General features: G+C 54.9%; 215 protein-coding genes, 7 tRNA genes and 1 pseudogene (1 of these 223 only partly in view). 136 read left to right on the top strand and 87 right to left on the bottom strand.

Going from position 1 to position 230686, the window contains the following annotated elements; genetic code table 11:
• The first annotated feature begins 18 nt into the window (after positions 1-18).
• From U738_RS22110 to nadA, 9 genes are all read left to right on the top strand, one after another.
• Positions 19-1809, top strand: a complete 1791-nt coding sequence (locus U738_RS22110) for a DEAD/DEAH box helicase (RefSeq protein WP_035585493.1) — start codon at positions 19-21, stop codon at positions 1807-1809.
• Between the two features lie 66 nt (positions 1810-1875).
• On the top strand, positions 1876-2118 hold the full coding sequence (locus tag U738_RS22105; protein ID WP_035585491.1) for a DUF4160 domain-containing protein: 243 nt from the start codon (positions 1876-1878) through the stop codon (positions 2116-2118).
• Positions 2102-2350, top strand: coding sequence for a DUF2442 domain-containing protein (locus U738_RS22100; RefSeq protein ID WP_035585489.1), 249 nt, complete (start codon positions 2102-2104; stop codon positions 2348-2350). Before U738_RS22105 ends, U738_RS22100 begins: the two co-directional genes overlap by 17 nt.
• 29 nt (positions 2351-2379) lie before the next feature.
• Positions 2380-3330: a segregation and condensation protein A gene (locus tag U738_RS22095; RefSeq protein WP_035585487.1), complete on the top strand. Its 951-nt coding sequence runs from the start codon at positions 2380-2382 to the stop codon at positions 3328-3330.
• Entirely contained in the window at positions 3327-4184 is an 858-nt protein-coding gene (gene scpB, locus U738_RS22090) for an SMC-Scp complex subunit ScpB (RefSeq protein WP_035585484.1), read from the top strand. Before U738_RS22095 ends, scpB begins: the two co-directional genes overlap by 4 nt.
• Positions 4171-5046, top strand: coding sequence for a 23S rRNA pseudouridine(2605) synthase RluB (gene rluB, locus U738_RS22085; RefSeq protein ID WP_035585482.1), 876 nt, complete (start codon positions 4171-4173; stop codon positions 5044-5046). Before scpB ends, rluB begins: the two co-directional genes overlap by 14 nt.
• 174 nt (positions 5047-5220) lie before the next feature.
• Positions 5221-5296 (top strand) — tRNA-Lys (locus U738_RS22080).
• 109 nt (positions 5297-5405) lie between these two features.
• A tRNA-Lys gene (locus tag U738_RS22075) sits at positions 5406-5481 on the top strand.
• Positions 5482-5741: 260 nt separating this feature from the next.
• Positions 5742-6770, top strand: coding sequence for a quinolinate synthase NadA (nadA, locus tag U738_RS22070; protein ID WP_035585480.1), 1029 nt, complete (start codon positions 5742-5744; stop codon positions 6768-6770).
• Positions 6771-6880: 110 nt separating this feature from the next.
• On the opposite strand, the gene U738_RS22065 is transcribed toward nadA, so the two are convergent.
• Entirely contained in the window at positions 6881-8344 is a 1464-nt protein-coding gene (locus U738_RS22065; protein ID WP_035585478.1) for a M48 family metalloprotease, read from the bottom strand.
• Between the two features lie 216 nt (positions 8345-8560).
• Between U738_RS22065 and U738_RS22060 the strand changes: the two genes are divergently transcribed.
• Positions 8561-8824 carry a sulfurtransferase TusA family protein gene (locus U738_RS22060; RefSeq protein ID WP_035585476.1) on the top strand — a complete coding sequence of 88 codons (264 nt, stop codon included), beginning with the start codon at positions 8561-8563 and terminating at the stop codon, positions 8822-8824.
• On the top strand, positions 8821-9930 hold the full coding sequence (locus U738_RS22055; RefSeq protein WP_035585475.1) for an AI-2E family transporter: 1110 nt from the start codon (positions 8821-8823) through the stop codon (positions 9928-9930). The genes U738_RS22060 and U738_RS22055 overlap by 4 nt, the downstream gene beginning before the upstream one ends.
• A 66-nt stretch (positions 9931-9996) precedes the next feature.
• Here the strand turns inward: U738_RS22055 and U738_RS22050 are convergent, their stop codons facing one another.
• Positions 9997-10473: a peroxiredoxin gene (locus tag U738_RS22050; RefSeq protein ID WP_035585472.1), complete on the bottom strand. Its 477-nt coding sequence runs from the start codon at positions 10471-10473 to the stop codon at positions 9997-9999.
• A gap of 297 nt (positions 10474-10770) precedes the next feature.
• Here U738_RS22050 and dapA point away from each other — a divergent pair, with 297 nt between their 5' ends.
• From dapA to purC, 3 genes are all read left to right on the top strand, one after another.
• A complete protein-coding gene (gene dapA, locus U738_RS22045) occupies positions 10771-11655 on the top strand; it encodes a 4-hydroxy-tetrahydrodipicolinate synthase (RefSeq protein WP_035585470.1) in 885 nt (294 codons plus the stop codon).
• A gap of 78 nt (positions 11656-11733) precedes the next feature.
• Positions 11734-12717 carry an outer membrane protein assembly factor BamC gene (gene bamC, locus U738_RS22040; protein WP_035585469.1) on the top strand — a complete coding sequence of 328 codons (984 nt, stop codon included), beginning with the start codon at positions 11734-11736 and terminating at the stop codon, positions 12715-12717.
• 32 nt (positions 12718-12749) lie between these two features.
• Entirely contained in the window at positions 12750-13469 is a 720-nt protein-coding gene (gene purC / locus U738_RS22035) for a phosphoribosylaminoimidazolesuccinocarboxamide synthase (protein WP_035585467.1), read from the top strand.
• Positions 13470-13487: 18 nt separating this feature from the next.
• Here purC and tsaA read toward each other — a convergent pair whose 3' ends face one another.
• Entirely contained in the window at positions 13488-14222 is a 735-nt protein-coding gene (gene tsaA / locus U738_RS22030) for a tRNA (N6-threonylcarbamoyladenosine(37)-N6)-methyltransferase TrmO (protein ID WP_035585465.1), read from the bottom strand.
• A 173-nt stretch (positions 14223-14395) separates the two neighbouring features.
• Here tsaA and U738_RS22025 point away from each other — a divergent pair, with 173 nt between their 5' ends.
• Positions 14396-14926, top strand: coding sequence for a GNAT family N-acetyltransferase (locus U738_RS22025; RefSeq protein ID WP_035585463.1), 531 nt, complete (start codon positions 14396-14398; stop codon positions 14924-14926).
• A gap of 6 nt (positions 14927-14932) precedes the next feature.
• Here the strand turns inward: U738_RS22025 and nadC are convergent, their stop codons facing one another.
• The gene (nadC, locus tag U738_RS22020; protein ID WP_035585461.1) at positions 14933-15787 is read right to left on the bottom strand and encodes a carboxylating nicotinate-nucleotide diphosphorylase; all 855 of its coding nucleotides are present in this window, start codon (positions 15785-15787) and stop codon (positions 14933-14935) included.
• A 110-nt stretch (positions 15788-15897) separates the two neighbouring features.
• On the opposite strand from nadC, the gene ampD reads away from it, so the two are divergent.
• The 7 genes from ampD to U738_RS21985 all read left to right on the top strand — a co-directional run bounded on the left by ampD (position 15898) and on the right by U738_RS21985 (position 25295).
• On the top strand, positions 15898-16479 hold the full coding sequence (gene ampD, locus U738_RS22015; protein WP_035585459.1) for a 1,6-anhydro-N-acetylmuramyl-L-alanine amidase AmpD: 582 nt from the start codon (positions 15898-15900) through the stop codon (positions 16477-16479).
• A 400-nt stretch (positions 16480-16879) separates the two neighbouring features.
• Complete coding sequence (gene aceE, locus U738_RS22010; protein ID WP_035585457.1) at positions 16880-19552, top strand: pyruvate dehydrogenase (acetyl-transferring), homodimeric type; 2673 nt, start codon at positions 16880-16882, stop codon at positions 19550-19552.
• A 58-nt stretch (positions 19553-19610) separates the two neighbouring features.
• On the top strand, positions 19611-21629 hold the full coding sequence (aceF, locus tag U738_RS22005) for a pyruvate dehydrogenase complex dihydrolipoyllysine-residue acetyltransferase (RefSeq protein WP_035585454.1): 2019 nt from the start codon (positions 19611-19613) through the stop codon (positions 21627-21629).
• Positions 21630-21901: 272 nt separating this feature from the next.
• Complete coding sequence (adk, locus tag U738_RS22000; RefSeq protein WP_035585452.1) at positions 21902-22555, top strand: adenylate kinase; 654 nt, start codon at positions 21902-21904, stop codon at positions 22553-22555.
• A gap of 143 nt (positions 22556-22698) precedes the next feature.
• Positions 22699-23397, top strand: coding sequence for a tRNA (adenosine(37)-N6)-threonylcarbamoyltransferase complex dimerization subunit type 1 TsaB (gene tsaB, locus U738_RS21995; RefSeq protein ID WP_035585450.1), 699 nt, complete (start codon positions 22699-22701; stop codon positions 23395-23397).
• Positions 23394-24137, top strand: coding sequence for a class I SAM-dependent methyltransferase (locus tag U738_RS21990; RefSeq protein WP_035585448.1), 744 nt, complete (start codon positions 23394-23396; stop codon positions 24135-24137). Before tsaB ends, U738_RS21990 begins: the two co-directional genes overlap by 4 nt.
• A 36-nt stretch (positions 24138-24173) precedes the next feature.
• Positions 24174-25295 carry a phospholipase D-like domain-containing protein gene (locus tag U738_RS21985; protein ID WP_035585446.1) on the top strand — a complete coding sequence of 374 codons (1122 nt, stop codon included), beginning with the start codon at positions 24174-24176 and terminating at the stop codon, positions 25293-25295.
• A 10-nt stretch (positions 25296-25305) separates the two neighbouring features.
• On the opposite strand, the gene U738_RS21980 is transcribed toward U738_RS21985, so the two are convergent.
• Positions 25306-25965 (bottom strand): YecA/YgfB family protein, encoded by a 660-nt coding sequence (locus tag U738_RS21980; RefSeq protein ID WP_035585751.1) that lies wholly within the window; start codon positions 25963-25965, stop codon positions 25306-25308.
• A gap of 63 nt (positions 25966-26028) precedes the next feature.
• On the opposite strand from U738_RS21980, the gene U738_RS21975 reads away from it, so the two are divergent.
• The 3 genes from U738_RS21975 to U738_RS21965 all read left to right on the top strand — a co-directional run bounded on the left by U738_RS21975 (position 26029) and on the right by U738_RS21965 (position 29651).
• Entirely contained in the window at positions 26029-26577 is a 549-nt protein-coding gene (locus U738_RS21975; protein ID WP_035585444.1) for a SprT family zinc-dependent metalloprotease, read from the top strand.
• Between the two features lie 192 nt (positions 26578-26769).
• Positions 26770-28719 (top strand): acetate--CoA ligase, encoded by a 1950-nt coding sequence (gene acs, locus U738_RS21970; RefSeq protein ID WP_035585443.1) that lies wholly within the window; start codon positions 26770-26772, stop codon positions 28717-28719.
• Between the two features lie 269 nt (positions 28720-28988).
• Positions 28989-29651 (top strand): response regulator, encoded by a 663-nt coding sequence (locus tag U738_RS21965; protein WP_007113812.1) that lies wholly within the window; start codon positions 28989-28991, stop codon positions 29649-29651.
• 45 nt (positions 29652-29696) lie between these two features.
• On the opposite strand, the gene U738_RS21960 is transcribed toward U738_RS21965, so the two are convergent.
• The 4 genes from U738_RS21960 to U738_RS21945 form a co-directional block, all read right to left on the bottom strand.
• Positions 29697-33638, bottom strand: coding sequence for a hybrid sensor histidine kinase/response regulator (locus U738_RS21960; RefSeq protein WP_035585441.1), 3942 nt, complete (start codon positions 33636-33638; stop codon positions 29697-29699).
• A gap of 127 nt (positions 33639-33765) precedes the next feature.
• Positions 33766-34275 carry a hypothetical protein gene (locus U738_RS21955; RefSeq protein ID WP_035585439.1) on the bottom strand — a complete coding sequence of 170 codons (510 nt, stop codon included), beginning with the start codon at positions 34273-34275 and terminating at the stop codon, positions 33766-33768.
• Between the two features lie 134 nt (positions 34276-34409).
• Complete coding sequence (locus U738_RS21950; RefSeq protein WP_035585436.1) at positions 34410-36191, bottom strand: sodium:solute symporter family protein; 1782 nt, start codon at positions 36189-36191, stop codon at positions 34410-34412.
• Positions 36192-36197: 6 nt separating this feature from the next.
• Positions 36198-36458 carry a DUF4212 domain-containing protein gene (locus U738_RS21945; protein WP_007113808.1) on the bottom strand — a complete coding sequence of 87 codons (261 nt, stop codon included), beginning with the start codon at positions 36456-36458 and terminating at the stop codon, positions 36198-36200.
• Positions 36459-37168: 710 nt separating this feature from the next.
• On the opposite strand from U738_RS21945, the gene U738_RS21940 reads away from it, so the two are divergent.
• From U738_RS21940 to ttcA, 3 genes are all read left to right on the top strand, one after another.
• The gene (locus U738_RS21940) at positions 37169-39025 is read left to right on the top strand and encodes a DUF294 nucleotidyltransferase-like domain-containing protein (RefSeq protein ID WP_035585433.1); all 1857 of its coding nucleotides are present in this window, start codon (positions 37169-37171) and stop codon (positions 39023-39025) included.
• A 5-nt stretch (positions 39026-39030) separates the two neighbouring features.
• Positions 39031-39684: a DNA polymerase III subunit epsilon gene (locus tag U738_RS21935; RefSeq protein WP_035585749.1), complete on the top strand. Its 654-nt coding sequence runs from the start codon at positions 39031-39033 to the stop codon at positions 39682-39684.
• A gap of 101 nt (positions 39685-39785) precedes the next feature.
• The gene (ttcA, locus tag U738_RS21930; protein ID WP_035585432.1) at positions 39786-40697 is read left to right on the top strand and encodes a tRNA 2-thiocytidine(32) synthetase TtcA; all 912 of its coding nucleotides are present in this window, start codon (positions 39786-39788) and stop codon (positions 40695-40697) included.
• Here the strand turns inward: ttcA and fnr are convergent.
• The 11 genes from fnr to ccoN form a co-directional block, all read right to left on the bottom strand.
• On the bottom strand, positions 40690-41436 hold the full coding sequence (gene fnr / locus U738_RS21925) for a fumarate/nitrate reduction transcriptional regulator Fnr (protein ID WP_035585430.1): 747 nt from the start codon (positions 41434-41436) through the stop codon (positions 40690-40692). The genes ttcA and fnr overlap by 8 nt on opposite strands.
• A gap of 82 nt (positions 41437-41518) precedes the next feature.
• Positions 41519-42952 (bottom strand): oxygen-independent coproporphyrinogen III oxidase, encoded by a 1434-nt coding sequence (hemN, locus tag U738_RS21920; protein WP_035585429.1) that lies wholly within the window; start codon positions 42950-42952, stop codon positions 41519-41521.
• 78 nt (positions 42953-43030) lie between these two features.
• Positions 43031-43723, bottom strand: a complete 693-nt coding sequence (locus U738_RS21915; protein WP_035585427.1) for a sulfite exporter TauE/SafE family protein — start codon at positions 43721-43723, stop codon at positions 43031-43033.
• The gene (ccoS, locus tag U738_RS21910) at positions 43720-43965 is read right to left on the bottom strand and encodes a cbb3-type cytochrome oxidase assembly protein CcoS (RefSeq protein WP_035585425.1); all 246 of its coding nucleotides are present in this window, start codon (positions 43963-43965) and stop codon (positions 43720-43722) included. The genes U738_RS21915 and ccoS overlap by 4 nt, the downstream gene beginning before the upstream one ends.
• Complete coding sequence (locus tag U738_RS21905) at positions 43962-46421, bottom strand: heavy metal translocating P-type ATPase (protein ID WP_035585423.1); 2460 nt, start codon at positions 46419-46421, stop codon at positions 43962-43964. The genes ccoS and U738_RS21905 overlap by 4 nt, the downstream gene beginning before the upstream one ends.
• Positions 46418-46951: a FixH family protein gene (locus tag U738_RS21900; protein ID WP_035585421.1), complete on the bottom strand. Its 534-nt coding sequence runs from the start codon at positions 46949-46951 to the stop codon at positions 46418-46420. Before U738_RS21900 ends, U738_RS21905 begins: the two co-directional genes overlap by 4 nt.
• Positions 46952-46957: 6 nt before the next feature.
• Entirely contained in the window at positions 46958-48397 is a 1440-nt protein-coding gene (gene ccoG, locus U738_RS21895; RefSeq protein WP_035585419.1) for a cytochrome c oxidase accessory protein CcoG, read from the bottom strand.
• Positions 48398-48654: 257 nt separating this feature from the next.
• Complete coding sequence (gene ccoP, locus U738_RS21890) at positions 48655-49584, bottom strand: cytochrome-c oxidase, cbb3-type subunit III (RefSeq protein ID WP_035585417.1); 930 nt, start codon at positions 49582-49584, stop codon at positions 48655-48657.
• On the bottom strand, positions 49581-49805 hold the full coding sequence (locus U738_RS21885) for a CcoQ/FixQ family Cbb3-type cytochrome c oxidase assembly chaperone (protein ID WP_035585415.1): 225 nt from the start codon (positions 49803-49805) through the stop codon (positions 49581-49583). The genes ccoP and U738_RS21885 overlap by 4 nt, the downstream gene beginning before the upstream one ends.
• Positions 49806-49808: 3 nt before the next feature.
• A complete protein-coding gene (ccoO, locus tag U738_RS21880; RefSeq protein ID WP_035585413.1) occupies positions 49809-50417 on the bottom strand; it encodes a cytochrome-c oxidase, cbb3-type subunit II in 609 nt (202 codons plus the stop codon).
• Between the two features lie 19 nt (positions 50418-50436).
• Entirely contained in the window at positions 50437-51861 is a 1425-nt protein-coding gene (gene ccoN, locus U738_RS21875) for a cytochrome-c oxidase, cbb3-type subunit I (protein ID WP_035585411.1), read from the bottom strand.
• A gap of 164 nt (positions 51862-52025) precedes the next feature.
• Between ccoN and U738_RS21870 the strand changes: the two genes are divergently transcribed.
• The 6 genes from U738_RS21870 to U738_RS21845 all read left to right on the top strand — a co-directional run bounded on the left by U738_RS21870 (position 52026) and on the right by U738_RS21845 (position 53630).
• Entirely contained in the window at positions 52026-52817 is a 792-nt protein-coding gene (locus tag U738_RS21870; protein ID WP_035585410.1) for an alpha/beta fold hydrolase, read from the top strand.
• 147 nt (positions 52818-52964) lie between these two features.
• Positions 52965-53040, top strand: a tRNA-Val gene (locus U738_RS21865).
• A 71-nt stretch (positions 53041-53111) separates the two neighbouring features.
• Positions 53112-53188, top strand: a tRNA-Asp gene (locus U738_RS21860).
• Positions 53189-53283: 95 nt separating this feature from the next.
• A tRNA-Asp gene (locus U738_RS21855) sits at positions 53284-53360 on the top strand.
• 40 nt (positions 53361-53400) lie between these two features.
• Positions 53401-53476: transfer RNA gene (locus U738_RS21850), tRNA-Val, on the top strand.
• 77 nt (positions 53477-53553) lie between these two features.
• Positions 53554-53630: transfer RNA gene (locus U738_RS21845), tRNA-Asp, on the top strand.
• A gap of 121 nt (positions 53631-53751) precedes the next feature.
• Here U738_RS21845 and U738_RS21840 read toward each other — a convergent pair.
• From U738_RS21840 to glcD, 4 genes are all read right to left on the bottom strand, one after another.
• Positions 53752-54156: a heme-binding protein gene (locus U738_RS21840; RefSeq protein WP_035585408.1), complete on the bottom strand. Its 405-nt coding sequence runs from the start codon at positions 54154-54156 to the stop codon at positions 53752-53754.
• Between the two features lie 107 nt (positions 54157-54263).
• Positions 54264-55496, bottom strand: a complete 1233-nt coding sequence (glcF, locus tag U738_RS21835) for a glycolate oxidase subunit GlcF (RefSeq protein WP_035585406.1) — start codon at positions 55494-55496, stop codon at positions 54264-54266.
• Between the two features lie 11 nt (positions 55497-55507).
• A complete protein-coding gene (gene glcE / locus U738_RS21830; RefSeq protein WP_035585404.1) occupies positions 55508-56602 on the bottom strand; it encodes a glycolate oxidase subunit GlcE in 1095 nt (364 codons plus the stop codon).
• A gap of 69 nt (positions 56603-56671) precedes the next feature.
• Positions 56672-58171, bottom strand: a complete 1500-nt coding sequence (gene glcD, locus U738_RS21825; RefSeq protein WP_035585402.1) for a glycolate oxidase subunit GlcD — start codon at positions 58169-58171, stop codon at positions 56672-56674.
• 205 nt (positions 58172-58376) lie between these two features.
• Between glcD and glcC the strand changes: the two genes are divergently transcribed.
• Entirely contained in the window at positions 58377-59156 is a 780-nt protein-coding gene (glcC, locus tag U738_RS21820; protein WP_050713156.1) for a transcriptional regulator GlcC, read from the top strand.
• 5 nt (positions 59157-59161) lie between these two features.
• Here glcC and U738_RS21815 read toward each other — a convergent pair whose 3' ends face one another.
• Positions 59162-59845, bottom strand: coding sequence for a GntR family transcriptional regulator (locus tag U738_RS21815; RefSeq protein WP_035585400.1), 684 nt, complete (start codon positions 59843-59845; stop codon positions 59162-59164).
• A gap of 209 nt (positions 59846-60054) precedes the next feature.
• On the opposite strand from U738_RS21815, the gene U738_RS21810 reads away from it, so the two are divergent.
• The 9 genes from U738_RS21810 (at position 60055) to U738_RS21770 (ending at position 70725) form a co-directional block, all read left to right on the top strand.
• Positions 60055-60516 carry a GlcG/HbpS family heme-binding protein gene (locus tag U738_RS21810; RefSeq protein WP_035585398.1) on the top strand — a complete coding sequence of 154 codons (462 nt, stop codon included), beginning with the start codon at positions 60055-60057 and terminating at the stop codon, positions 60514-60516.
• A 317-nt stretch (positions 60517-60833) separates the two neighbouring features.
• Positions 60834-61808, top strand: coding sequence for a TRAP transporter substrate-binding protein (locus tag U738_RS21805; RefSeq protein WP_035585396.1), 975 nt, complete (start codon positions 60834-60836; stop codon positions 61806-61808).
• 66 nt (positions 61809-61874) lie between these two features.
• On the top strand, positions 61875-62435 hold the full coding sequence (locus U738_RS21800; RefSeq protein ID WP_035585393.1) for a TRAP transporter small permease: 561 nt from the start codon (positions 61875-61877) through the stop codon (positions 62433-62435).
• 9 nt (positions 62436-62444) lie between these two features.
• Positions 62445-63728 carry a TRAP transporter large permease gene (locus U738_RS21795; RefSeq protein ID WP_035585392.1) on the top strand — a complete coding sequence of 428 codons (1284 nt, stop codon included), beginning with the start codon at positions 62445-62447 and terminating at the stop codon, positions 63726-63728.
• Between the two features lie 69 nt (positions 63729-63797).
• A complete protein-coding gene (locus U738_RS21790; RefSeq protein ID WP_035585389.1) occupies positions 63798-64604 on the top strand; it encodes an enoyl-CoA hydratase/isomerase family protein in 807 nt (268 codons plus the stop codon).
• 42 nt (positions 64605-64646) lie between these two features.
• The gene (locus U738_RS21785; RefSeq protein ID WP_035585387.1) at positions 64647-65834 is read left to right on the top strand and encodes a CaiB/BaiF CoA transferase family protein; all 1188 of its coding nucleotides are present in this window, start codon (positions 64647-64649) and stop codon (positions 65832-65834) included.
• A gap of 100 nt (positions 65835-65934) precedes the next feature.
• The gene (locus tag U738_RS21780) at positions 65935-67146 is read left to right on the top strand and encodes a pyridoxal-phosphate-dependent aminotransferase family protein (RefSeq protein WP_035585385.1); all 1212 of its coding nucleotides are present in this window, start codon (positions 65935-65937) and stop codon (positions 67144-67146) included.
• An 18-nt stretch (positions 67147-67164) separates the two neighbouring features.
• A complete protein-coding gene (locus U738_RS21775; protein WP_035585384.1) occupies positions 67165-70167 on the top strand; it encodes an FAD-binding and (Fe-S)-binding domain-containing protein in 3003 nt (1000 codons plus the stop codon).
• A 33-nt stretch (positions 70168-70200) separates the two neighbouring features.
• Complete coding sequence (locus U738_RS21770; protein ID WP_035585382.1) at positions 70201-70725, top strand: gamma carbonic anhydrase family protein; 525 nt, start codon at positions 70201-70203, stop codon at positions 70723-70725.
• A gap of 106 nt (positions 70726-70831) precedes the next feature.
• On the opposite strand, the gene U738_RS21765 is transcribed toward U738_RS21770, so the two are convergent.
• Complete coding sequence (locus U738_RS21765) at positions 70832-72523, bottom strand: L-lactate permease (RefSeq protein ID WP_035585380.1); 1692 nt, start codon at positions 72521-72523, stop codon at positions 70832-70834.
• Positions 72524-72910: 387 nt separating this feature from the next.
• Between U738_RS21765 and U738_RS21760 the strand changes: the two genes are divergently transcribed.
• From U738_RS21760 to U738_RS21750, 3 genes are all read left to right on the top strand, one after another.
• The gene (locus tag U738_RS21760; protein ID WP_035585378.1) at positions 72911-73603 is read left to right on the top strand and encodes a glutathione S-transferase family protein; all 693 of its coding nucleotides are present in this window, start codon (positions 72911-72913) and stop codon (positions 73601-73603) included.
• A gap of 103 nt (positions 73604-73706) precedes the next feature.
• On the top strand, positions 73707-74396 hold the full coding sequence (locus U738_RS21755; RefSeq protein ID WP_035585376.1) for a glutathione binding-like protein: 690 nt from the start codon (positions 73707-73709) through the stop codon (positions 74394-74396).
• Between the two features lie 181 nt (positions 74397-74577).
• Positions 74578-74937 (top strand): phasin family protein, encoded by a 360-nt coding sequence (locus tag U738_RS21750; RefSeq protein WP_035585375.1) that lies wholly within the window; start codon positions 74578-74580, stop codon positions 74935-74937.
• Between the two features lie 75 nt (positions 74938-75012).
• On the opposite strand, the gene U738_RS21745 is transcribed toward U738_RS21750, so the two are convergent.
• Both U738_RS21745 and uraD read right to left on the bottom strand, forming a co-directional pair.
• Positions 75013-76380, bottom strand: coding sequence for a uracil-xanthine permease family protein (locus U738_RS21745; RefSeq protein WP_035585373.1), 1368 nt, complete (start codon positions 76378-76380; stop codon positions 75013-75015).
• 152 nt (positions 76381-76532) lie between these two features.
• The gene (uraD, locus tag U738_RS21740) at positions 76533-77069 is read right to left on the bottom strand and encodes a 2-oxo-4-hydroxy-4-carboxy-5-ureidoimidazoline decarboxylase (RefSeq protein ID WP_035585371.1); all 537 of its coding nucleotides are present in this window, start codon (positions 77067-77069) and stop codon (positions 76533-76535) included.
• A gap of 146 nt (positions 77070-77215) precedes the next feature.
• On the opposite strand from uraD, the gene uraH reads away from it, so the two are divergent.
• Genes uraH through U738_RS21725 form a run of 3 tightly spaced genes read left to right on the top strand, consistent with a single transcriptional unit; the run spans position 77216 to position 79533 of the window.
• The gene (uraH, locus tag U738_RS21735) at positions 77216-77569 is read left to right on the top strand and encodes a hydroxyisourate hydrolase (protein ID WP_035585369.1); all 354 of its coding nucleotides are present in this window, start codon (positions 77216-77218) and stop codon (positions 77567-77569) included.
• 11 nt (positions 77570-77580) lie between these two features.
• On the top strand, positions 77581-78783 hold the full coding sequence (locus U738_RS21730; protein WP_035585367.1) for a urate hydroxylase PuuD: 1203 nt from the start codon (positions 77581-77583) through the stop codon (positions 78781-78783).
• A 15-nt stretch (positions 78784-78798) separates the two neighbouring features.
• Positions 78799-79533: a GntR family transcriptional regulator gene (locus U738_RS21725; RefSeq protein WP_035585365.1), complete on the top strand. Its 735-nt coding sequence runs from the start codon at positions 78799-78801 to the stop codon at positions 79531-79533.
• A gap of 52 nt (positions 79534-79585) precedes the next feature.
• Here U738_RS21725 and ilvY read toward each other — a convergent pair whose 3' ends face one another.
• Positions 79586-80464, bottom strand: a complete 879-nt coding sequence (gene ilvY, locus U738_RS21720) for an HTH-type transcriptional activator IlvY (RefSeq protein WP_035585742.1) — start codon at positions 80462-80464, stop codon at positions 79586-79588.
• Positions 80465-80672: 208 nt separating this feature from the next.
• On the opposite strand from ilvY, the gene ilvC reads away from it, so the two are divergent.
• From ilvC to U738_RS23090, 3 genes are all read left to right on the top strand, one after another.
• Positions 80673-82145 carry a ketol-acid reductoisomerase gene (ilvC, locus tag U738_RS21715; RefSeq protein ID WP_035585363.1) on the top strand — a complete coding sequence of 491 codons (1473 nt, stop codon included), beginning with the start codon at positions 80673-80675 and terminating at the stop codon, positions 82143-82145.
• A 123-nt stretch (positions 82146-82268) separates the two neighbouring features.
• Positions 82269-83756 carry a molybdate ABC transporter ATP-binding protein ModF gene (gene modF, locus U738_RS21710; RefSeq protein WP_035585362.1) on the top strand — a complete coding sequence of 496 codons (1488 nt, stop codon included), beginning with the start codon at positions 82269-82271 and terminating at the stop codon, positions 83754-83756.
• A gap of 45 nt (positions 83757-83801) precedes the next feature.
• The gene (locus U738_RS23090; protein WP_081899176.1) at positions 83802-83951 is read left to right on the top strand and encodes a CopG family antitoxin; all 150 of its coding nucleotides are present in this window, start codon (positions 83802-83804) and stop codon (positions 83949-83951) included.
• A 112-nt stretch (positions 83952-84063) separates the two neighbouring features.
• On the opposite strand, the gene U738_RS21705 is transcribed toward U738_RS23090, so the two are convergent.
• From U738_RS21705 to U738_RS23860, 3 genes are all read right to left on the bottom strand, one after another.
• Entirely contained in the window at positions 84064-84360 is a 297-nt protein-coding gene (locus U738_RS21705; protein ID WP_035585360.1) for a type II toxin-antitoxin system RelE/ParE family toxin, read from the bottom strand.
• Entirely contained in the window at positions 84360-84614 is a 255-nt protein-coding gene (locus tag U738_RS21700; RefSeq protein WP_035585358.1) for a type II toxin-antitoxin system ParD family antitoxin, read from the bottom strand. Before U738_RS21700 ends, U738_RS21705 begins: the two co-directional genes overlap by 1 nt.
• A gap of 113 nt (positions 84615-84727) precedes the next feature.
• Positions 84728-85174 carry a DUF2971 domain-containing protein gene (locus U738_RS23860; protein WP_442905733.1) on the bottom strand — a complete coding sequence of 149 codons (447 nt, stop codon included), beginning with the start codon at positions 85172-85174 and terminating at the stop codon, positions 84728-84730.
• Here U738_RS23860 and U738_RS23675 point away from each other — a divergent pair.
• Complete coding sequence (locus U738_RS23675; protein WP_231896812.1) at positions 85108-85338, top strand: hypothetical protein; 231 nt, start codon at positions 85108-85110, stop codon at positions 85336-85338. The two genes, U738_RS23860 and U738_RS23675, sit on opposite strands and share 67 nt — an antisense overlap.
• A gap of 319 nt (positions 85339-85657) precedes the next feature.
• Here the strand turns inward: U738_RS23675 and U738_RS21690 are convergent, their stop codons facing one another.
• From U738_RS21690 to U738_RS21650, 9 genes are all read right to left on the bottom strand, one after another.
• Positions 85658-86272, bottom strand: coding sequence for a hypothetical protein (locus U738_RS21690; RefSeq protein WP_035585354.1), 615 nt, complete (start codon positions 86270-86272; stop codon positions 85658-85660).
• A 121-nt stretch (positions 86273-86393) separates the two neighbouring features.
• Positions 86394-86636, bottom strand: coding sequence for a hypothetical protein (locus U738_RS21685; protein WP_035585352.1), 243 nt, complete (start codon positions 86634-86636; stop codon positions 86394-86396).
• A gap of 111 nt (positions 86637-86747) precedes the next feature.
• Positions 86748-86999: a hypothetical protein gene (locus U738_RS21680; RefSeq protein WP_035585350.1), complete on the bottom strand. Its 252-nt coding sequence runs from the start codon at positions 86997-86999 to the stop codon at positions 86748-86750.
• A 100-nt stretch (positions 87000-87099) separates the two neighbouring features.
• Entirely contained in the window at positions 87100-87837 is a 738-nt protein-coding gene (locus U738_RS21675; RefSeq protein ID WP_035585348.1) for a hypothetical protein, read from the bottom strand.
• 107 nt (positions 87838-87944) lie between these two features.
• Complete coding sequence (locus tag U738_RS21670) at positions 87945-88259, bottom strand: hypothetical protein (RefSeq protein ID WP_050713159.1); 315 nt, start codon at positions 88257-88259, stop codon at positions 87945-87947.
• 110 nt (positions 88260-88369) lie between these two features.
• A complete protein-coding gene (locus tag U738_RS22775) occupies positions 88370-88915 on the bottom strand; it encodes a hypothetical protein (RefSeq protein ID WP_050713160.1) in 546 nt (181 codons plus the stop codon).
• Between the two features lie 327 nt (positions 88916-89242).
• The gene (locus U738_RS21660; protein WP_035585346.1) at positions 89243-90709 is read right to left on the bottom strand and encodes an NCS1 family nucleobase:cation symporter-1; all 1467 of its coding nucleotides are present in this window, start codon (positions 90707-90709) and stop codon (positions 89243-89245) included.
• Between the two features lie 29 nt (positions 90710-90738).
• Positions 90739-92097: an NCS1 family transporter gene (locus tag U738_RS21655; RefSeq protein WP_035585344.1), complete on the bottom strand. Its 1359-nt coding sequence runs from the start codon at positions 92095-92097 to the stop codon at positions 90739-90741.
• A 148-nt stretch (positions 92098-92245) separates the two neighbouring features.
• The gene (locus U738_RS21650) at positions 92246-93010 is read right to left on the bottom strand and encodes an aspartate/glutamate racemase family protein (protein ID WP_035585342.1); all 765 of its coding nucleotides are present in this window, start codon (positions 93008-93010) and stop codon (positions 92246-92248) included.
• 309 nt (positions 93011-93319) lie between these two features.
• Between U738_RS21650 and puuE the strand changes: the two genes are divergently transcribed.
• The 6 genes from puuE to U738_RS21620 all read left to right on the top strand — a co-directional run bounded on the left by puuE (position 93320) and on the right by U738_RS21620 (position 98399).
• Positions 93320-94258 carry an allantoinase PuuE gene (puuE, locus tag U738_RS21645; RefSeq protein WP_035585340.1) on the top strand — a complete coding sequence of 313 codons (939 nt, stop codon included), beginning with the start codon at positions 93320-93322 and terminating at the stop codon, positions 94256-94258.
• A 22-nt stretch (positions 94259-94280) separates the two neighbouring features.
• The gene (locus tag U738_RS21640) at positions 94281-95156 is read left to right on the top strand and encodes a MurR/RpiR family transcriptional regulator (RefSeq protein WP_035585338.1); all 876 of its coding nucleotides are present in this window, start codon (positions 94281-94283) and stop codon (positions 95154-95156) included.
• Between the two features lie 340 nt (positions 95157-95496).
• Positions 95497-96351, top strand: a complete 855-nt coding sequence (locus tag U738_RS21635; RefSeq protein WP_197671977.1) for a transporter substrate-binding domain-containing protein — start codon at positions 95497-95499, stop codon at positions 96349-96351.
• Between the two features lie 8 nt (positions 96352-96359).
• Positions 96360-97037, top strand: a complete 678-nt coding sequence (locus U738_RS21630) for an amino acid ABC transporter permease (RefSeq protein WP_035585336.1) — start codon at positions 96360-96362, stop codon at positions 97035-97037.
• A complete protein-coding gene (locus U738_RS21625) occupies positions 97034-97690 on the top strand; it encodes an amino acid ABC transporter permease (protein WP_035585334.1) in 657 nt (218 codons plus the stop codon). Before U738_RS21630 ends, U738_RS21625 begins: the two co-directional genes overlap by 4 nt.
• A complete protein-coding gene (locus U738_RS21620) occupies positions 97671-98399 on the top strand; it encodes an amino acid ABC transporter ATP-binding protein (protein ID WP_035585332.1) in 729 nt (242 codons plus the stop codon). Before U738_RS21625 ends, U738_RS21620 begins: the two co-directional genes overlap by 20 nt.
• 11 nt (positions 98400-98410) lie before the next feature.
• Here U738_RS21620 and U738_RS21615 read toward each other — a convergent pair whose 3' ends face one another.
• On the bottom strand, positions 98411-99859 hold the full coding sequence (locus U738_RS21615; protein WP_035585330.1) for a YfcC family protein: 1449 nt from the start codon (positions 99857-99859) through the stop codon (positions 98411-98413).
• A gap of 322 nt (positions 99860-100181) precedes the next feature.
• Between U738_RS21615 and U738_RS21610 the strand changes: the two genes are divergently transcribed.
• The 7 genes from U738_RS21610 to U738_RS21580 all read left to right on the top strand — a co-directional run bounded on the left by U738_RS21610 (position 100182) and on the right by U738_RS21580 (position 106258).
• Positions 100182-101012, top strand: coding sequence for a bifunctional allantoicase/(S)-ureidoglycine aminohydrolase (locus tag U738_RS21610; RefSeq protein WP_035585328.1), 831 nt, complete (start codon positions 100182-100184; stop codon positions 101010-101012).
• 9 nt (positions 101013-101021) lie between these two features.
• A complete protein-coding gene (locus tag U738_RS21605; protein WP_035585326.1) occupies positions 101022-101510 on the top strand; it encodes an ureidoglycolate lyase in 489 nt (162 codons plus the stop codon).
• A gap of 104 nt (positions 101511-101614) precedes the next feature.
• The gene (gene pyk / locus U738_RS21600) at positions 101615-103099 is read left to right on the top strand and encodes a pyruvate kinase (protein WP_035585324.1); all 1485 of its coding nucleotides are present in this window, start codon (positions 101615-101617) and stop codon (positions 103097-103099) included.
• Positions 103077-103871 carry a molybdate ABC transporter substrate-binding protein gene (gene modA / locus U738_RS21595; protein WP_035585322.1) on the top strand — a complete coding sequence of 265 codons (795 nt, stop codon included), beginning with the start codon at positions 103077-103079 and terminating at the stop codon, positions 103869-103871. Before pyk ends, modA begins: the two co-directional genes overlap by 23 nt.
• Positions 103872-103912: 41 nt before the next feature.
• Complete coding sequence (gene modB / locus U738_RS21590) at positions 103913-104581, top strand: molybdate ABC transporter permease subunit (RefSeq protein WP_035585321.1); 669 nt, start codon at positions 103913-103915, stop codon at positions 104579-104581.
• Positions 104574-105722: an ABC transporter ATP-binding protein gene (locus U738_RS21585; RefSeq protein WP_235208669.1), complete on the top strand. Its 1149-nt coding sequence runs from the start codon at positions 104574-104576 to the stop codon at positions 105720-105722. Before modB ends, U738_RS21585 begins: the two co-directional genes overlap by 8 nt.
• Before the next feature lie 2 nt (positions 105723-105724).
• Positions 105725-106258: a DUF192 domain-containing protein gene (locus U738_RS21580; RefSeq protein ID WP_035585319.1), complete on the top strand. Its 534-nt coding sequence runs from the start codon at positions 105725-105727 to the stop codon at positions 106256-106258.
• A 109-nt stretch (positions 106259-106367) separates the two neighbouring features.
• On the opposite strand, the gene U738_RS21575 is transcribed toward U738_RS21580, so the two are convergent.
• Positions 106368-107102: a ParA family protein gene (locus tag U738_RS21575; protein WP_035585317.1), complete on the bottom strand. Its 735-nt coding sequence runs from the start codon at positions 107100-107102 to the stop codon at positions 106368-106370.
• 76 nt (positions 107103-107178) lie between these two features.
• Between U738_RS21575 and U738_RS23855 the strand changes: the two are divergent.
• A pseudogene (locus U738_RS23855) lies at positions 107179-107304 on the top strand (DUF192 domain-containing protein); the annotation flags it as partial.
• Here the strand turns inward: U738_RS23855 and U738_RS21570 are convergent.
• On the bottom strand, positions 107279-108133 hold the full coding sequence (locus U738_RS21570) for a DMT family transporter (protein ID WP_035585314.1): 855 nt from the start codon (positions 108131-108133) through the stop codon (positions 107279-107281). The pseudogene U738_RS23855 and the gene U738_RS21570 sit on opposite strands and share 26 nt — an antisense overlap.
• 326 nt (positions 108134-108459) lie before the next feature.
• Here U738_RS21570 and U738_RS21565 point away from each other — a divergent pair, with 326 nt between their 5' ends.
• The 9 genes from U738_RS21565 (at position 108460) to U738_RS21520 (ending at position 116881) form a co-directional block, all read left to right on the top strand.
• Positions 108460-109341 carry a sugar phosphate isomerase/epimerase family protein gene (locus tag U738_RS21565; RefSeq protein ID WP_050713168.1) on the top strand — a complete coding sequence of 294 codons (882 nt, stop codon included), beginning with the start codon at positions 108460-108462 and terminating at the stop codon, positions 109339-109341.
• A gap of 47 nt (positions 109342-109388) precedes the next feature.
• Positions 109389-110288, top strand: a complete 900-nt coding sequence (locus U738_RS21560; protein WP_035585312.1) for a hydroxypyruvate isomerase family protein — start codon at positions 109389-109391, stop codon at positions 110286-110288.
• Between the two features lie 36 nt (positions 110289-110324).
• Positions 110325-112013, top strand: a complete 1689-nt coding sequence (locus U738_RS21555) for a GMC oxidoreductase (protein WP_035585310.1) — start codon at positions 110325-110327, stop codon at positions 112011-112013.
• Complete coding sequence (locus tag U738_RS21550) at positions 112010-112669, top strand: gluconate 2-dehydrogenase subunit 3 family protein (RefSeq protein WP_035585308.1); 660 nt, start codon at positions 112010-112012, stop codon at positions 112667-112669. The genes U738_RS21555 and U738_RS21550 overlap by 4 nt, the downstream gene beginning before the upstream one ends.
• Positions 112670-112881: 212 nt before the next feature.
• Complete coding sequence (locus U738_RS21545) at positions 112882-114042, top strand: carbohydrate porin (RefSeq protein ID WP_035585307.1); 1161 nt, start codon at positions 112882-112884, stop codon at positions 114040-114042.
• Positions 114043-114079: 37 nt separating this feature from the next.
• Positions 114080-114850 (top strand): 3-keto-disaccharide hydrolase, encoded by a 771-nt coding sequence (locus U738_RS21540; protein WP_035585305.1) that lies wholly within the window; start codon positions 114080-114082, stop codon positions 114848-114850.
• A 248-nt stretch (positions 114851-115098) separates the two neighbouring features.
• Positions 115099-115737 (top strand): HAD family hydrolase, encoded by a 639-nt coding sequence (locus tag U738_RS21535; protein ID WP_035585303.1) that lies wholly within the window; start codon positions 115099-115101, stop codon positions 115735-115737.
• A 130-nt stretch (positions 115738-115867) separates the two neighbouring features.
• Entirely contained in the window at positions 115868-116209 is a 342-nt protein-coding gene (locus tag U738_RS21530; RefSeq protein WP_152561169.1) for a hypothetical protein, read from the top strand.
• Positions 116210-116602: 393 nt separating this feature from the next.
• Complete coding sequence (locus tag U738_RS21520) at positions 116603-116881, top strand: hypothetical protein (RefSeq protein WP_035585297.1); 279 nt, start codon at positions 116603-116605, stop codon at positions 116879-116881.
• Positions 116882-116991: 110 nt separating this feature from the next.
• Here U738_RS21520 and U738_RS21515 read toward each other — a convergent pair whose 3' ends face one another.
• From U738_RS21515 to U738_RS21505, 3 genes are read right to left on the bottom strand one after another with little or no spacing between them, the layout of a single operon-like run.
• Entirely contained in the window at positions 116992-118218 is a 1227-nt protein-coding gene (locus U738_RS21515; RefSeq protein ID WP_035585295.1) for a nucleoside permease, read from the bottom strand.
• Positions 118219-118276: 58 nt separating this feature from the next.
• Positions 118277-119353, bottom strand: coding sequence for a sugar phosphate isomerase/epimerase family protein (locus U738_RS21510; protein ID WP_035585293.1), 1077 nt, complete (start codon positions 119351-119353; stop codon positions 118277-118279).
• A 2-nt stretch (positions 119354-119355) separates the two neighbouring features.
• The gene (locus U738_RS21505) at positions 119356-120534 is read right to left on the bottom strand and encodes a Gfo/Idh/MocA family protein (protein WP_035585291.1); all 1179 of its coding nucleotides are present in this window, start codon (positions 120532-120534) and stop codon (positions 119356-119358) included.
• Between the two features lie 262 nt (positions 120535-120796).
• Here U738_RS21505 and U738_RS21500 point away from each other — a divergent pair, with 262 nt between their 5' ends.
• The 12 genes from U738_RS21500 (at position 120797) to U738_RS21445 (ending at position 135891) form a co-directional block, all read left to right on the top strand.
• Complete coding sequence (locus U738_RS21500; protein WP_035585289.1) at positions 120797-121795, top strand: LacI family DNA-binding transcriptional regulator; 999 nt, start codon at positions 120797-120799, stop codon at positions 121793-121795.
• Positions 121796-121938: 143 nt separating this feature from the next.
• A complete protein-coding gene (locus U738_RS21495; RefSeq protein WP_035585287.1) occupies positions 121939-122949 on the top strand; it encodes a DctP family TRAP transporter solute-binding subunit in 1011 nt (336 codons plus the stop codon).
• Positions 122950-123012: 63 nt separating this feature from the next.
• Positions 123013-123492, top strand: a complete 480-nt coding sequence (locus U738_RS21490) for a TRAP transporter small permease (RefSeq protein ID WP_035585285.1) — start codon at positions 123013-123015, stop codon at positions 123490-123492.
• Positions 123482-124786 (top strand): TRAP transporter large permease, encoded by a 1305-nt coding sequence (locus U738_RS21485; RefSeq protein WP_035585283.1) that lies wholly within the window; start codon positions 123482-123484, stop codon positions 124784-124786. Before U738_RS21490 ends, U738_RS21485 begins: the two co-directional genes overlap by 11 nt.
• 348 nt (positions 124787-125134) lie before the next feature.
• Complete coding sequence (locus tag U738_RS21480) at positions 125135-126115, top strand: TAXI family TRAP transporter solute-binding subunit (RefSeq protein WP_035585281.1); 981 nt, start codon at positions 125135-125137, stop codon at positions 126113-126115.
• Positions 126116-126252: 137 nt separating this feature from the next.
• Positions 126253-128847, top strand: coding sequence for a TRAP transporter permease (locus tag U738_RS21475; RefSeq protein WP_035585279.1), 2595 nt, complete (start codon positions 126253-126255; stop codon positions 128845-128847).
• An 11-nt stretch (positions 128848-128858) separates the two neighbouring features.
• Positions 128859-129287 carry a universal stress protein gene (locus tag U738_RS21470; protein WP_035585277.1) on the top strand — a complete coding sequence of 143 codons (429 nt, stop codon included), beginning with the start codon at positions 128859-128861 and terminating at the stop codon, positions 129285-129287.
• 338 nt (positions 129288-129625) lie between these two features.
• On the top strand, positions 129626-130444 hold the full coding sequence (locus tag U738_RS21465; RefSeq protein ID WP_035585275.1) for a DUF2189 domain-containing protein: 819 nt from the start codon (positions 129626-129628) through the stop codon (positions 130442-130444).
• A gap of 176 nt (positions 130445-130620) precedes the next feature.
• Positions 130621-131124, top strand: coding sequence for a molybdopterin-dependent oxidoreductase (locus U738_RS21460; protein WP_035585272.1), 504 nt, complete (start codon positions 130621-130623; stop codon positions 131122-131124).
• A complete protein-coding gene (locus U738_RS21455; protein WP_035585270.1) occupies positions 131114-133363 on the top strand; it encodes a hybrid sensor histidine kinase/response regulator in 2250 nt (749 codons plus the stop codon). Before U738_RS21460 ends, U738_RS21455 begins: the two co-directional genes overlap by 11 nt.
• On the top strand, positions 133344-134510 hold the full coding sequence (gene nosP, locus U738_RS21450; RefSeq protein WP_035585268.1) for a nitric oxide-sensing protein NosP: 1167 nt from the start codon (positions 133344-133346) through the stop codon (positions 134508-134510). The genes U738_RS21455 and nosP overlap by 20 nt, the downstream gene beginning before the upstream one ends.
• Positions 134479-135891, top strand: coding sequence for a hybrid sensor histidine kinase/response regulator (locus U738_RS21445; protein ID WP_035585266.1), 1413 nt, complete (start codon positions 134479-134481; stop codon positions 135889-135891). Before nosP ends, U738_RS21445 begins: the two co-directional genes overlap by 32 nt.
• A gap of 9 nt (positions 135892-135900) precedes the next feature.
• On the opposite strand, the gene U738_RS21440 is transcribed toward U738_RS21445, so the two are convergent.
• On the bottom strand, positions 135901-136578 hold the full coding sequence (locus U738_RS21440; protein WP_035585264.1) for a response regulator: 678 nt from the start codon (positions 136576-136578) through the stop codon (positions 135901-135903).
• 115 nt (positions 136579-136693) lie between these two features.
• Here U738_RS21440 and exaC point away from each other — a divergent pair, with 115 nt between their 5' ends.
• Entirely contained in the window at positions 136694-138214 is a 1521-nt protein-coding gene (exaC, locus tag U738_RS21435) for an acetaldehyde dehydrogenase ExaC (protein ID WP_035585263.1), read from the top strand.
• Between the two features lie 121 nt (positions 138215-138335).
• Entirely contained in the window at positions 138336-139364 is a 1029-nt protein-coding gene (adhP, locus tag U738_RS21430; RefSeq protein ID WP_035585262.1) for an alcohol dehydrogenase AdhP, read from the top strand.
• 73 nt (positions 139365-139437) lie between these two features.
• Here adhP and dauA read toward each other — a convergent pair whose 3' ends face one another.
• The 3 genes from dauA to U738_RS21415 all read right to left on the bottom strand — a co-directional run bounded on the left by dauA (position 139438) and on the right by U738_RS21415 (position 144029).
• Positions 139438-141204 carry a C4-dicarboxylic acid transporter DauA gene (dauA, locus tag U738_RS21425; RefSeq protein ID WP_035585261.1) on the bottom strand — a complete coding sequence of 589 codons (1767 nt, stop codon included), beginning with the start codon at positions 141202-141204 and terminating at the stop codon, positions 139438-139440.
• Between the two features lie 150 nt (positions 141205-141354).
• Positions 141355-143403 carry a choline BCCT transporter BetT gene (betT, locus tag U738_RS21420; RefSeq protein WP_035585259.1) on the bottom strand — a complete coding sequence of 683 codons (2049 nt, stop codon included), beginning with the start codon at positions 143401-143403 and terminating at the stop codon, positions 141355-141357.
• 203 nt (positions 143404-143606) lie between these two features.
• Positions 143607-144029: a hypothetical protein gene (locus U738_RS21415; protein WP_035585257.1), complete on the bottom strand. Its 423-nt coding sequence runs from the start codon at positions 144027-144029 to the stop codon at positions 143607-143609.
• Between the two features lie 148 nt (positions 144030-144177).
• Between U738_RS21415 and U738_RS21410 the strand changes: the two genes are divergently transcribed.
• A complete protein-coding gene (locus U738_RS21410) occupies positions 144178-145131 on the top strand; it encodes an alpha/beta hydrolase (protein ID WP_035585255.1) in 954 nt (317 codons plus the stop codon).
• A 13-nt stretch (positions 145132-145144) separates the two neighbouring features.
• On the opposite strand, the gene U738_RS21405 is transcribed toward U738_RS21410, so the two are convergent.
• Positions 145145-145645: a hypothetical protein gene (locus tag U738_RS21405; protein ID WP_035585253.1), complete on the bottom strand. Its 501-nt coding sequence runs from the start codon at positions 145643-145645 to the stop codon at positions 145145-145147.
• Between the two features lie 366 nt (positions 145646-146011).
• Here U738_RS21405 and U738_RS21400 point away from each other — a divergent pair, with 366 nt between their 5' ends.
• From U738_RS21400 to U738_RS21385, 4 genes are all read left to right on the top strand, one after another.
• Entirely contained in the window at positions 146012-147025 is a 1014-nt protein-coding gene (locus U738_RS21400; RefSeq protein WP_009287368.1) for a Bug family tripartite tricarboxylate transporter substrate binding protein, read from the top strand.
• A gap of 97 nt (positions 147026-147122) precedes the next feature.
• Complete coding sequence (locus tag U738_RS21395) at positions 147123-147572, top strand: tripartite tricarboxylate transporter TctB family protein (protein WP_027958069.1); 450 nt, start codon at positions 147123-147125, stop codon at positions 147570-147572.
• Positions 147573-147581: 9 nt separating this feature from the next.
• The gene (locus tag U738_RS21390) at positions 147582-149090 is read left to right on the top strand and encodes a tripartite tricarboxylate transporter permease (protein WP_009287367.1); all 1509 of its coding nucleotides are present in this window, start codon (positions 147582-147584) and stop codon (positions 149088-149090) included.
• A gap of 21 nt (positions 149091-149111) precedes the next feature.
• Positions 149112-150122: an AbrB family transcriptional regulator gene (locus U738_RS21385; RefSeq protein ID WP_035585251.1), complete on the top strand. Its 1011-nt coding sequence runs from the start codon at positions 149112-149114 to the stop codon at positions 150120-150122.
• Here U738_RS21385 and U738_RS21380 read toward each other — a convergent pair.
• The 6 genes from U738_RS21380 to U738_RS21355 all read right to left on the bottom strand — a co-directional run bounded on the left by U738_RS21380 (position 150115) and on the right by U738_RS21355 (position 158728).
• Entirely contained in the window at positions 150115-151494 is a 1380-nt protein-coding gene (locus tag U738_RS21380) for a sensor histidine kinase (protein ID WP_035585249.1), read from the bottom strand. The two genes, U738_RS21385 and U738_RS21380, sit on opposite strands and share 8 nt — an antisense overlap.
• Positions 151487-152188, bottom strand: coding sequence for a response regulator transcription factor (locus U738_RS21375; RefSeq protein ID WP_035585247.1), 702 nt, complete (start codon positions 152186-152188; stop codon positions 151487-151489). Before U738_RS21375 ends, U738_RS21380 begins: the two co-directional genes overlap by 8 nt.
• Before the next feature lie 14 nt (positions 152189-152202).
• Positions 152203-152898: a response regulator gene (locus tag U738_RS21370; RefSeq protein WP_009287363.1), complete on the bottom strand. Its 696-nt coding sequence runs from the start codon at positions 152896-152898 to the stop codon at positions 152203-152205.
• An 87-nt stretch (positions 152899-152985) separates the two neighbouring features.
• A complete protein-coding gene (locus U738_RS21365) occupies positions 152986-154392 on the bottom strand; it encodes an ATP-binding protein (RefSeq protein WP_035585245.1) in 1407 nt (468 codons plus the stop codon).
• The gene (locus U738_RS21360) at positions 154392-157517 is read right to left on the bottom strand and encodes an efflux RND transporter permease subunit (protein WP_035585242.1); all 3126 of its coding nucleotides are present in this window, start codon (positions 157515-157517) and stop codon (positions 154392-154394) included. The genes U738_RS21365 and U738_RS21360 overlap by 1 nt, the downstream gene beginning before the upstream one ends.
• The gene (locus U738_RS21355; RefSeq protein WP_035585240.1) at positions 157514-158728 is read right to left on the bottom strand and encodes an efflux RND transporter periplasmic adaptor subunit; all 1215 of its coding nucleotides are present in this window, start codon (positions 158726-158728) and stop codon (positions 157514-157516) included. The genes U738_RS21360 and U738_RS21355 overlap by 4 nt, the downstream gene beginning before the upstream one ends.
• Before the next feature lie 216 nt (positions 158729-158944).
• Between U738_RS21355 and U738_RS21350 the strand changes: the two genes are divergently transcribed.
• The gene (locus tag U738_RS21350; RefSeq protein ID WP_035585238.1) at positions 158945-159535 is read left to right on the top strand and encodes a TetR/AcrR family transcriptional regulator; all 591 of its coding nucleotides are present in this window, start codon (positions 158945-158947) and stop codon (positions 159533-159535) included.
• A 26-nt stretch (positions 159536-159561) separates the two neighbouring features.
• Here U738_RS21350 and U738_RS21345 read toward each other — a convergent pair whose 3' ends face one another.
• Both U738_RS21345 and U738_RS21340 read right to left on the bottom strand, forming a co-directional pair.
• Positions 159562-160365: a helix-turn-helix domain-containing protein gene (locus tag U738_RS21345; protein ID WP_035585236.1), complete on the bottom strand. Its 804-nt coding sequence runs from the start codon at positions 160363-160365 to the stop codon at positions 159562-159564.
• Between the two features lie 108 nt (positions 160366-160473).
• Complete coding sequence (locus U738_RS21340; RefSeq protein WP_035585234.1) at positions 160474-161484, bottom strand: zinc-binding alcohol dehydrogenase family protein; 1011 nt, start codon at positions 161482-161484, stop codon at positions 160474-160476.
• A gap of 122 nt (positions 161485-161606) precedes the next feature.
• On the opposite strand from U738_RS21340, the gene U738_RS21335 reads away from it, so the two are divergent.
• Complete coding sequence (locus U738_RS21335) at positions 161607-162491, top strand: LysR family transcriptional regulator (RefSeq protein ID WP_035585232.1); 885 nt, start codon at positions 161607-161609, stop codon at positions 162489-162491.
• A gap of 117 nt (positions 162492-162608) precedes the next feature.
• Positions 162609-163493, top strand: coding sequence for an alpha/beta fold hydrolase (locus U738_RS21330; protein WP_035585230.1), 885 nt, complete (start codon positions 162609-162611; stop codon positions 163491-163493).
• Positions 163494-163554: 61 nt separating this feature from the next.
• On the opposite strand, the gene fabF is transcribed toward U738_RS21330, so the two are convergent.
• Positions 163555-164826: a beta-ketoacyl-ACP synthase II gene (gene fabF / locus U738_RS21325; RefSeq protein ID WP_035585229.1), complete on the bottom strand. Its 1272-nt coding sequence runs from the start codon at positions 164824-164826 to the stop codon at positions 163555-163557.
• 81 nt (positions 164827-164907) lie between these two features.
• On the opposite strand from fabF, the gene U738_RS21320 reads away from it, so the two are divergent.
• Positions 164908-165549: a TetR/AcrR family transcriptional regulator gene (locus U738_RS21320; protein ID WP_035585227.1), complete on the top strand. Its 642-nt coding sequence runs from the start codon at positions 164908-164910 to the stop codon at positions 165547-165549.
• 191 nt (positions 165550-165740) lie between these two features.
• Positions 165741-167924, top strand: a complete 2184-nt coding sequence (locus U738_RS21315; RefSeq protein WP_035585225.1) for an OsmC domain/YcaO domain-containing protein — start codon at positions 165741-165743, stop codon at positions 167922-167924.
• Positions 167925-168015: 91 nt separating this feature from the next.
• On the opposite strand, the gene U738_RS21310 is transcribed toward U738_RS21315, so the two are convergent.
• A complete protein-coding gene (locus U738_RS21310; RefSeq protein ID WP_035585222.1) occupies positions 168016-168918 on the bottom strand; it encodes a LysR family transcriptional regulator in 903 nt (300 codons plus the stop codon).
• A 101-nt stretch (positions 168919-169019) separates the two neighbouring features.
• Between U738_RS21310 and U738_RS21305 the strand changes: the two genes are divergently transcribed.
• From U738_RS21305 to U738_RS21295, 3 genes are all read left to right on the top strand, one after another.
• Positions 169020-169235, top strand: a complete 216-nt coding sequence (locus tag U738_RS21305; RefSeq protein ID WP_035585220.1) for a DUF2798 domain-containing protein — start codon at positions 169020-169022, stop codon at positions 169233-169235.
• 185 nt (positions 169236-169420) lie between these two features.
• The gene (locus tag U738_RS21300; RefSeq protein WP_035585218.1) at positions 169421-170884 is read left to right on the top strand and encodes an alanine/glycine:cation symporter family protein; all 1464 of its coding nucleotides are present in this window, start codon (positions 169421-169423) and stop codon (positions 170882-170884) included.
• A gap of 39 nt (positions 170885-170923) precedes the next feature.
• Positions 170924-171937 (top strand): asparaginase domain-containing protein, encoded by a 1014-nt coding sequence (locus tag U738_RS21295; protein WP_035585216.1) that lies wholly within the window; start codon positions 170924-170926, stop codon positions 171935-171937.
• A 5-nt stretch (positions 171938-171942) separates the two neighbouring features.
• Here U738_RS21295 and U738_RS21290 read toward each other — a convergent pair whose 3' ends face one another.
• The 5 genes from U738_RS21290 to U738_RS21270 all read right to left on the bottom strand — a co-directional run bounded on the left by U738_RS21290 (position 171943) and on the right by U738_RS21270 (position 176966).
• Positions 171943-172809 (bottom strand): DMT family transporter, encoded by an 867-nt coding sequence (locus U738_RS21290; protein ID WP_035585214.1) that lies wholly within the window; start codon positions 172807-172809, stop codon positions 171943-171945.
• A gap of 163 nt (positions 172810-172972) precedes the next feature.
• Positions 172973-174202 (bottom strand): nucleoside recognition domain-containing protein, encoded by a 1230-nt coding sequence (locus U738_RS21285; RefSeq protein ID WP_035585212.1) that lies wholly within the window; start codon positions 174200-174202, stop codon positions 172973-172975.
• A gap of 81 nt (positions 174203-174283) precedes the next feature.
• Positions 174284-175216 (bottom strand): lysine exporter LysO family protein, encoded by a 933-nt coding sequence (locus U738_RS21280; protein WP_035585210.1) that lies wholly within the window; start codon positions 175214-175216, stop codon positions 174284-174286.
• Entirely contained in the window at positions 175217-175858 is a 642-nt protein-coding gene (locus tag U738_RS21275) for a hypothetical protein (RefSeq protein WP_081899185.1), read from the bottom strand.
• Positions 175859-176030: 172 nt separating this feature from the next.
• Positions 176031-176966, bottom strand: a complete 936-nt coding sequence (locus tag U738_RS21270; RefSeq protein WP_035585206.1) for a 2-hydroxyacid dehydrogenase — start codon at positions 176964-176966, stop codon at positions 176031-176033.
• Between the two features lie 305 nt (positions 176967-177271).
• Between U738_RS21270 and doeA the strand changes: the two genes are divergently transcribed.
• The 3 genes from doeA to U738_RS21255 are packed head-to-tail and all read left to right on the top strand — an operon-like array spanning position 177272 to position 180013.
• Entirely contained in the window at positions 177272-178471 is a 1200-nt protein-coding gene (doeA, locus tag U738_RS21265; RefSeq protein ID WP_035585204.1) for an ectoine hydrolase DoeA, read from the top strand.
• 25 nt (positions 178472-178496) lie between these two features.
• Positions 178497-179528, top strand: coding sequence for a N(2)-acetyl-L-2,4-diaminobutanoate deacetylase DoeB (doeB, locus tag U738_RS21260; protein ID WP_035585203.1), 1032 nt, complete (start codon positions 178497-178499; stop codon positions 179526-179528).
• An 8-nt stretch (positions 179529-179536) separates the two neighbouring features.
• Positions 179537-180013, top strand: coding sequence for an Lrp/AsnC family transcriptional regulator (locus U738_RS21255; protein WP_035585201.1), 477 nt, complete (start codon positions 179537-179539; stop codon positions 180011-180013).
• 38 nt (positions 180014-180051) lie between these two features.
• Here U738_RS21255 and U738_RS21250 read toward each other — a convergent pair whose 3' ends face one another.
• The 5 genes from U738_RS21250 to U738_RS21225 form a co-directional block, all read right to left on the bottom strand.
• Positions 180052-180699, bottom strand: a complete 648-nt coding sequence (locus U738_RS21250) for a DUF1523 family protein (protein WP_035585199.1) — start codon at positions 180697-180699, stop codon at positions 180052-180054.
• A 316-nt stretch (positions 180700-181015) separates the two neighbouring features.
• Positions 181016-182281, bottom strand: coding sequence for a DUF6638 family protein (locus U738_RS21240; RefSeq protein ID WP_050713181.1), 1266 nt, complete (start codon positions 182279-182281; stop codon positions 181016-181018).
• Positions 182278-184224, bottom strand: a complete 1947-nt coding sequence (locus U738_RS21235; RefSeq protein ID WP_035585195.1) for an AAA family ATPase — start codon at positions 184222-184224, stop codon at positions 182278-182280. The genes U738_RS21240 and U738_RS21235 overlap by 4 nt, the downstream gene beginning before the upstream one ends.
• A 117-nt stretch (positions 184225-184341) precedes the next feature.
• Positions 184342-185463 (bottom strand): hypothetical protein, encoded by a 1122-nt coding sequence (locus U738_RS21230; protein WP_035585193.1) that lies wholly within the window; start codon positions 185461-185463, stop codon positions 184342-184344.
• Between the two features lie 135 nt (positions 185464-185598).
• Positions 185599-186681, bottom strand: a complete 1083-nt coding sequence (locus U738_RS21225) for a hypothetical protein (protein WP_035585192.1) — start codon at positions 186679-186681, stop codon at positions 185599-185601.
• Positions 186682-187047: 366 nt separating this feature from the next.
• Between U738_RS21225 and U738_RS21220 the strand changes: the two genes are divergently transcribed.
• From U738_RS21220 to U738_RS21185, 8 genes are all read left to right on the top strand, one after another.
• A complete protein-coding gene (locus U738_RS21220; RefSeq protein WP_035585190.1) occupies positions 187048-188544 on the top strand; it encodes an NAD-dependent succinate-semialdehyde dehydrogenase in 1497 nt (498 codons plus the stop codon).
• Between the two features lie 84 nt (positions 188545-188628).
• Positions 188629-190062: an aspartate aminotransferase family protein gene (locus U738_RS21215; RefSeq protein ID WP_035585188.1), complete on the top strand. Its 1434-nt coding sequence runs from the start codon at positions 188629-188631 to the stop codon at positions 190060-190062.
• A 123-nt stretch (positions 190063-190185) separates the two neighbouring features.
• Entirely contained in the window at positions 190186-190863 is a 678-nt protein-coding gene (locus tag U738_RS21210; RefSeq protein ID WP_035585186.1) for a haloacid dehalogenase type II, read from the top strand.
• A 61-nt stretch (positions 190864-190924) separates the two neighbouring features.
• Positions 190925-191272 (top strand): putative quinol monooxygenase, encoded by a 348-nt coding sequence (locus U738_RS21205; protein WP_022522330.1) that lies wholly within the window; start codon positions 190925-190927, stop codon positions 191270-191272.
• Between the two features lie 17 nt (positions 191273-191289).
• Entirely contained in the window at positions 191290-191757 is a 468-nt protein-coding gene (locus U738_RS21200) for an S-ribosylhomocysteine lyase (RefSeq protein WP_035585184.1), read from the top strand.
• A 146-nt stretch (positions 191758-191903) separates the two neighbouring features.
• Positions 191904-192515 (top strand): LysE family translocator, encoded by a 612-nt coding sequence (locus tag U738_RS21195; RefSeq protein ID WP_035585182.1) that lies wholly within the window; start codon positions 191904-191906, stop codon positions 192513-192515.
• A gap of 101 nt (positions 192516-192616) precedes the next feature.
• Positions 192617-193654, top strand: a complete 1038-nt coding sequence (locus U738_RS21190) for a CNNM domain-containing protein (RefSeq protein ID WP_035585180.1) — start codon at positions 192617-192619, stop codon at positions 193652-193654.
• A 225-nt stretch (positions 193655-193879) separates the two neighbouring features.
• Positions 193880-194530: a peroxiredoxin gene (locus U738_RS21185; RefSeq protein ID WP_035585178.1), complete on the top strand. Its 651-nt coding sequence runs from the start codon at positions 193880-193882 to the stop codon at positions 194528-194530.
• A gap of 57 nt (positions 194531-194587) precedes the next feature.
• Here U738_RS21185 and U738_RS21180 read toward each other — a convergent pair whose 3' ends face one another.
• The 3 genes from U738_RS21180 to U738_RS21170 all read right to left on the bottom strand — a co-directional run bounded on the left by U738_RS21180 (position 194588) and on the right by U738_RS21170 (position 197064).
• Positions 194588-195856: a methyl-accepting chemotaxis protein gene (locus tag U738_RS21180; RefSeq protein ID WP_035585176.1), complete on the bottom strand. Its 1269-nt coding sequence runs from the start codon at positions 195854-195856 to the stop codon at positions 194588-194590.
• Positions 195857-196273: 417 nt separating this feature from the next.
• The gene (locus U738_RS21175; RefSeq protein WP_035585174.1) at positions 196274-196477 is read right to left on the bottom strand and encodes a zf-HC2 domain-containing protein; all 204 of its coding nucleotides are present in this window, start codon (positions 196475-196477) and stop codon (positions 196274-196276) included.
• Positions 196478-196494: 17 nt separating this feature from the next.
• Positions 196495-197064 carry a sigma-70 family RNA polymerase sigma factor gene (locus U738_RS21170; RefSeq protein WP_035585172.1) on the bottom strand — a complete coding sequence of 190 codons (570 nt, stop codon included), beginning with the start codon at positions 197062-197064 and terminating at the stop codon, positions 196495-196497.
• A 173-nt stretch (positions 197065-197237) separates the two neighbouring features.
• Here U738_RS21170 and U738_RS21165 point away from each other — a divergent pair, with 173 nt between their 5' ends.
• The gene (locus tag U738_RS21165; RefSeq protein WP_035585728.1) at positions 197238-198014 is read left to right on the top strand and encodes a ZIP family metal transporter; all 777 of its coding nucleotides are present in this window, start codon (positions 197238-197240) and stop codon (positions 198012-198014) included.
• 8 nt (positions 198015-198022) lie between these two features.
• Here the strand turns inward: U738_RS21165 and U738_RS21160 are convergent, their stop codons facing one another.
• Complete coding sequence (locus U738_RS21160; protein ID WP_035585170.1) at positions 198023-198517, bottom strand: MerR family transcriptional regulator; 495 nt, start codon at positions 198515-198517, stop codon at positions 198023-198025.
• A gap of 68 nt (positions 198518-198585) precedes the next feature.
• On the opposite strand from U738_RS21160, the gene U738_RS21155 reads away from it, so the two are divergent.
• Positions 198586-200769 (top strand): heavy metal translocating P-type ATPase, encoded by a 2184-nt coding sequence (locus U738_RS21155; protein WP_035585168.1) that lies wholly within the window; start codon positions 198586-198588, stop codon positions 200767-200769.
• 29 nt (positions 200770-200798) lie between these two features.
• Here the strand turns inward: U738_RS21155 and U738_RS21150 are convergent, their stop codons facing one another.
• The gene (locus U738_RS21150) at positions 200799-201812 is read right to left on the bottom strand and encodes an isocitrate dehydrogenase (protein ID WP_035585166.1); all 1014 of its coding nucleotides are present in this window, start codon (positions 201810-201812) and stop codon (positions 200799-200801) included.
• A gap of 680 nt (positions 201813-202492) precedes the next feature.
• Between U738_RS21150 and U738_RS21145 the strand changes: the two genes are divergently transcribed.
• The 3 genes from U738_RS21145 (at position 202493) to cfa (ending at position 206216) form a co-directional block, all read left to right on the top strand.
• Entirely contained in the window at positions 202493-203983 is a 1491-nt protein-coding gene (locus U738_RS21145; RefSeq protein ID WP_035585164.1) for a SulP family inorganic anion transporter, read from the top strand.
• A 20-nt stretch (positions 203984-204003) separates the two neighbouring features.
• The gene (locus tag U738_RS21140) at positions 204004-204861 is read left to right on the top strand and encodes a universal stress protein (protein WP_035585162.1); all 858 of its coding nucleotides are present in this window, start codon (positions 204004-204006) and stop codon (positions 204859-204861) included.
• 200 nt (positions 204862-205061) lie between these two features.
• On the top strand, positions 205062-206216 hold the full coding sequence (gene cfa / locus U738_RS21135; protein WP_200882508.1) for a cyclopropane fatty acyl phospholipid synthase: 1155 nt from the start codon (positions 205062-205064) through the stop codon (positions 206214-206216).
• Here cfa and U738_RS21130 read toward each other — a convergent pair.
• Genes U738_RS21130 through crcB form a run of 3 tightly spaced genes read right to left on the bottom strand, consistent with a single transcriptional unit; the run spans position 206209 to position 207976 of the window.
• Entirely contained in the window at positions 206209-207174 is a 966-nt protein-coding gene (locus U738_RS21130) for an arsenic resistance protein (protein ID WP_035585158.1), read from the bottom strand. The genes cfa and U738_RS21130 overlap by 8 nt on opposite strands.
• A gap of 29 nt (positions 207175-207203) precedes the next feature.
• Positions 207204-207590, bottom strand: a complete 387-nt coding sequence (locus U738_RS21125; RefSeq protein WP_035585156.1) for a fluoride efflux transporter FluC — start codon at positions 207588-207590, stop codon at positions 207204-207206.
• The gene (gene crcB / locus U738_RS21120; RefSeq protein ID WP_035585153.1) at positions 207587-207976 is read right to left on the bottom strand and encodes a fluoride efflux transporter CrcB; all 390 of its coding nucleotides are present in this window, start codon (positions 207974-207976) and stop codon (positions 207587-207589) included. Before crcB ends, U738_RS21125 begins: the two co-directional genes overlap by 4 nt.
• Before the next feature lie 172 nt (positions 207977-208148).
• On the opposite strand from crcB, the gene U738_RS21115 reads away from it, so the two are divergent.
• Positions 208149-209003, top strand: coding sequence for a universal stress protein (locus tag U738_RS21115; RefSeq protein WP_035585151.1), 855 nt, complete (start codon positions 208149-208151; stop codon positions 209001-209003).
• Between the two features lie 40 nt (positions 209004-209043).
• The gene (locus U738_RS21110) at positions 209044-209385 is read left to right on the top strand and encodes a TraR/DksA family transcriptional regulator (protein WP_035585149.1); all 342 of its coding nucleotides are present in this window, start codon (positions 209044-209046) and stop codon (positions 209383-209385) included.
• 18 nt (positions 209386-209403) lie between these two features.
• Here the strand turns inward: U738_RS21110 and U738_RS21105 are convergent, their stop codons facing one another.
• A complete protein-coding gene (locus tag U738_RS21105) occupies positions 209404-211095 on the bottom strand; it encodes a 2-isopropylmalate synthase (RefSeq protein WP_035585147.1) in 1692 nt (563 codons plus the stop codon).
• A 212-nt stretch (positions 211096-211307) separates the two neighbouring features.
• Here U738_RS21105 and U738_RS21100 point away from each other — a divergent pair, with 212 nt between their 5' ends.
• Both U738_RS21100 and U738_RS21095 read left to right on the top strand, forming a co-directional pair.
• Positions 211308-211793: an Lrp/AsnC family transcriptional regulator gene (locus U738_RS21100; RefSeq protein WP_035585145.1), complete on the top strand. Its 486-nt coding sequence runs from the start codon at positions 211308-211310 to the stop codon at positions 211791-211793.
• 72 nt (positions 211794-211865) lie between these two features.
• Positions 211866-212222, top strand: a complete 357-nt coding sequence (locus tag U738_RS21095) for a RidA family protein (RefSeq protein ID WP_035585143.1) — start codon at positions 211866-211868, stop codon at positions 212220-212222.
• A gap of 40 nt (positions 212223-212262) precedes the next feature.
• On the opposite strand, the gene U738_RS21090 is transcribed toward U738_RS21095, so the two are convergent.
• From U738_RS21090 to U738_RS21075, 4 genes are all read right to left on the bottom strand, one after another.
• On the bottom strand, positions 212263-213126 hold the full coding sequence (locus tag U738_RS21090) for a MurR/RpiR family transcriptional regulator (RefSeq protein WP_035585140.1): 864 nt from the start codon (positions 213124-213126) through the stop codon (positions 212263-212265).
• Positions 213126-214898, bottom strand: coding sequence for an EAL domain-containing response regulator (locus U738_RS21085; protein WP_035585139.1), 1773 nt, complete (start codon positions 214896-214898; stop codon positions 213126-213128). Before U738_RS21085 ends, U738_RS21090 begins: the two co-directional genes overlap by 1 nt.
• A complete protein-coding gene (locus tag U738_RS21080) occupies positions 214895-217132 on the bottom strand; it encodes an ATP-binding protein (RefSeq protein WP_035585137.1) in 2238 nt (745 codons plus the stop codon). Before U738_RS21080 ends, U738_RS21085 begins: the two co-directional genes overlap by 4 nt.
• Before the next feature lie 88 nt (positions 217133-217220).
• Positions 217221-218576, bottom strand: a complete 1356-nt coding sequence (locus U738_RS21075) for an aldehyde dehydrogenase family protein (protein ID WP_035585135.1) — start codon at positions 218574-218576, stop codon at positions 217221-217223.
• Between the two features lie 208 nt (positions 218577-218784).
• On the opposite strand from U738_RS21075, the gene U738_RS21070 reads away from it, so the two are divergent.
• The 12 genes from U738_RS21070 to lpxL all read left to right on the top strand — a co-directional run bounded on the left by U738_RS21070 (position 218785) and on the right by lpxL (position 229407).
• On the top strand, positions 218785-219945 hold the full coding sequence (locus U738_RS21070; protein WP_035585134.1) for a GNAT family N-acetyltransferase: 1161 nt from the start codon (positions 218785-218787) through the stop codon (positions 219943-219945).
• A gap of 99 nt (positions 219946-220044) precedes the next feature.
• The gene (gene ftsB / locus U738_RS21065) at positions 220045-220383 is read left to right on the top strand and encodes a cell division protein FtsB (protein WP_035585132.1); all 339 of its coding nucleotides are present in this window, start codon (positions 220045-220047) and stop codon (positions 220381-220383) included.
• Positions 220380-221090: a 2-C-methyl-D-erythritol 4-phosphate cytidylyltransferase gene (gene ispD / locus U738_RS21060; protein ID WP_035585130.1), complete on the top strand. Its 711-nt coding sequence runs from the start codon at positions 220380-220382 to the stop codon at positions 221088-221090. The genes ftsB and ispD overlap by 4 nt, the downstream gene beginning before the upstream one ends.
• 13 nt (positions 221091-221103) lie before the next feature.
• Positions 221104-221592, top strand: a complete 489-nt coding sequence (ispF, locus tag U738_RS21055; RefSeq protein ID WP_035585129.1) for a 2-C-methyl-D-erythritol 2,4-cyclodiphosphate synthase — start codon at positions 221104-221106, stop codon at positions 221590-221592.
• A complete protein-coding gene (gene truD / locus U738_RS21050) occupies positions 221585-222616 on the top strand; it encodes a tRNA pseudouridine(13) synthase TruD (protein ID WP_035585127.1) in 1032 nt (343 codons plus the stop codon). Before ispF ends, truD begins: the two co-directional genes overlap by 8 nt.
• Positions 222617-222770: 154 nt before the next feature.
• Positions 222771-223517, top strand: coding sequence for a 5'/3'-nucleotidase SurE (gene surE / locus U738_RS21045; protein WP_035585125.1), 747 nt, complete (start codon positions 222771-222773; stop codon positions 223515-223517).
• Positions 223504-224181 carry a protein-L-isoaspartate(D-aspartate) O-methyltransferase gene (locus U738_RS21040; protein ID WP_035585124.1) on the top strand — a complete coding sequence of 226 codons (678 nt, stop codon included), beginning with the start codon at positions 223504-223506 and terminating at the stop codon, positions 224179-224181. The genes surE and U738_RS21040 overlap by 14 nt, the downstream gene beginning before the upstream one ends.
• Positions 224178-225137, top strand: a complete 960-nt coding sequence (locus U738_RS21035; protein WP_035585122.1) for a DUF368 domain-containing protein — start codon at positions 224178-224180, stop codon at positions 225135-225137. Before U738_RS21040 ends, U738_RS21035 begins: the two co-directional genes overlap by 4 nt.
• Before the next feature lie 6 nt (positions 225138-225143).
• Positions 225144-226220, top strand: a complete 1077-nt coding sequence (locus U738_RS21030) for a peptidoglycan DD-metalloendopeptidase family protein (RefSeq protein ID WP_035585120.1) — start codon at positions 225144-225146, stop codon at positions 226218-226220.
• Positions 226221-226385: 165 nt separating this feature from the next.
• Positions 226386-227360 (top strand): RNA polymerase sigma factor RpoS, encoded by a 975-nt coding sequence (rpoS, locus tag U738_RS21025; RefSeq protein ID WP_035585117.1) that lies wholly within the window; start codon positions 226386-226388, stop codon positions 227358-227360.
• A 19-nt stretch (positions 227361-227379) separates the two neighbouring features.
• Positions 227380-228480, top strand: coding sequence for an alanine racemase (gene alr / locus U738_RS21020; RefSeq protein ID WP_035585115.1), 1101 nt, complete (start codon positions 227380-227382; stop codon positions 228478-228480).
• 12 nt (positions 228481-228492) lie between these two features.
• The gene (lpxL, locus tag U738_RS21015) at positions 228493-229407 is read left to right on the top strand and encodes an LpxL/LpxP family Kdo(2)-lipid IV(A) lauroyl/palmitoleoyl acyltransferase (RefSeq protein ID WP_035585112.1); all 915 of its coding nucleotides are present in this window, start codon (positions 228493-228495) and stop codon (positions 229405-229407) included.
• Between the two features lie 65 nt (positions 229408-229472).
• On the opposite strand, the gene speD is transcribed toward lpxL, so the two are convergent.
• Both speD and U738_RS21005 read right to left on the bottom strand, forming a co-directional pair.
• Positions 229473-230267, bottom strand: a complete 795-nt coding sequence (speD, locus tag U738_RS21010; RefSeq protein ID WP_035585110.1) for an adenosylmethionine decarboxylase — start codon at positions 230265-230267, stop codon at positions 229473-229475.
• On the bottom strand, positions 230264-230686 hold the 3' portion of the coding sequence (locus U738_RS21005) for an OsmC family protein (RefSeq protein WP_035585106.1). 6 nt of this gene lie beyond the right edge of the window; the window shows 423 of its 429 coding nt (coding positions 7-429); its start codon lies beyond the right edge, outside the window; the stop codon is at positions 230264-230266. Before U738_RS21005 ends, speD begins: the two co-directional genes overlap by 4 nt.

The following is a 230686-nucleotide window of genomic DNA, read 5'->3' as shown; positions in this document are numbered from 1 at the left end:
AATAGCAGGCTATTTAATTTGCCGATACCCAACGCCTCACGGACGTCTTCTCTAACGCCCCAGCTTCGCCCCTATCAGCAGGAAGCGGTAAAGCGCGTGGTGGTGCATTTCCGTGCCTCCAGCGATCCTGCTTTGGTGGTATTACCTACTGGCAGCGGCAAATCCCTGGTGATTGCTGAGCTGGCGCGCTTAGCTAGGGGGCGTGTGCTGGTGTTGGCCCATGTGCGCGAGCTGGTGGAACAGAACCACGCCAAGTACCAGGCCTATGGCCTTGAGGCGGATATTTTTAGCGCCGGTTTAAAGCGCAAAGAGGCGAGTCGCCAAGTGGTGTTTGGCTCGGTGCAGTCGGTGGTGCGCAATTTGGAGAGTTTTAACGACGCTAACTTTACCCTGTTGGTGATCGATGAGAGCCACCGCGTATCGCTTGATGAGGACGCCAGCTACCGCCAGGTGATTGAGCACCTGCGCCAACACAACCCGCAGCTTAAAATACTCGGACTCACCGCAACGCCGTACCGTTTGGGGCAGGGGTTTATCTATTATCGCCACCACCACGGCATGGTACGGGGCAGCGAAGAGAGCTTTTTCCGCGACTGCGTGTTTGAGCAACCGCTACGGCTGATGGTTAAGCAGGGCTATCTCGCCGCGCCCAAGCGACTGGATATGGCCATTGAGGGCTACGACTTCTCTGCGCTGAAGCCCTCTTCAAGTGGTCTGTTTGCGGAGGAGGCGCTTAATCGCGTGGTGGCGGGTAGCCGCGCTACGCCGGGCATCATCGGGCAAATTATCGAACGTGCGGTTGAGCGCCAGGGAGTGATGATTTTTGCCGCCACCGTATCCCACGCCGAAGAAATTATGGGCTATTTGCCCAGGGCAGAAGCAGCGCTTATTACCGGCGCAACGCCTTCCCAGGAGCGCACGGCGCTGATCGATGCCTTTAAAGCGCGGCAACTGAAATATCTGGTCAACGTGGCGGTGCTGACCACCGGCTTTGATGCCCCTCACGTGGATTTAATCGCTATTTTGCGGCCTACCGAGTCGGTCAGCCTTTATCAGCAGATGGTGGGCAGAGGTCTTCGCCTGTCGCCGGGTAAAAGTGACTGCCTGATCCTGGATTACGCCGGTAACCCCTGGGATATCTTCGCCCCGGAAGTGGGCGAACCAAAGCCGGATAGCGACAGTGAACCGGTTCAGGTAGAGTGCCCTGACTGCGGTCATGCCAATCTTTACTGGGGAAAGCGCGACGGTGATTTAGTGATTGAGCACTTTGGCCGTCGCTGTCAGGGGCTAATTGCAGATGATGAAGGAAGGCGGCGCCAATGCGACTTCAGGTTCCGCTTCAAAGTCTGCGATGAGTGCGGTGCCGAAAATGATATTGCTGCCCGTCGCTGCCACGGTTGCGAAAAACTACTGGTAGACGCGGATGATAAACTCAAAGACGCCCTAAAGCTGAAAGACGCCAAGGTATTGCGGGTAAGCGGTATGCAGCTGGAAGCGACCACCAACGGCCGTGGTCTGCCGCGCTTAAAAGTCACCTATCATGACGAAGATGGCACCCATCTTTCCGAGTGGTACGCGCTGGAAAGCCCCGCTCAGCGGCGTGCTTTCTATGCCGCCTTTCTGCGCTACCATCTGCGCGCACCGGGAGGTAAATGGCAGCCGCTAAGCCCCGAGGAAGTCGTCGCCGAACAGCGCCGCCTACGCCATCCTGATTTCGTCGTAGGCCGCAAAGTGGGGCGCCATTTCCAAATCCGTGACAAGCTGTTTGACTATGCTGGCCGCTACCGTAAAGCGGTGGAGGCGGGGTAGCATGTGCCTTGTGTCGATAAACCATCTATTATTCAATATTTAGGCTGTAAACTGCAGGAGCGCACGATGCCAACGGTGCTACGCTTGCAGGGTTTTAGGTTCTTCTTCTATTCAAATGAAGGTAATCCTTTAGAGCCTGCTCACATCCATATATTTAAAGCGGGCGCTGAAGCTAAATTTTGGCTCTCGCCTGATGTGCAGTTGGCGAGAAATGATGGCTTTGATGCCAAGGCGCTACGCACTATTACGACGATGATTATTCAACACCGCGATACACTAGAGGGGGCCTGGCATGACTACTTCTCCTAAGCGAGTTACGTTTGATGAGGATAATTTCTGGGTTGAGTTAAGCGATGGTCGCACGGTAGGCGTACCGCTAGCTTGGTACCCGCGCCTTCTTAAAGCCTCAGCCCAACAATTGGCGTGCTATGAATTGAGTGCCCGTGGAATTCATTGGGACGCGTTGGATGAAGATGTGTCTATTGATGGAATTCTGGCCGGGCAGGGCGATTTGACACGCCACCGCCAGGCTGTCGCCTGATTCCAAACATCCCAAGAGAGCCGACCCGCGTGAGCGAGACGCCAAGCGTTAATAGCGACATAGAAACACCTGATTCTCAGCCTAATGAGCCTGTGCAGGTGTCGTTTGGGCGTCTGTTTAATGAGCCGATTACGCAAATGCCAGAGGATTTATACATTCCTCCGGAAGCGTTGCGGGTCTTTCTGGAAACTTTTGAAGGCCCACTGGACTTGCTGCTCTATCTGATTCGCCGTCAGAACCTGGACATTCTAACCATCAATGTGGCCACCATCACCCACCAGTACATCGAGTATGTGGAGCTGATGAAGGCCATGGAGATTGAACTGGCGGGGGAGTATCTGCTCATGGCCGCCATGCTGGCTGAGATCAAGTCTCGCACGCTGTTACCCCGCCCGCCGAAGGCAGAAGGCGACGACGAGGAAGACCCCCGCGCTGAGCTGATCCGTCGCCTGCAAGAGTATGAGCGACTTAAAGAGGCCGCAGAAACGCTGGATACGCTGCCGCGTATGGGGCGCGACTGGTTTAGTGTGCAGGCGGGCTTGCCACCGCTGGAATCCCGGGTAATACATCCTGAAGTCGAGCTCGATGAACTGCTCAGCGCGCTATCGGATATTCTCAAGCGTGCCGAGCTGGTGCAGGCCCACCAGATCAGCCGCGAAGTGCTGTCCACTCGCGAGCGCATGCTCAAGATTATGGAGCAGCTCAGTCACGATGACGACCACCACCGCTATACCTCCTTTGAAGCGCTGTTTACCCTAGAAGAAGGGCGGGCAGGCGTCGTAGTGACCTTTATGGCAATTTTAGAACTGGCTAAAGAAGCCATGATAGAAATTGTCCAGAATGCGCCTCTGTCGCCGATTCACGTGCGCGCCCGGCGTGCGGCCCTTGCTGACGATGAGGAGGGAGCTTTTGAGGAGGGCGAGATAGAAGATGATGCCTATGGCGAGTCCGCTTTTGAGCCTGGCGAGGAGACGCCATGAGTAACGCCGTCACCGCGTTAGATGACATTGTTTTAGATGACATTATTGAAGCAGCGCTGCTGGCCGCTGGCGAACCTTTGCCTCTTGAGCGTTTGGAAACCCTTTTTCTGGAAGGCGAATGCCCAACGCGCAAAGAGTTTCGCGATGTGTTTGAGCGTTTACAGCAACGCCACTCCGGCGGTGCTCTAGAACTGCTGGAAACCGTTTCAGGCTACCAGCTACGCATTCGTCCGCGGCTTTCCCAGTGGGTGTCGCGATTATGGGACGAGCGCCCACAGCGCTACTCCCGGGCGCTACTGGAAACCCTGGCATTGATCGCCTACCGCCAGCCGGTTACCCGGGGCGATATCGAAGAGGTACGCGGGGTTAGCGTGAGTAGCTCCATTATGCGTACCTTGGCGGAGCGTGGCTGGATTCGGGTAGTGGGGCATCGAGATGTGCCGGGCCGCCCGGCGGTTTACGCCACCACGCGTAGTTTTTTGGACGATTTTGGCTTAAAAACCCTCGATGCACTGCCGCCCATGCACACGCTGGCCAGTTGGGAGGAGAACGAAATACCTGAGGAAGAGGGCTTGGTGTCCAATGGTGAGGACGCCAATGCAGCAAGTCTCCCCGATACACAGAGTGAAGCACTAGACGAAACGCATAAAACGGTGCAGGATGCGCCTCCCCAGAAAGATCAGATTACTGCGGCTGAAATAGCCGACAAGCACGCCGAGACGGCGTTAACCCAGCCGCTGAGTTTTGCCGATTTACAGGCACGGCTAGCGGCACGTGCGCAGCGCGCTGACGACGATGAGCGCGAGCGCACGGAGACTACCGATGTGAGGTCAGACGACCATGAGTCAGAGTGATAACACCACGCCCCCCACCAGCGAAAAGCTGCAAAAAGTCTTGGCCCGTGCAGGCCTTGGTTCGCGGCGCGAGATGGAAACAGCGATTTCCGCCGGGCGCGTTAAAGTGAATAGCCAGGTGGCCAAGCTGGGCGACCGCGTTGAGGCGCGGGACAAGGTCAGCTTTGATGACCGCCCAGTGGCGCTGCGTCCGGAAGAAGAGGCGCCGCGTCGGGTTATTATGTACAACAAGCCGGAAGGCGAGCTGTGCACCCGTAAAGACCCGGAAGGTCGACGCACCGTATTTGAACGTTTGCCGCGCCTGAAAGGCGAGCGCTGGATTGCGATTGGCCGCCTGGATATCAATACCAGCGGTTTGCTGCTGTTTACCACCGATGGCGAATTGGCCAACCGCTTGATGCATCCCTCTACCCAGGTAGAGCGCGAGTATGCGGTTCGCGTGATGGGGGAAGTGAAGCGCGAACATATCCTGGCCATGGTCGATGGCGTTATGTTGGAAGATGGCCCGGCGCGCTTTACCGATGTGCAGGAGTTTGGTGGCGAGGGTATCAACACCTGGTTCCACGTGGTGATTCTGGAAGGGCGCAACCGTGAAGTGCGGCGTCTTTGGGAGTCTCAGGCGCTGACGGTGAGTCGTCTGAAGCGCGTACGCTATGGCAATATCTTCCTCGATAAGCGGGCAAAAGCCGGCGAATGGGTCGAACTTACTCAGGATGAGGTGGATGACTTAGCCACGCTGGCTAACTTGGAAACCCGTAAAGTGCCAGCGCTGACGCCCGATGAGAAGAACCGCTGGAACCGTGATAAGCACAAGCGCAAGCCGGTACAGGCGCTGCGCAAGCCGAAAAGCAAAGCCCGTTAAACGCGGCTGTCTGAGCCCTCTCTTGGTCTCCGCTGTTAGCGTTTAGTCTCGTAAGCGTGTCTGCCCGCATTGAGTGATGTGAGCAGGCACGAAAATGGTTCATTATCGTAGAGTGAAGGCAAAAAACGCTTGCTATCAATAAGGTGTAAGCGTAGGATATGCATCCGTTCAGGCGGGTCGTTAGCTCAGTTGGTAGAGCAGTTGACTTTTAATCAATTGGTCGCAGGTTCGAATCCTGCACGACCCACCATTCAAACAGTTGATCAGTTTTTATGAAGTCAGTTTGAATTCAGTGATGAACGTTTAATGTAGGTAGCGTATGTGTGGTAACGCTAGTAAGTGAGTAGCAAAGCAAGTTTGGGTCGTTAGCTCAGTTGGTAGAGCAGTTGACTTTTAATCAATTGGTCGCAGGTTCGAATCCTGCACGACCCACCAAATTCAACGCCCTTGGCAGTTTACTGCCAGGGGCGTTTTGCTATGCAAGCAGAAAATTATCTGCTGTGACAAGTTGCTTGCAGCAAGCAGCAATTTCCCACCACAATAGTCTAGAATTGATTCTAAAGCGGTAGGCCTCCGCGAGAGACGCATCGGCCCACCGCGCACGCGAGCGGCATAGCATATGCAAGATATACTGCCTTATGCCGTGACTCAGTGTTTGACAGGGGGATTCCCTGTTCGTCGCAGTGGTAGACACAATGACTATTATGACTACGCAAGCAGAGCTCAGTGCTCAGCTACCCACCGCCTACTGTCCGACCCGTATTCCAGCGGAAGATCAGGCCCGGGTTGAAGAGATAAAGCGGCTTCTAAACGCCCATAACGCCGTTTTGGTCGCCCACTACTACACCGATGATGCCATTCAGCAGCTAGCGGAAGAGACCGGCGGCTGTGTCGCTGACTCGCTGGAGATGGCGCGCTTTGGTGCTCGCCATGACGCCACCACGCTGGTCGTTGCGGGGGTTAGATTTATGGGTGAAACCGCCAAAATACTCTCGCCTGAAAAGCGCGTGCTGATGCCTACCCTGGAGGCCACCTGCTCGTTGGATATTGGCTGTCCTGCCGATGAGTTCAGTGCTTTCTGTGATGCCCACCCTGACCGCACCGTGGTGGTGTATGCCAACACCTCTGCGGCGGTTAAAGCGCGTGCGGACTGGGTAGTGACCTCGTCGATTGCGGTCGAGGTGATTGAGCACCTGCAAGCCAAGGGCGAGAAGATTCTCTGGGCACCCGACAAACATTTGGGTGGCTACATCCAGAACAAAACTGGCGCCGATATGTTGATGTGGGACGGCGCCTGTATCGTCCATGAGGAGTTTAAGGCCAAGGGCGTTGAAGACCTTAAGCGCATCTATCCGGATGCCGCGGTGCTGGTGCATCCAGAGTCGCCGGAGCCGGTGGTTAAACTGGCTGATGTGGCAGGTTCCACCTCGCAGCTGATCAAGGCGGCTAAAGAGCTGCCCAACGATAAGCTTATTGTGGCGACGGATCGGGGTATCTTTTTCAAGATGCAGCAAGCGGTGCCCGACAAAACCCTGTTTGAAGCGCCGACAGCGGGCAACGGTGCCACTTGCCGCAGCTGCGCTCACTGCCCATGGATGGCTATGAACGCGCTGGATAATCTGGCGGGTGCGTTGCGCGAAGGGAGTGGTGAGATTCAGGTGGATGAAGCATTGCGCCTACAGGCCTTAAAACCCCTTGAACGCATGCTTAACTTCAATGCTTAGCGAGAAAAGATTAACCGAATGTCATTGCGAACAAAGTGAAGCAATCTCGGAGTGACTGCTACCGCAGGTTGAGATTGCCGCGTTGCTGCGCTCCTCGCAATGACATAGGTTTAGTTAAAATCTTCCAGGGTTTCGCGATACGCAATAAAGTCTTCTCGGCGTTGTTCTATTCTTGCCAACGCCTGCTGGTCATTTTCCCGCTCGGCGGCATCCCGGGCGATGGAGAGCTGGCGAATGCCGCGATCTACGCGGCCGGTCAGCTGAAGATACTCTGCGCGCGCTAAATGACCCCAGCTGTCATGGCCGCTGCGCCCGGCTGCTTCCGCCAGCAGGTTAAAGCCTTGCGGGTTTTCCGGGTTTTGCGCGGTAATATCGTTCAGCAGTTGATAAGCCGCCGGAGGGTCACGCTGCAGCTGCGCCTCAGCCAGGGTCAGCTGGGCAGGCAGGTAATTGGGTATAAAGCGTAGTAATCGCTGGCTGCGCTGAATGGCCTGGTCGTAGCGGCCAGCTTCCAGCGCGACGCTCGCCGCAGAGGCGGGTAGCATGGCATAGTCGGGGTGCTGATTGGCAAGTCTATCCAGCTGCTCCAGGGCGCTGTCGATTTGGCCGTTGCGAGCGTCGATTAGCGCGGCTAAATAGTTCTGAGCGGCTTGTTCGGCACCTTCCTGCGCAAGGCGTGAAGCGGCTTGCTGGGGAGTGTTGGCGTAAATACTCAGCAGTGCGCGGGCGCGCATCATGTCGTAGAGGGTGTCGCTGGTGTAAGCATCGGTGACATTGAGTTGGGCTGCGCGGGCTTGCGCGGCGCTTAAGCGATTATCGGAGACCGGGTGGGTGAGCAAGAATTCCGGCGGTGTATCGCCCTGCAGGCGGGCCATGCGCTGCATGGCCGAGAACATACGCACCATTGCCTGGGGGTCATAGCCCGCGTCGGCCATAGCCTGCAAGCCTATGTTGTCGGCTTCCTGTTCAAACAGCCGTGAGTAGCTGAGCTGATCCTGAATCAACGCCGCCTGAGAGCCCATGGCGGCCGCCATGCCAACGTCGCCGCCCCCACTGGCGGCAATCAGCATACCTGCCAGCATGGCCGCCATGGCGGGCAGTTGGGTTTGAGCCGCGCGGGCACTCCCGCGGGCATAGTGGCGTTGAGAGAGGTGGCCCAGTTCGTGGGCTAACACCGAGACAAAAGCCCCTTCATCTTCGGCAAACGCGAAGAGGCCCGAATTGATACCCACTACGCCGCCAGGTACGGCAAAGGCGTTAAGTGAGCCGTTATCGACCATAACGGTGATCGTGCGCAGGCCGCTAATTTGGCTATGTGGGGCTAATCGGGCAATCAGACTTTGCAAATAATCATTGGCAATGGGGTCTTGCCACTGGGGGGCTTGGGCACGAAACTGGCGCAACCAGGCGCGGCCCAAGCGATACTCTTCATTGCTGACGGAGGTAGATGCCGCCCCTAAACTTGGCAGGCCATAATCGTTATTAGCCGCGCTGGGTGGGCTAAACAGTAGGCTGCCACAGGCACAAGCGAACGCACATATCCAGCCTGGGTAAGCGGTACGAAGGGTCGGCATGGCATCCTCTTAAGTAGTGGTTAAGTACAGCGGTCAGGGTATGCATTGATTGAGAGTGTGACATTGATAAACACGGGGAAGTGCCGTTAAATCGACTACCTAGTGAAATCAATCGCTAAAAGACAGTGTATGCCGCAGGGTTTATTAAACAACGTTTATGCAACAGCATTGATAAATCTATGTAGCCAATAGGCAGGTCATTTTGAGGGAGAGTGTATGTCTGAGCAAACCGGGGGCTTTCAACCCGACACGGTGCTTGACGCTTGTGGGCTGCATTGCCCGTTGCCATTGCTAAAAGCGAAGCAGGCTTTGTCGAGCTTGGCGGCAGGTCAATTATTGGAAGTACGTTCGACGGATGCGGGTTCGTGGCGGGATATGGCGTCGTTTACCGACCAGAGTGCACATACCCTGGAAGGTCGTGAACAGCGCGACGACGTTTATGTGTATTGGATTAGAAAAGCTGGGGATGCGCACCCATGACCCTGCGCACGATTCTAAAAAGCTGGGTGGAGCGTTACTTCTCAGACGAAGAGGCGCTGATCCTGCTGGTAGTGCTGGTGGCAGGCTTTGCAGCGATTATTTGGTTCGGGCGGATGCTGGCGCCCTTTTTTACCGCGCTGGTAATTGCGTTTCTGTTGCAAGGCGTAGTGGGGGCGTTTACCCGGCGAGGAGTGCCGCACCTGCTGGCGGTGATCCTGGTGTTTTTAGCCTTTATTAGTGTGCTGCTTACCCTGGCGTTTATTCTGATGCCGCTGATCTGGAACCAGCTAGTGGGGCTGGTGCAAGAGACGCCGCGGATGTTCGCCAGTGGCCAGGGGTGGTTGGATGAGTTACAGGCGCGCTACCCGAATATTATTACGCCGGATCAGATGCAGAGCTGGATTGGGGTGGCGAGCCGTGAAATCAGTCAACTGGGTCAGCGCGCCTTAACGCTCTCGCTGGCGTCGTTAGGCAATATCATGTCGCTGATTATCTACCTGGTGCTGGTGCCGATTCTGGTCTTCTTTATGCTCAAGGATCGCGACGTACTGGTCGGTTTTATACTTTCGCTACTGCCCCAAAAGCGCACTCTGCTATCGCGTATTTGGCGTGAAATGGATGATCAAATTGCCAACTATATCCGCGGCAAGTTCATTGAAATCATTATCGTGGGTACGGTAGCGTTCTTTACCTTTGCATTCTTTGGGTTGCCGTATACGGCGTTGTTGGCTGTGTTGGTAGGGCTTTCGGTGTTAGTGCCGTATATCGGGGCGGCGGTGGCCACGCTGCCGGTTGCTGCAGTGGCGGGGTTCTATTTTGGCCTTAGCGAGGATTTTGTCTATGTGCTGGTGGCTTATGGCGTGATTCAAGCGCTGGATGGCAACGTATTGGCGCCGGTTCTGTTCTCTGAGACCAATAATATTCACCCGGTTTCTATTATTGTGGCGGTACTGTTCTTCGGCGGGGTTTGGGGGTTCTGGGGTATTTTCTTTGCCATTCCACTAGCTACCCTGCTGAAAGCGCTGATCTACGCTTGGCCGCGCAGCATGCATGGACGTGATGCGCGGCAGGGCCTGCAAGCGCCGGCGGCTCAAGAGGTCGAGTAAGGTTTACCCATTACCCGTGGCGGGTCGGCACCGGGTAATGGGTTATCTGAAGGAGCGTTGGAAAAGCTAGCTAGCGGCGTTAAGTTGTTCAGCCGCAGCCAGCACTTCTTCAGCGTGGCCAGGCACTTTCACGCCGCGCCACTCCTGGGCTAGCTTGCCTTCCTTGTCAATCAGGAAGGTACTGCGTTCGATACCCAGATGCTCCTTGCCGTACATCTTCTTGAGCTTGATAACGTCAAACAGCGTGCAGACATTTTCATCTTTGTCAGAGATCAGGTCGAAATTGAAATCCTGCTTGGCCTTAAAGTTCTCCTGGGCGCGCAGGCCATCGCGGGAGACGCCAAGAATCACCGTATTCGCCGCGTCGAAGGCGGGTTTGCGGTCGCGGAAATCACCGCCTTCGGTGGTGCAGCCGGGTGTGCTGGCTTTGGGGTAGAAGTAAATAACCACTTGTTTGCCGCGTAGTTCCGACAGGGTCACGCGGGTATCCCCGGTGGCAGTGGCGGAAAAATCTGCGACAGACTGGCCGATTTCAACAGACATGATGAGATCCTTATTAACGTTGGATGTTAAGGGTGATTACACGCAAGCCAGGGGCTATTGTCAAAGCGCAAAACAGGGTGACGAAAAACTCACACCGCTTTACGCTGTACAGGCTCGAATCGCCTGAGTACCATTTGGCCTCTGTGCGAGTTGGGCACTTGGGGCAAAATAGCCCGATTGCTCTCAATACTTAGCACTTAAAACATGTAGCACTTAAAACACGTATCGCTTAAAACACTTGGCACTTAAAAAACACAGATAGTTGATATCACAATTTGGCTGGTGAGGAATAAACGGATGATCACAGGCAGCATCGTCGCCCTGGCGACGCCTATGAAGGTCAATGGCGACATCGACTGGGAGGCGCTTCGTCGTCTGGTGAACTTCCATCTCGACAATGGCACTGATGCCATTGTGGCTGCTGGCACCACGGGCGAACCTACGACCATGTCCTTCGCGGAGCACTTTGATGTGATTCGCAGCGTGGTAGAAGAGGTCAATGGCCGTATTCCCGTGATTGCGGGCACCGGGGCCAATGCCACTTCAGAGGCAGTAGAGCTGGCGCGCTACGCCGGTGAAGTCGGGGCTGATTACTGCTTGTCAGTATGTCCTTACTATAACAAACCCACCCAGGAAGGCCTCTACCAGCACTTTAAAGCGGTCGCTGAGGGCAGCAAGCTGCCGGTGATCCTGTATAACGTGCCGGGCCGCACCTGCTCGGATCTCTACAACGAGACCGTGTTACGTCTGGCCGACGTCGATAATATTATTGGTTTAAAAGATGCCACGGGGAACCTAGAGCGTGCAGAAGATCTAATCACTCGCCTAAAGGGCAGTGGTTTTATGCTCTACTCCGGTGACGATGCGACCGCCTGTGACTTTATGCTGATGGGTGGCCATGGGGATATCTCCGTCACCGCCAATGTTGCCCCTCGGGCGATGCATGAGCTTTGCACGGCAGCCGTGTCGGGTGATTCCGATAAGGCGCACCAGATTAATACGCGGCTGATGCCGCTGCACACCAACCTGGGCATAGAGTCGAATCCTATCCCGGTGAAGTGGGCGCTGAACCGTATGGGTTACGCGGACGCGGGTATTCGTTTGCCGCTAACCTGGTTGTCGGAAAAATACCACGCCACGGTGAGCGAAGCGCTGCAGCTGGCGGGCGTCGTAGAGGAGTAACCCCGACGCAATACCCTTTGCTACCCAGCTCACTTAATTCTGAGCTGGGTACCTGATTTGTTGACTTAAGGTGGCTTGATGAGCTCTGTGCTTGAAATTCGTGCGCTTAAATGGGTTCCGCTGGCAATCGCAGCGGCTGTCGCGCTCTCTGGTTGTGCGCGGGATGGTTTTTACGACGACCGTAATCTTGACTACACCGACGCTGCGCCAGCGCCGCCGCTAGTGTTGCCAGAGACCCGCAATACCCAACGCTACCGCGATGCGCTGCCGGTTCCTCAAGCCGCCGCCCAAGGTACGCGACTTGACGAAGCGGCAGAGATTCGTCCCCCACAGTCACTGGCTATTGGCAGTGGAATGGAGCCTGAGTACGTTGAGCGCCGCGAAGTCGGCGATCAAACCTGGCTAGTCGTCGCCGCTGATACCGGTACGGTGTGGCCGCAGCTGGAGGAGTTTGTGCGTAGCCGTCAGTTGGAAGTGCTACAGAGCAGTGCTTCCCAGGGAGTTATCGTTACCTCCCAGGCGGAAATACAGCTACAGAGCGCGCTACGTGCAGGCAGCAGCGAAGTTCGCTGCGAACGCGGTGGGCAAACCATGGCTAGCTGCCTGGATGCGCTGGAGAGCCATCTAAGTTCGCGCAGCGCGTCCGCCAGCGTCTCTTCTTCCTGGACCGCTCAGCGTCTTACCGATGAGCAGACACTGCAAATTCGCCAGCAAGACGACGAATGGGAAGTGGTTATACCGCAGCCAGTTGACCGCGTGTGGGCCGAGTTGAACCACTACCTTGAGCTGGACTTTGCTCAGGAAGGTCAGCGCGATTTGCTGGCCGCAGATCCTGCTAGTCACGAGTTTATGGTTGAATATATGACCGAAACCGAGCGCAACCGTAACCCGTTGCAAATCGTCTTCAGCGCGGACGTGCGCAAGATGTCTCAACAGATCCGTCTTGCCTTGCAGCCTGATGGCGATCAGACGATTCTGCGTGCCATTAACGCCAGCGAGCGGACATTCAGCGCCGATGATCAGCGCGAGCTGCTTGAGCGTGTCTCCGGCTATTTACGTTAATTTGTTGATCTTTAACCCTTTACGGAGCCCCCATGGAAAAGCGCCAAGAACTCTACGCCGGTAAGGCGAAATCTGTGTATACCACCGACGATCCGGATTTGTTGGTGCTCAACTTTCGTGATGACACCAGCGCCTTCGATGGCAAGAAAGTGGAATCGCTGGCCCGCAAGGGGATGGTCAATAACATCTTTAACGCTTTCATTATGGAGCGGCTTCAGGAAGCGGGGATTCCCACCCACTTCGAAAAGCAGCTCTCCAATACGGAGAGTCTGGTCAAAAAGATGCAGATGATCCCGGTGGAGTGCGTAGTGCGCAACATCGCCGCGGGTGGCTTGGTCAAACGGCTTGGCGTCGAAGAGGGCATCGCCCTTACGCCACCTACCTTTGAACTGTTCCTGAAGAACGATGAGAAGGGCGACCCGATGATCAATGAGTCGCTTGCGGAGACCTTTGGTTGGGCCACGCCCGAGCAGTTAGCCAAGATGAAGGTATTAACCTTCAAGGTTAACCATATCCTCAAGGCGCTGTTTGCTGAGGGCGATATGCTGCTGGTGGATTACAAGCTGGAGTTCGGCGTATTCAAAGGTGAAGTTGTGCTGGGCGATGAATTCTCCCCGGACGGTTGCCGCCTTTGGGACGCCAACACCCGTGAAAAGCTGGATAAAGATCGCTTCCGCCAGGGGTTGGGTGGCGTGATCGAGGCCTATGAGGAAGTTGGCCGTCGTTTGGGTATTACCTTTCCCGCCGCTTAAGCTGCCGCGGATGGGCCATTACTCAGCGTAAGGTTCGATAGCCATCACCTCTAAGGTGGTGGCTTCGCCATTTTGGCGAGGACAAAACTTAACGTCCACATCGCGCAGCCGAAGGCCATAAAGCCGATCAGAATCGCTATCCTTTTGCTTATAGGCGGGCCTGGGGTCCTGGCTTAGCACCTGCTCAATTAATGCCAGCAGGGTGGCGCTGTCCTGGCGCTGGGCCAGGCTAGCCAGTGCTGTGGGATGAAAGGTGACCGCCATCAGTGAGGGTGTCTCTGGGGCAAAGCCTGCCTGTGCGTTAGGATGAGCTTCAGCCCAGGGCAGATAAGGCTTGATATCGACCACCGGGGTGCCGCTGACCAGGTCGCAGCCCTGGAGCTGCAGAGTGACACCGTGCTGGGTGTCGATGCCGACTAATTTCACCAGTGAGAGCCCCAAGCGGTTAGGGCGGTGAGTGCTGCGACTGGCAAAAACGCCCACCTTTTTATTGCCTCCCAGGCGTGGCGGCCTGACCAGCGGTGACCAGCGTTCGGGGCTGTGATGAAAAATGAAGCTCAGCCACAGGTGGCTGAAGTCTGCTAGGCCGCGCACGGCGAGTGGGTCGTTGTAGGGTGCCGTGAGTACAAGCCGGGCATTGGCAGCAGGGGCGAGCCCTGGCTGGCGGGGAATGCCGAACTTATCAGGGTAGTCGCTGACCACATGGCCTATGGGCGTGAGCGTAAAGTGCTCGTTGTTAGGGGCGTCGTCCATCACACTGCACTGCCTTTTGCTGAGATTGATGCGCATAGAATTGATGCGTAGAGGGTTGCTGCGAGTAGTATAAAGCAGACCAATGGCTTAAACGCCATCAATGGGGCGTGACCCAGTGGGCATGATCGAATGAGTCTTGATTGAATGTTAGCTGAACAGCTCAGAGGTGACGCATGACCAATACCGCAGAGCAACAAACGCCTGTGCCGACAAGCGCGCGCGTCATGTATCGGGCGGCGCTGGCACGCGATGCCGCCGACCAGGCAGAAGTGTTTTACCACGCCGTGATGCAGGGCGCGGCGACGCATTACACGCTTTCAGAGCGAAAGGCCTGGGCACAGGCATTGCCCCGTGAAGGCAGTGCCTGGGGCGTGCGACAAGCGCTGTATACCACCTTGGTGGCTGCCTGCGATGGTCGCTGCGTGGGTTTTTTGGAGTTGGACTTAGCCGCCGGGCGGGTTGAAACCCTCTACGTTTGGCCGTCGCTGACCGGTCGCGGTATCGGCACCACGCTGCTGGTGCATGCCGAACGGCTGCTGCTTGAGCAAGGCAAGGGGCAAATTGAGATAGAGGCGAGCGCTATGCTCTATGAGCGCCTGCTGCGCCGTGGTTGGAAAAACCACGGCGAGGAGTGGGTCGAACGAAGCGGGGAGCGACTGTTGCGTTATAAGCTCACCAAGCGGCTTAACGCCGTCGAAACGTAAGCAGAGTTACACGCTGTAGCTGCGCGTAATGCGCATTGAGAGATCAATGGAGGCGATATCTTTGGTCAGTGCGCCGCTGGAGATACAGTCAACGCCGGTATCGGCGATTGCGCGCAGGGTGTTGGCATCCACATTGCCTGAAGCTTCCAGGGTGGCGCGGCCGCCGTTGATTTCGACTGCAACGTGGAGGTCTTCAATGGCAAAATTGTCGAGCATGACAATGTCGGCACCGGCTGCCAGCGCCTGATCCAACTCCTCAAAGGTTTCTACCTCGACTTCCACGGGCAGGTCGCTGGCCAGCTTGCGCGCTTGCGCAACCGCCGCTTTAATGCCCCCGCAGGCGGCAATGTGGTTCTCTTTGATCAAAAAAGCATCCCATAGGCCAATGCGGTGGTTGTGGCCGCCGCCACAGGTGACCGCATACTTCTGCGCCAAGCGCATGCCGGGTAATGTTTTGCGGGTATCCAGCAGGCGCACGCCGGTACCATCGATCAGGTCGACATAAGCGCGGGTGGAGGTGGCAGTGGCCGACAGTGTTTGCAGCACGTTCAGCGCCGCACGCTCCCCAGTGAGCAGAACGCGGGCGGGGCCTTCCAGGGTTAAAAAACACTGCTCAGCCTCAAGCCTATCGCCGTCGGCGGCGTGCCAGGTCAGGCTTACCCGACTATCCAGACGGCGGAACAGCTCATCCACCCAGGGTGCTCCGCACAGTATGGCGGCTTCACGGGTAATAACGTCAGCGCTGGCCCACTGATGTTCAGGGATCAATTGCGCGGTAATATCACCCGGGCCAACGTCTTCTGCTAGCAAGCGAGCGGCGCTGGCGCGGATTTCTTCAGCAAGAGCGGATTGATAATGCATGGCAGTGAATTCTCTGAACGTCGTCTTCGATGACAGGCATTGTAGTGAAAAACAGCGGTGAAGGTGAAAGAGAACACAGAGAGAGCGCTAACGTAGAGGAGCCCTTGCCAGTGGAAAACAAACAACCCTCCGACGGGTGGTGGGAAAACGCGCGTAAAGTCGTTTCACCAAACTGTGACTCTCGGCCCTCCGGTGAGGTGTCGTTGATAGTGATTCATGCGATCAGCCTTCCCCCTGGTCAGTTTAGTGGTCATGCTATTGAGGCGCTATTTACCAATCAATTGGCGCTAGATGAGCATCCGTTTTTCGCCGAAATTGCCCATTTAAGAGTCTCTGCACACCTGCTTATTCGTCGCGATGGCGAGTGCGTGCAGTTTGTTGATACAGATCAGCGTGCTTGGCATGCGGGGCGCTCATGCTGGTGGGACACTCGCCAAGCAGGGTGGCGAAGGGCGCTTAACGATTTCTCGGTGGGGATTGAGCTTGAAGGGGATGACGTTACCCCCTATAGCAAAGCCCAGTATGACGCGCTGGTAGACGCGGTGGTGTGGCTAATGGCGAGTAACCCCCAGCTAGATAGCAGCCGTATAACCAGCCATGCCCATGTGGCGCCGCTGCGCAAAACAGACCCTGGCCCGGCGTTTGACTGGGCGTATTTTCAGCAGCGGCTGGGATCGCGCCTTGAGCGTTAGCGGTTGGATTACGTTTTTCCGCGCTAAGTATTTCACTAATAACGTAATAAAACGGTAGTTTAATTACATTGGGTGACTGGTTGGTAACCCTGGAAAATGCTCTATGTATTGCTTATGTTGCAGTGCAATAGTTTGTTTTCGATAGGCTTTTACGCTGCGACAGAATTGGCAGCGTGGCGACTTTGAGGTATCTTCCCCTATACAAAAGGCTAACTTTTAACAAAATTGTGTAGCTTTACTACATCAATAAGTACGTAGCTTATTGAATGTAGAGCTAAAACCCCTATCCGGCGTTTAATCACCGGCTGAATGTAGGCGAGTGGTGGAGTTCGACACCGCCGTCCCAGGCCATTCGGGTAGCGGGGATTATTGTCATTTATCGTCATTCGGAGAGACCTCTATGAGTCTGGAGACAAGAGAAGATCTCGATCCGATCGAAACCACGGAATGGATTGATTCCCTGGAATCGGTATTGGATCGTGAGGGCGAAGATCGTGCCCGCTACCTGATGACCCGCCTGGCGGATCGCCTGCGCCGGGACGGCATGAAGGTGCCCTTCTCGGTGACAACCCCGCACCGTAATACGATCCCGGTTCACCGCGAAGCCCCGATGCCTGGCGACCTGTTCATGGAGCGCCGTATCCGCTCTTTGATCCGCTATAACGCCATTGCGCAGGTCATTCGTAATAACCGCGCCAAGCCCGGCCTGGGTGGCCACATTGCCAGCTTTATGTCCTCGGCAACGCTGTATGACGTGGGCTTTAACCACTTCTTCCGCGCTCCCCAGGGCGACTTTGCCGGTGACTTGGTCTATATCCAAGGGCACGTGGCGCCGGGTATCTACGCGCGTTCCTATTTGGAAGGCCGTCTGTCTGAAGAGCAGATGGATAAGTTCCGCCAGGAAGTGGATGGCGATGGCCTCTCTTCCTACCCGCACCCGTGGCTGATGCCGGACTACTGGCAGTTCCCCACGGTCTCCATGGGTCTTGGGCCGATTCAAGCAATTTACCAAGCGCACGTGATGAAGTACCTGCATCACCGTGAGCTGAAGGATATGTACGACCGCAAGATCTGGTGCTTCATGGGCGACGGTGAGTGTGACGAGCCGGAATCCCTGGGTGCCATTTCACTGGCCGGTCGTGAAAATCTCGACAACCTGATCTTCGTTATCAACTGCAACCTGCAGCGCCTGGACGGCCCGGTACGCGGCAACTCCCGCGTCATGGACGAGTTCGAAGGCGTCTTCCGCGGGGCTGGCTGGAACGTCATCAAGGTCGTTTGGGGCCGTCATTGGGATCCGCTGTTCGAGAAGGATAAGAAAGGCATCCTTCAGAAGCGTATGGACGAAGCGGTCGACGGCGAGTACCAGAACTACAAGGCCAACGGTGGCGCGTATACCCGCGAGCACTTCTTTGGTAAGTACCCAGAAACCGAAGCGATGGTCAAAGACCTCTCTGACGAAGATATCTGGAAGCTCAACCGCGGTGGCCACGACCCGTTCAAGGTTTACGCGGCGTATAACGAAGCGGTTAACACCTCCAACGGCAAGCCCACGGTCATCCTGGCGCACACCGTTAAAGGCTACGGCATGGGCAGCGGCGATGGCGAAGCGGCCAACGAAGCGCACCAGGTCAAGAGCATGGAGTACGAAGCGCTCAAGACCTTCCGCGATCGCTTCGGTATTCCATTAACCGACGAGCAGCTCAAAGACGTGCCGTACTACAAGCCGGAAGAGGACTCTCCCGAGCTCAAGTATATGCACCTGCAGCGTGAGCGACTGGGTGGTTACTTGCCCAGCCGCCAGAGCGACTTTGAGGCCCTGGAGATTCCTAGCCTCGAAGACAAAACCTTTGCCTCGCAAATGGGTGGCTCGAAAGGTCGTGAAGTCTCGACCACTATGGCGTTTGTACGCGTCCTCAATGGTCTGGTGAAAGATAAGCAGTTGGGCAAGAAAGTCGTGCCGATTATTCCCGACGAGGCGCGTACCTTCGGTATGGAAGGCATGTTCCGCCAGTTGGGTATCTACACCTCGGAAGGCCAGAAGTACGAGCCGGTAGATAAAGGCCAGATCATGTTCTACCGCGAGGATCAGAAAGGTCAGATCCTTGAAGAGGGCATTACCGAAGCGGGCGCGATGTCGGCCTGGATCGCCGCGGCGACCTCCTACAGCAACAACAACGTCACGCTACTGCCGTTCTACATCTACTACTCGATGTTCGGCTTCCAGCGCATTGGTGACTTGGCTTGGGCGGCTGGCGACCTACAGGCGCGCGGCTTTATGGTCGGCGGCACCGCGGGGCGTACCACCCTTAACGGCGAAGGCTTGCAGCACCAGGATGGTCACAGCCTGATTCAGGCATCCACCATTCCCAACTGCCGCAGCTACGACCCGACCTACGCCCATGAAGTGGCGGTCATCATGCAGGATGGCCTGAAGCGTATGTTCACCGATAAGGAGAACTGCTTCTACTACCTGACGGTAATGAACGAGAACTACGAGCACCCGGCGCTAGAAAACGTACCTGCTGACGATATCGTCAAAGGCATGTACCTGCTACGCGAAACCAAGGGCGACAAAGGCCGTGTTCAACTGCTGGGCTCGGGCACTATTCTGCGTGAAGTGGAAGCCGCCGCTGAGTTGCTCGAGAACGATTGGGGCATTGGCGCCGACATCTGGAGCGTGACCAGCTTTAACGAGCTGCGTCGTGAAGCGCTGCTGTTGGATCGTGAAGCCTTCCTAAGCCCTGAGGCCGAGGCCAATAAGCCCCACGTCACCAAGTGCCTGGAAGGGCGCGACGGCCCGATTATCGCCTCGACCGACTACATGAAGCTGTATGCCGATCAAGTGCGCGCCTGGGTGCCGGGTGACTACACTGTACTGGGTACCGATGGTTTTGGCCGTTCCGATACCCGTGAGAAGCTGCGTTACTTCTTCGAAGTAGATCGCTACTTCGTTACCGTGGCGGCGCTGCGTGCGCTGGCTGAACGTGGTGAGATTGATCGCAAGCAGGTTGGTGAAGCGCTTAAGAAGTATGGCATTGATGCCAATAAGCCTAACCCGCTGACTAGCTAAACCGCTGACCGGTGGGTGCTTGCCCACCGGCTCGATCCGATTTGGAAGGAGCGCGACCTTGAGTAGCGAAATCATCAAAGTTCCCGATATCGGCGGCGATACCGATGTCGAAATCATCGAGATTGCGGTGTCAGAAGGCGACGTCATTGAAGCGGAAGACACCCTAATCACGCTGGAATCCGACAAAGCCAGTATGGATGTACCAGCCCCGAAAGGTGGCAAGGTACTGAAAGTGCTGGTCAAAGAAGGCGATAGCGTCTCGGAAGGAGACGATATCGTTGAGCTGGAAGTCGAAGGTGGCAGCGACGAGAAACAAGAGAGCTCGTCTGACAGCCAGCCTGAAGAGGCCCCAGCCAAGCAAGAAACACCCAAAGAGCCGTCTCAAGAGCAGAAGCCCGCGGCTAAAAAATCAGCGGGTGGCAAGCAGACGGTTGATATTAAAGTGCCGGATCTCGGCGGCTCGGACAGCGTCGAAATTATCGAAGTCGCCGTTAGCGAAGGCGATGAAATCGAAGCCGAAGACACCCTGATCACCCTGGAGTCTGACAAAGCCTCCATGGACGTGCCCAGCCCCCATAGCGGTAAGATCGTTAGCTTTACCGTGAAAGAGGGTGACACGGTCTCGGAAGGCGATGTGATCGGCCAGATGGAGATCGTCGGCGAAGGCGATGACAGCGAAGACGCTGCTGACGAGCAGGCATCCAGTCAAACCAGCAGCGAGCCGGAAGCGACGGCTGTACAGGATGACGAGCCAGAAGAAGCCGCCAGCGAATCGCCTGCGCGCAAAGAGATTCGCGTGCCGGATCTTTCCGGTGCTTCTGACGTGCCGATTATCGAGATTGGTGTAGCGGCAGGCGATGAAATCAACGAAGAAGATCCGCTGATTACCCTGGAGTCCGACAAGGCCTCTATGGACGTGCCTAGCCCCTATAAAGGTAAGCTCCTTGAGCTAACCGTTAAAGAGGGCGACACCGTTTCCGAAGGCGATGTGATCGGCTATATGGAAGTGGCGGGTGCCAAGAGTCAGCAAGCGGCACCGAAAAAAGCGGCGCCCGAAAAATCTGAGCCTAAAAAAGAGGCCAAGGCCACTGAGTCTCCGGCGGGCACGCCCAGTCCTGAAGCCCAGATGGCGGCCCATAAGCCCCGTGATGGCAAGCTGGTTCACGCCGGTCCCGCGGTGCGTATGCTGGCCCGCGAGCTGGGCGTCGACTTGGGGCTTGTGAAGCCCAGCGGCCCGAAAGATCGCGTGCTCAAAGAGGACGTGCAGTCCTACGTGAAGCAGGCGATTGCCAATCAGGGCAAAGCCCAGCCCGGCGCGGCAGCCGCGGCGACGGGTGGTGCGGGTATTCCGCCGATCCCGGAAGTCGACTTCAGCCAGTTTGGTGAAGTGGAAGAGAAGCCCATGGGGCGCCTGCTCAAGATGGGCGCGACCAACCTGCATCGCAGCTGGCTTAATGTGCCTCACGTTACCCAGTTCGACGAAGCGGACATCACCGAGCTGGAAGCTTTCCGCAAGGCGATGAAGGCCGAAGCGGAAGCCCAGGGCGCCAAGCTGACGCCACTGCCGTTTATGGTTAAGGCCTGTGCTTTTGCGCTGCGTAAATTCCCGCAGTTCAACGTCAGCTTGAAGGGTGACGGTGAAACTCTGGTATGGAAGAACTATGTCCATATCGGTATCGCCGTGGACACGCCTGATGGCCTGATGGTGCCAGTGGTACGTAACGCCGACAAAAAATCCTTGATCGAGATTGCCAAGGAGATGGCGGAGCTAGGCAAAAAAGCCCAGACCAAAAAGCTCAAGCGCGACGAGATGACCGGTGGCTGCTTCACTATTTCGAGCCTCGGTTCGATTGGTGGTACGGCATTTACACCGATCGTCAACGCGCCGGAAGTGGCTATTTTGGGTGTCTCGAAAGCGCAGATGAAGCCGGTTTGGGATGGCAGCGCCTTCCAGCCGCGCCTGATGATGCCGCTGTCGCTCTCCTACGATCACCGCGCGATCAACGGCGCCGACGCGGCACGCTTTACTGCCTTCCTGGCAGATGTGCTGACTGATATTCGTCGCTTACTGCTTTAATTGGTAGCGATGTGCTCTCACAAGCGGCGCCCCTCGGGGCGCCGCTTGTGTTTACTAAGCGTAAATGCTGCCTAAACCTCTCGCAGGGCGACCAAAGTGGTAGATTTAGGGCATTTGGCTGTTTTAATTTAAAAAAATTGAAATAAAAGCGGGTCTCTCAGGCTTTTGGGGAGTTGTGTCGCTTGAGAGGCGCGGTTATTGTCAGTTAACAGAATTTACATACTCATTTTTCGAACTCTTTTTTCATACCAAGAACTTCAAGGAGCAGTGCCATGCGTTTAATCCTGTTGGGTGCCCCCGGCGCGGGGAAGGGGACTCAAGCTCAGTTTATTTGCGAGCAATTTAAGATTCCTCAGATTTCCACCGGGGATATGCTGCGCACGGCCATTAAAGATGGCACTGAGCTGGGCCTGAAAGTAAAAGAGATCATGAACAGCGGTGGCCTGGTGTCTGACGATATCATTATTGACCTGGTCAAAGAGCGCATCAGCCAGCCTGACTGCGAGAACGGTTTTCTGTTCGATGGCTTCCCACGCACGATCCCCCAGGCTGATGCCATGAAAGAGGGCGGCGTTAAGCTGGATCACGTAGTGGAAATTGCTGTGCCCGACGAAGAGATTGTCAGCCGCTTGGCGGGTCGCCGTGTGCACCAGGCATCGGGCCGGGTTTATCACGTAGACCACAATCCGCCCAAAGAGCCGGGCAAAGACGATGTGACCGGTGAAACGCTTATTCAGCGTGAAGACGACCAAGAGTCCACGGTGCGCAATCGCCTGTCGGTTTATCACGACCAAACCGCGCCGCTGGTTGATTACTATCAGCAGTGGGCCGAGCAAGACCCCCAGAGCGCCCCCCAGTACCACCGCATCGAAGGCGTAGGCAGCGTGACGGATATTACCCGCCAGGTAAAAGAAGCCCTGAGTTAATAAGAGCCCTTAACTGATAAAAACGCTTAGCTTACTATAAGCGTTTTTCGCCTTTGCCGATGGCCCGCATTAAGCGGGCCATCGTCGTGTTGGCGTGACAAAGGTATAATGCCGCAATCTTTCTTTCGAGTGGCCAATTTGCTATGCCGTTACATCTGCTTGCCCTGGACGCCTCTTCAAGCGCCTGCTCTGCAGCACTGCTGCGCCAAGACGACTCGGGCACTGAGTGCTTGGCGCGCTTTGAGATGACGCCCCGCGCCCATACCCGTCGGCTGCTGCCGATGGTGGATGAAGTGCTTGCCGACGCACAGCTAACGCCTTCCCAGCTTGACGCCGTGGCCTTTGGCCGAGGCCCTGGATCTTTTACTGGCCTGCGTATAGCGGCGGGAGCCGCTCAAGGGCTGGCGTTTGGCCTCGACTGCCCATTGTTGGGTGTGTCTACCTTGGAAGCGTTAGCGCTGCAGGCCCATCGCCGCTACCACCTTCGCCACGTGGTGACCGCCTTGGATGCGCGCATGGGCGAGGTGTATGCCGCGACCTGGCACTGTCTTAAAGACACCCTTACCCCTATGAGCAAGGAAGCCGTGCTCGCGCCTGAGGCGCTGCGCCTGCCAGGGGAAGAGACCGACTGGGTCGGTGTGGGCAGTGGCTTTACGCTGTGGGAACGCTTCACTGTCGACGTACAGCTCAGCATGCCCCAACATTTGGATGATTTAGAGCCCCGCGCCGAAGAGATGGCGTGGCTGGCGGCGCGTGATTTTGCCGCTGGGCTGGGGCAAGCCGCGCATCTGGTTCAGCCGGTTTATCTGCGCAACGACGTGGCCTGGAAAAAGCCTGCATGAGTTTTGTAGAACGCTATGTTGAGAGCCTCGTTGAGAACGACGTTGAGGGTATTGTTCTACCTGATGACCTGCGTTTAGAGCAGCGCGATGAAGGGTTAGTGCTGATCGGTGATGAGAAGCGCTACGGCAAGCCACTCAGCGTTGACTTTGCGGCGGGCAAAGCGGCTCATCGGCGCCGCTTCGGCGGTGGCCGTGGCCAGCTAATTGCTAAGGCCTGTGGGCTTGCCAAGGGAGTGACGCCCAGTATCGTTGATGCAACGGCAGGGCTGGGGCGTGATGCCTTTGTATTGGCTAGCCTAGGCGCCCAGGTGTTGTTAATTGAGCGAGTCTCGGCGATTGCGGCGCTGTTGGAGGATGGCTTGAAGCGTGCCTCCAGACATAGCGATACGGCGGAAATTGCTGCCCGGATGACGCTGCGTCACGGCGATGCCGCTCAAACCTTGGCGGAGCTTGTCGCCAGTGCTGACTTTACGCCGCAGGTGATACATCTGGATCCGATGTTTCCCCATCGTGAAAAATCGGCGTTGGTGAAAAAAGAGATGCGCCTGTTTCGCGAATTGGCCGGTGATGATGACGATGCCCCACGCCTGCTGGAAGCGGCGCTGGATGTGGCGACGCATCGCGTGGTGGTAAAGCGCCCCCGTAAAGCGCCGCCTATTGCGGGTCCGGCACCGCAGCATACCCTTGAGGGTAAAACCAGCCGTTATGATTTGTATGTCCATCGTTCATTAGTGCGTTAATCGGCTTACTTATTAGCGCTAACGCAAGGAGCATCCATGCAGAACGCGTGGCGAGAAGGTAATCGATTTACGCTGCTACCGGAGGCCACACGCTTTCTACCCGCTATGTTTGAAGCGGTGCATGCCGCGCGGCACTATGTGTTGGTAGAGCTCTACTTGATGGAGTCGGGGGAGCTGGCAGATCAAGTCAGCGATGTGCTGATTGAGGCTGCCCAGCGCGGCGTCAGCGTCTGCTTGCTGCTGGATGGGTATGGCGCGATGGGGCTCTCCAGTGATGATCGTCTAAACCTACTGCACGGCGGCGTTCAATTGCGCTTTTTTAACCCCATTGGCTTTCACTCTTTAGCGCGGAACCTGAGCCGCGATCACCGCAAAATAGTGGTTGTTGATGGTGAGCTTGCTTTCACTGGCGGATTTGGCGCAGTGGATGAGTTTCTCAACGCCTGGTACGAAATTGCGCTGCGTATTGAAGGCCCGGTGGTGGCCGAGTGGGAGCTGCTGTTTCGGCGCCTGTGGCACTCGCGGCTGACCCGCGGTGAGAAGGGCGATGGCCGCGCGGTGGCTCTCCCAGAGCGCCGCGAGCCTAAGGCGCTGGCCAATGGCGTGCCGGGGCGGGCAATGTCAGCCCGTGGCTACCGTTATCAAGCAATTCGCCACTCGCTGCACCACCGTGTCAGTCAGGTCGAGCAGCGTCTCTGGCTGTGTACGCCCTATTTTGTGCCCACCTTTGCCCTGCGTCGACGCTTGATTAAGGCGGCTCGTCGCGGGATTGACGTGCGTTTATTGTTGCCGGGGGCCAAGCATGACCATCCCAGTGTGCGTTTTGCCGGTCAACGCTTCTATCACACTATGCTCAAGGCAGGGGTGCGCATTTTTGAGTTCCAGCCGACCTTTATCCACGCCAAGTTTGTGCTCGCCGATGAGTGGGTGAGCATTGGTTCGTGTAATTTTGATCACTGGAATCTGCACTGGAACTTAGAGGCGAACCAAGAGGCGATGGACCCTCAGCTAGCGGCTGATGTGCACGCCCTGTTCGAGCGTAACTTTGCCGCCAGCGAGGAGGTAGACGCCGCGGCTTGGGCGGCACGGCCCTGGGGCCAGCGCGCCCGTGAGTGGCTCTATGGCGTGCTGGATGCCATTGTGACGCGGCTTAAGTAACGAAAAGTGCCTAGCGCTTTTTGCCCTTTGCCGGCGTTTTTTTACGCGGTTTGGGTTTGGGGGTTTCCGGCGGCACGCGGTAGTGCAGGTAAAGATCCAACACCAGTTCCGGCAACTGCACCACCAGCGACTCTTGACGCGTTTGATCTTTCGCCAGCTCGGCCATATCCGGCTCGTCGTCGAATAGCCCAGAGAGCAGCATAAACGGCAGCAGCAGCGTGGCGGCGGCCTCTTCATCGTCCTGGAACCAAGCGCTCTCGTCGCTGAAGACGCCCTCCATAAAGCCTGCACACCAATCGCCAATGGGGGTATCTTCGGCGGGTTCGCCGCCTAGCGTTAGCTCAAAGGGGAGTTCCGGTAAGCCGCCTTGTTCAAGTACCGCCACCGCGTTGTCACGCAGCAGTGTTAGCAGGGTGATAATCTCATCACGCTCGCTATCATCGGCATAGCGTGGCTCGCCCTGAAACAGCTCCGCCAGCCACTGGGTCGGCGGCACTTCGCTAGGCGCCACCGCAAGCGCCACTAAAAAGCCATGGGCGGAGATCAGGTCAAGGGCGTCTTCACCCACTTGATCAGAGTCGAGGAAGTCGTCCAGTCTATCCAACTGCTCATCCTCGAGCAGTGGCTGCGGCGGCGTGTTGGTGTCGGGCGTGTCACTGCGCTCTGCCATGGGTAAAGCCTCATCTATACAATCGTTCATCAATGGTTATCTTTAACGGCTAGTTTATCACTAATGAAGACATTACCACTGCCCCCTTGGCCCGCCGCTGAATTGGCCGCCATGTCGGAAACAGCGTTACACCGGGCCGCGCGGACGCGCGTTGAACAGGCGTGGCAGCGCTGTTGTGAAGTGAGCCCTGCGCTGCCAGCCCCCAAAGTGTGGTTTAACCTACGCGGCGCGTCGGCCGGTCAAGCCCACCTGGGGCATGGCGGCTTACGCTTAAACCCGGTGCTGCTGAATGAAAACCGCGCAGCGTTTTTTGACGAGGTGATTCCCCATGAAATGGCCCACTGGCTGGTGTTTCATTTGGACAATGGCCCGCGTTTAAAACCCCACGGCCGCGAGTGGAAAACGGTGATGCGTGATCTGTTTGGCTTAGTGCCCAGCGTGACCCACCGGTTTGATATTAAGCAGGCGCAGTCCGCACCTTATCGTTACCAGTGTGATTGCCGGTTTCATCAGTTTACCCCGCGACGTCATGCTTTAGTGGTAAACGGGCGCCGTTACCGCTGCCGACACTGCGCTAAGACGTTGGTCTACAGGCCGGAAGATGTGCTTTGATTCGTTTATAAATATCTGTTTTTTAAATGAAAAATGCTAATACCAATGTCTAAAGGGAAGCCCGCGTGAGGAGGTTTATGCTAGGGGCACATTACTGGGTGTCGATACGACGAATAACGTTCAATAACCCCTGACACAATAGTATCGACTATATTTTCTAGAGAGTGCATTTCCACGGACAGAGGCAATTTCATGAGCAATCAACAGAACGTCTATCCGGTGCGCGACGATTTCGCCGCCAATGCCTGGGCCAACCAAGCCAAGTACGAGGCCATGTATCAGCAGTCGATGGACGATCCGGAAGGCTTCTGGGCTGAGCAGGCTAAACGCCTTGACTGGATTAAAGCGCCCAGCAAAATCAAAAACACCTCTTTTGCACGTGACAATGTTGATATTCGCTGGTTTGAAGATGGGCTGCTTAACGTTAGCGCCAACTGCCTGGATCGCCATCTAGACAAGCGCGGCGACCAAACGGCGATTATTTGGGAAGGCGATAATCCCAATGACTCCAAACACATTACCTATCGCGAGCTTTATGCACGTACCAACCAGCTTGCCAACGCGTTGAAAGAGCTGGGCATCGGTAAAGGCGACACCGTAACACTGTATATGCCGATGATTCCCGAAGCCGCCATGGCGATGCTTGCCTGTGCACGTATCGGTGCAGTGCACTCGGTTGTCTTTGGCGGCTTCTCACCCGATGCCGTTGCTCAACGGGTCATTGGCGCCGACTCCAAGCTGGTGATTACCGCCGATGAGTCGGTGCGCGGTGGCAAGCACGTGCCGTTGAAAGAGAACGTGGACGCCGCGCTAACCCGCGAAGGCACTGACGTGTGCAAAAACGTCCTGGTGGTGAAGCGCACCGGCGGTGAGATTGAGTGGAAAGAAGGCCGCGATGTGTGGTTTGACGAGCTGGTCGACAAGCAGTCCAGCGAGTGCGAAGCCGAAGCTATGGGCGCCGAAGACCCGCTGTTTATTCTCTACACTTCAGGCTCAACCGGTGCGCCTAAAGGCTTGAAACACACCACAGGTGGCTACCTGACCTACGCCGCCATGACTCACCAGTACGTGTTCGACTATCAAGAGGGTGAGATTTACTGGTGTACTGCGGACGTTGGCTGGGTCACCGGGCATAGCTATATTGTTTATGGCCCCTTGGCGAACGGTGCGACCACCTTAATGTTTGAAGGTGTTCCCAGCTATCCGACCCATGGTCGGCTGGGCGATATCGTTGATAAGCACAACGTTAATATCCTCTATACTGCGCCCACCGCGGTACGTGCACTGATGGCCCATGGCGATAACGTCATGGATTCGAGCAAACGCGATAGTCTGCGTCTGCTGGGCTCCGTGGGCGAGCCGATTAACCCGGAAGCCTGGGAGTGGTTCTACCGCGTTATCGGCAACGAAAAATGCCCGATTGTGGATACTTGGTGGCAAACCGAAACCGGCGGCATCATGATTGCGCCGCTGCCGGGCGCTACGCCGCTTAAACCGGGTTCTGCGACGGTTCCTTTCTTTGGTGTGAAGCCCGCTCTGGTGGATAACGAAGGTAATATCCTGGAAGGTGCCACTGAAGGCAATCTGGTGCTTCTTGACGCTTGGCCGGGGCAGGCGCGCTCTATTTGGGGTGATCACGAACGCTATACTCAGACCTACTTCTCGACCTACGACGGTATGTACTTCACCGGTGACGGCTGTCGTCGCGATGAGGATGGTTACTACTGGATCACTGGCCGTGTGGATGATGTTCTGAACGTGTCCGGTCACCGCATGGGGACCGCCGAAATTGAGTCCTCGCTGGTGGCGCACAGTGCCGTTGCTGAGGCAGCCGTTGTTGGCTTCCCGCACGATATTAAGGGACAAGGCATCTATATCTATGTCACTCTGAACGACGGTATTGAGGAGTCCGACGAACTCAAAAAAGAGCTGACGCAATGGGTGCGCAAAGATATTGGCCCGATTGCTTCGCCGGATGTTATTCAGTGGGCGCCAGGCTTGCCGAAAACCCGCTCGGGTAAAATCATGCGCCGTATCCTGCGCAAGATTGCCGCTAACGAGTGTGATGGCTTGGGCGATACCAGTACGCTGGCGGATCCGTCGGTGGTCGATGAGCTGATTGAGCATCGCGTCAATCAATAATGGTGACATCGATCTAAGCTGTTTAGCCGCCCCCAGCCCTTGATAAAACCGTGCCGACCCGAGTAGGTCGGCACGACTGTGTTTGTAGATACGAGTTTATAGATATGCGTTTATAGATACGCATTTCACTTGTATGAACTATCTATTATAAATTGTGCATGTGATGCTTGGGCATGATGAAGCCCATGGGGTACCATGCTTCACAACCGTAAGAGCCTAGCGTCGCGGCGGCAGACAACCCCGCTGCTCGAGGAACCGGAGGAATATCCATGGCAGTAGCTCATAAGTTTATCGTCGCTGACGATCACCCGCTGTTTCGTGCAGCGTTGACCCAAGCGTTACGCCAGTTGGCCCCCCAGGCGGAAATTGTCGAAGCGGATACCATGGAAGCCACCACTGATGTGGTGAATCGCCACCCCGATGCCGACTTGATTCTGCTGGATCTGCATATGCCTGGAGCCCACGGCTTCTCAGGTTTGATCCAACTGCGCGGCCAGATGCCCGATATCCCCGTCGCGGTGGTGTCAGGCAGCGATGAGCCCTATGTGGTCCGTCGTGCTATTGACTACGGCGCGTCGGGTTTTATCCCCAAATCGTCTTCACTGCAGCTTATTGCTGAGGCCGTAGGCGAAATCCTACAGGGCGAAGTGTGGTTGCCCGAGGCGTTGGCCAACGTGCTGGAAGAGACCAGTGAAGAGGAGTCGCGCTTTGCTGAGGCGATTGCATCGCTAACGCCCCAGCAGTTCCGCGTTTTGAATATGCTCACCGAAGGCCTGCTGAATAAACAGATCGCTTATGAACTGAGCGTCTCTGAAGCGACCATCAAGGCCCACGTGACTGCGATTCTACGCAAGCTGGGCGTTCACTCCCGCACCCAGGCAGTGATTGCTGCCCAGAAGCTGGAAGTCGAACCGCCAAAAGTGGTGTCGTAAGGACGTCCTTTATTCACCGCTTGATAAAACCATCATCTGCGGCGCTTAACGCGCCGCGCGATTGGCCTGTAAAGTGCGCGTCAGAAGCGCCCGCAGCGCCGCCGGTTTAACGGGCTTCAGCAGTAGTTGATAGCCCGCCCGCTTAATCTCTTCGGCCACCGCTTCGGTACGATCTGCAGTAATCACGATCCCCGGTACTGCCCCCTCAAAACGCTCGCTGAGCGCTTCTAGCGCCATTAAACCGGTCACTTCGTTGTCCAGGTGGTAGTCCGCCAAAATAGCGTCCGGGTCGCCATCCATATTGCGTAGTATCGACTTGGCTCCGCCGATACTGGTGGCGGTAAACACCTCGCACCCCCAGCCGCTCAGCATGGCGGTCATGCCTTCCAGAATCAGCGTCTCGTTGTCGATACACACAATCCGCGTTCCGCTCAGCTTATGGCTACCGCGTCGGTTCTGTGGTTCTAGCTCGGCACTGCTCGCCTCACGGGCGGTCACAATCGGCACGCTAACCGAGAAAACCGCCCCTTTGCCGACCGTCGAGCGTACTTTAATGGGGTGGTCCAGCACCCGGCTCATACGGTCGGCAATCGAGAGACCCAGCCCCAGCCCTTTTTCACTCTCTTTGTGTCGGGAGACCTGATCCAAGCGGCGGAATTCCTGGAAAATCTCGGTCAGCTTGGATTCCGGAATACCCGGGCCGCTGTCCCACACTTCAATTGATAACCAGCCGTTGTGGCGGCGACAGCCCAGCAGAACGCGACCCTCTTGGGTGTAGCGAATCGCATTGGACAAGAAGTTTTGCACAATACGCCGCAGCATTTGAGGATCTGAGTCGACCCAAAGCTGGGTAGGCACGACTTCTAAGTCCAGCCCGCGATCGTCCGCCATCACTTCAAATTCGGCGCGTAGCGGGCGGAAGATATCCGCTAGGGCAAAGTGACTGCGCCGCGGCGTTAAGGCGCCTGCGTCCAGCTTGGAGATATCCAGCAGGGTGCTTAGCAGTTCCTCGGCGGCCTGCAGCGAGTTATCGATATGGCCAACGATGCGCTGGGTGTCGGTAGTGGTCACGTTTTGCATCAGCGCGGAAGTAAATAGCCGTGCCGCGTTAAGTGGCTGCAGTAAGTCGTGGCTGGCCGCGGCCAAAAAGCGCGTCTTAGAGGCGTTGGCATCTTCCGCGAGCTGCTTAGCCTGGCGCAGAGCAAGCTCCGCCTCAGCGCGCACCCGGTTCTCCTGGCGCAACGCCGCGTTGGCTTCAGAGAGCGCCTGGGTGCGTTCGCGCACGCGCTCCTCAAGAGTTTCGTTGGTCTCTTTAAGGGCAATTTCGGCCTGACGGCGCTCGGTAATGTCCTGATAGAGTGCAAAGAAGCCCAGGATGGCCTGACTGTCGCCAAAGTGCGGCGTGTAAGTGACCAGCATATAGCGCATGGCCTCGTTGACCCGCAGCGAGACTTCAAAGCTAACCCGCTCACCGTTTAGCGCGCGGTTCACCCAAGGTGTGCGCTCCTCTGCCTGCTTGACCGGCAATACGTCTTCAAAGCGGCGACCAATCACCGCATTGCGGTCAATATTGAACGCCTGCTCATAGGCGCGGTTGGTAAACAGATAGCGGCACTCTTTATCGAAGTAAGCAATCAGTGCGGGCACGTTATCGGTGTAGATACGGATATTGTTTTCCGAGCGAATCAGCGCCTCTTCGATACGCTTCTGCTGGGTAATATCCTGGTAGGTATACACAAAGCCGCCGCCGGGCATCGGGTTGCCCTGCACCTCCAGCACGCTGCCATCCTGGCGGTAGCGAACGTAGCGGTGGGGTTGGCCTTCGCGAATATTGTCGAGTAGCAGTTGCACATGCTCTTCCGGGTCGCCCGGGCCGTATTCACCGTTGTGAGCGTTGTAGCGGAAGATGCGGTCAATGGGAGCGCCAACGCGAATTAAGTGGTCAGGGAAGCGGAATAGCTCCAGATAGCGCTGGTTCCACACCACCAGGCGCAGGTTCTGGTCGACCACGCTGATACCCTGGTTGATATTTTCGATGGTGGCTTGCAACAGCGCCCGGTTGAACTCCAATACCTGGGAGGCTTCATCGACAATCGAAATCACATCCGAGATACCGATGCCGCGCCCTTGAAGCGCTGAGTTAACCACGATGCGCGCCGAGGAAGCGCCCAGCACCGAGGCCAGAAAGCGTTCGGTGAACTGGATAATATCAATTGAGGCGCGGGTGCCGTTGTCAAGTGGCTTACCCACCCGGCGGGCGTAGTCTTCAAAGGCGCGATCCACTTGGCCCGCGCCTAGAAAGCGCTCGCAGAGGACTTTTAAATCGCCGACGGTGGTCGCCCCGGTCCAGGGGCGGTTAACCGAGGTTTGGCGGGTTTCCACGCTATCGACAAACAGCGACGCCTGAATACGCTCAACTACGCGCTGGGAAGTGACCTGGGATACAAAAATGTAGCAGAACAGGTTAACCCCCAGTGACAGCATCACGCCGTGGGTAAAGCTGTCGCCTAAGTTGAGGCCGAATAGCGCTGTGGGGGATAGCCAGTTAAGCCCCAGTGGGCCGCCGTCAAGCCAGCCGGTGGGCAGCACGCCCGCATTGATCATGGCAGGCATCAGTAGGCTATAGGCCCAGATGGCGAAGCCCGCATTCATACCGACGATCACCCCAAGGCGATTGCCACGCTTCCAGTAGAGCCCGCCAATCAGCGCCGGAGCAAACTGGGCGGCGGCGGCAAACGAGAGCATGCCGATCGAGGCCAGCGAGGTGAATTCGGCAATCAGCTGATAGAAGCCGTAGGCCATCGCCAGCACGGCAACAATGGTCAGGCGCCTGGCGCGTAGCACCAAGCGGCCATAATCCCGCGCCTTGGTATCAAACCAACGCAGCCGGAACAGCGCTGGAATAACGATCTCATTGGAGATCATGATCGATACCGCCACGGCGGCGACAATCACCATGCCTGTCGCCGCCGAGAAACCGCCGATAAAGGTAAGTAGCGTTAACCACTGGTGGCCCGAGGCCATGGAAAGTGCCAGTACGTAGGTATCGGGCTCTACGCCGCTTTCAGAAAATAGCAAAAGACCAGCGGCGGCTAAGGGCACCACAAAAAACGCAATGGCTAGCAGGTAGAGCGGAAACAGCCAGCGCGCTTTGGTGGCGTCATCAGGATGAATATTCTCCACCACTGCCACATGGAACTGGCGGGGCAGACATAGAATCGCCAGCATCGCCAGCAGGGTTTGCGCCCAGAAACTCTGCCCAAAATCCTGATTGGCCAGCTGGCGCTGGAGTTCGAGTTGGCTTTCGGCGTGCCCCATTAGCTCACCCAGGCCATCGAACATGCCCCAGGTCACAAAGGCGCCGAGCACTACAAAGGCCAGCAGCTTGACCAGCGATTCGAACGCCACGGCGTGGATTAAGCCTTCGTGGTGTTCGGTGGCATCGGTGTGGCGGGTGCCAAATAGAATGGCAAAGATCGCCATCACGATCGCCACATAGAAGGCCGTATCGCCAAATAGCGGCGTATGGGTCACATCGGTGGCATCGGTCAGGACGCTGAAGGTGGTCGAAACCGCTTTCAGCTGTAGCGCGATGTAGGGCAGGGTGCCAACCAGGGCGACTAAGCTGGCAAAGGCGGCCAGCGACTGGGTTTTGCCGTAGCGGGAGGCAATAAAGTCGGCAATCGAGGTAACGTTTTGATGCTTGGCAACCCGGATCATCTTGGCCAACACCGGCCAGAACAGTAAAAACGTCAATATCGGGCCGACGAAGATACTCGCAAACGACCAGCCCGCGGTGGCGGCCTGGCCAACGGCGCCGTAAAACGTCCATGAGGTACAGTAAATAGCCAGCGCCAGGCTATAGATGATCGGACGCCGGCGAGTGGCGCCATGGGTACGCGCGCGGCGGTCACCGTACCAGGCGATGCCGAATAGAACGGCAATGTAGAGTAGTGATACCGCGACCAGTAGCCCGCCGTGAAACATGCCTTTCTCCCCGCCAGAGTGTGCGACCCACTAAACGTGCGCTAATAAAAAAGGCTTCATTCTAGGCGAAATGGAGGGTCGTGTACGACCATTCTCGAAGCTTGTTTATACCACAGACTTTATTTGTCTATGTGCACACGTTATTGAGTAGCGGAGATGTTTCGCGCAGCGTGCGTATCTCTTCGAGAATAGGCTCGCGAGACTCTTCATCCAGTGGGACCAACTCCCGGTTCTCACAATTGAGTACGTAGGGCTGGGTTATCAAAATATCGGTGTGGTGACGTTCAAACTGATAAAGAATAAATTCTGCTAAGCGGGCGCCGTCTTGCTCGCTGATGCGAATATTTTCACTATCGACCATGCTGAACTTAGTGGTCATGGGAATGGCAAAGGTCCATGGGCGCCATACCGCTGTGCTGCTCTCCGTTGATATCACTGTAGCGGTCTCAGGAAGTTGCGCCTGCTTATGTTCAAACCAGCTGTACTCGACCTGAACTTGATAGCCCAGCATACCCAGCGCGCCAAACACCGGCACTATCCACTTGGGCAAACGTTTGCCGCTCAAAGTGCGCAGTATCAAGCCAATCCCTGCAGCCGCAAGGCCTGCAAACACGGCGGCGATCAAATGCCAAATCATAAATTATCCTTTCAAAAAGCCGGCTATAAAAGCTATCTATAAAAGCCATCGGGCCTCCCGAAGGAAGCCCGATGGTAAGGTCGATCCCCAGCGTTATCACCGCATGGCGACAACGCGTTAGGAAGGAGTATGACTTAGTGATCTATCGCCATACCAGCACCTTTCGGATAGCGAACGCTTTCCACCAGATCCTGAATTTCCTGCGGCGGTGCAGCGGTCACTCTGGAGACCGCGAAGGCAACGACGAAGTTGATCATCGCGCCTACGGCACCGAAGGAGAGCGGCGAAATGCCAAAGATCCAGTTATCCGGCGTGTTTGCCAGCATATTGGTATCCGGCACGAAGAACCAGCCCAGGTAGGTAAAGATGTAAAGCAGGGTGCAAATCAAGCCCGCCAGCATACCGGCGACCGCGCCTGAGCTGTTCATCCGCTTGGAGAAGATGCCCATCATTAGCGCGGGGAACAGTGATGCACCGGCGATACCAAAGGCCAGCGCCACCGTTTGCGCCGCAAACCCAGGCGGATTAAGCCCCAGGTAGGTGGCCAGCAGTATCGCGCCGCCCATGGAGATTCGCGCCGCCAACATCTCGCCTTTCTCGGAGATCTTCGGATTGATCATGGTCTTGATCAAATCGTGACTGATCGCCGACGAGATCGCCAGTAGTAAGCCTGCTGCGGTTGATAGGGCAGCCGCGATACCACCTGCTGCGATCAAACCAATAACCCAGCCGGGCAAATTGGCGATTTCCGGGTTGGCGAGTACCAGGATATCGTTATTAACGGTTAGTTCGTTGCCTTCCCAGCCACGATCAGAGTAGTCAGCTGCATCGTTATACATCTGAATACGGCCGTCGTTGTTGAGATCGTTGAAGCTGATCAGGCCGGTTTCTTCCCAGGTGCGAACCCAGTCTGGACGCTCTTCGTAGAGAATCGGGTTTTGCGCAGCCTCTTCGTAGTTCTCAACCTGCCCTGCCATTTCGGGGTACACAGTGGTCGCTAAGTTCAGACGTGCCATCGAACCAACGGCTGGCGCGGTGAGGTATAGGAGTGCAATGAACACCAGTGCCCAACCAGCAGACCAGCGAGCGTCGGCCACTTTCGGTACGGTGAAGAAGCGGATAATAACGTGAGGAAGACCGGCAGTACCGACCATCAGCGACAGGGTGAACAGCACCATGTTGAGCTTGTTATCCACATCGGCCGTGTAATCCTGGAAGCCCAGGGCACTGACGACGTCATCCAGTTTTTCAAGCAACGGAATACCAGATTCAGTATGCGTGCTGAACATGCCGAACATCGGAATCGGGTTGCCTGTTAGTTGGAAGGCAATAAACACCGCAGGAATGGTGTAAGCGATGATGAGAACGATGTATTGCGCCACCTGGGTGTAGGTGATGCCCTTCATACCGCCAAATACGGCGTAGAGGAAAACGATCAGCGCGGCTAACCAGATACCCCAGGTGTTGCTGACTTCAAGAAAGCGCGAGAATGCCACGCCCGCACCGGTCATTTGACCGATAACGTAGGTAACCGACGCTACAATCAAGCACACGATCGCCACTAGGCGAGCGGTGTTGCTGTAGAAGCGGTCGCCAATGAAGTCGGGCACGGTGAACTTACCGAACTTACGCAGGTAAGGGGCTAACAGCATCGCGAGGATAACGTAGCCACCGGTCCAACCCATCAGGAAGGTAGAGTTGGCGTAGCCACCAGAGGCCAGCAAACCCGCCATGGAAATAAACGACGCCGCTGACATCCAGTCCGCCGCAGTGGCCATACCGTTGGTGATGGGGTGAACCCCACCCCCTGCGACATAGAAGTCTTTTGTTGAGCCGGCGCGCGCCCAGATCGCAATGCCTATATACAAGGCAAAGGAGGCGCCGACGAACAGTAAGTTAATCGCAAACTGGCTCATACCGGCTTACTCCCCAAGGCCAAATTTTTGATCGAGCTTGTTCATCTTCCAGGCATAGAAGAAGATCAGCACGATAAACGTTAGAATTGAGCCCTGTTGTGCAAACCAGAAGCCAAGATCAGTGCCGCCAACCGGAATGCCGGCGAGCAGTGGGCGAAACAGGATAGCGCATCCGTAAGAAACAAATGCCCAAACGGCCAGGCATCCGAAAATTAACCGGACGTTTGCTTTCCAGTATTCAGCAGCATTGGTTTTGTCGTCTGCCATTGTGTTGCTCTCCACTTGTGATTTTTAAGGTTGGGAAAGTTCACGAGGAATAGCGTGTGACCCATCAGGGCAATCGCACGTCTAAAGCCACTCAATCGTTAGGAGTGGTGAGTCAGTTCCTGTTGGCACGTCACCTTATTATTCGATATGAAATGTCGAGTTAGTTAGTGACGTGCGATTACCCTGCATGACTCATTGTTAATACTGGGCAATAAACGTCAAAAAATAAATCCCAGACTTTGGTATCAATAAACAGAGAAGTGGCTCTTTGCTAACTGCATGTTGTTGAAATTGAGTGCTTTTGAACGCCCGTTAAGCGAATTTTGTAGGTGTTTGCAGGGCTATGGGACAATAGTCTAGTAAGCAAATAAATGCACTTATTGGCTACTTTAAATACATGCGCTGCGTTTAATGGGCAGTGGCGGTTATTAACTATCGATACTTTGGTCGCGTATCAAAGGTCGCTTCGACCTTAGCGTGATAGCTAAAGGTATAACAAGGTTCTACTTGCTACTTGGGAAGTGAATCCTTTATACCCGTACAGCCACCTTCATATAATAATCGATAACTGCTTTCTGAAGCGTTGGAGTGGATCAGTTTATGTGGGTCAGCATCGAGTCACGATATTTATTTGTTTTTTCTTATGTCTGCTAGCTCGCCTTAAGGCAAAAACCGGTTAGTCGCAGCCCCGTTTAATGAGGTCAAACCCCATGGTTGATGTGGATCTATCCCAACTGCCGTTTACGCTCCTTGACGATGAGGGGCGTGAGCACATCCGCCGTGGCATTGACCTTGCCTATTTTGATCGTGATGAAATCATTTTAGAGACAGGGCAGGCGGGTGAGTTTGTCTTTCTGATTCATAAAGGCGAAGTGGCAGAAATCGACCCCACGCTGCCCTCATCTACCGCGCGTATCGGCCACTACACGGCGGGGGATCTGTTTGGCGCGATCAGTATTCTCAATGGTAAAAGCCGCTACCGCTTTAAAGCTGAGCAGGAGTGCCTGTGTTACTTACTGCCCAAAGCGCTGTTTCAGCAACTGTGTCGTCACTACCCTGACTTCAGCAATTTCTTTCGCCAGTCGCTGACCCATAAGGCGCGTCTGCTGACCGAAAAGCGCGCCGAAGGGGGTGTCACCATGGCGGGCTTTATGTTGGCCAAAGTGAGCGAGTGTATGCGTGAGCCGCTGCTAATGGCGGCGACGACCGATATAGCCAGCGCGGTCAAACAGCTCAACGCTAGCCACGCCGATAGCCTGCTGGTAGAGACCCAGGACACCCTGGGGATGGTGACTAAAACCGATCTGCTCAATGCCCTGGTGCTGCAGGGCAGCGCGGTAACATCGCCGGTGGATGAGATTGCCCATTTTAATTTGGTGACTGTCGCGCCGGATCAGTATTTATTTGAGGTATTGGTGCTGATGACCCGCCATAAAGTGGCCCGGGTGGTCGTGATGGAGCAAAACGCCTTGAAAGGCGTTGTTGAGCTCACTGACGTGCTTAGCTACTTCTCAAGCCGTAGCTATGTGGTGAGTCTGCAGGTAGAGCAGGCAACCAGCTTAGAGGCGCTTGCAGCCGCCAGCCAGCGTACCCCGGAGCTGGTCAAAGCGCTGATGGCCCAGGGCGTTAAGCTGCGCTTTGCGATGGATCTGCTCGCCGCACTGAACGGTCGCATCATCAGTAAAGCCTGGGAGTTCACCATTAATGAACGCTACCACGGGCAGAGCTGCATGATGGTGATGGGCAGCGAAGGGCGCGGTGAACAGATTCTCAAAACGGATCAGGATAACGGCCTGATTCTGGCCGATGAAACCCAGTGGCCTGACCTTACAAGCCATATGCAGACGCTCACTGATACGCTGATTCAGCTCGGTTATCCGCCGTGCCCCGGCAATATTATGGTGTCTAACCCCGAGTGGGTGGCCACGGTGTCGCAGTGGAAAGGCCATATCGCCAAGTGGGCCAGGGAGCGTGATGGCGACAGCCTGATGAAGCTGGCGATTATGCTCGATGCCCATGCGGTGGCGGGTAACCCAAGCCTACTCGAAAGCGTTCGCGAAGAGCTGTTTGAACGCTGCTCGGGCGATGAGCTGCTGCTCTCCTATTTCGCCCGCACGGCGCTGCGTTTCTCGACGCCGCTGACGCTGTTTGGCTCATTGAAAAAGCCCCAGCACGGTATCGATATTAAGAAAGGCGGCATTTTCCCGATTGTTCACGGCGTGCGCACCATGGCACTTGAACGGCGGATTAAAGCCACTTCAACACTCGACCGGCTTGACGCCCTGGCCGCCGATGGCCGTTTGGATCGCCGCTTTGCCGATGACCTGGGTGAAGCGTTGGCACTGTTTTCCGAGCTGCGTCTTAAACAGCAGCTAAGCGTTTTGGAGACGCCTGCCGGTCATCAAGCCGGTGCCTCAGACGTCAACGCCCAAAACGGCAGCCGCGCTAACCGTGTGGTGGTGCAAAATCTCTCTTCCCTGGAGCGCGACCTATTGCGCGAAGCGATGCATATTGTCAAAGACTTTAAGCAGCGGCTTTCCCATCGTTATCATTTGGAGTATTCGTGAGCGGAATGCGGCTGTTAGATCGACACGTAGGGCTATTTAGCGGTTCATTGCGCACCTTACTGCGCCGTGAAAGTGATCGTCGGCGTTGTGCGGATTCTCCCTATGCGTGGCTGTTTCAACCTTATATGGGCGATGAGCTGGTAGCCCTCGTCTGTACGACAACGCTCACGTCGGCATCGCCGGTGATCAGCTTGGCGGCGGTGGTGCTGAGCCAGCAGCAGGTACGAACCAGCCGCGCTTTTGTGATGACGTTAGGCAGCACGAAACAGCCCGAAAGTGCGAAGCTGCGCCGTCATCATTTGCTATGTGAGGCAGGGGAGGTGCAGCCGCCAAGCAGTGATAACTTGAGCGCGTTAGTGGAATTTATCGGCAACCGGCCCATAGTGGGCTGGCAGTTGGAGCAGCGCATTGGAGCGTTGAATACACTACTGACTAAGCGGCTGAATTTTGCGCTACCCAATGCCCAGGTTGATGTGGCGAGACTGCATCAGCGCCAACTGCGGCGTTTGCATCCGGAGGTAGAAGCGCCCAGCAGCTTCGCCCAGGCGCTGGCATGCTGGCAGGTGCCTGCCATGGGTGTGCAAAGCGTGCTTGCCGAGGCAACCGCCAGCGCACTTCTGTATATGCGCCTACAGCGCGTTATGGCGGAGGTGGCATAGGAATGGTGGAAGCACTAGTGTTTGGGTCAGGCGGTGAGTGTTGTTAGAATGTGGCAATATTTCCTCTTTTAGCGCCTTTCACTATCGGCAGTGCTTATTTCATGCAATCCCTAGATTATTTCGACCCGCATTTTGACACGCCAGATGTTGCTCCTGCAGCCTCTCCAGACGCTGTGCAGGCTGATGCTAAGCAGAAGCGTGAATTTAACAAGCTGCAAAAGCGTCTGCGCCGAGAAGTGGGCAATGCGATTATTGATTACCAAATGATCAATGAAGGCGATCGCGTGATGGTGTGCCTCTCCGGCGGTAAGGACAGCTACACGATGCTGGAGATTTTGCGCAACTTGCAGCGCAACGCGCCAGTTAACTTTTCGTTGATAGCGGTCAATCTGGATCAGAAGCAGCCGGGCTTCCCTGAGCATGTGCTGCCTGCCTATCTGGACAAACAGGGGGTGGAGTATCATATCGTAGAACGCGATACCTACTCGGTGGTGAAAGAGAAAACCCCTGAAGGTAAAACCACCTGCGCGCTCTGTTCACGGCTTCGCCGCGGCTCGCTGTATGGGTTTGCCGAAGAGATTGGGGCCAATAAAATTGCCCTGGGCCATCACCGGGAAGATATTCTTGAAACCCTGTTTCTGAATATGTTCTTCGGCGGCAACCTGAAAGCGATGCCGCCCAAGCTGCTATCCGATGATGGTAAGAATATCGTTATTCGGCCGTTGGCCTACTGCAAAGAAGCGGATATTGCGGAATTTTCGCGGCTGATGGCGTTCCCAATCATTCCCTGCAACCTGTGCGGCTCCCAGCCTAATATGCAGCGTCAGGTGGTCAAAGAGATGCTCGCCGAGTGGGATGAGAAGTTCCCTGGCCGTCTGGAAAGCATGTTTAAAGCGGTGACCAATATTGCGCCCTCCCAGCTGGCAGACCGAAGCCTGTTTGATTTTGAGGGCTTAGAGGCGAAGCAGGCGGAGCTGCTGGCGGGTCGCATCCAGGCCTTCAACGTCAGCTAACCGTTTGCTCTTCCTCTTCGGCGAGGGTAATCAAACGCGGCATATCGAGAATATTGACCTCTCGCCCGGAAACCGCCACCACGCTTTGTTGCTGAAAGCGGCTTAAAATGCGGCTGACGGTTTCCACCGCTAAGCCCAGGTAGTTGCCAATATCGGCCCTCGGCATTGAGAGGCGAAAACTGTAGGGCGAGTAGCCCCGGCGACGAAAACGGTCCGAAAGGGTAATCAAAAAGGTGGCCAGCCGTTGATCGGCGGTTTTTCGCGAGAGTAGGCGCATCATGCGTCGGTCATCGCGTAACTCTTTGCTCATGCTCCGATACAGCTGGCCACGTAGCTCAGGGATCTCTTCTGAGAGCAAATCCAGGCGGTCAAAAGGAATCTCGCAAACGGTGGTGGTTTCCAGGGCGATAACGCTACCGGGGTAGTGCTCTTCATCAATGCCATCCAGCCCCACCAGTTCACTGGGCAGGTAGAAATTGGTCAACTGCTCACTGCCGTTACCTTCGGCGGTGACCTGTTTCAAACTCCCCGAACGCACCGCGTAAACGCTGGTAAAAGTATCACCCTGGCGAAACAGCGGCTCGCCTTTTTTCAGCGGCGCACGGCGGCGAATAATCGCATCGAACTGCCCCATATCGTCCAACTCAAGGGCAAGCGGCAGGCACAGCGAGCTAAGGCTGCAGGTTTGGCAGCGCGCTTCGTGGAGTAGCGAGCGTCGGCTGCTCATAGGTTCCAACATGCGGTGCTCCTTGAGTGGGTCAGGATAAAATTAGCAAATTCTTACTTATTGTGGTGCCGTTAGCATGCCTGCAATAAGGTGATTAAACAATCTTAGAGTAGCGCTGCCCTATTTGCCCAGAAAGATGGGTATCGAACGCCATGGCTAAATGGCGCACCAGCAGTCGACCCATGGGCGTGGCGTTAAGTCGATCACCACTACGGGTCAGTAGGCCATCTTGCTCAGCGCTCTGTAAACGCTCCAGAGCGGGGGCAAAATAGCGGGGGGCATCGATGTTCCAGCGCTGGCTGACCGCAGCCAGATCAATGCCCATATCGCACATCAGCCGCTCAATCACATCCCGCCGGATTAGGTCGTCATCACTCAACCGCACGCCTCGCACAGTAGCGAGCTGACCCTGATCCAACGCCGCCTCGTAGCTTGCCAGATCGCTCGGGTTCTGCGCGTAGACGTCATCAATACGTGAAATCGCCGAAACGCCAAGCCCGATTAAATCGCACTGGGCATGGCTGGAGTAGCCTTGGAAGTTGCGCTGTAGCGAGCCGTCGCGCTGAGCAATGGCCAGGCTATCATCAGGCCGGGCAAAGTGATCCATGCCGATATGTACGTAGCCAGCCGCGGTGAGCATTTCAATCGTGGTGCGCAGAATTGCCAGCTTCTCTTCACCGCCCGGCAAATCATCGACATTAATACGCCGCTGGGGAGCAAAGCGCTCGGGCATATGGGCGTAGTTAAATACTGAAAGACGCGCCGGATTGAGTTCAATCACCTGGCGGAGGGTATTCGCAAAGCTCTTTTCTGTCTGAAACGGTAAACCGTAAATAAGATCGAGATTGAGCGAGCGAAAGCCCAGGCGATGCGCCTCTTCCATCAGCGTTTCGGTGAGTACCCGCGGTTGAATGCGGTTAATGGCTTTCTGTACCAACGGGCTTAAATCCTGCACGCCCAGGCTAATGCGGTTAAAGCCTAACGACTGCAGGTGGCGCAGGGTAAATACATCCGCTTCCCGGGGGTCTATTTCAATCGCGTAGTCGCGATCGGCAGAGGACGAAAGGCCAAACCGGGCATCCAAACGATCAATCAGGTCGCCCATCTGATTCAAGCTAAGAAAGGTCGGCGTTCCGCCACCCCAGTGTAGCTGCTCCACCGGTCGTGATGTATCCAAGTGGCGTGCGGTCAGCACCATTTCACGGTCGAGCCGGGATAAGTAAGGCTCGGTCAGGGCGGTGTTCTTGGTGGCGATTTTATTGCATGCGCAGTAGAAACAGATCTTGCGACAAAAAGGCACGTGAACATACAGCGACAGCGAACGCTGACTGGCATTGCTACGCTCTAGTGCCTGGGTCAGGTCACCGGGGGTGAATTGGTCGTGAAATGACAGCGCCGTGGGGTAAGACGTGTAGCGTGGTCCGCTGGTGTCGTAGCGGCGCAGCAGGGCTTCATCCCACACCGGCTGCAAGGGCGCTGCCGCCACAGACGAGGCAAGAGGTGAAACCGCAGGGGCATGAACGGGCATGAAGGGGCGCTCCGACGTGAGGTAATGCCGCTAGCCTAACCCGTGACGAAAGCGTAAAGATTGAGCCATGTCATGCTATTAGAGGTTGTGTGCCGTAAGAGTCCAGAGCTGCCACAGCGCAAACGCGATAATCGTTAGTGCCGCCACGCTGCGCGTCGCCGGGTGGCGAATCAAGTGGCTTAGCTGGCGCGCAGCGAGGCCAGTGACGAGCAGCGCCGGCAGGGTGCCTAGCCCAAATGCGCCCATTAGCAGCGCGCCCTGGAGCGGGTCGGCAATCGCCAAGCTCCAGGCCAACATGGAGTAGACCAGCCCACAGGGTAGCCAGCCCCAAAGTGCGCCCAGCGCGAAGGCTTGAGGGATATACACCACCGGCATTAAGCGCCGCCCCACAGGCTCGATAAAGCGCCATAGACGGCGGCCAACCGCCTCCACTTTGAGCAGCCCTTTCCACCAGTTGGCGATATACAGTGCCATCAGGATCAGCATCAGCGCGGCAAACACCTGAAGCAGCATTCGTGCCGTGGCGGAAAGCGAAAATAGCGTGCCCAGCAGGGCAACCAGCGCGCCTGCGCTCATATAGCTAATAATACGGCCAGCATTGTAGCTGAGTAGCAGCCCCCCCATACGCGCTGGATGGCGCATGCTGGGGGGTACTGCAAAGGTGAGGGCGCTCATAATGCCGCCGCACATACCAATGCAGTGGGCACCGCCCATTAAGCCAAATACGAATGCCGCCAGCAGCGGCGGTAGATCAAGCCCTGTGGGATTCATGGCCGAGGCTCTTGGTCGTCGGGGGCGTTTTTATCTTTTGGTGCGACGGTTTTTTGCTTGGCTGGCGGGCGCTGGCGGCGCTGTTCGGGGGGAAGATCGTTGTCGTCCTCATCAAACAAGATGCGGTGCGCCGGGCCTTCTAAATCGTCGAACTGATCATTTTTGACCGCCCAGAAGAAGGCCCAGACGGCGAGTCCGAGCAGAATCAGCGAAAGCGGAATAAGCAGGTACAGAATCGTCATGCGGTTACCGGTGTTGACGTGCCAAGCGTTGGTGCGGGCTGGGGGCGCCAGCGTGACAGCCGCAGGGCGTTACCCACCACCACTAGCGAGCTAAGCGACATACCAATCGCGGCTAGCCAGGGCGGCACCAGCCCCATCGCCGCCAGCGGCAGCGCCGAAACGTTGTAGCACACTGACCAAATCATGTTCTGGCGCATGATACGCCGCGTTGCGCGGGAAATCTCGATGGCCTCAAAAATTCGCATTAGACGTGGGCTGAGCAGCACCGCATCGGCGCGGGTCCGGGCAAGATCTGTCGCTCCATTCATGGCAATCGCTACATCAGCGCCAGCCAAGACTGGCACGTCGTTGATGCCGTCACCAATCATCACCACAGTTTCGCCAGCGGCTTGGAGTTCTTTCATTCGGGCCAGCTTGCCCTCTGGACTGGTACCCGCGTGCCAGGTGGTAATATTGAGCTGGCTGGCCAGGCTTTCCACTGCATCCTGAGTGTCGCCAGAAAGCAGCTCTACGTTTAACCCCTGGGTCTGGAGGGCCGCGATCGTCGCCGCAGCGTCATCGCGAACGCCGTCATGCAGACCAAACCAGGCGCGGGGCATGCCGTTTTCGCTAAGCAGCAGCCATTGGCCCTTGGCGGGCGCCGACATACTGCTAGCCACGGCGCCATCGACAGCAAATTCGTACTTGCCCAACCGCCAGCGGGCACCGTTTAAGCTGCCTTCAAGCCCTTGCCCGGTGTGGCTGTGAATATCTTTGGCTTGCAGCGTCGCATCCCGGAATGGCCGAAAGGCGCGGGCAATGGGGTGCTCCGAATGGGCCTCAAGGGCGGCGGCAATCGCCCGGGCACGCTCGGCGGTTAATTCGCCGAGAGGCTGAGTTTGGGTAAGCTGCATCTCGCCGCGGGTCAGGGTGCCGGTTTTATCAAAAATCACCCGGGTAACGTTGGAGAGGGTTTCCATGGCATCGGCGCGGGTAATCAACACGCCGCGCTTACGTAGCTGGCCGTGACCTGCGGTCAGTGCCGCGGGGGTGGCCAGCGCCAGTGCGCAGGGGCAGGTCACCACCAGCACCGAGAGTAGCACCCAGAGCATCCGCGAGGGGTCGATAAACCACCATGCGATCGTCACGCAGGCGGCCACCAGCAGCAGTCGGAGTACAAAGAGGTGGGCCATTCGCGCCGCCATCTGCGCAAGCCGCGGGCGGCTGGCAAAGGCGCGGTCGGTAAGGTCGACAATGCCCGCTACCCGGGCATCGCGCCCGGCGTGAGTCACCCTGATCACCAGCGGGTTTTCCATGTTTTGGCTACCGCCGGTAATGCGGTCGCCCACCCGGCGGGTGACCGGTAGGTATTCGCCGGTCAGCATCGACTCATCCAGGCTCGATTCGCCTTCCTCGATAATGCCATCGGCAGGGACGCCGTGGCCGGGCTTGATCAATACACGGTCGCCGGGGGCGAGTTCGCTGGCGGGTAGAATGCGCTCGCTGCCGTCGCTTTCCAGCCGCGTGGCCGAAATGGGTAACACGCCGCTCAGCGCATTGCCGCTATGGCCGCTGCGGCGTCTGGCGCGGCCCTCTACGTAGCGGGCAAAGAGTAAAAAGAAGGTAAACATCGCCACCGAGTCAAAATAGACCTCGCCGACGTTAAACATCACCGCATAGCTGCTGGCAAGGTAAGCCCCGCCAATTGCCAGCGAGACCGGCACATCCATACCCAGTACCCCGGTGCGTAGGTCACGCAGGGCGTTGCGGAAAAACGGCTGGGCGGAGAAAAACACCACCGGCGTGGCCAGCGCAAAAGAGAGCCAGTGAAACAGGGCATAGAAGTCGTCGCTGATTTCTCCGGGGCCGGAGACATAGATCGGGATCGAGAACATCATCACCTGCATCATGCCCACAGCGGCGATAATGAGCCGTCGCACGTTCATGCGCTCTTCATGCTGTATGCGCGCCTGGGCTTGATCGGGCTCGTAGGGCTGGGCGTCGTAGCCGATGGCGGCCAGTTCCGCCAGCAGCTGCGAGAGCTTCAACTGCTGAGTATTCCAGCTTACCCGCAACCGGTGGTGGGTTAAATTCACCGCGCTGGAGGTGACCCCTTCCAGGGCGTTCAGGCGGTGCTCGATCAGCCAGGCACAGGCGGCGCAGGTAATGCCCTCAATGGCGAGGGTAGCTTTGACGTTGCCCTCGTCGCCATCGGGGTGGACAAACTGTGCCTGCAGGCCAGGGTCGTCAAACACTGACCAGGTGTCCGCTTTGGCGGCCTGGCGCTCATCCGGGCGTTCGGGCAGTTCGGTACGGTAGCGGTAGTAGCTCTCTAGGCCACCGTCGACGATGGCATGGGCCACCGCCTCGCAGCCGGGGCAGCAAAGCGGGTGGGTATGCTCATCCAGGCTAATCGACCAGGGTGCTCCAGCGGGCACCGGATTACCGCAGTGGTAGCAGGGGGTGGCGTCGCTCATTCGCTTGCTTTGCGCCCTCCCGGCAGCAGCTTGACGCTGTTTTCATTGGGGAAGGTCGCCTCACCGGTGAGGCGCCAGTCGGCATCTTCTAGCGCAGGCTGGATCTGCAGATACCAGCGGTAGCGCAGATTGTCAGGGCCTTGGGTAATATAGCGGCCGTCGCGGACATGCTCGAGCACGAACGACTGGTCACGGTTATCTTCGGTAGGGAAAATAAGGTCTAAATAGAGCGTATCAGGGCGCGTGTCGCCGCTTAAATCCACCACGATATCGCTGGTGAGCGGATCGAGGCGCAGCTCGGCGCTTAGGTTTAGCTCGCGGGCCTGCTCCTGCTTGGCCAGCACCATATTGATGGCTTTGCCGTGCTCGTAATAATCTTCCTGAACGACCATACCGTCAAAGCTCTTGATCGACATAACCGCAAAGCCGGTGCTGACGATAATCGATGAAAACAGTATGCCGAGCAAAAACCACGGCCAAAACTGCTTATACCAAGGCGTCACCTTAGCGCCCGAAGGTAGGGATGACATAGTGGCTTATCTCCTAATATTGCCCAGAAAGCTGGTTTCGCGCTCAAGGCGAATATCCGCATCCTGCTGGGCCTGCAGCGTGAACACAATAGGGTGGCTGGGATGCTGTAAGTCGTCGGGGTCGGCGGTCACGGTAACGGCTTCAAAGCGCGACTCTCCGGCGGGCACGCTGATCGACGTACTATCCAGGGTTAAGCTGGGCAAACCGGCAACGCTTAGCTGGTAGGTGTGGTCTTGATCATCCAAATTGCGGATAGTCAGGCTAAACACATTGCTAATTTGCCCGTCGCGGGTCACTTGGTAGAGCTGGGTGCGCTCGCGTTCAGCGTCAAAATTAAGCGGCATGCGGTCGTTAATGGCCCAGGCAAAGGTGCCCACCATTAGCACCAGCGCAGCGAAATAGCCTAGCAGGCGAGGGCGCATGATATGGCTCTTTTTACCCTCAAGAGCGTTTTCGGTGGTGTAGCGCACCAATCCCCGCGGGTAGCCCATTTTATCCATCACGCTGTCGCAGGCGTCGATACAGGCGGCGCAGGTGATGCACTCATACTGCAGCCCATCACGGATATCAATACCGGTGGGGCAGACCTGCACGCAAAGGTCGCAATCGATACAGTCGCCATAGCCCGCCTCGCGGGCTTCTAGGTGGCTAAGGTTTTTCTTACGGTGCCCGCGGGGCTCGCCGCGTGTTTCGTCGTAGGAGACGATCAGCGTGTCGCGGTCAAACATAACCGATTGAAAGCGAGCGTAGGGGCACATATAGATGCACACCTGCTCGCGCAGCCAACCTGCGTTCAGGTAAGTAAACACTAGGAAAAAGCCAACCCAGAAGTAGGACCAGCCGTGAGCCTCTAAGGTGGGGAGTTCAGCCACTAAATCGCGAACCGGCGTGAAGTAACCCACAAAGGTGACACCGGTGGCGAGGGCAATCAGCAGCCAGGCGGTGTGCTTGGCCCCTTTACGCCAGGCTTTATCCGCGCTCATCGGTTGATTATCGAGCTTAATGCGTCGATTGCGCGAGCCTTCGATGCGGTGTTCAAGCCAGATAAACAGAAACGTCCAAACGCTTTGTGGGCAGGTATAGCCGCACCAAACCCGACCCGCAAACACGGTAATAAAAAACAGCCCAAAGGCGCAGATGATCAGCAGCCACGAGAGGAGGATGAACTCCTGTGGGTAAAACGTGGCGCTAAAGATATGGAATTCCCGGCTTGGCAGGTCGAATAGAATTAACGGCCGACCACCGATATTAATCCAGGGTAAGAGAAAAAAAGCCAGCATTAACGCCCAGTTGGCACCGCGTCTTAGCTTCTGGAAAACGCCCTTTATTTCGCGCACATAAATGTGGCGTCGTTTGGCGTACATTTCCTGGCTAACCGTTTCACTTGAGGGGCTGTGATGCCCTACCGGGTTCGGCGTGACGTCTTGGCTTGGTATCTTTTCCATGGTGGTATTCCCGGCTCAAAAGGCAGGAGAGGTAGCACCCAGTGCTCATTTAAGCTAGGTGCTTGGTTAAACCAATTGCTTAGTTAAACCTGATGCGTCGTTAAAACTGATGCTTAGTCGGTCTGGGTGTTGCATTGCTATTGTATCGGGTTGCGCAAAATCGTATTGGATTGGGTATAAAGAAAGGGTGCGGTTTGGGGCCGCACCCTTGCTGGGCTAACGTGGCTGACATTGATTGCTCGCTGTCAGCGATCCAATTAGTCCGCTAAGCGCAGGCTATACACGTAGGCGGCGACCAGGTGAACACGCTCTTCACCAATATAGGCCGCTTGTGCAGGCATATGACCGTTACGGCCATTACGCAGCGTTTGACGGATAGAGTCACCCACCTCTTGGCCCGGTGCCAGGTAAAGCCAGATGTCATCAGTCAAATTGGGCGCGCCAAGTGCCGTGTTGCCGGTACCGCTGGGGCCGTGACAGGCAGCACACACCGCCATAAAGGTGCTTTCGCCCTGTTCAGCCTGTGCCTCGTCATGCTCTTCATTAGACAGCGAGAGCACGTATTGGGTCAGGTTCTCAATATTGTTCTGGCCCAGCTGCTGCCAAGCAGGCATTAGGCCATTTCGACCATTGTTCAGGGTGGTCAAAATATTGTCTGGCTCACCGCCGTACAGCCAATCATCGTCGGTCAGGTTAGGGAAACCATAACCGCCCTGGGCGTTTGAGCCGTGGCACACCGCACAGTTGTTTTGGTAGATACGCTCGGCGACCTGCATCGCCTCGGGATCTTCGGCAAGCTCAGGAATGGGGACTTCCTGATACTGGGCAAAAATCGGCGTAAAGCGCTCTTCGGCCTGAGCGACTTCCTCTTCCCATTGGCCCTCCTGCGACCAGCCCAGTATCCCCGCGTAGTTGCCCAGACCGGGGTAAAGCACTAGGTAGCCCAGTGCAAAAACCACCGTCAAGACGAACAGTTGGAACCACCACTTCGGCAGCGGGTTGTCATACTCTTCGATGCCATCGGCGGCGTGGCCAGTGGTTTCTACGTTACCTTCTGCATCAGGCGTTTTATCGGTACGGCGGTTGGCCAGCAGTATCCATACACTCAGCGCGATCGTGCCCAGCGTAATGATAATGATCCAGGCGCTCCAAAAGCCGGATAGGGAGTCACCCCATAAATTATTCATAACTTCTTATCTCCCCTGTCGTCGCGGGAATGCGCTTCGCTGTCGCGTTCACGCGAAGCGTGCTTGTCACTGGTCGGTAGCTCATCGTCGTCGGCAAAGGGCAAATTAGCCGCTTCGTCGAAATCTGGCTTGCGTCGCTTGGAGTACGCCCAGAGGGCGATGCCGATAAAAGCGAAAATCAAGATCAGCGTGATGAGACCGCGAAAAGTTCCCGTATCCATAACTTAACGAGTGCCCTCGAGCACGGTTCCGAGCTGCTGGAGGTAGGCGACCAGGGCGGTTATTTCCTGGGTGCCGCGAACGTCTGCAGTAGCGTTGGCGATATCTTCGTCGGTATACGGCACGCCCAGTTGACGCAGCGTACGCATCTTTTGGGGAGTGGCATCACCATCGAGGGTGTTTTCAAACAGCCAGGGGTAAGCCGGCATGATCGACTCGGGCACTACATCCCGGGGATTGTAGAGGTGAGCACGGTGCCAGTCGTCGCTATAGCGGCCGCCGACACGCGCCAGGTCTGGCCCGGTACGCTTGGATCCCCATAGGAAGTTGTGCTCGTAAACCTGCTCACCTGCCACGTTGTAGTGGCCGTAGCGCTCGGTCTCCGCGCGGAACGGGCGCACCATTTGCGAGTGGCAGCCCACGCAGCCTTCGCGACGATAGATGTCTCGGCCTTCTAGTTCCAGCGCCGACAGCGGCTCCAGGCCTTCAACCGGCTCGGTGGTCTGCTTCTGGAAAAACAGCGGAACCACCTCAGCCAAACCGCCGAAACTGATCACGACAAGGATCAACACGGCAAGCAGGCCAACGTTCTTTTCGACAATCTCGTGTTTCATTGGTCTCAACTTCCCCGGTTTAAGCAGCTTGTGGCGCTGAATGGCTGATGGCCTCACGACGCTTAACGGTCATGTACACATTGAACGCCATGATCAGCATGCCGGTGACCCAGAAGAGGCCGCCGATTAAGCGAACAAAGTAGCCCGGTGCGCTGGCTTCAACGGCTTCAACAAAGGTGTACATCAAGGTGCCGTCAGGGTTAATCGCCCGCCACATCAAGCCTTGTAGAATACCGTTCACCCACATGGAGGCGATGTACAGCACAGTGCCGATCGTGGCCAGCCAGAAGTGCACGGCTATCAGGTTGATGGAGTGCATTTCAGTGCGACCAAAGACGCGAGGGATCAAGTGATACATCGAGCCGATGGTGATCATCGCAACCCAACCCAGTGCACCGGAGTGTACGTGGCCGATCGTCCAGTCAGTGTAGTGGGAAAGCGCGTTGACGGTCTTAATCGCCATCATCGGGCCTTCAAAAGTGGACATGCCGTAGAACGACAGAGCCACTACCAGGAAGCGCAGCGTGGGATCCGTGCGCAGCTTATGCCAGGCCCCCGACAGGGTCATCATACCGTTGATCATGCCGCCCCAGGAGGGCGCCAGCAGAATGATCGACATGATCATACCCAGCGACTGTGCCCAGTTAGGCAGCGCGGTGTAGTGCAGGTGGTGAGGGCCTGCCCACATGTAGATCATGATCAATGCCCAGAAGTGGACGATAGAGAGACGGTAGGAGTAGATCGGACGCTCTGCCTGCTTGGGTACGAAGTAGTACATCATGCCCAGAAAGCCAGCGGTCAGGAAGAAGCCTACCGCGTTGTGGCCGTACCACCACTGCACCATGGCATCTACCGCACCGGCGTAGATCGACGTGGAATACATTGGGGTAACCGGGATGGCCGCGTTGTTGACGATGTGCAGCACCGCAACGGTCAAAATAAACGCCGCAAAGAACCAGTTCGCCACATAAATATGCGACGTAGTGCGTTTTTTGATCGTCATTAGGAACACGATGGCGTAGCTGATCCAAACGACCGCGATCAGAATGTTGATCGGCCACTCCAGTTCAGCGTACTCCTTGGTCGTGGTGTAGCCCATGGGCAGCGACACGACCGCAGAGATAATGACCGCTTGCCAGCCCCAGAACGTAAAGGCCGCTAACTTGTCAGAAAAAAGCCGCGTCTGACAGGTACGCTGAACCACGTAATACGAAGTAGCAAAAAGCGCCGAGCCGCCAAAGGCGAAAATAACGGCGTTAGTGTGCAATGGACGCAGGCGTCCAAAGCTAGTCCAAGGTAGGCCGAGGTTCAGTTGCGGCCAAACCAGTTGCGAGGCGAGGATGACACCCACTGTCATTCCCACAATGCCCCACACAACGGTCATAATCGCGAACTGCCGAACTATCTTGTAGTTATAGGTCGGGTGTTCAAATGCTGTGCTCATGTCATGTTCCCATCGAACGCGGTTAGGGGGTAACCCGTGGCATTTTGCACGGGTGCGGCCACCCGCTTGATGATGCAGGTCAAGATCCGTCCAAGATTCTAGCGCAGCCGGGGCATAACCTGAACATGCCAATTAGTTAAAGAGTGAATTATCAGGAGTGATAGGTGTCACATTATGCTTTGTCTGGATATATCGAGGTGCCTGCTACCGAGTTAAAAGCGGCACTTGAGCACCAGCCAAATGGGGCTTTTTTGGTGCAGGGCATGGGGCCGTTGGCTGTCCACGGTCAAGCAAGGTTAGGCCGCTTGTTGTTTGCCCATGGCGCAGGGGCGGGTCAGCAGTCACCCTTCATGCGTCAATTTGTCACCTCGCTGGCTGCTCGGGGCATTCAGGTTTTATGCATTGACTTCCCCTACATGCAGCAAATGCAGGAAACCGGCAAACGCCGACCACCGCCACCCATCGCCCAGACCCTTGCCCAGTTTGCCCAGTGGTATGGTCTATTGGATTGTCTGTTTGATGGGCCGCTGTGGGTTGGGGGGAAATCCATGGGCGGGCGCGTGGCGACCTTATTTGCCAGTGGACAGTTTGCTAGTGAGCCGTTTGCCAGTAAACAGCTAGCCAGCGAACAGCCACGCCTAGTTGGGGTGCCTGGCGTTGTAGTCGCTGGTTATCCGTTTCATCCCACCAACGCGCCCGACAAGCTGCGCCTGGATCACTGGCCTGCAATTGCCTGCCCTATGCTAATTTTACAAGGCGAGCGTGATCCCTTCGGTACCCGGGAAGAGGTGACCCGCTATGCGTTGCCGCCGAACGCGCAGCTCAGTTGGTTAAAAGATGGTGACCACGATTTTAAGCCGCGTCGCTCTTCTGGACTAAATCAAACGGTTTTGATTGACGAAGCTACCCAGATTGCGGCATCCTTCGTCCGCGCTCAAACGCCAGACGTTGAGTGAAGAGCTTCGTAGCTTGGATTAAAGAAACACTTGTTTAAATCGCTGATTTTAAAAGTCGTTTTTAAAACCAGTTTTAAGCACAGTTTTTAAACCAAGTAGGTTGACTTCCCTCAAGTATTCGGTAGAATGCAGCGCCACGTGACCAGCGGGTGGTTAGCTCAGTTGGGAGAGCACCAGCCTTACAAGCTGGGGGTCACTGGTTCGAACCCAGTACCACCCACCATCTTAATCAGTTTGATTAGATGATCTGGAAGTGTAAAGTAGCAAGTATGATTAAGATTTGATGTGCATAACGGACCGGTAGTTCAGTCGGTTAGAATGCCGGCCTGTCACGCCGGAGGTCGCGAGTTCGAGTCTCGTCCGGTCCGCCAACATCAAACAATACCTGCTCAAGCTAGTGGTTTGAAAATAGCTATTTAGACGTAGTTATTCAGACATAGCTGATTGAAAGAGTTGTTATCGATTCGGACCGGTAGTTCAGTCGGTTAGAATGCCGGCCTGTCACGCCGGAGGTCGCGAGTTCGAGTCTCGTCCGGTCCGCCACGATAACTGCGAAGATAGGTTGGCAATACGCCAATAGATTGGGTGGTTAGCTCAGTTGGGAGAGCACCAGCCTTACAAGCTGGGGGTCACTGGTTCGAACCCAGTACCACCCACCATCGCCTACCCTTTAGAAGCGCCTCTGAACCGCTTGTAAATGTTAGCTTCGATGGTTGTTTTAAAAGTGCTTTAACGTGGACCGGTAGTTCAGTCGGTTAGAATGCCGGCCTGTCACGCCGGAGGTCGCGAGTTCGAGTCTCGTCCGGTCCGCCATTAAGCATTTGTGTTATTAGCTGCATTGTTAGTAAATATCGGCATTGGCCGAACGAATTCAAAAAAAGCCCGGATCATTGATCCGGGCTTTTTCGTATGTCTGCATCTTAAGTTGCAGCTGTTAGCCCGTAATCGCGGCAACGCCTGCTTTGGCAACCTGCACATCCTGGTCGGGTTTTACGCCGGAAATGCCCACGGCACCTACCACATGACCGTCAACAGTAATCGGCACGCCACCTGAAAGCAGGCCTTGCAGCGGTGCGGTGACGAACGCAGTGCGGCCGCCATTAATCATCTCTTCAAACACCTGGGTCTCTTTACGGCCTAGCGCTGCGCTGCGCGCTTTGTGCGTAGCGACGTCGGCGCTGAAAGGGGCAGCGCCATCCAAACGGCGCAGCGCCAATAGATGGCCGCCATCGTCAGTCACCGCGATGGTCACTGGCCAGCTATTACTGTCAGCCTCTTTCTGCGCGGCGTCCAGAACGTTGAGTACATCGGCTTGAGCGAGAATGGCTTTTGTTTGCATGCTTACATCCTATTAATGGTAGGGAGTGAAGTTGTCGCGCCCAACAATAGCAGCGCAACCAGGGGTTATGAAGGCTAAGAATTAATGCAAAGCACTAATGCAAAGCACTAAGTGAGCGCCGCATCGACGATCTCCACCCAGTGGCGTACCGGGGTTCGATTGGCGCCTGCGAGGTGGGTCTGACAGCCGATATTAGCCGTTACTATCACCTCGGGATCACCGGCCTCCAATGCATTGAGCTTATTGTCGCGAAGTTGAGTGGCCAGTTCAGGCTGGGTAATCGAGTAGGTGCCCGCCGAACCGCAGCACAGATGCGCATCCTGAACCGGGGTTAACGCAAAACCCAGTTTACTCAGCACGCCTTCGACCGCGCCGTTAAGCTTCTGTGCGTGCTGCAGTGTACAAGGGCAGTGGAACGCCAGGCGTTGTGACGCTGTGACATTCAGTGTGTCTAGGGGCTCATCGCGCAAAATTTCGACGATATCTTTGGCCAAGGTGCTGACCTTTTGCGCTTTAATGGCGTAATCGGGGTCATCTTTGAGCATGTCGCCATACTCTTTGACGAAAGCGCCGCAGCCGCTGGCGGTTTGAACAATGGCTTCGGTGCCTTGTTCAATATATGGCCACCAGGCATCAATATTGGCGCGCATGCGAGCACGCCCATCGTCCTGGGCGTTGAGGTGAAAATCAACGGCGCCGCAGCAGCCTGCTTCAGCCACTGGCGTGACGCTAATGCCGAGCCGGTCAAGAATCCGCGCGGTGGCAGCATTGGTGTTGGGTGACAGCCCCGGCTGTACGCAGCCTTCCAAAATTAACACCTGCCGGGTGTGGCGGTTTGCATCGGGGCGTGCGCCTGCATCTATCGGGTTCGAGGGCATTTTACTGCGTAGCTTGCTGGGCACCAGCGGTTTAAAGGTTTGCCCCAGTTTTAGCAGTGCCTGGAAACGTTTAGGCTCGACCATCATTTTTCGCAGCGCATAGCGCTGGGCCCGCTCGCCTGCAGGGCGGGGGACGCGACGCTCAATTTCGGCACGGCCAATGTTGAGTAGCTTGTGGTACTCCACGCCCGAGGGGCAGGTGGTTTCGCAGTTAAGGCAAGTCAGGCAGCGATCGAGATGCAGGCGCGTCTCATCGGTGACCTGGTCGTCATCGTCATGGCTCTCCAGCAGCTCCTTCATGAGATAGATACGCCCACGGGGGCCATCGCGCTCATCGCCTAACAGCTGGTAAGTGGGGCAGGTGGCGTTACAAAAACCGCAGTGAACGCAGGTGCGCAAAATGCGCTCCGCTTCTTTAATATGCGGCTTCTGAAGGTCGGCATCGGTAAAGTGCGTTTGCATGTCAGCTCTCCTTAAAACGCCGCATAAAGGCGACCGGGGTTAAAAATGCCACGGGCATCCAGCTCCGCCTTTAGGTTACGGTGATATTTTTCCACTACTGCATTGAGCGGTGTAAACGGCTCAGCGGCGCCGCCTTGGGCGTGGGGGGTATAGCAGGTGGCATGCCCCCCCACCGCAGCACAGGCAGCGCGGAGAGTGTCCGCATCCAGGGTGGTTTTCACCCAGCGCTGGCTGCCCGCCCAGTCGTAAAAAATATCGGCCTCGGGAATATCCAGCGCCAGCGGTGCGGTGTTGGGCGGTAGTGATAGGCGCCACAGTGCTTGGTCGTCGTTACAGGCGAAGAAAGCGTGGGTATGGTCGCGCAGCTCGCGCCAGAAGCTAGCATCAAGCGGCTCGCCGCCTAGGCTTGCCTGGGTGGCGGCCACAGAGCTTTTGCCGCCTTCCAAGCGTAGAAACAGTTCGCCGTGGTGCCAAGCGGCGGCGGTAATCGGTAGCGGCTTTCGACCCAACTCGGCGAGTTTTTTGAGCGCTTCATCCAGCCCAACGGCTAAGCGCAGGCTGTGAGTCGCGGTGGGAATAGGCAGCACTTTAAAGGAGATATCGGTCAATACGCCGAGCGTACCCTGGGCGCCTGCCATCAGACGCGACAGGTCGTAACCGGCAACATTTTTCATCACTTCACCACCAAAGCGGAGCAGCTTGCCCTCTTGGGTGATGATGCGTGTGCCCAGCACAAAGTCACGGGCAGCACCCGCCCAGGGGCGGCGTGGGCCGGAGAGGCCAGTGGCCACGGCGCCACCAATGGTAGATGTATCACCAAATATGGGCGGCTCAAAGCCCAACATTTGGTGTTTTTCCGCCAGCACTTCCTGAAGTTCGCTAAGCCGCGTACCAGCGCGTACGGTGACCACCAGCTCCACCGGGTCGTAGCTCACAATGCCGCTATGTTCGGCCATCTGCAGCGCTTGGCCTTCTACCGGTCGGCCATAAAAAGCACGGGTATCGCCGCCTACAATGCGTAGCGGCGTACGCGCGTCATAGGCGCTGCGCACCTGTTCACACAGGGCATCAGCGATATCGCGGTCGGTAATCGCTCGTTCGGTCATGGTCTTTTCCATTATTAGTCTTGGCTATTTATTAGCTTGGCTATTTATTAGTCTTTTTAGGCCGCAGCACTAAAAACGTGGCAGCTCCGGGTGCGGGAGTTCGTTGTTATGCACATGCATAGCGCCAAACTCAGCGCAACGCGCTAGGGTCGGAATGTTCTTACCCGGGTTGAGCAGCCGCTGTGGATCAAAGGCGGCTTTCAAAGCATGAAAAACGCTGATTTCATCTGCCTGGAATTGGCTGCACATTTGGTTGATCTTTTCACGCCCAACGCCATGCTCGCCGGTGATTGAACCGCCCGCGGCCACGCAGAGCTCCAGGATCTTGCCGCCCACCTCTTCGGCAAGGGCCAGTTGACCTTCTTTATTGGCATCAAACAGGATCAGCGGATGCATATTGCCATCACCGGCGTGGAACACGTTCGCGACCGCCAGGCCGCTCTCCTCGGAAAGCGCCGCAATGCCTTTAAGCACGCGGGGCAGCTCGCGGCGGGGGATAGTGCCATCCATACAGTAGTAATCCGGCGACATACGACCCACCGCAGGGAAGGCGTTCTTACGCCCGGCCCAGAATTTGGCACGCTCGGCTTCATCCCGGGCCTGCTGGATATTGGTCGCACCGGCGGCTTCCAGCACGCGGCGCACGGTCTCGCAGTCGTCATCTACATCGGCTTCAACGCCATCCAGCTCGCAAAGCAGAATCGCCTCGGCGTCGAGTGGGTAGCCCGCTTTGACAAAATCCTCGGCGGCTTTAATCGCCAGTTTATCCATCATCTCCAGGCCACCAGGAATAATCCCTGCAGCAATGATATCGCCGACGGCGCGACCAGCCTTTTCGACGTCGTCGAAGCTGGCCATCAGTACCTTAGCGGTTTCCGGCTTGGGCAGTAGTTTGACGGTAATCTCGGTGACCACGCCGAGCATGCCCTCCGAGCCGTTCATCAAGGCCAACAGGTCAAAGCCAGGCGCATCAAAAGATTCAGCGCCCAGCGTCATTGCCTCACCCTCAATGGTGAGTACATCAACGCGCATGACGTTGTGAACGGTTAACCCGTATTTTAAGCAGTGCACGCCACCGGCGTTCTCAGCCACATTGCCGCCGATGGAGCAGGCAATTTGCGAGGAGGGATCCGGCGCGTAATAAAGCCCATAGGGTGCTGCGGCTTCCGAAATCGCCAGATTGCGTACACCCGGTTGAACCCGTTCCAAGCGGGCATCCGGGTCGACTTTGAGAATTTGATTAAAGCGCGACATGACCAGCAGCACGCCCTGTTCCAGTGGCAGGGCGCCGCCGGAAAGCCCGGTACCCGCGCCGCGGGTGACCACTGGTACGCTAAGCGCATGGCAGCGCTTGAGTAGCGCTTGAACCTGAGCAAAGGTTTCGGGCAGCGCCACCAGCATAGGTAGCACGCGATAGGCCGCCAGCCCATCGCACTCGAAGGGGCGCAAGTCTTCTTCGCGGTGTAGTAGCGTCATTTCAGGAACGGCTTGCTGCAGGTCGGCTAAGACCTCGCTTTTTTCGCGCCGAACCAATTCGCCGTCCAGGCGCTCATCAAAGAGGATATTCATTACGACATCCCATGCTTATTATCGTTAAAGGTAAATGCTAAAACGGTCTGTAGATAACATGGCCTCAATTTGGGCTTTTTTTACCCGCCTGTCTAGGCTGTGGTGCATTGGTCTGACCAGTAATTAGTCGACTGTGTTGTCTTCTTTGTTTAGTACTGGGTTAAGTACTGGCAAGCTGGACATAAAGCCCATCAGGAGAGCTAACATGCCAGAGGAGAATCAAGCCTTGTCACCTGGGCTGCGAATGCCGGATCAGGTGGCTACCCGGCTTGAACGTTTAATTCTTGATGGCGTTTTTCGGCCCGGCCAACTGCTTCCTTCTGAGCGGCGGCTGTGTGATCGGCTGGGCGTCTCACGTGCTTCGTTGCGTGAGGGGTTGAGAATTCTGCGCAGTAAAGGAATTATCGAGACCCGCCAGGGCCACGGCTCGACGGTCGCCACGCTGTTGCCGGTGGGTAACCAAAGCCCATTGATGCATCTGTTTAAAGATCATCCGCGCACGCTGTTTGATCTGTTAGAAGTGCGCGCCCTGCTGGAAGGGGAGTCGGCGCGTTTAGCTGCGAGCCGCGGCACCTCCGCCGACCGGGTGCTGATCACCCGACGCTATCGTGAAATGGCCGACTACGCGGAAAGCGCAGAAAGCATTGATGTCGAGCGTCTAGCCAGGCTGGATCACGCCTTTCACCTGGCGGTCTCCCAGGCGTCCCACAACCCGGTGTTGGTGCATACGCTGCAGAGCCTGACCGATTTACTGCTCAGCTCGGTGTTTGCCTCGGTCAAGCACCTTTATCACTTGCCAGCACCCAGGGCGATGATTAATCAGCAGCATGCGCGGTTGCACGATGCTGTCGTCAGTGGCGACGCCGAGCAGGCAGAGCAGGTGGCGCTGGAGCACCTCTCCAGCATTAGCCAACTGCTGCGCGATTTAGAGGAGGAGCACGAACGGCTAGAGCGTTCATCCATGCGCCTTGAAGAGTGGCAGTAGCTGAATTAGCTATTAGCCACATTCTTATCGTCTTCTGTGTCTATCACGCCCGCTAAAGTCGCTACTTCAATCTTATTGCACAGGTGGTCACGCAGGATCTGACCAAGCAATTGGCTGTCACGCTTTTCCAGCGCCGCCATCATGTTTTCATGGTCTTTTACCGCCTGACTCCAGTAGCGTTCGGTCATCTTCTTGGAGTAGCGCACGCGCTTAACGCGCTGGCTTAAGTTGCTATACATTTCCTGCAATACGTCGTTATTGGACGCCGCCAGAATACTCTCGTGAATCTGCCGATTAACCTGGAAATAAGGCATTAAATCCCGGTTGCGGTAGTGCTCCAGCATCGTATTGTGAAGCTGCCTTATGGCCGCAATTTCAGCGTCGCTGATGTACTGGCAGGCAAGCTCGCCTGATAGCCCTTCAAGTGCTGCCATCAAGTCATAAGTGTCTTTCACGTTTTTCAACGTGAGCCGTACCACTCGCGCGCCGCGATTGGGTAGCAGTTCAATCAAGCCTTCGGTGGCAAGCACTTTCAGCGCTTCACGTAACGGCGTGCGTGAAACCCCAAAGCGGTCACACAGCTGCTTTTCAGATATACGTTCGCCGGGTGAAAGCTCACCGTGCTCAATCAGATCGCCAATCCTATCGGCCACCTCACGATATAAGTTGCGCTGCAAAATTTTTGTCATTTGTCAGTTCCTTGTCAGTGGCGCACCTGGCTTATTGCCGAGCTACCCAGACCACCTGGATCGTTTTGAGCACGATACCATTTATGCCATATCAGCTTTGTATAGTGGCTATTGTTTATATGATCTGCAAAAGTAATTATGAATTCAATATTCCTTTGGTGGTGCTTTTGCCCACCACTGCCGACTAACAATGACAAAGGTAAAACCTAATGGCCGGACAAGTATTCCATTGCAGTGTACAGCTCACCAGAGAGCAGGGCAGAAAGATAATCGATGGGGCCATGGCGCTGGCACGCAAGGCGGATTTGACGCCGTTGACGATCGTGGTGCTGGATGGCGGCGGCAACCTAGTTGCTGCGGAGCGCGAGGATGGCTGCGCGCCGCTGCGTTTTCCGGTGGCCAAGGGTAAAGCTTACGCCTCTCTGGGCATTGGGGTTGCTAGTGGCGTGCTAGGTGAACGCAATGCCGAGCGCACAGCCTTTGTTGCCAGCGTGGCTTCGGCTTCACAGGGCCACTTTGTGGCAGTCGCTGGCGGGGTGCCCATTCTCAATGAGCAGAGCCATGTCATCGGCGCTGTAGGCGTTAGTGGCGCCTCGTCAGACGAGGATCAACAAGCTGCGATTGCGGGCATTGAGCTTGCTGAATTGCGCTGGGGGCTGGAGCCTAGTTAGCAATTTTGGCGGGATAATGGCGCTCCTCAACGGGCAGTTTGGCTTATAGAGCCACTGCCCGTTTTTTTATTGGCAACTATTTTTTTATTTGCTCGTTTATAAACAATCGGTTGCAACAGACTTTTTGTGGCAAGACGAAAGTTTAATACCTAATTTTGAATTTTGAATTCAAATTGAAGTGGAGAGAGTCTTAAGCGTAGAGCACGTCCAATAACAAGTAGGTCTACACGAATGACTCCCCAAGCAGGTTTCATCGGGACACAGAGCCACGATGACAACATTGCCTACAACAACAAATGCTTTACCTGGAGTTCACTATGAAATTGCTCAAAACAGCACTCGCCACTATCGTTGTGACGTTTGGGGTGCAGGCCGCCGCCAATGCCCAGACGGAAATTCGCCTTGGTCATGTCGGTGGCCCTGGATCTCTGTTTGAAATTTCCGCGAATCGCTTTGCCGAACTTGCTAACGAGCGTCTAGAGGGCGTTGCTGAAGTTAACGTCTACGGCAATAGCCAGTTGGGTGGTGACGAATCGATGATGCGTCGACTGCGCTTGGGTTCGTTGGACCTTTCGCTGCCTTCGACGGTGATGAGTTCTGAATCCGCTGAGTTTGCGCTGTTCGAGATGCCTTACTTGATTGAAGACCGCGAGCATATGAAGCGCGTGCGCGAAGAGATCGTTCGTGGCCCGCTATATGACGCCGCAGAAGCGCGCGGTTTTAAAATTATCGGCGTTTGGGAAAACGGCTTCCGCCAGATTACTAACAACGAACGGCCAATCGTTACGCCAGAAGACCTTGAAGGTATAAAGCTGCGCGTACCCGGTGGCACATGGCGTATTGATATGTTCCGTAGCTACGGCGCGGCACCCTCACCAATGTCGCTGTCGGAAGTGTTTGTTGCCCTGCAAACCGGCGCAATGGACGGCCAGGAAAACCCCTTTATTCAAACCTACTCCTCGCGCTTTCATGAAGTGCAGGACTACCTCTCCATCTCCAACCACGTTTATACCCCTGCTTACCTGACAGCAGGCGCTAGCTGGAGCCGCCTGCCTGAGGAAGTACAGCAGGTGCTTGAAGAAGTCGCCGTTGAAATGGAGGACTTCGTACTCGAAGAAGGCCAACGCCTGGATGATGAAACCCTTGTAAAAATGCGTGATGAAGGCATGGAAGTGAATGAAGTTGACTTCGATGCTTTTGTTGATGCCTCTGAGACTATCTATAGCCAGTTCGCTGAAGAAGTGGATGGTGGCCAGGACATGATTGACGCCGTGACTGCTTTACGCGAGTAAGCAAAGCGCCACTCTATTAGAGGCGCGTCGCGAAGCCGCGGGGCGCCTCGTCTTTCGGAGGTCTCAATGAGTACTTTTACAAAGTTCAAGAACGCCTATTTCGCGTTTCTTGAAGGCATCGTGGTCTTTCTAGTGATTGCGCTTGCGGCTGTGGTCACCCTGGGCTTTGTGACCCGTTACCTGGGCTCGCCGCTAAGCTGGTATGACGAGCTCGCCGCTGCGCTGCTGGCCTGGGTGACCTACTACGGCACAGCATTAGCCGCCGCCAAGGGCGCGCACATCACCTGCCCAAGCGTGTTAAACATGTGTCCACCCTCTATTCGAGTGCCCATCGCGTTGTTAGCCGAAGCCATTACGATCGGTTTCTTCGTGTTTTTGGGGCTCGCCAGCTACCAAGTCATGTTGATTCTCGACGGCGTGGGTATGGTTAGTCTTCCAGGGGTGTCTATGCAACTGGTTCACTCAGCGATTCCCGTCGCCGCTGTGCTGTTCATCATTGCTGAACTGCTGCGGCTGCCTGACGTGATTAAAAGTGCTCGGGGCCGAGGCTTTATTGACCATGAGCTTGAAGAAGCAGGCATCGATGCGGAAGAAGTCGCCTCTGTCAGCACACATCAGCGAGGGTAAGTAGATACCATGGTCATACTGTACATATTTATAGCGCTGATTCTGCTCATTCTGATTAACGTGCCGGTCGCCGTTGCCTTGGCGCTGGTCGGCACTATTGCCACCTTTATGACATACGGCAACATGGCAATGCCCACGGTGGGCATGACCATGTTTGAGGGTGCGACCAACTTTCCGCTCATCGCAATACCGTTGTTTATTTTAGCCGGTGCCATTATGAACGCCTCGAGTATTTCGCGGCGCTTGATCGACCTAGCCATGGCAATGGTGGGATTCATCAAGGGTGGCTTGGCAATGGTGACCATCGGCGCTTCGGTTTTCTTCGCCGAAATCTCTGGGTCGGCAGTGGCGGGTGTATCGGCGATCGGCAGTATTCTGATTCCTGCCATGCGCAAGAAGGGCTACTCAAAAGAGTTTGCTGCTTCCATATCTTCATCCGCTGCGAGTCTGGCGATTATCCTACCGCCCTCTATCCCGATGATTCTTTACGCGGTGATGTCGGGTGAATCAGTTGTGCAGATGTTTGTGGCGGGTATTTTGCCAGGCTTATTGGGCGCGATGGGCTTAGCCGCGATGTGCTACTACTTAGCGCGCAAGAACAACTTCCCTTCTGAGGGGCGCTTCCGGGTTTCGCAACTTTGGTTAGCCTTTAAGGATGCGATCTGGGCGCTGCTGATTCCCGTCATCATCTTGGGCGGTATCTTTGGCGGCTTCGTTACCGCGACCGAAGGTGCGGCGCTGGCAGTGTGTGTGGCTATCTTTATCAGTGCAGTGGTTTATCGCGAATTCACTATCAGAAATTTCATCGATTCCTGTAAGAGTGCGGGTGTCCAAACGGCGGTGGTTATGCTGCTAGTGGCCGCGTCAGCAGTGGTGGGTGGCTATCTTACTGAAACCCGCGTGCCTCAAGAAATCGCGATGCAGATCAGCGAACTAACGAATAATAAATATCTGATCCTGGCACTTCTCAATGTCATCTTCTTGATATTAGGTATTTTTCTGCACTCTGCCGCCGCGATCATCCTGGTAGTGCCGATCGTTCTGCCGCTGGTATTGGAAGTCGGTATCGATCCGCTGCACTTTGGCCTGATTGTGACGCTGAACTTAGCTATTGGTCAGCAAACGCCGCCGGTGGCCAGCGTGCTCATCGCATCTTGCTCAATCGCCAAGTCAGATGTGTGGGCAACGTCCAAAACCAACCTGTGGTTTATCGCCGTTCTGTTCGCCGTGTTGATGATTAACACCTATATCCCAGCGTTTGCGCTGGCATTAGTGAACTTTGTATATGGCTAAACACGCGAGATGTTGGCGTGCTATGACGGGCGGTAACGCCCGGCATCGCTTGCCATACAGGAGAAGCTGATGAGCAACACAAACGAACGACAACTCGTTGACAGCGTCACGTTTGCCATTCGCCATGGGGTGGCTTGGATTGGCTTCAATCGTCCCCAGAGCCGCAATGCCATGACCTGGGAGATGTACGACGCCCTGGAAAAGCACTGCGATCAGTTGGCAGAGGACGACGCTATATACGCCGTTGTATTGCACGGGGTAGGCGGTGAAGCCTTTGTGGCGGGCACTGATATCAGTCAATTTTCAGACTTTACCAAGCCTGAAGACGCGATTGGCTACGAGCGACGTATTGACCGTGTTGTGGGCAAACTCGAAACCTTTCCCAAGCCTACCCTGGCGCTGATCGAAGGTGCCTGCGTGGGCGGCGGTGCGGCGCTGGCGCTGGTGTGCGATTTTCGCTACGCCACGCCAACGATGAAGTTTGGCGTGCCGATTGCCAAAACGCTGGGTAATACGCTCTCGATTAACAATGTCTCCCGGATGGTCGACATGCTCGGCATAGCGCGCACTAAAGAGGCGCTGATGATGGCGCGGCTGTTTAGCGCTGATGAAGCCCTCGCTGCTGGTCTGGTTAATCAGTTATTCGACGCTGAGGCGATTTACGCCGAAGTGGCCGCACTGGCTGAAGCTTTTGCTAAGCGCGCACCACTAACGCTTCAAGCCAGTAAAGCATTGATTGGCCGTGTTCAAGAGCAACGTCGACTCACCGCAGAGGCTAGCGACGACTGGGTTACCACCTGCTATATGAGCCGGGATTTTGCCGCGGCGGTGGATAAATTCGTCAATAAAACGCCGTTTGAGTGGTCAGGCCACTAGCCCCGAAACAGAGTGCAAATCTACTAATTGGGAGGAAAGCCGATGCTTCCCCTACAAGACATAAAAGTGTTGGACGTGTCACAAATTATGGCTGGCCCTTACTGCACCATGGTGCTGGCGGATATGGGCGCTGAGGTGATTAAAGTAGAGAAGCTCAATGGTGGTGACGACAGCCGCCAAATGGGGCCTTACGTAAATGGTGAATCGACCTGCTTTTCGCAAATTAACCGTAACAAAAAGAGCATATCGCTCAATCTTAAAGACGAGCGGGCACGGCAGATTTTCTATCGTTTAGCCGCTGATGCCGATGTGATTGTGGAGAACTATCGCCCTGGCGTGACCAAATCGCTGGAGATCGACTACGAGACCATCAAAGCAATCAACCCTGGCATCGTTTACTGCTCTATTTCAGGCTATGGCCAAACCGGGCCCTATAGCCATAAAGGGGGTTTTGATTTAGTGGCGCAAGGCATGACAGGGTTGATGTCGATGACCGGGGAGGAGGGTAAGCGACCGCTGAAAACCGGTATCGCGGTTTACGATATTGGCGGTGGCTTAACCGCGGTCTATTCGATTCTGGCGGCGTGCATCCACAAGATGAAAACCGGCGCCGGGCAGCATATCGATATCGCCATTACCGAATGCGGCCTGCCCTGGTTTACCTGGGAAGCGGCGGCCTATTTTTCCGAAGGCACCGTGCCTGGGCCGACGGGCTGGCGCCACCGTGTTTCCGCTCCTTATCAAGCAGTCAAAGCAAGCGATGGTTTTTTGATGCTCGGCTGTGCCAACCAGCGCACCTGGGAGCGCTTCTGTCAGGATGTACTAAAGCGCGAAGAGCTTATGCAAGACCCACGCTTTATCACTAACCAAGACCGTGGCCGGAACGTTGAGGCGCTGGAAGCACTGCTCGAAGAGTTAATGGCCGATAAAAGCGTCGACGAGTGGCTAACGCTCTGTGATACCGCTGGTGTGCCTGCCGGCCCAATCAACGACTTCGCTCAGGCAATGCAGGATGAGCACTATTTAGCGCGGGGCATGGTGCAGGAGATGGAACATCCTGTGATGGGCAAAATGAAAACCATTGGTTTTCCCAGCAAGTTTTCGGCAACGCCCTCGCAGATTCGCAGTCCCGCACCGCTGTTTGCCCAGCATACCGATGAAGTGCTCGACAGTTTAGGGTTCTCAGGCGATGAACTTGATGCCTTACGTGCCGAAGGATGCATCAAATAGCGCTTTTTTAGTACGCATAATTGCATTCATTATACATTTTAAGTAACGCTAACCGGCAGTGCTAACACCTAGCCGTACAACAACAAACAGGAAAGCCACTATGTTAAAGCTTAATTTTCACCCATCCGGCCGTCACTTTTTGCAAATCCCTGGCCCATCGCCGGTGCCAGACCGCATCTTGCGGGCCATGAGCCTACCCACTATTGATCACCGCGGGCCGGAGTTTGGCGCTCTCGGGCTTGAACTATTGAACAAGATTCAAAAAATCTTCAAAACCGAGAGCCCGGTGATTATCTACCCGGCCTCAGGCACCGGGGCTTGGGAAGCGGCACTAGCCAATACCATGTCGCCTGGTGACCGTGTATTGATGTTCGAGACCGGGCACTTCGCCACGCTGTGGCACAAAATGGCCCTGCGTTTGGACGTGCAGCCCGAGTTTTTGGGTTTACCGGGCTATGAAGGCTGGCGCCACGGTGTTCAGGCCGACATGATCGAAGCGCGCCTGAAAGAGGACACCAACCACGAGCTTAAAGCGGTCTGTGTGGTGCATAACGAAACCTCTACTGGCGTAACCAGCGATATTGCCGCTGTCCGTAAAGCTATCGATGCCGCTGACCATCCAGCATTATTGATTGTTGATACCATTTCCGGCTTGGCCAGCGCTGACTACCGCCATGATGAATGGGGTGTTGATGTCACTGTATCTGGCTCCCAAAAGGGCTTAATGCTGCCACCGGGTATTAGTTTTAACGCGCTCTCTCCTAAAGCCATTGAGGTCAGCAAACAGGCAAAACTGCCTAAAAGCTTCTGGGCCTGGGATGAAATTCTAGAGGCTAACAAGAACGGCTACTGGCCCTACACGCCCAGCACCAACCTGCTTTACGGTCTCAATGAAGCGCTGGATATGCTGCTGGATGAAGGTATGGAGCAGGTGTTGGCCCGCCATCAGCGCTGGGCCGCTGGGGTGCGTGCGGCGGTTGAGGCGTGGGGTTTAGAGATTCAATGTCTAGATCCGTCAGTTTACTCGCCGGTACTGACGGGTGTGGTAATGCCAGAGGGTGTCGATGCGGATGCGGTACGCAAGATTATCTATGAGCGTTTTGACCTTTCACTGGGAATGGGGCTGGGCAAGGCCAAAGGCAAGATGTTCCGGATCGGCCATTTGGGCGACTGCAACGATTTAACGCTGATTGCCACGCTGGGAGGCTGTGAAGCGGGTATGAAGCTGTCGGGCGTTAACCTTAAAGGCAGTGGTGTAACGGCTGCCTTGGACTACTTTGCTGCCAACCCGCTTAACGCAGGCAAGCGCTAAACGACGGGGGAGAGCCATATGACGTCTCTGACGAACCAATACCCGTCCCGTGATGCCAAGATTAAACCGCTCGGCGAACTAGCCGAGCGGTTATCCCGGGAGATGGCCGGAGAGGTGCTGTTTGACCGGGCAACTCGGGGGCGCTATTCAACCGACGCTTCGATTTATCAGGTGACGCCGGTAGGTGTGATCATCCCGCGCCACCAGGAAGATCTGAAAATTGCCCTGGATATTGCCCGTGATGCCAAGGTGCCGATTTTGGCTCGGGGCGCGGGTACCAGCCAGTGTGGCCAAACCGTTGGTGAGGCGCTGGTGATCGACACCACCCGCTGGCTTAACGAGATCGTTGAGTTCGACGCCGAGGCGCGCACCGTGGTGGTCGAGCCAGGAGTGGTGCTTGATCACCTAAACGCTTGGCTTAAACCCCATGGGCTCTGGTACCCGGTGGATGTGTCCACCAGCGCCCAGTGCACCATCGGCGGCATGGCGGGGAATAATTCTTGCGGGTCGCGTTCGATTTATTACGGCAATATGGTGCACAACGTGCTGGGCGTGGAAGCGCTACTGGCTGACGGCAGTGCGGCGAGTTTTGGTTTCGTTGACCGCTTCGCGGAAGGCTCTCAAGAGCAGCGCCTTGCCCAACAGGTGAAAGCGATTGCTGAGCGGGTAGGCCCGGAAATTCGCGATCACTTTCCTAAAGTGTTACGCCGGGTCGGTGGCTACAACCTGGATCTGTTCGATTGCCAGAACCCGATGCCTTACGACCCAGATAGTCGCGCTAACCTAGCTCACCTGCTGGTGGGCTCGGAAGGTACGCTAGGGGTGAGCCAGCGTATTAAACTCAGGCTTTCACCTTTACCCGAGCAAAAAGTGCTGGGCGTGGTGAACTTCCCGACTTTTTATCAAGCGATGGACTTCACCCAACATATCGTCAAGCTCGGCCCTACGGCGGTGGAGCTGGTTGACCGCACCATGATTGAACTGTCGCTGGAGAACCCGGCGTTCCGCCCAGTGATTGAGAAGGCGCTAATTGGCAAACCGGAAGCCATTCTGCTGGTGGAGTTTGCGGGTCAAGATCACGCTAAACAGCTAGAAGCGCTTCGCGGGCTAAACGAGCTAATGGGCGATTTAGGCCTGCCGGGCAGCGTGGTGGATATGCCAGAGGCCGCCGAGCAGAAAGCGCTATGGAACGTGCGCAAAGCCGGGCTCAACATCATGATGAGTATGAAGGGCGACGGTAAGCCAGTCTCCTTTATTGAAGACTGTGCGGTGCCGCTAGAGCACCTTGCCGAGTACACCAGCAAGCTCACTGATGTGTTTAACCGTTACGGCACCGAGGGCACCTGGTACGCCCACGCCGGTGTTGGCACGCTGCACGTTCGGCCGATTCTGGATATGCGCCGAGACGGTGCTGAAAAAATGCGTGAAATCGCCGAGCTAGCCTCTTCGTTAGTGCGCGAATATAAAGGCGCATACTCCGGCGAGCATGGTGACGGTATCTGCCGCGGCGAGTGGGTGGCGTGGCAGTTTGGCGAAACGGTCAACAACGCCTTCCGTGAAATTAAGCAGCTGTTTGACCCTAATAATCTGTTCAACCCCGGCAAAATCGTCGATACCCCTAAGATGGATGACGAACGTTATTTTCGTTTTCCAAAAAGCTACACCACTATCCCGCTTACCCCGGTGTTTGACTGGTCCGCCTGGAACGTAAAACGCGACCCGCTTACTGGCGAACAAACGCCGCCAGGCTCCGGCGGCGATGCCACCCATGGCTTGGCCATGGCGGTGGAAATGTGCAACAACAACGGCCACTGCCGCAAGTTTGATGCAGGCACCATGTGCCCGAGTTTTCGTATCACCAAGGACGAGCAGCACCTAACCCGCGGTCGCGCTAACACTTTGCGATTAGTGCTCTCAGGGCAGTTGGGTGAGGAGGGGCTGGCTAGTGACGATGTGAAAGAGGCGCTGGATCTCTGCGTATCGTGCAAAGGCTGTAAGCGTGACTGCCCTACCGGCGTAGATATGGCCAAGTTTAAGATAGAGGCCCGTACCGCCCGCGCTCGCGTCAATGGGATCTCTTTGCGTGACCGCATGGTCGGCGAAATGCCACGCTATGCACCCTGGGCTAGCAAATTTTCGCGGCTGGTCAATAGCGTTGAGCGTATGCCGTTTCTGGCTAGGCAGATCAAGCAGGCGTTAAGGCTGGCACCGCAACGTTCACTGCCGGTGTTTAACGGTAACTTCCTGGCCAGTGCCGAGGCGTCTAAGCAACCGGCTGCGGCAGAGCGCGAAGTGCTGCTGTTTGTGGATACCTTCAATAACTATATGGAAGGTGATAACGCCAAAGCGGCCAAGCGGGTGCTGGAAGCAGCGGGCTATCGTGTACATCTCAATGTGACCAAGGGGCAGCGGCCGCTCTGCTGTGGGCGTACTTATCTGTCATCGGGCCAGTTCGATAAAGCCAAGGCGGAAGCCAAGCGTACCCTGGAGCACCTGATGCCATTTGTGGAGCGTGGTGTGGCGGTGGTGGGTTTAGAACCTTCCTGTTTGCTCAGCATGCGCGATGAATTCCTGCAGTATGGCTTTGGCGACGAAGCGAAAGCGTTGTCAGCATCCGCCTATCTGTTTGAAGAGTTTTTGGTTAAAGCGCGTGCCGAGGACCAACTTCCCCTTAAGCTCAAGTCGCTGCACTACGAGCGGGCGATGCTGCATGGGCACTGCCATCAAAAAGCGTTTGATGCGCTGCGCCCCGTTGAGCAGGTGCTGGGCTGGATTCCGGAACTGAAGGTCGAGACCATTGAGTCTTCCTGCTGTGGAATGGCGGGCAGCTTCGGCTATGAAGCAGAGCACTATGAAGCGTCTCAAAAGATGGCTGAGCTATCGTTATTGCCTGCGATCCGTAAGGCGGATGCAAATGCGGTCATGGTTGCTGATGGCACTAGCTGTCGCCATCAGATTCACGATGGCAGTGGCCGCGAAGCGATTCACGTTGCTCGATTGCTGGAACAAGCACTAGCCTGAGGTTAGAGTCAAACCAAAAATAAGGAGATTAATGTGGCCATTTACCAATACGGCGAGCATCAGCCAGATATCCATGACGATGTCTATATTGCCGAAACCGCGGATGTTATCGGCCAGGTAACGTTAAAGGCACGCGCAAGCGTGTGGTATCAGGCCGTTTTACGCGGAGATACCGATCACTTGGAAATTGGTGAAGAGAGCAATATCCAGGATGGCGCAGTGCTTCACGCTGACCCCGGTTTTCCCCTAAAAGTAGGGCGGGGCGTCACGGTCGGCCATCAGGCGATGCTGCATGGCTGCACCGTTGGCGATGGCTGCTTAATCGGTATTCAAGCGGTAGTACTTAACGGCGCCGTGATCGGCGAAAACAGCTTGGTGGGCGCGGGTGCTTTTATTAAGGAGGGCGCCGAGTTTCCAGCTAACTCACTGATTGTTGGCTCGCCTGCGCGTGTTGTGAGGGAGCTGTCCGCGGAAGCGGTGGCGGGTTTGAAGCAGAACGCCCAAAGCTACGTAGAGCGCGGCAAGCTCCACAGCCAAGGGTTAAAGCGCATCGGCTAACGCGGTAAACCATCAATACATAGGGCTTGAACGTCGCGCTAAAACAGCAAACCCCCAGGCTAAGCCTGGGGGTTTGCGTTTGAACACCTGCGAGTAAGTTTTAGGGCTACATCAATGGATCCGTTACGCCAATCACGTAGAACGCAATTAGCGCGATGATGCCAGTAAAGATGAGGTAGTAGAGGGTGGGCAGAATCGTCTTACGCAGCGTGGCGCCTTCACGGCCTAACAGCCCGACCGTTGCTGACGCCGCGACCACGTTATGAATGGCAATCATATTACCTGCCGCCGCACCCACGGCCTGCAGCGCTACCATCATGGCCGTAGAGAGGCCCAGGGTTTCAGCAACACTAAACTGGAATTCCGCCAGCATTAGATTGGATACCGTGTTGGAACCTGCAATAAAGGCGCCCAGCGCCCCTACCGCTGGAGCAAAGAAGGGGTAAATGCCGCCTACGCTACTGGCTACCGCCTGGGCCATCATCACCGGCATTGAGACAAGATCCGCGCCATTAACACCAGAGTTGATCAAGATGCGCACCATCGGCACGGTAAAGATCAACACGAAGCCCGCACCAAAAATCGTTTTGGTTGATTCAGACACCGCTGCGCTCATCTTTTGCGGGTTCATGCGGTGTAGGAAGTAAGTGACGATGACCACGGCAATAATAATGCCGCCCGGCAGGTAGAGCGGCTGAACACCACCGCTGACACCCGCTTCGCCAAGAATATTGCTCCAACTAAGATTAATTGAGGTTAGAGCGTTACGCAGCGGCTCGATAGTACGAGAGGCCACCAAGAACAGAGCGAGCAACACATAGGGTACCCAGCCTTTAAAGGTGGACATCGGCGCTCTGCCGACAACGTCATCAAGTTTGATCTGCAGGTTGCCGATCCACTCGTCTGGCCAAGAGGAAGACTCGGGGAAGTCCCAGGTGTCTTTAGGCAGCAGGAAACCACGTTTGGCGGCAGGTACTACAATCGCCAAGCCGACCATGGCGCCGATCATTGACGGGAACTCAGGGCCCAGTAGCACGCCTACCAGCATGTAAGGCACTACGAAGCAGATGCCGGTAAAGATGGCGAAAGGGGTAATCGACAGTCCCTCTTTCCACGATTTGTTAGCGCCAAAGAAGCGCACCATCACGGTGACCAAAATCAGCGGCATTAAAATACCCACGATACCGTGAGTAATCGCCACTTCGCTGGTCACAAGCTGGAAGAAGACATCCCAGCTAGAGCCTACCGAGTCGAGTTCGGCGCTAATACCTGCACGGTCCAGGCCGCTACCTACACCGACCACAATAGGCGTGCCTACTGCACCGAAGGAAACCGGCGTTGATTGAATCATCATACCCACGACCACCGCTGCCAGCGCAGGGAAGCCAAGAGCGACCATCAGTGGTGCGGCAACTGCCGCTGGCGTACCGAAGCCTGAAGCGCCTTCGATAAAGCAGCCGAACAGCCAAGCAACGATCAACGCCTGTACGCGGCGGTCAGGGCTAATGCCTGAAAAACCGTTACGGATAGCGGTAATGCCGCCGGAGTGCTTAAGGGTGTTAAGCAGCAGGATGGCGCCAAAGATGATCCACAAAAGACCAGCGGTCTGAATCAAGCCTTGAATAGTCGATGCCGCCACGCGGCTAAACGACATATCCCAAGCGGTTAAGCCAATAATGGCGGCGGTCAGAAAGACAATCGGCATCGCTATCTTGGCAGGTATTTTAAACCCGATGAGCAAAATACCGGCCAGCAACAGCGGCAGAAAGGCCAGAAGTGCAAGTATCGTTTCATTCATGGGAGGAACTGCCCCTTGTTATTGATTTGGTATGCTCCGCAATAACCGTCTGGCCGTTGTGGTGCCAGTCGGGTGTAGGTGAAAGATACGTTTAGGCTAACAAGATGACTACATTGGAAAATTGGTCTTACCAGTGCAACGCTTGTTTGGAATGCTGTTTTACGTTCTGTTTTTTAATATATAACATTGTTTTAATTGATTTTTTAGGGTTTTTCCGAGAGAGGTAGTCTAGCTGCTTCATTAGACTAATAGACAGTACAGTTACCCGCCATAAGATAAGTACAGCGCAAGCGAATCACATCGCTTGCGTCACAGGTAGCTTGCGCTCATTGTTATCGGCGTAAGTACCTATTACCAACAATGATCGACCACAAGGAGTTTAATACCGTGGCTATTACCCTCTATGATTTGTGTGGCCGCGATGAACGGCTTCGCTTTTCACCTTATTGCTGGCGCGTGCGTATGGCGCTTGCCCATAAAGGTCTGGAATACACCACCGTGGCATGGCGATTCCTCGATAAGGAAGCGCTGGCGTTTGCTGACTACGACAAAGTGCCGGTGCTTTGCGACGGCGAACAGGTGGTTACCGACAGCTTCGAGATCCTGAGCTATTTGGACAAGGCGTACCCCGAAGCACCCGTATTGGGCGAAGGCGTCAGCTATCAACGGGTATTACTGTTCAAATACTTCGTTGAGCGCAGCGTGAACCCGGCGCTTTTCCGCATTATTGCGATGGATTTATTCGCGGCCGTGCACCCAGACGACCGCGCCTATTTCCGTGAAACCCGTGAGGCGCGGTTTGGTTGCACGCTTGAAGAGTTCCACCAGCCCGAGCAGGGTAAGCAGCAGCTTAAACAGGTGCTGGCGCCAGTGCGTGATTTACTGCGTGACAGTCGCTTTTTAGACGGTGATTCCCCCAGCGGCTCAGATTACCTGCTGTTCGGGAGTATGATGTGGGTGCACGTTGTATCAACTCAGGCCGTCGTTGAGCCCGGCGACCCGGTAGATGAGTGGTTTAAACGTATGTTGAGCGTGCACGATGGTGCTGCAAGCAGTGCGCTGACTGTTCGCGATGTATAGTGTTAGTCGTACATATTGGCGGCACAGCGATGTGCCGCCTGAGGTAATGAGAAAACATTGATAGGCTCACGAGTGAATCAACGTTTTCCTAAAGGAGATGGCAATGATTGACCTGTACTACTGGACAACCCCCAACGGCCATAAAATCTCCCTTATGCTCGAAGAAGCCAACCTGGCGTACCGAGTGAAGCCGGTTAACATTGGCCGAGGCGAACAGTTTGATCCTGAATTTCTTACTATTGCCCCCAATAACCGTATTCCTGCCATTGTCGATCACTCCCCCCAGGATGGCGGCCAGCCGCTGTCGATGTTTGAGTCGGGTGCGATCCTAGAGTATCTCGCTGATAAGAGCGGGCTCTTTTTGCCTTCAGCCGGGCGCGAACGCTATATCGTATTGCAGTGGCTGCACTGGCAAATGGGCGGGTTAGGCCCAATGGCAGGCCAAAATCACCACTTCTGCCACTACGCGCCGCAAAAAATTGACTACGCCATTGAGCGCTACGTGCGCGAAACCAATCGGCTTTACAGCGTGTTGGATCAGCGCTTGGCCCATCACACCTATGTGGGTGGCGATGACTATTCGATTGCCGATATGGCGATCTATCCCTGGATTGTACCTTGGGAAAAACAGCGTCAAACGTTAGAAGAGTTTCCGGACTTGGAGCGCTGGTTCGATATGATCAAAGCACGCCCAGCCGTGCGTCGTGCCTACGCTTTGGTCGAAGACGTTAATCCTCAGGCGGGCGTAGAAATGGATGAGCAGGCGCGTAAGCACTTGTTCGGTAACCGCTAGTAGCAAGGCGGCTGTCGGCCATTCTAACGGTCAGTGAGTGAGCATGCGCAGGATGAGGAAAAATCATGTTGCGCTGCACAAAAAGCACTGCTAGCTTTAAGCCAGCAGAGGCAAAAGCCTGACGTAAGAACCGCCTAACCGAGGCGTGTTTATGTGCTAGCTCACTCTTGGAGGTATTACGATGAATAAAGCAACGACTGATAAAACCAAGCAACAGTTTGAGTCTGTTTTTGTTTCACCGATGCGTTCTTACACACTGACTGCGCTTGATTATTATGACCAGTTGTTCAGTGCTCAGTTGGATGCTGCCCGTGCCTACTCGGACATGGCGATTACACAAGCGCGTACTTGGCTTGACGTCAAAGACCCAGACAGCTTCAAAAAAGCCATGGAAAGCCAGCAAAAAACCGCGAGTGATTTTATGGAGCGGATGAAGGGAGACACGGAAAAAGTCACCTCCATCAGCAAAAGCTTTGCGGAAGATAGCCAGAAGCAAGTAGAAGAGACCACTAAGAAAGCGGTAGAGACTGCCAAGCAGTAATTGAAAAAGCAGTAATCGAAAGTAACACCGCTTAACAACGCCGCGCCCGATAGGGTGCGGCGTTTTGCTTGAAAGCTATTGTTGACGAGAATCAGCTTCAGCCTTCGCCAATTTAGCACGCCTATCTGGCTTGCCCGGCAAGATGGCATCCAACAGAAGCGCGGCGAGTGCCGCAGGCACCAAGCCTGATTTAAGCAACAGACCCAGCTGCCCTGGCATGGTGTCAGAAATCGCCTCAACGGCGGGTAGGCCGATACCCAAGCTTAGGGAGACGGCAATGATCAGCATATTGCGCTGATCCAGCTCGCACTCTTTGATGATTTTGAGGCCCGCTGAGGCGATCATGCCGAACATCACCACACCCGCACCACCCAGTACCGCAGGTGGCATGGCCGCCACTAGCCCGCCCAGCTTGGGGAATAGACCCATGGCGATTAATAGCAACCCGCCAATGGTGACTACGTGGCGGCTAACTACGCCGGTGAGGGTAATCAGGCCGACATTCTGGGCGTAAGCGGTGTTGGGCAGTGTATTGAAAACGGCGGCAAAGGACGTTGCTACGCCATCGGCCATCACGCCGCCGGAAAGCTCGCGGTCTTTAGCAGGGCGGCCAGCCCCTGTGGTGGTAATTGCAGAGATATTACCGATCGTCTCTAAGCCAACCACAAACATAATCAGCGTCATACCGACGATCGCGGTGCCAGAGAACGTCATGCCGTACTCCAGTGGCTTGGGGAGCGCAAACCAGGCAGCATTGCTCAGTGAGGTGAAATCAACCTTGCCTAGGGCAATAGCGACCAGGTAACCGGCCATTAAGCCAAACAGAATCGAGGAGGCTTTAATAAAGCCCCGCCCATATTGGTGAACAGCAATCGTAATACTGAGTACAAAGAGCGCCAGCGTGAGGTTGCCGGGGGATGCAAAGTCATCCGCGCCCACCCCGCCAGCGGCGTAATTAAGGCCCACTGGCATCAGCGTAATACCGATCAGTAGCACCACAATCCCGGTGACCACTGGGGAGAACCAGTGACGAATCTTCTTTAAAAAAGCCCCCAGTACAATTTGCAGCAAACCCGCCACAAATGAGGCGCCCAGAACGGCGGGTAAGCCAAACGCCTTCGCCAGTGGCAGCGCCACTGGTAAAAAACCAAAGCTGGTGCCCTGTACAATTGGTAAGCGTGCGCCAAAGGGGCCGATACCGATGGTTTGTACCAACGTGGACACCCCCGCGACAAACAGCGCTACCTGAATTAAAAAGATCTGCTCCGCTGGATTGGCGCCGATGACGCCCGCAATAATAATCGGTGGCGTAACGTTGCCCGCGAACATGGCCATAATGTGCTGAAGGCCAAGCGGAATCGCTTTTGATAACGGCGGCATCGCATCGGGGTTTTGATTAATGGTACGCGAAGGCCGCGTTTGGGCATCGGGCGGAGTCGACATAAAAAGCCTTTATTCGCAGTGGGTGGCATTGTTTTCTTCTTGCATCCATTAACTAATAAAAGTGTATACAAGAAACAATTGCAATAGCCCGTTTGGCGAATAGTCTTCAACGCTTGTCGATTTAACCCCGCCCTTTAGCTGTACCCAATGATTTATTGCTCGGCGCGCGCCCTCAAACGAAAGCGTGCAATGCGAATAATTTGTTGAATGGCCGTTTGCCGCTCGGTTACTGCGTCGTTGTTCAGGCGCTCCTCAAAAGCAGCTAATATGGCATGGCGATCCAGCCCTTTAACGGCAATTACAAAGGGAAAACCAAATTTCTTCTTATACGCCGCGTTAAGCGCCTCAAAGCGCGAAAATTCTTCAGGACTGCACTGATCAAGCCCTGCGCCTGCCTGTTCGCTGGTCGAATCCTGGGTTAATTCACCGGCAAGAGCGGCTTTGCCGGCTAGATCCGGGTGCGCTTGGATCACCTTGATTTGCTGTTCACTGCTCGCCTGCTGCAACATAAGCCCCATCAGTTCGGCCAGCGCGTCCGGGGTATCATGGACTTCAGTCAAGCCTTGCTGCCAAGCGGATTCGGCTACCCAGGGCGAGTGCTCATAAACGTCCCCATAGTGATGGGTCATCATTTCCAGGCTGCACTGGCTGGGCGCGGGTGAAAGCAGTAACGGATTAGATGTGGGCACTGGCACTCTCCAAAGCGGGAAATTTTAATGCGACAAATGTTCAAAACGTGCAGGGATGGAATTACTGTATACAATAAATAGCAGTAACGGTACTCTTTGACCAGTAGGTCAAGTCGTGCAAACAACGCTATTAATAAGGAGTGGCCATGGGACGCTTAACCACCCACGTACTGGATACCGCCAAAGGTCAGCCCGGTCATGGCATTACCATTGAGGTGTTTCGCCTTTCAGGCAGCGAACGCCAGCATCTAACCACAGTGACCACCAACAGTGACGGACGTTGCGATGCGCCCATTTTAGACGGTGAGGCACTCACCGCAGGGGAGTACGAACTGGTGTTCCATGCTGGCGACTATCTGCGTGCTCAGGGCGTTGAAGCGGCTGAACCACGCTTTTTAGACGTTATCCCGCTGCGCTTTGGCGTTGCGGATGCCAGCCAACACTATCATGTGCCGTTGCTGCTTTCGCCTTACGGTTATTCAACTTATCGCGGTAGTTAAGAGGGCCTGGCATGCAAGCCTATATTATTGATTTTGTGAACTTGCTGCTGCGCTGGCTGCATGTGATTGCGGCTATCGCCTGGATCGGCGAGTCGATCTATTTCGTGATGCTGGATAATAGCCTGCGCTCGCCGAAGGCAGCGGAAGACCGCGAAAAGGGCGTGTTTGGCGAAATGTGGTCGGTGCATGGCGGCGGCTTCTACCACAACCAGAAGTACGCCACGGCGCCTGCCAAGCTGCCCAATGATCTGCACTGGTCATTCTGGAAAGCCTACACCACCTGGCTTTCCGGCTTTGCGCTGTTCGTCATTCTCTACATGGTTAATCCGGGCTTCTATTTGGTAAACCCTAATAGTCCCTGGCAGTGGGCCGCCAACATGACGGGCTGGCAGGCCAATATTCTGGCGTTGGCCTTTTTATTAGGCGGCTGGGTGGTTTACAACGAACTGTGTAAGCGCATTAGCCCCAATATGGATCGCGACGGCCTGCTCAGCGTTGCGGTTGCCGTCATGATGGTCGTGGTGGCCTACCTAAGCACGCAAATGTTCACCGGCCGCGCCGCCTTTTTGCTCACCGGTGCCGTCATGGCGACGGCGATGTCGGCTAACGTCTTCTTCTGGATTATTCCCGGCCAGCGCCGCATGGTAAAAGCCATGAAGGCGGGCGATGCGCCCAATCCGCTGGATGGCAAACGCGGCAAACAGCGCTCGGTGCATAACACCTACTTCACGCTGCCGGTCGTTTTGCTGATGGTGAGTAATCACTACTCGTTTATCTACTCCCATGAGCTTGCCTGGGTGGTGATGGTGCTGTTTATCTTTGCCGGTGCTTTGATACGGCAATTCTTTGTTCTAATGCACGCAGGCAAAACCCAGCCCGCGTATCCCGCTTTTGGGGTAGGGCTTATTCTGTTGGCGTTTTGGGTGGCCGCACCGAGTGCTTCGTCAACGGGTAGTGATGCCGACGCACAAGGGCCTGATCAGGCACAAATCACCGGTTTGATTGAGCAGCACTGTGTGCAGTGCCACGCACGCAACCCGGAACATGCCGGTTTCTCCGCACCACCGGCTGGGTTTGCGTTTGAGAACTGGGATGAAATTCTCGGCCAGAAGACGCAAATTCAGCAGGTCGTGGCCAGCCGCTATATGCCGTTAGGCAATATGACCAACATGAGCGATGAAGAGCGCGATATCATTGCCGCTTGGGAGGAATAATCAAAGAGGCCAGCTATGAGTGATGCGCAGGCGCCGGAAAAGCGGCGCGCTCCTGTCAAAGAAGGTAAAGACAGCAAAGAGGGCGACGAGCGCCACGAGTCTATCTATCGTGCCGTCAGCGATGCGATTGTTGAGCAGCGCTTAAAGCCCGGCGCACGGCTGCGCGAAGATGCGCTGGCGGATGTCTTTGGCATTAGTCGCACCGGTATTCGTAAAATTCTGCAGCGCTTAGCGCTGGAGCAGTTAGTCACGCTAACACCGCGCCGCGGGGCCAGCGTTACTCGGCCCACTGCCGATGAAGCCAAAGACGTTTTCGATGCCCGCCAGTTAATTGAGTGCGGATTAATGCCTGACGTAGCCCGACGCATGGGCGAAAAAGCGGCCGCGGAGCTGCGCGAAATGGCCCGCCAGGAGCGTCAGGCGCTGCGCAGCGGCCAACAGAGCGTCGCCATTCGGCTATCGGCCGACTTTCATGTGCGCCTAGCGCAGCTATCAGGCAACGCCACCCTGGCGGAATTTGTCGAGCGGCTCTGCTCGCGCTCTTCGCTGATCCTTGCCGTCTACGGCCACCGCGGTCATTTGGGCTGCGAATCCCACGACCACGACGATCTGATCGGCTACCTGGAGGCAGGCAACGGCGAGCGCGCCAAAGCCTTTATGAGCCGCCACCTAAAAGCCATCGAAGCCTCGCTCTCCATGGTCGAAGAGGAAGAGAGCGCACCGGATCTGCAGCAGATTTTTGGCGGGTAAGGGCGGTTTCGGATCGCTAAAAAAACAGCGCCTGGGGCTTATTAAGCAGGGCTTACATCAACCGCCAAAACGCGTCGACCAGTGGGTTTTTTAGGTTTTTCTTTAAGGTAAACAAACCAATATCGTAGGGTTCCAGTTCCGGTGTCACGTCGAGCACGCGAATGCGATCCATCAATGGGCTGTTGTCGAGGACGATTTTTGGCACCACGCCAATCCCAAAGCCCAAGCTCACCATGCTCACGATGGCTTCATTGCCGGTGACCTGTGCATAAATGCGCGGGGAGACATCCAACTGGCGAAACCACTCATCCACACGGGCTCTTGAGACACCGCTCTCCGATAGAATCATCGGGATGCTCGCCCACTCTTGCGGTGTGGTTGGCGTGTTCGTTGGCACATTCGGCACCTGCTGCTCAAGGGGCGCAATAAACAGCAAAGGCGACGTGGCAATGGATTTAAACGCCAGGCCTCGCGGCAAGTTGGCAGGCTGGGCCGCGATGCTAAGATCTTCTTTACCATCCAGAACATGCGCAATCGCGTGTTCTGGATCCCCCGTGCGCAGCTTGATTTCTATGATCGGGTAGGCAATACGAAAACGGCGCAGCAGCTCGTGCAAAAAGCTGTAGCTGGCGGTGACGGAGCCATACAGGCTGATTTCCCCGCTTAATTGATCAGGATTGTCCGTCAATTCATGACGAATCAAATGCCATTGGCTGCTGGCATCGCGGGCGTACTTGAGAAACTTTTGCCCCTCCTGGGTCAACACCACGGTACGGTTGTCGCGATTAAACAGCGACACCCCCAGCTCCTCTTCTAAATGCCGAATATTGCGCGACAGGGCAGAAATGCTGACATAGCACTCATCGCTGGCGCGCCCGAAATGCAGGGTTTCTGCCAAGGCCAGGAATTGTTTTAAAATTTTAAAATTCATAAACGCCATCATAATTGAGTTTTGCAAAAAAAGGGACATGCTGTTGCAAATATATCAATTTAAGAAATGGTCATTTTTGGTTAGATTGGCCTTACTCACATAACGCTGGGTCTCGCATCTGGCGGCTGTGTCACTCTCTTAAGTACCGGTTTTAGCATCGGTGTGCCTCACATCGATGTCGCGATCATAAAACATTAGGATGCTAACGATGGCTAACTACTTCAATACGCTGCCGCTCCGCGAGCAACTGGCTCAACTCGCCAAATGTCGTTTCATGTACAGCTCTGAATTTGCCGATGGCGTAGAAGCGCTGAAAGGCAAAAAAATGGTCGTGATCGGCTGTGGCGCCCAAGGCCTCAACCAAGGCTTGAACCTACGCGACAGCGGCTTAGACGTCTCTTACGCACTGCGCCCTGAAGCCATTGAGCAAAAGCGTCAGTCGTGGAAAAACGCCACCGAGAACGGTTTTGTTGTAGGTACCTACGAAGAGTTGATCCCCACGGCAGACGTTGTATTGAACCTGACGCCCGATAAGCAGCACACCTCTGTTGTAAAGGCGGTAATGCCGCTGATGAAAGAGGGCGCCTGCCTATCTTACTCCCACGGTTTCAACATCGTAGAAGAGGGCATGAAAATCCGTGAAGACTTAACCGTCATCATGGTGGCGCCCAAATGCCCAGGTTCCGAAGTTCGCGCTGAATACGTGCGTGGTTTCGGCGTTCCCACCTTGATCGCCGTTCACGAAGCCAACGATCCGAAAGGCGAAGGCCTTGCCCTGGCAAAAGCCTACGCAGTGGGCACTGGCGGCCACAAAGCTGGCGTACTGATGTCCTCTTTCATCGCGGAAGTTAAATCCGACCTGATGGGTGAGCAGACGATCCTTTGCGGCATGCTGCAAACCGGCTCTATCCTCTGCTTCGACAAAATGATCGAAGAGGGTATCGAGCCTGGCTACGCCTCTAAGCTGATCCAGTACGGCTGGGAAAACATCACGGAAGCACTGAAATACGGCGGCGTGACCAACATGCTGGACCGTCTTTCTAACCCGGCCAAGATCAAAGCTTTTGATCTTGCTGAAGAGCTAAAAGACATCATGCGTCCGCTCTACAACAAGCACCAAGACGACATCATGAGCGGCCATTTCTCTCACACGATGATGGAAGACTGGGCGAATGATGACGCGAACCTGCACAAATGGCGGGCAGAAACAGCAGAAACCAACTTCGAGAAAACTCCTGCTGCTGACGTAGAGATTACTGAACAGGAATACTTCGACAACGGCATCTTGATGGTAGCGATGGTGAAAGCGGGCGTTGAGCTTGCTTTCGAAACCATGACCGCGGCTGGCATTATCGCCGAGTCGGCTTACTACGAGTCGCTCCACGAAACGCCACTGATCGCCAACACTATCGCGCGTAAGAAACTGTACGAAATGAACGCGACCATCTCTGACACCGCGGAGTACGGTTGCTACCTCTACAACCACGCTTGTGTGCCGCTACTGGCTGACTTTATGAAAGGCATCAAATCCGATGTTATCGGTAAAGGCCTGGATCTGGACGACAACGGCGTAGATAACGCCCGTTTAATCGAAGTCAACGATGCCCTGCGCGCTCACCCGGTTGAAGCCGTGGGCTCAGTGCTGCGTGGCCATATGGCGGACATGAAGAAGATCGTTTAATCGGCTGATTAAATGATAGACCGCTAAGTCATCAAAAAAGCCGAGATATCGCCACGATATTCTCGGCTTTTTTGTCTCATTGCATGCGAACAGTGATTTTTCCAAACAATAAGGAACACATTGATGGAGCCTTCAAGCCGCTTAGCGCGTATTCAGCTAAATAAAGCGACGATCAGTTTTGATGACCGCTTCACCCTAAGCGAGATTGATTGGATCATTGAACCCTACCAGCATTGGGTTATCACTGGCACCAATGGCTCAGGCAAATCGGCCCTGGCGGCAGCGTTGGCTGGCGTTGGTAAGATTGAAGCGGGCACTATTCAAGGGCTTCCCAAAAACATTGGCTTGGTCTCTTTCGAAGCGCAAGCCGAACTGATCGCCAAAGAGTTAAAAAAAGACGATGCCGATATCATGGATGTCATTTCACTTGGCACCCCCGTCAATGAAATGATTTTCGAGCAGTGCCAAGACCCTGAACTCGCCAGCGAGCTGGTCGAAAAGTTCGGTCTTACGAAGCTACTCGACCGCGCCTTTCGTAAGCTCTCCACGGGCGAAACCCGAAAAGTCATGCTGATTCGTGCTCTGTCGAGCAAGCCGGACTTGCTGATTTTAGACGAGCCGTTTGATGGTTTGGACGTCGACACCCTCGCCATGCTGCAAGCCCATCTCGCCTCCATCATCGATACCGTTCCCATGGTGATGGTGCTGAATCGCTTTGATGAAATGCCGGACTTCATCACCCATATTGCCTATCTGGATAAACAGCGCTTGGAGAAAAAGAGAGGAGATAAAAAGCGAGGAGATAGCGGACGTTTAGCATTCACCGTAGACCGTCAGGACGAAGCCGCCTTCAATGAGCTTTACCAATTGCTGCATTTGAAAACCACCGACCTAAGCCTGCCCGAGGCCGACCCAGCCAATAAATTACCCGCTCTCGACCCCAGTCAGCCGTTAGTGAAGCTCAAGCAAGCGACTATCCAATACGGCGATACCGTGATTGTCGATAAGCTGGATTGGACGATAGAGCAGGGGCAGCACTGGCAACTAAGTGGCCCCAACGGTAGCGGTAAAACCTGTGTTTTGTCCCTGATCACAGGGGATCACCCCCAGTGCTATACCAACGATATTTTTGTGTTTGGCTTCCAGCGCGGTAACGGCGAAAGCATCTGGCAGATCAAGCAGTTTATCGGCTATGTCTCCACTGCCCTGCAGTGGGAGTATCGCGTCAGCACCAGCTGCAAAAACGTGATTATTTCCGGCTTCTACGACAGCATCGGCGTGTACACAAAATCCACCGATCATCAGAAAAAAATCGCCGACCAGTGGCTCGAACTACTCGGCATGAAAGACCGCGCCGATCAGCCCTTTAACAAACTCTCTTACGGCGACCAGCGCTTGCTGCTTATCGCCCGCGCCATGGTGAAACACCCGCCGCTGTTGATTCTAGACGAGCCCTGCCTCGGCCTGGACGATATGAACCGCCAGCTGGTTCTCGCGCTCATCGAGAAAATTTGTGCAGGGAAAGAGACCACGGTGCTTTACGTCAATCACCACACGGAAGATAAAATAAAAGAAATAGACAATCATTTGGCGCTGGAGAAGAATCACTAGTTGTAACCTCCGCTCGCGATATGCACCGAAAGGAGAGGGCTGTTTATGAGCAAGCTAAAAAAGATGCCTGAGTTCAAAACCGAGGAGGAAGAGCGAGAATTCTGGGAAACCCATGATTCTTCCGACTATTTGGACTGGAGCCAAGCAAAACCGGTTTCTTTCTCGAAGCTGAAGCCCTCAACCACGACTATCTAACTCCGCTCACCGGAAAATTAGGAGCGTAGCGAGTAATTGTCGCTATTTGTTGGGCGGCAACGGCACGGGGCTTGCTGGAGATCTTGAAGCTGCGCCGAAAATATAGCGCCCACTACTCCAGAAGCCTTTCCGGTGCATCCATGTCCTCGTGAAGCACACGAACAACGAGCACTTCCGAGTCATGCAGTTGATAAAAAACAGCGTGGTGCTCGACCTGTAATCTGTGATACCCAGAAAAAACATGGTCGTAGTTCGCGCCAAGCGATGGATGATCAATCAGCCGTTTCATGCCGGTCTCAAGCCGATCCAGGTAATTATCCGCCTGATCAACGCCCCATTCCTCACAGGTATACACCCAAATTCCGATGAGATCTGATTCCGCCTTTGGCGTGACATTTAACTCAAGCACTAATCAACCGCCTTGATCCGCTTACGGCCAGCCGCCTTAATAGCCGATATATCCAGGGGTTTCGGGTTCCCGCTTGACTCACCCTCAACGAGGGCTTGTCTTAGCATGGCAAGGCGTTGTTTGGTCTGCTGATCCCTTCGGATAAGATCGCGGATGTATTCACTATCATTGCCATAGTGACCGCTTTCAATCTGAGCTTTTACCCAGTCGTTCTGCTGCTCAGTCAGCGTGATGGTTTTCCGGTGCATGCTCATAGTTGATACTCCAAACATGGGAGAGGTATGACATTATCATACTCTTCCCGACCCTGAATCAATGCTCTTCTTATTGCTGTCAGCAGGGCTGGGGGTTAGAAACTCCCAGTGATTTACTTGAGGCCCCGTCGCTTCGCATCGAGGTGACTGGTATAAGTAAAGTGTTCAAATTCGACCTTAAAGTGCTCCTCACTCCGCAGTCCCTGCCAAAATCTAACATTCGGGTTCTGACCAGAAAGGATAAGGCACACGATCTCCATACAGTCTGTGTCAATATCTGGGCCGAAATACACTCCGCGCAGCGCTTCGGAGGGATATGTGAAAGCTGTTCCAGCTACATGGTGGATGGCTCGCCATTCTCTCTCGTAACTCCAGTTAATCGATTTTGTACAAAACAGGTTCAGGTAGTCGTCGTATCTGTCTTGAAGAATTATTGTGATTGGATCGATTCTTGGTATCTGCTCTACGTATTTGACTTCTCGGAGCTTATGGAATGGCTCGTAGTCAGTGGCAAACTCCAAGCAAAAACCCTTATACCGCCCGCCATAATGAGACCACATTAGAAGATCATGGTGAATCTCTGAAAAGCACGATACTCCTTTCTCTGAAAGAAAGTTCTCCGCGTAATCCTCAGCAACCTTTCGGGCGCTTCGCACCACAAGTTCTCGAAGTTGTTCACAACTCAAATGTTCCAGTTCTTCTCGACCTTGTTCAGGCAAGTTGAACCGAGCCAAGTAGTGCCGTCGAACCTGTTCGATCTGTTCGTCTGTCGGTACTGCAAAGTTCGGCCTCAAAGCACAGTCGTAAGGGTCGTTGAAGTTTTGTGGTGATCCAAAATAGATTGTCTGCGTCTTGAGGTTGCGCAAGGACTGAACGGTAAAGTCTTCGTACTTGTATATGGTCGAAGGGTAAGAGTCATTCATATGGCTTTATTCACTACACCTCGACGTTGATGGTGAAAGTTTCTGGATGCCTAACGCTGCCAACACCTGCCGTGCGTAGTGAGGTCCAGCGCACGTAGTGCGCGATGGTGCTTGACCTTGTTATGCACTGTCTGCCCCCAACTTATTCATAAGCTTATCTTGTGCTCTATACCGCTCTTCTTGAATCTTAATAATTTGCTTTCTCTTGTCGTTAAGCATTTCATTTGGACTCCAATTCTCCGGTGCTTCAAAAGCAGGGAGCTTTGCGTACTTTCTTAGTCTTTTAGCCAGCCCCATGGCGAAAAGGCCCAGCTCAGAATAATGTAGCTGTCTAGCTTCAAACCCCTCTTCGTAATATGGTGGCCCTTCCACATGATCGAATATGGAGGATATGGCTTCATTTGCAGTTTCTATCTTATTTGGCAGGTTTAAAATTTCGTACATTAGATTTGAAGGTAGCGATCTCCAATCTACATCAAGATCATTCGGGTTAAACTCTGGTGGTGTAACCTGTATACGCGCACACCCATCCTTGTCATATTGACCATACGAAGTACCATCATCCTGAGCTACATCAACACACCTATAAACAAAGCGATCCAGTTCACAAGCCACTCTTATTGCCAAATATTCATATTCCTTTTTTCTCTTTGCCTTTTGAAATATCCAGTCTTTTAGAATTCCAAGCAAGACACCAAGGGCAACGCCGACTAAACCTATTATTGCTTTATCCATTGCCTACTCGCTCATGTCTTTGAATTGCATAACGCACGCTACACAAGCGAGCAACTTGTTGCGAGTCGAGCGCCCAACGGGCGCGTTTGTGCTGGCGCTGTTTATGAGCTTGTGAGCGCATCTACATCAATTCCCATGGTAAGTCGCGTCTTCCATTTACGGGTTTAAGTACACCATCATTTCTTAGCTGCTGAGCAGCCCAGCGAATATCATACTGCCAGGTATACAAGAGATCGCCGGAGGCTTTGAGTTCTGCTTCGTGATTGTCCCAAACATATTTTGAAACTTCACGAGGCCAACCACTACCTCCTCGCTGTTGAAGGCATGCAATTATCCAAAGTTTCATGCTTTCTCTGGTTACCATGAGATCTCCTGGCTGGCCCCTCATAACGCCGGTTATGTGCGGCGCGAGGAACGAGCGTCTGGCGCCCACAGGGCGCGTACACAATAACCTTGTTATATGGTATTGAATGCACTATTTGTTCAAAGTATCCACCAGCGGGCCAATCCCTTCCTGTTCTAGGGTCGAATTCGGCTCCGCCATCGCCTTATCATCAGAAGCTAACTGGTCATCCCATATCGTTGAAGTCCCGCTTTCATCAACCACTTCCCGGAAACACCCTGTGGGTGGCTCAATTCCCCGATAAGTCCGAACGTCAATAGTGTGACCATCCAGGGTGAACTCCTGACAGTGGCGGCTGTCTTCATTTGGATACTCTTCCTCCATCTCGCCTCCCCTCGATCAATTCAATGACTTATAACACACGCCTCAATGGCCGGAGGTCAGATTGCAGGCGTTTGTTATGTGATTTTAAAGGTGTAAATTTTTAACCTTCTTCACCATCAGGATACCTTTCTGACGGGCCTATAATGTTAATAAGTTGAACAATAAAATGATACGTCGCCAATATATAATCTTGCACCCTTAAAGGTACATTGCTTATAGATTTTCCATCGTATATTCTGAAATATTGAAATTTTGCAAGCTGCTCATCGACACTATATGAATGCTTAATTTTATTATTAAGAACTCTAATTTCGTTAATTGTTTCGTACGCTGCAAGTAGCTCAATATCAAAGTCATTTTCTTTAAATTTATTGACTATTTCATGCCATCTATGAGAGTTTGACGCTTGCTTTGATAATAAAACTTGAAGAGCACGATTGGTATACTGCTCTATAGTAGCCCAGAGGTTAATAACCAAGCTTTCATTGGCAATACACTTGATTTGGCTTTGTTGTTTGTAAATATCAAATGCATTGAATGCCATTCGAGTGGTTGCTACTTGTTCAGGGTTATCATCACAAACGTTGTCGAAAATTCCCTGATAATGTTCATTGAATGCTTCAAACCCTGGCTCTACAACTTGTTGATTATTCTTGTGTGTAACCATCACAAAGCGATGGAACATAACGATATCATCTATCCTTTGAATTGCTTGCAGCCTCAACTCGAAGCGTTTCTCACCTTCTGGAAACTCACAGATATCATCAATCATTTCCTTATGCAGGGGGTTGCCATCGTTTTCGTTAATAAATTCATTGATTGTTGGTAAAAATGACATAAAAGCATCCTTGAAATTTGGCTATGAGCCACATAACGCCCCTAAGCAGCGGCATATTTTGCGCTTTGAGCGCAGCGAAGCAAAATATTTCCGACTGCCATGGTTGGTTATGTTTTTGGTGCCCAGCCATTACGCTCAGCCAAGATTTGCCACTCGGGCCTTTTTGTAGGGATTATATTTTCACAATATTTAATAAGGCTTTCTATATGGAGATCCTTGACGTTGTAGAGGTTGCCCGGAGTGGATTTTCCCTTTACCTTTGGATTGGCATGAGAAGTTTGCAGCTTCGTTATCACCTTGCCTAAAAGCTGCTTGAGTTTAGCATCTTCAGTTTTATTCATAATTTTACCAAGACTCTTGATGTGGGAGGCTACAGTCTCCATTTCCTTAAGTGCATCTACTGTTTCTTCATAAATCGTCATAACTTCCTATCCTTCTTGGTAAAACATAACGCCTCAATAACCGGCAGCTGTAACGGAGCGAAGCGTAGAGTAAGCTGTCCGGCGCCGCAGGCGCGAAGTTGATTGATTTGTTAAGTGTTTCCACTCCCGCCAAACTCAAACCTAGCCGACCGCCAAGCTTTAAGCGGATGATAAAGAGGCATTAACCGAGATTTATGGCACGCTCCACAAGCATCCTTCATAGTTGAGTAAACCTCATTCATTATACTAATGCGACCGCAGTCATCACACTCCAAAAACATATCCTTATATCCCCACGCCACATCATCATGCCACTCTTGCGATGGAAATACAGTTTGCAAGCCATAGGACTCACCACAGTCCCACTCTCCAGGCTCCGGTGGCTTACCAATTGCTATTAAAACCTTTTTGCCAATAAGTTCAGAGAAGAGTTGTATGGTTTCATCATCATAGTCGCCGGTGCCTTTCACCTCGAAGAAACTATTAAAATCAGGCAAATAGAAATCGGGCAGATACCATGTTCCATTTACATCGTAACCTTCGAGCTCGTATTCCCACTTAATTTTCGCGGTGTCAAAAAATACAGCCCATCGAGCTTCACTCCGGCTTCTAAACCGATACCCTTTATATTTTGTCTCGATTGCTTTGATGTACATGAGCTCTCCGTACACTTAACAGTTTATTCATAAGCATGCTCGTTTTCCTGGAAAACCAAAATGTACTAATAATTCACAAATTACTGATATAGCGTAAAAACTCACTTTATCTCGCTGCAGGCTACCAGAAAAACGCGCACTACAGCTCGAAAATATCTCATTCCGCTGAGTTTTGATAGCGCAAAATACGTTACTTGGTAGCGCTATGGGAGCATGCACGCAGTTTCTAACTGGCCACGCCAGCCCGTGACCAAAAAAAAGCGCCATCGGCAAAACCGATGGCGCTTGTATGAGCTTCTAATCAGCTAGTTACGACCCTTTTGTCAGCTATTGAGCCAGCGCAGCCTCAGCCTTAAACTGCCGCATCAACCCGTAGTAGAACAACCCACCTAAGCCAGCACCAATCAGCCAGCCGTAGCCGCCCAGGCTGGATAGTGCGGGTACTAACACGGTAGAAAGCGAGAACAGCGCCGCCACGCCAAAAGCGATAAGCGCGCGGGTGTTCCAGCCGTTGACGTAGTAGTAGGCGCTGCCCGGTGCTGATGAGAAGAGCTCCTGCATGTTCAGGTGCTGTCGCTTAATCAGGTAGTAGTCGACTACGATAATGCCGTAGAAGGGCGCGACGATGGCGCCTAGCGCATTCACAAAGCCGGGAACGCCAATCTGGCTGATGACTGAGAGCCATAGCGCACCGACGAAGAACGCGATTACCGCGGTAATCAGGCCGCCCATTTTAAAGCTGATTTTGCTGGGAAACAGGTTGGCCAGGTCGTAGGCTGGGGGAATAAAGTTGGCGACCAGGTTGATGCCTACCGTGGCGGCAAAGAAGGTCAGCGCAGCGATAATCGTCAGCGGCAGTGAATCTACCCGTTCAACGATATCGGCGGGATTGGTCAGCGCCTCGCCAAACAGCACCAGGGTGCCTGCGGTAATAATCAGCGCGATAAACGAGAAGAATGCCACGTTAAGCGGCAAGCCGAGCAGGTTGCCTAGCTTCATCTGACGTTCGGTTTTTACAAAGCGGGTGAAGTCGCCGAAGTTGATCACCACTGCCGCAAAGTACGCCACCATGGTGCCTACAATCGCCATAAAGGCCGCGATTGAGCTGCCGCTGGTTTCACCATCGCCGCTAAAAATAGTGCCAATAGCGGGGATTAGCTCACTTCCCGCCTGATACCAAACGATGATCATCAGCACCAGCATCACCACGTAGACCAGCGGGCCTGCCCAGTTGAGAAAGTGCTTAATGCGCTCGATGCCCTGCCAGAAAATGGCGATTTGAAACAGCCACACAATCACAAATGACACCCAGGCCACGCCGGAAAGCCCCAGGAAGGTGCCACCATCGCCTGCGCCAACAAAAGCGGTAATCAGTAGGGTGACGGCGGTGGAGGCGAAGTAGGTCTGCACGCCGTACCAGAAAATCCCCACGATCGCGCGCAGCATCGCGGGTAGGTTGGCGCCGCGTACCCCCATGCTGGCGCGCACCATCACCGGAAAGGGAATGCCGTATTTAACGCTGGGTTTGCCGGTGAGGTTAACCAAAAACATTACGATCACACCGGCCAGAATAATCGCCGCCATCACCGCCCAGCCGTTGAGACCGTAGGTTAAAAACAGTGAGGCCGCCAGGGTGTAGCCAAACAGGCTCTGGATGTCGTTAGACCAGACATTAAATATCTCAAAGGCACCCCAGTTACGATCCTGGGGTTTCAGCGGCGCTAGATCCTCGTTATATAACGTGGGATCGATATGTTTGATATCCAGATCACTAACGTCGTTGCTCTCTTTCATTGTCTTGACTCGCAGGTTGGCAAATGGGATTACTGGCTAAAGCGCTGGCAGGGTGCCCAGTACTTCATTAACAGGTAGTAGCTCACGCCTGCGGGTATCAGGCTGGCGTACCACGAGATCGCCGAGAAAGAGAGCGCCGCCGCAATACCGATCGCGGTGGCAATAAACGCAGCTAGGTTCACGCCTTGGTAAGGGCCGTTGGCGTCATAGAGTTTGTCGATATCCAGCGTGCGACGACGAATAACGTAATAGTCCACCACCAGAATGGCGAAGATGGGGCCTAGGAAGGCAGAGTACGTTTGAACAAACAGCTGTAGACCTGCTGCGGAGCCCGGCTGAACAAGTTTCCAGGGGAAGGTGGCGAAGGCCAGTAGTCCAACGATCACCGTGGCGACGGGGAACTTGATCTTAAACACGTCCATCAGCACGTAGGTGGGCGGTACTACGTTATTGAGTACGTTGGTGGTCACCTGGGCAAAGGCGATGAACAGCAGGGTGGTCATCAGCAGCGGCGTGTTGTCGACGGCGTTGGCAAACACCTGGATAGGGTCGGCGGTGCCGGTGGCCTGGGAGACCATATAGCCGATCAAGCCCATAAACAGCGTGCAGGGCAGAATCGACATGGCGTAAATGGTGGTCAGCAGGCTTTGGGCGGTGCCCTTTTTATGCTCGCGAGAGTAGTCGCTAACGTTGAGCATCATGGTGCTGTAGATGCCCAGGAACAGCATGGTCGCACCCCAGAACGGCATGCCCCAGGAGCCTTCCATGGTCAGCAGGCTGGCGGAAAGCTCATCGCCATAGCGCTGCACCGTGGCGTAGAACATATACATCAACGAGACGAGGATAAAGGCGCTGCCGATATTCTCTAACCATTTGATGCCCTGAAAGCCCATTACCGACAGGCCAATTTGCAGGAACTGGAAGGTAATAAAGTAGAAGATAAGGTTGTCGAAACCGAACAGGGTGGCCGACACCATATTCAGTGCCCCGGCGCCAATCCAGCTTTGAAAGCCGTACCACACTACCGCAGGCACCGCGCGCACTAAGCCGGGCAGCCGCGTGCCGGTAAAGCCGAAGGCGCTGCGCGCCTGCACCATAAACGGAATGCCGTACTTGTAGCCCGCGGCCCCGTTAATGGCGAGAGCTATACCGATCACAAAGCACCCGATGGCGATGGCCAGGGTGGCTTGTAACAGGTTTAAGGTGCCGACCACGCTTGAGCCCATGGCGAAGGTGCCAATGGAAACGCAGCCGCCGAACCAGGCCAGAAAATAGGAGCTACGCCCCATAATCCGGGTGTGTTGCGGGGCTAAGCTCTCCGCCCCTATTGCTTTTGATCCAGCATCGGATCGGTCGTCTGACGCAAGAGCCGAGGTTGAAGCGCTCATGGTGTCGTCCTCGCAAGATTATCGGTTTTATTAATCCCCGATTTAACATCGGGAAACGCTTGCGGCGTGGCGTGCTATTGGACGTTCGTGTTTCTTAATTTATTGTTATTAAATGTTTTTTAGTCATGGTTTTGTGAGACGTTGTTTTTTAGAGCGTTGATGGCTTAAGCGGTAGCGCAAGGTCAGTAAGCCCAGCAAACTTGCCGGTGAACGCTTTCGGCCGTGGGTAGGCGAGATCGCCGTGCTTGCTGGTATACAGACCTAAACCGACCAGCGATTCCGCCAGTTTTAGCGCAGCGCTAACACCTTCCACTACCGGTAGGCCGACTTCGCGGCTGATCTCCTGGGTCAAATTCGCCATGCCGCCGCAGCCTAGAACGATGGCGCCAATGCCGTCTTCATCCCGGGCGCGGCAGCACTCTTCAACAATGCGGGTAAACGCCGCTTCAGGGTGGTGCTCAAGATCCAACACCGGAATTTCCGCAGCGCGAATGCGGCGGCAGTGGTGGCTAAAGCCGTACTGCTGTAGCAAGTGCTCGGCAATAATGCCGGTGCGACCCAAGGTGGTCACAATAGAAAAACGGGTGCTCACCAGGGTGGCAAGATGAAACGCCGCTTCGGCAATGCCAATCACAGGTGCGCGGGTGAGTTCGCGGGCAGCGAGCAAGCCTGGGTCGCCGAAACAGGCCACCACGTAGGCATCGATGCCGCCTTCGCGCTCGCCTTTAAGCACCTCTTCGGCAACTCCCACCGCGCTGATCGCTTCGTCAAAATGGCTTTCAATCGAAACCGGGCCTGCGTCAGGCTGGGAAGCGCTGACCGTGGTGCCTGGCCCCGCCTGCTGCTGTGCTGCCTGACCCATAGCAGCGGTCATGGAAGCCGTGGTGTTAGGGTTAATGATGCGTATATGCACGTTGAGCAATCCGTATGTAAACAATATAAATTTTCTTGTATACAAAAATAGGGCGGTTTCTAGCCTTACGCAAGCCTCTAAACGTGAATAGACGATAAAAATGTCCCGCTAAAAGTTTGACCAATTGTTCAGGATTCAACAGCTTAACGATGTTTTAACTTAGAAACGCTATGAGTGTCAGGGGATTAGCGTCCGGCCGCGTTGCGGTCCGTTATTAATCTCGCTATTTTGTATACAAATAATTTTCTGTATCGCTGGGCTGCTCATTCGCCAGTGACGAGCCAGAAATAGGCATAAAAGGAGCTAGCTATGTCGTCATCCTCTAAGAGCCATTACCCACGCGACTTAATCGGTTACGGGCGTAATCCACCCCACGCTAATTGGCCCAACAAGGCCAAAATTGCCGTTCAGTTCGTGCTCAATTACGAAGAAGGTGGCGAGAACTGTGTGCTGCATGGCGATTCAGGCTCCGAGCAGTTCCTGTCAGAAATCATCGGCGCACCGGCTTATCCTGATCGCCACCTGAGCATGGAGTCGATCTACGAGTACGGCTCCCGCGCTGGGGTATGGCGCATTCTTCGTGAGTTCGAGAAGCGCGATCTGCCGCTCACGGTGTTTGGCGTGGCCATGGCGCTGGAGCGCAACCCGGATGTCGCCATGGCGTTTAAAGAGCTAGGCCACGAGATTGCCTGCCATGGCTACCGCTGGATTCACTATCAGGAAGTCTCCGAGCACGTTGAGCGGCAACACCTTCAACAGGCCATGGAGATTTTTCAGCGCCTTTACGGTGAAAAACCCCAGGGTTGGTATACCGGCCGCGACAGTCCCAATACCCGACGCTTAGTTCTGGATGAGGGCGGTTTCCTTTACGATAGCGACTACTACGGCGATGATTTGCCTTTCTGGACGCAGGTGACCGATAGTCAGGGTAGTGAGCATAACCACTTAATCGTACCTTACACCCTGGACAGCAACGATATGCGCTTTGCCGCGCCGCAAGGTTTTAATACCGCGGATCACTTCTTTACCTACCTGCGTGACGCCTTTGATGTGCTCTACGCGGAAGGGGAGGAGGCGCCGAAAATGCTCTCTATCGGTATGCACTGCCGTTTATTGGGGCGGCCAGGGCGTTTTCGCGCGTTGCAGCGCTTTTTGGATTACATCGAAACCCACGACCGGGTGTGGGTGGCCCGGCGGGTCGATATCGCCCGCCACTGGGCGGAGCACCACCCGCCATCAACCCGCTAATCAGACAGCTCAATAGGATGTTATGACGCCGCATATCGGACAGCGAATTACCGCCCAGTTTGACGCGCTAAGTGCCCAGGAGCAGCGGGTGGCGAGCTTTATCCTCGATCACTTTGATGATCTAGCGGTGTACAGCGCCGCTGATTTGGCGCGCCTGACCGGGGTTTCCAAATCGACCGTCAGTCGCCTGTTCAAGCGGTTGGGGTTTGAGAGCTACCGCACCGTTAAAGACCACGCCCGCCAGCTGCGCAACCTGGGGGTGCCGTTGGTGATTGATGCCAACGCCATGCAGGATGAGGCGGGGGCGCCGTTTCAGCGTCACTTGCAGCGCGAGCAGGAAAACCTGCAGCGCTGCTTAAACGGTATTGCCGCAGATCAGTTTTCAGCGTTGGTAGAACGCCTGGATAGCGCGCGCCATGTGGTGGTGATCGGGTTTCGTAATAGCTACCCGTTGGCGCTGCATTTTCGTCAGCAGTTAATTCAGGCGCGCACCCAGGTGCGGGTGGTTCCCCACCCTAACCAGTCGTTAGCCGAAGAGATTGTCGATTTAACCGAGCAGGATGTGGTGGTGCTGTTTGGTTTCCGCCGGCGCCCAGCGGCGTTTGCTGCGCTGATCAATGCCCTTGAGCGAACGCCTGCCAAGGTGGCGTTAATTGCTGACCCCACCGCGGTAAATTTCGCTTCTCAAGTCAACTGGTTGTTGGAAGCGCCGCTAGAAAGCCTTTCGGCGTTTGATAGCTACGCCGCCGCTAATAGCTTGATCTGCCTGCTCGCCAACGGCGTACTGCATCGGCGCCTTGCAGAAGGTCGAGAGCGGATCAGCGCGATCAGCGATGTTTACGCCGAGCTTAGTGAGCTGGAAGCGCCCACCATGAGCGTAGATTGGAGCGCCCAGTAGGCTCGACCTCCTTTAATGGTGCACCTGGTCTTGTCGATGGATGAAAACTGCACCAAGACGTTGCACTTATTTTTATTCAAACTCTCCTTCCGATGCGGTTTCAATGGCATTGCGGCTACGCATGCCCGCTAAGCTACTGTTATAAAAAATCTTAGTGACTTCTGGTATCACGATTGCTTTTAGGTGATCAGGTGAAACGAAAGTTTCTTTGTTAGATTTTATGCAACAAAACTTTCATTCGCTTTGCTTCCATTGCTCAGACCACCACTGCTAATTATTCAGCGAATTGTCTCTAGCAAAACCAAGATTTTGCAGAACATGCGCTTGCTAGGAGAGCTTTATGAAATCGTTATCACACCGCCTTAATCACTCCCTTACCCGTCGCTTCAAGTGTCTACAGACTAGCGTTTTAGCCACGGGACTGAGTGCCGCAGTCGCCCTGGGTGCGTTCGCCACCAGCCCCAGCGTTCATGCGGATGCTCTTGAGGATATCGAGTCCCGCGGCACCATCCGTATTGCTGTACCACAGGATTTTCCGCCGTTTGGCTCGGTGGGCACCGACCTGGAACCGCGTGGCTACGATATTGATATGGCCAACTACCTCGCTGACGAGATGGGCGTTGAGCTTGAGCTGATCACCGTTACCAGCGCTAACCGGATTCCCTATTTGCAGACCGGTCAGGCGGATTTGGTGATCTCTAGCCTGGGTAAGAACCCGGAACGCGAAGCGGCGATCGACTTTTCAGACGCCTACGCGCCGTTTTTCTTAGGCGTGTTCAGTGCTGATGAAGATGAAAGCGTGGAAGGCCCGGACGGTTTAGCCGATAAAACCATCGGCGTAACCCGCGGTGCTGTTGAGGATATGGAGCTTTCTGAGGTTGCCCCAGACTCGACCACAGTTCAGCGCTTTGAAGATAACGCCACAACTATTTCTGCGTTTCTATCCGGTCAAGTCGATTACGTCGCCACCGGTAACGTAGTCGCCGCCGAAATCGCCGAACGCAACAGCGATCGCGCGCCCTCGCTGATTTACCAGCTCAAAGATTCACCCTGTTATGTAGGCATGAATAAGGACGAGCCTGCGCTAATGGAAGAAGTGAATCGCCTGATCGCCCAGGGCTTGGAAGATGGCACTTTGAATGAGATGTCTCAGCGCTGGTTCAGCGCCGACCTGCCTGAAAACTTCGGTAGCTGAGGGTCACCATGGGGCCAACACTCGATTTCCTTACTCTGTTGCCCTATGTCAGTGAGCTGCTCAAAGGTCTTACCACCACGGTCATTTTGACCGTGGTGACTACCTTGACGGGGCTAGCGCTGGCAGTGGCAGTAGCGTATTTACGCGTAAACGCGCAGCCATGGGTGCGCTGGGGGCTCGGCGGCTACGTCGAATTGACCCGCAACACGCCCTTTATCGTGCAGCTGTTTTTTATCTTCTTCGGGCTTCCCGGGCTCGGCATCAAAATCGATGCCATCACCGCGGCCTTTATTGCCATGACGCTTAACCTGGCCGCCTATAGCGCCGAGATTTTACGCGCAGGTATTAGCGCCACGGCGAAAGGTCAGCTGGAGGCCGGACGGGCGCTGGGCATGACCACATTGCAAAGCTATCGCCATGTGGTGCTGGTGCCTGCTTTTGCGCGGGTTTACCCGGCACTGATCAGCCAGTCGATTATCGTCATGCTGGGTTCGGCGGTGGTGTCGCAGATTTCTGTGTTTGATCTGACCTACGCGGCTAACTTTATCCAGTCGCGCAACTTCCGCAGCTTCGAAGTCTACCTGCTGATCACGCTGGTCTATTTGCTCCTCGCCTTCGGCATGCGGCGCAGCTTTATGCTGGTGGGCAAGCGTGTATTCGCCTATCAGCAAGGAGAACAACGATGATTGAGTTCACCTTCTGGGATATTTTGCGCAACCTGTTGCTGGCGGCTCGCTGGACGGTTGTGCTGTCGCTGATTGCCTTTTTGGGCGGGGCTACGGTGGGGCTGCTATTGACCTTTATGCGCCTCTCAAGCAATCGCTGGCTGCAGCGCTTAACGTCACTCTATGTGGATCTTTTCCAGGGCACGCCGCTACTGATGCAGCTGTTTTTGATCTTCTTTGGCGCTGCTGCCATGGGGCATCCGATCTCCGCCTGGTTGGCCGCCTCCATTGCACTCACCCTGTTTACCAGCGCCTTTCTGTGTGACATCTGGCGCGGCTGCTTGGAAGCGGTGGCTAAAGGGCAGTGGCATGCGTCACGGGTACTGGGCATGAACTACTTCCAGACCATGCGCCATGTGATTCTGCCCCAGGCGCTGCGGCTGTCGATTCCCCCCACGGTGGGTTTCTCAGTACAGGTCATTAAAGGCACGGCGCTGGCCTCCATTATCGGCTTTGTCGAGTTAACCAAGGCGGGCACCATGCTCAATAACGCCACCTTTGAACCCTTCACCATCTTTGCCCTTGTGGCTTTGCTTTACTTCGCGCTGTGCTTCCCCCTTTCCTGCTACGCGCGCTATCTGGAGAAAAAGCTCTATGACGCTGGTCTACGTTGATAACGTTCATAAAGCCTTTGGCGACCTGGAAGTGCTTAAAGGTATTAACCTTTCGGTTGCGCAAGGCGAAGTCGTGGCGATTATTGGCCGCAGCGGCTCGGGTAAAAGTACTCTGCTGCGTTGCTTGAATCAGTTGGAAAAACACGACAGCGGCGAGATCACCATTGCCGATAAGCAGCTCGATGCGGCGTCGATGTCGCCCAAAGAGCTGAGTGAAAACGTCGGCATGGTATTCCAAAGCTTTAATTTGTTTCCGCATAAAACCGTGGGTGAAAACGTCTGTTTGGCACCGCTGGTGGTGCGCGGCGAAGCCAAGGCTGAGGTTGAGGAAATCGCTCGGGAAGTGCTTGAGAAAGTCGGCCTATCGGACAAGTACGATGCCTATCCGGCACAGCTCTCCGGCGGTCAGCAGCAGCGCGTGGCTATTGCCCGGGCGTTGGCGATGCGCCCGAAGGTCATGCTTTGCGATGAGGTGACGTCAGCGCTTGATCCTGAATTGGTTGGGGAAGTGCTGCGGGTGCTGGAAGCTTTAGCAAAAGAGGGTATGACGCTGATTCTAGTCACCCACGAGATGAGCTTCGCCCGCGACGTAGCTGACCGCGTGGTATTTATGCACCAGGGGCGCATCCATGAAGAGGGCGCCCCCGGCGAGCTGTTCAGCAACCCGCAAACGCCGGAGCTAAAGCAGTTTATCTCTGCGGTGCTCTAGTCGATCCACTTCTAGCCGGTCCACTGCGTTGCCTGGGCAAAGATAAGAAAGCCCAGGGCAATCACTACCCATACGCAAAAAAGTGGGAAGAAGAATTTGACCCACTTTTGCCATGGCACGCCCGCAAGCGCCAGAGTGGCCATAAAGTAGCCTGACGTTGGGTAGAGAATATTGCCGATGCCATCGCCAAGCTGATATGCCAGCACCGCCGTTTGGCGAGTAACGCCAATAATGTCGGAGAGCGGTGCCATCAGCGGCATGGTGACCAGGGCCTGGCCGCTGCCGGAAGGGACAATAAAATTGAAGCCCAGCTGGGCGAAGAACATGCCAATCGCGGAAAGTAGAGTAGGTAAGCCACCGACGAGATTGCCTAGCCCAAACACCAGCGTATCCATGATCTGGCCATCTTCCAGCATCACGGCAACGCCCCGGGCGACGCCTGCGATCATGGCGCCGACCAATACATCGCGGAAGCCCTGGTTGAAGCCCGAGCATATTTCGTCGGTGTCGAGGCCCGCAATCAGGCCAACCACAATGCCCATGATGATAAACAGACCCGCCATCTCCATCATGAACCAGCCTTGCTGCAGGACGCCATAAACGAGGACTGCAAAGAAGGCGAACGTTGCGACAGCGGCCAGTTTTTGGCGAGCGGTGGCGATTAATGCAGGGCTATTATCAGCGTGTTGGTACAGCGTGCGTTTTTCGGATTCGCCCTGGTCGCGGCTCAATAGGCTGAACGAGGGTGTTTGGCGCACTCTGCGGGCGTAACGCATGACGAAAAAAATCGCCACAGCCAGCATGACAATAAACGCCATAATACGCAGCCCATAACCGGAATAGAGCGGTAGGTCTGAAAGTTGCTGCCCAAGCCCTGTGTTAATGGGGTTGAGTACGCCCGTCGTAAAGCCGACCGTGGTGGCGCAAAGCGCCACCGCTGCGGCCGTGACTGAGTCGAAGCGCAAGGCAATCATCAGCGGCAGGATGACGGGCACATAGACCAGTGCCAATTCCTGAGTGCCGATGACGGTGGCTATCAGCGCAAATACTGTCATCAAAACGGGAATAGTGAGCAGGCTCTGGCGGGCAAAGCGGCGTGTTAACTTATCCACACCTATTTCAATAATGCCGGTGCGCCTTAGCACCATAAACATGCCGCCAATCATAAAGGTGAAAAAGACGACTTCTCCGGCACTCATCAAGCCGTTGGGTATCGCCAGCATAAAGTCGACGATGCCAACCGGTGACGAAGCGATCTGCTCATAAGAGGTCGGGTCGATAGTGATGCGCCCATTCGGGCCAGGAACACGCTCGAACTGCCCGGCCGGCACAAAGTGCGTAGCTATCGCGGCCAGGGCGATAAAGATAAATAGAACCGCGTATATATCAGGGATCCGACACCAGCTTTTCTTAGGTGTGGGGCTGCCCGGGGAGGACGGAGAGGGGGTGTGTTGGGACATGCTAAGCCTCGCGTTTTAGAGCTGCCATCCAGGATGGCTGTTGTTATCAATATCGGCGGTTATAAGCGCCTGACCGAGCAACGATAGGGTTCGTGAGCGCAACGGTTTGCGGAAGCCAATTCGTGCCGAGGATGCTGTTTGTGGACATGTTCGTATGGTTTTAGAATTATGAAACGAAAGTTTCTAAAGACGTTACTATTGGGAGGAGTGTTTCACAAGCGTTTTGCTAAAGAGCTTCGCCAAAGATCGCTTTAATATGGTTCGCTAATATTGTATACAAGATATATGTCTCTTGTTTTTACTAAGCAATATAGGTTTAAAAATGCCAGCTACTTACTACGCCCCCACCGGCGGGCACCCGCCACAAACACAAATTACCGCCGACCGTGCGGTATTTACCGAAGCCTATGCGCTGATCCCTAAAGGCGTCATGCGCGATATCGTTACCAGCAATCTGCCGTTCTGGGAAGGCACTCGGCTATGGGTGCTGGCGCGGCCGCTGTCGGGGTTTGCCGAAACGTTCTCCCAGTACATTATGGAAGTGCAGCCCCAGGGCGGTAGCGATAAACCCGAGCCAGATTCCCAGGCCGAGGGCGTGCTGTTTATTGTAGAGGGTGAGTTAACGCTTACCCTTGCTGGTGAGCGCCACACCCTGCAGCCCGGCGGCTATGCGTTTATTCCCCCCGGCAGCAACTGGCAGGTGCGCAATGAATCTAACGCGCCGGTACGTTTCCACTGGGTGCGTAAGGCCTATGAGTTTGTTGAAGGGCTTGAAGTACCAAAGGCATTTGTTACCAACGAGCAGGACATTGCTCCCATCGAAATGCCGGGCACCGAAGGGCGCTGGGCCACCACGCGCTTTGTCGACCCCGCGGACGTCCGCCACGATATGCACGTCAATATCGTGACCTTTCAGCCCGGCGGCGTTATCCCCTTTGACGAAACACATGTCATGGAACATGGGTTGTACGTGCTTGAAGGCAAAGCTGTTTACCACTTAAATCAAAACTGGGTAGAAGTGGAAGCTGGGGATTTTATGTGGCTGCGCGCTTTTTGCCCCCAAGCCTGCTACGCCGCTGGCCCAGGGCCGTTCCGGTATTTGTTGTATAAAGACGTTAACCGTCATGCTTCTCTTAAACTGTCGTCTCGCTAAGGAACTGCAATGCTTGAACTAAAAGCCGAGCCGCTAACGGCTGACGCCTTCGCCCCTTTTGGCGATGTGATTGATGCACGCACTTCAGCGTCGTTTCCTATTAACGCTGGGCGCACCCAGCGCCACCATGATCTTGCCAAGGTGGAAACCCAGGGCGAAAACGCTCACACGCTGATCAATATCTTCGTGAGCCAGCCGATTACACTGCCGTTGGAGCTAACGTTTTTAGAGCGCCACCCCCAGGGCAGCCAAGCGTTTATGCCGCTTCACCAGGAACGATTTATTGTCGTGGTTGCCCCGGCAGGTGAGAACATTGATCCTGCATATGTACGCGCTTTTGTCACCGATGGCCGCCAAGGGGTGAACTACCGCGCAGGCACTTGGCATGCGATTCAATCGGTGCTGGAACGTGAAGGCGAGTTCTTGGTGGTGGACAGGGGCGGCGATGGCAATAACTGTGATGAGTTCCCTCTGGCGATCACGGTGACGCTAGCGTAGTCCAACCCGATACGTTGCACCGCTGTCATGTAGAGCGCGTTAAACTGATAAGCTAGGGTGACTAAATAGAGCCACTACACGTTAATTTGCATGGTTGGAATATTATGAACGCACTGCACTTCTCTTCGATCCGTCGTACCAAAATTGTCGCCACCCTTGGGCCTGCCAGCGACCGGGAAGGCGTGTTGGAAGCCATGCTTAAAGCGGGTGTGGATGTGGTGCGTCTAAATTTCTCCCATGGCACCGCCGATGACCACCGCCGCCGTTTGACCGAGGTGCGTGAAATTGCTGCCCAGCTAGGCCGCAGTGTCGCGGTGTTGGGTGATCTGCAGGGCCCCAAGATTCGTATTGCGCGGTTTAGAGATGGTGCCGTGGTGCTCAAAGAGGGCCAGCCGTTTATTCTTGATATGGCGCTGGATGGCGATGCGGGTGATATTCACCAGGTGGGCTGTGATTATAAAACCCTCTCCCAAGACGTCACCGCCGGTGACCGCCTACTATTAGACGATGGGCGCTTGGTGCTCGACGTGGCCCGCGTTGAAGGTCAGCAGGTGCACACCACTGTGGTCGTGGGCGGTAAGCTCTCCAACCATAAAGGCATCAACAAGCAGGGCGGTGGGCTATCAGCGCCGGCATTGACCGAGAAAGACAAAGAAGACCTCAAAACCGCTGTTGAGATTGGCGTCGACTACCTCGCCATTTCTTTCCCCCGCCATGCCGAAGATATGCTCGAAGCGCGCCGCCTGTTGGGCGAGGCGGGCAAGGAAATTGGTTTGGTTGCCAAGGTCGAGCGCGCCGAAGCTGTGGCGGATGACGCCACACTGGACGGCATTATCGAAGCCTCTGAAGCGGTAATGGTAGCGCGGGGCGATCTTGGCGTTGAAATTGGCGATGCCAAACTGGTCGGCGTGCAAAAGCGCATGATCAAACGAGCACGCTCGTTGAATCGTGCGGTGATTACCGCCACACAAATGATGGAAAGCATGATTTCGGCGCCGCTTCCCACCCGCGCAGAAGTGTTTGACGTGGCCAACGCGGTGCTGGATGGCAGCGATGCGGTCATGCTTTCGGCGGAAACCGCTGCGGGCGATTACCCGCTGGAAACCGTGGAAGCGATGTCGCGTGTTTGTTTGGGTGCCGAGCGTGAAAAGTCCGCCCAGGAGTCCGGCCACCGTATTCATGAAGGCTTTACCCGCCCGGACGAAACCATCGCGCTTTCCGCCATGTACGCTGCCAACCATATGACTGGCGTCACCGCGATTGCCTGTATGACGTCGTCGGGCTATACGCCGCTGATTGCCTCGCGCATTAGTTCGGGCTTGCCGATTGTGGGCCTGGCCCATAACCCCATCGCCCAGCGGCGTATGGCGCTCTACCGCGGCGTTGTCTCGCTGCCGTTTGATACCTCTGAAATGAGCGCCACCGAGCTAAACGGTCGTGCCCTTGAGCTACTGGTGAAGATGGGTATCTCTAAAGTCGGTGACCATGTGATCCTTACCCGCGGTGACCACATGAATGCCCACGGCGGCACCAACACCATGAAAGTGATGGAGATTAGCGACGAAAATGCTGAAGCTAGCAACCGCTAAAGCCGCTCGTGGGCTGCTGCTGGCCTGCCTGCTGCTGATTGGGTCCCCTGCGATGGCAGGGGCGCCCATTGTCGCCGCGGCTTCGGATCTGCAGTTTGCCCTCACTGAAGCCGCTGAGCAGTTTAAGCAGCAAACCGGCCATGCCCTGCGGCTCAACTTTGGCTCGTCGGGCAACTTTCGCCGCCAAATCGCCCAGGGCGCGCCTTTTGAACTCTACCTCTCGGCTGACGAACGCTACGTTCAGGCGCTGTATGAAGAGGGTTACACCAAAGACGAGGGCGTGATCTACGCCATTGGGCGTTTAGTGTGGCTGCAGCGCAGCGGGCACGATAATTTGCCCAGTGAGGATACCCCGCTAGCGGCGGTGAAAAGCGCGCTGGAAGCTCACGCAAGTGGCGCCACTGAGCGCATCGCCCTGGCTAACCCAGAGCACGCGCCTTACGGCGTGGCGGCGAAACAGGCGCTTGAGCATGCCGGGCTTTGGGAGCAAACCGAGCCTTTGCGCGTACTAGGCGAAAATGTCTCCCAGGCAGCGCAGTTTGCGCTTTCAGACGATGCTCGCGGCGGATTAGTTGCTTACTCTTTGGCGCTTGCCCCTGCGTTGAGTGAGCGAAGTGAGTACGTACTTATTCCTGAAGCATGGCACAGCCCACTACGCCAGCGCATGGTACTGACCAATCAGGCGGGAGAGGTCGCCAGCGCTTTCTATCAGTGGCTGCAAGAAGACGAAGGGCAAGCCATTCTGCGCCGCTACGGCTTTAGCGCCGAATAATGGCTGGTTCATGATGGGCTGCTCGTAATGGATGGTTCTTAATGGATTGGTCGGCGCTTTCGGTCTCGCTTCGCCTTGCCGGGTTTACCTGCTTGATTCTTATCCCTGTCGCTATCTGGCTAGGCCGCGCTCTGGCCTACGCGCGTTTTCGTGGCAAAGGCTTATGCGAAGCGCTCGTAGCGTTACCGCTGGTATTGCCACCTACCGTACTGGGCTTTTATCTGCTGCTTAGCTTCGGTAGCGACGCGCCGGTGGGTTCTTTTTGGGCACAAATGACCGGCAACGGGCTGAACTTCACTTTTACTGGCATTCTGCTGGCCTCTCTTATCGCTAACCTGCCGTTTGCCGTTCAGCCGATTCAGCGCGCCTTTGAGCACGTTCCTCATAATCTACGCGAGGCGGCCTGGTGCAGCGGGCTTAGCCCTTGGCAAACACTGCTACGCATTGAGCTGCCGCTGGTATGGCCAGGGATTATGTCAGCGGCAGCGCTCACTTTTGCTCATACGCTGGGGGAGTTCGGGGTGATTTTAATGGTGGGCGGCGCCATTGATGGCGAAACCCGCACCCTCGCCATCGCTATCTATGATCGCGTTCAAGCGTTTGATGAACAGGGCGCGGCGCAGATGTCGGCGCTGCTATTGTTGGTATCCTTTATTACCTTGGGGCTGGTGTATGGGCTGGCCGGGCGCAGGCGGTGGGCACGTGGCTGATTCGCGAATGGCAGAGCCGTTTCAAGGGCTATGCGTGGCGGTCGATCAACCGGGGCCGATTCCCCTGGCCGCCGAGTTTGCTTGCCAGCCTGGTGAACTGCTGGCGCTGGTAGGGCCATCGGGCAGCGGAAAAACCACGCTGCTGCGCACTATCGCCGGGCTTTACCGCCCCCAAAGTGGACGAGTGGCGTGCGCGGGCGACGTTTGGTTTGATGCTGAGGGTAAGCATTCACTCTCGCCGCAGGGTCGGCAGGTAGGCATGGTGTTTCAGGACTATGCGCTGTTTCCCCACCTAACCGCCTCGCAAAATATTCAGCTCCCCCTGCGCCATTTAGCCCAACCGCAACGCCGTGAGCAGGCGGAGCAGTGGCTTGCCAAGGTGCGCTTGGAAGGGCTGGGTGAGCGTTACCCGAATGCGCTTTCCGGTGGTCAGCGCCAGCGAGTGGCGTTGGCCCGCGCTTTGGCCCGTGACCCCAAGGTGCTGTTGCTGGATGAGCCGTTTTCGGCGGTGGATCAGGTTACCCGTCGGCGGCTGCAGCGCGAGCTGGCGCTGCTGCGCCAGCAGATAGACATTCCGATTGTGCTAGTGACCCACGATTTGGAAGAAGCCTCCGCGCTAGCCGACCAAATTTGTGTGCTGCACAACGGGGTAAGCCTTCAGCAGGGCACCCCCGAAGCGCTATTTAGTCGCCCTTCATCACCGTTAGTCGCGCGTTTGTTGGACCGCCACAATTTGTTTGAAGGCGTGATTGTGGAGGTGGATGGTGAACGACGGTTGCAGTGGGGTGAAAGCTGCCTGGAAGTCGCCGATGGGCTCAACGGTTTACCTTTGGGCGAAAGTGTCACCTGGTATTTGCCGCCGTCAGATATTGTGCTTCACCGCCGCGACCGCCCATCCCAGGGAGAGCGGGAAAACCCGATCACGGCCACAGTCAGTGAGTTGGTGGTGTTGGGGGGCATTACGTCAGTTTCATTGCGCGCAAACCATGGTGATATGTTACGTTTCGATATCGCCACCCATGCCGCACGGCGCAATCAGTTAACCTGCGGCGCTGTGGTGAACGTTTCGTTACTGGCGGCAGGCATTCACCTGATGCGAGGCCACCGAGTTCGCGCAGATGCGCATGATAAAAGGAAGTAAGCATGGATCCCACGCGTCGCACGCTGCTTAAAGCATCGTTACTATTACCGCTGGCGGCGCTGCTGCCGATGTCGCTGCTTAGCTCGTTGGCTTGGGGGCAGGCGTCAACGAAAGAGATGCAAACGCTGGCGCTGGCTATTCACAGCGAGGGCGGTCCGCATCGTTTAGACGTTGAAGTGGCGGAAACAACGCCTCAGCGTCAGCGCGGCTTGATGGAGCGTGAGAGCTTGCCCGAAGAGCGCGGCATGCTGTTTCGCTTTGAGAGCGAACAATCGGCCAACAACGCTTTTTGGATGTATCGCACGCTGATCCCCCTCGATATTGCCTTTATCGATGGCGACGGGCGCATCGTGGCGATCAATACCATGCAGCCCTGCGAATCCTCGTCGCCGAGTGACTGCCCCTCTTACCCGGCGGGTGCGGCTTACCATTCAGCGCTAGAGGTCAATGGCGGCTACTTTGCCGAGCGCGGTATCAAAGTGGGCGACTGCGTGTCGATTCCTGACGAAGCCGGTTTCTGCCAACCTGCCGATTAAGCGGGGCATTGGCGAGGGCGGAGTCTGATCACAATCAGGACTATGCCCGCGACCACCAAGTCGCTGCCCCGACCTTGAGCGGGTTGAGGCAGACAGTTGATGCAGACGGTTATTGCAGACGCTGCGCGATCTCTCGCCACAGCGCGGCGTAGGCGCGACCGCCCCGGCTGCTGCGGGCAAAATGCCCGACCGGAGCGCGTTCGATACCCATGCGCTCGACCTCACTGGCGTTGGGCACGGTCGTCGAAAGGCGCCTCGGCCAGCGTTCACTAAGACTCTCCATTACCTCGCGGTGCAGGGTCTTGCGGCGGTCGGCGAGGGTCACGAACGGCCAGATTGGGCAGGCCTGTTCGACCGCGTCGAGATGACCTTCTAGTTGCTCAAGGGTGCGCAACGACAGGGTAGTCGGCACCACCGGCACCAGCAGGGCATCGACGCTGGAGAAGATCTGCTCGGCGAGCGCGGACAGGCTTGGCGGGCAGTCGAGGATCACTAAGTCGTAACTGGCCATCACCGGCTTGAGGATCTTGCGCAGCCGACTGGGCTTGCGGGCTTCCATTGACGCTTCCAGGTCGCGCGAACCCAGCGCCGCAGGCAGCAGGTCGAGCCCTTCGAAGTCGGTCTCGCGGATCGCTCGATCAAGGTCGGCCTTGCCTTTGACCAGTTTGTCGACGCCACCGCGCACTTTAGGTTTGCTGCGCAGATAAAAGGTGGTGGCGGCCTGCGGATCGAGATCCCAAAGCAGCACTCGCCTGCCATCGCGTGCTGCTTCGGCGGCGAGATTGACGGCGGAGGCGGTCTTGCCCACGCCGCCCTTAATACTGTAAAGCGCCAGCATCTGCATGGGGAACTCCCTGCTCAGTGAAAGGCTAGTCTAACCGATGGTCCCCCGTGGAAATGTGACGTTTCGATGACGGGCCTGCGAGTCCTCGTCGCCGAGTGACTGCCCCTCTTATCCGGCGGGAGCGGCTTACTATTCAGCGCTAGAGGTCAGTGGTGGCTACTTTGCCGAGTGCGGTATCAAAGTTGGCGGCGGCGAAAATTGAGTACAATCAGAGCGATACCTGCGACCACTAAGCCGCCGCCCACCAGTTTATGCACGCCTAGGCTGTCGCCCATCAACAGCGCACCTAAGCCGACTGCCAGTACCGGTACGAGTAGCGTCATGGGCACCACGCGATTAACCGGGTGGCGGCGCAACAGCGCATACCAAATCCCGTAAGCAACAATCGATGACATCACAGCGGTGTAAATCATCGCCCCCCAGCCTAACCAAGTTGCCTGCTGCATCGCCTGCCACTGACCGCTCTCAAACAGCCATGAGCCTAGCGCTACCTGGGGCACCGCAAACAGTGCCATCCAGCCTGCCAGCGCCATAGGCGCAATCGGCGGGCCGCGCTTGATCAATAGCTGTGATACTGCCCAGCCAATGGCACTACACAAAAGAATCGCCAGCGGGAGCGGAGAGGGTAACGTTGGCCCGCCAGCCAGCACGACGACCCCGGCAAAAGAGAGCAGCAGCCCGGCGATACGCTTGGGCCCCAGCTTCTCTTTCAGAAAAATTACCGCCAACAGCGTGGCAAAAGGCGTCCCCATTTGTACCAGTAGCGCGCCGGTACCCGCCTCAGCGTGCTCCAGGCCAATAAACAGCAGAGCAAAGTGCAGGCTGCCAAAGGTTACCGAGAGCAGCAGCAAAAAGGGCAGTTGTACCCGCGCCACAGGGTAAAACGGCACCAGCAGCGCCGCGACGAGCATAAAACGCAGCGTGGTCATCAACAGCGGCGGTAACTCCGCCACGCCGACCTTAATCACAATGATATTCAGCGCCCAAATGGCGATCACAAACAGGCCGAGCAGTAAATCGCGTAGTGGCACGTTGATGTCCGTTGGTAGAGGGAAACGATAGCCATTGTACCAGTTTGGCCGACGGCAAAAATAATAGTGCTATGAGTAGCTGTTAGGCATCGCTGCTGTTTGATACCAAAGTATTAGGTTTTACTTTAATAGTCTATATGTCGTTTATAACCAATTGGTTGTGAATTGATTTGTGAGGATGTTCAGTTCTTTTGGGCATCTTTTAAGCGGTAAAGCAGACGGCTGACTTGCACATTTAATTAAGATGATCTAAAAAAATGTAACCGATTACATTTTTGCATCGGCGCTTTCACAACCTATAACAATCCAACAACAACGAGGTGGATATGGATACCCCGCGACGCTTAAAACGCATGAGTTCACAGGCTCTATTGGCTGCCAGTGCCGTGACGCTGTCAGCGCTGAGTGTAGCTGGCTTTGCCCAAGCTCAAGACGACGCCGAGCTACCCATTGCCGTGCAAATGTACACGCTGCGGGATTTTGGCAGTTTGGAAGAACAGTTAGCTGCCGTAAACAGGGCAGGTATTTCGGCGATTGAAACGGTGGGCACCCAGGAAGTGACTGCCGAAGAACTCAATGCACTGTTAGAAGAGCATGCGCTTGAGGTGATCTCAAGCCATGTGCAATTGGACGACCTGCGCAATCGCTTAGACGAAACGGTGGCGTTTAATCAGGCGGTAGGTAACGACACCTTGACGGTGCCTTATTTAGCCGAGGACGCTCGCCCTAGCGATGCAGAAGGCTGGCAGGCGCTGGGTGAAGAGCTTGGTGATATTGCCGCTGAGCTAGACGCCGAAGGGTTGCGCTTGGCGTATCACAACCACGATTTTGAAATGGAAGTGTACGACGATAAAACCGCCCTAGAGCATCTTTTTGATGCAGCCGGATCTGACCTGTTGGCAGAACTGGATCTCGCCTGGATCGCACGGGGCGGGTTTGACCCGGCAGAGTACGTAACGCGTTTTGAGGGGCAACTGTTTGCTGTACACGCCAAAGATAACGCGCCAGAAGGCACCGCTGAAGAGGAGGGTGGGTTCGCAACACTCGGCACAGGTGTACTGGATTGGGATGCGATATTGCCCGCCATTGAGGCCACTGATATTGAGTGGTACATCATCGAACACGATATGCCGCTAGACGCTGAAGCGGTGATTACCGAAGGAAATAGTTTCCTAGAGGAGAAATTGGCAGCGCTTCGTGAAGAGTGATGCACGCATAGTCCATCTCATTTAGATGACAAACGCGAGGATGCTTTATGAAGCGCTACCTTATTGATCGGCGTAGCCTGCTGCGCCACTCCGTTACCGGTGCTATCGGCCTGGCTGCACTACCGCATCTTGGGTCTAAAGCCTTAGCTGACAACACACCTGCTCAGCGGGCTTTAAAGGGCAATATCCAGCATTCGGTTGCACGCTGGACGTTCGATTTTCTTTCTCTGGAAGCGCTGTGCCAGCTTTCAACTGAGTTGGGTATTAAGGCGATTGATCTGGTGGGGCCCGAAGAGTGGCCTGTGCTTCGGCGCTACGGGCTCGACTCCGCCATGTGTAATGGCGCGGAGCTGAGTCTTGAAGATGGCTGGGGAGATGTCCGTTTTCATGCCGAGCTGGTTGAACGCTATCTCAATCATATCGATTTGGTCAGCCAAGCGGGTTACACCAATTTAATCTGCTTTAGCGGCAATGCCCGGGGCATGAGACCTGAACAGGGTTTGCAAAATTCCGAAGCAGGTTTAAAGCAGGTGATCGCCCATGCGGAGTCAAAGGGCGTGGTGCTGCAGATGGAGCTGTTCAACAGCAAAATCGACCACCCCGACTACCTTTGCGATAACTCTGTCTGGGGGATTGAGCTTTGCCGTCGCCTCGATTCACCTAACTTCAAACTACTCTACGACATCTATCACATGCAGATCAGTGAAGGGGATGTCATTCGCACCATCCGTGAAAACTCCCATTTTTTCGGCCATTACCATACTGCCGGTGTGCCTGGGCGGCATGAAATAGATGACACCCAAGAGCTCAACTACCCCGCGATTTGTCGCGCTATTCGAGATACCGGCTTTAAGGGCTATATCGCCCAAGAGTTTCTCCCTGACCGGGCTAGTCAACAGGCAAAAATAGAATCACTGCAGGCGGCTATTCAGCTCTGTGATGTGTGATTCGACTCCAATAACAACACAGTAAGGAAGATGACCATGCCAGATAATCACTACGATGCCATTGTGGTTGGCTCAGGCATTAGCGGCGGTTGGGCTGCTAAAGAGCTAACCGAGAAGGGGCTAAAGGTTTTACTGCTTGAGCGTGGGCGCAATATTGAGCACGTGAAGGATTACCACAACGCCGATAAAGAGGCTTGGGACTATCCCCACCGCAACGAGCCTACCCAAGAGATGATTGCCAAGTTTCCGGTGCTCAAACGCGACTATCCCCTCAATGAAGCCACCATGGGCATGTGGGCGGATGAACAGGCCAATCCCTACGTAGAAGAGAAGCGCTTTGACTGGTTTCGCGGCTACCACGTAGGCGGGCGCTCCCTGCTGTGGGGGCGACAAAGCTACCGGCTCAGCCCGATGGATTTTGAGGCCAACCAGCGGGAAGGCATCGCCATTGATTGGCCGATTCGCTACGAAGATATCGCCCCGTGGTACGACTATGTGGAGCGCTTTGCCGGTATCGCGGGCACCCAGGAAGGACTGGATATTCTTCCTGATGGCGAGTTTCTGCCGCCAATACCGCTTAACTGCGTGGAAGAAGATGCCGCCAAGCGTATTAAAGAGGCGTTTGGTGGCCAGCGTCATCTTATCCACAGCCGGGTGGCCAATATTACCCAGCCAAAACCGGAGCAAAATCGAGTCAACTGCCAATACCGCAATAAGTGCTGGCTGGGCTGCCCCTATGGCGCCTATTTCAGCACCCAGTCCGCTACGCTGCCTGCTGCGGTGGCCACCGGCAATTTAACGTTGCGTCCGTTCTCGATTGTCAGTCAGGTGCTGTATGACAAGGACCGCCAGCGAGCGCGAGGCGTTGAGGTGATTGATGCCGAAACCCATGAAACCCACGAGTACACCGCCGATGTGGTGTTTCTCAACGCCTCGACCTTCAATACCACCTGGATTTTGATGAACTCTGCCACCGATGTCTGGGAAGGCGGTTTGGGTAGCAGCAGCGGCGAACTGGGCCACAACGTGATGGATCACCACTTCCGCTGTGGTGCCAGTGGCGAAGTGGAAGGCTATCAGGATAAATACTATTTTGGACGCCGCCCCGCAGGCTTTTACATCCCTCGTTTTCGCAACGTAGGCGATGAGCAGCGTAGCTACGTGCGGGGGTTTGGTTATCAAGGTGCGGCGAGCCGCCAGGGCTGGGATCGCGAAATTGCCGAACTCAATATCGGCGCTGATTTAAAGCAAGCACTCACCCAGCCAGGCGGTTGGACGATCGGAATGACCGGCTTCGGCGAAATGCTGCCCGACCACGATAACCGTATTTCTCTGGATCATAGCGTTCGCGATAAGTGGGGGCTGCCGGTGCTGTCGATCAATGTTGAGCTCAAGCAAAACGAGCGCGATATGCGCCGGGATATGGTTCAGGATGCGGTCGAGCTGCTGGAGGCCGCTGGCGTGAAGAACGTCAAAGGCGACGTAGGCGATTACGCGCCGGGCATGGGCATTCATGAAATGGGCACTGCGCGGATGGGCCGTGACCCGAAAACGTCCGTGCTGAACAGCCATAACCAGGTGTGGGACGCGCCCAATGTCTTCGTGACGGATGGTGCCTGCATGACGTCATCCTCTTGTGTGAATCCATCTTTAACCTACATGGCACTTACCGCTCGGGCGGTGGACTATGCCGTGGAAGAGCTTAAGCGGGGGAACCTGTCATGAATCGTCGCGAGCTACTCAAAATGATCGCGCTGACGACCGGTACAGCGATGATTGGGGGCAAATCTCTATTTGCCTTTAGCGGTACTGGCCAGGCAGACCACTCCCTTAGCAGCCAGGATGTGCAGCGCCTAGACGAGCTGGCCGAAACTATTTTGCCACGTACCGATACCCCAGGCGCTAAGGATGCCAACGTCGGGGAGTTTATGGCCGTGTTCGTTAGCGACTGCTATACGCCCTCAGAGAGAGAGGTGTTTTATTTTGGTTTAGCGCAGCTTGAGGCGCGCAGCCGAGCGGCTTACGAGCGTGACTTTATGGCGTTAAGTGGCGAACAGCGATTAGAGCTCATAACCGAGTTAGACCGAGAAGCGATGGCGCACGCCCAGCAACAGGCTCGTAGAGAGCAGCCAACCCCTGCTGAGGCACTGACTGCAGAGACCCAGACCGCGCAAAATCAAACGGCGGAAACTCAGTCAGCACAGGAGCACGCGGATAGCGATGAAGCGCTTCCACACTACTTCACCATGATGAAGCAGCTAACGCTGTTCGGCTTTTTTACTTCAGAAGTCGGCGCGACGGAAGTCTTACGCTACGAAGCTGTGCCTGGCCGTTACGACGGCTGCGCGCCCTATAACGGCGAGCCTGCCTGGGCAACTTAATTGTGATTTAAAGCAGTGGTGCCAAGTGATTTATCGCCTATTGTTGGCGGCAGACGTTGGCACCGCGCTCAGGCTGCAGCTATCTCTTTGAAGTCTACATTGACTTGGCTTATAGGCGGCAACTGTCTAGCTGAGTGCATTGTTGCGACTGTTCTAAGGGATAATTTCGGTAAATTGCATATTAGTAACAAGAATAAAAGGAGCAAAGCGTGATGTCTCAAAGGCTTCCTCTTAGAGGCTTTCTTATTGTCAGCATTGCAACTCTTAGTAGCACTTCCAGTATTGCACAAGTTGTTTATGAAGATGAATCGCAAAAACTCACCTTTGGAGGCGATGTAGAACTAGATATTAATGCGCAGAATACCCATGCAGGTGAAGGCCCTATTTTTTTTGAGGGGGATATTGAACGAGGTGATGAATTTGACCAAACCGGTCGTATATTGCTCGATATTAGTGGCGAGCGTAGTAGTCCTGCTAACCACTATGCGCGCTTTAAAGTGCAGCCACTGGTTCAGACTAACGGTGATTTTGGTGTCGATGACGCATGGTTAGCAATCGGTAGTTCCTACGGGCTTGAAGTTAAGATTGGTCGCTTCGAAGCATTTGATCTATTCCCTTTAGGTCAAGATGTATTTGTTGGTTTCAGTGGAGATACCTCAGATAGCCTGTACCGCGATGGTCAAGGCTATGTGTATCAAGCTAAGGAAGGACGTGGGAGAGGAGGTGACTCTGGTCAAGTGATGGTTAGCAAGCGCAGTGGTAATCTTTACGGCGAGGTTTCAACGCTATTCGGAGACCGTACAGATCTGTTCGATACAGATACTTATCATGGCTATCGCATTGATCCTGATGGACAAGTCAAAGACTCGTTTATTGTGCGCCCAGTTGTTGCTTGGTCTCCAGGCCCCTGGACACTGGCTGCAGGCCTTGAAGCTAATCTGGTGAGTGATGCTGTGGTCGATGAACGTGGTGCCGATATTAGTAACCGCACAGGCTATGGGACGCGGCTGTCGTATAACCAAGGCGACTGGCAATTGAACACAAACCTAGCTTATTTGGACGCTTATGAAGAAACAAATCTAACCTTGGGTTTTAACGCGTTGTGGCGAGGTTTCGGCGTTGGCTATATACATGCACGCAATGAAATTGACGATGTTAAACCGATTAACGACGAAGAGGTGGTTTTTAGCATGCCTGGTCGCTATAACATCGACACGCTTTATACCTCTTATCATTTCTCAGATGTGCTGAATATTGAAAATTTGAGTATTTACCTTGGTGCCTACTTTGGCCGTATTGATCATTACCAAATTGATGATCTAGATGATGCAGATCGCTATGGCGGAAGAATGCGTTTTAAATATTTATTTTAATAATTTTTGCTTTTTTTAACAGATGAGGAAAACCTATATGCGCTTACCAACACAGCTATTTTTTACGGCCTGTAGTGGTCTGATAGCAGCCCCGCTATTAGCAAATGAGGGCTCAATTGAAGATGAACTGAGTCCTCCACAACAGGCTGCCAAAACCGAAGTGTGGGAACCAGTACCCACTACGGTTTCGGTACCCGAAACCGACGCACCATCCGATGCGATCGTCCTGTTCGATGGCACCGACTTAGATGAGTGGGAAAACGAAGAAGGCGGGGCAGCCGAGTGGCACTTGGAAGATGGCGCCATGACGGTAAATCGCGGTGCGGGAGGCATTCGTACACGCAAGGATTTCTGTGATGTGCAGCTCTACTTGGAGTGGCGAGCGCCGTCCGATATTGATGGTATGGATGGGCAGGATCGAGGTAATAGCGGCGTCTTTCTACAGGAGCGCTATGAAGTCCAAGTGCTGGACTCCTACGACAACCCGACCTATCCCAACGGCCAGGCGGCTTCCATCTATAAACAGCATATCCCGCTGGTTAACGCATCGCGCCCGCCGGGGGAGTGGCAGAGCTATAACATTCTCTACACCGCGCCACGCTTTGATGATGAGGGCGCCCTTGAAAGCCCTGCCTACATCACTGTTTTGCATAACGGCGTAGTGGTTCAGCACCACGTTGAAGTGCAAGGCACCACCGAATGGATTGGAGAGCCCAATTACGAAGAAGCCCATGGCTGTGCGCCCATTTACCTGCAGGATCACGATGCTGACGTTAGCTTTCGCAATATATGGGTGAGAGAGTTATAGCAGAGCGCTTATAAGCACCCTAAGCAAGCAAGCCCAGTCTTCTGATGCTAGACAGTATCGGAGGCTGGGCTTTTTTGCGTTATAGGTGTCGTCACTAGTTGGCAGGCAGGCCTTGAACTTTTTTCATCATGGGTTAGTGCTTTGTACGTTGCTTTTCCATACAATATTATTAGGTAAAATTAATTTTTCTCCATCATTCAATAATTAGATGCGCGGTATAATTACTTTTATAAGCCAAGGGGGCGGTTGTGCACCTAGTCTTATTCGACATAGACGGAACGCTAGTCGAGTCATACGATTTCGATACAGAATGCTTTCAAGCAGCAACCAAGGATATATTGGGTGTGACCATTGGCCCTGATTGGAGCCGTTATAATCATGTGACCGATGCTGGAATTCTCACTGAGGTGATTGAAGAACTGCATCTTCAAAGTGACAGCGAGCGAATCACAACGGAAGTGAAGGCGCGGTTCGTGAGTCGAGTAGCGGATTACATCTCGTGTCATGATGTATTCCCTATCTTTGGAGCTTATGAGTTTATATCGCAGCTCGTTGCACGTCAGGATGTTGCGTTAGCATTTGCTACTGGTGGCTGGAGTGAATCCGCGAGGATGAAGCTTGAAGCTGCAGGTATCTGCTTTCCGTCTATACCACTGGCTTCGTCTTCGGATCACTTTCGCAGGATAGAGATTATGCGATTGGCAGAAAGGCGCGTGGGTAACGGTCATTACGACGCTATAACCTATTTTGGAGACGGCCCCTGGGATCAGAAAGCATCTGAAACTCTGGGGTACAACTTCATCTCAGTCGGAAATCGTATTTCTAGCCCTCAGTCGATTCGAGATTATAGTGAAGCTGATGTGGCCTTTAGGTACATTGGATTATAAACAGGCCAAGCAACCAATGCGCAATCTCCGCTTCGCTACCGTTTTATCACCGGTAATGGCGTTACATCTAAAGTGAGAAACTTCAATGAAGCAATTTATAATTCTATTATTTAGCCTTCTGGGAGCTGCCATGGCGTTTGCTGAAAATCCACATAACTTTACGGACATTGATTCGAAAGAGAAGGCAATAAGGCTAGTGGAAGAAGGTAGACTCGTGCCCATTCTATTGTTTCCCGCAGAGCTTGGTGGCCCAGAAGCTCCACAGAACACGGTTTATGTGCCACCTGAAACACGAGATATTCAAACACAAATTATTGGCACATTGATCAGGTTTGTTGAAGAGGGGCTCATAGACAACTTAAATGCCGAGCCGGAATATAAGGGGAATAGCTTTGTCCCATCCAAAATCCATATGCGTACAAGTCATTCCGGTAAGCCAGGGCAGTTTAACCCGACTATCGAAATATGGTAGAAAACACGGCAAGCGCTGACTTACGTGCATTATGCGTTTGCTCTACAACCTTGTTACATTTAACCAAAAAGGGATTTTATGGACGGCTTTTTTGAAGAGATAGGCAGGGGGTTTTTTAGGGGAATAGGTTACATACTGGCAGAGATATTCTTCAGAACAATTTGTTACTGGGTTGGCTGGCCAATCTGCAAGCTAGTTACTTTGGGAAAATATCCTTCGGCTTCTAAAGTGATATATCTCGATGAGCATAGGAGTCGAGCTGACGGCGCTTGGTGTGCAGTAGTGGGTTTGCTAGCGTTGATTGTGTTGGCGCTTTATTTGCTCGGACAGTTTTAGATTTCGGCTATGCCATTCATTTAGGTGAGTTTAATTCTATTGTCAGGAGGCAAAGGAGTGGCGGCTAGAAAACAAAGATCATTGAAGATCAAGACGCTAAACTCAGTTTGTGCAAGTGCGTTAATCGGGGCGCTACTTTATATAGTGATCATGGGGTTTGAAGTGGTGGCGCTTGGCGCGATGGGGATTGCTCTCACTGGTATCTCAACACCCGTGATTGTCAGCAGTGAGGGAGTTTTAGAGGTGCTGCTAGAGATCGTCATGTCGGTAGCTGAAGGCATCATGACTATTGTTGAAGTTGTCGTAGGCGCAATATCGGGGCTTTTTAGCCTGTGACCAATAAGGCTTCATGACTGAGACGATGTGCCCATTAAGTACTTTAAAAGTTTATAAAATAGTTAGCCGGGCGCTGCCAAAGCGCCCGGCATGTCTCATGTTCTAGACCCTTACAGTTCAGACTTAGCCGTTACGCTTTTATCGTCTTTAAAAGTGAGGAAGAACAGCGCCAGTACCGCGATAGCAAACACCGCTGGGAACATCCAGATGCCTTGCCAGTCGTGCGCGCCGTTGGTGGAGAAATGGTCGGTAATCTGACCGGCTACCCAGAAGCCTATTAGCATGCCTACCCCGTAAGTGGCCAGCGTGATCATGCCTTGGGCTGAGCTTTTGAATTTATCGCCCGCGCGGGCATCGGTGTAGATCTGCCCGGTCACGAAGAAGAAGTCGTAGCACACGCCATGCAGGGCAATACCGATCAAGAGCATAAACACCATTTCGTCGGCGTTACCGAACGCAAACAGCGCGTAGCGCAGCGCCCAGGCCAGCATGCCGATCAATAAGGTTTTCTTGATACCAAAGCGATGAATAAAGACCGGTAGCAGCAGCATAAACAGCACTTCTGATACCTGGCCCAAGGTCATTTTGCCGGTAGGATTAGTAACGCCGATTTCGGCCAGGAAGGGGTTAGCGTTTTGGTAATAAAAGGCCAACGGAATGCAGATCAAGATCGAGGCAATAAAGAAGATGGCGTAGTTACGGTCTTTCAGCAGGGCGAGCGCATCGAGCCCTAGCACTTCTTTTAAGCCGACCGGGCCGTCTGCTTTAGGCCGTGTCGCGGGTAGGCTAAAGCTATACAGGCCAAGGGCTAAAGAGGCGATAGCGCACATCAAGAAGGTGTTACGCAGCATGCCGTCGGCAATGCCTTGTGATGAGTCCCAGGCGAATAAGTAGCTGATACCCAGACCGGCGATAATCCAGCCAATGGTTCCCCACACGCGGATTTTAGCGAACTCTTGGCCAGGGTCGCTCATTTGGCGGAAAGAGACCGAGTTGACCAGCGCCAAGGTGGGCATATAGACAATCATGTACATCAGCACTAGCGGGTAAAAGGTGCTGAAATCGCTGGCCACATAGAGGCCGTACATCAGCGCTGCGCCTGCTAGATGCAGCACCGCGAGAATGCGTTCAGCATTAAAATATCGGTCAGCGATTAAGCCGATAATAAAGGGGGCGATAATCGCGCCCCAGGATTGGGTGGAGAAGGCCATGCCAATTTGGCCACCGCTGGCGCTCAGGTTATTGGCCAGGAAGGTGCCCAAGGTGACAAACCAGCCGCCCCAGATAAAGAACTGCAAAAACATCATGATACTGAGTCGTGTGCGTATCATAGCCATGACGTGATCCTTTGTTGTGGTTGTGGTCGTGATTGCTGTCTTGATTTAAAACAATCAATTAGCGGTGTGGAGGAAGACCGAGAATTCGTCGGTTGCGAGAAGGGCTGGCGGTGACGCCAGCGAAATCGTCAAAGGCGCGACCGGCAGGTTGAATCAGGTGCGCCTGGATGAAAGACGCGCCCTCTGCGGCGCCTTGGGCGGCGTCCTTAATACAGCACTCCCACTCAAGCACCGCCCAGCCATCAAATCCGTACTGCGTCAGGCGGCTAAAAATACCGCTGAAATCAATCTGCCCATCGCCTAATGAACGGAAGCGCCCAGGGCGCTCTACCCAGCCTTGGTAGCCGCCATAAACGCCGCTGCGGCCATTGGGGTTAAATTCGGCGTCTTTAACGTGGAACATGCCGATACGCTCATGGTAGCGATCAATAAAATCGAGATAATCGAGCTGCTGGAGTAGCAAGTGGCTGGGGTCAAAAAGAATTTTCGCCCGTGGATGGTTGTCCACTGCCGCCAGGAACCGCTCGAAAGACGCACCGTCGTGAAGATCCTCGCCAGGATGTATTTCAAAGCACAGGTCAACGCCAGCTTCGTCAAAGGCCTCCAGGATCGGCCGCCACCGGCGGGCCAGTTCGCTGAAGCCTTCTTCAACTAACCCTTCTGGGCGCTGGGGCCAGGGGTAAACAAAGGGCCAAAGTAGCGCGCCGGAAAACGTAGCATGGGCGGTTAACCCCAACCGCTGGCTCGCTTTGGCAGCCAGTATCAACTGCTCAATAGCCCATTCGGTGCGCGCTTGGGGGTTGCCGTGCAGCTCGGCGGGGGCGAAATCATCAAATAAGTCGTCACAGGCGGGATGCACGGCGACCAGTTGGCCCTGTAAGTGGGTAGAGAGTTCACTGATCACTACACCGGCCTTTTCACAGCGGGCATTTAGCTCATCGCAGTAAGCTTGGCTTTCAGCCGCTTTGCGTAGGTCGATAAAACGACTATCCACGGTGGGCAGCTGAATGGCGTGATAACCCTGTTCGGCCGCCCAGCGGGCGATTCCGTCGAGGCTATCGAAAGGCGCTTCATCACCGATAAATTGGGCCAGGAAAATGGCGGGCCCGCGGATGCCTTTGTGAGTGTTGGGCATGATTAGGCTCCTGGTAGTTGAGTAGCGGGCAGCGGTGTCCATTTTTGTTCGCTTTGGGCGCTGGTGGTGACTGCCTCGATAAACGCCATGCCGCGAAGTCCGGATGCCATGCCGGGAACGCCATCAACGTCCCCGTGCTGGCCCTGATGAATCGCCTGGGCAAAGTCGCGGTAAAGGTTGCCAAGTGCTTCCAGGTAGCCTTCGGGGTGGCCGCCAGGTAGGCGTAGGCGCTGCATTGCGCTGGGGAAAAGGTCGGGTTGGTCGATGCCCGCACGGAGGGTGCGCATCGGTGCTTGTAGCGGGCGGTAGAGCAGGCTGTTGGGCGCCATTTGGTGCCACTCCAGCGCGCCTTTATCGCCGTAAATGCGTATTTTGAGTGCGTTTTCTTCACCGCTACAGACTTGGCTGGCTATCAGGGTGCCGCTGGCGCCTTGGTCGGTGCGCAGCAGCACATCGCCATCATCATCCAACTGGCGGCCCTCGGCGTGGCTGCTAAGTGAGGCACACAGCTCACTAACCCGATGCCCAGAGATAAACTCGGCGAGGCCAAAAGCGTGGGTGCCAATATCGGCCATGCAACCGCTGATGCCTGCGAGTGTCGGGTCGGTGCGCCAGGCGGCCTGCTTATTACCCTGCTGTTCTAAACGTTCACCTAGCCAGCCCTGGGGGTACTCAACATGAATTTTGCGAATGCTACCTAGTTGCCCATCGCTGACCATTTCCTTGGCTTGCCATACCATGGGGTAGCCTAAGTAGGTATGTGCCAGGCCATAGAGGCAGCCGCTGGATTGCCAGCTTTCTGCTAAGCGCTGGGCTTCGCGTAATGACACACCTGCTGGCTTTTCGCAGAACACGTGAAAGCCTGCCTGTATCGTCGCTTCAGCGATCGGCACGTGAAGGTGGTTAGGCGTGGCGATCACCAATAACTGCATGCGCTCTTCTGCGGGAAGCTGCTGCTCGCTTGCCAGTAACTGCTGCCAGTCGGCGTAAACACGCTCGTCGGGTAGATAACACTGTTCGCCAGTGAGTTGGTTGTTACCTGATGAGCGGCTAAAGGCGCCGCATACCAGCTCGCAGGTGTCGTCGAGACGGGCGGCCAAACGGTGAACTTGGCCAATAAACGCCCCTTGTCCACCGCCGATCATGCCGATACGGATACGTGACTGCTTGGGTCGCGGCATAGGTAGGCTCCTGTTTTAAGAAAGCTGTATTTGTTGATATTCACGGCTATTAAAATGGTTATTAAAACCAGTATGTAACCGGTTACATTTAAGTGGAAGTTAGGCCGCCACGCTGTGAGCGTCAATGCGACAAAGGTCTATCGGTGTTGAAGAAGGTGTCGTTAAATAGCGCGCTGAGTTTAACGCTGGGATGCGTTAAGCTGAGATAAATAATGCCGCGCAATCATCTGCTAACGGCGATTAAATAACGTTAAGAGAGTCCATGACCAATATACGTAAGGTCGCCGAGTTGGCGGGGGTGTCGGTAGCGACAGTGTCGCGGGCGTTGAAGTCGCCGGATATCGTCTCCCCCGTCACCCGTGAAAAAGTGCTCAAGGCGGTTGATCAAGCGGGTTATAAGCCTAACTTGATGGCGGTACAGTTTCGTTCCCAACGCACTTATAATTTGGTGGTGTTGGTACCCACCATTGCCAACACCTTCTTTGCGCGGGTCATCAGCGGCATCCAGGAAGCTGCCCAAGCACGCGGGTACGGTGTACTGCTGTGTAATACGCTGGGCGATGAGGCGATGGAAACCCAATACGCCAGCTTAGTGACGACGCGCCAGGCGGATGGTGTGATCCAGCTGCGCGCTTTCAACCCTTTTTCTGCCAATGCCTTTCCCGCCGGGGCAGCATTGCCAATGATCAATGCCTGTGAGGTGCTGGACGATGCGCCATGTCCTACCGTCAAACTGGATAACCGCGCGGCGGCCCGCGAGGCCACCGAGCACTTAATTGCCCTGGGGCATCGGCGAATTGGCATGATTAAAGGTCCGCGGCGCAGCCCGTTAACCCGTGACCGCCAACTGGGCTATCAGGATGCGTTGAGCGCGGCGGGTATTGCGTTGGATGAGTGCTTGCTGTGCCCTGGCGATTTCACCCCTCTGGCAGGCTATCAGGCGGCTGAAACGCTTATCGCGTTAACGGAGCGGCCCACTGCCATTTTTTGTGAAAGTGATGAGATGGCGATAGGTGCCATGAGCCGTATCAAAGAAGCAGGACTACGCGTGCCGGAGGATATGTCGGTGGCAGGTTTTGACGATATTGCGTTTGCTTCCTATAGCGACCCGCCGTTGACCACTATCGCTCAACCGGCGGAAACCTTCGGACGTGAAGCGGTCGCGATGTTGATTGAGGTGCTGGAAGGGCGAAAAGTCAATAATCTGATCTTGCCCTACACCCTGGTATCAAGGGCGAGTACTGCAGCGTGCCAACTTTAGGCGTGTTTCTTTCGTGCGCTAAGTGCATACAATAAGTGGGGCTTCTGCAAAAAGCCTGGCAACTGTTAGCTGCTAGCTGCGCACATCAGAAAACGTACTTCATAAAACGTACTTCATAAAAATAGCTAAAAAAAGGATCTACCATGACGCTGACACGCTCAATAGCTCGTTTTACCGCTGGCTTGGCCGGTGCGGCACTGCTTTCCGCCTCTCTTTCTGCACAGGCTCGCGAACTTTCGGTTTCCACCGTTCTGTCTGACGCTTTCCCTTGGGGGCAGGCGGCGGAGAAGTGGGCCGAACTGGTGGAAGAGCGTAGCGGAGGTGAACTCACGCTACGGGTTTATCCCAACTCTCAACTGGTCTCTGGCGATCAGACCCGAGAATTTTCCGCTATGCGCTCGGGGTTGATCGACGCCGCAGTAGGCTCGACCATCAACTGGTCGCCCCAGGTGCCGGAACTTAATCTGTTCTCTTTGCCATTCTTTATTCCCGATGAAGCCGCCGTGGATGCGGTCACTGGTGGGGAAGCGGGGGAGTTGGTCTTTGAGGCGATTGAATCCCGCGGTGTTATTCCGCTGGCGTGGGGGGAAAATGGCTTTCGTCAGGTCTCAAACTCACGTGGTCCGATTAGTCAGCCAGATGATCTGGATGGCCTGAAAATTCGCGTTGTTGGCTCGCCGCTGTTCCAGGACACCTTCTCGGCACTCGGTGCTGACCCGACGCAAATGAGCTGGACGGATGCGCAGCCCGCGCTGACGACTGGCGCGGTAGACGGTCAGGAAAACCCGCTTTCGGTGTTTGATGTGGCGCGTATCGACCAAGTCGGTCAAGAGCATCTAACGCTCTGGAACTACATGAATGATCCGCTGATTTTCGCGGTCAACCAGCAGGTCTGGCAAACATTGAGTGAAGAGCAGCAAACCATGCTGCGCGAAACCGCTCAAGAAGCCGGTGAGTGGGAAATCGCCATGACCCGTGAAGAGGAGAGCGAGCGTCTAGCAGCCATCCAGGAGCGCGGCGTGACGGTGACCGAGCTTTCTGACGAGCAGTACCAGGCGTTTGTTGAGGCCACACAGACTGTCTATGAAAAATGGGCGCCGCGAATTGGTGAAGAAGTGGTAGAAGCGGCACAAGCCGCTATCGACGCCCGCTAATTACCTTTTGATGTTGTCACTCTCGGCCCTTAGGGCCGGGAGTTTTTTTGCTGTGAGGCTGCCATGAAAGGCTTTCCTGATGCGCGCCCCGAACGTTGGCTGGGTGCGCTGGCGTTAATCATTATCTCATTGATAAGTTTGGGTAATGTCATTACACGCTACTTAACCGGCGGCTCTTTTTCGTTCACTGAAGAGTTTTCCGTATTTCTGCTCGTGGTACTTACCTTTGCGGGCGCTTCCGTGGCGTTGCGGCGCAACCGGCATATTCGCATTGGCTTTCTGGAACGCGCCTTGCCCGCTAAGTACCGTCGTGCTCTGATTCTTTTTCAAGCGCTCTGCGGCGCCACCGTACTGGGCTTGATCACTTGGTACGGCGGCAAGTTAGCCTGGCAAGAGTATCAGTGGGAGTCGCTTTCGCCAGGGCTTGGGCTGCCCCAGTGGTGGTATTTAGTCTGGCTACCGGTGCTTTCCGCGGCCATGTTCTGGCGCCTGTTCCAGCAAACCGCTGATCGTTTGACGGGGAGGCTCACTGATGAGCCCTGATATATGGATGATTCTGGCCTTTGCGGGCTTGCTGATTGCGGGTGTGCCTGTGGCGTTTTCATTGGCGCTTTCCGGAGCGGTGGGCATCGTGCTGGGGTTGTCGCCGGATATGCTGGCGACGATGGGCACCAACACCTATAACAGCATCGCCAAGTACCCCTTGATTGCTATTCCGCTATTTATTTTAACCGGGCTTATCTTTGAGCGCTCCGGTGTGGCGCTGCGCTTGGTGCGTTTTGCCCAGGCGTTGATTGGCCCGCGCCATGGTGGTTTGGCGCTGGTCGCCGTGCTGGTGTGCATGATTATGGGCGGCATGAGTGGCTCAGGCCCCGCGGACGCGGCGGCCGTCGCGATGGTAATGCTGCCGAGCATGACCAAAGCGGGTTATCCCAAGCCGTTTTCGGCCACGCTGATTGCCGCCTCGGCGTCTACCGCTATTCTGATTCCCCCTTCAGTGGCGCTGATTCTCTACTCGATTGTGGTACCGGGTGTCGATTTGCGCGCCCTTTTCGCAGCGGGATTATTTCCCGGCATTTTGGCTGGGCTGGCGCTGCTGGTGCCTGCCATGATCGTTTCCAAACGCTACGGCTGGGAGGGCGGTACGCCGGTGGAGGGCGCCGAACGGCTAAGCGTACGCACCACCTTTAAACAGGCAATTCCGGCGCTGTTTGCCCCCGTGCTGATCTTGGGCGGTTTGCGTTCAGGGTTGTTTACACCCACCGAAGCCGCAGTGGTGGCTGTCGCTTATGGCGCGATTGTCGGGCTTTTTCTTACCCGAGAGCTGTCGTTGCGCGATTTATGGGAGTTGCTGGGGGAGGCGGCGATCATCTCCGGCGTGGTGATGCTGATTATCGCGCTGGCAGGTATTTTCGCCTGGGCGGGCACCATGCTGGGCACCTTCCGCCACCTGGCCGAGTGGATTATCAGCCTGACCGATAACGGCGTGCTGCTGCTGATTCTGGTGATGTTGGCGGTGCTGGTCGCCGGGATGCTGCTGGATGCGATCTCGATTTATCTGATTATGATGCCGATTTTGATCCCTGTGATGCAGCACTTTGAGTGGAACCCAGTGTGGTTTGGGATTCTATTGGCAATGAATATTGCCATTGGTCAATTTACCCCGCCGGTAGCGGTCAATTTGATGGTGACCACCGAAGTGGCCAAAATTCGTTTGGAACAAACCCTCGGCTGGGCGCTGCTGTTTGTTGTTGCTATGGGCTGTGCCCTGGCGCTGGTGGCCATTTTCCCCGCCATCGCGCTGTGGCTGCCCAGCGTGTTGGGCTATAACGTTTGATTGGTGTCGATTAGCCTATGCAAAGGCGGCATCGCAATTAACGCTCCCTAAACGATGAAGACCGCTACACTGAGTATTAGATATCAGCGAAGCGCATTTTTTAGCGTATTACATTTCGCTAATCAGGTTTTTTTCGCTAAAGTAGTGTTAGCAGGTTGCCAAAGGGACGCCTGTAACGGTTTGTCTTAAAAACAAATTGTCTTAAAAAAAGATCGCCTTAAAAATAGGCTGTCTTGAAAAACGTTTGGAGCAAGACCACCTGAGGGAACGGTTCATCAGGTGAGACCAACGCGCAAGATGCCCATAACATCAAATATGCTCATAACATCAATATAAAGAGGTGTGTTCATGAAACGCCATGTATTTTCCACTACAGCCTTCTCCGGTGCGCTACTTGCCGCCGCTGCTTTCGCCTCACCGGCAATGGCCCAGGATGATGAGCAATTCATCACCATCGGCACCGGTGGCCAAACAGGTGTGTATTACGTGGTCGGCCAGTCGATCTGTCGTTTGGTGAATCGTCTTGAAGACGCAGATATTAAGTGTAATGCACCTTCCACTGGTGGTTCTGTTGCCAACATCAATGGCATCAAGTCCGGCGAGTTGGATATGGGTGTTGCGCAGTCCGATGTTCAGTATCAAGCCTACAATGGCACTGGTAATTTCGAAGGTGAACCCTACGAAGATTTGCGGGCTGTATTCCGCGTACACGGTGAGCCTTTGACCCTGCTAGCGCGTGCTGATTCAGGCATCGAGACCCTTGATGATTTGGAAGGCAAACGCGTCAATATTGGTAATCCAGGCTCAGGCCAGCGCAACACCATGGAAGTGGTGATGGATGCCAAGGGCTGGACCGAAGATACCTTCTCTCTGGCATCTCAGCTTGATGCTGCCGAGCAAGCTGCAGCACTCTCCGATAACAACGTCGATGCCATGGTGTATGTGGTTGGCCACCCCAATGGCTCTATTCAGGAAGCGACCACTACCGTTGATTCCCGCCTGATTCCGCTGAATGACGAAGATATTCAGGGCATTGTCGATGAATATCCTTACTACTCCACATCGGTCATTCCGGGTGGTCTGTATCGCGGTAATGACGACGATGTTGAAACCTTCGGTGTGGCAGCGACCTTTGTAACCACTGCTGAGGCTGACGAAGAGGTTATTTACCAGACCGTCAAAGCAGTTTTTGATAACTTTGATCGTTTCAAGCGTCTGCATCCGGCCTTCGAGAATCTTGATCCGGAAGAGATGGTGTCTGAAGGGCTTTCCGCACCGTTGCATGAAGGCGCGGCGCGTTATTACCGTGAACAAGGCTGGATCGAATAATCCTGCAGCCTGAGGTATTGCTACCTTGGTAAGGAATGCGCGGTTACCCGAGGGTGCCGCGCATTTTGGTTTTGAATGTTGATGGGGCATTTCGGTATGGCAATTAAGCGTCAATCGACTCGGAGAAGGGCAGGCATATGAAAGACGATAAGCACGGGCCTTCGGGAGCCGGAGTAGACTTGGAGGATATGGTCGCCTCCAGTGACACGGGAGCCCGTAAACCAGCCGGCATGCCCGGCAAGCTCTTGGTGAGCATTGCGGCAGCGTGGTCTCTTTTTCAATTGTGGATCGCTTCCCCAGTGCCCTTCATTCTAGGGTTTGGCGTCTTTAATGCCACGGAAGCCCGCTCTATTCACTTAGCCTTTGCGCTGTTTCTGGCGTATATGGCCTATCCGGCACTCAAGCGCTCGCCTCGCGACCGTGTTCCGATTCAGGATTGGGTGCTTGCAGCGGCGGCGGCCTTTTGTGGCGCTTACATGTTTATGTTTTATGAGCAGTTATCCCAGCGTCCCGGTGCACCCATACTGCAGGACGTTATTATTGGCATCGCCGGAATACTGCTGCTGCTTGAGGCGACCCGCCGAGCGCTTGGCCCGCCGTTAATGATCGTGGCGTCGGTTTTTCTTATCTATAGCCTGGCCGGCCCTTGGATGCCGGGTATTCTTTCCCATGGTGGGGTAAGTCTCTTCGGCTTGATCAATCATCAGTGGTTGACGACGCAGGGGGTCTTCGGTATTGCCCTGGGGGTCTCAACCAGCTTTGTGTTTCTGTTTGTACTGTTCGGTGCCTTGCTCGATAAGGCGGGTGCTGGCAACTACTTTATCAAGGTAGCGTTCTCGCTGCTCGGCCACTACCGCGGTGGGCCAGCGAAGGCCGCCGTGGTAGCTTCGGCCATGACCGGGCTGATTTCTGGTTCTTCGATCGCCAATGTGGTCACCACCGGTACCTTTACGGTGCCGATGATGAAGCGCGTTGGGTTCTCAGCCGAAAAGGCGGGTGCTGTCGAAGTGGCGTCATCGGTCAACGGACAGATTATGCCCCCGGTGATGGGGGCGGCCGCTTTCCTGATGGTCGAGTATGTCGGTATCTCTTATGTTGAGGTCATCAAACATGCCTTTCTGCCCGCGCTGATTTCTTATATTGCGCTGGTCTATATCGTTCACCTGGAAGCCCTAAAGGCCAATATGCAGGGGCTTAAAAGCAGCAATCCACCTAAGCCGCTGGTCAATAAAGTTATCGGCTTTCTCGGTGGCTTGCTACTTATGATGGGCACCGCCCTGGCGGTCTATTACGGTCTTGGCTGGCTCAAGCCGGTGCTGGGCGATGCGACACCCTGGATAGTGGCGGTTGGGCTTACGTTTATCTATATCGCCTTGCTTAAACTGGCGGCAGGTTACCCCGAACTCGAACTCGATGATCCTAACGAGCCGATCTTTTCGCTGCCGCAAACCAAGCCAACGGTGTTAGTGGGCCTGCAGTACATCCTGCCGGTCATTGTGTTGGTCTGGTGTCTGATGGTTGAGCGTTTGTCGCCTGGGCTGTCGGCCTTTTGGGCCACGGTGTTTATGATCTTTATCATTCTTACCCAGCGCCCTATTACGTCGATTTTTCGGGGTCGCAGCGATATGCGTGCGGATCTGCGCGAAGGCGCTCTGGATCTGTGGAGTGGCTTGGTCACCGGTGCCCGCAATATGATAGGTATCGGCATCGCCACGGCCACCGCCGGCATTATCGTTGGTGCCGTATCGCAGACCGGGGTAGGGCTGGTACTGGCCGAGGTGGTGGAAACGCTTGCCATGGGTAACTTGATGCTGATCTTGTTGCTTACCGCCGTACTTAGTTTGATTCTCGGCATGGGGCTGCCAACGACGGCTAACTACATCGTCGTATCGGCGCTGTTGGCGCCGGTTATTGTCAGCTTGGGCGCTCAAAATGGCTTGTTGGTGCCGTTGATTGCGGTACACCTGTTCGTGTTCTACTTCGGTATCATGGCCGACGTTACGCCGCCGGTGGGGCTGGCGTCCTTTGCGGCGGCGGCAGTATCGGGTGGCGATCCCATTCGAACCGGCTTCCAGGCGTTCTATTACAGCCTGCGCACCGCGGCGCTACCGTTTTTGTTCATCTTTAATACCGACCTGCTGCTCATCGATGTGACCTTCCTGCAGGGGGTACTGATCTTTGTGGTGTCGACCATCGCCATGCTGATCTTCGCCGCGGCGACCCAGGGCTTCATGATTACCCGCAACCGCTGGTATGAGTCTGTCGTGTTGCTGCTGATTGCGTTCACGCTGTTCCGGCCCGGTTTCTGGATGGACATGATCCATGATCCCTATGAATCGATACCCCCCGCGCAGTTCGTCGAAGCGCTGGGCGATGTCGACGAAGACTCCACCCTGCGCTTGCAGATTGCCGGTCTCGATGACTATGGCGACCCCATGACCACCTATATGACGCTACCGGTGCCGGAAGGTGAAACGGGGCAGGAGCGGCTCGATAATCTGGGCATGGAGCTGTTTATTGAAGACGGCACGGCAACCGTGGATATGGTGACCTACGGAAGCCAAGCGGCAGAACTTGGTTTCGACTTCGATCAAGAAATCATTGAGGTACTGGCCCCCGTTGACCGCTGGACGAAAGAGCTAATGTGGATTCCTGCCTTCCTGGTCTTTGGGTTGATTGTTTTGATGCAGCGCCGCCGTCGTGAGAACACGTCAGCCGCTGCCACCGCATGAAGGAGAAGGCCATGTACAGCAAGATCATGTTGCCGGTGGACCTAAACGAGGAAGCTTCCTGGTCGAAGGCGCTGCCCACCGCCCTGATGCTATGTCGGACGTTCGGTGCCTCGCTGCATGTGGTGACGGTACTGCCGGACTATCGCATGCCCATGGTGGGCTCCTATTTCCCCAAGGACTTCGCCAAAAAAGCGCATGAGGCTATCACAGCTGCGCTTCATGACTTTATCAAGGCGAATGTCCCCGACGACATTCAGGTGCAAAGTGTCATTGTGGATGGTTCACCTTGGGAGGCGATTATTAAGGCAGGCAAAAAGCTGGATGTCGACCTGATCGTTATGGCCTCCCATACCAAGCGTAAGTTTGTCGATTATGTGCTCGGACCCAATGCCGAGCACGTGGTGCACCATGCCAAAATGTCGGTAATGATTGTGCGCTAGACGCCATGCTTGTGTAGCGCTAGTCGCATAGGAAAAACCAAGAACTCCGGGCAAGTGCTCGGAGTTTTTTTATGGCTGTCGATAGCACTTTTTAACTATATCTAATTTTGCTAACGCAGCAATTTAATTGGCGCTTTATCGCTATTTCGTGGATTTTTTGTACGCGTATCTCAAAGTGCCACCCGCCAAGAGCCCTGGTCAGCTACATTAAGAGGGTATTAAAAGATAATGTTCAGCCATTGAGTTGGCATTAATACCGTCAGCGAGTAACCCGCGTTGATGCGTTTGAGGTAAATCCTGAATCCAGGGTCTATATCAGGAACGACAGGAGTAATGCCATGAATGAGGCTACAACAAAAACAAACCACTCTTCGGATCTGCCCAGCGTTAAAATCACTATCAACAAGGTCGGTTTGGATCGACCCAGGGCGTGGTTAGCTGCAGGCGTAGAGGATTTTCGCCGTGCTACAGTAGTAAGCCTTTCTTATGGCATGTTTTGGGTGGGACTAAGTATCGCTATTACCTTAGGCGCTTTCACCATGGGGTACTGGTACTGGCTACTGCCCATGATTGCTGGTTTTATGTTTATTGGCCCACTGGTGGCAGTGGGATCTTATGGCATCAGCAGGGCGTTGGAGCGTGGCCAGGTGCCTAACCTAGGCGATGCGTTCGGCAGTTGGAAACCCCATGCCGGGCAGTTGGCAATGATGGGCGTAATGATGATGATCTTCTTCCTCGCCTGGATACGCCTGGCAACACTTCTCTTTGCACTGTTTTTTGGCTTTGAAGTCCCCAGCCCCGCTACACTTTACACCTCACTCCTGACCACTTCTGAAGGTTTAGGAATGTTAGCGGTTGGCACGGTGGCTGGCGGCATCCTGGCTTTTGGTGCCTTCGCTATTAGCGTTGTAGCGATTCCCACGCTGATGGATCAAGATCTAACCTTTATGGAGGGTATTGAAGCCAGCGTGCGCTGTGTCGCACGTAATTTCCGTGTGATGCTGTTGTGGGCGGTGATTCTTACCCTGTGCGTTCTGGTGGGTGTGATGACGTTCTATATCGGTTTGGCGCTGATCTTGCCCGTTTTAGGCCACGCAAGCTGGCACGCCTATGAAGAGCTTGTGCGCATTGAGCCCTTCGAGAAAATTAAAACGTAACCCAACTGTGAACAGTTAATAACGCTCTGGTTGCTAAAAATAGCGACGAAAAACAGTATTTACCCTGACCTGTTAAAGGAGATAGCGTAGTCTTTACGCTATCTTCTTCTATTGCTCCTGGCTGGTATAACCAGAGAGTAATCCTGTGTGAGGTGTTCACTGTGAAAGCGTTGTTAATGGGGTGGGTCGTGCTGATGTTCAGCACTCCTCTGGCGGGGCTTGCTGAATCGGCTAATGACTTAGAGGCGCCTAGCGGGCACGTTATCTTGACCGTCAGCGGTAATATTGACCATACCAACGTGGGCAGTGAAGCGCAGTTTGACCGTGCCATGTTAGCGGCATTACCGCAGCACGAGTTTGAGACCAGCACGCCTTGGACAGAGGGCAGCAGTCACTATAGTGGCCCGTTAATGCGTGATTTACTGGCGTTATTAAGCCAGGAGTATGATGCAGATGCAGTGCTCGTCTCCGCGCTGAACGGCTACGAAGCCGAAATACCGGTCAGCGATTTTAATGATCACGATGTTATCTTAGCCATGACCAAAAATGGTGAGGCGATTCCAATTCGAGAATATGGCCCTTTGTGGGTGCTTTATCCCTTTGATCAAGATGAAACGCTGTTAAGCGAAAAAATTCGCTTTAGAGCGGTATGGCAGGTTATGCATATTAATGTTCTCTAGCGCTTCTAATGCGCAGGCCTCCAGCCTACTGCGTTATCCTCTTCGTTTTAAGCTCGTTGCCATTGTCGCGGTGCTGCTGTTCGCTGCGGCACTGGTCGTCGCCACCCTGGCTGCGTGGCGGCAGGAAAATCTTACTCAAAGTCTGCGTGAAGATACGGCATGGGTTGTCTATAAACTGGATCGCGATGCGGTACAGCTACTGAATCATTTGCTGGCAGTGACCCGTGAGCCGTTATCACCTGCGGCTCACGAGGAACTCAATCTCCGCTTTGAGTTACTCTATAGCCGCATCACGCTGCTTAACGACGGTGAAGTCAGCAACCTCCTGCAACAGATCGATACCGCCCGTGAGCTACTGAGCCAAATCCAGCAGCAGCTTGATGTGCTGGATATTATGTTTACGCCCTACAATGCGCTCGAACTGAACCAGTTGCCGGTAGCGTCGCTGGAAGATGAACTACAGGCGCTAACGCGGCTAACTGAACGGTTGGTGATTGCGATTAACGGCTATTTAGCTGAATCGGCAACGGAAGAGCGTGCCCAGCTTAGCCTGCTTTACAAGCTACTTATGAGCCTGATTATTGGCATGAGCTTAGCGGCCTTTCTGGTGATTGCCTTTTTGGTGCGCGAAATGCGTGAAAGTGCGGCGATAAGGCGCAATCAGGAGAAGCTTGGCCGCCAGTTGGAAGTCACTGCCAAACAGGCTCAGGCGGCGAATCAAGCCAAGTCAGATTTTTTAGCCATGGTCAGCCATGAAATTCGCACGCCGCTAAACGGCGTTATCGGCATGAGCGAGCTGTTACGCGAATCAGCGAGTCCCGCTCAGGTGGAGGATTACGCACAGACGATCCACGATAGCGCCAATCAATTGCTGGCAATGATCAATGAAATTCTCGATTTCTCAAAAATTGAAGCAGGGTACTTAACCCTTGAAACATCGCCCACAGAACTCAAACCGCTGATTGATAGCGTGGTGGTGCTGTTTGCGCCCCGAGCAAAAATGAAAGGGCTAGCGCTGACGGTTAATGTGGATGCGCTGGTGCCAACCTGGGTGCTGGTCGATGCAGGCCGACTGCGGCAAATTCTGCTAAATCTTATTGCTAATGCGATCAAATTTACCGACCACGGTGAAGTCCGCGTGCGGGTCTCCTCAACGGTGGAGCAGCTACTCTTTGAGATTAGTGACACGGGGTGTGGCCTAAGCGAACAGCAACAACAACGCTTGTTTGAGCCTTTTCAGCAGGCAGACGCGTCGGTGGCACGTCGATTTGGTGGCACTGGGTTAGGGTTGGCAATTTGCAAACGGCTAAGCGAAGCGATGCAAGGGCGTTTAGGGGTAAAAAGTACCCCAGGCCAGGGGAGTACCTTCTGGTGCGAGTTGCCCTTGATCGCCGCTGACCCCGTAGCAACATCGCTGCCCCCAGTGCCCAAGCGGGACTTTGCCGGCACAACGCTGCTGCTTGTAGAGGATAACGCTGTCAACCGCAAAGTCGCGATGGGTTTATTGGCGCGCTTAGGGTGCGATATCGTCTGGGCGGAGAGTGGCCATGACGCCTTGGCCATGGTTCAGTCGCAGCAGGTGCATCTGATCTTTATGGATATTCAGTTGCCTGATATGGATGGCCTAACGGTCACCCAGCGTCTGCGTGAACAGGGCGGGTGGTTAGCCAGTGTACCGATCGTTGCCATGACGGCCGGTGGCGCCGAAGATGACCGACAACGCTGCCTGGCAGTGGGTATGGATGATTACGTCACCAAGCCGCTGTCGCTCTCTGCATTAAGTAACGTACTGGCGTTGCAACTGTCCTCCTTGGACACTATGCCTTTACAGGCGTTAGCGGTGATCCCAGGGCTCACTGGAGAGCAATCGTTGCTTAATAGCGACACCCTTAGCATGCTGAAAACAGCGCTGGGGGAAGCCAGCATGATCCAGCTGATCATGCTTTACCACCAGCAAGTCAGTGATTACTCCGCTCAATTGGCTGCGTGCTTGGCTGCAACCCCCTTAACGCCAGAGCAGGAACAGCAAGTCGCGCGGCTTGCGCATCAACTGCGTGGTGAATCATTAAGCATGGGGGCCGACAAGATTGCCGAGCTGGCAAAACAGCTTGAGACATTAGCCAAAACACAGCGGTCCACATCCACGCAACTTGATGAAGTATTTAGTACGTTAAGGCTCGCAGCGGCGCATACGCATGCTGCACTGGAGAGGTGGAGCCGTGACCACTTATCAGGCTGAACAGGGTATTCGCACTGCGACCAGCCAGCAGACTAATGCTAACCAGGCCGCGGCGGAGCTAGCCGACATTTTACGCCACGAACACTTGGGCTTCGTGCTGTTCTTCTGCAGTGCGGAGTATGATTTAGCGGCCCTGGCGAATGCACTGGAAAGCTGTTTCCCCACCACGTCACTAAGTGGCTGTACCACAGCTGGAGAAATAACGCCTGCAGGCTATGATCGTGGCTCCATCGTGGCTATCGGATTTGATCGCCGCCTGTTCGCCATTGAAACCGCGCTGATTGATGACCTTGAGCATTTTGAGCTGGCCAACGCTCAACCGCTGGTCGATACACTGTTGGAGCAGTGTCGCCAACAAGTCATCGCGCCGATTAATGAGCACAGCTTTGCGCTGACCCTACTGGATGGCCTATCCAGCCGTGAAGAGCAGGTGCTCGCTACCTTAGACGCTGCGCTAGGGCGTATTCCCAGTTTTGGCGGCTCGGCGGGTGATGACAATCACCTTAGCCATACCCATGTGTACACCGCCGGGCGCTTCCATACGCGTGCGGCGGTGGTGGTGATGATCAACACCCGGCTGCCCTTTGAAGTGTTTTCAACCCATCACTTAATCCCATTGACCCACAAGCTGGTGGTGACCGAGGCTGACCGTGAGCAGCGGCGGGTGATTGAGCTCAATGGGCTACCTGCCGCCCAGGTATATGCTGAGCTGGTAGGTATGGCGCCTGCACAGCTGAGCGCCGCCGTTTTTGCCCGCCACCCACTCGCCGTGCGCATCGGTGGGCAGCACTATGTGCGCTCCATTCAACGTGTTAACAGTGACAGTAGCTTGAGTTTTTACTGTGCGGTGGAAAACGGCATTGTACTCACGGCCATGCAGCCAACCCCGCTGTTGGATGATCTCAAAGTGATGCTTGCCGGGGTGAGCGCCAGGCTGGGGACGCCGAGCATGATTATTGGCTGCGACTGTTTTTTGCGCCGCATGGAGCTTGAGGCACTGCAACAACTGGATCAGGCATCACAACTGCTGCGCCAAGCAGGCGTAGTGGGCTTCAATACCTATGGCGAGCAGCATCACGGCATGCATGTGAATCAAACGTTTACGGGGGTGGCGTTTGGATCTCTTCCAGCTAACGACAGCCACTGACGCGGCTGAACACACAGCAGCGGCAAAGGGCTCTGATGAGGCGGACGTGGCAGCGCTGCGGGAAGAGAACCGCCGCCTGCGTAAAGTGTGCCAAGCGCTGATGGAGCGGGTGGAAACCGGGGGCGGTGCTGATCCGGCCCCCTATGCGGCGTTTGAGCGCTCGGTGTTACTTGCCGAGCAGGTGCGTGAGCGCACCGACGCGCTGCACCGCACCTTAGACGAGCTGAGCCAAGTTAATACGCGCTTGCTGGCCGCGAAAGCCGAAGCTGAAGCCGCCAACCTATCCAAAACGAAATTCCTGGCGGCGGTCAGCCACGACCTGCTGCAGCCGCTTAACGCTGCCCGGCTGTTTGCCAGCGCCTTGGAGACCCATTCGCTGCCTGAAACCTCGCAAATGCTAGTCAGCCATATAGGCCGCTCGCTGAAAGATGTCGAAGGTTTGATAGGCACACTGGTGGATATTTCGCGCTTGGACGCAGGTGTGCTACACGCTGATAAAGCGCCTTTTGCGGTGAGCACGCTGCTCGATGCGCTAGCCGAAGAGTATCGCCAAGTGGCCGGGGTGCGGGGACTGGCGCTTCACTATGTGCCTTCCAGCGCGGTGGTTGAGTCCGATCTGGCGCTGCTTGCGCGGGTGGTTCGCAACTTCTTAAGCAACGCAGTGCGTTACACCGACCAGGGCCGTGTGCTGCTGGGCTGTCGACGCAGGCGGGACGGCCTGGAAATTATGGTGGGCGATACCGGCCCCGGCATTCCCGAGCAGCAGCGCGAAGCCATCTTTCTCGAGTTTCGGCGCGCTAATCAGCCTAACAGTGCCCACAGCCGTGGCTTGGGGCTGGGGCTGGCCATCGTCGATCGTATCAGCATCATGCTGGAGCAGCCGATATCGCTGGCCTCTCGCCCCGGCGTGGGTGCGCTATTTTCGATTACCGTGCCCTACGCAACGGCAACGGTTCCCGCAGTGAGCAACACGCGTAGCGCGATACTGCCTGAGGCTGACGAGGAGGCGTTGAGCGGCTGCGTCATTTGGGTGATTGATGACGACCTGGCGATTATAGAAGGCATGCAAGCGCTGCTGGGCAGTTGGGGCTGCCGGGTGCGGGCTGCCGCCACGGTAAGTGCGTTGGAAGCCGCCAGTGACGGTGAACGCCCGGCGGTATTACTGGTGGATTATCATTTGGGCGAGCACCGCGAAACCGGTATTGAGCTGGCCGCACGCTTGCAGCGGCGCTATCCCGGCCTGGCTGCGGTGGTGATTACGGCCAATCACGAAGCGGAGATTAAGCGTGCCACCCGTGAAGCCGGCATGCACTGCTTGCTCAAACCCTTAAAGCCCCTGCGGCTGCGCATGCTGCTTGGCACGCTACTCAATAAAGCCTAATGGCGCAGTCTAACGAGTGCGGTTGGCCCGGTGAAAGCTTAGGTCCTCTTCGCCCGCAATAACGATCGCGTGAACCCGGCTCGTGGCATTCAGCTTACGTAAAATCGCCGAGACATGGGTTTTAACGGTGGTTTCGGCAATCAATAGTTCCCGGGCAATATGCTTGTTCGACATGCCTGTCGTCATGCACGCCAATACCTCTAACTGCTTATCGGTTAAGCGTGCTAAGCGCTCACTGGACGACGAAGTCTGGGTGGTGGGTTGTGCCAAAACAGCGCGCGGCGCTGGGCGGCGCATCACATCGGGCGGCAGGTAGAGCTGACCCTCAAGAATCTGTGTTAACGCGGCCAGCAGCGCTTCCCGGGGGGTGGATTTAGGGATATAGCCCACCGCGCCCAAGGTAATCGCATCGAGTACCAGCTGGCGCTCCTGATGCGCAGATACGATCGCCACCGGCAGCGAGGGAAATTTCTCGCGCAGCCGTGTTAAACCGTCTAGCCCTTCTGCATCCGGCAGGCTTAAATCCAGCAGCAGTAGATCTAACTCGGTGTTCGCTTCAATTAGCGCTATGGCGTCAGCGAGGCTCTCCGCTTCCAATAACTGGCTGCCTGCCAAGCCCCCGCTAATCACGGTTTGTAGTGCGTCGCGGAACAGCGGATGGTCATCCGCCACCAACAGAGAATACATGGCGTCTCCTACCAAGGGATGAGGGCTAATCCTGCCATCGGGCTATATCGCCATTTGCTTTAGTGAACAACACTGTCAATGCACCTAAATAATCATAATACTCAGGAGCACGACAATGATCTACGCCAACCCTGGTGATACCGGCTCTTTGGTGTCATTTGAAAAACGCTATGGCAACTATATCGGTGGCGAGTTTGTCGCCCCGGTGAAAGGCCAGTACTTCGACAATATTAGCCCCGTCAATGGGCATGTGTTTTGCGAAATCCCCCGCTCCACGGCAGAAGATATCGATAAAGCGTTGGACGCAGCCCACAAAGCGGCACCTGCCTGGGGGAAAACCTCCGTCCAAGAGCGCAGCAATATTTTGCTGAAAATTGCCGACCGCATTGAGCAAAATCTGGAAATGCTTGCCGTCGCGGAAACGTGGGATAACGGTAAAGCGGTACGCGAAACCCTCAATGCGGATCTACCTCTCGCCGTTGACCACTTCCGCTACTTTGCGGGCTGCTTACGCTCGCAGGAAGGCACGGCGGCGGATATCGATGCCAACACGGTTTCTTATCACTTCCACGAGCCGCTGGGCGTAGTGGGCCAGATTATCCCCTGGAACTTCCCGATTCTAATGGCGGTTTGGAAGTTGGCACCGGCACTGGCGGCGGGTAACTGCGTGGTGCTCAAACCTGCCGAGCAAACCCCAGCATCGATTTTGAAAGTCGTCGAATTGATTGGCGACCTGCTACCTCCGGGCGTGCTTAATATCGTCAACGGCTTTGGCGCCGAAGCGGGTCAGGCATTGGCCAGCAGCAAACGCATCGCCAAAATCGCCTTTACCGGCTCTACCCCCGTTGGCTCGCATATTCTGAAATGCGCGGCGGAAAATATTATCCCCTCCACCGTAGAGCTGGGCGGTAAATCTCCCAATATCTACTTCGCTGATATTATGAACGCCGAACCGACGTTTATTGATAAAGCGGTAGAGGGCTTGGTACTGGCGTTCTTTAACCAGGGTGAAGTGTGTACCTGCCCGTCTCGCGCGCTGATCCAAGAGAGCATGTACGAAGAGTTCATGGCCAAGGTGATCGAACGCACGAAAACCATCAAGCGCGGTAATCCACTGGATACCGATGTGCAGGTAGGGGCTCAGGCTTCCCAAGAGCAGTTCGACAAGATCATGTCGTACATGGATGTCGCTCGCGACGAAGGCGCGGAGTTCCTCACTGGCGGCAATAAAGAGACCATGGACGACAGCCTTAACAGCGGTTACTACATTCAGCCCACGCTGTTGAAGGGCAATAACCAGATGCGCGTCTTCCAGGAGGAAATCTTTGGCCCGGTGGTGGCGGTGACCACGTTCAAAGACGAAGAGGAAGCGCTGGCGATTGCCAACGACACCGAGTTTGGCCTGGGCGCAGGCGTGTGGAGCCGCGACATGAACGTCGCTTTCCGCATGGGCCGCGGCATTCAAGCCGGGCGTGTCTGGACTAACTGCTACCACCAGTATCCGGCCCACGCGGCTTTCGGTGGCTATAAGAAATCCGGCGTTGGCCGCGAAACCCATAAAGTTGCCCTTGAGCACTACCAGCAAACCAAAAACCTGCTGGTCAGCTACGATATCAACCCGCTGGGCTTCTTCTAAGCGTTCTGCTAGCCACACCGCCCGGTATTCGCCGGGCGGTATTGTCAGTCCCCCTGACGCTGACTCTACCGATAAGAGCCGTTTTTAAATGGCCGTATCGAAAACTATTAGGAGTTGCATCATGGATAGCACAATGCGCGCGGCGGTCGTTCGTGAGTTTGGCCAGCCGTTGGTCATAGAAGAAGTCGACGTACCTCGCCCTAAGCAGGGCGAAGTGTTGATGAAAGTGGCGGCCTCTGGGGTTTGCCATACCGATTTACACGCCGCCCACGGCGATTGGCCGGTGAAACCCTCGCCGCCATTTATTCCCGGCCATGAAGGCGTTGGGCATATCGTGGCGGTGGGTGCAGGTGTCACCCATGTCAAAGAGGGGGATCGTATCGGCGTACCCTGGCTCTACTCGGCCTGTGGCTACTGCGAGCACTGTTTGGGCGGTTGGGAAACCCTGTGTGAGTCTCAGCAAAATACCGGCTACAGCGTTAACGGTGGGTTTGCCGACTACACCTTAGCGGATGCGGGCTATGTTGGGCGCCTGCCGGATGCCATCGACTTCATTGAAATAGCTCCGGTGCTGTGTGCGGGAGTGACGGTTTATAAAGGCTTGAAAATGACCGATACCCGCCCCGGCCAGTGGGTGGTGATTTCGGGCATTGGTGGTCTGGGCCATATGGCGGTGCAGTACGCCAAAGCCATGGGGCTGAATGTTGCCGCGGTGGATATCGATGATGGAAAGCTAGCCCTGGCCGAGCGCTTAGGCGCTACGGTAACGGTTAACGCCATGAACACCGACCCGGCGGCGTACTTGAAGAAAACCATCGGTGGCGCTCACGGTGCCTTGGTCACAGCGGTATCGCCGAAGGCGTTTGATCAGGCGCAGAATATGCTACGCCGCGGCGGAACGTTGGTGCTCAATGGCTTACCGCCCGGCGACTTCCCGCTGCCGATCTTCAGCACGGTGCTCAACGGTATTACCATTCGTGGCTCTATCGTCGGCACGCGGAGTGATTTGCAGGAGGCGCTGGATTTTGCCGCCGAAGGCAAGGTCAAAGCGACGGTAGCAACCGATACGCTGGACAATATCAACGACATTTTCCAGCGCATGATCGACGGCAAGATAGAAGGCCGTATTGTGCTTGATATGGCGAGCTGAAAGCTGGCTATATAAGCAACCGGGGGAGGCAACTCCCCTTTCTAATGCCACCGTTGCCATTACATCGCCGCTATTAAGTCCCCGCCGTCACCTTGCTGCTATCCTGATCCCGCCAGCCCAACCAACGTTGCGACATGCGCTCGGCGTGGGCAAGGTTGCTGACGACCGCTAACTTACCCGCTTCGCGCTTAATGCCCGCGCGTTTAATTTTCAGCGCCATACGCGGCGGCAGTCCAACAAATATAACGCCTACGTCTTGCTCACCCAGTTCCCGGCGCAGGCTGTCCAGCGCCACCATGGCGGTGGTGTCCAGGCTGGGCACATCGCGCATATCCAAAACGACAATCCGAACGCCGTGATCAATCACCCGCAGCGTGGCAATAGCCTTTTCTGCCGCACCGAAAAAGAGCGGGCCACTGATTTTGTAGAGCGCTACTTCGGCGGGGAAGTGTTGGCCGGAATCGGGTGTGTCTAAACGCTGGGTATGGGTTAGCTGTGCCATACGGCGGATAAATAGCGCCGCCGCAAGGCCAATACCGACGGCCACCGCGATCACCATGTCAAAAATTACCGTGAGGGCAAAGCAGATCACCAGCACTGATACATCGCTGACGGGCGCGCTTTTCAGCGTATGTACAAAGTGGCGAGCCTCGCTCATGTTCCAGGCAATGATAAACAGCAGGGCGGCTAAGGCGGCCATGGGCACATATCCCAGCACACCCGCTAGCGCGACCACGGCAAGTAATACCACCAGCGAATGCACCACCGCGGCGACAGGTGAACAGGCACCGCTTTTGATATTGGTCGCCGTGCGGGCCAGGGCCGCGGTGGCGGTAATGCCGCCAAAGAAGGGCACCACCATATTGCCCAGCCCCTGGCCAATCAGTTCGGCGTTAGGGTCATGGCGGGTGCGGGTTAGGCCATCCGCCACTACGGCACACAGCAGCGATTCAATCGCCGCCAGTAGTGCAATCGCCAATGCCGGGCCAAGCAGCGCCTGAATCAGTGCAAAGTTGATCTCAAGTGGGGTGCCATCTGCGCCGGGAAAATGCCACGGCGCGGTGAAGCTAGGCGCAAAGGGGGGGATTCCACTGCCGCTCTCACCTTCGAACTCCCAGCTAAACCGTGAAGCGATGGTATCGACTTCAACACCACTCATCAGCAATAGCGCAGCCACCACCGTGCCCACCGCCAAACCTACCAGCGGGGCAGGTACAGGCGTATTCAGGCGGGGCCAGATTAACAGCGTCGCCAGGGTGATAAGCCCAACACTGATCTCTGCTGGTGAAAGTGTGGGTAGCGCTTGGCCAATCAGCATTAGGTTCTGCAGGGTGCTGTCGCCAAGCTCGACCCCGGATAAACCAAGAAAGTCAGGTAGTTGCAACAGCGCAATCACCACGCCAATGCCCGCCGTAAAGCCAAGAATCACCGGGTAAGGGACGTACTGAATCAGACTGCCCAACCGCGAAAGTCCCAGCGCGACCAAGATAGCACCCGCCATGAGCGTGGCAATCAGCAGCCCACCCAGACCGTGATTGGCCACAATAGGAAAAAGAATGACCACGAAGGCGGCGGTGGGGCCCGAGATATTAAACCGTGAACCGCCGGTTAAGGCGATCACCGCGCCCGCTACGATGGCAGTATAAAGCCCGTGCTGGGGTGGCACGCCGGTGGCGATTGCCAGTGCCATGGAAAGCGGTACCGCCACCACACCAATCGTCAGTCCCGCCATAACATCGCGCTTTAATTTGGCCAGCGTATACCCTTCACGCCAAGTGCTTACTAGCGCACTGCCAGGCAGCGGGAAAACGTAAGCCGAAGAGCGATGGGCACGGGACATGGGGCCAGTCTCCTAAGAATAGGGAAAACAAGTCATTACGCTACGCCTGCGCTGAAATTTGCACAACAAGGCGTTAGTCGCGGAGTCGTTTGCGCACAAAAAATCCCGGCACGTGGCCGGGATTGTTTTTTCGCTTAAATGCTAGCGCCGTTACATTTGGGAATCTTCAGGGGGCTCGCCGATAGTGCCAGGCATCGCCTGCACATGGCCCATCTGCTGACCGGCCAAGGTGAGGAAGTGCAGATGGCGTTCATACTCAGCCACCAGATCTCCAATTACCTGACCACGGGTGTAACCGTTAAGGTCTTTATCTTGACCACCTTCTGCTAGGTAGACGTCCAGACGTACATAGAAGTCATCATCGGCGGGGATGAAGCTTGGTGTACGCATGCGGTGCGGGCACACCTGATAGACAAAGCTGGTAGCTTCGCCGAAGTCGACCTGGAGCATCAGGTTAGGTAGAGATTCGCCCTCAACGTGTTCTTCGGTCACATTGGCGGTTTGGCCTCGGCTTTCAAGCTCCTGAGCAAACTGCGTCATCGCTGGGCGAATGGAGTGCTCAATCGTCGCAGCGGCACCTGCACGATTAGAGGTATCCAGGGCGCGATCCAAACGCTCCTTCCAGTCTCCGCCTGGGGCGCCTCCGGCAATCATGCGGCGGGCATCGGCTTTGCTACCTTCAAGTTTCAGGGCTTTATACATGCCCACCATCACCGCGAAAATAACCAGCGAGAAGGGCAGTGCGGTGATCACCACAGCGCTCTGCAGCGCGTTCAAGCCACCGGCCATGAGCAGGGCAATGGTGATCAAGCCGATCACCGCCGACCAGAAAATACGTAATTTAACCGGCGCATCGTGGTTCACATCGCTCAAAATCGAGGTGAAGTTGGCCAATACCAGCGCACCCGAATCCGCAGAGGTGATAAAGAATACGATGCCCAGCACGGTGACGACCGCGGCGGTAAGACCTACATAGGGATAGTACTCAAGCAGTGTGTAGAGCGTGGTTTGCGGGGTGTTAAGGGCCTGCTCACCCAGCTCGGCAACACCTTGGTTGGCGACCAGCTCAATACCGCTGTTACCAAATACCGACATCCACACCATCATAAAGGCGAGCGGAATAAACAAGGCGCCTGCGACAAATTCACGAATGGTGCGGCCGCGGGAGATACGCGCCAGGAACAGACCCACAAACGGTGTCCAGGCAATCCACCAGCCCCAGAAGAAGATCGTCCACCACATCTTCCACTCTTGGGCGCCTTCATCGGCAAACGCGTAGGTGTCAAAGCTGGCACCGACAAACCCAGACAGATAATCACCTGCGTTATTGACCACCTTATCCAGCAAAACCAGCGTGTCGCCGGAGAAGAGCACGAACAGCATCAGCGCCAATGCCAACAGCATGTTGAACTCAGAGAGGCGACGAATGCCTTTCTCAACGCCGGTTACCACAGAAATCGTTGCCAGTACGACCACCAAGACAATCAAAATCACCTGCACGGTGAGCGTTTCCGGCACGCCGAACATATAGGTGAGGCCGTAATTGAGCTGCATCACCCCAATACCCAGGCTGGTGGCGATGCCGAACACGGTGGAGATCACCGCAGTAATGTCGACAGCGTTACCAATGGGGCCGTGGATACGCTTGCCCAGAATTGGGTAGAGCGCGCTGCGGATCGCTAGCGGCAGGCGGTGGCGGTAGCTAAAGTAGGCCAACGCCATACCCATCAACACGTACAGCCCCCAGCCGGAGAGCCCCCAGTGCAGATAGGTTTGAACGACGGCGTTACGCATCGCTGCCTGGCTTTCCGGGGTTAAATCCGGCGGTGCCAAATAGTGGGCAACCGGCTCGGCAACACTGAAAAATAGCAGGTCGATACCGATACCCGCGGCAAACAGCATGGCAGACCAGGAGAGCAGCGAAAACTCAGGTCGTGAGTGATCGGGCCCCAAGCGGATGCTGCCAAAGCGTGACATACCAATCGCAATGACAAAGACCAGATACGCCACAATGGCGAGCATGTAGTACCAGCCAAAGGTTTTGCTTACCCAAGCAAGGCCGGCATCAAAAAAGGCACCTGCTTGTTCGGTGAACAGCATGGTGAGCACCAAAAAAATGATGATACCCGCCACACTGCCGTGGAAAACCACGGGGTTGAGGCGGTCGCGGGAGGGGAGGATGGGGTTGTCTTTCGCCATGCAGGCGGACTCCTGTTGTTGAAAGATGATTTTATTTTGAATGAACGTTCAAATAAAATACGCGATTAAGCGCCCCCCTTCAAGTTAACCTCCTCTATTTGGGTTGAATTAGCGTGAAGCTAGCAGTGTGGTGACGAACGCATAGATACAAAAACGCCCGGGGATACCGGGCGTTGGCTCTACTTTTGACGATTTACCCGCGTTTATTCGCTATCGGCATGCTCGTCTCTATGATCATCGTGGTGGCCACCTTTGCCATGCTTGCCACGATACTCTTCATGGGCTTCTTGCATGGCGTTGCGCAGTGCTTCTTGCTCTTCTTCGGTGAGAATTTCAGCTACACGCTCGTGGTGTTCTTCGCGCAGTGACTGCATGGCTTCACGATGTTCGGCGTGTGCCTCGTTGAGCTCGGCCTGTTTTTCAGCTGAGATATCAGCACGCTCGTACACCTCTTGGCGACGCTCCTCCATGCGTTCTTCCATACGCTCGCGATCAGGGCCTTGGCCTTCATGGTCACCGTGGCTATGCGCTTGAGCGGCAAACGCTAATGGCATAATGGCGATAGCCAGCAGGGCAGGGGCAAACAGTTGGCGAATTGACATTTTCTTAGCACTTGAAACGTTCATAGTTCTCTCCTGGTGAGTTGACGATGCCAGTATCACTAGGCGGCGTGCAAACCGTTTGCAGATAGTGTGCAACAATCATGATCTTATTGGCTTGTTGCAGGTCGTAGTGGGTAGGTGAGGGGTCACCTATTAATCCAGGAGAAACATAATGTCGCGTACCAAGCTAATTCGCGAGTGGCAACAGCATGGAGCACTTACCACCCTACGCCGAGTTACTGGCCTAGGGGCGGTTGCCTTATTGCTAAGTGGCTGTAGCGCTGTCCAGCACGTTAGCCAAGGTGATGACCCTGCCATTGAAGGTAGTCAACTGCACGAACCCCAGCCCTTTACACGCATTCCGCCAGCAACCTACACGCCAGACGAGTGGCCCCAGGCGTTAACGGCGGACGTTTACCTGCCTAATAATTTAAGTGACGGGCTGCGACCAGCCGCCTTGGTGGTACACGGTGGTGGCTGGCGCAATCGAACGCCGGAAGATATGCAGGGCATCGCCGAGCAGTTGGCGGGGCAAGGCTACGTGGCGGTGAATATTGAGTACCGTTTTGCGCCGGAGTATCGCTTCCCTAGCCAGTTGCATGATTTGCAGCAGGCGATGACCTGGATTCACGCTAATGCGGATGAGTGGCAAGTGGATACAAACCGAATTGTAGGCGTTGGGTTTTCATCCGGTGCGCATTTGGTGAGCTTGCTGGCGGTGGCGGGAGCAGAAGGGCCGCTGGCCGAACCCTACGGCGGCGAGCAGAGCCGTTTAGCCGCGGTATTGGCTGGCGGGCTACCCAGTGATTTGCTCAAATTTGATGATGGGCGCTTAGTGGTCGACTTTATCGGCGGTACCCGCGCTGAAGAAAACGAAGCATATCGCTTAGCCTCACCCGCGCGGCAAATTACCCCGAAGGCGCCGCCTTTTTTTCTGTTCCACGGCAATTGGGATCAACTAGTGCCGGTCGATCACGCTACGGACTTTTATAAAGCCCTGCAGGACAACAATATAGAGAGCGAGCTTTACCTGCAGCGCTGGCGCGGCCACATTACTAGCTTCCTGCTGCGTGGCGGCGCCATAGATGCGGGCATCGCGTTTCTCAATCGGCAGGTCAATCCTTAACGCCTATACGTCATCAAGACATGGCCAATGACATCATTCCGACAACAGCGTCATCATCAAGATCCATCTGAGTGACGAGTTTGCTTAGTTGGCTCATAGCCTCTTGAAGCGAATTATTGAGGCTACTGATTTCCTGTTGCAGGGCGTCAAGTTTTGCTTGTCGTTGTTCATCGTTTAGGGACTGGTCGCGCATAACATCTTCCAGTTCCTGCTGTTTCTCCCTTAATTTTTCTCTATATTCAGCAACTCGCTTTAGTAACTCTTTGACCTCCTGTGGGAGATCGCTTTCATCGATTTTAGTGTTCTTCGCTTCCTGTGTGTTACCAGCCTTTTCTGAAGCTGAGGCTATGCCTCTAGCCACGGGCGAAAGATCCAAGTGAATGCTGGTATTGGAATCCGTCGTTGCGGCTTTGGAAGAGACCGATGTTGTTGTTACTTGCTGGGCATTTGACGGCTCACTACGTAAAGGATGTGCGTCTAAAGGGGCACTCCCGGTAGGTAAAGAGATGGTCATGGCAATCTCTCGATAGTGTTAAAGGCTATTTTAAGCAGGCGCAACAGCGACTACGCAGGCCTGCTTAGGGAAATAGGTTCTAAGCAGGCTAATAGTACTATCGACAGTCCGAACCAATACTTTAGCTTACGCTAAGAAACACCTAGATAACCTGAAAGTCAGTGGAATATTGATAGCGATCTTTTTCTGCACAGCCATTGATGCAGGCATCGCGTTGTTCAATCGGCAGGTAGTTAGTGAGGACTAGACTTTAGTTGCGTTCTTACTTTATGCAAGGTTGGTGACAGTTTCGGGGAGTAGCGTTCTAAGCTCACAGCGAGATACCTGTGCGAAAACCAAACAAACCTATAAAAAGAGAGCCACGCTATGCTTAACACTTCCAGTGCTTCCTTATCGTTTAATATCAAATCGATATTGGTAGGGGCAACGGCCGCCATTGCCTCTCTATCAATGGCGCTTCCTGCTGTAGCTGACGACTTTCCCTCTCGACCGCTCAACATGGTGGTAGGTTTTGGCACCGGCGGAAGCGCGGATCGTATGACCCGCATGATGTCAGGGCCTATTTCCGAAGAGCTAGGTGTGCCGGTACAAGTAACTAATCGCCCCGGTGCGGGCACTCAGGTTGCTTCTAATTACGTCCTTAACGTGCCTGATGATGGTTATACCGTCTATGCCTCGACGTTTGCTCCTTACTTAACCAACTCGATCCTGACTGGTGATGCAGAGTTTAGTGTCGACGACTTTTCTTATATCAACTTCCAGTGGTTTGATTTGGATCTAATCGCTGCAAATAAAGACAGCGGTTATGAAGACCTGCCAAGCCTGCTTGAAGCGATCCGCGAAGAAGAGGGTCAAGTACGCGGTGCGGTGGTTCAAGGCTCTGCTGGTCACTTAATGGTGCGCTTGCTACTTGATGAAGCAGGTATTCCCCAAGATAACCTCAACTTGGTGACCTATAACAGCGGTGGCGAAGCCCGTTCAGCGGTAGCGGGTGGGCAGGTGGATTTCGTCTCTATTAGTGCCCAGGGCAGTGAGGGAATCCGTGAGTTCTTAACCCCGTTGGCGATCGTAAGTGATGAGCGCATTGAGCAGTGGGATGCACTCCCAATCAATGAAGCGCTGGCGCCGATGAATCTTGAGGTGCCCGTTCTTCAGGGCTCAATGCGCGGCTTTGCAGTGACCAGTGAAATGGAGCGCCAGCATCCTGAGCGTTTCGAGAAGATCTCCTCGGCTATTCAAAGTGCGCTTGCCCGCAAAGATGTTCAAGAGCAGCTTGAGCGCAACGAAATGGGCGGCGTTTGGGTAGGCCCAGAGCGCTCCAACGAGCTGATGCGCGAAAACTATCAGGTGTTTGAAAAATACGCTCACCTGCTTAACTAATTTTCACGACCAGGTTTTTCCGAACAGTTTTTTCGAACTAGTCCTTCCATGATAGCTGGCCCCTCACATTAATGAGGGGCCAGTATGGGGTTTTACCATGTCTGAATGTAAACGTGACTATGGGGACTTTATCGTTCTCATGGGTCTGGCTGGCTTTACACTATGGTATTTATTAGACGCCATTCGCGTATCCGCCACACCGCAAAACCTGCTGCTTATATTGCCACTTGCCGTTATCGTGTTAGCGATTATTGCACTCGAGTTGATCCTGCGTATTAAACACGGCTCGCTGTTTCGCTCCTCTGAAGAAGAACCGCTGCATAAAACATTACCTGTTGTGGGTCTCTTCGCCGCCTATGTAATGTCGCTTGAAGCGATAGGCTTTGATATTGCCACCGTAGCGTTTCTGGCGCTTTTCCTGATCCTTAAGGGGGAGCGCAATTGGTTGTTGGTAGGTGGTTATAGCGTCGTTTTTGGGCTGAGTGTCGCGTTCTTTTTCTCGCAGATGCTGCCGTACCCGATGACACTGCTGCTGCTTCCAAGCTGAGGAGATACCATGATTGATTTTGGCGCAGTAGGGCAGAGTTTTGATCTGCTTTTTTCTAATTTTGGCCCTTGGTTGGTGGTAGTGCCGGGTATCGTACTGGGGCTTATTTTTGGCGCAACGCCAGGCCTGCAGATATCAATGGCTATGGCCATTTTCCTGCCGATGACCATGTACATGGACTTTATTCAAGCCATGTTGTTCCTTACCGCTATTTTTACTGGCGGCTCATTTGGTGCCGGTATCCCAGCCATTCTGATGAATATTCCGGGTACCTCTTCGGCAATCGCTACCGCGTTTGATGGTTACCCCATGGCGCGGAAGGGGCAGCATAACCAGGCGTTAGGTGTCGCGTTAGCCTCCTCGGTGATTGGCGCGCTGATGGGCTACGTGGTGCTGTTCTTTATGATACAGCCGCTTTCCTACATGGTGCTGAGATTGGGGCCAGCAGAGATGTTTGTAGTGATTCTCTGGGGGATGACGCTGATCGCGAGCTTAAAAGGCGAACAGGTGCTTAAAGGCTTGATTGCAGGGTTTGTTGGCCTGTTAGTCGGGACGATTGGGTTTAGCGAAATCGGCTTGGCACGCGGTACGATGGGGCAGACTTACCTGTTGGACGGCGTGCCTGTTATCCCTGCCATGATGGGTATGTTTGCGGCCTCTGAGCTATTTAAGCTGGCCAACAAGGGCTTCATCGTTGAATCCGCCGATGCCCGTAAGGTCAAGGTGAGCGAGATCTTCGAAGGTTGCAGAATGGCGATGCGCTATCCTGTTGTGATGATTCGGGGTGGTTTGATCGGGGTGTTGGTCGGGGCGGTTCCTGGTGTGGGCTCATCCGTGTCTAACCTGCTCTCTTACATAGAAACTAAGCGCCGTGATCGGGATCCCGACTCATTTGGGAAAGGCAATCCGAAAGGGGTCGTGGCATCTGAGGCGGCTAACAGCAGCTCCGAAGGGGGCTCGATGGCAACACTGCTGGCACTAGGGATTCCCGGCGGTGGCGCTACAGCGGTAATGTTAGCGGCGTTTGCTATGCATAACATCACTGGCGGCCCGCAGTTTATTCGCCAACAAACGGATGTGGTTTACGCGATTATCTTCGCTAACTTTGCCCAGGTGTTTCTACTGGTGATCATCGGCTTACTGTTTATTCCTCTCTTGGCCAATATCGTCAAAGTGCCCATGCGCTACTTGATTCCTTCTGTGTTGGTGCTGGCGGTAATGGGATCCTTCGGGCTAACCGGCAATATGACTGGGCCCGCTACGGTGCTGGTGTTTGCGGTGATCGGTTGGATATTTCGCCACTACGGCTACTCCGTACCCGCCGCTGTGATCGGCATGCTATTAGGATCGTTGGCTGAAAAATCGCTACTTCACTCCTATCAAATCAGTGGTGGCGACATTACGTACGTTTTTGAGCGCCCAGTAACGCTGGCTATTTTTGCCTTACTGCTGATCTCACTATTTAGCCAGCCTGTAATGAAGCGGCTTAAAGCGCGCCAAGAGGCTGCTCAACTATGATTCTTGAATTCAGAATTTGAAATGTTGAAAAGAACTGTCATTACCGTTGGCTTGGGTTTTATGGGTGGCTGGTTTGCCACCCTTTTTTCATTGCCCTTGGCTTGGATGCTTGGGTCTCTGTTTATGGTGATGGGCTTATCACTGATGGGGGTGAAAACAGGTGTCGATAAGCGTGTACACCGCACTGCCATAGCACTGCTAGGGCTATTTATAGGGAATCGAATCCAAGCAGATGAACTCGTAGGATTGGTTTTGTGGTACCCCAGTGTGCTGGCAATGCTGGTTTATATGGGACTAATGCTGATCGGCGGATTCTGGATTTTTAACCGAGCAAGTGTAGGACGCATGAATGCTATTTTTTGCTCGTACCCAGGGAGTATGAATTCAACGCTGGTGCTGGCTGAACGTGCAAATGGAGATTTACGCTGGATCGCCATCTCTCACTCGCTACGCTTAGTCACCGTGGTCTCGGGTGCGGCTTTCGTGGCGAGTTTTTTTGTTGATGATGTAGCGCTTGCCAGTTCGCCATCAGCGCTAGCCTTAGTCGATATCTTGCCTCTGTTATTGGCACCACTATGTTGGTGGTTAGCGCGCTTGTTAAGAATTCCCCTGCCTGAGTTTTTAGGGCCCATGGCCGCAGGGGCCATTATTGCTAACCTTGGATTTGATTACTCCCTGCCGACTGGGGTAGTGCTTGCAGCCTTTCTGGTGCTGGGGGCTTCTGTAGGCTCGCGTTTTTCAGGAACTCAGTGGTCGCAGGTAGTCAGCATGGGGCGCTATGGGATTACATTTGCCCTATTTGCGTTGGTGGTAGCGGCGCTAATGGCATGGTTGGTTTCAAGTTTTACTCAACTAGCCTTCGTTGCTGTCCTGCTTGCGTTAATTCCTGGTGGAGTAGGAGAAATGGCGGTGATCGCCATGGTGATGGGTATCGACCCAGTCTATGTTGTTTCTCACCACATACTGCGTCTACTGTTATTGATCTTTATGACCCCGCTAATGCTGCGAATAGTTAATCAGCCGCTTAAATAGCGGGGAAAGTCACCGTGACTTCAAAGCCGCCCTGGGGGCGATTTGTTAACGCCAGGCGGGCAGAGTGCGTCGTTGCAATTTGTTCTACAATGGCCAGCCCTAATCCGCTGCCAGGCGTATGTTTGTTGTGGCGGAAAAAGCGTTCCGTCAATTTGGAAAGCTGCGCTTCCTCCACGCCGGTACCCTCATCGCTAACCGTTAACGTTACTTGGCGCGTGTCAGCCGTTAGTGCAACGGTTATAACGCCTCTATAGGCCATGCTGCCACCCGCATGCACGCTGGCATTTTCGATTAAATTGGTTACTAACCAGCGCAGCATTATGGGGTCGCCTAAAATGTTAGGAATAGCTTTATGCTGATCAAAGGCGAGTTCTTGGTTCTGTTTATAAATATTAGGGGCAGTCTGGGCACAGGCGTCATGGCAAATGGCGATTAAATCGACACTTTCGAGATGAGACGTATCAACTAATTCACTGCGTGTTTTGGCGTATTTAAGCAGTTGCTTAACGGTGTGACTGGCATGTTCAGCGATGCGTTGAATCTCTCGCAGGCTAGTATGAGCGGGTGATTGCGAGGAGTCTTTAAGCGACATTTCCGTTAAAGCGCGAATCTCTGAGACAGGTGTTCTAAGCTGATGCGAGACATCAGCATTGAGCTGCTGAGTGCTTTCAATACTGCGCCGCATACGCTGCATTAAGTGATTAATACTCTGGATTAGCGGCAGGATCTCTTTTGGGGCTGCATCATCCAATGCATGCAAGTCATTCGGTGAACGTTGTCGCAAGGCTTGGCTAACCGCGTTAAGAGGTGCTAACCCAAGGTGAATGGCTAAAAGTGCAATTGAAATGGCTAGTAATCCTGTAACGACCATTAATCCTGTGAGCGTTATCATGAAGTCGTTGGTAAGGGTGTGGCGGGCTTCCTTTGATTCGGCGACGACGACTTCAATGTCTACCGGTTCGCCTCCTCTCCGGAACGGAAGGGTGAGCGCAACAGCTCTTAAAGCATTGCCCGCATAATCTACATCATAAAAAATGGGCTCTTGAGACGTTTGGGGTGGATCTGTCAAACCGCTAAAGCCTGCGATTATGTCTCCGTCATTTTCTTTAATGCGATAGAAAATTTTTCCTTCACCTCTGCTGCCAAGTGTACTGATGCTGAAATAGTGCATATTGATGCGTAGCTCACCATCCGCTGTGTAAATTCGACGCTCCAGTCTCTGAGCTGCATTAAGTAGCAGGTCATCAAAGGTGGCATTAATTTGGCGAGACAGCAGCAGGTGACTAGAGATCAATGCCAAGATCGCGAGGGCGGTGAAAGGCAGTCCAATCCATAAAAGCAGCCGACTGCGGATCGATTGGCGTTTATTCATAGCCAGGGGCTTTCACGTCTTTAGGTTCACAGTCTTTAGCTTCCAGGTAATAGCCCAGGCCGCGTACCGTTTTTAAGCCGAAATCGTAGCCAATTTTTTTACGAATCCGGGAGATGTAAGTCTCTACTGCGGCGTAGCTGACCGACTCATCGGAGGTAGATAGTCGGTCAATAATTTGATCCTTATTAACGAGGCGATTTTGGTTTATCAGCAGGTACTCCATGACTTCTAACTCGCGGCGATGCAACAGCAAGGGTTTGCCGTCAAGCCGAAGCTCCATGGCATCAGGTAAAAACTCTAAGCGCCCACACTGCAGCGTTTCTCCGCCAAAGTGCTTGGCACGCCGCACTAACGCCCGGGCACGTGCAGTAACTTCTTCCAACGAAAAAGGCTTGCATAGATAATCGTCTGCACCCACTTCAAGACCATGTATGCGCTGATCCAGGCTGTCGCGAGCCGAAATAATCAAGACAGGGATCGTATCCTGCTGATGGCGTAATCTGCGTAGTAGGGAGATGCCATCCAATTCAGGCAGGCCGAGATCCAGCACCAACAGATCGTATCCGCCCTGTTCAAGCATATGGAGTGCTTTTCTGCCATCGTCGGCGACATCAATGCTAAAGGCAGCCTCGCTAAGTGTGGCTGCAATAGAGTTGGCTAAATTAACGTTGTCTTCTACTACAAGCGCCTTCATAAGCAGTCCTGTTGTTATCCCTCCGGCTGGTACTTATACCCTACGCCATAGACAGAACGGATGATCTCCAGCTCCGGAAGCGCTTCGTGGATTTTCTTGCGCAGCTTTTTAATATGGCTGTCCACGGTGCGCTCTGAAACGATGCGGTTGTCGCGATACATATGATCCATTAACTGTTCACGGCTGAAAATTCGGCCTGGGGCCTGCATCATCACCCGCAATAGCTGGAACTCCACCGCCGTTAGGCCTAAATCCTGCCCGTGGGCGAGCGCTTGCCAGCCGTCTTCGTTTAATACCACAGGGGCGTTTTGCACCTTGGTTGGGGCATCGGCGACTGCTTGGCTGCGGCGCAGCACCGCCTTCACCCGGGCGACTACTTCCCGGGGGCTGAATGGCTTGCAGATGTAGTCATCGGCACCCAGCTCTAGCCCCAGCAAGCGATCCACCTCTTCTACCTTGGCGGTGACCATAATGATCGCAATGGTCGGCCACTTTTGACGAATTTCCCGGCTTAGGGTGAGGCCATCTTTGCCTGGTAGCATGATATCGAGCAGCACCAAAGCGGGGGAGTGTTGCTCCAGCCACGGCATTACCTCATCGCCATGGCCTAAGGTCGTCACCTCAAAACCATGAGTGGTTAAGTAGTCCGTCATTAGGCGGGCAATCTTCGGTTCATCCTCAACAATCAGTAAAGAGGCAGCATCAGACATAGCGGTAGACTCGCTTAACAGTGAACGTAAAAGCAGGGCGTAACGGTTCTTGTACTATCAGTTTTGGAGACATTAATCCCGGAAATATTAATCAGCAGCCAACAGCGGAAAACGTAGCGTCCAGCGTAGCCCACCTAGCGTTGAGCTAGAGGGCGTCAGCGTTGCGCCGTGGGCATTAACCAGGGCGCTGGCAATTGAGAGTCCTAAACCGCTGCCGCCACTGGCACGGCTGCGCGAGCCTTCAACGCGATAGAGCCGCTCGGTCAAACGGGCTAATTCACCTTCCGGCACGCCTGGCGTACTGTCTTCCCAGATGACTACGGCCATTCCCTGCTGAGCGGTAAGCGTGACGCGTAGCTCTCCCGGCGGCTGGGTATAGGCGCAGCTGTTGTCCAACAGGTTGTTCCAGAGCTGGCGCAGGCGCTGGGCATCGCCACGAATCATAATGCCAGGCTCGATCTGTTCGGTCAGCGTTAAACCGCTTTCGACTAACCAGCGGTCGGCGTCGGCGAGGCGGCTGGCGAGGCAGTCACTCAGGTCCATCGGCGCCAGTTGGATATCTAGAGCGCCCGCGTCGCTCTGCGACAGCAGGCGCAAATCCGCGACTAAGCGCTCTAGCTGCCCCACCTCTTGGGCGAGGGAGCTAAGGTTCTCCTGGTTCAGCGGGCGAATGCCATCCTGCATGGCTTCGATCTCGCCGCGCAGCACCGCCAGCGGCGTGCGCAGTTCGTGCGCTGTGTCAGACACCCAGCGTGCACGGGCATCGCGGCTGGCTTCCAGGGTTGCTGCCAATACGTTGAAGTCGCGTGCCAGGCGCGATAGCTCATCGCGACCGCGTTCAGGCAGCCGGGTGCGATAGTCGCCCTCGGTAAGCCGCAGCGTGGCGCCCGCCAGTGCTCGGGTGCGTCGCCCCAGCCACCAGGAGAGCCCGCCCGCCAGTAGCAGCGAGGCAACGCAGAGAGATACCACGATAAGCACGAGATTGCGTTGCTGGCGCTCCAGGAAGCGGCTCTCCATACGCTCCATCATTTCTCGGGGAGGCCGGAAACCCAGCGAGCCGATATGGGTATCACCGCTACGCAGGGTCAGCCAATGCCAACTGCCCGAGCCTTCCCGACCACTCCTGGGCGGCACCACAAAGCGGTCATCGGCGGCGCGCAGGGTGAAATCACGCGCCTCGCCGAGTGGCGAAGGGCGGTCACGGTTTTCTTGGCCTAGCTCAAAACGAACAATGAATGGCCAGCGCTCCGGTGACTGCTCCAGCCACTCCCAGCTCTGCTGGGTTTCCCAGCGAGTCACGAGGCCGTCAGCCAGCAGTGTGGCGCGGCGCTCCTGGGCTTGATTGAGGTAGTCGAGAAAGCCGCGGTCAATACTGTAGGAGACGGCCAGAAACATACTGGCTGAGATCGCTATATTGACGCTGAGAATAATCACAAACAGCTTGAGCCCCAACTGGGAGGGGCGCCATTGACGTATGGCGGTTAGCAAGGCCATCAGCGGGCTCCCTCTGTTTGACTAGGCTTGTTTGTAGTTGGATCAGGCTGGCGCGGCGCGCTGAGCCGTTCGCGAACATTCTCCATGCCCAGGTAGAGGCAGGGCACCAGGATCAGCAGTATCACGGTGGCGAACAGCATGCCAAAGCCCAGTGAAATTGCCATGGGAATCATAAAGCGCGCCTGCCGCGATGTTTCTAAGATCATCGGCGCCAGGCCTAGAAAGGTCGTCAGCGTGGTCATCATAATCGGCCGTAAGCGGCGGGTGGCGGCCGCCACAATGGCTTCCCTGGCGGCCATGCCTTCGCGGCGTTTGCGGTTGGCGTAGTCGATCAGCACCAGGGCGTCGTTAATCACCACGCCTGAAAGGGCGAGCATCCCCAACAGGCTGATAATCGAAAGCCCAAAGCCCATGATCATATGTCCAGCGACGGCGCCGACAATGCCAAAGGGGATCGCGGCCAGCACCAGCAGCGGCTGTAGGTAGCTTCTGAAGGGAATAGCGAGCAAGGCGTAGAGTGCAGCAATCATTAACCACATGGAGGTTTTTAGCGTGGCTAAGTTATCGGCGGTGTCCTGCTGACGACCGCCCATGCTGACTTCCAGCCCCGGCCAGGTCGCTTCCAAATTGGGGAACACTTCTTCCTGTAGTGTGGCAAGCACTTGGTTAATGGCCAGGTCGCTTTCGGAGTCGGCGGTGACGGTAATAATCCGCCGGCCGTTAATGCGTTCAAGGCTGCTAGAGGCTTGGCTGATGGTAATGTCGGCTACCCTGGAAAGCGGCACACTCAGCCCATCGGGGGTGCGCACCGGCATGCGGTAAAGCTCGTTCAAGCTGTCGCGGTTGTCATTGGGCAAACGCACCTCAACGCTGATTTCGCTGCGCCCTACGTACTGTTCAAGCGCCGTGGCGCCCTGGAGAGGGCCTCGCAGGGCTTGGGCCAGGTTATTACCCGTGAGCCCCAAGGCGCGGCCTTCGGCAGAAAGACGCATCTCTAACTGTGGCTTGCCGTCGCCCAGGCCGCTGTCGATATCCGTAAGGCCATAGCCACCTAGCGTTTCCGCTAGCCGTTCGGCGGCGGCTTCCAGTACCTGGGTATTCGGGTGGGAGAGTCGGAGGCTGAGCGCCGCGCCACTACCAGGCCCGCCGACGTCGGCTTCAAAACGCACCGACTGGGCGCCGAGCAAATCACCGGTAAGATCGCGCCACTCTCGGGCGATCCGTGAGGGTGGCCACGCTTCCAGGCTTTCGCTGGCAATATCTAACCGCACTTCCAGGCTTTCGCCGTCCAGGCGGCTGCGTGAACTGCTAAAACTGAGGGTCTCTTCGCGCTCGCTAAGGGCATCGGCGGCGTCGAGCAGCTGTTGGCTTAGCTCGCGGCTAACGCTGATATTGCTGCCAATGGGTAGGGTGACCGTGGCCTGCACCTGATCTGATTCGACCCGTGGCATTAGCGAGAAACCCAACCGCCCGCTCATCGCCCAGGAGAGCGCGATTAGCAGAATGGCGATGCCCAGCGAAATACTCAGCAGGCGTTGGTTCAGGGCGCGCTGCAAGAACGGCTCAAACTGGCGGTAGGTAAAGTGGTGTAAACCTCCCTGAAGCCGCTGGCGCAGCGCTTCCAGGGGGCGCTGCCACGTCGGGGTTTGGCGGGGTTTTCGGCTATGCGCGAGGTGAGCGGGCAGAATGACCAAGGCTTCCAGCCAAGAGATCAAGAATACCGTGACCACCACCACCGGCACGGTAGCAAAAATCAGCCCCAAAAAGCCGGGTAAAAAGAGTAGCGGCAGGAAGGCGACAATATTGGAAAGAATCGCGAAGGTCAGCGGAGTAGCAATTTCGCTGGCGCCTTTGACTGCCGCATCGCGCAGCGAATAGCCCTCTTCACGGTAGCTGTAGATATTCTCGCCGACGATAATGGCGTCATCGACGACGATGCCCAGGGCGATAATAAAGGCGAACATCGACATCATATTGAGCGAGACGCCGATCCAGGGCAGAAACAGCATCGCGCCGAGAAACGCTGTGGGGATGCCCAGGGTGACCCAGAATGCCAGCCGTGCTTCTAAAAACAGCGCCATAAGTACCAATACCAGCGCTAGTCCCATCCAGGCATTTTTTAACAGTAGGCTGAGGCGGTCTTCATAAACTTCTGAGCTATCGCGGGAAATATCCAGGCTGACGCCTTCCGGCATGCCTGCACGCAGGCGCTCAAGCTCACCGTTGACCGCTTCCGAAATACTGGTCGGGGTTTGGTCGCCAATCTGATAAACATCCACTGATAGGCCGGGCTGGCCGTTATAAAACTCCTCGCGGTCGGTTTCGGCGAAGCCATCGCTGACCTCGGCGATATCCCCAAGCGTGATGGGCATTCCTTGTGAGCTGGTCAGAATCGGCAGCTCGGCAAAGGCTTCGGCACTATTGCGGCGTCCTTGGTAGCGAATTAGCCATTCCCCTTCGGCCGTCGTTAGCTGGCCACTGGCAAGGTCTAGCGCCTCTTCGGCAATGCGGCTGGCCAGTTCCTGATGATCGAGGCCAAAGCGCTCAATGGCCTCATCATCGAGATGAACTTGAATCTCCCGCTCGCGGTTGCCGGAAAGCTCAGCGCGGGAAATGCCCGAGGTGGCTTGGAGTTCGCCGCGCACATCTTCGGCGGCGTCATGCAGCGCCTCTAAGCCGACCGGGCCGTAGACCTGCAAGCTCAACACGCTGCGGGAGCGCCCCGCCAGGGTAAAGCGCGGTGGGTCGGCAGCGCTGGGGAGCGTAGTGATGGCGTTCACCGCCTGCTGGATATCCTGGTAGGCGCGCATGACATCCACGCCGTCAATTAGTGTCGCGTTGACGCTGGCGCTGCCTTCGCTGGCCGTGGCGGTCAGCTCGTCGATGCCTTCTACATCAGCAATCGCGGCTTCCACCGGTAGCAGCAGGCTCTGTTCCACATCTTCCGGCGTGGCGCCGGGGTAGCTGATAGAGACTTGCACAACTTCGGTTTCGAACTCGGGGAAGACCTCTTTTTTAATCGCCAGCGAAGCCATGAGGCCGCCGACGATAAACAGCACCATCAGTAAGTTAGGCGCTACGCCGTGATCCACCATCCAAGCTAATGGGCCGCGTGGCACTTTCATGACTCATCTCCCGGTTCATCTTCCGCTTGAGCCGGGGTGTCTTTGGGGCGGCGGACGCGCACGAGCTGGCCTTCTCTGGGCTGGGCCAACCCAGCGGTGACGACCTGCTGGCCGGTTTCCAACCCGCTACGGATTAACGCATCATCTTCACCGCGATAAGCCAGCGTGACCGGTGTACGGCGTAGGCGGTTATCTTCATCTACCCGCCATGCTACGTCACCTGGACGAAGCGCCGCAGACGGCAGAGAAATGAGCTGCTCCTGAACAGCCGGTTGGAAAGAGGCGCGCAGCACATCACCCAGGCGCAGGGCAGGGCCGTCGGTCTCTAGGGCGAGCGGGTCGTTAACGGCGATCAACAGTTGAGCCTGCAGGCCATTCTCTTCAAGGCTAGGCAGCATCGAGACCAGTGTCCCTTGGCGTGTGGCGGCTTCGGGCCAGCCGCGGCTGGTTAAGGTGACTGTGGTGCCCGCTTCCAACCACTCAGTCCACTCACCAGGGAGCGAGGCGCGCACCCAAAATTGCTCCACGCCCACCAGATGCAGCACCTCGGTACCTTGGCTGAGCAAGCTGCCAGCACCGACCAAGCGTTCTTGCACCATAGCTCGCCAGGGCGCGATGAGGGTAGCGCGCTCCACATTGAGCGCCGCTTGATCGCGAGCCACCCGCGCTTGGGTGACCTGAGACTGGGCTTGGCGCAACTGCGGTTCGCGCAGTACCAGCGCCCGACGTTCGGCAGAGAGCTGGCGGCCAAAGGATTCGTACTCGCTGCGCGCCCGCTGCTGCTCTGCCTGCTCTAGCGATAGCTGGGCCTGGGCGTTGGCGAGCTGGGCCTCGGCATCTTCAAGGGCTAGCTGTAAGTCGGCTTGGTCAATATAGGCGACCGGCGCTTGCTGCTCGACTACCTGGCCGGGCACAACGCCGTCGGCAAAACGCTCCAACTGGCCCGCCACACGGCTGGCCAGCATTGTTTCCTGCTCCGCCTCAACGCGACCAAAAGCATACAGGTTCGGAGCCTGGGCACTAGCGCTCACCGTGACGACGTCTACCATACTAGGCAGAGGCTCCGGTGGTGGGGTACGCTCTATACGAGGTGGTTGGGTAATAATCCACCAAGCAAGCGCCAATGTGGCAACAAGAATCAATAATGCAACCACGGCACCTAAACGAATGCGGCCATGTTGATGCGTAGCGTAATAGCGAGAAAGAGTCATTACCGCGCGTCATCCATTAGGAGCGAAAATTCCAGAAAAATAAGCGTATGATGCTAGGGTCTCGCATTGTTAAGCAGCCATTAGTCAAACAATGTGCAAATAACATGCAACCGCTACTTCACTTGCATCCGCTGGTTTGGTTTTAGCTTAACTTGGCTTTTATTCACTTGGTTCTCTCACTTGAAAACAATAGACTGACTGGTCTACTTTAAGATTATGAAAAACAATGCAACCCGTGACAAACTCATCGATAGTGGCGCCCAGCTGATTAGTCAGCAAGGCTACAATGCGACGGGCATTAATGCCGTGTTAAAAACTTGCGGTGTACCGAAAGGCTCCTTTTATCACTATTTCTCCAGCAAAGAAGATTTCGGGCTGGCGGTGATCGAACGCTTTGCTACCCGCTATGATGAAACCCTGGTGGCGCTGCTGGAAGATAATGACACGCCGCCGCTCGAACGTCTAAGGCGTTACTTCGCGGCTGGCCGTGAGCATATGCACGAATGCAATCACGCCACAGGCTGTTTGATTGGTAACCTCGGCCAAGAGCTTTCGGGCCAGAGTGACACCTTCCGTGATGCGCTAAATCTGGTCTTTCAGCGCTGGGAGCAGCGCTTCGTGCAGTGCCTGAAAGACGCCCAGGCGCAAGGTGATATTGCCATCCGTACCACGCCAGAAGCGCTCGCCAGCTTTATCCTTACCGGTTGGGAGGGCGCTATTCTGCGCGCCAAAATGTTGAAGTCCGTCGAGCCCATGGTGCACTTTGAAACGATTTTGTTTCAGCAGGTGCTGGTGCCTTCACCTTAACGCCTGTTTCCCTGCTCGCTTGTGCTCTAGTGACGAGCACGGAAGTGATGCTCTTCAGTGGCCACATCGTTTCGGGTTGCGGCGATAAGGGCATCATCGAGCGAAGGGTCATCCATGGCTATTAAACCGCACTGTGCCAGCGCTTCGCGTAGGCTGACTTGCTCATCCAGGCGCTGATACACCACCCGCACACAGCAGGGCATGCGCTCGCTGTTATCCGCCACGCCCATTTTTAAGCCGGTCAAACGCGTCACTTGGCTCTGAAAGCTCGGAAACAGAATCGTCTGAGTGATTTCATGGCCGTTAAGGGTTTCGTGGTCGACCAAAAAGAGTCGATCCGCAAGCTTCACCGCGGTGCCCACATAGCGATTGTGACACGGTCGAGAGCCGGGCGTGGTCTGCATCCGCTCGGTGCGCTGATAGACTACGCCACCTTCCCGCGCTTCCAGGCACACCAAGGTTCGCATTAACAGCCCCGGTCGCGACATTGAGTGATAAAGCTCAAAGTAGCGGCCGATATAGCGCTCCATGCCTTCGCTGCCGCGCTGAACCAGTGCGTTCGGCCACGGCAATGCTGCTGGGGTTGCTTCTGACTTCAGTTGGCCGGTTTGCACCAGGGCACGAAAATCGTGGTGGGGAAGCGCGATATCCTCAGTGGTGACGCCAAAAAAGTGGCAAATGCGTTGCAGTGCCGCGTGGCTGGGACGGTAGCGCCCACTCAGGTAGCGGTTAAACTGAGCACGGTTGATCGCTAAACGCCGACAAACCTCAGCAATAGACGGGTAGTAGCTGCAGAGCAGGCGCAGGTTGGCCACAAAATCGTCATGCATTGGGTGACTCGATTCTCTAAGTGTCGTGGCTGCCTAATGTGATGGTTCACGCCTCAGAGTGCAACGGCCCCGTGACAGGGCCGTTGCGTCCATCGAGTTCGATCTTGTTTAAAAACCTTCCAAGACCAGTTTGCCAATTGTACTGTTGCTCTCAATAAGGGCGTGCGCGCGTTTTAGATTCTCAGCGTTAATGGGGCCTAACACCTCGCCTAAGGTGGTTGTTAGCCTTCCATCATCGACCATGGCCGCCACTTCTGTGAGCAGATCGTGCTGCTTGGCAAGATCTTCGGTGGTGAATAACGGGCGGGTAAACATCAGCTCCCAATGCAGCGAAAGGCTTTTCACTTTGAGCTTCCGCACATCGATCAGTTCCGGGTCATCAATCAGTGCCAATTTGCCTTGAGGCTTAAGGGCTTCAACAATGGCCTCAAAGTGGTGATCGGTTTGGTTAAGGCTGATCACCATATCCACCCCGTCAAAGCCTGCCACTTTAAGCGCCTGATCAAGTGGTTGGTGGTGGTCAATAACGGCGTCCGCGCCTAGCGACTTCACCCAGGATTGGCTTTCGGGCCGAGACGCCGTACCAATGACGGTAATATCGGTGAGCTGTTTGGCAAGTTGCACAAGGATTGAGCCCACGCCCCCCGCTGCGCCAATCACCAACAGGCTTTTGCCTTGGGTATCGCGCATGCCCAGCTCTAGCCGGTCAAACAGCAGTTCCCAAGCAGTAATGGCGGTTAATGGAAGCGCAGCAGCTTCAGTGTCAGAAAGGCTTTTTGGCGCTAGGCTGGCGATGCGCTCATCGACCAGTTGAAACTCGGCGTTAGAGCCTTGGCGCGCAATGTTACCCGCATACCACACCCGGTCACCTGGCTGAAAACGCGTAACGGCGCTGCCAACGGCATCCACAATGCCCACAGCATCGTACCCCAGCACTCGCGGCTCGCCGGTTTTCGGCAAGGCGCTGTTGCGCACTTTGGCATCAACGGGGTTTACGGAAATGGCGCTAACCGCAACACGAATATCGTGGGCTTCTGGGGTTGGGGTGGGTAATTCAATCTCTTGAAGCGCATCAGGATGATCAATAGGCAGGCTTTGGGTAAAGGCAATCGCTTTCATAATGGGTAGTCTCGTGAGTTTAGGTTGCGCCATCATGCCTGGATGTTGTTTTGCTAAAAAGAGGGGTAATCTTGCTAACAGTTTCTAATAAATTTTGAAAATAGTAGGCGCCAGAGGTTTTAATGCGTGTCGATGATCTAAAAGTGCTGATCTATGCTGCCGAGCACGGCAGCCTTTCTGCCGCTGCACGGGAGTTAGCGATTACTCCAGCGGTGGCCAGTGTGGCCATCAAACGTTTGGAAGATGCGCTAGGCACGCGGCTATTGGTGCGCTCTACCCGCAGTTTGCGGCTAACCACCGCGGGCGCACACTACCTTGTGCACGCTAAAGCGGCGCTCAATGCTCTCAACCAAGGCGAGAAAGAACTTCACCGCGAGCGCCAAGAGATCGCTGGAGAGCTCAGTCTTGCCATGCCTTCCGACCTGGGTCGCAATGTGCTGCTGGGCTGGTTGGACACCTTTATGGCCCAGCACCCGCAGTTGCATTTACGCCTGCGAGTAAGTGACCGCGTGAGTGATCTGTTCCGCCAACCCGTAGAAATCGCCCTGCGATACGGCGTTCCGGAAGACTCCAGCCTCGTCGCATTGCCGCTTAAAAGCGATAATTATCGCGTGGTATGTGCCTCTCCAGACTATATTACGCGTCATGGCAGTCCTGCTTACCCCGACGATTTACATCAGCACAACTGCCTATGTTTCGTGCTTGGCGAACGTGTTCATAACCAGTGGAAGTTCGGGAGTGACAACATCAACGTAAAAGGCAATCGGGTGAGCGACGATGCCGATTGTGTGCGGCGCTGGGCATTGGCTGGCGAGGGCATTGCTTACAAGTCACGGCTAGACGTTGAAGAAGATCTTCGCAATGGTCGCCTAGTGGCAATGCTGGAGGAGTTTCCCAGCGAGCCAACGCCGCTCTATCTTGTGTGCCCTCATCGCCTCTCACTAACGCCTGCCGTGGTAGCGTTAAAAGACTTTCTTATCCAGCAGTTAAAAGGTTACAGCCGCTAGCGGCTGAGGTCAGGGTTTAACATCAACTTGTATTGCGAATCACTGATATAGGCGTTTATAAAAGGGTTACGCGATTACGTTGTGTTAGTTACATTGCCAGCAGATCAGGAGAACACCATGTTTCATGGGTTTGAAAAACAAACGCGCCACGTTAACGGCGTCGAGATCGCTTTTCGAATGGGTGGCAGAGGCCCGGCACTGCTACTGCTTCATGGTCACCCTCAGACCCACGTGATTTGGCACAAAGTGGCAGAAGAACTTGCCCAACATTTCACCGTTATCGCCGCGGATCTGCGCGGCTACGGTGACAGCAGTAAACCCGACGATGATCCTGAGCATCTAAATTACTCCAAGCGCGCTATGGCTGCCGATATGGCAGAACTGATGAGCACGCTGGGCTTTGAGCATTTTAAAGTGCTAGCCCATGATCGCGGGGCGCGGGTTGCCCACCGTTTAGGGGTTGACCACGCTGAACGCGTAGAGCGCATGGTGCTATTGGATATCGCCCCGACGCTTGCCATGTATCGTGGCACTAATGAGGCCTTTGCGCGCAGCTACTGGCACTGGTTCTTCTTGATTCGTCCCCAGCCGCTGCCGGAAATGCTGATCCAGAGCGATCCCGCCCAATATCTGAAAAGCGTCATGGGTGCCCGCAGTGCCGGTATGGCGCCTTTCTCTCCGGAAGCACTGGCGGAGTACGGGCGCTGTCTCGCTCTACCCGGTACGGCTACCGGCATTTGCGGTGACTACCGCGCCAGCGCCACCATCGATTTGGAGCATGATCAGGCCGATATCGATGCGGGCGTAAAACTCACCTGCCCGTTAAAAGTGATGTGGGGCGCGGAAGGCGCCATTGAAGCCTGCTTTGATGCCCTAAGTGAATGGCAAAAAGTCGCCATTGATATAGAAGGCAAGGCGCTTCCTTGCGGCCACTACATCGCTGAGGAAGTTCCCGAAATGCTGCTTGAGGAAGCGCTATCGTTTCTATGCAAGAAAGGATGACAATATTGTTTGGATAAACCGATCATAGTCTGGCGGCAGATCGGTTTATTTATTTCCCTCTTTAACGCTCGATACTGCTAATAATAAGCGCCGCATTGACGCCACCAAAACCGAATCCGTTGCACAATACATGCTTAGTGACGTGCTTCTGATGAGTCGCCGTGACGAAGGTTAAATCCTGCATATCATCATCGCAGTGCTCAAGATTGATGGTAGGCGGAAGTTGCTGCGTATTGGCTGCCAATACAGAAAAAATACTCTCGATGCCCCCTGCTGCGCCTAAGAGATGGCCTGTGGCGGCTTTCGTTGCCGAAATCGGGATGGCGGGCAAGCGCTCGCCGAATACATTACGCAATGAAGCAATTTCAGCCCGGTCGCCAACGGGTGTCGAGGTGGCGTGGGCATTGATATGGTCAATAGCATCAGTAGATAGGTTCGCCATGCCTAGCGCTGCTTGAATCGCTGCTGCTGCGCCAGCCCCATCTTTTGGGCCTGCCGTCAGGTGGTAGGCATCCGCGCTGGTACCGTAGCCGCTGATCACCGCTAACGGCGTTGCACCCCGGGCGACCGCATGTTCAAGCGTTTCGATCACCATAACGCCAGCGCCTTCTCCCATCACAAAACCGTTACGGGCTTTATCAAAGGGCCTGGACGCGCGTTCAGGGTGGTCTGCTTCTGTGGAAACGGCCTTTAGAGCGTTGAAGCTGGCCAGTGAAAGCGGGTCAATACACGCCTCGGCGCCGCCGACGAGGGCTACATCGGCTTCTCCATTGCGTATGATGCGCATACCGTCACCAATGGCCTGTAGACCTGCCGCGCAAGCTGTAACCGGGCATCCCAGAGGGCCTTGAAAACCATAGCGAATGGAGAGATTGCCAGCCGCCAAATTGGCCAGAAAGGCGGGCACCGTGAAGGGGGAGAGTTTGCGATAGCCGCGCTCAGCAAGGGTTTTTTGGGCTTGAGTAATGGTAGGGAAGCCGCCAATGCCAGAGCCAATAATGGTGGCCGTTCTGCGTTTTTGAGCCTGCTCAACGGGGAACCAGTTGGCCTGTGACAGTGCCTCATGGGCTGCTGCTAACGCATAAAGGCTGAACAGATCCATTTTGCGCTGCTCTTTGGGGTCGGCTATCTCATTCAGGTCAATACCGCCGCTGGGGTCTTGGTTAATGCTAGGCACCACCCCAGCAATTTTGATCGGGATATTGCTGGTGTCAAAGCGGTCAATGGTGCTGATGCCAGACTGGCCGTCAACCAGTCGCTGCCAACTTTTATTGACGCTGTTGCCTAGCGGGCTGACCATGCCCATGCCGGTAATCACGATAGGTGAGTGCATAGTGGCTCCTAATTTATTGATATGGTCACCCTAGCAATGGGCACTATATGATCAAGATAATATTTAGCTGACGAGGTAGATATGCCTTATCCCAAGAGCCATAAATCGAAAACCAAAGAGCGCATTTTGGCTTCGGCGACGGAGCTATTTAGCCGCAATGGGTTTCAAAAGGTATCGATTGGCCAGATCATGAAACTAGCCAAGATGACCCACGGCGCCTTTTACGCCCATTTCGCTTCAAAAGAGGCCCTTTACAATGAGTCTGTTCGCCTGACCATTGATAACAGCCGGGCGGCTAGACTGGTAAAAGGCCCGCTTTCGTTACAGCATCTAACCGAATTAGTCGCCAACTACTGCAATCTCCAAGAGTTGGAAGCTAAGCATAAGCCGGGGCCTGAAGCGGTACTGTTTAACGAAATAGGCAGTGAAAAAACAGAAATCCGCACCCTGTTTGAAGCGTCTTATATGAGTATGAAAAAGATGCTTGAAACCCGTTTAATAGCACTGAGCAAGTTGAAACAACTCCCTTTTGCCAATGACCGCAACGCGATTGCTGATAAATCCCGGGTTATATTGGCTTCCCTGGTAGGGGCCGTCGCCATTGCCAAAAGTCTGCCGGGAGAAGTGGAGCGCAAGCAGGTGCTGATAGCCACACAACGCCAGATTTTACTAATGCTCGGGGTCAGCGAAACCGAGGCAGAGAGTATGCTGCAAGCACAGTAATTCCTTCCTCTCCTGGAGAGATCGCCAAGATGCTGCTGTAGCAAGCACTGCCGTTTTCGCACGACGAGTGGTGGATGATTTGGGCGATGGCCCAAGACGAAGCGGGTGAAAAACTGGATAATGGCTGCCATTCGCCTACCGGCTTAAGTATTTAATGGCCCAGGCACACTCATTACCCCGGACGCCCGCTCATGGAAATCAAAGTTAACTATCTCGACAACCTCCGCCTGGAGGCCAAGTTCGACGATTTTACGGTCATCTCTGACCAGCCAATTCGCTATAAGGGCGACGGCTCGGCGCCTGGGCCGTTTGACTACTTCCTGGCTTCGTCGGCCATGTGCGCTGCCTACTTCGTCAAGGTGTACTGCAACGCACGGAATATTCCCACCGAGAATATCCGCCTGTCGCAAAACAACATTGTCGACCCGGAAAACCGCTACAAGCAGATTTTCAAAATCCAGATCGAGCTGCCGGAAGATATATCGGATAAGGATCGCGAAGGCATGCTGCGATCCATTGACCGCTGTACGGTGAAGAAAGTCGTCCAGACTGGTCCCGAGTTCCAGATCGAGGTGGTCGAGAACATCGACGAAGACGCCCAGGCGCTATTGATGGGCGCTCCGGAAGGCGGCAGCACCTATATCGAGGGCAAAGACCTACCGTTAGAGCAGACCATCGCCAATATGAGCGCGATCCTTGCCGACCTGGGCATGAAAATCGAGATCGCTTCCTGGCGCAATATCGTGCCCCACGTCTGGTCGCTGCATATCCGCGATGCGGCTTCACCTATGTGCTTTACCAATGGCAAAGGCGCGACCAAAGAGAGCGCCCTGTGTTCGGCGCTGGGCGAGTTTATCGAGCGCTTAAGCTGTAACTTCTTCTATAACGATCAGTTCTTAGGCGAAGAGATCGCTAATAGCGCATTTGTTCACTACCCCAACGAGAAGTGGTTCAAACCGGGGCCGAATGACGAGCTGCCTGCCGAGATCCTCGACGAGCACTGCCTGGCGATCTACAACCCGGAAGGTGAGCTGTGTGGCTCCAACCTGATTGATACCAACTCCGGCCGAGAAGACCGCGGTATCGTGTCGTTGCCCTTTGTGCGCCAATCTGATGGCGAAACGGTTTATTTCCCCTCGAATCTGATCGAAAACTTGTTCCTCAGCAACGGCATGAGTGCGGGCAATACCCTGGTAGAAGCCCAGGTGCAGTGCCTGTCGGAAATTTTCGAGCGAGCGGTGAAGCGGGAAATCCTTGAGCAGGAGCTAACCCTGCCGGATGTACCGCAGGAGGTGTTAGCGAAATACCCAAGCATAGTAGAGGGCATTAACGCCCTGGAAGCCCAAGGGTTCCCGGTGCTGGTCAAAGATGCTTCCATGGGCGGGCAGTTCCCGGTGATGTGCGTCACCTTGATGAACCCGCGCACCGGCGGCGTGTTTGCCTCCTTTGGCGCCCACCCAAGCTTTGAAGTGGCGCTGGAGCGCAGCCTGACCGAGCTGCTGCAGGGCCGCAGTTTCGAAGGCCTGAACGATCTGCCGCTACCGACGTTTAACTCCCAGACGGTTTCCGAGCCCAACAACTTTGTTGAGCACTTTATCGACTCGGTGGGCGTGGTTTCCTGGCGCTTCTTTAGCGCAAAGCCTGACTTTGAGTTCAGCGAGTGGGACTTCTCCGGCAGCAATGATGAAGAAGCCGAGACGCTATTTGGCATTTTTGAAGAGCTGGGCGCCGAAGTGTATATGGCGGTACACGAAGATTTGGGCGCACCGGTGTGCCGCATCCTGGTGCCGGGCTACTCCGAGGTGTACCCCATCGAAGATCTGATCTGGGATAACACCAATAAGGCGCTAGATTACCGCGAAGATATTCTCAATCTGCACCGCCTGGATGACGACCAGCTCACCGACCTAGTCGAGCGGCTGGAAGAGAGCCAGATGGATGACCACGCCGATATCATTACGCTGATTGGTATTGAGTTTGATGAAAACACCGAGTGGGGCCAACTGACCATTCTGGAACTGAAGCTGTTGGTCTACCTAGCTTTGCAACGCCATGAAGAAGCACTGGACTGCGTGCAGATGTTCCTGCAGTACAACGACAACACCGTCGAGCGCGGCCTGTTCTACCAGGCGGTGAACGCGGTGCTGGAAATTGTCCTGGATGATGAACTAGAGCTTGAAGACTATCTACACAACTTCCAGCGCATGTTCGGTGAAGCCACTATGGCCGCGGTGGTGGGCTCGGTGAGTGGGGAAGTGCGCTTCCATGGCCTAACGCCCACCAACATGCAGCTGGATGGCCTTGAGCGCCACCAGCGCTTGATCGAAAGCTATAAGAAGCTCCATGCGGCTCGGGCGGCTAAAGCGGGCATCTAAGCATTATCCAAAAATGGTGATAGATCTCTGCTGGCGTTACGGCGCCAGTAAAGCTCGCTCTGGTGCAGCCGGTTTGCTGCGAACAGGCGGTCTAACCAGCAGAGTGGAACCAGTTTTGGTGGCTGAGGAATTCGATTAGCTCGCTGCGAAACAGCTTTGCCCGCGCTGAAAGGCTACGCCGGTAGGGCCATACCAAGTAGATCTCTCTGTGGCGTCCCTGCCACTCAGGGAGCACTCGTATTAATTCTCCCGTTTGTAAGCTATTCGCCACCATGCTGGCGGGCATTAAGGCGACGCCTGCGCCCGATTTAGTGAGGTTCAGCACAATATTCATGTCGTTACTGATATGAAAATGGCTCTTATGACAGGCGTGCTGGCTACCCTCTTGGTGGAACAGCTGCCAATCGCTAAACATCTTTGCTGCCACGCTGGGGCACGCCTGTAGTTCCTCAACCGTGCTCGGAGTAGGGTGCTTCATCGTCGGTGAAGCCACCAAAATCGGCTCTATATAGCCCAGGTATTTCTGGATCAGCGTCGAATCTTTTTGTGGCCCAGAGCGAAGCGCAATATCCGCTTGGTGATCGCGAATATCAACCACGTTGTTATCGAGTTCGATAGTCAGCGCAATGTCAGGGTGGCGATGAATAAAGTGTCGCCAAAACGCATCTAGTGGCCCGCTCCCCAGATTGACCGGCGCCATAATCTTCAACGGCCCGCTCAGGCTATGCAGCGTCTGATCCAGATCCAATATGCGCTGATCAAGGGCGAGCACTAGCTCTTCACACTCGCGATAATAGGACTCACCGTGGGGCGTTAACGTTAACCCTTTGGTGGATCGATGGAGCAGTTCTACGCCTAGCGTGGCCTCCAGTGCGCTAATACGCCGCGACACGGTGGCGATAGTCATCTTTAGCTTTGCCGCCGCTGCCGTAAGGCTGTGTTGATTGGCAGCCACGATAAAGATGTTCAGGTCATCCAGAGAAGGCTTTCGCATTTTGCAATTCTGTAAAATGGTTTCTTATATATTGGCATATATTACCGTAATGGGTGTTTGATAGCCTTGTCCCAGGTAAATAATGCTTTTAAGGACACCCCATGAAACACAGAATTATTTTCGCGCTACTGATGTCGTTCACACTCTCGCTGATTATGTCGGCGTGGGTGACTTATGTGAATATCGGAGCTCATCCCGATTTTGTGGCTATTTGGATGCATGCATGGCTGCTTGCTTGGCCAGCTGCGGGGATCATCGCGTTTATCAGCGGCCCCTTTATTCATAAGCTAGCCCATCGCATTGCCGAGAAGATCTGACGGCCCGCCTGATGCACTCTGGTGCACCCACTGATGCAGTGAGTGCACACAACTGCATCGCTGCGCCAAATTTAATCCTGCCCCACGCTTGGTACAACATTCTCCGCGGCGCGAATTCCAAAAGCGCGATAGCAAACGACGCGAATTCCAACATAACGCTAATACAAAAACGCGGAGAGAATCACATGCTTGATATGCTCAATGACCTCCTATGGGGAAAGGTTCTGCTAGTGCTGCTGGTGGGCGTTGGCATCGGTTTTACCGTTGCGTCCAGCTTTGTGCAGTTTCGCTATTTCGGTGAGATGTTTCGTATCCTTGGTTCCGGCCAAGCCTTTAAGCGTAATAAACACGGCCATTTAAGCTCGTTTCAGGCGCTGGTGCTTTCAGTAGCCGGGCGTGTCGGTGGCGGCAACATCGCCGGTGTAGCGGTGGCGATTACGCTGGGTGGCCCAGGGGCGATTTTTTGGATGTGGTTGGTGGGCTTAATGGGTATGGCCACCAGCTTTTTGGAATGCACCCTGGCACAGACCTATAAAGAAGCCGAAGGCGACGGCACTTACCGCGGCGGCCCGGCGTACTACATCGTTAAAGGGTTGGGTAAACAGTGGCGCTGGCTGGCAGCGTTCTACTCGGTACTACTGCTGTTGACCTTCGGTTTTGCGTTTACCGCACTGCAATCTTATTCGGTGGCGACCTCTTTCGGTGACGCTTTCGGCGTGCCGGTACTGTATAGCGGCATTGGTCTTGCCATGCTGGTGGGACTGATTATCTTTGGCGGTATTAAGCGTATCGCACGTATTTCCGAGGTATTGGTGCCCTTTATGGCGGTCAGCTATATCGCCATTGCGCTGCTGGTCATCGCCATGAATATTACGGAAATCCCTGGCGTGATTGCGCTGATTGTAAAGAGTGCCTTCGGCCTTGAACCGCTGATTGGTGGCGGTATTGGCGCGGCGATCATGATGGGCCTGAAGCGTGGCCTGTTCTCTAACGAAGCGGGCCTGGGTAGTGCGCCCAATGTGGCGGCAGTGGCCTACGTACCGCACCCGGCTAACCAAGGCATCGTGCAGGCGTTCTCAGTCTTTATCGATACCGTGATTATCTGTTCTGCCACGGCGTTTTTGATTCTACTCAGCGGTGTATACGACCCTGCTGCGGGCGCTGGCGTTGAGGGCATTGCCCTGACCCAGGCAGCACTGGCCGATCATGTGGGCGAATGGGGCCGCACCTTTGTCAGCCTAGCACTGCTGCTGTTTGCCTTCAGTACGATTCTTTATAATTACTACCTGGGCGAGAACAGCCTTAACTTCTTCAGCCGCGACAACCAAAACCTTTTTAACGCCTTCCGCGTGGCCATCGTACTGCTGGTGTGCTGGGGTGCCACTACCGATTTGGGCACCGTGTTCGGCTTTGCTGATGTCACCATGGGGCTCTTGGCGGTCGTTAACCTGTTCGCGCTGATTCTGCTGTTCAAGTGTGGCCTGCGCATTTTGAAAGACTTTGATGGGCAGCGTCGGCAGGGCATCAAGCAGCCGATTTTTGACGCTAACCAGCATCCGGATCTCGATTTGGATCCAAAAGCCTGGGAGCTAGAGCCTGAAGAGGCTGAAGCGTTAAAACAGCGCCTGGAAGGCGCACCTGCGAAGTAAGTAGTTAACTAGATTGTACTGATAAGGAGAGGAGCGCCCATGCCCCGCGTACTGATGCTCTATACCGGTGGAACTATTGGTATGCAGCCATCGCCACACGGTTATATACCCTGCGCGGGGCTGGCTGAACGCCTAACGACGCATTTGGCTTTGGACGATCCTTACCGGCTGCCAGCGTTTGATGTGCTGGAAATGCAGCCGCTGATTGATAGCGCCGAGTTAATGCCGGAGGCCTGGAATCGCCTGGTGGCGCTGCTGGAAAGCCACTGGTCGCGTTACGATGCGTTTGTGGTGCTCCACGGCACCGATACCATGGCGTACAGCGCCGCCGCGCTTTCGTTTATGCTCGGTGCGTTGAACAAGCCGGTGATCTTTACCGGCTCTCAAATTCCATTGGGTGAGCCAAGAAGCGATGCACTGAATAATGTGGTCAGCGCGCTGCAGCTTGCGGCTCACCCCGCGACACCTTGCGAAGTCACCCTGGCTTTTCATGACCGGCTGTTGCGTGGAAACCGGGCCCGGAAGGTGCGCACACAAGGCTTAGATGCCTTCGACTCACCCAACTTCCCCTGGCTTGCCGAGCTGGGCATTGGCATTAGTTTTCTCCAGCCCTCGGCGCTGCTGAGCGGACTACCGAATCTTGCGCCTATTGACGTGGACGACGAGGCGGTAGCGGTACTGCCGTTGCACCCAGGGATGTCGCTGCGCCGTGCCAAGGCGCTGCTGGAGGATGAAGCGCTAAAAGGGCTGGTGCTGTATAGCTACGGGGTTGGCAACCCGCTTAGCTTTGAAGGCGAGCTGCTTAACGCCTTATCGGCTGCCAACGAGCGAGGTGTAGCACTGCTTAACGTGACCCAGTGTGCCCAAGGCGAGGTGGTGCAAGGCGCCTACGCCACGGGTGCCGCACTTAACCAAGCAGGCGTGATTGCCGGCAGCGATATCACCCTGGAAGCCGCCATCGCGAAGCTCACCGTGTTAATTGGGCAAGGGCTCGTGGGGTCAGCGCTGCGCAAGGCATTGAGCGCGTCCATGCGCGGTGAGTGTAGCCGTTAAGCCCATTAACGGGAGGAGAGACTCAACGCGGTGACGGTTATCAATATGATCCCCATGCCTACCATTTGAATAATACCCAGGCTCTCGCTTAACACCGCTACCCCAAACAGAGTGGCGGTGACCGGCTCCACCATGGCCACCATGGAAGCTAACGCCGGTGCCGCATGCTTAATGCCGACCACATAAAGCAAGAACGATAGACCCGCGCCCAGAATACCTAACACCACAAACAGCGGCAGCTCTGGAGCGTTAATAACGCTGATCACCTGGGGGATATCCGCTGGTAGTAGAAGGACTATCGCTAATACGGTGAAGGCAATTGTGAGAACGGCGGATGGGCTGCCATGGGGTGCCGCATACTTAAAGCCAAAAATGAACAGCGCATAAGAGAGGCCGGCAAGCAGACCCGTACCCACACCCAGCAGCGAGAGGTCGCTGGCGCCAATAGCATACAGTTTGGTTAGCAACACCACACCCACCATCACTAGTGCGATGGCGAGCCACTTGGCGGCGGTGGGTCGTTCAAGCTTGAGGGCAAATGAAACGAGATAGACAAAAACAGGGGCGCAGTACATCAAGGTGGCCGCGACCGCCACATTGCCATACTCAATACTAAGGAAATAGAACGTAAAGTTACCTGCCACGCCAAGGCCTGCCACGACCGACCAGAACCAAAGCTGCCTGCTGTTCAGGCCGCTATGGCTGCGTTGAAACAGTAGCCAAACAAGCGCGAAGAGAAGTCCTACAAACCCTCGATAAAATGACACGACAGCCGGATCCCAACCGCTGTCTAACAGAATGCCCGCGATTCCTCCGGAAATTCCCCAGAAAAAAGCGGCGAGCGCAATCAACATAGTGCTGGCGCCTGCCATATTTCACCTTTCATCCTTGAGCGGTTAACACCCGGGAGCGACGGCTGTTTAAACGCATTTCCTTTGCTTAACGATAGCTCTAGATCTGCTGCCTGCAGACCCTATTTTTACTCATATGAAAGGTAGACGCTGTGCTCTACAAACGAAAGCCTATTAACGCCGGTCAGCCAAAAAACCAGTAGCACACTGCAATAGCGGTGGTAACGCCTGCGAAGTCTGCTACCAGAGCACAGCCCAGACCGTGGCGAATGCGAGTAATGCCAACGGCGCCAAAGTAGACAGCCAATACATAGAAAGTGGTCTCGGTGCTGCCTTGCATAGTGGCGGCGAGCAACCCTGGAAAGCTATCGACGCCAAAGGTGTCCATGGTTTCAATCATCATGGCGCGGGCGCCACTACCGGAAAGTGGCTTCACAAAGGCGGTGGGCAGCGCATCGACAAAGCGAGTGTCCCAGCCAAAGCCCTCTACTAGCCAGCGGATGCCACTAAGGCCTGCGTCCAATACGCCGCTGGCGCGCAGCACGCCGACGGCCACCAGCATGGCGATCAAGTAGGGCAGCAGGGTAATGGTAAAGCTTAGCCCTTCTTTCGCGCCTTCAATAAAGGCGTCATACACCCTCACACCCCGTAACGCCCCCACCACTAAAAACATCATCACGATGCTAAATAGCGTCAGGTTACCGACTAGTGTAGAGGCCGCGGCCAGCGCCTGCGCGGACATGCCTGCCAGCGTGGTAATCAGTAGCCCCAACGCTAGAGCAGCAGCTAATAAATAGGCTAGCACCACGGGCTGCCAGAGTTTTAAGCGCTGCATCACCGCCACCGCCAAAAGCCCAGCTAGGCTAGAGGCCGTTGTCGCCAGCAGAATAGGTAAAAACACCAGTGTGGGGTCGGCGGCGCCTTGCTGGGCGCGATACATAAAAATGGTTACCGGCAATAACGTTAGCGAAGAGGTATTAAGCACCAGAAACAGAATTTGCGCGTTGCTGGCGGTCTCACTGCTGGGGTTAAGGCTCTGCAGCGAGTGCATCGCTTTGATGCCAATCGGCGTGGCGGCGTTATCCAGACCCAGGATATTTGCCGCGAAGTTCATACTGATCAGCCCCATAGCAGGGTGGCCGCGGGGAACCTCTGGCATTAAGCGGCAGAACAACGGGTCGAGTACCCGCCCTAGCAAGCGAATCAAGCCCGCCTTTTCGGCAATCGAAAGAAACCCCAGCCACAGCGTCATGGTGCCAAGCAGCACCAGAATAATATCAACGCTTACTTCTGCCATATCGAACAGTGACTGCACCAAGCGGGCAAATACCTCGCTATCGCCGCCAACCAACCACTGCCAGAGTGAGGCCGCAAAGGCCGCGATAAAGAAGCTTAACCAAATTCCGTTGAGCATGGGGAGTGGGCATCCTGGGTGTTAAGAGTTTTTATATCTCCAGCAATGCCACTTATCCTAACCAATGAGCGCCCGTCACCGCTAACCCGATAGCGAAAGAAAGAACAGAATCAGCGGTGGGGAGAGCAGCGAGAGAATAAACCCGCTGACCACGGCAATAGGCACGCAGGCTACGCCGCCGTGCTGCTGAATGACGGGCAGGGTGAAGTCCATGGAGGTGGCGCCACCATAACCAATCGCCAGTGCGGTATGGCGGTGGATCACCAGCGGAATCAATATAAACGCCAGCAGTTCCCGGGTCAGGTCGTTGAAGAACGCCACACCGCCCATCAGCGGACCAAGCTGGTCGCCAATCAAGATGGCCGAAAGCGAGTACCAGCCAAAGCCAGACGCCATCGCCAGGCCTTCGTTCCAGCTTAATGAGAGCAGCGGGGCGGCAGCTAAGCCTGCCAGCAGCGAACTGATTGCCAACGTCACCGCAATCGCCAGCCCCATGCGGTTAAGTAAGATCTGCCTGAGAGGCATACCGGAGTTACGCAGCTGGCAGCCGATCAGTGCCAGCAGCAGGTAGAGTACCCATTCGGCCAGTAAGTCTGTGGCGTTGAAAAGCCTTTCACCTAAGTGTGGCCCCAGCAGCAGCCCGAGGATAACGCCCCCAGCCACCACGGCGACCAATAACAGCGACCCTCGCATGGCCGCCAGCTTACTGGTAGGAGCATTTTTCACAACTGGTGAGCTACCGGCCTTAAGCGTTAAACGGCGCGATAGCCACCACAGCGCGGCTAAGTTAAACAGCGTGGTAATGCTAAATAACAGCAAGGCGTTGCCACCCAGGCGCGAAAGCTGGCTAGTCAGGTTTTCAAGCCCGGCAAGGCTTATGCCCATAAATAGCAGAATCAGGTAAACCGAGCCATTAACCGCTCGGTTGATCAGGTTCTGTAACTGTATGGAACGGACGCGAACCAGATAGCCAAGAAAAAGCGGTAGTAGAACAATCAATAAACCGGAAAGCATTTAGGGCGTCGCGCCACCGTTTGGGTTGAAGTTAGTTAATGTCAGCTGCGTTTCGCGGCGACCCTCTTTTCGATACACCGCTGAAAGAATCAGCCCGGGCCAGTCAGGGTGAAAGCTAATGGTTAGTAGGCGGTCGGGCTTCTCGATATCAATGAGCGATACGTTCAGTGCTTCAAACTCTCCTGCGGGAACCTCAATGCTGCCTGGGTCGGTAACATAATATTGAAAGTGCTCATCGCGGCCTTTTTGATCGACAAACTCAATCGCGCAGGGCGTACTCTGTGTACAGTTTTCCTGTCCCGCCCGGCGGGAGAGATCAAACAGCGCCGCTTGGCGATCTAAAGTGGGGATCTCACCTTCGTTCAGTTGATAGCTATCACCCACGCCCAGCACCGAATAGCTGCTGCTAAAGAGCAGAGCGTTGGTGTCATTGCCATTGAGCGAAAAACGGCTGAACTCCTGGCCGCGCGCCACGGTGATTGAAAAGCGCATATCGCTTAACCAGTGATTTCCTTCGTTAGAGAGGCGATGGGTAATGGTAGCCCCAGGCCAACCGCGAACCTCCAGCCGGTACTGTGCTTCAAAGGGCTTAGGGGCTTCAAAGGGCTGCGGCTCTTCGAACGTCTCAGTTGCTAACGCCATGCCAGTTGAGTAGGAAATGGCAAAACCCAACCCCACACACCTGAGCGCGCGGCCAGGCAGTCGTGCGAAAACATTGACCAAGGGCCTTTCCTCCATAAAGGGTATCTTCCTAAGAGCCTCTAGCCACTGCTTGGTTCCCAGCGCGCTAGTATAGCCTGGGTAGGGGGTGGCGTCAGTAACCTGCCTCCGGGTTGATGGTGGAGAGTTTTTCACCCGATTCAAAGGCATGCAAGTAAGCGATCACTTGGTCGATGGCATCGTTGAGCGGAGTAGGCGCCGCCATATGGGGTGTGATGATTACCTTAGGATGCTGCCAGAGCGGGTTGTCAGTGGGCAGCGGCTCTTCCTGGAATACGTCCAATAGCGCACCCCGCAGGTGACCCGGCTGGTGACCGCTGCCCAGTGCTTCCAATAGCGCCTGTTCATCAATCAAACTACCCCGACCAGGGTTAATCACACTAGCGCCTTGGGGCAGTTGGGACAGCCGCTCGGCGTTGAGAATATGGTGGGTGGCGGCCGTGTCAGGGAGAATAGTGATCAGGCTTTGCACCTGGCCGAGCAGCTCGGTTAGCCCGTCATCGCCGTGAAAACAGTCCACGCCGCTGATCTGCTTGGGAGAACGGCTCCAGCCCAGCACCGGGAAGCCCGCCTGCTGCAGGGCACTGGCCACAAAGCTGCCAATCGCGCCCAGGCCTAATACGCCCACCGGCCACTGGGATTTTTCCACCACCTCCTGCGGTTGCCAAGTGGCGTTATGCTGCTGAGTGGCGTAACGATCCATGCTGCGGTAGAAGTGCAGCACGCCATATAAAACGTAATCGGCCATCAGTTCGCCCATGCCCGCATCACGCAATTTTACAATCGGCACATCGCTGGGCAGCCCTGGGGTTTTGAGTAGGTAATCCACACCAGCGCCCAAGTTGATGATGCCCTTTAACTGGGTCTGCTCTTGCAGCAAATGCGCAGGGGCTTTCCAGATGGCGAGATAGTCAGCCCCTTTACGCTCATCCGCGGGTGCCTCGCTGGTCAGTACTGTGGCGTGGGGCAACGCTTTTGCAAGTGCTGCTTGCCACTGTTCAGCCTCATCAATATGCACGACAATTTTCATACCGTTACCCTCTTGCTATAAGCGTTATCACTGCAGGTTATCATGGTGAGCACTCAAGGCTGTTGCAAGCTTGCTTAGTGCAAATAATGATGCCGTATGCACTTTTTGTCATAAAGCCTTTGACCGCTGACCAAGGGTCGGTGCTAGTATCGGCTTAAGACGACATTGGCGGGCCTGCTGCAACTGCAGCAGATGCAACCCCGACGCCTGATCGGTGGTGGCCAGGTCGATCCTGTGGCCCAGCGTTGCGTGCCTATAGTGGGCAGTGTGCTGGTTCTTGGTGATCTTTAATGGCGAGTTGCCCGATGACTCAGGTTTCCCTGCCTTTCACGCGCGAAGAGTATGCTACCCGCCTGTGGAAAGTGCGTGCTGAAATGGCCAGTCGTGGCATTGACGTATTGATCGTCAGTGACCCTTCCAATATGGCTTGGCTGACCGGCTACGACGGTTGGTCGTTTTATGTGCATCAGTGTGTGCTGGTGGGCCTTGAAGGCGAGCCGGTATGGTTCGGACGGCGCATGGACGCCAACGGTGCCCTGCGCACCTGCTGGATCGACCCTGACAATATTACCTACTACCCGGATTACTACGTGCAGAATCCGGATATGCACCCTATGGAGTATCTGGCGCAGTCGATCATGCCCGACCGCGGCTGGCATCTGGGCGTGGTAGGCATGGAGATGGATAACTACTACTTCTCCGCCAAAGCCTATTTGAGCCTACTTAAAGAGCTGCCCCATGCGCGCTTTATGGATGCCAATTCGCTGGTGAATTGGTGCCGGGCGATCAAATCGCCGCAAGAAGTCGAGTACATGCGCATTGCCGCCAAAATTGTCGAAGGCATGCACACGCGTATCCTGGAAGTCATTGAACCTGGTTTGCCTAAGAGCAAGCTGGTCTCGGAAATTTATCGCGTTGGCATTGAAGGCTTTGTGGATGAGAACGGCAAAGTCTTTGGCGGTGATTATCCCGCTATTGTGCCCATGTTGCCCACCGGCAAAGACGCCGCGGCGCCGCACCTGACCTGGGACGACACGCCGTTTCGCAAAGGCGAAGGCACTTTCTTTGAGATTGCCGGTGTGTTTAAGCGCTACCACGCGCCGATGTCGCGCACGGTGTATTTGGGGGCACCGCCGATTGACTTTATCCGTGCGGAATCCGCTCTGCTGGAAGGCATCGAAAACGGACTGGCGGTGGCCAAGCCGGGGAATCGCACGGCGGATATCGCCATGGCGTTGGGTGCGGCGATGGATAAATACGGCTTTGACCGCGGCGGCGCTCGCTGTGGTTACTCGATTGGTCTTTCTTACCCGCCCGACTGGGGCGAGCGCACCATGAGCCTACGTCCCTCTGATGACACCATTCTCAAACCCGGCATGACGTTCCACTTTATGCCGGGGCTATGGGTAGAGGAGTGGGGCTTGGAAATTACCGAAAGTATTTTAATTACTGAAGATGGCTGCGAAACACTGGCCAATTTTCCGCGCCAGCTGTTTGTTAAGTAGCGGATTGTAAAAAAAGGAACATCCAATGACCGATCAAGCGAGCCAACGGCGGCCTAGCCCTATTTCTGCCACCGTGGATTTTAACGCCGATGGGGTGCAGCACGGTTTTTTAAAGTTACCCATCTCCACCGATGAATCCGCCTGGGGCGCGGTGATGATCCCTATCACCGTGGTTAAGAATGGCGACGGCCCCACGGCGCTTTTGACCGGCGGTAACCACGGCGATGAGTACGAAGGTATCACCTCGCTGCTGAAGCTCTCTTCAACGCTGAAAGCAGAGGATGTCACGGGCCGGGTGATTATCTTGCCTTGCATGAACACCCCGGCGGTCATGGCAGGCAAGCGCACCTCGCCGATGGACAAAGGTAACCTCAACCGCAGCTTTCCCGGCGACCCCAACGGCAGCGTCACGCCACAAATTGCCGACTACTTCACCCGCGTGCTGGTGCCGATGAGTGATGTCGTCCTTGACCTGCACTCCGGTGGCCGCACGCTGGATATCCTGCCGTTTGGTGCGTCCCACGTGCTGGATGATAAAGCGCAGCAGCAGGCAGCTCTGGAAGGCGCCAAAGCCTTTGGTGCCCCTTACGCCATGGTGATGTTTGAGCTGGATGCGGAAAAACTCTTCGACACCGCCTGCGAGCGCCAGGGCAAAGTCTTTGTCGCCACCGAGCTTGGCGGCGGCGGCACCTCGACGCCGCTGAGTATCGCGATTGCCGAACGCGGTGTGCGCAACTTCCTGATTCACTACGGCTTGGTAGAAGGCGAAGTGGAAATGCCCGAAGGTGGGCAGATGTATCTCGATATGCCCGACGCCAGTTGCTACGTGCAGAGCCAGCATTCCGGCGTGTTAGAGCTGTTGGTAGCGCTAGGCGACGAAGTGAAAAAAGGCCAAACGATCGCCTACGTGTACGACATGACCCGTAGCGGTACCGAACCGGTGGCTTACAAAGCAGAGCGTGATGGCATTCTAATGGCCCGTCGCGCGCCCTCGCTCATCAATATGGGGGATACCCTGGCGGTGATTGCCGATGTTGTTGAACGCCTGGAGGCCTAGTCCTCGGCATGATGAAACTTGACCGTTACGATCTGAAAATCCTCGACATCCTCTCCCGCGATGGGCGAATCACCAAGTCGAAGCTGGCCGAGGCGATCAACCTCTCGGTCAGTCCCTGCTGGGAGCGGGTAAAGCGGCTGGAGAAGGCCGGCATCATTGAAGGGTATACTGCGCGCATTAACGCGGACGTGTTGGTGCCGCGCAATCCTGTCTGGGTGCAGATTGAGCTCAAGCAGCACAACGCCGAAAGCTTCACTCGTTTTGAAGCGCTAGTGATGCAAACCCCGGAAGTTACCGAGTGTGTGGCGGTGGGCGGTGGGGTGGATTACTTAGTGAAGTTTGAAGCGCGCACCATCGATAGCTATCAACGTCTGATGGATAGATGGTTAGTCTCTGAAGCCGGTATCGAGCGCTACTTCACCTATATTGTGACGAAGACCGTTAAACATGAGCCGCTGGGGATTGACACCGACGGCTCCATGTAGGGATTTTAATCCTTTCAGCAAGCTTTAATGCGAAGTGGCTATTTCTTGGTTTTCCAGGTATCCAACCATGCTTGGAAGCGGTTGCGTTTTCTGGAGATGGCGTCGCCTGCAGCGCTAAAGTTATCGGTGACCTCATCAAAAGCGGGCGATAAACGGTCACGGCGAAAGCGCCTCCAGCGGTAGTAGCCGTATCCGAATAGGCCGCCAAAGGTGACCAGAAAAAGTGTCGAGAACCAGTTAAAGGGCTTATCTTCAGGGCCATCAACGGGCGTAATTGAAATGGCGTTGGGGAAGATAGAAAAGAAGATGCTTCTCCAGCCAAAGTATCTAACAGCAACCCACTGGGGGTCTGTTTTGGTGGAGACTAAATCGTTGGCTTCGGTGTAAAGGTTCGCCGTATCGAATTTGAAATAGGGCGGCCAGCCCCAGCCGGTGTCCTCGTTACGGTACACAATGGTGCGGCCATTGCCCCGCACACCTTGAATAAATTGCACGTCACGGTTCATCAGCCGCTTCGATTGGGCGGTTGGGTCAGACCAAAAAATGCGTGTCCAATCATCCAGGTCGATACGTTCTTCGTGGGTGTTGACGATACGCACCACATCGTACTTGGGTAAACTGTAGTGTAAAAAGGCAGCGAAAAGCGTCCAGAAGAGAAGCAAAACAAACCATTTAACATAGACCATCGGGTCGCCTCACATATAATTAGTAACGTAGAGGGTAAGCAAGATGGCACTTGGCGGCATAACGTAGACCAAGTGGATCAGCTTGCGTCGTAAAGAGCGGTCGTACTGCTGCATGCCTTGGCGTATATAGGTGGCACGACATGTATTTGAAGCGTTCCGCTCCCAGCGCTTTTGTAGCGCTAAGCGATGCCTGAAGCGCATATAGACGGCGAGTGCGTTATACAGAATCGCAAGTGTCAAAATGAACGTCAGAACAAGTCGCATAAAGGGAAACACCAAGTGTTCCTCCGCAGTGCTTGTAAACGACAACACAACATCATTCGTCTGCACCGAAAAGATAGGCACGTGCGCTGGCTTTATCAGGTGCATACTCGCGTGAGAGAAAGTCACAGCAGTAGGCTTGTTTCGCCTCAGGCCAAGTGCGGTATTGGCGGTAAAATTCGTTTTTATGGCAGATGAACAGCTGGCGGGTATCAAGAGGCGATAGCTCGGCTAGCAGCATATTGACGAGGTCTTTGTTCGCCGTGTTCGTAGCACGCATCAGGTAGAAGTAGCTGGGATGTTCCATCTCGATTCTGGGTTTGGCGCCGCGGGTTTCGGCCCACCGCATCATAGCCGCCAGGCCATCGTATTCATGGGGCAGCTCGCTTGCATAACGTGAGGCGCGGCGCCGCATATCTGTATACGAGAGGCCCGTTACGTCCATTCCCTTTTGCGTCAGGATTTCCGCCAGTATAAAGGTGATTTTTTGGCGCAGGATATCGACTTCCTGGGTATCTCGCCCTTTGATAATGGGCTCTGCAAGCCGATTATCTTGTAAAAACTCGCCAATCTTCTTGCGGTCATCCAGGCTAAGTATTTGCTTAACTGGGAATTTCCCTAACGGTTTTTCGGTGCTGGCGATTAAAGCCGAGCTATCGACATCTTGAAAGAGATAAAGGCCGCCGAAATGCGCCGTCCAGAAGTTCTTTTGCTCAAATGCAGCATGTTTCAGTCGCACTGGATTGCGTGAAATGTTGCCCGTGCGTTTGACCGTATCGACCATATCGTCAATCAGGTGATTATCGAACCAGCTGTCCTCTTCCTCCATAAAGCGGTCGATTAGGGACTCTAAGCGCTCAGCTTCTGCGATGGTACCCGTGGTCGTGTCGGCCTCAATGACGATGCGTCGGATATCAAATAGCCGTTCTGGCCTATCGACATCCAGCACAGAGTTTTCAAGCTCGCCTGCTACCGCGTCGGTTGCTGTTAGGGCAAAAAGCTGCTGCTCGTTAGTATCGATAAAACGCCGAAGTACTTCCCGATTGGTAGAGAACTTGGCGTTGAGTAGTGGGCAATACTTCTGCTCGGTTGAGAGCAGGATAAACTGCCGATTGACGCCGCCGTGATTCAAATAGTAGTGATCTTCTAGCTCATCACCGATCTCCGGCGAGTAGCCGGAGATGTCGATATGAAACTCTGTCAGCGCAGTGGTTCTCCCTGTGAGATGCTGCAACGCACGGCCATAACGCTCGACCAGCGCTTGCGAACTGACATGAAAGAGGTTACCAAACATCAGCCCCTTTTCGATCAAGCGTTTCATGTTTTCTGCTCCTCCAGGTAGCGCCGACGCGCAGCTTCCTGAAGTCCTAGGTCGCGAACCATGGTGTCAATGGCGGCAGCATCGGATTTGCCTGCATAGCGGAATTCGCTGTCGGCGTAACGGTTAATCTCCTGTAGCACCATATCTGTGGTAATAGGAACTCTCAGCTCGGCAATCATGTTGGATTTTGTATCGTAATCCTTAAACAGGAAAAGCTCCGGGTTCTCCATCCACTCGTCCGGGAGCTCGAAATCCATCGAACGCACCTTGACGGCATCGGTGATGTTCTTGATCGCGCGGCCGGTGAATCGCTCGTCGGCCTCCTGGATAGCTTTTAGATAAGTGCCGAGCTTGGCGATGGTATCCAACTCGCCAACTTGCGAATGTACGCGATCAAATACCGCCATCAGTGTCTCTTCCTGGGGGCGGCTATGGGCTTGAAAAGAGTTAGCCACTGCCTTCTGGATCTCCTGGGCAGCGTAAAGCGCGTGCTCGCCCAGGGGGATCTGGTGATCCTTACCTAGCAGAAGGTGAAGAACGTCGATGTAATCTTCGCGGGTTTGCGGGCCATCGACCAAAAAGCGCGCACCGGAACGTTGGCGCAAGGCGTCATCGACATTTTCGGGATAGTTAGAAAACATACCGAAGGTACAATTACCGCGCACGACCGTGTTAGCACCCGCAAAGGCGTCCATCAACACTGCAGTCACTTCCTGCTGACCCGCTGACGACTGACGGTCTCCACGTTTCCCTGCGATCTGGTCGATATCATCAACGGTGCCGAAACCAATAACACCTGGATCCATCAGATTGCTAATGAATGACTTAGCGTTTTGGCCGGATTTCCCCTGATAGCTGTCAATGTTGTCGATACCAAAGTTCTGGTAACGAAACGGATACCCGGCCACCTGGCAGTAGTCGTTGAGTAGCCCCGCCATCATTTGAATCAAGGTGGTTTTACCCGTCCCCGGTTTACCGTCACCCATGAAAGTGAAGATAAAACCACCCATCTCGGCGAAGGGGTTTAAACGTCGCTCAAAATCGTAAGCCATCAGCATTTTGGCGAGCCGTAGCGACTGGTATTTGGCGATATGGTTGCCCACCACCTCATGAGGCTTTTTGAAGGTCATGGTTAGCGTGGTGGATTTCGCTTTGGTGGCAGGCTCAAAGCCGCGCAGCGTCAGGTCATCGGCCTCTATACGCCAGACAGCGTCGCTAAATGGGGAGAGCCGAGGTGCACTTTGTGCACGCAGTGCGACTTTTTCCATGCACTGCTCGGCAAAGGCGCTGAGCGTTGCGGGCAGTTGGCTCTCATCGTTGGCATGCAGGGTAAGCTTTTGGTCGAGTTCCCAGAGCGTGCCGTTCAGGGCAAGGGGCGCATTGTCCGTCAGTAGCTCTGCTACCTCACCAACTTCGACGCTGGTCTCATTAGTATGAGGTGCCATCAGAAAGGCGGTGGCATTAGCAAAAACGTGCACGACCGTGAGGGCTTCACCTGCCAGTAGCTGGGTGAATTCAGTTTTACGTGCGGTGTCCAGGGTGCCTGCCAAATTCGCGCGCTTCAGTTCGCTCAGCCCGGATGAATCAGCGTAAGCTTCGCCCACCGCCAATGCGATAGCCAATGCCCGCCGTAGTTGGTGCAGCGCTGTGGCTTGGAGCGGCGAAACAAACGGATCGTCTGTTTCGAGCCCCTCAATGCGCGCGCGTATATGAACGCCTTCGGGGCGTGCGGTGGAGCGGGTCACCAAGCCGGGTGTGGTAGTGCGCAGACGGCGAGTTTGGCCGATACCGGGTGAGCGTTCTGGCGCTGCTGTTTGTTCCGAGGCCTGGGGTTTGGCCAAGCGCGGCGTATGGTCGATTCCTTCAAGCATCGTGGTGGCAGTGCCGTAATGCTTGCGAATATCCTCTTCTCGAAGTTCCATCTGGTCGCTGGTAAAACTCATGATATCCTCGGTTATAGGGCTATCCTGCCCTAATCACATGGCTCCAATACCGTTAGCGCTCAACATGGCTGCATATAGCAGCGAACACTTAGGCCGGTACTTCTATTTTGCTGCCGCTTAATAACTCAACACTTGCCCTTTGGGACTAACCACGAACTTGCGCACATCGAGAAAGCCAGGGGGATCAAGCTCGGCAAGCACCTGAAAAGGGTGTTGTGGCAATATAATGGCGCGCTCTGTATGCGTGGCGCCGGTATCTACCCCTCGGCTGCCGAAGGGATCAAGGGCAAACACTTCACGCTCTACTTTACTAAACCAGCCGGCACGCTCTTCGCGTACTTGCTCGCTGTTTAATTCTTCTAACGTCCAGGCTAAGGCCCAATCCTGGCCCTCCTGGGAGGCAGCCTGCTCAAGCACTTGATGCAGTGGCCCAGACTGTTCGGTATACGCCGATGAGTACATCGGGCCTAGGTGGTAGCGGCTCAGCTGTTTGGGATGAAGGTCACTGAAATCCTTATCGAAGCCCTGTGCGATGGTCAGTAGCTTCAACCCCACTAGAGATTGCGACATAAGATGTGACTGTACCTGGGGCCAACGGCTTTGATCCTGGGGCAGGGGCGTCTTGCCACTATCTTCCAGCTCTACCAGGTAGATAACGGGCAGGTTGACTTGAGTGTCGTACACCGCCCAATGAATAAGAAATTGGCGGCGGCCATTGTCACTGGTGCCCTGCGAGATAAGGCTTGGATCATTACGTGCCCAAAACAGGCCACCTTGCGTCAGCGTTTCGTAATATAGACGTTGCGATAGGGCAAACTGCAGCTTGGTAGGCGTTTGTCGTTCAGTAAGAATGGTGTGAAGCATCTGCTTTTTTAAGGATTTCACAGAAGGCAGATTGTCCAGATGAAGCGCTGCTTGCTGAACGTCATTGCCCATGGTCAAAAGTTCGGATGCCACCGGAAAGCCACTGTCCCGCTTGTCCATCGTCAGGCTGTCCATCGGAGGACCTTGCTCATTGCCGACGAGAAGATACTTCATACTCAATGCCTTGAACGTACGGTTCAGTCTAATCAGATAGTCCGTCAATATCTTGGCATTGGTTTTGGTAAGCTTTCCTTCTGCCTGCAGTGTGACCGCAGTTCTAGCGAGGTAATGGATAATATGCTCGAACTTGCGAAAATAACGACGCGAGGCAAACGGGTCTGCCAAGTCAGTATGATCGCGGCTAAGCTCTGTCATTGGTTTCCCTCTCGAGAACAGGCCTGTTCTCGATGATGCTTTCGTTGGCTACGAGCACCAATCGACACATTGGGCGAGTGTGCTCACCCAATGCTGATTGATCACTATCTTCGTTAATTTGTGCAGAGGCGTAGCTTAGCCCCCGTACAAGTTCTTATCGTGCTTCTCAACGATGGCGGAGAACCGGCGGGCAAAACGGTCATCGGCTTTGGCTTTTTTCTCAATAATATCGCGGGCAAAAACCATGCTGTCTTCATGCGCTTCCATCATGTCGGCCATGCGCTGATTGGTAGCCGCACCAATGCCAGCCATGGCTGTTTGCGCTTCTTTGTCGGTTTCAACGCCGATTTCGTTGATGCGGTGAGCGACTTCTTGTTGCTGGGCTGTTTTGAGTGACTTCGTCAGGGCATCGTAAAGAACAACGCGCTGCTGGGTATCCGTCTGAAGTTTATTGATTAGCACCATTTGGGTAGCCGCTTGGTTCTGCAAACTATCTACCCAGGTTTTGCCCTTTTCGACATAGCGCTCAAGCGTCTGAGATTTGGCGATTTTGACCTGCTCTTGCTGTACCAGCGCATTATATTTTTCGTTCAGATTGGCCAATTCAGTTTCAAGCTGGGTTCGCGCTGTAGCATCTTGCTCTACAGAAATTTTGTTTTCCAGCTCAACGATTACTGGATCAAGTTCCAGTAACTCAGCGCGTGCGGCTTCAAGTTCTTGTACCGTTGCCTCGCGGTCGTCAAGAGTGGAAGTGAGGTTTTGTTGAACTTTTTCTTGCTGCTCTTGTAGTGTTTCTAGCTGGTCTTTTAATAGGCTGACAATAATGTCTGATTTTGAAATCAGGTCTTGCAGCTTATCGTCGATATTCGCTCCGCGAATACGCTCCTGACGTAATGACTCAGATTTTCCTTTACTGAAAAAACCGACAAAGTTCTCCCAGCCTGACTTAGAACGCATACCGTCAAAATCTTTCGAAAATGCCGCGGTGGTATCGTCCAAACCCATGATAAGTTCAGCGATATTGGCATTCATCAGATCAGCGTGAGCTTGCACGTCATCAAGCGTGGCATTCTCGATATCCAATCCCTGATCTTCACCAGCCTCAATTTTTTCTCGCGCAGTTTCCATCTGCGATGTAATCGATGAGATCTTGGCTTTAGATTCCTTAACAGTATCTTGCGAGTCCTGAATCATTTTTTCGAATTGAGATGTGCTCATGATTTCATCCTTAATGAAGTATGGTGAAGATCCTTATAAGAAGGGCTTTATAGGTGATTTTAGTTTCACATGTCAATGTTATAAGGCGTAAAGGAGCAATGGAATCTGGGCAATTAGTTGCCTGGCAATGAAGCAATAAGCCCACATTCATAATCATAAAGGCGGCGAGTAACGGCAGAAAAAAAGACGGTTTATACTTGGTTTACAAAAAAAAATGCAATTTTACGCAATCTTTTCAAAAACACTTCGTGGCCACTCTCCGTTAACCTGGGAGCATTCGACGGCAAGGCTAATGAGCGCTTGCTGACAATGCACGCAGCTATTGCAGCGCTCGGTTAGCCAGACTGCATTTGAGGAGAGGTTCCCATGACCACACTATCGGCCACGCTCGCAAAGCGCTTGGAAGATCCGCGCCTGTTCCGGCAGTACGCCTACGTGAACGGCAAGTGGACCCACGGGGAAGGCGGTCGCGAAGAAGCCGTTTACGATCCCGCTACTAATGAAGCCATTGGCCATATCCCACTCTTGGAAGCCGAGCAAATTACCGCTGCGGTGGATGCGGCTGAAGTCGCTTTTGTTCAGTGGCGCGCCCTGCGCGTTGATGAGCGCTGCGAGCGTTTGCTGGCGTGGTACGACCTGATACAAGCCAACCGTGAAGACCTCGCCACTATCATGACGCTGGAGCAGGGCAAGCCGTTGCCCGATGCCCGTGGTGAAGTTGAGTATGGTGCCAGCTTTGTGCGCTGGTTTGCCGAAGAGAGCAAGCGCACCTATGGCGAGACTATCCCTAGCCATATCCCGAACGCATCGCTGGGCACTATTAAAGAGCCGGTGGGCATCGCGGCAATGATTACGCCTTGGAACTTCCCGTTGGCGATGATCACCCGTAAAGCCGCAGCAGCGTTGGCGGCGGGCTGCCCGGTGATCGTCAAACCTGCCAATGAAACGCCTTACTCGGCGTTGGCGCTGGCAGAACTTGCCGAACGCGCAGGTATTCCACCGGGCATTTTTAATGTGGTGCTGGGTGACCCGGCGGAGGTCTCGAAAATTCTCTGCGCTGAGCCGCGCATTCGGGCGCTGTCATTCACCGGCTCCACACGCGTTGGCCGCATTCTGATCGAGCAGAGCGCGCATACCATCAAGCGTCTGTCTTTGGAGCTGGGTGGCAACGCGCCGTTTATTGTCGGGCCGGATATGGATCCCAAAGAGGCTGCCTACGCGGCCGTCGACGCCAAGTTTCAAACCGCGGGGCAGGATTGTCTGGCAGCCAACCGCATCCTGGTACACGAATCCATTCACGATGAATTCGTTGCGCAGTTCACCGAGCGTATGGCCGCGCTCACCGTGGGCAACGGCTTGCAGGGAGAGATCGATCTTGGCCCGCTGATTCACCGCCAAGCAGTAGAGAAAGCCGCAGCGATTGTCGATGACGCCATTTCTAAAGGCGCCACCATGGTCGGCGGCGATCAAAGCCAAGCGCCCGGTGAGAACTTCTTTATGCCGGTGATGCTGACCGGCGTAACGCCTCAGATGAAAGTGTGGCGGGAAGAGAACTTCGCGCCTGTGGCCGGTATCACTGCTTACAGCACCGACGACGAAGTCATCGAAATGGCCAACGACACCGAGTACGGTCTGGCCGCGTATATCTACACCCACGATATTCGCCGTATCTGGAAGCTAATGCGCGCACTCGAGTACGGCATGGTCAGCGTCAACTCAGTGAAGATGACCGGCCCGCCGGTGCCTTTCGGCGGCGTGAAGCAGTCCGGTCTTGGCCGGGAAGGCGGCGCCACGGGTATCGATGAGTACCTGGAAACGAAATACTACTGCCTGGGCGCGCTGGGTTCCGTCTCTGGCAGCTAGCGGCGCTTTGCTACCTCGCCGTAAGCAACCATTTAACATGCCCTCCCCAAACATTGGGGAGGTTTACCGTACAGAGAGAACACTATGAGCTTGCATCAGGATTTGATCGAACGCGACCGTAAAGTCACTTTCCACGCCTCTACCCACTTGCGTGATTTCGCCCATGGCGATGCGCCGGGCCGGGTGATTACCGGCGGTAAAGGCATAAACATCGTGGATAAAGATGGCCGTGAGTTTATCGACGGCTTCGCCGGGCTTTACTGCGTCAACATAGGCTACGGGCGCACCGAAGTCGCCGAGGCGATCTATAAGCAGGCACTTGAGCTCTCTTACTACCACACCTACGTAGGTCACTCCAACGAGCCGCAGATCGAGCTTTCCGAGCGTATTCTGAAAATCGCCGGTATGAATATGTCCAAGGTCTACTACGGCATGTCCGGCTCAGATGCCAACGAAACCCAACTCAAGATTGTGCGTTACTACAACAACGTGCTGGGGCGCCCGCAGAAGAAAAAGGTTATCTCACGTATGCGCGGCTATCACGGTTCCGGTATCGCCTCGGGCTCGTTGACCGGCCTGAAAGCGTTCCATGACCATTTCGATCTGCCGATTGACACTATTCGCCATACCGAAGCGCCGCACTACTACCTGCGTGCCGCCGAACAGCACGGTATGACCGAACTCGAGTTCTCCGCCTACTGCGCCGAGAAGCTGGAAGCCATGATTCTGGAAGAGGGCCCGGATACCGTAGCCGCCTTTATCGGTGAGCCGGTATTAGGTACCGGCGGTATCGTACCGCCGCCGGAGGGTTACTGGGATGCCATTCAAAGCGTGCTGGCGAAGTACGATGTGCTGCTGATCGCCGATGAAGTGGTCTGTGGCTTTGGCCGTACCGGCTCCGATTTTGGCAGCCATCATTACAATATGAAGCCTGATTTGGTCACCATCGCCAAAGGCCTCACCAGTGCCTATCAGCCGCTTTCTGGGGTGATCGTGGGTGAGAAAGTGTGGCAGGTGCTTGAGCAGGGCACCGGTGAGTACGGCCCTATCGGTCACGGTTGGACCTATTCAGGCCACGCGCTGGGCTGTGCAGCGGGGCTTGCCAACCTGGATATTATTGAGCGAGAAAACCTGGTGGGCAACGCGGCAGAAACCGGCGGCTACTTCCAGCAGCAGCTAAAAGCTAACTTTGAAGGCCATCCGCTGCTGGGCGACGTACGCGGCGTTGGCTTAATGGCTGCACTGGAGTTCTCTCCGGATGCCAAACAACGCCTGCACTTCGACCCCGCCCTCAAAGTGGGCCCTCGCGTGGCGGCGGCTGCCATGGAAGAGAACCTGATTGCCCGCGCTATGCCCCAAGGCGATATCCTCGGCTTCGCACCGCCGCTGACCATTAATCGTGGTGAAGTGGACGAAATGATTGGCCGCGCCAAGCGCGCCATTGATCGGGTAACCGATGAGCTCGTGCGTTCCGGCGATCTAAAAACCGGCCAGCAAGAGGCAGCATTTACTGTTTAATCGGAGCTTGTAGCCTTATGAGCGCCGCTGCCTATGCAGCGGCGTTTCTGTTTTTGAAGGGGGCGGCTATGCTTAATAGCATTATGCGTTATAAGCCATTTGATAGTTAAGGAGTAACCACCGATGCAACCGGTATTAGCTTTCGATGTATACGGCACGCTAATTGATACCCAGGGCGTTACGGTTGAGCTGGAGCGGCGCCTAACGGATGCTTCCAAAGCAGTTGAATTCGCCCGCCGCTGGCGTGATAAACAGCTCGAGTACAGCTTTCGCCACGGTCTGATGGGCGCTTACGTGCCGTTTTCGGAGTGTACCCGCGAAGCGCTGGTGTTTATCGACCGCGCACTGCAAACCGGTCTTTCGGATAATGACCACGATCACCTGATGGCGGTATACGGTGAGTTGCCCGCTTTTGACGATGTAGTACCTGCACTTGATCAGCTTCGCGATGCAGGCATACGCTGCGTGGCGTTTTCGAACGGCACTACAGAAGCCGTGTCAACGTTGTTAACTCGCGCAGGTGTTGAGAGCCATATGGACGATGTGATTAGCGCCGATGAGGTGAAGCGCTTTAAGCCTGACCCGGCGGTGTACGCGCATCTGCGTAGCCGCTTAGAGACGCGCCCCGAGCATACTTGGCTAGTTTCCAGTAACCCCTTTGATGTGATTGGTGCCACCCATGCAGGCCTGCGTAGTGCGTGGATACGGCGCAGCTCTGACGCACCTTTCGACCCTTGGGGTGTCGAACCCGATATGACGGTGACCGATCTAGAAGCATTGGCGGAACGCATAATCCGCTAGGTTGTTAACCTGCGTCGAGAAGCCGCATAATGATGCACGCTTAACGACTTAGGAGATGACCATGTCAGAAAAAATTTACTGTGTTGCTGGTTTTAAGCCCAAACCAGGTAAGGAAGAAGCGGTGTTTAAAGCGCTTCAGTCGTTAGAGCCGAACACCCATCGGGAAGACGCGTGCATTCACTACACCGTGACCCGGCAGATAGACAACCCTTTTGCTCAAGGCACCAGTTACCCGATTGTGTTTCATGAAATTTGGGCCAGCCGTGAAGAGTTTGAAGCCCACTGCCAGCGTAAAGAGATCCAAGACTTCTTTGCCAAGCACGTTGAGGCGCCGGATGGTGATATTGAAGATGCCAACGTGTGCGTTTACACCGACGAACCATGGAATTTTGACGCGCCCAAGGTATAAGCTTAAAAGGAGCTAACATGACCGATCAAAAGATGAACGTCGAGAGCTTTAACCTGGACCACACTAAGGTAAAAGCCCCGTATGTACGCCTAGCCGACATCAAAGAAGGCCAGAACGGTGATCGTATCCATAAGTACGACCTGCGCATCTGCCAGCCCAATAAAGATCATATGGATATGCCAGCGCTGCACTCCCTTGAGCACTTAATGGCTGAGCTGTCGCGCAATCACACCGATAAAGTGGTCGATATCAGCCCCATGGGCTGCCAAACCGGCTTCTACATCGCGATGATCAACCACGACGACTACGACGACGTGATTACGATCATCGAGCAAACTCTGAATGATGTGCTCGAAGCCACCGAAGTACCCGCCTGCAACGAACTGCAGTGCGGCTGGGCGGCCAGCCACAGCTTGGAAGGCGCTCAGGAACTGGCGCGTAACCTGCTCGCTAAGCGCAGCGAGTGGACAGAAGTGTTTGCTTAAACGTTATGTGGCAGCACCAATCTAGTCGACTTTACGCCTTCCTAAGGGGAGGCGTTTTTATTGTCCGTGCACTAACCAATGGTAAACGCAAAGCAACGGTGAGATGCTGGTACTTTGATCGCATTTTCCATGGGTGAGGCACGAATATGCTGTTGGACACTTGGCTTTTATACCTAATTGCCTGTATTGGCCTGTCGCTTTCGCCAGGGCCCAACGGCCTGTTGGCGCTGACCCACGGCGCAATGCATGGCAGCCGTAAAACCCTGTTTACTATCATCGGCGGCGCGACAGGATTTATGCTGATTATTGCCCTGTGCATGTTTGGGATTGGGGCGCTGCTTAAGTCGTCGGTGGTGTGGCTGACAGCGCTGAAATGGGTCGGGGGTGCCTATCTGATTTGGCTGGGTATCCAAGTGTGGCGCTCACCGCCGATTACCGGCGAGCTTCATTTGCAGGCAAGCCAAGCGAGCGGCTGGCAGCTTTATCGCCAAGGCGTATTGGCATCGATTACCAACCCCAAAGTACTGCTGTTCTTCAGTGCTTTTCTAGCTCAGTTTATCGATCCGCAACGCAGCCTAATGCTGCAATTTTTCCTGCTGGCAGGCACCTTTGTTGTTATCGAGTGCGTTGTAGAAGGTTTGCTCGCCAATATGGCTAATCGCATTCGTCACTGGTTAAAACGCGTAGGCCGCGGATTCAACCGCACCTGCGGCGGTATCTTCATCGCCATCGGCGCCGCGCTGCCATTAAGGGCTTAAACTCAGGCCTGCTCGGCTTTTTGCGACACGTTATAGATAACCATTGACTTCTGCCTATGATGCCCCTATAAGAGCACGATAATCCACCACCTTAGGCGCCCATGTTCCTTCTGATCTCGATTGCCACGCTTTCGATTGCACTCTCTTTTCTGTGTTCCATCCTTGAAGCAGCCCTCCTGTCAATTACGCCCAGCTATATTGCGAAGCTGAAAGAGGAGAAGCCCAAGTTACACGCCTCGCTGACCAAGCTCAAAACCAATATCGACCGGCCCTTAGCGGCTATTTTGACGCTTAATACGATTGCCCACACCGTGGGCGCGACAGCAGTGGGTGCTCAGGCGGCAATTGTATTTGGTGAATCGTCCATCGCTATTGTGTCGGCGGTGATGACGATGCTGATTTTGATCCTCTCAGAAATTATTCCGAAGACTATCGGCGCGACTTACTGGCGCGGTTTATCTCCGTTTCTGCCACGCTTGTTGAAACCGATGATTTTGGGTCTGCTGCCCTTTATCTGGATGTCGGAGCAGATTACCCGCCGACTAGGTAAGTCCGAGCACGACGTTGACCTGCGGGATGAAATTAAAGTGCTGGCCCGTGTCGGTCTGGAAGAGAACGTGCTGGATGCGGACGAGTCGCGCACTATTATCAATATGCTGAATCTGCACGATATCCTGGTTAGCAAAGCGATGACCCCGCGTACAGTGTGTGAAACCGTCCTACCGGACATGACCGTGAAAACGTTCGATGAACAGTATGGCAAAGCGCCGTTCACGCGTTTCCCGGTGATGGACAACGGTGAACAAGCTTTTGGTTATGTGCATAAAGCCGATATGTACCACGCCGACGATGCTAAAACGATGCGCGAGTTGATGCATCCGATCGGCAGCGTGGACGTCTCACATAACGTCGAGCAGGTCTTCACCTCTATGCTAAAAGACCACCTGCACATGCGGGTTGTCTACGACGAGCATGGCACCTTTGTGGGCTTGATTACGTTAGAAGACATTATTGAGACCATTCTGGGGCAGGATATTGTCGATGAGACCGACAATGTGGCCAATTTGCGCCACTATGCGAAACAGCAGTGGATCAAGCGGGTTAAGCGGGATAATAAAGACGCTAAAGTGAAAGAGTGATTGCCAGGCAAGGCTCATTGTTTGCTAGTCAAAAGCGGCGCCTTCGGGCGCCGTACTGCTTTTTACTGGCGGTTATATCCAGGCGCTTACGCGACTGGACTACGTTTGGCTCAGCGAGTGAACGTTGTCATGCAACTCGCTGTCTTAGCGCTAAATGATCTATAGTGAAGGTGCTGTAAGTCAAATAAGCTATTAAGGCGCCTAACGCCCATTAAGGAGGAAAGCATGTCATTACGTATTAATGCAGTTGTACCTGATTTTGAAGCGGAAACGAGCCAAGGGCCGATTCGTTTTCATGACTGGATTGGCGACAGCTGGGCGATCCTGTTTTCACATCCTAAAGACTTTACCCCGGTTTGCACGACGGAATTTGGCGCCGTTGCGCAGCTGAGTGCCGAGTGGAAAAAACGCGGTACCAAGGTGATTGGTGTTTCTGTAGATGGGGTAGAAGAGCACAAACGCTGGGGTGATGACATTAAAACCGTCAGCGGCAGCGAGGTCGACTTTCCGATCATCGCCGATAACGGGCTCACGGTATCAAAGCTCTATGACATGTTGCCAGAAGATGCTTATCTGCCCGATGGCCGGACGCCAGCCGATAGCGCAACGGTGCGCTCGGTATTTATTATTGGGCCGGATAAGCAGCTGAAGCTATCCATGACCTACCCAATGACCGTAGGGCGTAACTTTGCGGAAATCCTACGTGCCCTGGATGCGCTGCAAACCACAACACAACACGGTGTTGCCACCCCGGCGGATTGGACGATAGGTCAGGATGTGATTATTCCGCCAAGCGTGTCTGACGCGGACGCCAAGCAGAAGTATGGCGAATACGAAACAGTTTTGCCTTACCTGCGTAAGACGCCACTGCGTTAACCAAGAGTGGTGTAAACGTGAAAGCCAGCGCCTATGCGCTGGCTTTTACATGGGGCATTACGCGGACTCTAGCGCAAGCTGTTCAATAGACGTTGAAACACTGCGCGCCCCGGTGAGTATCTCATTGACGATAATCTCAATTTCGCTCACGCTGGTTTGGCTCGATTTGCCTTGCTCTACTACCTGCTGCATGGCCTGAGTAGTGCGTTCCACCAAGGCGCTGTTCTCTTTTAGCACCCGGGTAATATCCTCCACCGCTTCGCTAGACCCTTTGGCCAAACGGCGCACTTCATTAGCTACTACCGCAAAACCGCGACCCTGTTCGCCCGCGCGCGCAGCTTCCACGGCGGCGTTAAGCGATAGTAGGTTGGTTTGATTGGCGATACGCGCAATCGACTCGGTAATGCTATTGATACTCTGTGCCTGCTTGTTAAGCGCGGCAATGAGCTGCTGTGCTTCTGCCAAGGTTAGCGCCGCTTGCTCAGAATCACGTACAACGCGCTGCAGGTGGCTAAGCCCATTTTGGGCGATCTGCTCCGTTTGAGAAGAGGTGCTTTGCGCGGCGGTAACGGCTCGTGTGGCGGATTCCGCTGCTTGAACGGAGCGGGTGATATCGGTGGCAAACTTGACCACTTTTACGACGTTGCCATGGCCATCTTGAATCGGGTTGTAAGTTGCCTCTAGCCAAACGCTGGTGCCGCGAGAATCCAAGCGCTCAAACTTCCCTTGCATGTATTCGCCCTGAGCAAGCCGTTCCCAGAAACGCGGGTTAGCTTGTGAGAAGTTGGCGGGACAAAACATCCGGTGATGTGCCCCTACAAGCTCTTCATTGCGGTATCCCATTGCCTGCTCAAAGTTGGTGTTGGCATTGAGGATCTCACCGCTGGGGGTAAATTCAATTACCGCCATGGAGCTATTTAACGCGTCTAACACAGCGTTTTTGCGCTCCGCCTCTTGGTGGGCAGCCGTGATGTCATTGGCAATTTTGAGTACCTCGACAACCTTACCCCGCCGGTTACTGATCGGTAAGTAGTTGGCCTCTAACCAAATTTCTTCGCCCTGGGCATTAGCACGCCGAAAGCGTCCTTGCTGGCTATGCCCTGCGGCCAGTGCTTGCCAAAACGCTCGGTACTCATGGCTATTGCTTTCTTCAGGAAAGCAGAAGACCCGGTGGTGTTGCCCCTTCACTTGGTCAAGGGTGTAACCGACGGCGGTTAGGAATTGCTCACTTGCCTTCTTAATAACCCCTTCAGGTGTAAAAGAGATGCAAGCGGTATGTTGGTACAGTGCGTTGTGTAAACCATTAGAAGCGAGAATTGTGAGCATTGCTAATCCTGTCAGCGGGGCTATGTAAGTCTTGTGTACAAGGTTAGAGCAGTCCCGGTCTATAAGCATCAGTTTGTGTCTATATGACACAAAATGTTGCATTCGTGAGAGTGTTTAGTGTCTTTGAGTATTAATTTCATATGATAATCAGTTTATTTAGCCAATCTTCAGGGGAAGATGGCCGTAGATGGCGGAAACTGCAGGGCTTCTAGATAGAGCAAGTTGAAAAAACATTAGGGTTAACTCTATATTCATATTTTTAATGTACAGTATTTGTATAATTATGATTATAGAGCTAATGCTAAGAAAAGCTACCTCTTTGTATAGGTTTTGTGCAATAATTTTTAGGCGTACAAAATACACCGCTCATGGGCAAGCAGAAGAGGAGGGAGTGGATTGGCAGCGCCTAACCGCCGGCTAGTCGTCTTGGGTGTGACGCGTATTAAGCAGAGAGGCGGGGTGATGCTTTCCAGCTTGGTGCATCAGGTCGAATTGGCGGGCGCAGGTGCGGCAGGCTCGGCACATCGACAGATGAATACGCAAAGCCATTTTTTCACGTAACGATAGTGTTTTATCCTGTTTTAAGGACATCAATCCCGTGGCTTCGCGGCACATAAGCATATCAGGCTCCTTTTCAGCTAATTTAACCAACCATGATCCAAGCACTCTCTTAGCCGTAAACGCGCACGGTGTAAGATGACCCAGCAGTTAGTTTCAGTAATGCCGGTTTCCTTACAGATATCGGAGGTGGAAAGCCCCATGAGTTCTCGCAGGGTAAATACCCGTGCGATGTTTTCCGGCAAGGCGATCAAACAGGCATCAAATACCTGCCAAAAACGCTGGTTTTCCAACACCTGCTCCGGCTCGCCCCAGTGGCTAGGGCGGGCAGCGCTCTGCCAGTGACCATCCTGCTGAAACAGACGATCAAGGGTGTCGTCATCTAAGTCCTGGTCTAACGGTTGCCACGTTCCTTGACGGCGCTGTTGACGGAGTTGATTTAGAATTTTGTATTTCAAAATGCCAAATACCCAGGTCTCGAACTCGGAGCGCCCTTCAAAGGAGGCGCTTTTCTCAAAGGCGGTGAGCAAGGTTTCCTGCACCGCATCTTCAGCGGCGGTGGCATCACGCAGCTGCAACCGCGCAAAAGCCACTAAACGTGGTCGTAGCTGGGTAAAGTGGGCGGCGGCTAAGGTGGCGGAAAAAGGCACGTGGTTCCCTTTATTAAGGTCTCCTGGGCGCACGTTTACATCGTGCTCATAAACATCATCATTATTTATTCATTCGTCATTAATGCGTTAAAGTACGTGTTGATACCACGTTAGACAACAACGTGTCGTTCTCTTTGATGCCTTTCCGTTTGCCAATCGAGTTTATGCTGTCCATGGAAAATACATTGTTACTGGGGTTTTTGGGCAGCTTAATTGCTGGATTGTTGACGGCGGTGGGTGCACTGCCGGTGCTGTTAGGCAAAACGCCTAGCCGTGGCTTTCGTGATTTAGCGTTAGGTTTTGCGGCGGGTGTGATGCTGGCAGCGTCATTTTTCTCGTTGATTATCCCCGCGCTGGACGCTGCAGAAATCTACTATGCCGGTGGCCCTGTTCCTGCCGGGATTGTTTGTGCGGCTATTTTGCTCGGTATGGGTGCCATCGCCCTGCTTAATGAGCACCTTCCCCATGAGCATTTTGCCCAAGGCCGTGAGGGGCCGGAAGCCGCTTCGCTGCGCCGGGTATGGCTGTTTGTATTTGCGATTACTATCCACAACCTGCCGGAAGGCATGGCGGTGGGTGTCGGCTTTGGTGCCAATGGCTTAGAGGGCGGCATGCCACTGGCTATCGGCATTGGCCTGCAGAACATGCCTGAAGGGCTCGCCGTCGCGGTCGCTTTGATGGGGGAGGGCTACTCAAAGTGGCGCTCCTGGTCGATTGCCGCCCTAACCGGCCTCATCGAACCCATCGGTGGCTTGTTTGGCGCCAGTATTGTTAGCGTTTCCCAAATACTGCTGCCTTGGGGGCTGGCGTTTGCCGCCGGTGCCATGCTGTATGTCATCAGCCATGAAATCATCCCCGAAACCCACCGCTGCGGCCACCAGAAAAAGGCTACCTTTGGCTTGGCGATGGGGCTGGTGATTATGCTGTTCTTAGATGTGTGGTTGGGGTAGCCCTAACCCTAACCTATTATTTCCGCGCCACCGTGCGGGCCCGACTGGTGGCACAGCCGGTGGTCGCTAAGCACGTCTATAATATGGCACTGGCCAACACTGCCCCCCGCACACTGATTGATCATGCGTTTAAGCTCATCGCGTACCGCGGTGAGTCGTGCCAGCCTCGCTTCAACCTCGGCAAGATGACGTTTTGCCAGCGTATCCACCTCCTGGCAAGGCATCGCTGGGTGATCGGCCATTTCCAGCAACTCTCTTACCGCCTCCACTGAAAAACCAAAATCCCGTGAATGGCGAATAAACGTCAATCGGCGGATGGCAGCCCTAGTGTAACGCCGCTGGTTTCCTTCATTGCGCGGCGCTGAAGGCAGTAGCCCAATGTGTTCGTAATAGCGCACTGTTTCTGGCTTGCAGCCGGACTCGCGTGCCAGTTCGCCGATGCCAATATAGCGCTCAGTCGTGGATGGCTCAGTAGTGGATAGTTCAGTGGTTTGATCTTTCATTGCTTGAACCTCTAGTGACTACAGGTATTACGCTGCTGCTAAGATAGACGAACTTGGAGCAAAGAGCGATGAATGACGCTACACCTGCTAATACCGAACAACCCACCCCACAAGCGACAACCCCGTCCACCACGCTGCGCGTGCAGGGTATGGACTGTGGTGGCTGCGAACGTAAAGTCGAATCAGCGCTAAAGCGCTTAAATCACGTTGACCAGGTCTCTGCGAGTTCGCTGGCGGGGTCGGTACAACTCACTCCACCGCCGGGGCAATCGTTGCCACGTGCGGAGATTGAGTCGACGATTACCGCCCTCGGCTACCAGGTAGTGAATGAGTCGGAGGATACGTTTGAGTCGAAAAAGGCGCCTTCTTGGTGGCAATCGCCAAAAGGGCGACTGGTGATAGTCAGTGGCGCATTGCTGGCGCTTGCCTGGGGGCTTAAATTTGCTTGGCCTGCGCTGGGCAGTTGGCCCTTTATCGCGGCGACGCTGGTGGGGCTAGTGCCGATTATTCAGCATGCCTGGCAAGCGCTCAAACTGGGCAACCCCTTCACCATTGAAATGCTGATGAGCATCGCCGCCGTGGGGGCGTTAGCAATCAACGCAGCCGCCGAAGCGGCGGTGGTGGTGTTTCTGTTTGCCGTGGGTGAGCTGCTGGAGGGCGTTGCCGCAGCCCAGGCCCGGCGCAGTATCTCGGCACTTTCAAAGCTGACGCCCTCCACCGCACAGCTATTGGAGCAGGGCGAAATTCGCGAAGTCGCTGCCGCCTCGCTCCAGCCTGGCCAACGTGTTCAGGTACGCCCCGGCGACCGACTGCCCTGCGATGGGCAAATTATGTCCGGAAACTCCTCGATCGACGAGTCGCCGGTCAATGGCGAGTCGGTGCCCCGGGAGCGTGGCGAAGGGGAAACGGTGTTTGCAGGCACCGTTAATCTGGAGGGCGTGCTTGAGGTGGAGGTAACCCGCAGCGCTGAAAATAACACCATCGCCCGGGTGATTAAGCTGGTGGAAGAGGCCCAAGCGGCGAAAGCGCCAGTGGCCCGCTTTATTGACCGCTTTGCGTTTTACTATATGCCTGCGGTGGTTGGGGTGGCGCTAATAGTCGCTATCGTTCCGCCGCTGGTATCGTCGATGCTGTGGTCAGAATCCATTTACCGAGCCTTAGCGCTGCTGCTGATTGCCTGCCCCTGCGCGCTGGTGATCTCGACGCCCGCTGCTATCGCTGCCGGGCTATCGGTGGGGGCTCGTAACGGTCTGTTGATGAAAGGCGGCGCTGTGTTAGAGCAGCTAGGCAAACTCAAGCGGGTTGCGCTGGATAAAACCGGCACGCTGACCGCGGGTAAGCCCACAGTGACAGATATAGAGAGCTTTGATGGCGTCAGTGACGATGAAATAGTGCGCCTTGCCGCCGCCCTGGAGCAGGGGTCAAGCCACCCCCTTGCCTTGGCGATTAGCGACTATTTTCAAAATAATAGCGGCCAGCAGTCAAAAGCTACGTTGCCTAAAGTAGACGCTGGCCGTGCGTTAGCGGGGCACGGCGTTGCCGGGCAGGTGGAAGGGCGTGAATTACTGCTAGTGAGTCCGCGCTACTTACAAACGCTCACCCAGGGTAGCAGCAAGCTAAACGCCAGTATTACTGCGCTGGAAACTCAGGGTAAAAGCCTTGCAGTTCTGTTAGAAAACGAACGGCCTATCGGGCTAATCGCCTTGCGGGATGAGCCCCGTGAAGATGCTCGCAAGGGGCTTCAAGCGCTAGAGCGCCTGGGGGTACAGGCTGTGATGCTCAGCGGAGATAATGCCCGCACCGTGGCCGCCATTGGTGAGCAGTTGGGCATTGAGGCCGAAGGCGCACTGATGCCCGAAGATAAAGCCCAGCGCGTGCGTGAATGGCAGGCGCAAGGGCTGGGGCCCATCGGCAAAGTAGGCGATGGGATTAACGATGCGCCGGCGCTTGCGGCTGCAGAGGTGGGTATTGCCATGGGCAGCGGCACGGATGTGGCGCTTGAAACCGCCGATGCTGCGCTGCTTAAAAACCGCGTGGGTGGGATAGCCGAAATGATCGCGCTCTCCCGGGCCACCATGCGCAATGTAAAAACCAACGTGGCGCTGGCGCTGGGTTTTAAAGCGCTGTTTTTGATTTCGACAGTGCTGGGGGTTACCGGGATGTGGGTCGCGGTGATGGCGGACACTGGGGCGACCGTGCTGGTCACCCTCAATGCGCTGCACTTATTGCGCTACCGCTTTAATGACGTGTAAGACGAACCAACCCGTTAGCTTTGTACGTACTAATTCTTTACGTACTCTACCAGCGCCTGGGCGAAGGAGTCGGTCGTGCCGGTGCCGCCCATATCCGGGGTGACCATGTCACGGCGGGTTTCCAGCACGGTGCGAATGCCCTGACGGATGGCGGTGCCTTTTTCCGTCATGCCCAGGTGGTCAAGCATCTGCGCAGCGGCGAGCAGCAGGGCGCAAGGGTTGGCGATGTTCTTGCCTTCGATATCCGGCGCAGAACCGTGAACGGCCTCAAAGATTGCCGCTTTTTCGCCAATGTTTGCCCCAGGCGCCAAGCCCAAGCCACCGACGAGCCCTGCACACAGGTCAGAGAGAATATCGCCAAACAGGTTGGTGGTAACGACTACATCAAACTGGTGCGGGTTCATCACCAGCTGCATACAGGCGTTATCGACGATCATCTCCTGGAATTCTATTTCGGGATACTCTTTGGCGATCTCCCGCGCTACGTCCAAAAACAGCCCCGAGCTGGTTTTGATGATATTGGCTTTATGCACCGCGGTGACTTTTTTGCGGCCGTTGCTTTTGGCCAGCTCAAAGGCGTAGCGAACGATACGCTCAGAGCCTTTGCGGGTGACTTTGATGACCGAAATGCCGGTATCGCCGTCGTCGATCATCTCCTGACCGTCGGAAAGATACGCGCCTTCGGTGTTTTCCCGAACCGTGATCATATCGATGTCGTCGTAGCGCGAGCGGGTGCCGGGGAAGCTAATCGCCGGGCGCACGTTGGCATAAAGGTCAAAGTGGCGACGTAGCTGTACGTTAATCGAGGAGAAGCCTTTGCCAATCGGCGTGGTCAGCGGGCCTTTCAGCGCAATGCCGTACTTTTCGATGGCATCCAGCGACTCCTGAGGAATCAGCGTGCCGTGCTTTTCAAGTGCACCTAAGCCCGCATCAATATGCTGGTAGGTTAAGCCGCAATCTAAGGCGTCGAGCACTCGCAACGTGGCCTGCATAATTTCTGGGCCGATGCCGTCGCCCTTGATGACTGCAATAGATTGGCTCATGTACTGCTCCTCTTTATTTATCGGCTGGTTAGCGTCAGATGTATTTGGCACTGATGGGAAAGACAACAGGGTGTCATTTCAGGAAAGTTACCAATCGATAGCGCCTTTAATGGCCCAATGGTACGCCAGAAACGGGGGCAAGGTCACTCTGTCTAAAGTAGCGACATACCTCTGGGGGAGTTTTAGCCCAAGGGTTAGACGTTAGGTGCAATGCAGCAGAATTACTGGTAGGATACGGCACTTTGTCGCACTTGGCTTTCTACAATACGCTTCTTGCGACGCGTTATATGCACAACCCTTTCTTTTCGCAACTGTAAAAGAATCTCTGCCAATGACTGCATTCACATATTGCTTTTCAGGGCTGATGACTCCGCCCTAGCCCCTCGCCCCCTCTAAGGTGCTGATAGTGCATTCACTGCTCTGTCATCGCTTTCTGGTACTTGTTTATAGCGGCTAAGATCTTAACGACTGATTCTTAACGACCCAGCTCTTAACGATCAGGTTCTCAGCGCTCAAGTTTCCAGTACCTGAATTTAGCGGTACCTAACGCTAGCTCATCACTATTTAAAACAAAAAGCTGATCATCCCAGCGTGCCAATGTGTTGGCGGTGCTTCCCTTGTTGGCTGCGCTGTTTGACCGCTTTTGGCCTGTTATTAACCTAAAACCATGGATCCCTCGCATGTACGAAAAGTTTAAACAATCCTGGCTCTCCAATCTCAAGGGCGACACCCTGGCGGGGATTGTCGTAGCGCTAGCGCTAATCCCCGAGGCCATTGCGTTCTCGATCATCGCAGGCGTTGACCCGAAGGTCGGCCTTTACGCCTCCTTCGCTATCTGTGTGATTATCGCCTTTACTGGCGGCCGCTCCGGCATGATCTCAGCGGCAACCGGCGCCATGGCGCTACTCATGATCACCCTGGTGAAAGAGCACGGTTTAGAGTACCTGCTGGCCGCCACACTGTTGACCGGTGTGCTGCAGATTGTGGCAGGTTATCTAAAGCTTGCTGAGTTGATGCGATTCGTATCGCGCTCGGTGGTGACAGGGTTTGTCAACGCGCTGGCCATACTGATCTTTATGGCCCAGTTGCCCGAGCTGACTGACGTCACTTGGCACGTTTATGCAATGACCATTGCGGGCCTGGCCATCATTTACGGCTTTCCCTATGTGCCGGTAGTGGGTAAAGCCATTCCTTCTCCACTGGTATGTATTGTTGTACTCACCGCCGTGTACATGCTGACCGGCATGGATATTCGCAGCGTTGGCGATATGGGCGAGCTGCCCGATAGCCTGCCGATGTTCTTATGGCCCGATGTGCCGCTGAACTTTGAAACCCTGATGATCATCCTGCCCTATTCGCTAATGTTAACTGTGGTGGGCCTGCTTGAATCAATGATGACGGCGACCATTATTGATGACTTAACTGATACCAAGAGCGACAAAAACCGCGAGTGTAAAGGCCAGGGTATTGCCAACATTGGCGCGGGTTTGATTGGCGGTATGGCGGGCTGCGCCATGATTGGCCAATCGGTGATCAATATTAAATCCGGTGGCCGTCGTCGTACCTCGACGTTAATCGCCGGTATCGCACTACTGCTGATGGTGGTTTTCCTGGCCGATTGGGTATCCCAGATCCCCATGGCCGCGCTGGTGGCGGTAATGATTATGGTCTCTATAGGTACCTTTAGCTGGGAGTCGATTCGCGATCTGAAAAAGCATCCCATGAGCACTAACATCGTCATGGTGGCCACCGTTATCGTAACGGTAGGTACCCACAACTTGGCGATTGGCGTATTCGTTGGTGTGCTGTTAGCGGCGATGTTCTTTGCCAACAAAGTCGGCAACATTATGTATATCGGCTCTAAAGAAATAAAACCGGGGAAAGAGCGTGAATACGAAGTCGTTGGTCAGGTGTTCTTTGCTTCCTCCGAGCGCTTTATCGCCGCCTTCGACTTTAAAGAGAGTATCGATAAAGTCACTATCAATCTCTCCCGGGCGCACTTCTGGGATATTACCGCCGTGCAGGCGCTGGATCGCGTGGTGATTAAATTCCGCCGTGAAGGTACCGAGGTAGAGATGGTGGGTCTGAGCGAAGCCAGCGCAACGGTAGTGGATCGCTATGCGGTACACAATGACCCCGAAGCGGTTGAAAAACTGATGGGCGGCCACTAAACCAACGCATGGAGAGCGATATGACAGATCAAGTATTAGCCGCTATTGACGGCTCCCAGTTTTCTGAAGGCGTCTGCGATTACGCTGCCTGGGCAAGCTTGGCCATGGATGCACCGTTAACCTTTGTGCATGTGGTCGACAACCACTCAGAAGTACCTGAAGAGCAGAATCTTTCCGGCAACCTACGTTTTGGTGCCCGCGAAAGGCTGATGAAAGAGCTTTCTGACCTTGATGAGCAGCGCGCTAAGGTGAACCGCGAGCATGGCAAGCTGATGCTGGAAGCGGCTAAAGCGCGGGCAATTGAGGATGGGGTCAGCGACCCCGTTACTCGCCAGCGCAATGGCACCCTGGTAGAGAGCCTATTAGAGCTTGAAGAAGAGATGCGTTTGCTGGTGGTGGGTAAACGCGGTGAAACCGCCCACCAGGCCAGTGGGCATCTTGGCTCTAACCTTGAACGCGTGGTGCGTGAACTGCACCGACCGATTCTAATGGTGCCGAAAACCTTCAAGCAGCCTGAAAAGATCCTGATGGCCTTTGACGGCAGCAAAACCGCCCGTAAAGGCGTTGAGATGCTGGCACGCTCGCCCCTTTTTGCGGGCACTGAGTGCCATGTGCTGATCGTGGGTGCGGAAACGGCTGAACACCGCTCCGAGCTCGAATGGGCGTTAAGCACATTGCGCGAAGCGGGCCACCAAGCCGAGGGCGCTATTCGTGCTGGCGAGGTAGACGAAGCCCTGCAAGCTTATGAAAAAGAGCAGGGCATTGACCTGTTGGTGATGGGCGCCTACGGGCACTCCCGTATTCGTCACCTGCTAGTCGGTAGCACCACAACGGCCATGCTCCGTGGTAGTCGCATACCGGTGTTGATTCTGCGCTAAGGCCCAATAAGCAAGTTTAGCTCGCATTGCGATTTGTTTTCCGCAGCCGGCCCTCTTTCTTGAGTGAGCCGGCTTCTTAGTCTCTGCAGTGCCTAAATTATCTCCATCAAATGATGCTAATGTTGCAATGCGCTTCTATGCTAGTAGTCAGGTTGTAACCTATTCACCCACTGGAATAGCGTAAGGAGCCTGCTGTGAACATGCCCATGTTGGAAAAAAAGCCTGTTGGCTTCGACGAAGCCTCAACGTCCCACCGTTTTGTCGCCGAGCTACTGGCCCAAGCCGATATTCATCTCGACGGGCACCGCCCCTGGGATATCCAATTGAATGCTCCCGGCGTTATTGATAGCGCTCTTTCGCGAGGTAATCTTGGGTTTGGCGAAAGCTACATGAAGGGGGACTGGGACGCCGATCGGCTTGATGAGTTGTTTTACCGCTTAATGCGTGCTCGGCTCGGGCAGCGTATCAAACCCACTCAATTGATGTATCACTCTCTGCGTTCGCGCCTGCTGAATCGTCAAACGGCGAAGCGTGCCTGGGAAGTGGGCGAAAAGCATTACGATCTGGGTAATGACTTCTACGCGGCCATGCTCGATCAGCGCATGACCTACACCTGCGGCTACTGGAAAAATGCCCAAACCCTAGACGAAGCTCAGGAAGCCAAACTCGACCTGGTCTGCCGTAAATTGCAATTAAAACCGGGGATGCGGGTGCTGGATATCGGCTGCGGCTGGGGCAGTTTTATGGCCTACGCGGCTGAGCATTACGGTGTTGAGTGCGTGGGCCTGACGATCTCCAAAGAGCAGGCGGAGTTCGGGCAGCGGCTGATAAAAAACGGGCTGCCGGTAGCGTTTCGCTTGCAAGATTACCGTAATGAGACCGAGCAGTTTGACCGTATTGTTAGTATTGGCATGTTTGAGCATGTGGGGCATAAAAACTACCGCGAGTATATGAGCGTGGTTAACCGCTGCTTAAAAGATGACGGGCTGTTTTTACTGCATACCATCGGCAAAAACTTGAGCAACACGGTGACTGACCCCTGGATTGATAAGTATATTTTCCCCAATGGCGAATTGCCCACCTTGGGGCAAATCGCGGATGCCACTGAAGCGCTGTTCGTGGTGGAGGACGTACATAACTTTGGGGCCGATTACGACCGTACTCTAATGGCTTGGCACGATAACTTTGAGACGCACTGGCCCACCTTTGAAAGCCAGTATGGCGAGCGTTTCTATCGCATGTGGCGTTACTACTTGCTATGTTGCGCCGGTGCTTTCCGAGCTCGAGAAATTCATCTTTGGCAACTGGTGATGAGTAAGCAGGGGGTGCTGGGCGGTTATTCCCGCGTTAGCTAAATTTTTGCTCTGGTATAAGCTTGCTAGGCACCCAGCGTAAGAACGCCACCATACCCAATAGCTCTACCAGAGATTGGAACACCACCACCACGACCGCTGCTTGCCAGGGGCTCGGCAGGGTTAGCGCGATGGGCAGCATCACAAAAGAGTTACGCGTGCCAAAGCTGAACGCTAGCGTTCTAGCGCTTTCGGTGGGCAGTTTAAACAACTTACCTAACCCCTTACCCAGCAGTGCAGCAAAGAGTAGAAAGCCAATAAAGATAAATACCACCTGCACCAGCACGCGGCTCAGCCCGAACACAGTGTTGACCTGGGAAGCGGCAATCATCATCACCACCAAGGCCAGTAAGGGAACCGGCAGTAACCCTAAGTAATGTACGCTTCGCCTTACCGCTTTATGGTGCTGGGCGGTGTACTCGGTAAGCCAGGCGAGTGCTAAGGGGGTGAGAATAAGCCCTGCAAAAGCGCTCAGCAGCTCGCTGGAGAGGGTCAGTCCAAACCACTCACTGCCCAAGAACAGCCACAAATAAACCGGCAGCGCGACCATCTGCACCAGCAGCAGGAGCGGGGTAGCGGCAACCGCTTGCGCGCTATTTCCCTTGCCTAGATGCGTGAAGGTGATAAACCAATCGGTGCAGGGCACTAGCAGTACCAGTAGAACGCCTGCCAACACGGCGGGGGAAAGCGGTAGCCACATAACGGTAAGGGCTAAAAAGGCCGGGATGACAATAAAGTTACCGACCAGTAGCGCGGCCATAAAGCGTGTGTCTTTCAAGCTACTGGCAATGCGAAGAAGAGGAATCTGAGTAAACGTAGCGTAGAGCAGTAGGCCGAGTAATGGCCAAAGCAACCGTTCGAGCTGTTCAGCGAATGTCGGCGCCCCGATGCCTAACGCAAGGCCTAGGCCAATGAACACCAGGTAGAGCCAAGACTGATGCTTTTCCATCTGGTCGCGCATGCGGGCTTACCCTGTGGCTGACTGTTTTGCTAACGAAAAAGCGCGATGCGCTCGCCCACTACGGCGGCGCCCAGCCAAAGGGGCAAGCTGACCACTATATAAGCCAGTGCAATCCATGGTTGGCCTAACTGCACCAGATGCAGCGTCTCTAAGCTAAACAGCGAAAAGGTGGTAAAGCCACCGCAAAATCCGGCGACCAGTAACGGCTGTAAAGGTGCCAGCTGGCCGTGAGGGAAGCGCGAGATGGTGGCCGCCAGCCAGCCAATCAAACAGGAACCTAGCACGTTGACGATGAGCGTACCCCAGGGGAAATACCCCCCCAATGCCGCCTGAGATAGCAGTGAAACGCCGTAACGCAGCACGCTGCCAAGTCCACTACCCAACCCCACGGCTAAATAGGCTTTCCAGGCGCTCATAGAGAGCCTCCAACGACGAGCCAGCCCAATACGACCATGACTAAACCGAGTAGCAGTGTGGTACCCATATTAAGAGCCGCACGCAGCGCTTGGCCGCTCTGCCATAGTTCAATGGTTTGCAGACTAAAGGAAGAAACCGTGGTGTAGCCCCCCAGCAGCCCGGCGACCATAAATAGCCAAACAGGTGAGGGTTGATCGCTGGGTATGCCCTGACTGCCCAATAAACAGCCTGCTATAAAGGCGCCGCTAGCGTTAACCGCCAGGGTCCCCCAGGGGAAAGCTTTACCCAGCCAGCGCGCCATCAGATTGGAAACGCCAAATCGACCCATGCCGCCCAGCATGCCGCCTAGTGCGACTAACAGTACGCTTGTTAGACCATACCCCATGCTTCCCCCATTGGCGCTCACTTAAATAGGCTGCTAAGTGTAGCACGCACGTTTTATAGCGTCAGAGCAGTATTAAAGAACGTTCTAGGCTGTCGCGAGTCAATGAGTTCGTGTAGAAAAGGTAGAGAATATAACAATAACGTTGATGCACCCGCTCAAGGAGCCGTAACCCATGTCAGATCGCGTGTTGGCCGCTATTGATAGTTCTCAATTTTCAGAAGGCGTGTGTGATTATGCGGCCTGGGCCGCCAAAGCGCTTAATGCCCCGCTCAGTTTTATTCATACCGTCGATAACCATGCCCAGGTAGCTGAACCCGATTTAACCGGAAATCTAGGCCTAGGTACCCGAGAGCACCTGCTGGAAAAACTCTCAGGCATTGAAGAGCAGCATGCGAAAGTCTCCCGTGAACGCGGTCGCCTGTTGTTAGACGCGGCCAAAGAGCGTGCGATTAACGCGGGTATTGCCGAGCCGCAATGTTTGCAGCGCAATGGCACCTTGGTAGAAACCTTGGTTGAGAACGAAAAAGACGTTCGGCTTTTGGTGGTGGGCAAGCGAGGCGAGACGGCGCACCAAGCCAGCGGTCATTTAGGTTCTAATCTTGAGCGCGTGGTACGTGAGATGCATCGGCCGATCCTTATGGTGCCGAAACAGTTTACCCAACCGCACAATGTGATGATGGCATTCGACGGTAGTAACACCGCGCGAAAAGGTGTCGAAATGCTGGCCAAAAGCCCGCTGTTTGAGGGTGCCACCTGCCACGTGGTGATTGTCGGCGCAGAAACCGCTGAAAACCGCTCGCAGCTAAGCTGGGCACTGGAAACCCTGCGTGAAGCGGGGCACACCGCGGAAGGGGCGATACGCGCAGGCGAGGTGGAAGAGACGCTGCGTACCTATAAGCAAGAGCATGATATCGACATGCTGGTGATGGGCGCCTACGGCCACTCGCGGATCCGTCACCTGCTAGTCGGCAGTACTACCACCACAATGTTGCGTAATGCCCAGTTGCCGGTGCTGATTTTGCGCTGATTGCTGCACTTTTATGGCTCAGTCGGGATGAGAGTTGCAGATGAATCACCCAGAGATAGATATAGCCGTTATTCGTGAGAAATTACTAACGTTCGACGCCACGCTCCGTGAGGAGAGCGCCAGCAGTGAAGACTCCCGGGATACGGTGATGCTGGATCAAACATCGGTAGGTCGGCTGTCGCGTATGGATGCGATACAAGGGCAGGCGATGGCTAAAGCAGGCGAGCAGCGCCGTCAGCTGAAGCTAAAGCAAATTGCCGCTGCCCTGCAACGTATTGAAGGGGAAAGCTTCGGTGAGTGTATCGAGTGCGGCGAATGGATTGGGGCCAAACGCCTCACCTGGGACCCATTAGTGCTGAAGTGTATTGAGTGTGCCGATTAGATCCTAAACCTTAGCCATTTACGCTTCGGCGGCAGCTTCTGGCCGCTGCTCAGTTGTCTGACCTGGGTTAATCGTTGCGTTAATACCTGACAACAGCGCCTTGAGCGATGCACTCACAGTATCGCTATCTTCGGCCACTGCGCAAAGCCGCTGGCCATCGATATTGAGTTGGACAAAGGCGATCGCATTGGCTTCACTGCTGGCACCCAGCGAGTGCTCGCTGTAATCGATAATCCCCACGCTGCTTCCAGAGTGGCGCTGCCACGCATCGGTGAACGCGGACATGGCGCCGTTACCTTTACCTGAGAGACGCAGCGTTTCATCGCCCTGTTGTAGCGTGACCTCAATGCCTTCCTGCTGACCTTTGGAGAGTTGGTAATCGACAAGCGTTAGCGGCGCTTCCTGGGTGAAATTATCGAACATCACCTGGCGAATCATTCCGCTGGAAAGTTCGCTGGCGCGCTGTTCGCTCTCTTGCTGAACAAAGGGCGCCAAGGCCAGCATCATCCAACGCGGCAGATTAATGCCGTAATCACGCTCCAGCAGGAAAGCCATGCCGCCCTTGCCGGACTGACTGTTGACGCGAATCACCGCCTGGTAGTCGCGGCCGATATCGTGGGGGTCGATGGGCAAATAGGCCACTTGCCACGGCTCGTCGGACTGTTGATGCTTGAGGGATTTACGAATCGCGTCCTGATGGCTGCCCGAGAAGGCGGTATAGACCATCTCGCCCACCCAAGGGTGGCGCGGGTGCATGGCGATGCCGGTGCACTCATTAACCACCTGAATAATTTCATCTGGGTTGGAAAGATCCAGCTGTGGGTCGATGCCCTGGCTATAAAGGTTCATGGCCAGGGTCACGATATCCATATTGCCAGTGCGTTCGCCGTTGCCCAGCAGTGTGCCTTCCACGCGCTCGGCGCCCGCCAGCAGGGCGAGTTCTGCAGAGGCGACGGCGCCCCCGCGGTCATTATGGGTATGCACCGAGATAATCACGCTGTCGCGACGGCTGATGTTCTGGCAGAAGTACTCAATCTGGTCGGCGTGATGGTGTGGCCCGGCCACTTCCACCGTGGTAGGCAGGTTGAGAATGCATTTATTCTCTGGCGTCGGCTGCCACACATCCATCACCGCTTCGCAAATCTCCAGCGAGAAATCGATCTCGGTACTGGAAAAACTTTCCGGGGTGTACTCGAAACACCAATCAATATCGGGGTATTGGTCGGCGTAGGTTTTGACCCAGGTGGCTCCCTGCACTGCGATATCAACAATGCCGGCGCGGTCCATTTCAAATACGCGCTCGCGCTGAATCGTTGAGGTAGAGTTGTATAGGTGCACAATGGCGCGCTTGGCCCCCACCAGCGAGGCAAAGGTCTTCTCAATCAAGTGTTCACGGCACTGCACCAGTACCGCAATGGTGACGTCATCGGGAATTTGATTCTCTTCGATCAGCCAGCGCACGAAGTCGTAGTCGGGCTGGCTGGCCGAAGGAAAGCCTACCATGACTTCTTTAATGCCCACTTTAACGATCTGCTGCCAGAAGCGCTGCTTTTGCTCAACGGTCATCGGCTCAAGCAGCGCCTGATTGCCGTCGCGTAGGTCTTCGCTCACCCAGATCGGGGCGTGATCCAGATCACGATCCGGCCATTGGCGATTGAAGGCAGGCACGCGGGGCGCAGGGCGATATTTGCGATGATCGAAAGCAGACATAGTGAACTTCCTGAAGTGGTGGTCTTCCTGAAAATAACCGTTTTATGGATAGCGGCTGCTTGTGGCGGCCGTGCTGAGTGGTTCGCTGCTTTTGGCAACTCGTATAGTGTAAAGGGTTTGCAGCGCTAGGTTCTTGCGAAGATAGGAGGTGTTAGATAATAATTGGCAGGAAGTTTCTTTAATATTTTATTTTTTGGCAGGAGCTGCCTTTTATGTCGGTATCGCCACTGGTGTTGGATCGTTTTGATCGTCATATCTTGGATATTGTCCAGCAGGAGGGGCGCATTAGTAACCAGGAGTTGGCTGATCGAATTGGGCTTTCGCCTTCGCCCTGTTTGCGCCGGGTACGGGCCCTGGAGGAGCACGGCCTAATATTGCGCTACCGTGCGGAGGTAGATTCCCGCCAACTGGGCTATCAGTTAATGGCGTTGCTGCATATCTCCATGGATCAGCATACGCCGGAGCGCTTCGATAATTTTGAGCGCCATATTCGTGACATTCCTAACGTTATCGAATGTCTGATCATTACCGGCCAGGCGGCGGATTTTCAGCTTAAGATTCTGGTGCGCGATATGGACGACTATCAGCACCTTTTGTTGCACGTGATTAATCGCATTGAGGGCGTTACCGGCGCGCATACCAGCTTTGTACTGCGGCGGGTGTTTGAGCATCGTCCGGTGCCTACGGACCGGCTTTGATAAAGAAGACATGGTCAAGGGTAAGCCTGGCGGTTTAGACTGCTTTTTTTCAACCTGTTAGGAGTTTGCACTATGACTATCCAACGTCACGATACAAAAGCCCGCATGAGCCGTGCGGTGATTCACCAGGGTGTGGCCTATCTGTGTGGCCAAGTAACTGGCCCGGAGGCCCGCGACGGTGATATTACGGCCCAGACTGAAAGTATGTTGGCGCGGGTGGATGCGCTACTGAAAGAGATTGGTTCAAGCCGTGAGCAGCTGCTTAGCGCGACTATTTACCTAAAAGATGGCAGCGACTTTGCCGCGATGAACGAGGTGTGGGATGCCTGGGTACCCGCAGGCTACGCTCCGGCGCGCACCTGCGTCTGCGCACCCATGCCCGCCGATGAACTCAAAGTGGAAATCACCGTCACCGCCGCGGTAAGCTAACTCCTTACTCCTCACCATTCACTCCTCACTATTTACCCATTCACTTCCCCGGCTTTTCCACCGGAAAGCGCGTATCGCGCAGGCTGTCTTTGATTTTCTTGAGGTGGGGTAAGAAGTCTTCACCGCGCCTCAAGGTCACCCCCGTGGCCAGCGCGTCAATCAGGGTTAGCTGAATCACTCGCGAAGTCATCGGCATGTAGTGGTCGGTGTCTTCGGGGGTGGCAACGTCCAGGGTGGCGGTACACTCGCTAGCCAGCGGTGAATTGGGCGCGGTAATACCAAGAACGACAGCCCCGGCATCCCGCGCCAAACGGGCGATATCCACCAGCTCCCGGGTGCGTCCGGTGTAGGAGATAATCACTACCACATCACCCGTATGGCAGGCAGCGGCGACCATGCGCTGCATCAGCACATCAATATAGGCCATCACCGGCAGGTTGAAGCGGAAGAACTTGTGCTGGGCATCCTGGGCCACCGCGCCGGAGGCGCCCAAACCAAAAATGTGGATCTGCTTGGCCTGGGTGAGGTAGTCGACCATACGCTCGACGGCGCCCATATCGATTTCGCGCTGGGCTTGATCGAGGGCGGCGATGGTGGCGCCAAAAATTTTGTGGGTGTACTGGGTGGCAGAGTCGCCGGGCTCCACCGCGCGGGTCACATAGGGCGTACCACCGGCTAAGCTCTGGGCCAGTTTGATCTTGAAATCAGGGTAGCCTTTGGCGCCAAAGTTGCGGCAAAAACGGTTAACCGTGGGCTCGCTAACGCTTGCCGCTTGGGCCAGACTAGCAATGCTGAGACTGGTGGCGACCGTTGGGTCTTCAAGAATTACATTGGCGACTTTACGCTCCGAGCGGTTGAGTTCTTCTAAACGTTCGCGTAAGCGGTCAAGTAAGTCATGAGCCATTAACGATCTCCGTATGGGGATAGGGAAAGTGGAGGTGTGGAGCAGAGCGGTTGCCATTCGCCGCACCACGCCACAAATGCCTCAGCAGGCAGCGGACGGGCGTAGAAGTAGCCTTGCGCGGCTTCACAGCCTATTGAACTTAGATAGGCTGCCTGGGCCGAGGTCTCGATGCCTTCCGCCACTACATCGCAGCCCACGCTATGGGCAAGCTGGGTAATGGTATGCGCCAGTTGGCGGTCAATCGCGCTGGTTTCCAGGTCCATCACAAAGGCACGATCAATTTTCAGCGTCGAAAACGGTAGCGTTTTAATATACGCCAGCGACGACTGGCCGGTACCAAAATCGTCGATGGCCACGGCAATATTCATTTCAGCCAATTGGGCAAGCTGCTGACGAGCGTGATTCATATCGCTCATCAACCCCGATTCGGTCACTTCCAACGCCAAGAAGCGCTGGGGAATTTGCCACAGTTCAAGACGGGCAAGCAGCTGTTGGGCAAAGTCCTTGCGGGACAGCTGGCGAGCGGCCACATTTACCGCAATATGAAAATCATCATTGAGCAGTCCTTCTGCCCGCCAGATGCTGATATAACGCATGGCTTCATCCAGCACCCAGTCGCCGATTGAGAGAATATCACCACTGGCCTCAGCCAGCGGAATAAATTCGCCGGGAGAGATAAGCCCGAATTCCGGGTGCTGCCAACGTAACAGCGCTTCCGCGCCTAAAATCTTATGATCAGCCAGAGATAGTTTGGGCTGAAAGGCAAGCGACATCTCACCGCGCTCGGTGGCGCCACGAATTGCTTGCTGAATATGCAGCCGCTGCCGCTGCTTGGTCTCAAGCGCGGGAGTGTAGTGCTGAACCTTTAGCGACTCCAGGGGCGGCAAAGCTAACGCCGCCATATGTACTAACCGTTCTGTCTCAAAATAACCTGCTTCGGCGCTAATACCGATACGTGCGCTGAGAGGCAGCAAAAGCTCATCCAGCGCCTGATCCTGTTCAAAACAATCGAGTAGTTGCTCGGCCAGGCCCAGCAGTTTGGTTGGGTTTGCCGTGGGGGTAATGACCAGCAGCTCGCTTCCTCCCCATAAGCCGAGCAAACACTCCTCGTCGAGCTGCCGACGAAGCCGTTGGGTAATAAAATGAAGGAGTTGGTCGGCAACCCGGTAGCCGTGCAAGCGCACTACGTCATCGAGTTTATCAATCGCGATAAACAGTAGCCCCGTGCCGGAAGCTTTAAGGGCCGCCGTGCGCAGCGCCTGGTCTAAACCGCGCCGGTTAGGCAGCTGGGTAATAGGGTCGGTGCGTGACTGGCGATCTAACTCTTGGGTGCGTTTGGCGACCATCTGTTCGAGGGTGTCGGCCTGCTTATCACGCACCTGGTAGCGGTGCTCAATGTTTAAGGTATTGCGTATGCGTTGCAATACTTCATCTTGCTTAAACGGTTTGGTGATGAAATCGCGTACGCCCATACTCAGGGCCCGATGGCGGGTCGCGTCATCAATTTGCGCCGTCAGCACGATAATCGGCGGCATCTGCTCGGCAAAGTGCGCCCTGAGCTCTTCAATCACCGCATAGCCGTCTAGGTGCGGCATACGTATATCCAGCAGCAGTAAATCAGGCAACTGCTGTTGGCAGTGAGGGAGCACCTCACGTGGATCGTTGATACCGTGAACGTTCTCGAACCCATACTCGTCAAGAAGATCGAACATGAGTTCGATGTTAACCGTGCTGTCATCCACTATTAACAAATGTTTTTCAGTAAGGCTCATGGTGCTTTCCCTGACGCAGTCTGAATAAACTGAGCAATGGTGGCTTCTAGTTTATCAAGCTCAAGCGGTTTGGTGAGGTAGGCATTAAAGCCTGCTTCCAGACCGCGTCTAATGTCGCCCGGCATGGCGTTGGCCGAGAGGGCGACCACCGGCAAGGCTTGCAGCTGTGGGTCGCGGCGCATCGCTTCCAATGTCTGGTAGCCGTTCATGCCCGGCAGGTGGACATCCATGAGTACCAGGGCAGGCGAGCAGTGGCGCATTATTTCCAGGCCAATTTCAGCGCTGGGCGCAATCTGCAGCGTTATCTCGCCCATATCTTCAATAATATCTTCCATCAGCCGCTGATTGGCGGGGTTGTCCTCGATATAGAGCAGCGTAAAAGCACTGCTGGGCTGCGCATGAACAGGATGAGACGCAGGAGGCGCGTCGGCGGTAGCGTCTGCGTTAGCAGTGGGTAAGGTAAACCAAAAAGTGGCACCTTGGCCGGGCTGACTGTCTACCCCCATCTCGCCGTTCATACGCTCGACCAGCTCGCGGGTAATCGCCAGGCCAATTCCGGAGCCTTCTATGCTGCCACCTTCTGCATCAAGGCGATTAAAGGGTTCAAATAGCTCGTGTTGGCGTTCAGGGGCAATGCCAGAGCCGGTGTCGGTGACGCTGATACGCACATGATCCACTAAGTGTGCCACGGTAATATCGATTGAGCCGTTGGGGCTGTTGTACTTAATCGCATTAGAGAGCAGGTTTAACAGTATCTGTTTGGTGCGTGTGTAGTCGGCGTTTACCTGCCAGCGATCATTGGGTGAGGTATAGCGAAACTGAATGCCTGCCGCCTCGGCGCAGTCTTCCAAGGTAGAGCAGGCGTCGTTAAACACGTTGGCGAGAATAATCGGCTCAATGGAGAGCGTCATATGACCTGCTTCTATCTTGGCCAAATCCAGCACTTCGTTAATCAGGCTGAGTAGGTGTTGACCACTCCGCTCGATTTGGGAGACCTGGCGGTGCTGCTTGTCGCCAAGCGGTTCGCGGCGGCTATTAGCCAGAATCTGCGAGAAACCGATGATGGCATTGAGCGGGGTGCGCAGCTCGTGGCTCATTGATGAGAGAAATTCACTTTTTGCTCGGCTGGCGGTTTCTGCCTGGTCACGAGCCGCGGCGAGGTCGCGCATAACCTGTTCGCGCTCGGCCATTTGGCTATACAGGTTGATCAACAGCGAACAGGTGTCGGTAAACGGCTGTAGCCAATCCAACAGCGCCTGGTTCAGTGGTTGCTGGCTATTGGCGATGGCGTACATACCAATCAGGTGTTCGCCGCTGAAAATAGGAACGCCGAGGTAGTTATGGAACGGCGTGTCCGCGATGGGAAAACCACTGCGTTTAATATGGGGGGCAATGTCGTCGGCAATGATCACTTCACCATAGGCAAAAACACGACCTAACATTGAGTCTGGGTTGGTGAGTTTTAAACTGCCATTACGCAGTTGGTCTACCAGATTACGCGATTCTTCGCTCCACGTGAGATGGGTAATCGCATGAACTTTAAGTGCGTTGGTGGTGTTGGTAGGCAGTACTTCGCCAATGAGTGCGTAGTCACTATCGGTGAGCTCGCGCAGCGCCTCCATCAAAAATACCCACAGCCGTTTTTCCGACATCAGCGCTTGATAGTCGGTAATACCTTGGTGGAGGATTTGGAGCAGCTTCTGCTCTTTCTGCATTTTGCTAGCGGTCTGGGTGAGCTCTATCTGAAGCTTGTGTTGGCGAAGTAGCTCTTCAACCTGACCCGCCAAATTACTGAGCAGCTTTAGATCTCGCTCACTAAAGGTACGAGGCTGGTGGTCAATAATGCACAGGGTGCCAACGGCCATGCCTTGGAGTGGCCGTATGGGAAATCCTGCGTAAAAGCGGATGTGCGGCGAGTCAGTGACCAGTCGATTGTCTGCAAAGCGCTCGTCTTTATGGGTGTCTTCAATGACCAGCGGTCCATCGTGGGCGATGGCATGGGCGCAGAACGAGACGGCCCGCTCGGTTTCACACTCCTCAAGCCCTTGGTGCGATTTAAACCACTGCCGCTCTTGATCGATTAACGACACTAAGGCCACAGGCACATTGAACAGGTCGCGGGCGAGTTGCGTCATCCGCTCGAACGCCTTGTCACTAGGCGTATCGAGTACCTGTAGAGCATGCAAGGCCGCCAGTCGCTGTGTTTCATTTTGAGGAGTATCTGGGGCTTGCATGGCCATTCCACCGAAGAGGATTAAGTAAATATATCGTACAAGAGTTATACCAATGAATAATTACCTATCGGTCATTAACCCACAAGCTTTAGCCAAGACCTAAAAGTTTTATTAGCCAACGCCGGTAAGGTGGGTAAAGTAGCCGGCTCGTTGCTCGTTTCGCCTGATAAAAAACTCCGCGCAAGTGGCTAAAACGCTCAAAACCGTGGCGCCCATGGTAAGCCCCCATGCCGCTCTCACCGACGCCGCCAAAGGGCAATGAAGGCACTGCGTGGTGGAGCAGCGTAGCATTAAATACCAGCGCGCCAGAGCGAGTCGTTTGCAGCAACTGCTGCTGCAAGCCCTTTTCATGTGTGAAGGCATACAGCGCTAGGGGGTGGGGGCGGGCATTCACATAGCGTATTGCCGCCGCCATATCGCTAACGCCAATCACCGGTAGGCAGCGGCCAAAAATCTCGTCCCGCATCACCTGAAGCCCCTGGTGAGGGTCGATAATCAGCGCCGGGGCATAAGGGCCGTGATCAATAACTCTGCAACCGTGGTCGTGGGCTTCTTGTAGCATGGCATCCAGCCGCTGCTGGTGGGCCGCATTAATCGCATGGGTGTCCGCGTTGGCATTGGGGCGCTGCTGTTGAATAGCCTCGCTTAACGCCTTAACCAGGGCACTCATATGGCGGCTCTCTACCAGCACGTAGTCGGGGGCGATACAGGTTTGCCCGCCGTTCATGCCTTTACCAAAAATAATATCCGCTGCGGCTTTAGCGAAATCCGCATCGCCAGCCACAATAGCGGGTGACTTTCCGCCCAGTTCTAGTGTCACTGGGGTTAAATTCGCGGCGGCCGCCTGGGCGACTTGACGGCCCACCGCCGTAGAGCCAGTGAATACCAAGTGATCAAACGGCAGCTCGCTAAAGCGACGGGCCACTGCTACATCGCCTTCGATTACTTTGAGCTCTTCATGGGGGAAGTATTGCGGCACTAGGCGCTTGAGCAGGGCGCTGGTGGCGGGGCTGTGCTCACTGGGCTTCAGCATTACCACATTGCCCGCTGCAAAGGCATCCACAACTGGCATGAGTGCCAGGCTCCAGGGGTAGTTCCAGGGCGACATCACGCCGACCACACCCAGCGGTTGAGGTGCGATGCGTGCCCGGGCAGGCATTAAACGCCACGGCATACTGGCCGAACCCGGGCGCATCCAGCGCCATAGATGCAGCCTGGCGTGGCGAATAGCGTGGATCACTGGGCTGATTTCAGCCATGCGTATTTCCACGTCGCTGCGCTGACCAAAATCCGTTTGAATCGCGCGGATAATCTCAAGCTGATGGTGCTTAGTCATACGCGCTAGGCGGGCCAAGCGTTCACGCCGCAGCGTTAGCGTCGGGTAGGGCATTTGTTCGGCAGCTTGGCGCTGCGTTTGAAAATCACCCATCAGATCGCGCGTCATGGCCTGTCCTTATGTGCCGCTAGCGGCATAACGTTAATGACTGTCGTTTAATCACCGCATCTGCTGTCGTTGGCATAGTCTGTGGATTTAGTCCGTGGGTTCAGCCAATGGATGTCAACGACTGGGGTAAGAGGGTGAGTGTAAACGGTTTAAATAAACAGTTAGTGTAAAGTGGCCCCTTTAGCCCTCACACTCTCGGGAAGGTGCTATGCCGTTACCCCCACTGTCGATCACTATTCTACCCACCATTGAGGCCGTCACGGCAAGCCAGTGGGATTCACTGGTAGATACTGATCAGCCCTTTTTACGTCATGGGTTTTTACACGCCCTGGAGGCCAGCGGTTCGGTCAGTATGGCCACGGGTTGGGAGCCTTGTCACCTGAGTGTATGGCAAGGCGAACAGCTGGTCGCGGCGATGCCGATGTATCGCAAACATCACTCCTACGGTGAGTATGTGTTTGATTGGGGCTGGGCGGAAGCATTAGAGCGTGCTGGTGGCCGCTACTACCCCAAAGCACTCAGTGCCGTGCCGTTCACGCCGGTGCCGGGCGCGCGCACGCTCATCGCCAAGCACGCCGATGCCCCTGCTATACGCGCTCTGCTGGCTGACGCTTGGCGTGAACAGTGTGACAGCCTTGATCTCTCTAGCTGGCACTTGCTGTTTGCCGACGAGGCGGATGTCACCGCTTGGCAGGCGCAGTGCCCTGAGCTGATCAGCCGTGAAGGTGTGCAGTTTCAGTGGCGTGACCGCGGCTTCGGCGATTTTGATGGTTTTCTGGCCAGCCTTACCTCGAAGCGGCGCAAAATGATCAAGCGCGAGCGGCGCTTGGTCGCCGAGCAAGGCTTGAAGGTTGCCTACGTAGAGGGCGACGCGATTACCCCAGCGGATATAGCGCATTTCTATCGCTGCTATGCGATTACCTACCATGAGCGTGGTCGCCCGCCTTATTTAAACCATGACTTTTTTGAACGCCTGCGCCAAACCATGCCCGAGGTGCTGGTGCTGGTACAGGCCTATATTGAAGATCGCCCGGTGGCGGCAGCGCTCTATTTTCGCGGCACTAAGTCGCTTTACGGGCGTTACTGGGGAAGCGAAGTGGTGGCTGACTGCCTGCACTTTGAAGCCTGCTATTACCAGGGCATTGAGTACTGTTTGCAGCGTGGCTTAACGCTATTTGACCCAGGTACCCAGGGTGAGCACAAGCTGGTACGCGGTTTTGCTCCCCAGCGGGTGCGTTCGCTGCACTACATTAGCCACCCTGGGCTGGCTGCCGGTGTTGCCCAGTTTTGTCATCAAGAGGGCGAACATGTCAGCGCCTACCGCGAAGCGGCCCATCAAGCGCTGCCCTTTAAGCTGTCATTTAAATAAGCAGCGGCTCGCTGGGATTGTTCCTTGATGGCATAATGCGCGCCAATAAGTGGGACGATATAAATTGCATCTCAGCCGATAATGTCCAGGAGAGCAGCGATGCGCAAATGGCTAGTGATAACGTTGCTCGCGGTGCTAGCGCTGCTTCAGTATGAATTGTGGCTAGGCAACGGCGGCTGGCGCGATTTGCAGCAAGTGGAGCAGCGGGTCGCGGTTCAAGAGGCGGCCAATGTGCCCATGCGCGAGCGCAATGCGCGGCTGGCGGCCGAAGTGACGGATTTAAAAAACGGTTTAGACGCCATTGAAGAGCGGGCGCGTAGCGATATGGGCATGGTACGCACCGACGAACAGTTCTTCTGGGTGCCGGGTGTCGCGATCCAAAATGAGCTGATCGGCATCAATGCGGGGTTGGTTGCTCCCCAGGAGCCACGTCAGTGAGCCAAACCTGGCTAATTGTTCCCGCGGCGGGTCAAGGCCGCCGAATGGGGGCAGACAAACCCAAACAGTACTTGACCTTGGCCGACGAGCAGCCGGTGCTGGCGCATACCTTGGCGCGCCTTCATTGCGCCTTTCCAACCGCTCGCTTAGTGCTCTGTCTAGACGCCGACGACCGCTGGTTTTCATCGCACTGGGTGCCTTTCGCAAAGTGGCAGCGGGTGCCGGGTGGCAGTGAACGAATGGACAGCGTATTAAATGCCCTACACGCCATGGCGGCTGCAGATGATGACGTAGTGATGGTGCACGATGTGGCCCGCCCCTGTATTACCGTGGGCGACCTTCAGGCGCTTTATCAAGCTGTGGCGACGCACCCCGCTGGCGCGCTCTTGGCGATGCCGGTAGCCGATACCATGAAACGTGCCGATGACCAGTGCCTGAGCGCACGAACCGAACCCCGGGATGGCTTGTGGCACGCGCTAACGCCCCAAGGCTTTCGCTATGCGCTGCTGCGACGAGCCTTGGAAACCGCTCGCCAGCAGCAAACGCTGGTGACCGATGAAGCCTCGGCGGTTGAAGCCTTGGGTGAGTTTCCTCAGTTGGTAAGCGGGCGTCGCGACAACCTGAAAATTACCCACCCGGACGACTTGGCGCTGGCCGCCGCGATTATGGCGGCGCAGGCCGTTGTCGCGCCGGGCAGGGCTGAATAAATAGGAGCTTATAATGCGTATCGGCCACGGATTCGATGTACACCGCTTCGGCCCCGGCGATCATTTAATGATTGGTGGCGTTAAGCTGCCGTTTGAACACGGCTTTGTCGCCCACTCCGACGGCGATGTGCTGCTCCACGCGATTAGCGATGCGCTGTTGGGTGCCTGTGCGCTGGGCGATATTGGCCGCCACTTTCCCGATACCGACCCAGCGTGGGCAGGGGCCGACAGCCGTGAGCTACTGCGCCATGTGGTTACGCTTGTGCAACAACAGGGCTATGGGGTGGTCAATATCGACACCACTTTGATGGCCCAAGCGCCTAAAATGGCGCCGCACATTGAGGCTATGCGGGAAGTCATTGCCGCCGACCTAGGCGTTACGCTGGGGCAAGTCAACGTTAAAGCCACTACCACCGAACGGCTAGGTTTCACCGGGCGCGGTGAAGGTATCGCCGCTGAGGCGGTGGTGCTGCTTAACCGTGCTGAGGCGCTTAATGATTAATATGCCTGAGTGGCAGCGCAGCTTGGATGCTCATTTCGGCCCGCCCAAACCGGGCCAGTACCGTGCCCAGCCGGAGGATTTTTGGGTCGACGAGCAGCTTGATTTTACCCCTGAGGCACACGGTGAACATCTATGGCTGCGCGTTGAAAAGCGCAATCAAACCACGTTAGATGTGGTAAAAACATTAAGTCGGCTTTGCGGCGTGACACCCCGTGATATTGGTTACTCAGGCATGAAAGACCGTATAGCCGTAACCCGCCAGTGGCTGAGTGTGCATTTGCCCGGCCGTGACGCGCCACCTGAGCTTGAGCAGTCGCTTACTGTGCTGGGTATCACGGTGGTTGAACAGGCGCGCCACCCCCGTAAGCTCAAACGTGGTGTTCACCGTACGAATCGGTTTGTTTTGCGCTTGAGCGGTGAGGCCATTGAAGGTGAAGACTTTATCGCCCGCTGGGAGACACTTTGCCAGCAGGGCGTGCCCAACTATTTTGGCCCCCAGCGCTTTGGGCCTGAGGGGCGTAATCTTCAGCGTGCAGAGGCATTACTTAACCGAGGTTGGCGAAAACGCGACGATCGCCAGGGTATGATGCTCTCTACGGCACGCAGTTTTTTGTTTAACGAACTGCTTAGCGCGCGAATCGCGGATGGCACCTGGGCGCAGCCGCTGGCAGGCGATACGTTGATGCTGGACGGCACGCAAAGCGTGTTTCGTATCGACGCCTCCGATGCAACGCTTCAGGCCCGCGCCGCTGAGCTGGATGTTCACCCCACCGGGGTGCTTTGGGGCGTTGGCGAGTCCGAGCAAGGCGACGCAGCTGGCTACACAGCACGTTTGTTGCAGCACTACCCCGAGCTATGCAGCGGTTTAGAGCGCAGCGGTGTAAAGCAGGCGCGCCGGGCACTGCGCATGCGGCTGCTGGAACCACAGCTTGCGTGGGAACCTGGCGCCGTTCGGCTTGCGTTTGCGCTGCCGCGGGGGAGTTTTGCCACCGCCGCGCTGGGTGAGCTTATGTTGGCAGGCTGATTCAACTGTCAGAATTGAGCTTGGCATACAGAAAAGTTAGTAAAAGAGAGGGATATGAGCGGCTACGTTTCGTGCTTATGCTTTGCGCTTGTGTCTCTTGTGCTTACGACGTTTTCGATGACAAAGTTTGCGATTAAAAACAGGGAGACCCACTATGCGGCGACTGCTGCTTTCCAATGATGATGGTGTGCATGCGCCTGGGCTGCGTGCGCTGCACGATGCGTTGTTGGCTCATGCCAATATTCGCGTAGTGGCGCCCGACCGAGACCGTAGCGGTGCCAGCAACTCGCTCACTCTGTCACGGCCGCTCTCGCTGACACCTTTGGATAACGGCTTTTATAGCGTCGATGGTACGCCCGCGGACTGTGTCTATTTAGGCGTGCATGGGGTATGGGACGAAAAGCCGGATTTAGTCATCTCAGGTATCAATCACGGCAGTAACCTGGGTGATGATGTGCTCTATTCCGGCACCGTCGCGGCGGCGATGGAGGGGCGCAATCTGGGAATGACGGCGATTGCCATGTCGCTATGCGGTGAGCGCCATTTCGCCACCGCCGCCAGGGTGGCCGCCACCTTGATCGGTGCCGCGGATCAGCTCTCGCTACCACCGCGAACGCTGCTGAATGTCAATGTGCCCGATGTACCCTGGGAGGAGATCAAAGGCGTTAAAGTGACTCGCTTAGGCTATCGTGGGCCGGCAGAGAAGCCGTTAGCGGTCAAAGACCCGCGCGGCCGTGCGCGCTACTGGATTGCGCCGGTAGCGGCCAATGCTGATGACGGCGATGATACCGATTTTGCTGCTGTCGAAGCGGGCTATGTGTCGATTACTCCCCTACAAACAGACCTAACGCGGCACCCCGCGCTTAACGATGTGCAGGAATGGTTGGATGTTTTTGCCTGATATCTCTCCAGGAGAGCTGCGCGGTCGCGGCATGACCTCCCAGCGCACCCGTGACCGCATGGTCGAACGCCTCATGCAACAGGGTATTAGCGATGCCCGGGTGCTGGAGGTGATGGCTGGCGAGCCGCGTCACCTGTTTGTTGACGAAGCGCTGGCTCATCGTGCTTATGAAGATACCGCGCTACCGATTGGCTTTAGCCAAACGCTGTCGCAGCCGTTCATTGTGGCGCGGATGACGGAGCTTGTGCTGCGTGCTGAGCCGCGAAGAGTTCTGGAGCTGGGCACAGGGTCCGGCTATCAGACATTGATACTGTCGCGGTTGGTAGAAGAGCTCTACTCCATTGAGCGCATTGGTGCGTTACACGAGCGTGCGGCGCAGCGCTTAAGACGGTTAGCAGCGCCCGCCACGCTGGCGGTGGCGGACGGCGGCTATGGTTGGCCTGAGGTCGCGCCGTTCGACGTTATTTTGCTAACCGCTTGTGCCCAAACGTTGCCTACAGCGCTGCTAGAGCAATTGAGCAACGATGGGGTGCTAATCGCTCCGTTGGAAGAGCCTGATGGCAGCCAGTGGCTTACTCAGGTAAAGCGCATCGGCAGTGCCTTTGAAAAGCGTCGGCTTGAGCCCGTGCGCTTTGTACCCTTACTGCAAGGAGTAGTGGATTGAAGCGGCAACCCTTAGGACTTTTTTTACGCGGCGCAGGGATGGGCGCCGCCGACGCTGTACCCGGCGTGTCGGGAGGAACGATTGCGTTTATTAGCGGTATTTATGAAGAGCTGATTAACACCATCAAACAGTTTGGCCCCAGTGCCATTGGCGTATGGCGCCGCGGTGGCTGGCAGGCCTTGAGCAAGCATTTAAATCTCGCCTTTCTAGTGCCGCTATTGGCGGGGGTCGCGATTAGTCTGTTTAGCGTGGCACACTTGGCGCTCTGGTTGATGGAAGCGCATCCATTGCTGCTGGATGGGTTCTTTTTTGGCTTGGTGGCTGCCTCTGCCCTGGTGGTGGGGCAGGCGAGTAACGGCTGGAAACTGTGGTATTTATTGCCGCTACTGGTGGGAGTAATGCTGGCCCAGGCGTTGCCCGGCATGATGCCGCTGGTGTTATTAATGGATAATGAAGCACTGGTAGTAATGGTGGCAGGCTGTATTGCCATTAGCGCCATGCTGCTGCCAGGCGTGTCAGGCAGCTTTCTATTGCTGACCATGGGACTCTACGGCACCATCATGGGGGCAATTCGCAGTTTGGATCTGGGTATCATTGTGCTGTTTGGCATGGGCTGCATAGTCGGCTTAGCACTGTTCTCACGGCTGTTGTCCTGGCTGTTAAGGCGTCACCACACCTCAACCATGCAATTGCTACTGGGGTTTATTGTCGGTTCGCTACCGGTTCTCTGGCCATGGCGCGAACTGTTACGCTACCAAATAGGGCCAGAAGGGCAAATGATTCCTCTGGAGCACCGCTATTTATTGCCCGCTGACTATGCCGTATTGACCGGTGCTTCGGCACAAGTGGCCGGTGTTGTCGCGCTAATGGCCGTGGGCGCTCTGATTGTCGTGTTACTCAACCGACACGCGGATCGTCGGCCAATCGATACCCAGCTTGGCGCTGAAAAGGAGTAGGTTTGTATGTGTAAAGGTTATCTACCTAAAGTACTGATGATGTCGGCGCTGGCACTCGCAATGGCTGGCTGTGCCAGCCAGCAGGGCGGAGGCCCCCAGGTGCGTGATTTAAGCCAAGCACGCCAGGCGGTGGAAAACTCGCCCCAATATACGGTTAAAGCGGGCGATACCCTGTACGGCATTGCCTGGCAGCACAATTTGGATTATCGCCAGCTGGCAGCAATGAATAATATTGATCCGCCCTACCAAATTCGGCCAGGGCAAACCATTGCCCTGCGCGAAGGCGCCTCGTCAGCGGCCAGTAACCAGCCGGATGCTAATACCTCTGGCGGCGGCGGCGGTGGTGCCGTGGCGACGGGCCTAAGCCCGCAGACAGCCTCAGTGGCGAGTGATGACCAGGAGCTGGATTGGCTGTTGCCCGATGAATCAGCGATTCAGCGCAATCAGCGCCTGACGGCTGAACGCAATGCCGCAGAGCAAGAGGCCGATGGATCCTCCTCAACGCCTCAGCCTGAAGTGGTCGCGGCGGCTGATCCCGAGCCTGAGCCCGCCCAGCAGCCTGCTCCTCAACCATCATCAGAGCCCGAACAGGCGCCCGAGCCGGAACCTGAACCTGAACCCCAGCCTGAACCTGAACCCCAGCCCGAAGCTGCCCCTGCCACGCAAAGTGCCAGTGTGGATCGCTCTTCGCGGACCTATACGCCCGCTGAAACCATTGCCTGGCAGTGGCCTGCCGATGGCAACGTCGTTGGCGCCTTTGGTCAGGGCGATAGCATCACTGCCGGGATTGATATCGCCGGTGAAAAGGGGCAACCTGTTAAAGCGGCAGGCCCCGGCATCGTGGTCTATGCGGGCAGTGGCGTAAGGGGCTACGGCAACCTCATCCTGCTTAAGCACAACGATCAATTCCTGAGTGCGTATGCCCATAACGACAGCTTACGGGTCAGTGAAAATGATGTGGTCGAGGCTGGAGAGGTGATAGCCACAATGGGGGATAGCGATGCAGAAAACGTCAGATTACACTTTGAGGTTCGCCGTGATGGGCAACCGCAAGATCCCATTGACTTTCTGCCTTCCCGCTAATGCACTCAGCAAAAGAGTGAGCCGTCAGCGTTATAACCTGGACGTTGCCCGAATCGCTGTATTCGAGCGTCATATAACAATCGTCACATAACAATATGGTGTGCGTCCTGAACGCACCCCTTTGATTTTTAAATGGCGGGTAGGCGACAAACGAGGGGTAAGGCCATGAGTATGTTGGAGAAAGATCTACAGGAGGTTGACCTGGATGCTGCTGAGGAGGCGCTTGATGATACCGATGACGAGGTCACGGTAGAAGAAGACGCTTTCGAGAAAGCACTAGGGCGTGAGGATCGTCAATCGACCCAAAGCTTGGATGCGACGCAAATCTACCTCAACGAAATCGGCTTTTCGCCACTGTTAACGCCAGAAGAGGAAGTTTATTACGGCCGCCTGGCACGTAAGGGCGACCCCTTGGGCCGCTCGAGAATGATTGAATCCAACTTGCGGCTGGTGGTAAAGATTGCCCGCCGCTACCTAAACCGCGGCTTAACGCTGCTGGATTTGATCGAAGAGGGCAATTTGGGCTTGATCCGCGCGGTAGAGAAGTTTGACCCCGAGCGGGGCTTCCGTTTCTCGACCTATGCCACTTGGTGGATTCGTCAGACCATCGAACGGGCGCTGATGAACCAAACGAGAACGATCCGGCTGCCCATTCATGTGGTCAAAGAGCTCAATATTTATCTGCGTGCGGCGCGGGAATTAACCCAGAAGTTTGACCACGAAGCCACCGCCGAAGAGATTGCCGATCACCTCGATAAACCGGTTGAAGTAGTCAAGAAAATGCTCGGCCTTAATGAGCGCGTGTCGTCGGTCGACTACCCCATGGGTGGCGAGAGCGATAAGCCGCTGATCGATACCCTGGCAGACGATGAAGTGCAGGGCCCCGAAGCGCGCCTGGTGGATGGCGACGTCAAGCAGCATGTGGACCTTTGGCTGGACGAGCTGAGCGAAAAGCAGCGCGAAGTGGTGGTGCGCCGCTTTGGCTTGCGCGGCCATGAATCGGCCACCCTGGAAGAAGTGGGCGCCGAAATCGGTTTAACCCGCGAGCGGGTGCGCCAGATCCAAGTCGAAGCGCTCAAGAAACTACGCCGTTCGCTGGAAAAGCAGGGCCTGTCTCTGGAAGCTCTGTTTGAGACCTAATACATAAGCGAGACCACGCATGCGCCCCCTTGTGGCCGATATTGATCTGGACGCGCTGCGTCACAACTATCAATTGGCGTGCAGCTGCGCGCCCCAAAGCCGCTCAGTGGCGGTGATTAAAGCCGATGGGTATGGGCATGGTGCGCTTGCCTGCGCCCAGGCGCTGGCAAACCAAGCGCCGGCGTTTGCCGTTGCCTGCATTGAAGAGGCCCTTACGCTTCGCCAGGGTGGCATTACCCACCCCATTATCCTGCTGGAAGGCATCTTCAGCGCCGACGAACTGGCGCTGGTGGATTCCCACGGCTTCTGGATTGCGGTACACAGCCAATGGCAGGTCGATGCCCTGCTAGCTGCTTCACCTAAAAAGCCAATTCCTGTCTGGTTGAAAGTTGACTCCGGCATGCACCGCCTGGGCTTTGCCATCGACGAGGCTGCCGCCATCTGGCGTCAGCTAAGTGCCGCGCCAAGCGTGGCCTCGCTCCACCTAATGAGTCACTTTGCCAGCGCCGACTCCCGTGATAACCGCTACTTCCACCAGCAAATGGCCCGGCTTCAGGGGCTTGCCAGTGAGCTAGATGCGCCGCTGTGTTTGGCCAACTCTCCGGCCACCCTGGCGTGGCCAGTGGCCCACGGCGACTGGAACCGGCCTGGGGTCATGCTCTACGGCAGCGACCCTTTGGAAGTGGCCAATGACATCACCCAGCAGTTGCAGCCGGTGATGACCCTGCGCTCGGAAATTATTGCCCTGCGCGAGCTGGATGAGGGCGAACCTGTGGGCTATAGCGGCCGTTGGCGGGCGCCGCGACGTTCACGTATTGCCGTGGTCGCCTGCGGTTATGGCGATGGCTATGACCGTCATGCCCGCGATGGTACGCCGGTACTGGTCAACGGCCAGCGCTGTGCGCTTGCCGGTAAAGTCTCCATGGATATGCTCACCGTTGATGTGACGGACGTCCCTGAGGCCGCGATTGGCAGCGATGTCGTACTGTGGGGCAGAGCCAGCAACGGCGAAGTCCTGTCGGTGGATGAAGTGGCCCGTTACTGCGATACCATCAGCTATACGCTGCTCACGGGGGTACTGCCTCGGGCGCCGCGGCGTTATCATGGGCGCTCTGTTTAAACGGTTGTTTCCATGTCGAAATCACGTTACCCACGCTCCTTCGCCCACCCGCGATACTGGCCCACCTGGCTGGCTATTGGCGCGATGTATGCGGCTGCCTGGCTGCCTTGGCGATTGAAAATGGCCATTGGCAAAGGCCTTGGTTTACTTGCCTGGCGCTTTGCCAAGCGGCGTCGACGGATTACTGAAACCAACATTGCGCTATGCTTTCCGGAAAAGACCCCCGACCAACAGCATCAGCTGGTCAGAGAAACCTTTATTGCCAATGGCATCGGCCTGATTGAAACCGCCACCGGCTGGTGTCGCGATGGCGAAAGCCTACGTCACCGGGTTGCGTACATCGGCGAGGAGCATATGGCCCGCGCTGAGGCTCAAGGTAAAGGCGTGATTATTGTTGGCGTTCACTTCTCTTCCCTCGATTTAGGGGGCGCCATCCACGCGCTATTTTTCGCTGCCGATGCCGTTTATCGCCCGCATAATAACCCGCTGTTTGAGCGCTTTATGACTCGTGCGAGAAGGCGTAATTTTGGTGTCGCCATTGACCGTTATGACCTACGCGGCGCGGTGCGTCAGCTCAAGGCGGGCCGTATGGTGTGGTACTCGCCTGATCAGGATTTTGGCCGCGATGTCAGTGTGTTTGCGCCGCTGTTTGGCCAGCAGGCTGCGACCATTCGTTTAACGGCCAAGCTGGCGCGTATGACCGGCGCACCGGTGGTGCCAATGATGTTTCACCGCAACCCGGATAACGCGACTTATACGATTGAAAGCCTGCCCGCCTTGGAAGGCTTTCCCAGTGGCGATGAAGTGGCCGATGCCACGCGGATCAACCAGTTTATTGAGTTGGCCATTCGCAAGCACCCCGAGCAGTACCTCTGGCTGCATCGGCGTTTTAAAACCCGCCCCGAAGGTGAGCCCAGCGTTTATTAATCTCACTGTCGTCAGCCATAAAAAAAGCCAGCGTTAGCTGGCTTTTTGGCATTCCTGGGCGGCGTTTACTCCAGGTTGCGGGAGTAGAAAATTTCCAGCATCTCTTTACGCAGACGGCCCTCAATGTCACGGGCTTCTTCAAAGGTAATGTCGCGACGCGATGTGCCGAACAGGTAGTTATCCAGCGCGAAGTCTTTAAGCAACATTTTGGTGTGGAACATGTTCTCCTGATACACGTTAACGTCCATCATTTGATACGCATGCTTGGTGTCTTCAGCAAGGTAGTCTTGGATGGAGGTAATGCCGTGATCAATAAACAGTTTTTTGCCATCCACATCGCGGGTAAAGCCGCGCACCCGGTAATCCATGGTAACAATGTCGGAGTCGAAACTGTGGATCAGGTAGTTCAGCGCCTTTAACGGGCTGATATGACCACAGGTGGAGACATCGATATCCAGGCGGAAGGTACTGATGCCGTTGTCAGGGTGCGATTCAGGATAGCTGTGCACGGTGACGTGGCTTTTGTCCAGGTGCCCAACCACCGTCTCAGGCAGCGGTCCGGGGCCCGGCTTCACTTGTTCGGGTGCCGCCTCGTCAAGCTCATGTTCGGCAATTAATATCGTTACGCTGGCGCCATGGGGCTCGTAGTCCTGGCGGGCGATATTAAGCACATGGGCGCCGATAATATTGGTGACGTCTTTAAGAATCTGCGTTAAACGTTCGGCGTTGTAGAGCTCATCGATATAGTCGATGTAAGCCGCCGTCTGCTCTTCGGTTTTGGCATAACAGATGTCGTAAATGTTAAAGCTTAACGAGCTGGTCAGGTTGTTAAACCCGTGGAGTCGGAGATTGTCGGTCACGTCCGAACCTCGTCAATAATCTCAAAGGAATGGGTGATCTTAACGCCGCCGTTAACGAGCATGATCGATGCACTACAGTACTTTTCAGCGGAGAGTTCAACCGCGCGGGCAACCTGCTTCTCTTTCAGCGCGCGTCCGGTTACCACGAAATGGACGTGGATCTTGGTAAAGACAGCGGGCACCTCATCGGCGCGTTCGGCGTCTAGCTCAGCGACGCAGTCGGTCACATTGGCACGCGCTTTATCCAAAATATTCAAGATATCAAACGCGGTGCAGCTGCCCATGCCCATTAATAGCATTTCCATTGGGCGAGGCCCTGTGTTGCGGCCACCGTGGTCGGGCGGGCCGTCGATCACAACGCTGTGCCCGCTACCGGATTCCGCCACGAATTGGCGGCCTTCTGTCCATTTTACCCGTGC

Origin of the sequence: Halomonas sp. TG39a (assembly GCF_000744395.1) — a bacterium.
Taxonomy (GTDB): domain Bacteria; phylum Pseudomonadota; class Gammaproteobacteria; order Pseudomonadales; family Halomonadaceae; genus Vreelandella; species Vreelandella ventosae_B.
The sequence above is the reverse complement of the archived record's forward strand: the minus strand, read 5'-3'. Positions and strand labels throughout refer to the sequence as shown.

Excerpts from the sequence above, each read along its gene's own strand:
- U738_RS21500 (WP_035585289.1), top strand. The coding sequence starts at position 120,797 with ATGACCAATATACGTAAGGTCGCCGAGTTGGCGGGGGTGTCGGTAGCG.
- U738_RS22060 (WP_035585476.1), top strand. The coding sequence starts at position 8,561 with ATGTCTGAGCAAACCGGGGGCTTTCAACCCGACACGGTGCTTGACGCT.
- U738_RS21160 (WP_035585170.1), bottom strand. The coding sequence starts at position 198,517 with ATGAAAGATCAAACCACTGAACTATCCACTACTGAGCCATCCACGACT.
- U738_RS21385 (WP_035585251.1), top strand. The coding sequence starts at position 149,112 with ATGTTGAAAAGAACTGTCATTACCGTTGGCTTGGGTTTTATGGGTGGC.
- U738_RS21360 (WP_035585242.1), bottom strand. The coding sequence starts at position 157,517 with ATGAAAGTGCCACGCGGCCCATTAGCTTGGATGGTGGATCACGGCGTA.
- U738_RS21390 (WP_009287367.1), top strand. The coding sequence starts at position 147,582 with ATGATTGATTTTGGCGCAGTAGGGCAGAGTTTTGATCTGCTTTTTTCT.
- U738_RS21685 (WP_035585352.1), bottom strand. The coding sequence starts at position 86,636 with ATGGTAACCAGAGAAAGCATGAAACTTTGGATAATTGCATGCCTTCAA.
- U738_RS21085 (WP_035585139.1), bottom strand. The coding sequence starts at position 214,898 with ATGAGCCTTACTGAAAAACATTTGTTAATAGTGGATGACAGCACGGTT.
- U738_RS21675 (WP_035585348.1), bottom strand. The coding sequence starts at position 87,837 with ATGTCATTTTTACCAACAATCAATGAATTTATTAACGAAAACGATGGC.
- crcB (WP_035585153.1), bottom strand. The coding sequence starts at position 207,976 with ATGGGGTATGGTCTAACAAGCGTACTGTTAGTCGCACTAGGCGGCATG.
- U738_RS21905 (WP_035585423.1), bottom strand. The coding sequence starts at position 46,421 with ATGAGCGACGCCACCCCCTGCTACCACTGCGGTAATCCGGTGCCCGCT.
- ftsB (WP_035585132.1), top strand. The coding sequence starts at position 220,045 with ATGCGCAAATGGCTAGTGATAACGTTGCTCGCGGTGCTAGCGCTGCTT.
- U738_RS21610 (WP_035585328.1), top strand. The coding sequence starts at position 100,182 with ATGCCAGCTACTTACTACGCCCCCACCGGCGGGCACCCGCCACAAACA.
- modB (WP_035585321.1), top strand. The coding sequence starts at position 103,913 with ATGGATTGGTCGGCGCTTTCGGTCTCGCTTCGCCTTGCCGGGTTTACC.
- U738_RS21400 (WP_009287368.1), top strand. The coding sequence starts at position 146,012 with ATGCTTAACACTTCCAGTGCTTCCTTATCGTTTAATATCAAATCGATA.
- U738_RS21975 (WP_035585444.1), top strand. The coding sequence starts at position 26,029 with ATGAAGACATTACCACTGCCCCCTTGGCCCGCCGCTGAATTGGCCGCC.
- U738_RS21285 (WP_035585212.1), bottom strand. The coding sequence starts at position 174,202 with ATGCTCAACGGAATTTGGTTAAGCTTCTTTATCGCGGCCTTTGCGGCC.
- U738_RS21805 (WP_035585396.1), top strand. The coding sequence starts at position 60,834 with ATGAAATTGCTCAAAACAGCACTCGCCACTATCGTTGTGACGTTTGGG.
- U738_RS21505 (WP_035585291.1), bottom strand. The coding sequence starts at position 120,534 with ATGCCGCGACCCAAGCAGTCACGTATCCGTATCGGCATGATCGGCGGT.
- U738_RS21275 (WP_081899185.1), bottom strand. The coding sequence starts at position 175,858 with ATGGCGTTAGCAACTGAGACGTTCGAAGAGCCGCAGCCCTTTGAAGCC.
- U738_RS21480 (WP_035585281.1), top strand. The coding sequence starts at position 125,135 with ATGAAACGCCATGTATTTTCCACTACAGCCTTCTCCGGTGCGCTACTT.
- doeA (WP_035585204.1), top strand. The coding sequence starts at position 177,272 with ATGACTCAGGTTTCCCTGCCTTTCACGCGCGAAGAGTATGCTACCCGC.
- U738_RS21625 (WP_035585334.1), top strand. The coding sequence starts at position 97,034 with ATGATTGAGTTCACCTTCTGGGATATTTTGCGCAACCTGTTGCTGGCG.
- U738_RS21985 (WP_035585446.1), top strand. The coding sequence starts at position 24,174 with ATGCAGAACGCGTGGCGAGAAGGTAATCGATTTACGCTGCTACCGGAG.
- U738_RS21655 (WP_035585344.1), bottom strand. The coding sequence starts at position 92,097 with ATGAGCGCTTCAACCTCGGCTCTTGCGTCAGACGACCGATCCGATGCT.
- glcD (WP_035585402.1), bottom strand. The coding sequence starts at position 58,171 with ATGAATATCCTCTTTGATGAGCGCCTGGACGGCGAATTGGTTCGGCGC.
- betT (WP_035585259.1), bottom strand. The coding sequence starts at position 143,403 with ATGGCGAAAGACAACCCCATCCTCCCCTCCCGCGACCGCCTCAACCCC.
- tsaA (WP_035585465.1), bottom strand. The coding sequence starts at position 14,222 with ATGGACGACGCCCCTAACAACGAGCACTTTACGCTCACGCCCATAGGC.
- U738_RS21095 (WP_035585143.1), top strand. The coding sequence starts at position 211,866 with ATGACTATCCAACGTCACGATACAAAAGCCCGCATGAGCCGTGCGGTG.
- U738_RS21030 (WP_035585120.1), top strand. The coding sequence starts at position 225,144 with ATGTGTAAAGGTTATCTACCTAAAGTACTGATGATGTCGGCGCTGGCA.
- U738_RS22055 (WP_035585475.1), top strand. The coding sequence starts at position 8,821 with ATGACCCTGCGCACGATTCTAAAAAGCTGGGTGGAGCGTTACTTCTCA.
- U738_RS22100 (WP_035585489.1), top strand. The coding sequence starts at position 2,102 with ATGACTACTTCTCCTAAGCGAGTTACGTTTGATGAGGATAATTTCTGG.
- U738_RS23860 (WP_442905733.1), bottom strand. The coding sequence starts at position 85,174 with ATGTGGTCTCATTATGGCGGGCGGTATAAGGGTTTTTGCTTGGAGTTT.
- puuE (WP_035585340.1), top strand. The coding sequence starts at position 93,320 with ATGTCGTCATCCTCTAAGAGCCATTACCCACGCGACTTAATCGGTTAC.
- truD (WP_035585127.1), top strand. The coding sequence starts at position 221,585 with ATGATTAATATGCCTGAGTGGCAGCGCAGCTTGGATGCTCATTTCGGC.
- U738_RS21235 (WP_035585195.1), bottom strand. The coding sequence starts at position 184,224 with ATGAGTTTTACCAGCGACCAGATGGAACTTCGAGAAGAGGATATTCGC.
- nadC (WP_035585461.1), bottom strand. The coding sequence starts at position 15,787 with ATGCATTATCAATCCGCTCTTGCTGAAGAAATCCGCGCCAGCGCCGCT.
- U738_RS21575 (WP_035585317.1), bottom strand. The coding sequence starts at position 107,102 with ATGCAGATGCTGGCGCTTTACAGTATTAAGGGCGGCGTGGGCAAGACC.
- U738_RS21340 (WP_035585234.1), bottom strand. The coding sequence starts at position 161,484 with ATGAAAGCGATTGCCTTTACCCAAAGCCTGCCTATTGATCATCCTGAT.
- U738_RS21580 (WP_035585319.1), top strand. The coding sequence starts at position 105,725 with ATGGATCCCACGCGTCGCACGCTGCTTAAAGCATCGTTACTATTACCG.
- U738_RS21155 (WP_035585168.1), top strand. The coding sequence starts at position 198,586 with ATGAATGACGCTACACCTGCTAATACCGAACAACCCACCCCACAAGCG.
- U738_RS21225 (WP_035585192.1), bottom strand. The coding sequence starts at position 186,681 with ATGAGCACATCTCAATTCGAAAAAATGATTCAGGACTCGCAAGATACT.
- U738_RS21255 (WP_035585201.1), top strand. The coding sequence starts at position 179,537 with ATGATGAAACTTGACCGTTACGATCTGAAAATCCTCGACATCCTCTCC.
- U738_RS21745 (WP_035585373.1), bottom strand. The coding sequence starts at position 76,380 with ATGTCGACTCCGCCCGATGCCCAAACGCGGCCTTCGCGTACCATTAAT.
- hemN (WP_035585429.1), bottom strand. The coding sequence starts at position 42,952 with ATGCCCGTTCATGCCCCTGCGGTTTCACCTCTTGCCTCGTCTGTGGCG.
- U738_RS21815 (WP_035585400.1), bottom strand. The coding sequence starts at position 59,845 with ATGACAAAAATTTTGCAGCGCAACTTATATCGTGAGGTGGCCGATAGG.
- U738_RS21540 (WP_035585305.1), top strand. The coding sequence starts at position 114,080 with ATGCGCTTACCAACACAGCTATTTTTTACGGCCTGTAGTGGTCTGATA.
- U738_RS21785 (WP_035585387.1), top strand. The coding sequence starts at position 64,647 with ATGCTTCCCCTACAAGACATAAAAGTGTTGGACGTGTCACAAATTATG.
- glcC (WP_050713156.1), top strand. The coding sequence starts at position 58,377 with ATGCCAGAGGAGAATCAAGCCTTGTCACCTGGGCTGCGAATGCCGGAT.
- lpxL (WP_035585112.1), top strand. The coding sequence starts at position 228,493 with ATGTCGAAATCACGTTACCCACGCTCCTTCGCCCACCCGCGATACTGG.
- U738_RS21490 (WP_035585285.1), top strand. The coding sequence starts at position 123,013 with ATGAAAGGCTTTCCTGATGCGCGCCCCGAACGTTGGCTGGGTGCGCTG.
- U738_RS21560 (WP_035585312.1), top strand. The coding sequence starts at position 109,389 with ATGAAGCGCTACCTTATTGATCGGCGTAGCCTGCTGCGCCACTCCGTT.
- U738_RS21700 (WP_035585358.1), bottom strand. The coding sequence starts at position 84,614 with ATGAGCATGCACCGGAAAACCATCACGCTGACTGAGCAGCAGAACGAC.
- U738_RS21130 (WP_035585158.1), bottom strand. The coding sequence starts at position 207,174 with ATGCGCGACCAGATGGAAAAGCATCAGTCTTGGCTCTACCTGGTGTTC.
- adhP (WP_035585262.1), top strand. The coding sequence starts at position 138,336 with ATGGATAGCACAATGCGCGCGGCGGTCGTTCGTGAGTTTGGCCAGCCG.
- U738_RS21465 (WP_035585275.1), top strand. The coding sequence starts at position 129,626 with ATGAATGAGGCTACAACAAAAACAAACCACTCTTCGGATCTGCCCAGC.
- U738_RS22775 (WP_050713160.1), bottom strand. The coding sequence starts at position 88,915 with ATGTACATCAAAGCAATCGAGACAAAATATAAAGGGTATCGGTTTAGA.
- U738_RS21790 (WP_035585389.1), top strand. The coding sequence starts at position 63,798 with ATGAGCAACACAAACGAACGACAACTCGTTGACAGCGTCACGTTTGCC.
- aceE (WP_035585457.1), top strand. The coding sequence starts at position 16,880 with ATGAGTCTGGAGACAAGAGAAGATCTCGATCCGATCGAAACCACGGAA.
- U738_RS21545 (WP_035585307.1), top strand. The coding sequence starts at position 112,882 with ATGTCTCAAAGGCTTCCTCTTAGAGGCTTTCTTATTGTCAGCATTGCA.
- ttcA (WP_035585432.1), top strand. The coding sequence starts at position 39,786 with ATGCAATCCCTAGATTATTTCGACCCGCATTTTGACACGCCAGATGTT.
- glcE (WP_035585404.1), bottom strand. The coding sequence starts at position 56,602 with ATGACCGAACGAGCGATTACCGACCGCGATATCGCTGATGCCCTGTGT.
- U738_RS22065 (WP_035585478.1), bottom strand. The coding sequence starts at position 8,344 with ATGCCGACCCTTCGTACCGCTTACCCAGGCTGGATATGTGCGTTCGCT.
- U738_RS21070 (WP_035585134.1), top strand. The coding sequence starts at position 218,785 with ATGCCGTTACCCCCACTGTCGATCACTATTCTACCCACCATTGAGGCC.
- U738_RS21885 (WP_035585415.1), bottom strand. The coding sequence starts at position 49,805 with ATGGATACGGGAACTTTTCGCGGTCTCATCACGCTGATCTTGATTTTC.
- U738_RS21950 (WP_035585436.1), bottom strand. The coding sequence starts at position 36,191 with ATGAGCCAGTTTGCGATTAACTTACTGTTCGTCGGCGCCTCCTTTGCC.
- U738_RS21990 (WP_035585448.1), top strand. The coding sequence starts at position 23,394 with ATGAGTTTTGTAGAACGCTATGTTGAGAGCCTCGTTGAGAACGACGTT.
- scpB (WP_035585484.1), top strand. The coding sequence starts at position 3,327 with ATGAGTAACGCCGTCACCGCGTTAGATGACATTGTTTTAGATGACATT.
- U738_RS21795 (WP_035585392.1), top strand. The coding sequence starts at position 62,445 with ATGGTCATACTGTACATATTTATAGCGCTGATTCTGCTCATTCTGATT.
- U738_RS21395 (WP_027958069.1), top strand. The coding sequence starts at position 147,123 with ATGTCTGAATGTAAACGTGACTATGGGGACTTTATCGTTCTCATGGGT.
- U738_RS21215 (WP_035585188.1), top strand. The coding sequence starts at position 188,629 with ATGAGCTTGCATCAGGATTTGATCGAACGCGACCGTAAAGTCACTTTC.
- U738_RS21935 (WP_035585749.1), top strand. The coding sequence starts at position 39,031 with ATGCGGCTGTTAGATCGACACGTAGGGCTATTTAGCGGTTCATTGCGC.
- U738_RS21980 (WP_035585751.1), bottom strand. The coding sequence starts at position 25,965 with ATGGCAGAGCGCAGTGACACGCCCGACACCAACACGCCGCCGCAGCCA.
- U738_RS21330 (WP_035585230.1), top strand. The coding sequence starts at position 162,609 with ATGTTTCATGGGTTTGAAAAACAAACGCGCCACGTTAACGGCGTCGAG.
- U738_RS21690 (WP_035585354.1), bottom strand. The coding sequence starts at position 86,272 with ATGGATAAAGCAATAATAGGTTTAGTCGGCGTTGCCCTTGGTGTCTTG.
- U738_RS21365 (WP_035585245.1), bottom strand. The coding sequence starts at position 154,392 with ATGGCCTTGCTAACCGCCATACGTCAATGGCGCCCCTCCCAGTTGGGG.
- U738_RS21915 (WP_035585427.1), bottom strand. The coding sequence starts at position 43,723 with ATGAATCCCACAGGGCTTGATCTACCGCCGCTGCTGGCGGCATTCGTA.
- U738_RS21200 (WP_035585184.1), top strand. The coding sequence starts at position 191,290 with ATGACCGATCAAAAGATGAACGTCGAGAGCTTTAACCTGGACCACACT.
- U738_RS21075 (WP_035585135.1), bottom strand. The coding sequence starts at position 218,576 with ATGACGCGCGATCTGATGGGTGATTTTCAAACGCAGCGCCAAGCTGCC.
- U738_RS21810 (WP_035585398.1), top strand. The coding sequence starts at position 60,055 with ATGGCCGGACAAGTATTCCATTGCAGTGTACAGCTCACCAGAGAGCAG.
- U738_RS21405 (WP_035585253.1), bottom strand. The coding sequence starts at position 145,645 with ATGACCATCTCTTTACCTACCGGGAGTGCCCCTTTAGACGCACATCCT.
- U738_RS21940 (WP_035585433.1), top strand. The coding sequence starts at position 37,169 with ATGGTTGATGTGGATCTATCCCAACTGCCGTTTACGCTCCTTGACGAT.
- U738_RS21380 (WP_035585249.1), bottom strand. The coding sequence starts at position 151,494 with ATGAATAAACGCCAATCGATCCGCAGTCGGCTGCTTTTATGGATTGGA.
- U738_RS21755 (WP_035585376.1), top strand. The coding sequence starts at position 73,707 with ATGATTGACCTGTACTACTGGACAACCCCCAACGGCCATAAAATCTCC.
- U738_RS21040 (WP_035585124.1), top strand. The coding sequence starts at position 223,504 with ATGTTTTTGCCTGATATCTCTCCAGGAGAGCTGCGCGGTCGCGGCATG.
- U738_RS21530 (WP_152561169.1), top strand. The coding sequence starts at position 115,868 with ATGGCGTTTGCTGAAAATCCACATAACTTTACGGACATTGATTCGAAA.
- ccoN (WP_035585411.1), bottom strand. The coding sequence starts at position 51,861 with ATGAGCACAGCATTTGAACACCCGACCTATAACTACAAGATAGTTCGG.
- U738_RS21210 (WP_035585186.1), top strand. The coding sequence starts at position 190,186 with ATGCAACCGGTATTAGCTTTCGATGTATACGGCACGCTAATTGATACC.
- U738_RS21780 (WP_035585385.1), top strand. The coding sequence starts at position 65,935 with ATGTTAAAGCTTAATTTTCACCCATCCGGCCGTCACTTTTTGCAAATC.
- U738_RS22025 (WP_035585463.1), top strand. The coding sequence starts at position 14,396 with ATGACCAATACCGCAGAGCAACAAACGCCTGTGCCGACAAGCGCGCGC.
- U738_RS21410 (WP_035585255.1), top strand. The coding sequence starts at position 144,178 with ATGTCGCGTACCAAGCTAATTCGCGAGTGGCAACAGCATGGAGCACTT.
- U738_RS21150 (WP_035585166.1), bottom strand. The coding sequence starts at position 201,812 with ATGAGCCAATCTATTGCAGTCATCAAGGGCGACGGCATCGGCCCAGAA.
- adk (WP_035585452.1), top strand. The coding sequence starts at position 21,902 with ATGCGTTTAATCCTGTTGGGTGCCCCCGGCGCGGGGAAGGGGACTCAA.
- U738_RS21440 (WP_035585264.1), bottom strand. The coding sequence starts at position 136,578 with ATGTATTCTCTGTTGGTGGCGGATGACCATCCGCTGTTCCGCGACGCA.
- U738_RS21165 (WP_035585728.1), top strand. The coding sequence starts at position 197,238 with ATGGAAAATACATTGTTACTGGGGTTTTTGGGCAGCTTAATTGCTGGA.
- dapA (WP_035585470.1), top strand. The coding sequence starts at position 10,771 with ATGATCACAGGCAGCATCGTCGCCCTGGCGACGCCTATGAAGGTCAAT.
- U738_RS21960 (WP_035585441.1), bottom strand. The coding sequence starts at position 33,638 with ATGTTTCACGGCGGGCTACTGGTCGCGGTATCACTACTCTACATTGCC.
- ccoS (WP_035585425.1), bottom strand. The coding sequence starts at position 43,965 with ATGACGATTCTGTACCTGCTTATTCCGCTTTCGCTGATTCTGCTCGGA.
- U738_RS21750 (WP_035585375.1), top strand. The coding sequence starts at position 74,578 with ATGAATAAAGCAACGACTGATAAAACCAAGCAACAGTTTGAGTCTGTT.
- cfa (WP_200882508.1), top strand. The coding sequence starts at position 205,062 with ATGCCCATGTTGGAAAAAAAGCCTGTTGGCTTCGACGAAGCCTCAACG.
- U738_RS21100 (WP_035585145.1), top strand. The coding sequence starts at position 211,308 with ATGTCGGTATCGCCACTGGTGTTGGATCGTTTTGATCGTCATATCTTG.
- U738_RS23090 (WP_081899176.1), top strand. The coding sequence starts at position 83,802 with ATGAGCAAGCTAAAAAAGATGCCTGAGTTCAAAACCGAGGAGGAAGAG.
- U738_RS21270 (WP_035585206.1), bottom strand. The coding sequence starts at position 176,966 with ATGAAAATTGTCGTGCATATTGATGAGGCTGAACAGTGGCAAGCAGCA.
- U738_RS21290 (WP_035585214.1), bottom strand. The coding sequence starts at position 172,809 with ATGGCAGGCGCCAGCACTATGTTGATTGCGCTCGCCGCTTTTTTCTGG.
- U738_RS21630 (WP_035585336.1), top strand. The coding sequence starts at position 96,360 with ATGGGGCCAACACTCGATTTCCTTACTCTGTTGCCCTATGTCAGTGAG.
- U738_RS21320 (WP_035585227.1), top strand. The coding sequence starts at position 164,908 with ATGCCTTATCCCAAGAGCCATAAATCGAAAACCAAAGAGCGCATTTTG.
- U738_RS21115 (WP_035585151.1), top strand. The coding sequence starts at position 208,149 with ATGTCAGATCGCGTGTTGGCCGCTATTGATAGTTCTCAATTTTCAGAA.
- U738_RS21515 (WP_035585295.1), bottom strand. The coding sequence starts at position 118,218 with ATGGCTATGATACGCACACGACTCAGTATCATGATGTTTTTGCAGTTC.
- U738_RS21840 (WP_035585408.1), bottom strand. The coding sequence starts at position 54,156 with ATGCAAACAAAAGCCATTCTCGCTCAAGCCGATGTACTCAACGTTCTG.
- dauA (WP_035585261.1), bottom strand. The coding sequence starts at position 141,204 with ATGTCCCGTGCCCATCGCTCTTCGGCTTACGTTTTCCCGCTGCCTGGC.
- U738_RS21680 (WP_035585350.1), bottom strand. The coding sequence starts at position 86,999 with ATGGAGGAAGAGTATCCAAATGAAGACAGCCGCCACTGTCAGGAGTTC.
- U738_RS21565 (WP_050713168.1), top strand. The coding sequence starts at position 108,460 with ATGGATACCCCGCGACGCTTAAAACGCATGAGTTCACAGGCTCTATTG.
- bamC (WP_035585469.1), top strand. The coding sequence starts at position 11,734 with ATGAGCTCTGTGCTTGAAATTCGTGCGCTTAAATGGGTTCCGCTGGCA.
- U738_RS21470 (WP_035585277.1), top strand. The coding sequence starts at position 128,859 with ATGTACAGCAAGATCATGTTGCCGGTGGACCTAAACGAGGAAGCTTCC.
- U738_RS21190 (WP_035585180.1), top strand. The coding sequence starts at position 192,617 with ATGTTCCTTCTGATCTCGATTGCCACGCTTTCGATTGCACTCTCTTTT.
- U738_RS21670 (WP_050713159.1), bottom strand. The coding sequence starts at position 88,259 with ATGACGATTTATGAAGAAACAGTAGATGCACTTAAGGAAATGGAGACT.
- U738_RS21295 (WP_035585216.1), top strand. The coding sequence starts at position 170,924 with ATGCCCCGCGTACTGATGCTCTATACCGGTGGAACTATTGGTATGCAG.
- U738_RS21090 (WP_035585140.1), bottom strand. The coding sequence starts at position 213,126 with ATGGCTCATGACTTACTTGACCGCTTACGCGAACGTTTAGAAGAACTC.
- acs (WP_035585443.1), top strand. The coding sequence starts at position 26,770 with ATGAGCAATCAACAGAACGTCTATCCGGTGCGCGACGATTTCGCCGCC.
- U738_RS21350 (WP_035585238.1), top strand. The coding sequence starts at position 158,945 with ATGAAAAACAATGCAACCCGTGACAAACTCATCGATAGTGGCGCCCAG.
- U738_RS21495 (WP_035585287.1), top strand. The coding sequence starts at position 121,939 with ATGACGCTGACACGCTCAATAGCTCGTTTTACCGCTGGCTTGGCCGGT.
- U738_RS21205 (WP_022522330.1), top strand. The coding sequence starts at position 190,925 with ATGTCAGAAAAAATTTACTGTGTTGCTGGTTTTAAGCCCAAACCAGGT.
- ilvC (WP_035585363.1), top strand. The coding sequence starts at position 80,673 with ATGGCTAACTACTTCAATACGCTGCCGCTCCGCGAGCAACTGGCTCAA.
- U738_RS21900 (WP_035585421.1), bottom strand. The coding sequence starts at position 46,951 with ATGTCATCCCTACCTTCGGGCGCTAAGGTGACGCCTTGGTATAAGCAG.
- ccoG (WP_035585419.1), bottom strand. The coding sequence starts at position 48,397 with ATGGAAAAGATACCAAGCCAAGACGTCACGCCGAACCCGGTAGGGCAT.
- surE (WP_035585125.1), top strand. The coding sequence starts at position 222,771 with ATGCGGCGACTGCTGCTTTCCAATGATGATGGTGTGCATGCGCCTGGG.
- U738_RS21550 (WP_035585308.1), top strand. The coding sequence starts at position 112,010 with ATGAATCGTCGCGAGCTACTCAAAATGATCGCGCTGACGACCGGTACA.
- U738_RS21375 (WP_035585247.1), bottom strand. The coding sequence starts at position 152,188 with ATGAAGGCGCTTGTAGTAGAAGACAACGTTAATTTAGCCAACTCTATT.
- fabF (WP_035585229.1), bottom strand. The coding sequence starts at position 164,826 with ATGCACTCACCTATCGTGATTACCGGCATGGGCATGGTCAGCCCGCTA.
- U738_RS21220 (WP_035585190.1), top strand. The coding sequence starts at position 187,048 with ATGACCACACTATCGGCCACGCTCGCAAAGCGCTTGGAAGATCCGCGC.
- U738_RS21230 (WP_035585193.1), bottom strand. The coding sequence starts at position 185,463 with ATGACAGAGCTTAGCCGCGATCATACTGACTTGGCAGACCCGTTTGCC.
- U738_RS21345 (WP_035585236.1), bottom strand. The coding sequence starts at position 160,365 with ATGCATGACGATTTTGTGGCCAACCTGCGCCTGCTCTGCAGCTACTAC.
- U738_RS21140 (WP_035585162.1), top strand. The coding sequence starts at position 204,004 with ATGACAGATCAAGTATTAGCCGCTATTGACGGCTCCCAGTTTTCTGAA.
- U738_RS21955 (WP_035585439.1), bottom strand. The coding sequence starts at position 34,275 with ATGATTTGGCATTTGATCGCCGCCGTGTTTGCAGGCCTTGCGGCTGCA.
- uraH (WP_035585369.1), top strand. The coding sequence starts at position 77,216 with ATGGGACGCTTAACCACCCACGTACTGGATACCGCCAAAGGTCAGCCC.
- rpoS (WP_035585117.1), top strand. The coding sequence starts at position 226,386 with ATGAGTATGTTGGAGAAAGATCTACAGGAGGTTGACCTGGATGCTGCT.
- ccoO (WP_035585413.1), bottom strand. The coding sequence starts at position 50,417 with ATGAAACACGAGATTGTCGAAAAGAACGTTGGCCTGCTTGCCGTGTTG.
- U738_RS21965 (WP_007113812.1), top strand. The coding sequence starts at position 28,989 with ATGGCAGTAGCTCATAAGTTTATCGTCGCTGACGATCACCCGCTGTTT.
- ispF (WP_035585129.1), top strand. The coding sequence starts at position 221,104 with ATGCGTATCGGCCACGGATTCGATGTACACCGCTTCGGCCCCGGCGAT.
- U738_RS21555 (WP_035585310.1), top strand. The coding sequence starts at position 110,325 with ATGCCAGATAATCACTACGATGCCATTGTGGTTGGCTCAGGCATTAGC.
- modA (WP_035585322.1), top strand. The coding sequence starts at position 103,077 with ATGCTGAAGCTAGCAACCGCTAAAGCCGCTCGTGGGCTGCTGCTGGCC.
- glcF (WP_035585406.1), bottom strand. The coding sequence starts at position 55,496 with ATGCAAACGCACTTTACCGATGCCGACCTTCAGAAGCCGCATATTAAA.
- U738_RS21725 (WP_035585365.1), top strand. The coding sequence starts at position 78,799 with ATGAGTGATGCGCAGGCGCCGGAAAAGCGGCGCGCTCCTGTCAAAGAA.
- modF (WP_035585362.1), top strand. The coding sequence starts at position 82,269 with ATGGAGCCTTCAAGCCGCTTAGCGCGTATTCAGCTAAATAAAGCGACG.
- U738_RS21195 (WP_035585182.1), top strand. The coding sequence starts at position 191,904 with ATGCTGTTGGACACTTGGCTTTTATACCTAATTGCCTGTATTGGCCTG.
- U738_RS21640 (WP_035585338.1), top strand. The coding sequence starts at position 94,281 with ATGACGCCGCATATCGGACAGCGAATTACCGCCCAGTTTGACGCGCTA.
- U738_RS21300 (WP_035585218.1), top strand. The coding sequence starts at position 169,421 with ATGCTTGATATGCTCAATGACCTCCTATGGGGAAAGGTTCTGCTAGTG.
- U738_RS21315 (WP_035585225.1), top strand. The coding sequence starts at position 165,741 with ATGGAAATCAAAGTTAACTATCTCGACAACCTCCGCCTGGAGGCCAAG.
- U738_RS21280 (WP_035585210.1), bottom strand. The coding sequence starts at position 175,216 with ATGCTTTCCGGTTTATTGATTGTTCTACTACCGCTTTTTCTTGGCTAT.
- ilvY (WP_035585742.1), bottom strand. The coding sequence starts at position 80,464 with ATGAATTTTAAAATTTTAAAACAATTCCTGGCCTTGGCAGAAACCCTG.
- alr (WP_035585115.1), top strand. The coding sequence starts at position 227,380 with ATGCGCCCCCTTGTGGCCGATATTGATCTGGACGCGCTGCGTCACAAC.
- exaC (WP_035585263.1), top strand. The coding sequence starts at position 136,694 with ATGATCTACGCCAACCCTGGTGATACCGGCTCTTTGGTGTCATTTGAA.
- purC (WP_035585467.1), top strand. The coding sequence starts at position 12,750 with ATGGAAAAGCGCCAAGAACTCTACGCCGGTAAGGCGAAATCTGTGTAT.
- U738_RS21605 (WP_035585326.1), top strand. The coding sequence starts at position 101,022 with ATGCTTGAACTAAAAGCCGAGCCGCTAACGGCTGACGCCTTCGCCCCT.
- nadA (WP_035585480.1), top strand. The coding sequence starts at position 5,742 with ATGACTATTATGACTACGCAAGCAGAGCTCAGTGCTCAGCTACCCACC.
- pyk (WP_035585324.1), top strand. The coding sequence starts at position 101,615 with ATGAACGCACTGCACTTCTCTTCGATCCGTCGTACCAAAATTGTCGCC.
- U738_RS21775 (WP_035585384.1), top strand. The coding sequence starts at position 67,165 with ATGACGTCTCTGACGAACCAATACCCGTCCCGTGATGCCAAGATTAAA.
- U738_RS21765 (WP_035585380.1), bottom strand. The coding sequence starts at position 72,523 with ATGAATGAAACGATACTTGCACTTCTGGCCTTTCTGCCGCTGTTGCTG.
- U738_RS21455 (WP_035585270.1), top strand. The coding sequence starts at position 131,114 with ATGTTCTCTAGCGCTTCTAATGCGCAGGCCTCCAGCCTACTGCGTTAT.
- U738_RS21620 (WP_035585332.1), top strand. The coding sequence starts at position 97,671 with ATGACGCTGGTCTACGTTGATAACGTTCATAAAGCCTTTGGCGACCTG.
- U738_RS21415 (WP_035585257.1), bottom strand. The coding sequence starts at position 144,029 with ATGAACGTTTCAAGTGCTAAGAAAATGTCAATTCGCCAACTGTTTGCC.
- U738_RS21180 (WP_035585176.1), bottom strand. The coding sequence starts at position 195,856 with ATGCTCACAATTCTCGCTTCTAATGGTTTACACAACGCACTGTACCAA.
- U738_RS21105 (WP_035585147.1), bottom strand. The coding sequence starts at position 211,095 with ATGTCTGCTTTCGATCATCGCAAATATCGCCCTGCGCCCCGCGTGCCT.
- U738_RS22050 (WP_035585472.1), bottom strand. The coding sequence starts at position 10,473 with ATGTCTGTTGAAATCGGCCAGTCTGTCGCAGATTTTTCCGCCACTGCC.
- U738_RS21615 (WP_035585330.1), bottom strand. The coding sequence starts at position 99,859 with ATGTCCCAACACACCCCCTCTCCGTCCTCCCCGGGCAGCCCCACACCT.
- U738_RS21310 (WP_035585222.1), bottom strand. The coding sequence starts at position 168,918 with ATGCGAAAGCCTTCTCTGGATGACCTGAACATCTTTATCGTGGCTGCC.
- U738_RS21730 (WP_035585367.1), top strand. The coding sequence starts at position 77,581 with ATGCAAGCCTATATTATTGATTTTGTGAACTTGCTGCTGCGCTGGCTG.
- tsaB (WP_035585450.1), top strand. The coding sequence starts at position 22,699 with ATGCCGTTACATCTGCTTGCCCTGGACGCCTCTTCAAGCGCCTGCTCT.
- U738_RS21185 (WP_035585178.1), top strand. The coding sequence starts at position 193,880 with ATGTCATTACGTATTAATGCAGTTGTACCTGATTTTGAAGCGGAAACG.
- U738_RS21355 (WP_035585240.1), bottom strand. The coding sequence starts at position 158,728 with ATGACTCTTTCTCGCTATTACGCTACGCATCAACATGGCCGCATTCGT.
- U738_RS21305 (WP_035585220.1), top strand. The coding sequence starts at position 169,020 with ATGAAACACAGAATTATTTTCGCGCTACTGATGTCGTTCACACTCTCG.
- U738_RS21485 (WP_035585283.1), top strand. The coding sequence starts at position 123,482 with ATGAGCCCTGATATATGGATGATTCTGGCCTTTGCGGGCTTGCTGATT.
- U738_RS21125 (WP_035585156.1), bottom strand. The coding sequence starts at position 207,590 with ATGAGCGCCTGGAAAGCCTATTTAGCCGTGGGGTTGGGTAGTGGACTT.
- U738_RS23675 (WP_231896812.1), top strand. The coding sequence starts at position 85,108 with ATGGCTCGTAGTCAGTGGCAAACTCCAAGCAAAAACCCTTATACCGCC.
- U738_RS21475 (WP_035585279.1), top strand. The coding sequence starts at position 126,253 with ATGAAAGACGATAAGCACGGGCCTTCGGGAGCCGGAGTAGACTTGGAG.
- doeB (WP_035585203.1), top strand. The coding sequence starts at position 178,497 with ATGACCGATCAAGCGAGCCAACGGCGGCCTAGCCCTATTTCTGCCACC.
- U738_RS21635 (WP_197671977.1), top strand. The coding sequence starts at position 95,497 with ATGAAATCGTTATCACACCGCCTTAATCACTCCCTTACCCGTCGCTTC.
- U738_RS21370 (WP_009287363.1), bottom strand. The coding sequence starts at position 152,898 with ATGTCTGATGCTGCCTCTTTACTGATTGTTGAGGATGAACCGAAGATT.
- U738_RS21145 (WP_035585164.1), top strand. The coding sequence starts at position 202,493 with ATGTACGAAAAGTTTAAACAATCCTGGCTCTCCAATCTCAAGGGCGAC.
- U738_RS21510 (WP_035585293.1), bottom strand. The coding sequence starts at position 119,353 with ATGCCCAACACTCACAAAGGCATCCGCGGGCCCGCCATTTTCCTGGCC.
- U738_RS21800 (WP_035585393.1), top strand. The coding sequence starts at position 61,875 with ATGAGTACTTTTACAAAGTTCAAGAACGCCTATTTCGCGTTTCTTGAA.
- U738_RS21945 (WP_007113808.1), bottom strand. The coding sequence starts at position 36,458 with ATGGCAGACGACAAAACCAATGCTGCTGAATACTGGAAAGCAAACGTC.
- ccoP (WP_035585417.1), bottom strand. The coding sequence starts at position 49,584 with ATGAATAATTTATGGGGTGACTCCCTATCCGGCTTTTGGAGCGCCTGG.
- U738_RS21110 (WP_035585149.1), top strand. The coding sequence starts at position 209,044 with ATGAATCACCCAGAGATAGATATAGCCGTTATTCGTGAGAAATTACTA.
- U738_RS21240 (WP_050713181.1), bottom strand. The coding sequence starts at position 182,281 with ATGAAACGCTTGATCGAAAAGGGGCTGATGTTTGGTAACCTCTTTCAT.
- U738_RS21660 (WP_035585346.1), bottom strand. The coding sequence starts at position 90,709 with ATGAAAGAGAGCAACGACGTTAGTGATCTGGATATCAAACATATCGAT.
- U738_RS21250 (WP_035585199.1), bottom strand. The coding sequence starts at position 180,699 with ATGGTCTATGTTAAATGGTTTGTTTTGCTTCTCTTCTGGACGCTTTTC.
- U738_RS21080 (WP_035585137.1), bottom strand. The coding sequence starts at position 217,132 with ATGCAAGCCCCAGATACTCCTCAAAATGAAACACAGCGACTGGCGGCC.
- rluB (WP_035585482.1), top strand. The coding sequence starts at position 4,171 with ATGAGTCAGAGTGATAACACCACGCCCCCCACCAGCGAAAAGCTGCAA.
- U738_RS21335 (WP_035585232.1), top strand. The coding sequence starts at position 161,607 with ATGCGTGTCGATGATCTAAAAGTGCTGATCTATGCTGCCGAGCACGGC.
- U738_RS21460 (WP_035585272.1), top strand. The coding sequence starts at position 130,621 with ATGGGGTGGGTCGTGCTGATGTTCAGCACTCCTCTGGCGGGGCTTGCT.
- fnr (WP_035585430.1), bottom strand. The coding sequence starts at position 41,436 with ATGTTGGAACCTATGAGCAGCCGACGCTCGCTACTCCACGAAGCGCGC.
- U738_RS21175 (WP_035585174.1), bottom strand. The coding sequence starts at position 196,477 with ATGCTTATGTGCCGCGAAGCCACGGGATTGATGTCCTTAAAACAGGAT.
- U738_RS22105 (WP_035585491.1), top strand. The coding sequence starts at position 1,876 with ATGCCAACGGTGCTACGCTTGCAGGGTTTTAGGTTCTTCTTCTATTCA.